The organism is Streptomyces sp. NPDC005784 (genome assembly GCF_042871525.1).
In the GTDB taxonomy this organism is placed as follows: Bacteria; Actinomycetota; Actinomycetes; order Streptomycetales; family Streptomycetaceae; genus Streptomyces.
On sequence record NZ_JBIAIQ010000001.1, the window covers coordinates 56,863 to 285,149 of the forward strand.

Consider the following 228,287-nt stretch of genomic DNA (forward strand, 5'->3'; position numbering starts at 1 on the left):
GGCAACAGGGCGACCCCGCAGTGCCGTTCGGGGTGCTCCGAGACGAAGTCGGCGAGCCAGCGGTTGTGGGCCCGGGCACCCGCCATGCCGAGTTCCGGGTCCTGATCGCCGGAGAGGCCGAGGCCCACGCCGAACGGCGCGGCGGTCCGGCTGTCCACGGCGTCCGCGTCGGGGAAGACGACCTCGGCCGCCACCCCGTCGCCGTCCAGCTCCTTGAGGCGCTGCGCGGTGTCCCAACCGCCCCGCAGGCCCTCCTCGTTGTCGTGGAACCACTTGTCGGCGAACGCCTCGTTGCGGATGCCGAGGCGGGTCATCTCCTCGCGGCGCCGGCCCTGGCCCGCGAGGAACTCGTCGAAGTCCCGGTGGAAACGGGAGTCCAGATAGGGCCGGTACTCCTCGGTGGGGAGTCCGGCGTGGCAGTCGGAGGAGATGATCAGATACGGGTCCTGTTCGGTCACCGCGCCCCCTCAGTCGAGGATGAAACTTTCCAGGTACGACGGATCGGCCCGGTCGAGCATCGACTGCGACCGCGCCCGGATCTGCCGGTCGCTGTGCTCGCTCTCGGGCAGCAGCCAGAAACGGTCCTCGCGGATCCCCTCGGCGACCAGGTCGGCGACCTGTTCGACGGGGGTGAACCGCACGTCGTGGCCCGCCTCCTTCATCGCGGCCTCCCACTGCCCGAGGCTGCGGTACGGGGTCCTGCGGGGCCGCTCCTTCGCGTACCGCGCGGGCCGGTTGCGGTGCGACTCCCACAGGCCCGTGCGGAGCATGTGGGGTCCGGGGAACAGCACGGAGGCGCCCACGCGCGCGTGCTCCGCCTTCAGGTGCGCGTACAGCGACTCGGTCATCGTCACCACGGCCGCCTTGGTGACGGCGTACACGGAGGCGGTGGGCAGCGGGGCGATCCCGCCGTCGCCGGACGAGGTGTTGACGACGTGCCCCGGTTCGCCCCCGGCGATCATCCGGGGAACGAACGCCTGGATGCCGTGGAAGACGCCCCACACGTTGACGGCGAAGGCCCACTTCCAGTCGTTCGGGTCGTGCTCCCACATCCGGCCCTCGGCGCCGGAGCCGACCCCGGCGTTGTTGCACAGCACGTGCACCGCGCCGTACGTGCCGTACACGTCCTCGGCGAGCGCGAGGACCTCGGAGCGCTCCCCGACGTCCACCACGCGCGCCTGGACGTCGGCGCCGTCCTCGCGCAGTTCCCCGGCGGCCTTCTCCAGGGCGCCCTCCTCGACGTCGGCGAGGACCACCTTCAGCCCGTCCGCCGCGAACCGCCGTGCCATCGCGAGCCCGATGCCGCTCGCCGCGCCGGTGACGACGGCGACCTGCCCCGCGCGCAGTTCCATCAGGCGCTCCCTTCGGGCGGCCCGTCGAGAATCTGCTGCGGATCGTCGTAGCGCTGGTGGATGTACGGCAACAGGGCCCGGCCGCTGACGCGTTCGGCGACCCTGCCCTTCTGGTCGGTGGTCTTCTCACCGAGGGTGATCTCCACCAGCCTGCGTACGGGCAGATCGGCGACCGGGTCGTACATCGACTCGCGCAGGACGACGTCCCCGGTGACGCGCTCCAGCTTGCGGACCTTCTCGTTGCGCACGCAGTGCACGAGGACCGGGTCGGCGTCGAAGCCCGAACCGTCCACCGCGGGAAGGAACTTGAAGTAGAAGTCGGTCTTCTGCGCGGGTTCGGGCAGCGGCAGGGCCCCGCTCACCGCGCCGCGCACCTCGACGAAGGCGATGCCGTGCCGGGCGAGCACGGCGCGCACGACGAGCCCGTCGCGCTCGACCGTCACCTCGCCGAGCTTCTTGGGCTCCCCGAAGACCTCGCGGCCGCCGATCAGGGCCCGCTCGTGGGTCATCGGCATGACGAGCGGATACCAGCCCTCGACGTCCTCGTGCGCCGCGGCGACGGCGAACGAGCCGGCGCCCAGCGGATATCCGGGCAGATCGACCTTGCTGATGTTCACCCGCACCAGAGGCCGTGCGGTGGGCTTCAGCGGGGGCGGCAGGACCGCCGCGACCGCGTCGGGGTCGCTCTCCCAGACGGCCACCACACCGGTGGACCAGATGTCGGGGAGTCTGGAGCTCGCGGCGCGCGAGGCGGCGATCTCCGCCTCGGTCCGTGCGCCGTACCTCACTCGTGCCATGTCCGTACCGCCCTTCGTAGGCGCTACCTGCTGGGGCGCGCAGCACGCTTGCACCGCGCGGGCGAAAGGTCCATAGCCATGCGCCGGCCGGACACCCGGGTCCGGCACCGGAGCGGACGGACCGGCTTCCCGAACCCCAGAAATATTCGGTGGCCCCGCGGGCCGGCCTCTCCCTAGACTCGGCGATCGCGGGGGCGGCTCCGCAAGCGTGCTTCCTTCTCTCTCCTTCTATGACACCCGTAGCGCGCTCACTCTCCGCCCCCGCCTCACACATTTCCGGATCCCGGGGGATTTCCGCTTGTCCGTACTGTCGTCCGTGCTGCTCCGCCGCCTGCGAACCGTCTACGTCGACCAGGCCGGGCCACGGCCGGGAGACCCGGCGACGACCGAGGGCCTCGTCGCTCTTGAAGCCGAGCTGCTGGACCGGGGATTCGCCCCGTCGGCACCACTGCGCGCCGCGCTCGCCTGGCTCGGACCCGCGGGGCTCGGGGACGCCGGCAGCACCCTGATCCGACAGATCGACGTGGAACTGGGCGCCGACCGCACCCATATGCCGCTGTTCCGCAGCTTCCCGGCCTCGGTGCCCGACGACACCCTCCAGCTCTACGTCGACCGGGTCTTCACGCTGCTGTTGCAGTGGCCCGCCCAGCCGTGCGTGCTGTGCGGCACGGTCGGCAGCGTTCATCCCGTCTCGCCGTGCGCCCATCTGGTGTGCCGCGCCTGCTGGGACGGCGCCGACTACGCCGGCTGCCCCCTGTGCCACCGCCGGATCGACCGAGCCGACCCGTTCCTGAAGCCCGCCGCGCCACGGCTTCGGCGCGAACTCCCCGTCGGACCGCTGAAGTTGCTGGCCCTCGGGACCGATCAGCGGGCGGACTCCGTGAGGGCGCTGCTTCAGCTGCTGGCCCGGCGGACGCCGCTGCCGCCGCAGGACCGGGACGATGTGAAGCTGCTGCTGGCGCACGCGCCCACCGCCCTGGAATGGCTGCCCGCGGACATCCCCGTCCGCGACACGAAGGCCCTGGTGCTCGGGAATCTCCTGCTGGACCGGCGCACGCGCGCGGCCGTGCGCCCGCTGCTCGCCGCGCACCTCACCACGGCGACCGACGTACTGCGGCTGCTGCAGGTCTGGTCGGGCGGCGAGGCCGATCTCGTCGAACTGCGCCGCTTCCGCTCGCTGCCCCGCCCGCTGCGCCGCCAACTCCTCGCCGTACTCGACGGGTTCGATGCGTCGTCGCTGGTCGAGGACGTGCTGCGGCATCCGGTCGGGTGGAAGCGCGCCGCCGAGATCCTGCACCCGTACGAGCGGCACGACCGGCATCCGAAGGCCGCCCTCGCCTTCGCCGTGCTGCGCGCCACCGACACCTCCGCCTCACCGCTCGGCGCGGCCCTGCTGCGCACCGCGGCCGCGCACCCGGAGGCGGTACGGATCGACGGCGCGCGCATCAAGCCCGACTCCTGGGGCGCGCACACCGAACAGGCCCTGCGCGACAAGGACTTGCCCCGCGCGCTCGGCCTGCTCGCCCGGCGGCCGGGCGAACTGCTGCGCAGGCTCGACCACTTGCTGCGCCTGCACGACCTGGAGGAGTTGCCGGACGGGTTCGCCGACACCATGCGGCGGGTCCTGCCCAAGGCCGGTCCCGGTCCGCTGCTCGCCGCGCTCGGACGGCTACGCGTCCGCCATCTCCCCGGCGAGCGGCGGGTGTTCTTCCCGCGCGGCCAGGTCACCCACTCCTTCACGCTCGACGACACCCGGGCCCCGCTGGCCGAGGCGGTCACCGACGGCGTCTGCGCGCTTCTGGAGGCCGAGGCCGTACGCCGGCTGGCGTCCGCCCCGCGCTTCGACCTCGCCGTCCTCGACACGGGCCTCGCGGGCCTGGCCGTCCCCTCCGCCGAGCGCGCGTCCGCGAAGGCGCTGGTCTCGGTGCCGCGCGGCAGCAGCCAGCCGCTCCCCGAGGGGGAGGTCCTGCGCCTCTTCCTGCACTGGACGCAGCCCGCGAAGATCCGCGTCGACCTCGACCTGTCGGTCGCGCTGTACGACGAGGACTGGACGTTCGTGGGCGTGTGCGACTACACGAACCTGGTCCATGGGGAGCGGGCCGCCGTCCACTCCGGGGACCTGACCTCGGCCCCGGCGCCCGACGGCGCCACCGAGTACGTGGACCTGGACCTCACGGCACTCGCCGACGGCCCGGTGCGCTTCGCCGTGCCCATCGTCTTCAGCTTCAACAACATCGCCTTCGAACATCTCCTCGACGCCTTCGCCGGCTTCATGGCACTGCCCTCGAAGGACGGACGGGACGCCTCGTACGACCCCCGCACGGTGCGTCAGCGCTACGACCTGGAGGGCGATTCACGCATCCACGTCCCCCTGCTGGTCGACCTGGAGCGCCGCACGTTCCTGTGGACCGACCTGCATCTGCCGTCGTCCGACGGCTTCCACAGCGTGTACCGGCACAGCGCCGACCTCGGCCGCGTCGGCAAGGACCTGTTCCAGTACTTCACCACCGGCCGGACGACCCTGTGGGACCTGGCGGTGTGGCACGCGGCGGCCCGTACGGACGAGGTCGCGGTGGTCCGGCGGGCGCCTTCGGGTGACGAGCTGTGGCACTACACGCGCGCGGAGGGCGAGACGGACCTGGCCTTCGCCGCCCGCGTACGCGCTCTGGAGCCTCCGGAGCGTCGGCGCCCGGCCGAGGACCCGGAGGGGCTCGCCGCCGAGGCGGCCGCGAAGAGGCACGTCCTGCTCGCCCTGGTGCACGGTGGCGTCGCCCCGCAGGGCGCGAGCGGATCCGTGTACCGGCTGCTGCCCGGCCCCGTCGACGGCTGCGGTCTGGCCGCCCTGACGGCGGGGGACCTGGTGGCGGCGCTTGGCTGAGCGCGTCAACGCCGGGCCCGCCGGACCCGGTTGCGGGACTCGCGCGCTGGTGGCCCGGTGACGGGCCTTCAAGGGTGCCGGATCCGGGAAGGCGGGGGCCGGACTGTCAGTCACGGCCCGTATCCTCATTGACCATGCTCGAAGACCTCACGACCGCAGCGTCCCCAGCCTCCTGGCCGGCCGCGTATCCGCAGGGATACGCGGTCGTTGACGTGGAGACCACAGGACTGGCCCGCGACGACCGGATAATCTCCGCCGCCGTCTACCGGCTGGACGCGCGCGGCGAGGTCGAGGACCACTGGTACACGATGGTCAATCCGGAGCGGGACCCGGGCCCGGTGTGGATCCACGGCCTGACCAGCGACATGCTCGAAGGGGCACCGCTCTTCCAGGACGTCGCCGAGGAGTTCGCCGCCCGGCTCGACGGCCGGGTACTGGTCGCGCACAACGCGGTCTTCGACTGGTCGATGATCGCGCGGGAGTACGCGCGCGCTGAGCGCGAGGCGCCAGTGCGCCAGCGCCTGTGCACCATCGCGCTCTCCAAGGAGCTGGGCCTGCCGCTGCCCAACCACAAGCTGGAGTCGCTGGCCGCGCACTTCGGTGTCGTACAGCAGCGGGCGCACCACGCGCTGGACGACGCGCGCGTGCTGGCCGAGGCGTTCCGGCCGAGCCTGCGGGCCGCCGCGCGCGACGGGGTGCGCCTGCCGCTCCTGGAGTGCCTGCCGCTCAAGGAGTGGTCGGACAGCCCCGCGGCACCGCGCATCGGACGGCAGTCCGGGGGCTACGAGTCCGGCGGTTACCCGTCCGGGAGTTGGCGTCCCTCCCGTAAGCGTCCCGCATGCCCCCATCCCAACCCAGGACGGTACGAGTCGGACAAATCACTCAAGCAGGGCATGCGGGTCGCGTTCTCCGGGGACACGTCCGTCGATCGCGAACTGCTGGAGGACCGGGCCGTCGAGGCCGGTCTGCACGTCGCGACGAGTCTGTCCCGGCTCACCAGCCTGCTGGTGACGAACGACCCGGACTCCAACACGTCGAAAGTGGTCAAGGCCAAGCAGTTCGGGACACCGGTGATCGACGAGGCGGCGTTCGGACAACTGCTGCGCGACGTCGAACCCGCGTCGGAAGGGTGACGGACGTACGGGTGATTGACGGGCGACTCGCCCGGCGCCCGCTCGCCCGCACCGCCCCGGCACCCCACCCTGTGGCGCATGGCGAGATGCGAAGTATGCGGCAATGACTACGGAATGACCTTCGAGGTGCACGCGCAGGGCGCGGTGCACGTCTTCGACTGCTTCTCCTGCGCGATCCACCGGATGGCCCCGATCTGCGAGCACTGTCGCGTCCAGGTCATCGGCCAGGGTGTCGAGGTCGAGGGCCACTGGTACTGCGGCGCGCACTGCGCCCGCGCGGAGGGGAATGCGGGGATCGTCGACAAGGTGTGAGTCCCGGCCCCGGACAGGGCATCGCACGGCCCTCGGCGGGACCCTCCCGCCGAGGGCCGAATCATGCCGAGTACCGTCATTGGGGTGTACCGCTTCCTGTTGTCCCGGCAGTGGGTGATCCTCACCCTCGTGGCCCTCGCGCTCATCCCGACGATGATCAAGCTGGGCTTCTGGCAGCTCCACCGGCATGAGCACAAGGTCGCCCTGAACACGGTGATCTCCGACTCGCTCGCCACGAAGCCGGTGCCCGCGGAGTCGGTCACCGCGCCGGGACAGCGGATCCGGAACGACGACCTGTTCCGCCGGGTGACCGCGAGGGGGCACTTCGACACCGCGCACGAAGAGGTCGTCCGCCGCCGCACCAACGCCGACGGCGAGGTCGGCTACCACGTCCTGACCCCGTTCGTCCTGACCGACGGCCGCGTCCTCGTGGTCAACCGGGGCTGGGTCCCGGCGGACGGCGCGCAGACCGCCTTCCCGAAGATCCCGGCCCCCGCCCGGGGCGAGATCACCGTCACCGGCCGGCTGATGGCCGACCAGACGACCGCCGACAGCGGCATCAAGAACGTCCGGGGCCTGCCCGCCCGTCAGGTCATGCTGATCAGCAGCGGGCAGGAGGCACGGCGGCTCGGCGAGCAGGTCCTCGGCGGCTACATCGAGCAGACCGCGCCGGAGCCCAGGAGCGACTCCCCCGAGCTGATCCCGGACCCCGAGCACAGCGACATCGGCCCGCACATGGCGTACGCGATCCAGTGGTGGCTCTTCTCCGCGGGCGTCCCCGTCGGGTTTGTGATCCTGGTCCGCCGCGAGCGCCGCGACCGGGCGGAGGCCGCCGCCGCGCAGACCGCGCCGGAAGCGGAACCGGCGACCGTGTAGCGCCGGGGCGCGGACTCCGCGCAGCCGTCCTGGAGGCGCCCTGAAGCGCCCTGAAGCGCCCACGCCACTCTGGCGGCCCGATTGACGTCCGCCCCGGTCGGGAACCCGTCCAGCGTGGACCGACGCATCGAGGACTACGCGCTCATCGGGGACGAACAGACCGCCGCTCTGGTGGGCCGCGACGGTTCCGTCGACTGGCTGTGTCTGCCCCGCTTCGACTCGGCGGCCTGTTTCGCGGCCCTGCTGGGCGACGAGGACAACGGTCACTGGCGGATCGCGCCCGAGGGCGCAGACGCGTGCACCCGGCGCGCGTACCGCCCCGACACGCTGGTGCTCGACACCGAGTGGGACACCGCCGAGGGCTCGGTCCGGGTGACCGACCTGATGCCGCAGCGCGAGCACGCCCCCGATGTCGTACGCATCATCGAAGGTCTCAGCGGCCGGGTCAGGATGCGCGGTCTGCTCCAGTTGCGCTTCGACTACGGCTCCGTCGTGCCGTGGATGCGCCGCGCGGACGGCCACCGGGTGGCGGTCGCGGGGCCCGACTCGGTGTGGCTGCGCAGCGAACCGCCCGTGCACACCTGGGGCAAGGAGTTCCGCACGCACTCCGAGTTCACCGTGGCGGCGGGCGAGAAGGTCGCCTTCGTCCTGACCTGGCACCCCTCGCACCGGCCCCGGCCGCCGCTGTGCGACCCCTTCGAGGCGCTGGAGACCAGCGTCCAGGACTGGCGGGCGTGGGCGGCGCGCTGCCGTTACGACGGGCCGCACCGGGATGCCGTCGTGCGCTCCCTGATCACGCTCAAGGCCCTCACCTACGCCCCGACCGGCGGCATCGTGGCCGCCCCCACCACCTCGCTGCCCGAGGAACTCGGCGGCGTCCGCAACTGGGACTACCGCTACTGCTGGCTGCGCGACTCCACGCTCACCCTCGGCGCCCTCCTGGCGGCCGGCTACCACGAGGAGGCCGAGGCGTGGCGCGACTGGCTGCTCCGCGCGGTCGCGGGCGACCCGGCGGACCTGCAGATCATGTACGGCCTCTCGGGAGAGCGCAGACTGCCGGAGTACGAGATTCCGTGGCTGTCCGGCTTCGTCGGCTCCGCGCCCGTCCGGGTCGGCAACAGCGCCGTGGAGCAGTTGCAGCTCGACGTGTACGGCGAGGTCATCGACTCGCTGTCGCTCGCCCGGCGTTCGGGCCTGCCGTCGAGACCCCACATGTGGCGGGTGCAGTGCGCCATGATGGAGTTCCTGCGGGTCGCCTGGCGGCAGCCGGACGAGGGGATCTGGGAGGTGCGCGGCCCACGCCGGCACTTCGTGTACTCGAAGGTGATGGCCTGGGTGGCCGCCGACCGCGCGGTGCGCACCCTGGAGGACGACCCGACGCTCGACGGCGATCTGGAGGGCTGGCGGGCGATGCGCGACGACGTGCACCGGGAGGTGTGCGAGCGCGGCTTCGACACCGAGCGGAACACCTTCACGCAGTCCTACGGTTCGCCCGAACTGGACGCCTCCCTGCTGCTCATCCCGCGGGTAGGTTTCCTGCCCCCCGACGATCCGCGGGTGGTCGGCACGATCGACGCGGTCCGCGCGGAACTCGCCCCCGACGGCTTCCTGGTGCGCCGCTACAGCGCCGCGACGACCGGCGTCGACGGGCTCCCGGGGGGCGAGGGCACCTTCATCGTCTGCTCGTTCTGGCTCGCGGACGCGCTGCATCTGACGGGCCGTACGCGTGAGGCGCGCGAGCTGTTCGAGCGGCTGGCCGGCCTCACCAACGACGTGGGACTGCTGTCCGAGGAGTACGACCCCGTCGCGGGCCGCCAGCTCGGAAACTTCCCCCAGGCCTTCAGCCACATCGGTCTGGTGGTGTCCGCCCTCAGCCTGTTCGGCGTCGAGAAGGCGGGGGAAGCGGAAGAGGTCACACCACCGGGATAGGGGAGGATGGGGTCATGGATCTTGGACTGAAGGATCGTGTGTACGTCGTCACGGGAGCCACCCGGGGCCTGGGCAACGCCGCCGCGCGTGAACTCGTCGCCGACGGCGCGAAGGTGGTCGTCACCGGACGCGACGCGAAGAGCGCGGCCGACGCCGCCTCCGCGCTCGGCGCGAACGCGGTCGGGGTCGCGGCCGACAACGGCGCCGCCGAGACCCCGGCCCGGCTGATCGCGGCCGCCCGTGACCACTTCGGCGGCTTCGACGGCATCCTGATCAGCGTCGGCGGACCGCCGCCCGGGTTCGCCGCGGACAACACCGACGAGCAGTGGATGGTGGCATTCGAGTCGGTGTTCCTCGGCGCGGTACGGCTGGCCCGCGCGGCCGCCGCGGAGCTCGGCGAGGGTGGTGTCGTCGGCTTCGTGCTCTCCGGCTCGGTGTACGAACCGATCCCGGGGCTGACCATCTCCAACGGTCTGCGTCCTGGCCTCGCGGGCTTCGCCAAGTCCCTCGCGGACGAACTGGGCCCGCGCGGCATCCGGGTCGTCGGACTGCTGCCGTCCCGCATCGACACGGACCGCGTCCGCGAACTGGACGGGCTGTCCGCCGACCCCGAGGCCACCCGCGCGGCCAACGAGTCCCGCATCCCGCTGCGCCGCTACGGCACCCCGGAGGAGTTCGGCCGCGCGACCGCGTTCCTGCTCTCGCCCGCGGCGTCGTACCTCACGGGCATCATGGTGCCGGTGGACGGCGGGATGCGAAGCGGATTCTAGACCCGGCAGCCGGGCCCGCCCATGGAAGGAGGTGAGCCCACCCGGGCCACCGCGGAGACGGGCGGACCCGCCCGCCTCAAAGCCGGTGCGCTCAGCAGGGCGTCCGCCCGGAAGGGGGCCGGCCCGCCAGAGCCGTCCCGCAAGCGGGGTGCCGCTCAAGTCACGCACTCCGCACGGCGCTTGACCCCGCAGGGCCGCACCGTCGCGGGGAGCGCGGCGAGACCGCTGCGGCGCATGAACCCGGCAGAACGGTCCCTCCCAGATGCGGGAGGCCCAGCCGAGCCCCCCGCGAAGGCGCCGCACCCCTCAAGTCACGCACTCCGCACGGTACTTGACCCCGCAGGGCCGCACCGTCGCGAGGAGCGCGGCGAGACCGCTGGGGCGAGAGAGCCCGGCAGGGCGTCCTCCCGGAAACGGGCGGGCCCGGCGGCAAGTCCTCCCGGAGGCGGGCGGCTCGGCGGCGCGTCCTCCCGGAAGCCGGTGGCGTCGGCAGGGGCGTCCTTCCGAAAGCAGGCACCGCTCAAGTCACGCGCTCAGCACGGTGCTTGACTCCGCGTAGACGGACCTCCGCGGGGAGCGCGGCCAAGCCGGCCGAGTCACGGGCGTGCGCGAGTGCCTCCACGGTCAGCAGGTGCAGCGCGTGCCCGGGGTCCACATGCGGTTCCAGCAGGAGCCGCACGCGCGCCTCGGGCAGACTGCGCCGGCCGGTCAGATGGACGTGCGCCTGGTCGACGCCGCCCAGCCGGGCCGATTCGGCGGCCAGCACGCCCTCCAGGGCCCGGCCGCGCAGCAGCGCGCCCGCGCCGTCGCCGGTGTCGACGAGCACGTCGGCAAGACGTCGGCGCCGCACGACGGCGACCAGCCACCACATGGCGAGCAGCAGGAGCACCGCGAGCGCGGCGATGACGGCGGGCCACCACCAGCCCTGGTCCCGCCACTTGGTCCGATCTGCGGTACTGAGCAGCACGTCGTGCCGCCCCTCGTAGATCCACCACGAGGGCGGCCGCACGCCGAGTCCGACGGCGAGCACGGAGCCGCCGAGGACGAGCAGCACGAGCCCGATGAAGCCGATCAGTACGCGGTTGACGATCCGGAGCACGGACCTCACCCCTTCCGTCCGGGGCGCGCGACATGCACCGACAGGGCCGGCGAGCGGGCCAGTCCCAGCCCCTTGATGCCGTCGGCGAGTGTGGTGTCGAGGTCGGCGCGCACGTCGTCGAGTTCCCGGAAGTGCGACACCGCGCGGACGTCGACCTTCCGGCGCTTCACGCGCACGCGGACCGACTGCACACCGGCGACCTCCATGGCCCGGTCGCGGAGCGCCATCGCGGCGGCACCCCGGTGCAGTCCGGCCCGGACATCGGCATGGGTGCGCCGCATCGGCAGCACGTCCCGCAGTCCGGGCGTGGCCGCGAGGACGATCAACCAGAGTCCCACCGCGGCGGCGATTCCGGCGCCGACGAGGACCGCGGTGTCGTCGAGCGGCCGTTCGGCGAGCTGGTGGGCCACCCACGTGCGCCAGCGCAGGGCGGACCGCCCCGCGCGCACGGCCACGACGTCGTACAGGAAGGCGCCCGCGGCGACGAGGAGCAGGAACGCGAGGATGCCGGCCGGGATACGGCGCACGGACCAGAACCGGCCCTGACGGCCGTCCTCGTCGTCGACGGTGTTCAGCGGTTCGTAGGCGGCCGCGGAGGCGGACTGCCCGAGCGCGCCCGCGTCCTCCCCCTTCTCCAGTACGGGCATCTTCCGGGTGTTCTCGGAGCCCTGGGGCTCGCTCATTGCGTCCTCCCCTGTGCCGTGCCCGGCCCGTGCGCCAGGTGCAGCCGCTCCACCTGGACAGCCACCTCCGGCACTTCCATTCCCGCCAACGCCCTTACCCGCTCGGTGACATGACGACGCACCTCGCCGCACTGGGCACCGATGTCGGAGGGGTAGCCGAGTTCGAGACTGACCCGGACCCGGGCACTGTGCGTCGGTGTGCCGTCCGCTCCGCCGCCGGTCGACTGCCGCCGCACGACGACCGTCGCGTGCGGGGGCACGGCGTCGGCCGGCAGCGGGGGCAGCGCCTCGCGCGCCGCCTGCGACGCGATCTTCGCGACGACCCGGTCGGCGATCCGGGTGGCGCCCCGCTCGCGGGCCGCGACGGTCGCGAGGCCCGGCCGTGTCTCACCGAGCCGGTCGACATGACCTGGCACGCGTCACCGCCGCCGGTCGTCACGGGCGCGGAAGAAGTCGCCGATGTCCAGGTCCCCCTCCAGGAGCCGTCCGACGACGAACCCGACGGCCCCCAGGGCGGCCACCAGGAGGAAGGCGCCGAAACCGCCGAAGTACCCGGCGAAGGCCAGCGCCATTCCGGCGATCATGCCGATCACGGCCAAGCTCATGATGCGCTCCTCAGCAGTCGGTGGCCGCGTGATCACTCGTGGTGCGGTGGCCGGAGTGTCCGGGGCGTTCCGGTGGCCCGAGGGTCACTGGAGCCGCGTCTCCGGCTCCTCGTCTTCTTCCTCGGGAAGCTTCACATCACTCACCGCGATGTTGACTTCCACCACTTCGAGGCCTGTCATGCGCTCGACCGCCGCGACGACGTTCTCGCGTACGTCACGGGCCACGTCGGCGATCGACACGCCGTAGTCGACGACGATCTCCAGGTCCAGCGCCGTCTGCAGCTCGCCGACCTCGGCCTTCACACCCCGTGACACGGACTTGGAACCGCCCGGCACCCGGTCGCGCACCGCTCCGAAGGTCCTGCTCAGCCCGCTGCCCATCGTGTGGACACCGACTACGTCACGGGCGGCGAGCCCGGCGATCTTCTCCACGACTCCGTCGGCGATCGTGGTCCGTCCCCGCGTGGCGGGATCTCCACCGCCGCGCCTGGTGGGCTTACGGGTCTGCTGGCTCTCCTTCTCGATGTCGGGGCTGTCCGTCCGGTTCCGCTCGGTCATGTCGGTCATTGCCGTACGTCCCTTTCGGTCGTCCTCCTCTGCTCACAGTAGGTCGGGTCGCGCGGTCGCGCGTCGTGGATGGGGCACGCTGGAGCAATGACGGCGGACTGGTGGACGCAAGTGGTACGGCATCAGCTCGGGCTGGGCAGGCTCCTGCCGCTGGGCCTTCCGCGCGACGGCGCGTGGATCACGGAGGAGGCGGCCGAGTCGGTGCTGCGGCGTGCGGCGGCCGGTGTGGACGGTGTGCGGCTCGGCGCGCTCCGGATCGCGCTCGCCGATCCTGACCGGACCGGCACGCCCGCGGTGCCGCCCCCACCCAGTGCGCTGCCGCCCGGCCCGCTGCGCGTCACCGCGGAGTTCCTGGCCTCGGCGGATCCGACGGTCCCCGGCGTCGAGCCCCTCCCGGCCACCGCGGCCCGGCTGCGCCTGACCCTGGCCACCGCGGCGACACAGCGGCTCGGCCTCGACGTCAGCGGGGTGGACCTGCGGGTGACGGACCTGCTGGAGGAGGACGAGGCGTTCACGGCTCTCCCGGCGGACGAGCAACGGGAGGCACCCGCGGCCGTACCGGCCGACGCCGCACGGAACACCCGGACCGCCCACGCGGCCGACGGCGTACCGGACACCCCGGCCACCGTGCCGACCACCGAGGCAGGGGTGACACAGCCCGCCGACCCGGCCGACGACGCACGGGAGAGTTCCGTCGTCGTACCGGCCGATGACGTGCGCAGGGCGCCCGTACCGAAGGACCCCGAGCAGGCGCGGATCGCGGCGGCCGCCCTGGCCGTCCCGGGCGTGACCCGTCTGACGGGCGCGCTGGGCCCACCGGTCCACGTGGAGACCGCGCCCGCCACGGAACCGGCCCTGCCGCGCCGGCACATCCGCGTCGAACTCGCGGTCTCCCCGGAAGAGCGGGCGGTGGACGTGGCACGGGCGGTCAGGGCGGCGATCACGGAGGCCGCACGGGACACCCCGTCCGTGGCGGTACTGGTGACCGCCGTGAGCCAGGACGCCCGTCCTTAGGGAACCAGGACGTCCGTCCTCAGGGAGTCAGGACGCCTGCCCGTCCTCGGAGGGTGTCGCGCCCAGGACGGGCTCCGTCCTCGGGGGGTGTCCCGCCATGGGGCTTCAGGGGGGCTAGTCCCCCACGCCCGCGAGGTCGCGGAGCCGGCGCGCCTGGGAGGCTCGCTCGGCGGTGCGCTGCTCCTCGTACGACCGCTCCTGTGCTCCGCGCAGCAGGGCCTTCGTCTCGATCACGGCGTCCCGCGGCGCGGCCAGCAGTGCCGCGGTCAGGTCGCGGACCGCTGCGTCGAGCTGCTCGCCGGGCACGGCGAGGTTGGCGAGCCCGGTGCGCTCGGCCTCCTCGGCCAGGACGAAGCGGCCCGTGGCGCAGATCTCGAGCGCGCGGGCGTATCCCACGAGGCTGACCAGCGGGTGCGTCCCCGTGAGGTCGGGCACCAGACCGAGGCTGGTCTCGCGCATGGCGAACTGCACGTCGTCGGCGACGACGCGCAGGTCACAGGCGAGCGCGAGCTGGAACCCCGCACCGATGGCATGCCCCTGTACGGCGGCGATGGAGACGATGTCGCTGCGCCGCCACCAGGTGAACGCCTCCTGGTACTCGGCGATGGTCGCGTCGAGCTCGGCGTCGGAGCCGCGCGCGAGGTCGATGAACGACGGTTCCCCGTCGAAGCCCTCGGGCGTGAACGCCTGCCGGTCGAGCCCCGCGGAGAAGGACTGGCCCTCGGCGCGCAGGACGACCACCCGGACGGAGCCTGGCAATGACCGCCCGGCCTGCGTCAAGGCCCGCCAGAGAGCAGGACTCTGGGCATTGCGCTTGGCCGGATTGGTCAGCGTCACCGTGGCGATCGCGCCGTCGACGGTGAGCCGTACGCCGTCCTTGTCGAGTACCGGGTCGAGATCCTTGTCGAGCGAAGCCATGGGGTGCCTCCGATGGGTGCGGTCGGATCAGACGCGCACCCCGCGAAGACACGAGGAACGCACCTAAGTGACTGCACAGTAACCACCCGGTCGGTCACCCGACCGACCGGGTGGTCACCACCGAAGCCGATGGGGACGCCCGGCCTCAGGCCGAGGCGGCCTTCTTGCCCCGCGTCGCTCCGCCACGCCCTCGGAGCGTGACACCCGACTCGCTGAGCATCCGGTGCACAAAGCCATACGAACGGCCGGTCTCTTCGGCCAGCGCTCGGATGCTCGCACCGGAGTCGTACTTCTTCTTCAGGTCTGCCGCGAGCTTGTCGCGCGCGGCGCCGGTAACCCGGCTGCCCTTCTTCAGAGTCTCGGCCACCCGGTCCTCCTCATGGGAAGTGCGCTCTGGACTCTCATGATCACCCCTTCCGGGCGTCATGGCCACCCATTCGGCAAGGTCCGTAAGACAAGGTTTTGACGACAGGAGTCCGTCCCCACGAGTGGAATCTGTGGTTCCGGCCGGTGCCGTCCGTACAGCCGAACGGGTTCTTCTGTGAAGTGCCTGGTCAGCGACGCAGAACGGCCGAGTCCTCGGTAACAAAGGACTCGGCCGTGAAATCGATGTACGACACACCTCGGTACGAGGAGATCTCACACAGATGATGGATCACGGATCGGCCGAATGATCCATACGCAGTGGATCAGTCATTCGATCACGTGGCGCGGACCCCCTCCCGGAGGCCGCGCACGGGCTCAGGCGAGGGCCACCAGGTCGGCGTAGTCGGCGCCCCACAGGTCCTCGACGCCGTCCGGCAGGAGGATGATCCGCTCCGGCTGGAGCGCCTGGACGGCGCCCTCGTCGTGAGTGACGAGGACGACGGCGCCCTTGTAGGTGCGCAGCGCGCCGAGGATCTCCTCGCGGCTGGCCGGGTCGAGGTTGTTCGTCGGCTCGTCGAGCAGCAGCACGTTCGCGGACGAGACCACGAGGGTTGCGAGCGCGAGCCGGGTCTTCTCGCCGCCGGAGAGCACGCCGGCCGGCTTGTCGACGTCGTCGCCGGAGAACAGGAACGAGCCGAGCGTCTTGCGGACCTCGACCAGGTCCAGGTCGGGCGCGGCGGAGCGCATGTTCTCCAGGACCGTGCGCTCGGGGTCGAGGGTCTCGTGCTCCTGCGCGTAGTAGCCGAGCTTGAGGCCGTGGCCCTCGATGACCTCTCCGGTGTCGGGCTTCTCGGCTCCTCCGAGCAGACGCAGGAGGGTCGTCTTGCCGGCGCCGTTCAGGCCGAGGATGACGACGCGGGAGCCCTTGTCGATGGCCAGGTCGACGTCGGTGAAGATCTCCAGGGAGCCGTACGACTTCGACAGGCCCTCCGCCATGAGCGGGGTCCTGCCGCAGGGCGAGGGCTCGGGGAAGCGCAGCTTGGCGACCTTGTCGGAGACACGGACGGCGTCCAGGCCGGCGAGCAGCCGGTCGGCGCGCTTGGCCATGTTCTGGGCGGCGACCGTCTTGGTGGCCTTGGCGCGCATCTTGTCGGCCTGCGCGTTCAGTGCCGCGGCCTTCTTCTCGGCGTTCTGGCGCTCGCGCTTGCGGCGCTTCTCGTCGGCCTCGCGCTGCTGCTGGTAGAGCTTCCAGCCCATGTTGTAGACGTCGATCTGGGCGCGGTTGGCGTCCAGGTAGAACACCTTGTTGACGACCGTCTCGACGAGGTCGACGTCGTGGGAGATCACGATGAAGCCGCCGCGGTAGCTCTTCAGGTAGTCGCGCAGCCAGACGATCGAGTCGGCGTCGAGGTGGTTCGTCGGCTCGTCGAGCAGCAGGGTGTCGGCGTCCGAGAAGAGGATGCGGGCCAGCTCGATACGGCGGCGCTGACCGCCGGAGAGCGTGTGCAGGGGCTGGCCGAGCACCCGGTCGGGCAGGTTGAGCGCGGCGGCGATGGTGGCGGCCTCTGCCTCGGCGGAGTACCCGCCCTTGGTGAGGAACTCGGTCTCCTGGCGCTCGTACTGCCGCATGGCCTTCTCGCGGGTGGCGCCCGCGCCGTTGGCGATGCGCTGTTCGTTCTCGCGCATCTTGCGGATCAGGACGTCCAGGCCGCGGGCCGACAGGACGCGGTCGCGGGCGAGGACGTCGAGGTCGCCGGTGCGGGGGTCCTGCGGCAGGTAGCCGACCTCGCCGGAGCGGGCGACGGTGCCCGCGGCGGGCTGGCCTTCGCCCGCGAGGACCTTGGTGAGGGTCGTCTTGCCCGCGCCGTTGCGGCCGACCAGGCCGATGCGGTCGCCCTTCGTGATGCGGAAGGTGGCGGACTCGATAAGGATGCGGGCGCCGGCGCGCAGCTCGATACCGGAGGCGGAAATCACGGACAGACTCCAGGGCAGGGTTGTTGGCGGGGTGGACGGCTGAGGACGTTCCCGCCGTCTAATGCGCGAGGAGAATGGCCATGGGCCAAGTCTAACGGGGCGGTGCAAGCGCTTTTCCGGTGTGCGGGCGTCGCGCACTGTGACACTCGGCCCGCCGCACGGCGTCGGCCGGGTGTCTGTCCGGGGCCTGTCGGCGTCTGCTCGACGCCTGGGGGCGCGGCGCGGGGTGATCCGGTCGTGGTCGTCCACGGCGACGATCTCGCCGGTCCCGCTGTGACGATTCTCGCGGTCCGGCCGGCGGAGGCGGCGCTGGGCCGCGCGATCGCCCGGGACACGGCGGCCCGGTCCGGGCGTCGCCCGTTCGGACCTCGGGCCGGAGCCAGGGGCCCGGGGGCGTACGAGGATGGCGCCACGGAGCGACGTACGGCAGGAAGTGGTGTGCCCATGCAGTTCGACGACGACGCCGATCTGGACACCTCCGAGGTGCAGGATGTGCGCGGCAGTCGAATCCCGGGCGGCAGGGCGACCGTCGGCGGCGGCCTCGCCGGCCTGACCGCCCTGGTCGTCGGACTGCTCTTCGGGGTGGGTCCCGACCGGCTCGGGCTCTCCTCGGGCGGCGAACAGCCCGGGTCGACCGCCGCCTCCCTCGCGCAGGTGCAGCGGACCTGCCGGACGGGGCGGGACGCGAACGCCCAGGAGGACTGCCGGACCGTGGCGGTGGTCAACAGCGTCCAGGCCTACTGGACCCGGGAGTTCGCGCGCAGGGGCGGCACCTACACCCGCGCCCCGACGGTGTTCTTCGGCGGCCGGGTCGACACCGCGTGCGGCACCGCGTCGTCGTCCGTCGGACCCTTCTACTGTCCCGGCGACCGCAGGGTCTATCTGGACCTCCGCTTCTTCGGCGATCTTCGTACGACGTTCGGCGCCGGCGGCGGACCGTTCGCGCAGGCGTACGTGGTGGCGCACGAGTACGGGCATCACGTGCAGTACCTGATGGGCACGCTCGCCCGGTCGCAGGACGGCGTGACCGGCGCGAACAGCAACTCGGCGAAGGTGGAGCTCCAGGCCGACTGCTACGCGGGGGTGTGGGCGCGGCACGCGACCACCACGCCCTCCTCGTCGACGGGCAAGCCGTTGCTGACCTCGCTGACGGACGCCGACATCCGCGACGGCCTGGACGCGGCGGCGGCCGTCGGCGACGACCGGATCCAGTCGAGGTACCAGGGCCGGGTGACCCCGGAGACCTGGACGCACGGTTCTGCCCGTCAGCGGCAGCAGTGGTTCTACCAGGGCTTCACCAGCGGCGACATGGCGCAGTGCAACACGTTCCGGTGAGCGGGAGCCGGCCCGGATTCCGGGCCGGACGCCGGGCCGGGGGTGCCGCGGTGGCGGCCCGGTCCCGCGGCGGTGGCCGGATTCCGGGCCGCGGGGCGTTGTCAGTGGCCGGTGCCAGACTGGGCAGCGGATCGGAATCCGGCAGTGTGTGACGAGACGGAGTGATTCGGTATGGCTGGTATGAACGGCGGGCGCCCCAGCATCTACCCCTCGATGCTGTACACCGACGCGAAGGCGGCGATCAGGCAGCTCACGGAGGCCTTCGGCTTCACCGAGCTGTCCGTCTACGAGGGTGAGGACGGCTCGGTGATGCACGCCGAACTGGTGCAGGGCAACGGCGCGGTGATGCTCGGTTCCAAGGGCCGCGGCGGCCGCTTCGACGAGGCGATGAAGAGCGCGGGCCCGTGCGGGGTGTACATCGTCGTGGACGACGTCGACGCACACCACCAGCGCGCCGTGGACCACGGCGCGGAGATCCTGATGGCCCCGACCGACCAGGACTACGGCTCGCGGGACTACATGGCCCGCGACATCGAGGGCAACATCTGGAGCTTCGGCACCTACGCCCCGGAGATAGGCGCGTAGAGCCCGGCAGGGCGGCGGCCCGCGCCTGCTCCCGGCCGGCTCCCGTCAGCTCCCCCCGGTGTGCACCTGGAAGGCGGCCCGGCGTACGGCCTTGGCGAGGGCCGGGTCCGGGTGGGCGGCGGCGAGCGCGACCAGCACCTGCACCGTGCGCGGGTGCCCGACCGCGCGCACCTCGTCGAGCAGCGTGGGCACGGTGGGCTGCACCGCGGACTCCAGATGACGGACGAGGAGCGGTGCCTCGCCGTGGTCGGCGACGGCGGCCGCCGTGTCGACCCACAGCCAGGTGGACTCGGCGCGGGTGAGGACCTCGTGGGCGTCCTCGGGGTCGTAGCCGTCGTGCTCGGCGAGCCACAGCAGGGCGTAGGGGCGCAGCGGGGTCTCTTCGACGACGGCGCGCACATCGGGCTCGGCGGGGGCGCCGACCACGCGGAGCGCCTCGAACGCGAGGCCGCGGGTGAGGGCGTCCTCGCCGCGGGCGGCGTCGATGAGTTCGGTGACGGCGCCGCCGACCGGGCGGGCGGCGAGCCAGGCGCGGTACTCGGCGCGGGCCGCGTTGGGGCGGAGCTGGGCGCAGCCGCGGAGCATGTCCTCGGCGGGCTGCTCGATGTTCCCGGCGGGGCTCTGCGCGGCGACGCAGATCTGCTCCAGCTTGACCCAGACCGCCCAGCTGCCGAGCGGGGTGAGGGTGGCCTGGCCTTCGCCGCAGGTCAGCGCGCCGACGGAGGCGAGGGCGTGCAGGGCCCACTCGAGGAGGGGGGCGAGGGGGGCGTCCGGGACCTCGGCGGGCTCCGGGACGGGCACCGGCTCGGGTCCGTACGGGATTTCGCAGCGCTCGGTGCGCAGTTCCGTGACGCGCTGCCCGAGGAGGTCGAGGAGCTGGTCCACGGGGACGGGCCCGGCGGAGAGCTGAAGGAAGGAGAGCACCTGGGGCATCGCGGAGACGACCTCGGCCACGGCCGCGGGCTCGCGGGCCATGGGCTCGGGGTACGCGAGGGACCAGGCGTCGAAGAGGGCGACCCAGCCGCGCAGGACCGCGCTGTCGTCGCGGCTCCAGGCGCGCAGCCGCCATCCCGGGCGGGCGGTGTCGCCGTGCACCTCGATGAGGCCGGCCAGGCGGGCGGTGTCCCAGTCGGCGCGGACCTGAACCGGGGTCAGTCCGAGATCCGCTGCGGCCCGTTCGGCTGTGGCGTCGGAGAGGGCGCCCTTGCCGCCGGGGTTCGCGCCGTCGCGCCCCGGGCGCAGGGCGGCGTCGGCCCAGCGCGCGACGCGCGCCGCGTCGGACAGGCCGGTGCGCGCCATGCGGGCGAGCTCCGCGGGCGGCGGTGTGCCTTCCGGCGGTCGCGGTGCGGGGCGGCGCGTGCGGCGCTGGGTCACCGCTCGGGGAGCGGCCGCGAGGGACCGCGGGCTGACGAGTCGGAGCCTGGAGTCGCGCGGGTTACGGGACGTCACGGGTGCAGTCTTGCGGTTGACGGTCCGAAAACCCAAACGGAATGCCGTCGCAGGCCATGGGGGCGGTGGGAGCGGGCCCTTCCCGGGGTGCCCGACACGCGGGAAAGAGAGCCGTGCGGAGTTGTTCGGGACCGAACCGGAAGGACGCCTTCGCGTCGCCCGGGGACGCGTCGGGCCGCCTCGCACGGAGCCTCCGCACAGCCGTCGGGCTCGCCCACGACGGGGGCGCGCGTCGGCTTCGCTCCGGGCGCGCACAGGGGTCTTCACTCCGGGGGCGCGTGCCGGTTTCGCTCCCGGGGCGTGCGCGGGCTTCGCTCCGGGCGTGCGCGACGGCTGGCTGCAGGCGGGCGCCGCGGAGGGCGCCAGGGAGGGGCGCCGTTGCGGCGGGGGCGTGCCGACCCGCCGCAACGAATGCCGTGGCCGTCTCGGCGCCGTGTGGGTGCCGCTCTCGGCGCCGTGCGCGTGCCGCTCTCGGCGCCGTGCGGGTGCCGTCTCTGCCGCATGCCGTGGCCGTCTCGGCGCCGTGCCGTGGCCGTCTCTGCCGCATGCCGTGGCGCGGATCGGGGGCGGCTCGGATCGGGGGCGGATTACATCAGGGGGGTGAGGAAGCGGCGCAGGGCTTCTTCATAGCTCGCCGGGTCGGCGTTCCACATGGCGCCGTGCGGGGCGTTCGGGACGGTGTGCAGGGTGACCAGGTCGGGGCGGCTCGCGGCGAGGCGGCGGGAGGGCCCCCAGGGCGCGATGGTGTCGTCCGGGCCGTGCACCAGCAGGGTCGGCACCTTGAGCTGGCCGGGATGCGCGGCGTGCGCGATGCGGTCTCCGCGTACGCCGGTGCGGCCCTGGGCGGCACGCACGGCGAGCGGCAGCAGGAAGCTCGGGGTGTGGCGGGCGCCGGCCAGGGCACGCAGCGTGGTCTCCCAGTCGAGGACCGGCGAGTCCAGGACGAGCCCCGAGATCCGCTCGCGCAGCGCGGAGTGGGCGGCGGCGCGCAGCGCCATGGTGGCGCCGGTGGACCAGCCGTACAGGACGACCCGCTCGGCGCCGTACCGCACGGCGTACCGGATCGCCGCGTCGAGGTCGCGCCACTCGGTCTCACCGAGGTGGTTCAGGCCGTCCGGGGGGCGGGGTGCCCCGAGGTCGCCCCGGTAGGCGAGGTCGAGCACGGGGAAGTGCCGGCCGTTCAGGAACTCCATCACGTTCATGGGGTGTTCCCGGGTGGCGCCCAGGCCGTGCACGGTGATGACCCAGGTGTCGCGGACGGCGGGCACGAACCAGGCGGGCAGGGCGCCGAGTTCGCCCGGCACGTCGACGTCGGCGTGATCGAGTCCGAGGGCGGACCCGGGGTCACCGACGTACAGGTTCGGGGTGAGCCACACCTTGTCGCCGGGTTCCAGGGAGCCGTGCGTGACGCGTTCCAGTCGGCGTACGACGGTGTCGGCGGTGTGGGGTACGGAGTTCTGCAGGGGGCCGACGACCGCGTGGGAGCCGTCGCCCGCGAGGCCGTAGGTTCCCGGGCGACGGGAGGCGAGGGCCCGGGTGAGGGTGATTCCGCCCGCCGTCGTGGCGTGCACGGTGAGCCGGGGCTCGGTGGGCAGGGGCTTGCCTGGCCTGGTCTTCAGCGCGGCGTCGCTGGCGAACCGGCCTGCCGCCACGGAGGCCGCGCCCGCGACTATGGCTACGGTGACGGCCGCTGCCGTGGCTCTTAGGGTGCGCACTCGACCAGTTTCCCGGGGGACTCCGCCATCGGCCAGCGGGAGGGTCTCCAAGAGTGACGGCCGACGCTCGCCGAACCCCGCCCACGGGGCCGATCCGGCGACCGGGGCACGGGCGGCCGGGGCACGAAGGGCAGCGGGCGGCGGGCGGGCCGTCCGCCTTGCCTCTTGCGCCTTTACCTCTCCCGCCTCTGCCTCTACCGCTTTGCGGCCTTACCGCTTCTGGCCGTACCCCCGCAGCCGCTCCCCCGCTTCGTCGAGCTGGTCCCGTGAGAGCAGGGCGGGCGCGAGGCCCGGGACCGAGGAGGACAGGAGCCAGACGCGGCACATCCATTCCAGCTGGGCCGTGCGGTCGTACGCCTGGTCCAGCGATGCTCCGTAGGCCATGGTGCCGTGGTTCTGGAGGAGGCAGGCCGCGCGGTCGGCCAGGGCCCGGAGCATGTTCTCGGCCAACTCCGGCGTGCCGTACGTCGCATAGGGAGCGACGCGGACCGGGCCGCCGAGGTCTGCGGCCATGTAGTGGATCAGCGGGAGCTCGGGGACGAGGACCGAGACGGCCGTCGCGTGCGCGGCATGGGTGTGGACGACGGCCCGCGCCTCGGTCACGCGGTACACCGCGAGGTGCATCGGCAGTTCGCTGGTCGGCCGCAGCGAACCGATCACCTGCCGACCGTCGAGGCCGACGCCGACGATGTCGTCGTGCGTCAGCCGGTCGTAGGGCACGCCCGTGGGCGTGACCAGGACGGTGTCGCCGACGCGGACGGAGACGTTGCCCGACGTACCGACGACCAGCCCGTCGGTGACCGTCCGGCGGGCCGTCGCGACGAGTTCGTCCCAGGCCTGTCGAAGGGCGTCCCGCGCGTCCCGCGCGGCCGACTCGTCCCGCTCGTCGCGCTCGTCCGCCATCCGTGGATCCTCCCGCCCGTCCCGTGAGTCCCGGTGCCGCTCCGTCATGACGCGATCCTGCCAGGCGCGGCGGCCGACGCATCCCGGGCGGGCGCAGCTTAGAGCGGAAGCCGAGCCTCCGTAAGGGCGCGTATGGGCATATATCGCCCCCACCGACGAATGGCCGGGGGCCGACGGGCGGCGCCGGATCTTCCCGTAGCCTCTGGGGGATTTGTCGCACACGTCGCCATTTCCGGGGGGAAATGTGGCCCGTGATCACCAACCGTTCCGTCGTCGTGCCCGCGTCGCCGCGACCGCCCTCGCGGCGACGCTCACCTTGGGGGGCACCACCCTGACCGCGCTCCCGGCCGAGGCCGCGGGCAACACCATGGGGCACGACGTCTCCTCTCACCAGAAGAACGTGGACTGGCGGAGCGCGAAGGCGAAGGGCGCGCGGTTCGTCTATGTGAAGGCGACCGAGTCCACCACCTACCGCAACCCCTACTTCGCCCGGCAGTACGACGGCGCGCGCGACGCCGGCATCCTTCGCGGCGCCTACCACTTCGCAGTGCCCGACAAGTCCTCCGGCGCCGCGCAGGCCGCGTACTTCGTACACAACGGCGGGGCCTGGCACGCGGACGGCTGGACGCTGCCGCCCGCGCTGGACATCGAGTACAACCCGTACGGCAAGCGCAAGTGCTACGGCCTGAGCAGGGTCGGAATGGTGAACTGGATCAAGGCCTTCAGTGACGAGATCCGCCGGGAGACCGGGCGTCGGCCTGTGATCTACACCACAACGCACTGGTGGAACACCTGCACCGGCTCCAGCCGGACATTTGCCGCGGATCACACGCTGTGGCTGGCCCGCTACGGCTCGTCGGACACCGGAGCACTGCCCGCCGGGTGGTCCGCGTGGACCTTCTGGCAGTACGACAACAGCGGCAGCCTGCCGGGTGACCAGAATCTCTTCAACGGATCCGCCACTCGACTCAAGCGGCTCGCCCTGGGGTAGCCACCCAATCGGAGCCCGATATTCCGCATCCGTTCGAACTCAGGCGATCACCTCTCGACACAAGCGGAGGAGTGATTCGCCATTTGAGACACCATGACGTCCGCCCCAGTTCATCTTCCGTTCATCCAGGTTGCCTACGGTCCACCTGCCACTGACGTCCAACAGAAGCCTGGGTAAATGGAACACATCACGCTCCTCCTCGGAATCGTGATCGTCACCGCTCTCGTGTTCGATTTCACGAACGGTTTCCACGACACCGCCAACGCGATGGCCACCACCATCTCGACCGGCGCTCTCAAGCCCAAGGTCGCGGTGGCCATGTCCGCCGCCCTCAACCTTGTCGGCGCCTTCCTCTCGGTGGAGGTCGCCAACACGATCTCCAAGGGCCTCGTCGATGAATCCGGCATCAAGCCAGAGGTGATCTTCGCCGCGCTCGTCGGCGCGATCCTCTGGAACCTGGTGACGTGGCTCGTCGGACTTCCGTCCAGCTCCTCGCACGCCCTCATGGGCGGCCTGGTCGGCGCGACCATCGCCTCCGCCGGTACCGGCGCGGTGCACGGGGACGTCCTGGTCGGCAAGGTGCTTCTGCCCGCCGTCGCTGCCCCGATCGTCGCCGGCCTGGCCGCGATGTTCGCGACGCGACTGTCGTACAAGCTCAGTGGTGACGCCGACACCAAGGCCACCAAGAAGGGGTACCGCGCCGGCCAGATAGCCTCCGCGGGCCTGGTCTCGCTTGCCCACGGCACCAACGACGCGCAGAAGACGATGGGCATCATCACCCTGGCCCTGGTCGCCGGTGGCGCCGTCGCTCCCGACTCCGACCCGCCGGTCTGGGTCATCCTCTCCGCCGGTCTCGCCATCGCGCTGGGCACCTACCTGGGCGGCTGGCGCATCATCCGCACGATGGGCAAGGGCCTGACCGACCTCCAGCCGCAGCAGGGCTTCGCCGCCCAGACCAGCGCGGCCACGGTCATCCTGGCCTCCTCGCACATCGGCTTCTCGCTCTCCACCACGCACTCGGTCTCCGGCTCCGTGATGGGCGCGGGCCTCGGCCGCAAGGGCGGTGTGGTCCGCTGGTCCACCGCCAAGCGGATGGTCGTCGCCTGGGTCCTCACGCTGCCCGCCGCCGCCCTGGTCGGCGCGCTCGCCGAGTGGGTGACCGGTTTCGGTGTCTGGGGCACCGCCCTCGTCGCCGTCTTCCTGGTCGGATCCAGCTTCGCGATCTGGCGCCGCTCGCGCCGCGAGGTCATCGACCACACCAACGTGAACGGCTCCGAGGAGCCCGCCGGTGTGGTGACCACGGCCATCGCCGCCGTCACCCCGCCCCCGGCCGGCACCGTGACCGAGAACCTCACGGCCACCATCCCGGCTCCCGCCGAGCCCACGGCGAACCCGTCGGCGCCGTCCCCCGTGGCCTGAGAACCGAAGGAAGAAACAGCATGAACATCGACTGGTCAGCCCTCGGTTCCGTCTTCGGGGTCAGCCTCGGAGTGACCGTGGCCCTCGTCGCCCTCTTCACCCTCGGTGTCGCCGGCCTCTCCAAGAAGGAGTCGGCCCAGGGCGGTTCCGCGGTCGCGGCGGCCACCGGCGCCTACGTCTGCTTCGCGGCCTGCGCCGCGGCGGTGGCGTACGGCATCTCCCTGATCATCACCAAGTAACCCGGCACAAGCGGCCCGGAACAGGGTTGCGCCGAGCAGTACCGCGCGTGGGGTGCGGGACGGATCACCGTCCCGCACCCCACGCGTATGTGGGCCTGCGCACACTGTCCCTCCGCAGGTCAACAGCCAGTTGACGGCCGTTCTCACCCCGTGGTGGACTGCCGGAGCCAAGTACGGCGGCATGAGAGGAAGCCGGTGCGAATCCGGCGCGGTCCCGCCACTGTCATCGGGGAAGAAACTCCCCGGGAGCCAGGAACTCTCACCGCCGGTCTCGTCGAACCAGGGCGTGGACACCCTGAGTGAGGACATATCGCCATGCGCGGCTGCCCGTTTCCCGTTCCGCTGAGTACGAGGGTTCCACTCCACCCCATCGCGGGCTGACCCCGTGCGTGCCGATCGCGTCTTCGCGTACGGCGCCGCCGCCGGCCTCCTCGGCGACCTGCTGCTCGGCGATCCCCGCCGGGGGCATCCGGTCGCCGCGTTCGGGCGGGCCGCCGCGGCCGTGGAGCGGACACTGTGGCGTGACCACCGCGGGTGGGGCGCGCTGCACACGGCTGTCTGCGTGGGCGGTGCCACCGGACTCGCCGCGCTCACGAGCCGTTCCGTACGCACCTCCCGTACCGCTTCCGTCGCGCTGACCGCCGCCGCCACCTGGGCCGTCGTCGGAGGCACCTCCCTCGGCCGTGAGGCGCGGGCGATCGCCGGCGCGCTCGCGGCCGGTGACATCGACACGGCCCGGGAGCGGCTGCCGCATCTGTGCGGCCGCGATCCGCAGGCGCTCGACGCCGACGGGATCGCCCGGGCTGTCGTCGAGTCCGTCGCCGAGAACACCTCCGACGCCGTCGTGGGCGCTCTGGTCTGGGGCGCCGTCGCCGGGGTGCCCGGACTCGTCGCCTTCCGCGCCGTGAACACGCTCGACGCCATGGTCGGGCACAAGTCCCCCCGGTACCGGCGCTACGGCTGGGCCTCCGCCCGGCTCGACGACGTCGCCGGCTGGCCGGGCGCCCGGCTGACCGCCGTCCTCGCGGCCGCGGCCGGGCCCGACCCGCGGGGCGCCGTGCGGGCCTGGCGCGCGGACGCCCGCAACCATCCGAGCCCCAACGCCGGGCCCGTGGAGGCCTCGTTCGCGGGCGCGCTCGGCGTACGGCTCGGCGGCACCCTGTCGTACGGGGGACGCATCGAGCACCGGCCCGTGCTCAATGACGCGGGGCGCGCCGTCCACACCCACGACATCGAGCGGGCCGTACGGCTCTCCCGGCGCGTCGGCTGGCTCGCGCTCGGCGTGAGCGCCGCCGGACGGGTTCTGCTCACGGTTCCGCTCAACAGGAAGGGGCGCACCGCATGAGCGGCGGGCTGCTGATCGCCGGGACCACCTCCGACGCGGGCAAGAGCGTCGTGACCGCCGGGATCTGCCGGTGGCTGGTGCGCCAGGGCGTCAAGGTCGCGCCCTTCAAGGCGCAGAACATGTCCCTCAACTCGTTCGTGACGCGCGAGGGCGCCGAGATCGGGCGGGCACAGGCCATGCAGGCGCAGGCCGCCCGGGTGGAGCCGACCGCGCTGATGAATCCCGTGCTGCTCAAGCCGGGCAGCGACCGCACCAGTCAGGTCGTCCTGATGGGCAGGCCGGTGGGCGAGATGAGCGCGCGCGGGTTCTTCGGGACCTCCGGGCCCTCGGCGGAGCCGCTGTCGGGTGCCGGGTCCCCCGGTGAAAGGCTGCGCGGAGGGCGTCAGGAAGCACTCCTCGGGACCGTCCTCGACTGTCTGGCCCAGTTGCGGGGCACGTATGACGCGGTGATCTGTGAGGGAGCCGGCAGTCCGGCCGAGATCAATCTGCGGCGCACCGACATCGTGAACATGGGGGTGGCGCGGAACGCGGGACTTCCCGTGCTCGTCGTCGGTGACATCGACCGGGGCGGTGTGTTCGCCTCGTTCTTCGGGACGGTCGCACTGCTGTCCGCCGAGGACCAGGCGCTCGTCGCCGGGTTCCTCGTCAACAAGTTCCGCGGAGACGTCAGCCTGCTGGAGCCCGGCCTCGACATGCTGCACGGCCTCACCGGGCGGCGCACCTACGGCGTCCTGCCCTTCCAGCACGGTCTGGGCATCGACGAGGAGGACGGACTGCGGGTCTCGCTGCGCGGGGCCGTCCGCGAGTCGGCCGTCTCCTCCCCCGTCGGCGAGGACATATTGCGGGTCGCCGTGTGCGCGATCCCGCTGATGTCCAACTTCACCGACGTGGACGCGCTGGCCGCCGAACCGGGCGTCGTCGTGCGGTTCGTGGACCGGGCCGAGGAACTGGCCGACGCGGATCTCGTCATCGTGCCCGGAACCCGGGGCACGGTGAAGGCACTGGCATGGCTGCGTGAGCGCGGCCTCGCGGACGCGATCGCGCGCCGGGCCGCCGAGGGCCGTCCCGTGCTCGGCATCTGCGGCGGCTACCAGATCCTCGGACAGCACATCGAGGACGAGGTCGAGTCGCGCGCCGGTCAGGTCGAAGGGCTCGGACTCCTGCCCGTACGTGTGCGGTTCGCGCGCGAGAAGACGCTGACGCGGCCGGTCGGCAAGGCCCTCGGCGAGCGGGTCGAGGGGTACGAGATCCACCACGGTGTCGCCGACGTGAGCGGCGGCGACGCGTTCATGCGCGATGACGACGGAAACAGCCTGGACGGGTGCCGGGTCGGCTCCGTCTGGGGCACGCACTGGCACGGATCACTTGAGTCGGACGGATTCCGGCGGGCCTTTCTGCGCGAGGTGGCCGCCGCCGCGGGCCGCCGCTTCGTACCGGCGGGCGACACGTCGTTCGCGGCGCTGCGCGAGGAGCAGCTGGACCGGCTCGGCGACCTGATCGAGGAACACGCGGACACGGACGCGCTGTGGCGGCTCATCGAGTCCGGCGCGCCGCAAGGACTGCCCTTCATTCCACCGGGAGCACCCGAATGAGCACAGTGTTGTTGTTGTCGACCGCCGACACGGATCTGCTGGCCGCCCGCGCCGGCGGAACCGCCTACCGGATCGGCAATCCGACCCGGGTGGACGTCGCGGGCGAACTCCCCGCGCTCGTCGAGGGCGCGGACGTGGCCGTCGTACGGCTGCTGGGTGGCAAGCGGGCCTGGGAGGACGGGCTGGCCTTTCTGAAGGCGTCCGGTATCCCGACCGTGCTGCTCGGCGGCGAGTCCGTCCCGGACGCCGAGCTGATGGCCGAGTCGTCGGTGCCCGCGGGGGTGGTGGCGGAGGCGCTGCGCTATCTCGTCGAGGGCGGCCCGGCCAACCTGGCCGAGCTGGCCCGGTTCCTCTCGGACACCGTGCTGCTGACGGGTGAGGGCTTCGAGGAGCCGCACAAGAGCGCGGAGTTCGGCGTCCACGGCGAGCGCGCCTTCGTCGAGGGCCGGCCGACCGTCGGTGTGCTGTTCTACCGGGCCCACGAACTGTCCGGGAACACCGCGTTCGTGGACACGCTGTGCGACGCGATCGAGGCGCGCGGCGCCAACGCCCTTGCCGTGTACTGCGGTTCGCTGCGCGGTGCCGACCCGGGCCTGTACGAGATCCTGGGCCGGGCCGACACGCTCGTCGCCACCGTCCTCGCGGCGGGCGGTACCCACGCCTCGGAGGCGTCCGCGGGCGGCGACGAGGAGGCCTGGGACATCGGGGCCCTCGCCGACCTCGACATCCCGGTGCTGCAGGGGCTCTGCCTGACCTCGTCGAAGAGTGCCTGGGAGGCGTCGGACGCGGCCTTGTCCCCCATGGACGCGGCGATGCAGGTCGCGATCCCGGAGTTCGACGGCCGGATCGTCACCGTGCCGTTCTCCTTCAAGGAACAGGGTCCGGACGACGTCCCGGTGTACGTCGCCGACCCCGAGCGGGCCGCGCGGGTCGCCGGAATCGCCCTGCGGCACGCCCTGTTGAAGCACAAGCCGAACGCGGAGAAAAAGCTCGGGATCGTCTTCACCGCCTACCCGACCAAGCACTCGCGGGTCGGCAACGCGGTCGGCCTCGACACGCCCGCCTCCGCCGTACGGGTCCTCGACGCGCTCCGGGACGCGGGCTACGCCCTCACCGAATACCCCGACAACGGCGACGAGTTGATCCACCGGCTCATCGCGGCCGGCGGTCACGACGTCGAGTGGCTGACGGAGGAGCAGCTCGCCGCCGCTCCGGCGCGCGTGCCGCTCGCCGACTACCGGGCCTGGTTCGAGACGCTCGACCCCAAGCTGCTCGAGGGCATGCTGGAGGCCTGGGGCGAGCCGCCGGGCTCGCTCTACGTCGACGGCGACGACATCGTGCTGGCCTGCCTGCAGTTCGGGAACGTCGTGGTGATGATCCAGCCGCCGCGCGGCTTCGGCGAGAACCCGATCGCCATCTACCACGACCCGGACATGCCGCCGTCGCACCACTACATGGCGGCCTACCGCTGGCTGGAGAACAGCTTCGGCGCCGACGCCGTCGTGCACATGGGCAAGCACGGCACGATGGAGTGGCTGCCGGGCAAGGGACTCGGGCTCAGCGGCGGCTGCGCGCCCGACGCCGTCCTCGGCGAACTCCCCCTGGTCTACCCGTTCATCGTCAACGACCCCGGTGAGGGCACGCAGGCCAAGCGGCGCGGGCACGCCACCGTCGTCGACCACCTCGTACCGCCGATGGCGCGCGCGGACACCTACGGGGACCTCGCGAAGCTGGAGCAGCTCCTCGACGAGTACGCGCTCGTCTCCGACCTGGACCCGACGAAGGCCCCGGCGGTCCGCGCGCAGATCTGGACGCTGGTCAAGGCGGCCGAGCTCCACCACGACCTGCACGTCGACGAGCAGCCGGACGACGGCGACTTCGACTCCTTCGTCATGCACATCGACGGCTATCTGTGCGAGATCAAGGACGTGCAGATCCGCGACGGACTGCACATCCTGGGCGGCGGTCCGGAGGCCGAGCCGCGGGTGAACCTCGTGCTCGCCGTGCTGCGCGCCTCGCAGGTGTGGGGCGGCACGGCGAACGCGCTGCCCGGCCTGCGCGCCGCTCTCGCCGAGCACTTCGGCCTGGTGGAGAAGGAGTTGCTCGCCGAGCCGGGCGCTCCGGTGAAGGCGCCCGTCGAGCTGACGGACCTGGTCGAGGGCCCGGCCCGTTCGGCCGCCGACGCGATCGACCTGCTGGAGCAGTTGTGCCGCCGGGCGGCGCTGGGCCTGGAGGAGCGCGGCTGGGACCCGGCCGCCGTCCCGGCGCTCGTGCGCGAGGTACTCGGCGTCGAACTCCCCGACGCCGTCGCGGTGCTGGGGTTCGCCTGCCGTGAGGTCGTGCCGCGGCTCGCCCGGACGACGGACGAGATCGGGCACATCCTCAAGGCGCTGAACGGCGGTTACGTGCCGGCCGGTCCGTCGGGTTCACCGACGCGCGGGCTCGTCAACGTCCTGCCGACCGGCCGCAACTTCTACTCGGTCGACCCCAAGGCCATTCCTTCCAGGCTCAGTTGGGAGGTCGGCCAGTCCCTCGCGGACTCCCTCGTCCAGCGGTATCTGCAGGACACGGGCGCCTACCCGACGTCCGTCGGACTGACCGTCTGGGGCACGTCCGCGATGCGCACCCAGGGCGACGACATCGCGGAGATCCTCGCGCTGCTCGGCTGCCGCCCGGTGTGGGACGACGCGTCGCGGCGCGTGACCGGCTTCGAGGTCGTCCCGCTCGCCGAGCTCGGCCGCCCGCGCATCGACGTCACGGTCCGTATCTCGGGCTTCTTCCGGGACGCGTTCCCGCACGTCGTGGGTCTGCTCGACGACGCGGTGCGCGCGGTCGCGGAGCTGGCCGAGCCCGCCGACCGGAACTACGTGCGCAAGCACGCCGACGAGGACACGGCCGAGCACGGCGACCGGCGGCGCGCGACCGCCCGTATCTTCGGCTCCAAGCCGGGCGCGTACGGTGCCGGTCTGCTGCCGCTGATCGACGCCCGCAACTGGCGCTCGGACGCCGACCTCGCCGAGGTGTACGCGGTGTGGGGCGGCTACGCCTACGGACGCGGGCTCGACGGGCGCGCTGCGCGCGGGGACATGGAGACCGCGTTCAAGCGCATCGCGGTCGCGGCGAAGAACGTCGACACCCGCGAGCACGACCTCGTCGACGCCGACGACTACTTCCAGTATCACGGCGGCATGGTCGCCATGGTGCGGCATCTGACGGGGGCCAGCCCCGAGGCGTACGTGGGCGACTCCGCCGTACCGGACCAGGTGAAGACGCGCACGCTGGGCGAGGAGACGCACCGCGTGTTCCGCGCCCGGGTGGTCAACCCGCGCTGGATGGCCGCGATGCGCCGCCACGGCTACAAGGGCGCCTTCGAGATGGCGGCGACCGTCGACTACCTCTTCGGCTACGACGCCACGGCCGGGGTCGTGGACGACTGGATGTACGAGAAGTTGGCGTCCGAGTACGTGTTCTCGCCGGAGAACCAGGAGTTCATGCGCAAGTCCAACCCCTGGGCGCTGCGGGGCATCACCGAGCGGCTCCTCGAAGCCGCCGACCGCGGGCTGTGGGCTGAACCCGACGCGGAGACGCTGGAGCGGCTCCGCGCCACCTATCTGGAGCTCGAAGGCGACTTGGAGGGCGACGACCAGTGAGTACCCCGTTCCCGTTCACGGCGGTGGTCGGCCAGGACGACCTGAGGCTCGCGCTGTTGCTGAACGCCGTCAGTCCGGCGGTCGGCGGAGTCCTCGTGCGCGGCGAGAAGGGCACCGCCAAGAGCACCGCGGTGCGTGCCCTTTCGGCGCTGCTGCCGGAGGTCGCCGTCGTTCCCGGGTGCCGATTCTCGTGCGACCCGGCCGCCGCCGACCCCGCGTGCCCGGACGGGCCGCACGAGGCGGCGACCGGCACGCAACGCCCCGCCCGTATGGTCGAGTTGCCCGTCGGGGCGTCCGAGGACCGGCTGGTGGGCGCGCTCGACATCGAGCGGGCGCTCGCGGAGGGCGTGAAGGCGTTCGAGCCGGGTCTGCTGGCCGACGCCCACCGCGGGATCCTCTACGTCGACGAAGTGAACCTGCTGCACGACCACTTGGTCGACCTGCTGCTGGACGCCGCCGCGATGGGCGCCTCGTACGTCGAGCGCGAGGGTGTCTCCGTACGGCATGCGGCGCGGTTCCTGCTCGTCGGGACGATGAACCCCGAAGAGGGTGAGCTGCGGCCGCAGTTGCTCGACCGGTTCGGGCTGACCGTCGAGGTAGCGGCCTCGCGGGAGCCAGACCAGCGCGTCGAGGTCGTGCGGCGCAGGCTCGCCCACGACGACGATCCGGCCGGCTTCGCGGCGCGCTGGGCCGACGAGGAGGCCGCCGTGCGGGCCCGGATCGTGGCGGCCCGCGCGCTGCTGCCCTCCGTGCGGCTCGCTGACGGGCCGCTGCGGCAGATCGCCGCGACCTGCGCGGCCTTCGAGGTGGACGGTATGCGCGCCGACATCGTGATGGCGCGGACCGCGACCGCGCTCGCCGCGTGGGCGGGACGCACCGAGGTCCTCGCCGAGGACGTACGGCAGGCGGCGCTGCTCGCGCTGCCGCACCGGCGGCGGCGCAACCCGTTCGACGCGCCCGGGATCGACGAGGACAAGCTCGACGAGACGCTGGAGGAGTTCGGGGGCTCGGACGGTGGTTCGGAGGACGACGAACCGGACCCGGACCCGGATCCGAACGGGCCGGGAGGCGGCGGGCAGCCGCCGCAGGACGGGCCGGACGACGGCTCCCCTGCCGGTGACGTGCCCGCGCAGGGCGAGCCGTCGGAGAACGGGCAGGCGCCGGCCGGACAGGGCGGTGAGCAGTCGCCCGTACGGGCCGCCGAGCCCTTTCGGACGAAGGTGCTGAGCGTGCCCGGACTGGGCGAGGGCGCGGCCGGGCGGCGTTCGCGCGCGCGGACCGAGCACGGCCGCACGACCGGGTCGCGGCGGCCGAACGGGACGCTCACCAAGCTGCACCTGGCGGCGACCGTGCAGGCCGCCGCCCCGCATCAGCTGGCGCGCGGACGGTCGGGCCGGGGTCTCGTCGTACGGCGGGACGATCTGCGGCAGGCGACGCGCGAGGGCCGGGAGGGCAACCTCGTGCTCTTCGTCGTGGACGCCTCCGGGTCGATGGCGGCGCGGCAGCGGATGGGCGCCGTCAAGGGCGCCGTGCTGTCGCTGCTGCTCGACGCGTACCAGCGGCGGGACAAGGTGGGTCTGGTGACCTTCCGTGGCAAGGAGGCGCAGGTCGCACTGCCGCCGACCTCGTCCGTGGACGCGGCGGCGGCCCGGCTGGAGTCGCTGCCGACCGGCGGGCGGACGCCGCTCGCGGCCGGGCTGCTGCGGGCCCACGAGGTGCTGCGGGTGGAGCGGCTGCGGGACGCCGCCCGGCGGCCGCTGGTCGTCGTCGTGACCGACGGGCGGGCCACGGGCGGGGCCGAGCCGGTCGCGACGGCAGGACGCGCCGCGCGGCTGTTCGCGGCGGACGGGGTCGCCTCGGTGGTCGTCGACTGCGAGACGGGCCCGGTAAGGCTCGGGCTCGCGGGCCGGCTCGCGGGAGAGCTGGGCGGCACACCGGTGACGCTGGACGAGCTGCGGGCCGATTCGATCGCCGGGCTCGTCCGGGACGTGCAGGGGACTTCCAGGAGGGCCGCGTAGTGCCACAAGGACAGCCGAGTGTCGTACCGGACGACGGTTTGACGACTCGTCAGCGTCGTAATCGGCCGCTGGTCGTCGTGCACACGGGGATCGGCAAGGGCAAGTCCACCGCCGCTTTCGGGCTCGCGCTGCGCGCCTGGAACCAGGGGTGGCCCATCGGGGTGTTCCAGTTCGTCAAGTCGGCGAAGTGGAAGGTCGGCGAGGAGAACGCGCTGCGCGTTCTCGGCGCCTCCGGCGAGGGCGGGTCCGTCGACTGGCACAAGATGGGCGAGGGTTGGTCCTGGGTCCAGCGCGACGCGCAGATGGACAACGAGGAGAAGGCCCGCGAGGGCTGGGAGCAGGTCAAGCGGGACCTCGCCGCCGAGACGTACAAGCTGTATGTGCTCGACGAGTTCGCGTATCCGATGCACTGGGGATGGATCGACACCGACGAGGTCGTGGCGGTGCTGCGGGACCGTCCGGGCACCCAGCACGTCGTGATCACCGGGCGGAACGCCCCTGAGAAGCTGGTCGACCTCGCCGATCTCGTGACCGACATGTCCAAGGTCAAGCATCCGATGGACGCCGGCCAGAAGGGGCAGAGGGGCATCGAGTGGTGACGTCCTCCGTTCCCCGGCTGGTCATCGCCGCGCCCACCTCGGGCAGCGGCAAGACCACCGTCGCCACGGGGCTGATGGCGGCCTTCGCCTCGCGGGGGCTCGCCGTGTCCCCGCACAAGGTGGGGCCCGACTACATCGACCCCGGGTATCACGCGCTCGCCACCGGGCGCGTGGGCCGGAATCTCGACGCGTACCTGTGCGGCGCCGAGTTGATCGGGCCGTTGTTCGCGCACGGGGCGCGCGGATGCGATCTCGCGGTCGTCGAGGGCGTGATGGGGCTGTACGACGGGGCCGCGGGCGAGGGGGAGCTCGCGTCCACGGCGCAGGTGGCGAAGCTGCTGCGGGCGCCGGTGGTGCTGGTCGTCGACGCGTCCTCGCAGTCGCGGTCCGTGGCCGCGCTGGTGCACGGGTTCGCCTCCTGGGACCCCGAGGTGCGGGTCGCGGGAGTGATCCTCAACAAGGTGGGGTCCGAGCGCCACGAGGCCATGCTCCGAGAGGCGCTGGACGCGTCCGGGGTACCGGTGCTGGGCGTGCTGCGGCGGGCGCCGCAGGTCGATACGCCGTCGCGCCATCTGGGGCTGGTACCGGTCGCCGAGCGGCATTCCGAAGCGGTCGAGGCGGTCGCCGCGATGGCCGCGCAGGTGCGCGCCGGGTGCGATCTGGACGCGTTGTTCGCGCTGGCGCGTGGTGCGGGAGCGGTGCCGGCTGCGGCGTGGGACGCGGCCGAGGCGGTGCGTCCCACGGGCGGAACCGACGCGGCTCCCTCCTCGGTCGCGGCCGGGGCGTCTCCTGCCTCTCCCGTGCAGCCCCTCTCCCCCTCCGCCGCGGCGGCCTCCCCGGGGCCCGGCCCGGCCCGTCATCGAGGGCATGACGGGCCGGCGGACCGAACTCCGGCCGGGGTGAAGCGAGTTGCCGTGGCGGGCGGGCCGGCCTTCACCTTCTCCTACGCCGAGCACGCCGAACTGCTCACCGCCGCCGGAGCGGAGGTCGTCACCTTCGATCCGCTCCGGGACGAGCAACTGCCCGAAGGGACCGGCGGGTTGGTCATCGGCGGCGGGTTCCCCGAGGTGTACGCGCCCGAGCTGTCCGCCAACGAGCCGCTGCGCAAGGCGGTCGCCGAGCTGGCGTTCGGCGGGGCGCCGGTCGCGGCCGAGTGTGCCGGACTGCTGTATCTGGCGCGGGAGCTCGACGGGCGGCCCATGTGCGGGGTGATCGACGCCGTGGCCCGGATGGACGAGCGGCTCACCCTCGGCTACCGGGACGCGGTGGCCGTCAGCGACAGCGTGCTGGCCGCGGCCGGTACCCGGATGCGCGGGCACGAGTTCCACCGGACCGTCGTGGAGCCCGGCGCCGGAGCGGCCCCCGCCTGGGGGGTGCGCGCCCCCGAGCGGCGCGTCGAAGGTTTCGTGCAACACGGTGTGCACGCGAGTTATCTGCACACGCACTGGGCGTCCGAGCCCGGTGTGGCCCGTCGGTTCGTCGAGAGGTGCCTGACGTCATGAGCAGCAAGCTGATCGGAGTCGGGGTCGGCCCCGGCGACCCGGAGCTGGTGACCGTCAAGGGCGTCAACGCCCTGCGCGCCGCGGAGGTCGTCGTCGTCCCCGTGATGGCCGCGCCGGACGGGAAGGACGGCGGCGAGCGGGGACGGGCCGAGGCGACCGTCCTGCACTACGTGCCCGAGGAGAAAGTCGTCCGGGTCGTGTTCGCGCTCAACGAGCGGAGCGACCGGGAGCGGCGCGAGGCCGCGTGGGATGCCGCCGGCGCGCGGGTCGCGGGCCTTCTCGGCCGGCACAGCACGGTCGCCTTCGCCACCATCGGCGATCCCAACGTGTACTCGACGTTCACGTATCTCGCCCACACCATCGCGGAGCTGGTTCCCGGCACCGTCGTGGAGACCGTGCCCGGGATCACCGCCATGCAGGACCTCGCCGCGCGGTCGGGGGCCGTTCTCACCGAGGGGACCGAGCCGCTCACGCTCGTCCCCGTGACCGCCGGGGCCGCCGTGCTCAAGGACGCGCTGAACGGGCCCGGCACGGTGGTCGCGTACAAGTTCGGGCGGCAGGCCCGGGAAGTCGCCGAGGCGCTGCGGGACAGCGGGCGCATCGACGACGCCGTGTGGGGGTCCGCGCTCGGCCTCGACGACGAGTCGATCCGGCCGGCGGGCGAGCTCGACGGCGAGCCGCTCCCCTACCTCTCGACGCTCATCGCGCCCGCGCGCCGCGACGGGAAACGCGGCGGAAAGCTGTGACCCCCACCCACCCGGCGGATGCGCCCCGCGCGACGGACCGCCCGGATTCAGCGCGCGTGGCACGCACGGCGGCCGGTACGGGCTCAGCCCGCCCGGCACGCCAGGCATGCCCGGCGCCCGAGGCGGGCCGCTCGGGCTCAACCCGCCTGGCGGCCATGGCAGGCCGCTCGGAGTCAGCCCGCCCGGCGCCCGCGACCGGCCGTCCGGGCTCAGGACGCGATGCCCACCACCAGCCAGATGAAGGCCACGCCCGCGACCGTGCACAGCAAGGTCGAGCGGGCGGGGTGCTCGTGGTGTGCCTCCGGGAGGATCTCGGCGGCGGCGAGGTAGAGGAGTACGCCGCCGAAGAGGCCGAGGTAGCCGCCGAGCAGCCGTTCGGGGATGGTGAAGAAGAGGGTGGAGGCGGCGCCGATCATGGGGGCCGCCGCGTCGGCGTACAGCATGAGCAGGGCCTTGCGGCGGGCGTTCCCGTACAGGCTCGTGATCGTGTACGTGTTGAAGCCGTCCGCGAAGTCGTGGGCGATCACCGCGAGGGACACCGCGAGCCCCATGCCGCCACCGACCTGGAAGGCGGCGCCGATCGCGACGCCGTCCATCGCGCTGTGGCCGACCATGGCGGCGGCCGCCGTGAGGCCCACCTCGGGCGCGCGTCCGTCGTGCTCGTCGCCACCGTGCGCGGCCTGGCGGTGGGCGAGCAGGCGTTCGACCAGATGGGCCAGCAGAAAGCCGGCCACGAAGAGGAGCAGCGCGGCCGGTACGCCGAACACCTCGGTGCCCGCCGCGGCCAGCGCCTCCGGCAGCAGGTCGAGGCCGACCACGCCGAGCATCAGGCCACCGGCCAGGCCGAGGACCAGATGGCGGCGGTCGGTCACGCGCTGCGCCGTCCAGCCGCCGGCCAGCGTCATCAGGAACGCGCCGAGCGCGACGAGGACCGCCATAGGCCCTTGCTATCCGATCAACCCCCGTTCGCGCACCTCCGGCGACGGCCCCGCACGCACTGAAGCCTTCGCAACACCCCTGATTTTTCGTAGGAGAGGACCGATTCCCATGGCCGATGCCCCCACCGGCAAAGTGACCTTCGTCGGTGCCGGCCCCGGCGCCGCCGACCTGCTGACGTTCCGCGCCGCGCGCGCCATCGCCGACGCCGACGTCGTGATCTGGGCGGCGAGCCTGGTGCAGGCCGAGGTCCTCGACCACGCACGCGAGGGCGCGGAGATCCTCGACTCCGCGACGATGTCACTTGAGGACGTCGTCGCCGTGTACGAGCGGGCCCGCGCGCAGGGTCTGCGGGTGGCGCGGATCCACTCCGGCGACCCGGCCCTGTGGGGCGGTACGCAGGAGCAGGTCGACCGGTGCGCCGAGCTCGGCATCGAGACGGAGATCGTGCCGGGTGTCTCGTCGTTCTCCGCGGTGGCCGCGATCGCGCAGCGCGAGCTGACGATCCCCGAGGTCGCGCAGTCGGTGATCCTCACCCGGCTCGGCGGCGGCAAGACGCCGATGCCTCCCGGGGAGGAGGTACGGGAGTTCGCGAAGCACGGCACGACGATGGCGCTGTTCCTGTCGGCGGCCCGCAGCGGCCAGCTGGTGCGGGAGCTGCTGGAGGGCGGCTACCCGACGACCACGCCGGTCGTGGTCGCCTACCAGGCGACCTGGCCGGAGGAGTTGATCGTGAAGTGCACGATCGGCACGCTGGAGGAGACCGTCAAGGAGCACAAGCTCTGGAAGCACACCCTGTTCCTGGTCGGTCCGGCGCTCGACGCGAGCGGCACGCGCTCGCACCTCTATCACCCCGGTCACTTCCACGGCTTCCGCAAGGCCGACCCCGAGGCGCGCGCCGAGCTGCGTGCCGCGCGCCGGGGCAGTGCGCAGGGCCCCGCGTCGTGAACGTGGACGTCGTCGGTGCGGAGGGGGAGTCGATCCGCGCGGAGGGAGGGTCCGCCTTCCCGGCGGACCGCTCCGTGGTGATCAGTGTCGTCGGTACGGGCACGGGGGCACCGCTGTCCCCGGAGGCGGGGGGTGTGCTCGCCGGGGCCGGGCTGGTCGTGGGTGCCCGGAGGCATCTGACGGCGGCCCGGCTGCCGGAGCGGGCGGAGCAGGTGGTGCTCGGGCCGCTGGCACCGGCGCTGGACCGCATCGAGCGGTACGCGGACGACGGGGCGCCCGGGGGCCCGGTGGTGGTGCTCGCGTCGGGCGACCCCGGGTTCTTCGGGATCGTGCGGGCGCTGGCCGAGCGGTTCGGGGCCGAGCGGCTGGACGTCCGCCCCGGTGTCTCGTCCGTGTCGACCGCGTTCGCCCGGCTCGGACTGCCCTGGGACGACGCGGTGGTGGTCAGCGCGCACGGGCGTGATCTTCGTACGGCCGTCCAGATCTGCCGGTCGCAGCCCAAGGTGGCCGTGCTGACCGGTCCCGGGTCCGGGCCCGCCGAGCTGGGCGCCGCCCTCGCTCACCCCGGCGCGGAGCGCGTCCTGGTCGTGGCGAGCGCCCTCGGTGACCCGGAGCGCGAGCGCGTCGAGCGGGTCACGCCCGCCGAGGCCGCCGCCCGTGACTGGGGCACGGCGGTCAGCGTCGTACTGTGCCTGGACGAGTCGCGGACCCTGGCTCCCGTGCGGACCGTCGCCGGGCCGGTTGCCGGGCCCGACCGATGGGCCCTGGACGAGGGCGAGTTCGCCCACCGCGACTCGATGATCAGCAAGTTCGAGGTGCGGGCGCTGGCGCTGGCCCGGATCGGGCCGCGGCTGGGCGAGCTGGTCTGGGACGTCGGCGCGGGCTCCGGTTCCGTCGCCGTCGAGTGCGCGCGGTTCGGCGCCGCGGTGACCGCCGTCGAGAAGACCCGGGACGGCTGCGACCGCATCCGTGCCAACGCCGCCGCGCACGGCGTGGACGTGCGGGTGGTGCACGGGGCCGCGCCCACGGTGCTGTCCGGCCTGGACGATCCGGACGCGGTGTTCATCGGTGGCGGCGGACGTGAACTGCCCGCCATCGTCACGGAATGCGCGCGCCGGGCCCGGCGGGCCGTCGTGATCGCGATGGCCTCGCTCGACCGGGTGCCGACCACCCGGGACGCGCTCACCGCCGCCGGATTCACCTGCGACGGCGTCCTGTTGCAGTCCTCGCGGCTCGCCCCGCTGCCGGGCGACGTCTCCCGGCTCGCGGCGACCAATCCCGTCTTTGTGCTGTGGGGCGTCCGGCCTCCGGCCCGTACCGAAGGAGTCCCCCAGTGATCGGCCTGATTTCCGCCACGGCGGCGGGCGCGGCGGCCCGTGACCGGCTCGCCGCGGCATGGTCCACGCGTACCCGGGTGTACGACGGGCCCGTGGCGGACGCCGTGCGGCGGGCCTTCGCGGAGTGCGACCAGATGGTGTGCTTCCTCGCCACGGGCGCGGTCGTACGGCTCGTCGCGCCGCTGCTCGTCGCCAAGGGGTCGGACCCCGGAGTGGTCTGCGTCGACGAGGCGGGACGGTTCGCCGTGTCGCTGGTCGGCGGTCACGCGGGCGGGGCGAACGAACTCGCCCGCGAGGTAGGTGAGTTGCTCGGTGCCGAGCCGGTGGTGACGACGGCGACCGACGCGGTGGGGGTGCCCGGTCTCGACACCCTGGGTTTCCCGGCGGAAGGGGATGTCGCCGGGGTCTCGCGGGCCATGCTGGACGGCGAACCGGTGCTGCTGGACACGGAGTTGAGCTGGCCGCTGCCCGCGCTGCCGCCGAACGTGGGGAGCCGGGCAGCGCAGGGGGCCGCCGTCGTTCGCGTCTCCGACCGCGACCGGGAACCCGCCGCGCGCGAGGTCGTCCTGCGGCCGCCGTCCCTCGTGGTCGGTGTCGGCGCCTCCCGGGGCGCGCCCGTGGACGAAGTCCTCGGCCTCGTCGGGGACGCCCTGCGGGAAGCCGGTCTTTCCGTCAGGTCGGTGGCCGAACTCGCCACCGTGGACGCCAAGTCCGAGGAGCCCGGCATCCTCGGGGCCGCCGCGCGGCTCGGGGTCCCGGTCGTCACGTACAGCGCCGGGGAGCTGGCGGCGGTGGCGGTCCCGAACCCCTCCGACGCGCCGCTCGCCGCCGTCGGAACGCCCTCCGTGGCGGAGGCCGCCGCGCTGGTGGGCGGGGGTGAACTCCTCGTCCCCAAGCGGAAGTCGGTACGCGCGGACGGGCAGCCCGCGATGGCGACCTGCGCGATCGTGCGCCGGCCGGCCCGCGGACGGCTCGCGGTCGTGGGCCTCGGCCCCGGAGCCCGCGATCTGCTGACCCCGCGCGCGACGGCGGAGCTGCGGCGGGCCGCGGTGCTCGTCGGGCTCGACCAGTACGTCGACCAGATCCGCGACCTGCTGCGGCCCGGCACGCTGATCCTGGAGTCGGGGCTCGGTGCCGAGGAGGAGCGGGCGCGCACGGCGGTCGCCGAAGCGCGCCGCGGGCAGGCCGTCGCGCTGATCGGCAGCGGCGACGCGGGCGTGTACGCGATGGCGTCGCCCGCGCTGGCCGAGGCGTCCGACGACATCGACGTCGTCGGGGTGCCGGGGGTGACGGCGGCCCTCGCGGCCGCGGCGATCCTGGGCGCGCCGCTCGGCCACGACCATGTGTCGATCAGCCTGTCCGACCTGCACACGCCGTGGGAGGTCATCGAGCGCCGGGTGCGCGCGGCGGCCGAGGCCGACATCGTCGTGACCTTCTACAACCCGCGCAGCCGGGGCCGCGACTGGCAGCTTCCCAAGGCGCTCGCGATCCTCGCGGAGCACCGGGAGCCGACGACGCCGGTGGGTGTGGTGCGCAACGCCTCCCGCCCGGACGAGTCGAGCCGGGTCACGACGCTGGGGTCCCTGGATCCGGCGATCGTCGACATGATGACGGTGGTGACCGTGGGCAACACGGCGACCCGTGAGATCGCCGGGCGCATGGTGACACCGCGCGGCTACCGCTGGCAGGAGGAACCCAATTGAACCCTCCTCCTCGCGAACGAGGAGGATTCCTGGCTCACGCTGCTCGGTCGCTCGGCGAACAATCGAGTCTTCCGCGATCAACACCAGCCGGGTTGGAACCAGCCCGGTTTCCCCAAGGATTGGAGGTTGCTGTGCTGGCTTGGTTCTCGCTCAGCACGCGACGACGCTACCACCGGGAGGCCCGGTGAACCGCGTGATTCACCCGATCGAGCAGGAGTCCTTCCGGCGGCTGCGGGCCCGCCTGGACACCTCGCACTTTCCGCCGCTGACGCGCGCGGTGGTGGAGCGGGTGATCCACTCCGCCGCCGACCTGGAGTACGCGGACGACCTCGTCACCGACGAGGACGTCCTGCTGCGGGCGCACGCGGCCCTGCACGCCGGGGCGCCCGTCGTGGTGGACGTCGAGATGGTGGCCGCGGGCATCACGCGCCGCGCCACCGTCTGCCGTCTCAAGGACGCCGAGGCGGGCCCCGGCCTGACGCGTTCGGCGCACGCGGTCCGGCTCGCCTACGAGCAGGTCGGGCCCGGCGCGCTGTGGGTGATCGGCTGCGCGCCCACCGCGCTGGAGGAGTTGCTGCGGCTGGACGCCGGTCCGGCGCTCGTGATCGGTCTGCCCGTCGGGTTCGTCGGCGCGGCCGAGTCCAAGGCAGCGCTCCGCGAGAGCGGGCTGCCCGCTGTCAGCAACGTGTCCGAGAAGGGCGGTTCGGCGGTCGCGGCCGCCGCGCTCAACGCCCTGCTGTACCACCCTGTTCCGCAGGCCGACCAGGCCGCAAAGACCGTGCGGGCCGACCAGGCCGCAAAAACCGCCCGGGCCGACCGGGCCTCGACGACCGCTGAGGCCACCTCGGCCGCCAAGGAGACATCGTGACCACCCCGCCCCCCGCGCTGCTCATCGCCGGACACGGCACCCGGGACGAGGCCGGAGCCGAGGCCTTCCGTTCCTTCGTACGGGAGTTGGGGCGCCGCCATCCCGAACTGCCCGTCGCCGGGGGGTTCATCGAGCTGTCGCCGCCACCGCTGGGCGACGCCGTGAGCGAACTCGTCGAGCAGGGGGTACGGCGTTTCGCCGCCGTACCGCTGATGCTGGTGTCCGCCGGGCACGCCAAGGGCGACATCCCGGCGGCGCTGAGCCGCGAGAAGGAGCGGCACCCCGGGATCTCCTACACGTACGGGCGTCCGCTGGGCCCGCATCCGTCGCTACTCGCCGTGCTGGAGCGACGCCTCGACGACGCCCTGGGCGGCGGCGCCCGGACCCCCGAGGAGCGGGCCGAGGTGACGGTGCTGCTCGTGGGTCGCGGGTCCACCGACCCGGACGCCAACGCCGAGGTGCACAAGGCCGCGCGGTTGCTGTGGGAGGGCCGGGGGTACGCGGGCGTCGAGACGGCGTTCGTGTCCCTGGCGGCGCCGGACGTGCCGTCCGGTCTCGACCGCTGTGTGAAGCTGGGCGCGCGCCGGATCGTGGTCCTGCCCTACTTCCTGTTCACCGGTATCCTCCCGGACCGGGTGCGGCGGCAGACCGAGGACTGGGCGTCCGCGCACCCGCAGGTCGAGGTGGGCTCCGCCGAGGTCATCGGTCCCGAGCCCGAGCTGCTCGACCTGGTCATGGAGCGCTACCGGGAGGCGGTGAAGGGCGACCTGCGGATGAACTGCGACTCCTGCGTCTACCGGATCGCGCTGCCCGGCTTCGAGGACAAGGTGGGGCTCCCCCAGCAGCCGCACTTCCACCCGGACGACGACGGCCACCACGACGGCCAGGGTCACCAGGACGGACACGGTCACCACCATCACGGGGGGCACACGCATACCCATGCGCACTGAAGAGGCCGCCGAGGGCGGGCACGATCTGCGGCACCACGGGGACGCCGAGGTGCGCGACGACGGTTCCAATCTCACCGATCTCGCCGTGAACGTCCGCGCCGACACCCCGCCCGCGTGGCTGCTCGACCGGATCGCCGCGTCGCTGCCGGGGCTCGCGGTCTACCCGGACGGGCGGGCCGCGCGGGCCGCGGTGGCGGCGCGGCACGGGCTGCCGGTGGAGCGGGTGCTGCTCACGGCGGGCGCGGCCGAGGCCTTCGTGCTGCTCGCGCGCGCTCTGGAGGTACGTCGGCCGGTCGTCGTGCATCCGCAGTTCACGGAGCCGGAGGCCGCGCTGCGCGATGCCGGCCACCCGGTGGGCCGCGTCCTGCTGCGCGAGGAGGACGGATTCCGGCTCGACGCGGCCGCCGTCCCCGAGGACGCCGACCTCGTCGTGATCGGCAATCCGACGAATCCGACGTCGGTCCTGCATCCGGCGGAGGCCATTGCCGAACTGGCCCGCCCCGGGCGGGTGCTGGTGGTCGACGAGGCGTTCATGGACGCGGTGCCGGGTGAGCGCGAGGCGCTGGCCGGGCGGACGGACGTGCCCGGACTCGTCGTGCTGCGCAGTCTCACGAAGACGTGGGGTCTTGCGGGGCTGCGGATCGGCTATGTGCTCGCCGATCCCGGGACGATCGCCCGACTGGAGCGCGCCCAGCCGCTCTGGCCGGTCTCCACGCCCGCGCTCGCGGCGGCCGAGGTCTGCATGTCCTCGCAGGCGCTCGCGGAGGCGGCGCACGCGGCGCGGCGGATCGCCACGGACCGGGCCCATCTGGTGGCGGGACTGCGGGAGTTCGGCTGCTCCGACGGGCTGCACGTGGTGGAGCCGGCGGAGGGCCCCTTCGTCCTGGTCCGGCTGCCGCGGGCCGCCGGGGTGCGCCGGGTTCTTCGCGATCTCGGGTTCGCGGTGCGGCGCGGGGACACGTTTCCCGGGCTCGGGGACGAGTGGCTGCGGGTCGCGGTGCGGAACCGGGCGACGGTCAACCGGTTCCTGCAGGCGCTGGACCGGGCGATGACCGTGAGCGGAAGCGGAGGCGGGGCACCGGTTGTTCCGCCCCGGCAGCCCCCGCCGTCCCCCTGGTGACCTGGCGGCCCCGGGTGGCTCCGCCGTCCTGTGGCCCCGGGGAGCCCCCGCTGTCTCTGCAGCCCTGGCGGCCGGCGCCCGGCCCGTGTCCGGAGCCATCGCCCGACACGGAGATCTGGAGCCGCCGCCCCGGACCTCCGTGTCGGCCTCAACGGCCCTGAACGGCTGGTCCTCGGACGCCGGACGGGCTGAGACTGTTCAGCCCGTCCGGCGTCCGAGGAGCGGGGTCCGGGCGGAGCACCCTGCTGCGGAGCAAGGGGCGGCGGGAACCCGGCGGGCCGTCAGCCTCGGCGGCGCCGGGAGAGGACGACCGCTCCACCGCCCGCGGCGAGCAGCGCCACCGCGCCACCGGCCAGATACGGCGTCATTGAACTGGCCCCGGTCTCGGCGAGCCCTTCCTCCACGGGAGCGCCCTGCGGTGTCACCTCGGCCACCGGGTCGGAGGCCTCGGAGGGGCCTGCGGGTGCGGCCTCCTGTGCGACGGGCGCCGCCGGTGACTCGCAGGTGGCCTTCGCCAGCGTCAGGGTGCCTTCCACCTCGGCCACGTTCAGCTTCAACGGGTTGATGGACACCTTGAGTTCGAGTGCGGACGCGGCGGCCGTCCGGGACGTGGTCTCGGTCTTTGAGAGGTCGAGCCGCACCTCGCCGACCCCGGGGACCTTCACATGCGTCGGGCCGCCCGTCGTCAGCGTGACCTTCTTGCCGAGGACGGTGACGGATCCCAGCAGGTTGGCGGTGGCGACGGGCTTCTTCCCGGCCTCGCAGGTCGCCTTCGAGGTCACGTCCTGGACCTCGATGAGCGACAGCAGCGGCAGCCCGGGGACATGGACGGCGGCGTGCGCGAGGCGGGTGGAGCCCTCGGCCTTCCCGGCGGAGACGGTGGCCTCGGCGGTGGCGACCTCCGCGCGCAGCACACTGAACGGTCGTCCGTGGTCGACTCCGTCCAACCGGGCGGTGAGCGCGGTCTTCTCGGCACTCTGCGGTGCCCGCACCTCGTTCAGGGAGACCGCGAGCGGGACGTCCACGGTCTTGTTGAGGAGGGACACGTCGAGTCCGGTGCGGAGCACGACGGCGCTCGCGCGACCGTGGTCATTGGTCGCGTGGGCGGAGCCCGCTTCGGCCAGCGCGGTGGGACCCGCGGCAAGGACGGTGGCGGCCGCGGTGACGGCGAACCGGCGTGCGGGCATGCGGTGGTTGATGCTGTTCAAGGGTGGGACCCCCATAGGAGAAAGCCTGGGACCCCGAAAGAATTACGCACTGAGAGTGAACAGTCAGCCACCTGAAGTGAGTTCACTCCATCGTGGGTTTTTCGCGCACACCTTCGAATCTCGAGGTACGGCTGTTCTCCACCGTCACTCGATCAACACCCCTGGACGAACGCGCTGGTTGACGCGCCGGTTGATGACGGATTGAGGCGCCGGAGCGCGACCAGAGGTGCGTAACGAGCACGCCACCCCGATCGTCACGCTCCGTCAACCAAGCACATGTCAGCAACGTGGCCGGTATCAGCCGTACCAGCCGTATCCACCGCGCGAGCCGGGTGGGACGGGTCAGCCGACGATCCGCCCATGGAGGACCACCCGTCGCGGAGCCGCCAGGACCCGTACGTCCGCGCGCGGGTCCCCCTCGTAGACCACGAGGTCCGCGGGTGCTCCCTCGTCGAGACCGGGCCGCCCGAGCCAGCTCCGGGCGCCCCAGGCGGTGGCGGAGAGCGCCTCGACGGGCGGGATGCCCGCGGTGACGAGCTCGGCGACCTCGGCCGCGACCAGGCCGTGCGCGAGGGAGCCGCCCGCGTCGGTGCCGACGTAGACCGGGATGCCGGCGTCGTACGCGGCGCGCACGGTGTCGTAGCGGCGCTCGTGCAGACGTCGCATGTGGGCGGACCACTGGGGGAACTTGGCCTCGCCGCCGGCCGCGAGGTGCGGGAAGGTCGCGATGTTCACGAGGGTCGGGACGATGGCGACACCCCGCTCGGCGAAGAGCGGGACGGTGTCCTCGGTGAGGCCGGTGGCGTGCTCGATGCAGTCGATGCCCGCCTCGACCAGGTCGCGGAGCGAGTCCTCGGCGAAGCAGTGCGCGGTGACCCGGGCGCCGAGCCGGTGCGCCTCGGCGATCGCCGCCTCGACGGCCTCGCGCGGCCAGCAGGCGCTCAGATCGCCGGTGCCGCGGTCGAGCCAGTCCCCGACGAGCTTGACCCAGCCGTCGCCGCGCCGGGCCTCCTGGGCGACGTACGCGACCAGGTCCTCGGGCTCGATCTCGTGGGCGTAGTTGCGGATGTAACGGCGGGTGCGGGCGATGTGCCGGCCCGCGCGGACGATCTTCGGGAGGTCGTCGCGGTCGTCGATCCAGCGGGTGTCGGAGGGCGAGCCGGCGTCCCGGATCAGGAGGGTGCCGGCGTCGCGGTCGGTCAGCGCCTGCTTCTCGGAGACGTCCGCCGGGACCGGGCCGTGGGCGTCGAGCCCGACATGACAGTGCGCGTCGACGAGGCCGGGCAGTGCCCAGCCCTCGACGGTGCGCAGGTCACGGGCGCCGCCGGGGCGCTCGTAGGAGATCCGGCCGCCGACGACCCACAGCTCGTCGCGGACGTCGTCGGGTCCGACCAGGACCCGCCCCTTCACGTGCAGTACCGGGTGATCGCTCATGAATGCACCTTATTAAGACGGCACCCCGTCCTCGCCCACCCGGTCCCACTCCTCCCGCGCCCGCCCGGTCCTACTCCTACTCCTCGTCCGGCCGGTCGGGTGTCCTGTCCTCGACGTCCGCCCTCGCCGGGTCGAGCAGTCGGGAGAGGAAGTGCCGTGTCCGCTCGTGGGCCGGGTTGCCGATGACCTGCGCCGGGACGCCTTCCTCGACGATCACGCCGCCGTCCATGAAGACGACCCGGTCGGCGACCTCGCGCGCGAAGGACATCTCGTGGGTGACGACCATCATCGTCATGCCCTCGTCGGCGAGCATGCGCATGACCGCGAGCACGTCGCCGACGAGTTCGGGGTCGAGCGCCGACGTCGGCTCGTCGAAGAGCATCACGTCGGGTCCCATCGCGAGCGCGCGGGCGATCGCGACGCGCTGTTGCTGGCCGCCGGAGAGCGAGGCCGGATAGGCGTCGGCCTTCTCCGCGAGGCCCACCCGGGTGAGGTTCTCGGCGGCGATCCGGGCCGCCTCCGTCTTGTCCCGGCCGAGCACCCGACGCTGCGGCAGCGTGAGGTTGCCGGTCACCGACAGATGGGGGAAGAGGTTGAACTGCTGGAAGACCATGCCGATACGGCGGCGTACGGCGTCGATGTCGACATCGGGGTGCGTGACCTCCGTACCGCCGACGAACACCTGGCCCTTGCTGGGCTCCTCCAGGAGGTTCACGCAGCGCAGCAGGGTCGACTTGCCGGAGCCGGACGGGCCGATGACACACACGACCTCGCCCTGCCCGACCTCCAGGTCGATGCCGCGCAGCACCTCGTTGTCGCCGAAGGACTTGTGGAGGTCCTTCACCTGGATCTCGGGGGTGGTCACTTGGTGGCCTCCTTCCTCTTGGCTTCGAGACGTCGCGCGAGGAAGCCGAGCGGGATCGTGACCAGCAGGTAGCACAGACCCGCGACCAGGATCGGCGTGGAGTTGGCGGTCGTGCTGGCCAGGTCGCGGCCGTACTTGGACAGTTCGCGCTCCTCCAGGGTGACGCCGAGGAAGAGCACCAGCGAGGAGTCCTTGAAGAGGGTCACGAGTTCGTTGGTGAGCGGCGGAATGATGATCCGGAACGCCTGCGGGACGATGATCGAGACCATGGCCCGCGCCTGCGAGAAGCCCAGCGAACGGGCCGCCTCCATCTGCCCCTTGGGCACGGCCTGGATGCCCGCGCGGAAGGTCTCGGCCATGTACGCGGCCCCCACCAGACCGAGCGCGATGGCGACCTTGCCGTACGTTCCGCCCGGGATCTCCGTGCCCGGGAACGCGAGCGGTACCGCGACGCCCACGAAGATGAAGATCACCAAGGCGGGCAGACCGCGGAAGACTTCGATGTAGATTCCGGCCGCCCAGCGGTAGGGGCCCACCGACGACAGGCGCATCAGGGCGATGACGATGCCCAGCACGAGTCCGACGACGAAACCGAACGTCGTGTAGAGGACGGTGTTCTTCAACGCCAGCGTGATGACTTCCGGGAACATCTGCTTGACCAGGTCCCACTGGAAGAACTGGTTCTTCAGACGGCCCCAGTCCGCCGTGACCGCGAAGGCGATCACGACGGCGACGAAGACGACGTACTGCGCGCCGCGCGAGAGCGAGCGCTTCTGGCGCCGGCTCAGGCCGGACCTGCGGGGCTGGAGGGGTGTGTCGGCACCACTCATGAGGCGGACGGCGAGGCGGAGGCCGCGGCCGCGTCGTACGGGCCGATCCACTGCTCGTAGAGCTTCTTGTACGTGCCGTCGGCCTTCGCGTCCTTGATGGCCTTGTTGATGGCCGCTACGAGCTTGGTGTTGCCCTTCTTCACCGTGAAGCCGTACTGCTCACCGGTGTTGAGGTTGTCGGCCACCTTGAAGGCGTCGGCGTTGGCCTTGTCCTTCAGCCAGCCCTGGATGACCGGGTAGTCGATGATGACAGCCTGCACCTGACCGCTGCGCAGCCCGCTGAGGACCGCGTCGGAGGACTCGAAGGAGACCGGGTCGAAGCCCTGCTTCTTGGCGTAGTCCTCGCCCGTGGTCTGCGCCTGGGCGCCGAGCTTCTTGCCCTTCGCCTTGACGTCGGCGAGGGAGGTGATGCCGCTGTCCTTGGCGACCAGGACACCTTGGGTGGCGTCGAAGTACGGGTCGGAGAAGTCGACGTTCTTCTTGCGCTCCGGGGTGATCGTCATACCGGCCGCCGCGAGGTCGCACTGCTCGGAGTTGAGGAACGCGCCCGTCTTGAAGTTCTCGAAGGGCGTGTCGACGATGGCCTGCTTCACGCCCAGGTCCTTGGCGACCAGGTCGATGAGCGAGACGTCGAAGCCCTGCACCTTTCCGTCGATCTCCGACTGGAAGGGCGGGTACGGCAGGTGGGTGCACGTCGTGAGCTGACCGCTCTTGACCAGCGGGACCCCGCCCGCGGTGGTGGTCTTGCCGCCCCCGCTGTCCGAGGAGCAGCCGGCCACGAGCAGCAGCCCTGCCGTGGCGGTGGTGGCGGCCAGAAAGCGGGGCCGGCGTCCGAGGACCGAGTACACGGAGACCTCCAGTGGGGAGAACAGAGGGTTCTGATTATAAGGAAAGGTTTGAGTTGCTCAAATCAATCCGATGGCTGCTGGGCCGTCTGGCCTCAGAATTCGCCGGTCCGGGTACGCCGGGGGCCGCCGGTTACGCTCTGATCGTCGACCCCACCGTGAGCGAAGAGAGCACCACCGTGACCCACCCCTTCCTTGACCTGGCGCCGCTGAGCGCCGCCCGCTTCGCGTCGATCGAGGACCGTGTCGCCCGGCTGCTCTCCACCGAGCAGGACGTCGTGATCATGCAGGGCGAGGCACTGCTGCCCCTGGAAGGGGCCATCCGCGGCACGGCCGGTCCCGGCACCACCGCCCTGAACGTCATCACCGGCCCCTACGGCCAGACCTTCGGGAACTGGCTGCGGGACTGCGGGGCGACCGTGATCGATCTGGCGGTGCCGTTCCACACCGCGGTCACCGCCGAGCAGGTCCGTGAGGCCTTCGCCGAGCACCCGTCGATCGACTTCGTGTCGCTCGTGCACGCCGAGGCCGCCACCGGGAACACCAACCCCGTGGCGGAGATCGGCGAGGTCGTACGCGAGAGGGGCGCGCTCTTCTACCTGGACGCCGTCGCGTCGATCGGCGCCGAGCCGGTGCTGCCGGACGCCTGGGGCGTCGACCTGTGCGTGATCGGGGCGCAGAAGGCGATGGGCGGTCCCGCCGGGGTGTCGGCGGTGTCGGTGAGCGAACGGGCGTGGGCGCGGATGGCCGCGAACCCCGACGCGCCGCGCCGTTCCTACCTCTCCCTGCTGGACTGGAAGGAGCGATGGGTCGACGCAGGCCGCACCACGCTGCTGCACGCGCCGGCACAGCTGGAGATGCTGGCACTGGAGGCGTGTGTCGAGCGGATCGAGGGCGAGGGTCTCGAGGCGGTGATGGCCCGTCACGCCTCGGCCGCCGCGGCCACCCGGGCGGGAGCCGTGGCCCTCGGCGGGGGCCTCGCGCCGTATGTGGACGCAGCCTCCGACGCGGCGCCCGTCGCCACCACGCTGCGGGTGCCGGAGGACGCGGACGCGTCCGCCGTGGTCGCCAAGGCGCTGACCGCGGATCCCTCGCTGCCGCTCGCCGCGGGGGGCGGTGCTCTCGCGCAGTCGATGATCCGCGTGAACCACTACGGCCCCGACGCCACCCGGGGTGTCGTCCACTCCGCCCTCGCGGGCCTGGGCGCGGCGCTGGCCGAGTCCGGCTTCCCGGTGGACCTCGAAGGGGCGCGCCGGGCCGTGGCACTGGCCTGGGGCTGACCCCGAGGCGGCCGGCGGGGGCGTCCGCGCCTCCGCCGAGACGCGGAACCGCGGCCTGCCGGAACGCGGAACCCGGCCTATCAGGGCGCGGAAACCCGCCTCGGCGGGTGCGCCCCGAGACGTCGGGTCCCGGAATCCTGACGCGCAAATGCTACGGGAATTGGACTCCCCTTCATGCACTTATCCCGTCCTTAATTCTCGGCGAATTATTCGGCGCAGCTTCCCGGATTCTCCTGCCCGCTTCCCGTGCACCTAAACGCAAAGATTTCGCGAACGCCGGCGAAGCGATTCGGGCAGGTCACCTGCACATTTCACCACCGTGACGCACTCCACAACGCGCCCGCTTTCTGCGGTATTTCCCGGGCGAACCCACACATAGAGTCGCATGCAATGCCGACCTTCACGGGCGCGTGATAACACACGAGTGCGCCATACGTAACCCTGTCCGACGATGCAATTTGAACTTTCCGTCGGTAAATTCAATCCGCATGACCGCCGCCCACACAGACCTGTCAGCGGAATTCCTGGAAATGCCGGAGGGCCTTCGGATCGACCGTCCGGAGGTGGCCGACGGGGCCGCCCTCTGGCGTATCGCCAAGGACTCCCGAACCCTCGACCTGAACTCGTCGTACAGCTATCTGCTGTGGTGCCGTGACTTCGCCGGCACCTCGGCCGTGGCCCGTGACGCCGAGGGGCGGCCCGTCGGTTTCGTCACCGCGTACGTGCGTCCCGAGCGGCCCCGCACCCTCCTCGTGTGGCAGGTGGCCGTCGACGCGGCGCACCGGGGCCGCGGACTGGCCGCGCGACTCCTCGACGGGCTGACCTCGCGGGTGGCGGCCGAGCGCGGGCTGTCCGTCGTCGAGACGACCGTCACGCCGGGCAACACCGCCTCCGAGCGCCTGTTCACGTCGTACGCACGGCGTCATGGCGCGGCCGTCGAGCGCGAGGTGCTGTTCGAGACGGGCCAGTTCCCCGACGGACCGCACGACCCCGAAGTGCTGTACCGCATCGGCCCGTTCTCCCTCTGACCTTCGTCCTCGACCTTCGTCCTCGACCTTCGTCCTCCCGCACGATTCCCTCCCCCCATGTTCTTCCTCCCCTCGCTTTCTTCCTCCCCCCACGCACAGAGGAGCGATTCGCCGTGACCATCACCCAGCCCGACCTGAGCGTCTTCGAGACCCTGGAGTCGGAGGTGCGCAGCTACTGCCGCAACTGGCCCACCGTCTTCGACCGGGCCCGGGGCAGCCGGATGTACGACGAGGACGGCCACGAGTACCTCGACTTCTTCGCCGGTGCCGGGTCCCTGAACTACGGACACAACAACCCCGTGCTCAAACGGGCCCTGATCGACTACCTGGAACGCGACGGCGTCACCCACGGACTCGACATGTCGACGACCGCCAAGCGCGGCTTCCTGGAGGCTTTCCAGAACCTGGTGCTGCGGCCGCGCGATCTGCCGTACAAGGTGATGTTCCCCGGGCCGACCGGCACCAACGCCGTCGAGTCCGCGCTGAAGCTCGCGCGGAAGGTGAAGGGGCGCGAGTCGATCGTGTCGTTCACCAACGCCTTCCACGGGATGTCGCTCGGCTCGCTCGCCGTGACCGGCAACGCCTTCAAGCGGGCCGGCGCCGGTGTCCCGCTGGTGCACGGCACCCCGATGCCGTTCGACAACTACTTCGACGGCCAGGTCCCGGACTTCCTGTGGTTCGAACGGCTCCTGGAGGACCAGGGCTCGGGGCTCAACCAGCCCGCCGCGGTGATCGTCGAGACCGTGCAGGGCGAGGGCGGCATCAACGTCGCGCGGCCCGAGTGGCTGCGCGCCCTCGCCGACCTGTGCCGACGCCGCGACATGCTGCTGATCGTCGACGACATCCAGATGGGCTGCGGGCGGACCGGCGCGTTCTTCTCCTTCGAGGAGGCGGGCGTCGTGCCCGACATCGTGACCGTCTCCAAGTCCATCAGCGGGTACGGGCTGCCGATGTCGCTCTGCCTGTTCAAGCCGGAACTCGACATCTGGGAGCCGGGCGAGCACAACGGCACCTTCCGCGGCAACAACCCGGCGTTCGTCACGGCCGCCGCCGCCCTGGAGACCTACTGGGCCGACGGCTCCGCCATGGAGAAGCAGACCCGCGCCCGCGGCGAGCAGATCGAACAGGCGCTGATCTCCATAACCGAGGAGAACCTCGCCGACATCAAGGAGTACCGGGGCCGCGGGCTCGTCTGGGGCATCGAGTTCAAGGACAAGGCCCGCGCCGGACGCGTCGCCCATCGCGCCTTCGAACTCGGGCTGCTCATCGAGACGTCCGGCCCCGAGAGCGAGGTCGTGAAACTGCTGCCCGCGCTCACCATCACCCCCGACGAGCTCGACGAGGGCCTGCGCACCCTCGCCCGCGCCGTCGGCGAGACCGCCTGACCGGCCGCCCGAGAGACCCGGGCAGCGCGAGACACACGAGAAGCACGAGAGAGAGGCATCGCACCACCGTGATAGTCCGTTCGATCAAGGATGTCGAAGGCACCGACCGGCATGTGAAGGCGGCCACCGGCACCTGGGAGAGCAAGCGCATCGTCCTCGCCAAGGAGAAGGCCGGCTTCTCGCTGCACGAGACGATCCTGTACGCGGGTACGGAGACACGGATGTGGTACGCGAACCACATCGAGGCCGTCCTCTGTGTGGAGGGCGAAGCCCAACTCACCAACGAGGAGACCGGCGAGAAGCACGAGATCGAGCCCGGGACGATGTATCTGCTGGACGGCCACGAGCGCCACACCCTGCGTCCCAGGACCGACTTCCGATGCGTCTGCGTCTTCAACCCGCCCGTCACCGGACGGGAGGACCACGACGAGAACGGCGTCTACCATTCCTAGAGACTGAGCGGGAGTGAGTCCTGTTGCCAGAACCTACGCTCAGTCGAACGCCCCAGATGGTGTTGGACGTTCTGGTCTCCCGCGTTCGCTCCGCGTCCGGGCGGCACGGATCGTGTCCGTGGTCCGGGAATGCGGGGGCGGGGTCCCTCACGCCCCGGGGTACCCGGCCGGGCCTGGACGGTCCGATGCCCCGCACGATCACTCCGGTCGTGCGGGGGCGGTGCCGTCCGACGCCTGACCGGATGCCCCAGGGCGCGCCTTCCGATAGCCACGGCTGCCGCGTCGTGGCGGGAGATTCTGCGGTTGTTGCTGGTGAGGGGTTTCTGCCAGTGCTGGGCACCCCACCTGCTGGTGTAGGCGGGGTCGACCGCCACCACCGGGATACCGAGTTCGGCGGCCATCGATACCAGGCGGGCGCGCAGCCGGGCCACGGGCATCCCGGAGATCAGCTGGCGGAAGCGTTTGTGGCGGCCGTGTTTCTCGCGGCTCGTCTCGGCGGTGAAGTCGAGGTCCTCGACCGCAATGGCGAGATGGTGGCGTCCGGCCCAGTGCAGCAGACGGGTGAGGGCGTGGCGTACCTGTGCGTCGCGGTGCTGTGTGGTGCCGGTGAGGGTGTAGTCGAAGCGGCGCGGGGCGCCGACCGGATTGCCGTGCACATCCAGCCGCCAGGCCGCCAGGTGATCGGTGTTGGTGTCGACACCGATCAGACCACCGCCCCGTACGCCGCTCAGGGGCACGCTCTGGACAGGTGGGATGGTCCAAGAGGCAGTCAAATACCAGCGGTTGCGGCCGGTGTCCTCGTGGATGCGGTAGGCCACCGCCCGGTTCGTCTCGACGCGGTCACGCCACGTCTCGCCCCGGTGTGCGAAAGACACCCGCGCGGCGAGGAGGTAGCGGCCGTGCGGAGCGTTGGCGAGGTGGGCGAGCGGGGCCGGGAGTTTGATGCTGACCTGACCGTCGGGGCTGACCCGGATGGTCTCGTTGCCGTACCGCTTCCCGGACTCGCCGTCCGCCTGCAGGAACCGGCGTGCCGCCTTCCACCGCGCACGCCATTGCGGCTCGGTGAGCTGCGCCTGTTCCAGGTGGTGGCGGGTGTTGAGCAGCTGTTTCCCGCCCCGCACCACCCGCACCCGCCCGGCCGCCCAGTCGGCCTTGGCGGCAGCCAGCCGATCCTCCAACACCCCCATCCGACGCGCCTTGGCATGCCACTCCCGCCGGCTCCGATATCCACCCGGAGCCCGCTTCGAACCCTTCTCGCCGAGGGTCAGGGACAGCCGGTGCCGGATCGTGCTCACCCCGGCTTCCAACTGCCGGATGTGCGCGGCCAGACCGCGCCGGGCCAGCGCCCACAGGTCATGAGTGGCCTTCGTCAACGACCCCGCCCAACGGGAAGAGGACTCCGCGGTCAGGACGCGTTTACGCCGCGCCCATCGCTCGCTGTCGTGGTCTGCTCCGGCCGCGCACCGCGCCTGCAGGTCCTGGGAAGCCAGCGAACCCAGATGGTCGCCGACCATGCGCAGCACCTTCTCGTCCCCGGCGGCCAGTCCCTTGAGCCGGTCACGGACCGCGACACCCGACGGGCCGGGCACCACGAACGACGCCCCAACCTTCCGCAACCCGCTCACCCCCGCCCAGCCCGAAGATCCCGTCACCCCACCCAACGACCACAGGCCCCAACGGTTACGCATTCGAGGCAAGAACTCCCGTTCCCACCGGAGCGGACTCCGCGCGATCCACCGTCGAGACGCTCACCCATGTGCGCCAGAACACACACAAACGCAGTCAACGAGCAACGGCTCCCAACCCCCTGCTCACCGAACCCGAAGAGGTGTGACACACCGATGACCACGCTCACCGATCTGTACCCCAGCCGAGGCGCCACCGAAGCGGCGCTGCCCCGCCGGGACCCGGTCGTCTGGGGCCCGCCGGGCGAACCCGGCCCGGTCACCCTGCCCGAACTCCAGGCGTACGAGCGCGACGGATTCCTCCCTGTCGAGGAACTGATCACCGAGGACGAGGTCGCCGTCTACCGGCAGGAGCTGGAGCGGCTCGTCACCGATCCGGCGATCCGCGCCGACGAGCGCTCGATCGTCGAGCCGAGGACGCGGGAGATCCGGTCCGTCTTCGAGGTGCACCGGATCAGCGAGATCTTCGCCCGTCTCGTGCGCGACGAGCGCGTCGTCGGCCGGGCCCGGCAGATCCTCGGCTCGGACGTGTACGTCCACCAGTCGCGGATCAACGTCAAGCCCGGATTCGGGGCCGGTGGCTTCTACTGGCACTCGGACTTCGAGACCTGGCACGCCGAGGACGGTCTGCCGAACATGCGGACCGTGTCCGTCTCGATCGCGCTGACCGAGAACTACGACACCAACGGCGGCCTGATGATCATGCCTGGGTCGCACCGGACGTTCCTCGGGTGTGCGGGGGCCACACCGAAGGACAACTACAAGCAGTCGCTCCAGATGCAGGACGCGGGAACACCCTCCGACGAGGCACTCACCCGCCTCGCGAGCCTGCACGGCATCAAGCTGTTCACGGGCCGGGCCGGTTCGGCGACCTGGTTCGACTGCAACTGCATGCACGGTTCGGGGGACAACATCACCCCGTTCCCGCGCAGCAACGTCTTCATCGTGTTCAACAGTGTGGAGAACGCGGCGGTGGAACCGTTCGCGGCCCCCGTGCGCAGGCCGGAGTTCATCGGGGCGCGGGACTTCACACCGGTGCGGTGACCTCCTCCCCGGGGTGACCACGGGGGCGAGGTGCCTACAGCCACGCCAGTGACGCGGCCCGTTCCAGTACGGCGCCGATCGCGGCGGCGTCCCCCGTCGCGCCCCGGGGCACCTCGCCGGGTTCGTACCGGCCGCCGACCAGCAGGCAGAAGTCGACCGGTTCCAGGACGAGTTCGGCCCGGACGGGCTCGTCCTCGGAACCGAGCACCCACTGCGCGTCGGGTCCCCCGCCGGCCACCGCGAACAGCACCGGGGGCGCTGCGGGACCGAGGGCCGTTCCGAGGACGCGCACCGCGAGCCGGACGAGCTGCCACAGATGGGGGTCGGGCGGCGGGGGCACGGCCGTCCCCAGGGCCCGTCCGATGTCGTCGGTGTGGATCCATGTCTCGAAGGCCCGCACGACGAAGTGGTCCGCGACGGGCAGCCGGGCGTCCATCAACGTGATGGCGTGCGCGGCCCGTTCGGGGTCCGTCGCCTCCGGTGCGGCCAGCAGCGCGCCGGCCTGGGCACTCCATGCGGCGACGGTCTCCTCGGGCGGGCGCCGGTGCTCGTACGCGATCACCTCGGCGGTCCGGGCGGCCCAGGCGTCGCGCCACGGCCTCTCCTCGGCTCCGGCCGGCTCCGGCAGCCGCGCCGCGAGACCGAGGCTCCGCGCCAACGGCTCGTCCGCCGCGATCAGATGGGCGACGGTGGCGTGCACGTCCCAGTCGTGCACGACCGGCGTGCCCCAGGGTCCCAGGCCCTCCACCTCCCGCAGCAGCGACCCGAGTCCGGCGACCGCGGCGGCGTAGGGGGCGGCGTGCCGGGCCACTCGGGGAGCGGCCGGGCGGGCGCGAAGGGCGAGGGCGAGGACGCCGTCGGCGGTGCCGTCCACCGGGACCGGGCGCCGCGGGCCGTCCAGCAGCCGTACCGTCTCGCGCAGCCGTTCCGCCTCCGCGGCGCAGGACTCGCACTCGGCCAGATGGAGCGGGACCGTCTTCTCGTCGGCGGGGGTCAGGGCGCCGACGGCCCAGGCCGCCAGCAGGTCCCGCATCCGTTCGTGGTGCGTGCTCATCGTGCGCCGCCCTTCCGGGTCGGATCCGGTACGGCGACCGGGCCTCGCCCCGCTGCGTCCAGCCTACGCACACGGGTCCCGGCCGGCAGCACCCGCGCCGCCATCACGCGCCCCGCTCCCACGCCGGATCGGGTGGGTCGGCGAGGGACTCGGCGAGTCTGCGCAGGGCGGCGCGCAGCCGGGTCTTCGCGGTGCCCTCCGGGATGCCCAGTTCGACGGCGGCCTGCCGGTAGGTGCGGCCCGCGAAGTAGGCGAGGTGGACCACCTCGCGCTGGGGCTGCGGGAGTTCGGCGAGCGCCGTGTGCAGCAGCAGTGAGCGCTCGCGGTCGACGACCGTCTCGTCGGGCCCCGGCGCGGCGTCCGGGACGGCCTGCAGCGCGGCGTCGTCGGCGTGGGCGTCCTTGCGGTGCCGGGCCTCACCGCGCACCCAGTCCACCGCCCGCCGGTGCGCGAGCATGGACAGCCAGGTGCGCAGCGTGCCCCGGCGGGCGTCGAAGGCGTACGGCCTGCTCCACAGCTGCGCGAAGACCTCCTGCGCGACGTCCTCGGCGGCCACCGGGCTGCGGGTGACCCGTACGGCGACCCGCCGGACCAGTCCGCCGTACGCGGCGTACACCTCGCCAAGCGCGGACTCGTCGCCGTACACCAGTCGTCGGTGCAACTCGGCGTCACTGAGCGTCGGTTCCACCCGCACCACCACCTCGTGGCGCCCTTCCTAGCGCTCCGCCGCGGCCGGCGCCAGAGGGCCGGACCGGCGCGGCGGAAGCTCAGCCCGGCAGCACGTCGAGCAGTTGGTCGACGTCGTCGGGGGTGTTGTACAGATGGAAGGCCGCCCTCAGATTGCCCGAGCGGTCGGCGACTTGGACCCCCGCACGACTCAACTCGCCCTGAAGGCTGCCGAGTCCGGGCACGGAGACGATCGCGGAGCCGGGGGCGGGGACCGGTTCGTGGCCCCGTTCCCGCAGGCCGGCGCGGAAGCGGTCGGCGAGCGCGAGGTCATGGGCGTGCACCCGCTCCACACCCAGTGTCTCGATGAGTTCCAGCGAGTGCCGGGCTCCGGCGTACGCGAAGAGGCTCGGGCTCTCGTCGAACCGCCGTGCGGAGTGGGCGAGTTCCTCGACCGGGCCGTAGCAGCTGTCCCAGGGGAGCTCGCCCGCGACCCAGCCGGCGAAGACCGGGTTGAGTCCGCCGAGGTCCTCCGGGACGACCAGGAAAGCCACACCGCGCGGGCAGACGAGCCACTTGAAGGCGACGGAGGAGACGTAGTCGTAGGCGTCCGCGCGCAGCGGCAACCAGCCGGCGGCCTGGGACGCGTCGATGTACGTACGGACGCCGTGCTCCCGAGCGGCCTCCCGGATCGCCTCCAGCGCGGCGGTCCGGCCGTCCGCGGACTGTACGGCGCTCACCGCGACGAGCGCGGTGCCGGAGTGCACGGATTCGGCGATCCGCTCCAGCGGTACAGCGCGGACCTTGAGGTCGCCGCGGACATGGAAGGGGGTCACCACGGAGCTGAAGTCCCCCTCGGCGGTGAGGACTTCGGCGCCCGGCGGCAGCGAGGCCGCGATCAGTCCGCTGTACACGGCGACCGAGGCCCCGGCCGCCACCCGGCGCTCGGGAACCCCGACGAGACGGGCGTACGACGAGCGGGCCGCCTCGACGTCCGCGTACATGTCGGTGGGCTCCCCCGCGGCCACGGACTCCACGGCGACCCGCATCGCGGTCACGGTGCGGGCCGGCAGCAGGCCGCCGGTCGCCGTGTTCAGATAGGTGTTCTTCGGGGCGAACTCGGCACGGATGAGAGTCTCGAAGGTCTCCATGGAACCACTTTGGGCCCGGAAGATGCCCAAGTCCATTGCGGATTTTTAAGCGGTTTCCCCAAGGAACGCTTATGAATGGGCCCCGACCTGCGTCTTTTCGGCGCCGGGGCCCCGGCCCGCGCTTCTCAGTGCTGGGGAACGGCGCAGCCGTCCGGACCGCAGGCCTCCGCGTCGGTGCCTTCGTCCTGGATCAGCGTGAGCTGCGGACGCTCGCCCCAGGCCTGGGCCAGGGCCTGGGCGAAGACCTCGGCGGGCTGTGCGCCGGAGACGCCGTAAGTGCGGTCGAGGACGAAGAAGGGGACGCCGTTCGCGCCCAGCTCGGCGGCCTCGCGCTCGTCGGCGCGGACGTCGTCGGCGTAGGCGGTCGGGTCGGTGAGCACCTCGCGGGCGTCGTCGGCGTCGAGCCCGGCGGCGACGGCCAGTTCAACGAGCCGCTCGTCGTCGCCGAAGACGGTCCGCTCCTCGGCGAAGTTGGCCTTGTAGAACAGACCCATCAGCTCGTCCTGCCGGCCCCGCGCCTTGGCGAGGTGGAGCAGGCGGTGCATGTCGAAGGTGTTGCCGTGGTCGCGGTCCCGGGTGCGGTACGCGAGGCCCTCGGCGGCGGCCTGCGTGCCGAGGTTCTCCTCGCCCGCCCGCGCCTGCGCCTCGCTCATGCCGTACTTCTTGGTGAGCATCGTGAGCACCGGCTGGATGTCGCCCTTGGCGCGGCCCGGGTCGAGCTCGAAGGAGCGGTGCACGACCTCGACCTGGTCCCGGTGCGGGAACGCGTCCAGCGCCTTCTCGAAACGGGCTTTTCCGACATAGCACCACGGGCAGGCGATGTCGCTCCAGATCTCGACGCGCATTCTTCGGCTCTCTTCAGGTCGTACGGATACGGGACACCCTCCAGGGGCGTGGTTGTGTGTGAACGTTCAAACGGCTCGGGTCATTCCCCGGCCGCGTCCGCCCACCCGGCCGCTCCCCCGGTCCCGTGCGCGCGCCCACCCACGGTGTACCGCAGATACAGGTGGTGGTCATCCTCCTCGGGCGGGTTCTCCGGGTCGGGGACCCAGCCCAGGCGGGCGTAGAAGGCCTGCGCGCGCAGATTGTCGGTGTGCACGTCGAGTGTCGCCGTGCGTTTCCCGTCCGCCTGCCACTCCTCCACGCAGGCCGCGTGCAGGGCCCTGCCGATGCCGGCGCGCCAGCGGTCGGGGTCGACGTGGAACTGGAAGAGTTTGACCGTGTCCGCGGGCGCGCCCTCGTCCGTACGGAAGGACGCGATGCCGATGATCCGGCCCTGTGCGACGGCGCACAGCACATGTGCGTCGGGGCGGGCGATGGAGCCGCGCCAGGCCTCGGCCCAGTCGATGTCGCCCTGCGGGACGCCGTCCGGGTAGTACGTCGAACGGGCCCGGAAGTGCAGATCGGCGATGGTCCCGGCTTCGACGGGCAGGGCGGTGCGGATCACCAGCGCGCCGGTCGCACGTTCACTGATCATGCAACGGAGGACGTCACGGCTCCGGTCACGGTTCCGTGTCGGCTGAACTGGGTCCGGTACGCGCTCGGGGTGAGACCGGTCCGGCGTACCACGTGGGCTCTCAGCGAGTCGGCCGTGCCCAGTCCGCAGGCCGCGGCCACCTGATCCATCGGCAGGGTCGTGGTCTCCAGGAGTTCCTTCGCGCGTTCGACACGCTGGTGCAGCAGCCACTGAAGGGGGCTGACCCCGCTCTCGGCGTGGAACCGGCGGGTGAGGGTGCGCACGCTGACGCCCGCGTGCCGGGCCAGCTCGGTGAGCGTGAGCGGCTTGTCGAGGTTGCGCATGGCCCAGCCGCGGGTGTCGGCACAGGCGTTGCCGCGCTCGGGGGGCAGCGGGGTCTGGGTGAACTGGGTCTGGCCGCCGGGCCGTACGGGGGCGACCAGGGCGAGGCGTGCGACCTCGTTGGCGACGGCGGCGCCGTAGTCGGTGCGGATGATGTGCAGACACAGGTCGATGCCGGCTGCGTAGCCGGACGACGTGAGGAACGGCCCGTCCTGCACGTACAGCACGTCTCCGCGCAGCTCGACCTGGGGGTAGCGCCGACGCATCACCTCGGCGTGGGCCCAGTACGTGGTGGCCCTGCGGCCCTGGAGCAGGCCCGCCTCGGCGAGCTGGAAGGCTCCGGTGCAGATGGACGCGATGCGCTTGCCCGCGGCGGCCGCCTCGCGGAGGGCCGCCACGATCCGCGGGTCCGGCTCGAACGGCGCCCCGGTGCCCGCGACGACCACCGTGTCCGCCTCCCGCACGGCCTCCAGACCGTGCGGGACGTGCAGGTCGAGTCCGCCGGTCGTGGGCACGGGTCCCGGCTCGGCCGTGCAGACGACCACCTCGTACCCCGGCCGGCCGTCCACCACGACCTTGTCGAACAGCATCTCCGGCATCGCGAGGTTGAACAGCGCGACGGGGGAAGGGGCGATGACGGTGACGCGGTGCGGGGCGAGCCGCTCGGGCATGGCCAGAACCTCCGGAAGCGTGGCATTCGGGCCACTACTGTACGGCGCCGCGGGTCCGCAGCATGGGGACATGCCAACGAACCAGATGTCCAGGGCCCATGAACCCGTCCTCAGTCAGGTGGAGTTGGGGTCTGAGTCGGGGTCAGGGAAGCCGTCCTCCGCACTCACCCTCACCGCCTCGCTGCTCGGCTTCGCGCTGACCTGTCTCGACGCGTCCGTGGTGAACGTGGCCCTGCCCACGATCGGCTCCTCCTTCGGCACCGGGATGTCCGGCCTCCAGTGGGTCGTGGACGCCTACACCCTGGCCTTCGCCGCGCTGATGCTGTCCACCGGCGCCTTCTCGGACCGGGCCGGGGCGAGCCGGGCGTACGCGCTGGGCACCGCGGTGTTCGCTCTCGCCTCGGCGGCCTGCGGACTGGCCCCGAACCTGCCGGCCCTCGTCGGTGCCCGGGTGGTGCAGGGTGTGGCGGCGGCCGTCGTGCTCCCGGCCTCGCTGGCGCTGGTGCGGCAGGCGTACGCGGAACCGGCGCGGCGGGCACGCGCGGTGGCCGCCTGGGCGGCGGGCGGTTCGCTGGCGGTGGCGCTCGGGCCGGTGGCCGGCGGCGCGCTGATCGCGGCCTGGAACTGGCGGGGCATCTTCTTCGTCAATCTGCCGGTGGGCGCGGTGATCCTGGTGCTGCTCCTCCGGGCCCCGCGCTCGCGGCCCCGCCCGGCTCCGCTGGACCTGCCCGGCCAGCTGGCGGCGGTGGTGGCCCTCACGGCGCTGACCTTCGCGGTGATCGAGGGCGGGACGGCGGGCCTGGCCGCGCTGCTGACGGCCGTGGTCGCGGGCGCCGCGTTCCTGCGGATCGAGGCGCGCCAGGCGCACCCCGTGGTGCCGCTCGGCCTGTTCCGCGACCGGACCGTGGCCACGACGGTCGCCGTGGGCTCGGCGGTCAGCGTGGCCTTCTACAGCATGGTGTTCGTCTTCTCGCTCTTCTTCCAGCAGGTCCAGCATCACTCCGCGCTGTACGCCGGGCTGCTGTTCCTGCCGATGACGAGCCTGATCGCGGTGACGAACGTGGTGGCCGGCAAGCTCACCGGGCGCTACGGGCCGCGGCTGCCGATGCTGGTGGGGCAGCCGGTGGCCGCCGCCGGGCTGCTCGCCCTCCTCTGCGTCGACGCCCGCACGCCCCCGGGGCTGGTGGCGCTTCTGCTGGTCCCGCTGGCGCTGGGGTGCGCCCTGACGGTGCCGCCGCTCACCGCCGCGATGATGGACGCCGTGCCCGCCGAGCGGGCGGGGCTGGCGGCCGGTGTGCTCAACGCGGCCCGGCAGGTGTCCGGAGGACTGGGCATCGCGGTGTTCGGGGCGCTGGTCGCGAGCGGTTTCGAGGCCGGCATGCGGCTGAGCCTGGCCGTCGGCGCGGCCCTGCTCACCGTGACGTTCGCCCTCAGCTTCCGTCTCTCAGGTCGCTCGGCCAGTCAGGCCTGAACTCGATGCCGTCGTACGTCACCACACAGCCCTCCCCCATCGGCGACTGGGTCATGAAGCCCACCAGCGCCGCCCCGGTCTCCTTCTCGCCGGCCAGGGTGAAGAGGCGGACGAAGGTCCAGCGCTCGCCGTCGCGGGAGGCGTGGAAGGCGAAGGCGCGATCCGTGCGGCTCACCCGCAGCCAGACGGAACTGCCTTCCACGGTGAAGGAGTTGGCATCGTCGGAGTGTCCCCGGGTGACCACCGTGCAGACGGTGGGCACGTCCGGGGAGTACTCCAGACACAGCTTCGCCCAGGCCCGCTCCCCGACGTGGACGTAGAGCACGCCCGCGTCGAAGGCCGCCCCGAAGCCGACCGTCACGCGGGCGATCAGCTGGAAGTCGCCCTCCGGCGAGCCGAGCAGTCGCGGCGCGTCCGAAGCCGGGTCGAGTCCTTCACCGGTGGGCGGCACGAAGCGGTCCTGCCGGGGCCCGGCCCAGCCGGTGAGCACGCCGTCCTCGTACGACCAGTGCCCGCCGGGGCCGTAGGTGCGGAGGGAGAAGGGGAGTTCGGGGAGTGTGACGTCCATGGTCCGAGTCTCTCAGGTTCCCGGCGGCGTCCTTCGGGAACGCGGGGTGCCGCGTGATCAGCCACGCGGCACCCTCACGGCACCCACGGCCCGCGAAGGACCGGCAGGAACCGACACAGACAGTGATGGTCGGAAATGGCCCGGAAGGACCGACAGGCACCGGGGAGGGCCGGAAAGGGGCCGGGAAGGACCGGCCCCTTCTACGGAATCAGCGCTCCAGCCGCCCGTCGTACCGGCGGGGCAGTCCCAGCGGGTTGTCGTCGCGCAGCTCGGGCGGCAGCAGCGCCTCGGGCACGCCCTGATAGGCCACCGGCCGCATCCAGCGCTCGATGGCGCTGCCGCCGACCGACGTGGACGTCGAGGTCGTCGCGGGGTACGGCCCTCCGTGGTGCTGGGCCGGAGCGACGGCGACCCCTGTCGGCCAGCCGTTCACCAGCACGCGGCCCGCGAGGGAGGTGAGTTCGGCGAGGATCTCCGCGCCGCGCCCCTCGCCCGCTGCCTCCTCCGCGGAGAGCTGCACCGTGGCCGTGAGGTTGCCCGGCAGCCGGGAGAGCACCGCGCCGGCCTCGGACTCGTCCTCGTAGCGCGCCACGACCGTGAGCGGTCCGAAGCACTCCTCCAGGAGCAGATCGTGCTCGCCCTCGGCCGTGAGCCTGCTCGCGGGCACGGTCAGGAAGCCGGGGCTCACCGTGTGCTCGCCGCCCGCGCCCGGCGTCACCGGGGCCTGGACGTCCGGAAGTCCGGCGCGCTCGGCGACCCCGGCGATGAAGTTGTCGCGCATGCGGTGGTCGAGCAGGACCCCGGAAGCGGTGTCGCTCACCGCGTCCGTCAGGGACTTCAGGAGACGGTCGCCCGCCGCGCCGGCCGGGGCGAGCACCAGGCCCGGCTTCACGCAGAACTGGCCGACGCCCAGGGTCATCGAGCCGGCGAGTCCGGCGCCGATCTCCTCGGCGCGCTCGGTGGCCGCGGCCTCGGTGACGACGACGGGGTTGAGGGAGCCCAGCTCACCGTGGAACGGGATCGGCACCGGACGCGACGAGGCCGCGTCGAACAGCGCGCGCCCGCCGCGGATCGAGCCGGTGAACCCGGCCGCCGCGATCAGCGGGTGCCGGACCAGCTCGACGCCGGCCTCGAAGCCGTGGACGAGACCGATGACACCCTCGGGGACGGCGTGCCGGGCGGCGGCGCGGCGCAGGACGGCCGCGACCAGCTCGGAGAGGGCCGGGTGGTCGGGGTGGGCCTTGACGACGACCGGGCAGCCCGCGGCCAGCGCGCTCGCGGTGTCGCCACCGGCGACCGAGAAGGCAAAGGGGAAGTTCGAGGCCGAGTAGACGGCGACGACGCCCAGCGGCACCTTGTAGCGGCGCAGGTCCGGGATCGGCGGGGTCGCCGTGCCGTCGGGGTGGTTGATGACGACGTCGAGGAAGGCGCCCTCGTCGACGATTCCGGCAAAAGCGCGCAACTGGTAGCAGGTGCGGGCGAGTTCGCCGGTGAGCCGGACCGGGCCGAGCGCGGTCTCCGCGTCGGCGGCCTCGACGAGCTGGTCCTTGGCGCCTTCGAGCAGGTCGGCGGCGGTGCGCAGGAACGCGGCGCGTACGGTGCGGTCGACGAGAGCGGGACGGGCGGCGTTCGCGGCGCGGACGGTCTCGTCCACCTCCTGGGCCGTGGCCTCGACCGCGACCTGCTCCCGCTGCTTCCCGGTACGGGGGTCGACACTCCAGACTGGTGCTGCTGCCACCGCGGGTCCCTTCAGATGTAATGCCACAGTTCTTGTGTCGCTCACCAGGGGTGTTCGATATGCTGAACGCTGTCTCTGATGGTGAACTCCTGTTGGAGACTATTTCCCGTCCAACGAAGGGGTCAAGGGCGATGTCGGCAGGCGAGACAGGCGGCGGGGCGCAGGTCAAGTCCGCGGTGCGGACCGTGGAATTGCTGGAGTACTTCGCCGGCAAGCCCGGAATGCACTCCCTGGCCGCGGTCCAGGAGGCCGTCGGTTATCCCAAGTCCAGCCTGTACATGCTGCTTCGCACGCTCGTGGAGCTCGGCTGGGTCGAGACGGACGCGACGGGCACGCGGTACGGCATCGGGGTACGCGCCCTGCTGGTCGGCACCTCGTACATCGACGGTGACGAAGTCGTCGCCGCGGCCCGTCCCACGCTCGACCGCCTCTCCGACGACACCACCGAGACGATCCACCTCGCGCGCCTGGACGGCACGAACGTCGTCTATCTGGCCACCCGGCAGTCGCAGCACTATCTGCGCCCCTTCACCCGGGTCGGCCGCCGGCTCCCCGCCCACTCCACCTCGCTCGGCAAGGCGCTGCTGGCCACGCACACCGACGAGCAGGTCCGCAAGATGCTGCCGGAGACGCTCCCCGCGCTGACCGAGCACACGATCACCGACCGGGAGAAGCTCATCGAGGAGCTGCGCCAGGTGCGGGAGCAGGGCTTCGCGGTGGACCGCGAGGAGAACACGCTGGGACTGCGCTGCTTCGGCGTGGCGATCCCGTACCGCACGCCCTCCCGGGACGCGATCAGCTGCTCGGTGCCGGTGGCCCGGCTCACCCCCGCGCATGAGCAGATGGTCAAGGACGCCCTGTTCGACGCCCGCGACCGCCTCACGCTGGCCACCCGCAGGCTCTGACGGGCGTCTGGCCGGCCCGGTGGCTCCATGAGGGATTCATGAGAAAACCGGGCGGATGGGAACGATTCACTCCCGATCGCTCGTCCTTCTGTGCGGGATGAACAAGACGATCAGGCGTGCCGCCGTCTTCACTCTGCTGCTCGTGCTCTCTCTGCTGGTCAGGGCGACGTGGGTGCAGTTCTACGACGGCAGGGCACTAGCGGACGACAAGAACAACCGACGGAACATGATCTCGCTGTACGCGAATCCGCTCGGGAACATCATCGTGGCCGGTGACGCGATCACCGGCTCCGCGCAGACGACAGGGGGCGACCTCAAGTACAAGCGGACGTTCAAGGACGGCAGCCTGTACGCGGCGGTCACCGGCTACAGCTCGCAGGTGTACGGGGCGACCCAGCTGGAGGGCATCTACCGGAAGCTGCTGGACGGCACGGACCTCCAGCTGAAGAACCCGCTGGACTCCCTGGCCAACAAGCGCGCCGACCCCGGTGATGTGATCACGACGATCGACCCGGCCGTGCAGAAGGCCGCGTACGCGGCGCTCGGGGGCAACAAGGGCGCGGCCGTCGCGATCGACCCGAGGACCGGCAAGATCCTCGCGGTCGTCTCGACACCGTCGTACGACCCGACGTCGATCAGCGCGGGCAACAACAGCGTCTGGAAGAAGCTGACCAGGGACGCCGACAAGCCGCTGGTCAACCGCGCGCTGCGGCAGCCGCTGCCGCCGGGCTCGACGTTCAAGCTGGTCGTGGCCGCGGCCGCGCTGGAGGACGGGCTCTACGCGGACGTGGACGCGAAGACGGACAGCCCGAACCCGTACAAGCTGCCGAACACGACGAGGGTCCTGAAGAACGAGAGCGCGTCCGCGCCGTGCGAGAACGCCTCGATCCGGGTCGCGCTCCAGTACTCCTGCAACAACGTCTTCGGGAAGATGGCCGTCGACCTGGGCCAGGACAAGGTCAGGGCGATGGCGGAGAAGTTCGGCTTCAACGACACGAAGCAGGACGTACCGGTGCGGGCGTACACCAGCGTGTATCCCTCGGGCATGGACAAGTCGTCCACGGCGCTGACCGGCATCGGGCAGTTCGATGTCACCGCGACCCCGCTCCAGATGGCCATGGTGTCCGCCGCTATTGCCAACGACGGCAAGCTGGTCTCGCCGCACATGGTGTCGCAGACCAGTGACTCCAACGGCGATGTGCTGAGGAACTACGACGACAGCACCGCGACCAAGGAGATCGTCAGCTCGGACACGGCCCGGCAGCTCCAGTCCGCGATGCAGACGGTCGTCGAGGACGGCACGGGCACGAACGCCCTCATCCCCGGCGCGACCGTGGGCGGCAAGACCGGCACGGCCCAGCACGGCGAGAAGAACAGCAAGACGCCGTACGCCTGGTTCACGTCGTACGCGAAGTCCGACTCCACCGGCAAGGAGGTCGCTGTCGCGGTGATGGTCGAGCAGTCGGACGCGGCGCGCTCGGAGGTCAGCGGCAACGGACTGGCGGCACCGGTCGCCAAGGCGATGATGCGGGCGGCACTGAAGAACTGAGGTACGCCGGGCTCGTACGGGAGCCGGACTCGTACCGGGGAGGCGGCCCCGCACCTGATGGGGTGCGGGGCCGCCTCGCGTACGGGCTCCTTCGCGACGGGCCGGTCACTTCGCGCACGGACTCCTTCGCGACGGGTCCGTCACTTCGCGCACGGACTCCTTCGCGACGGGTCCGTTGCTTCACGTGGCGGCTCCTTGGCGACGGGCTGTCGGCCGGCCATGGTCACCCGCGGACGGCCGGTGTCCCGCGAAGGACCGTTACTGCACGCCGAGCAACTGCTCCACCGGGTCGATCGCGAAGTACACCAGGAACAGTGCCGAGGCCGCCCACAGCAGCCAGTTGACCTCCTTGGCCTTCCCCAGCACCGTCTTGATGACGACGTAGGCCAGGAATCCGGCGCCGATGCCATCGGTGATGGAGTACGTGAACGGCATGGCGACGATGGTCAGGAACGCCGGGATCGCGATCTCGTACTTGTCCCAGTCGATGTGCTTGACGTGGGTCATCATCAGGAACCCCACCGCGATCAGCGCGGGCGCCGCGGCCTGGAGCGGGACGATGGTCAGCAGCGGGGTGAGGAAGAGCGCGAGGCCGAAGAGGCCGCCGGTGATCAGATTGGCGAAGCCGGTACGGGCGCCCTCGCCGACGCCGGCCGCGGACTCGATGTAGGCGGTGTTGGAGGAGGCGGAGCCCAGACCGCCCGCGACTGCGGCGGCACCGTCGATGAACAGGACCCGGCCGATGCCCGGGACCTGTCCCTGCTCGTCGAGCAGCCCGGCCTCGGCGCTGATCCCGACGATGGTGCCCATGGCGTCGAAGAAGTCCGACAGGACCAGGGTGAAGATCAGCAGGACCGCGGTGAGCACACCGGCCTCGGCGAAGCCGCCGAACAGGCTGAAGTGACCCACGAGTCCGAAGTCCGGGCTGGCGACGATCTTGTCCGGGACCTTCGGGGTGGTCAGACCCCAGCTCTTGATGTCGGCGACGGCGTTGATGACGATCGCCACGACCGTCATCGTCACGATGCTGATGAGGATCGCGCCCCTCACCTTGCGGGCGAGCAGCGCGATGGTCAGCAGGACGCCGAGACAGAAGACGAGGACGGGCCAGCCGGTGAGCCGGCCCACGGCACCGAGCTGCACGGGGACGGTGGTGTGCGCGACGTCCGGGATACGACTGACGAACCCGGCGTCCACGAAGCCGATGAAGGCGATGAACAGGCCGATGCCGACGCCGATGGCCTGCTTGAGCTGCTGCGGGATCGCGTTCATGATCGCCTGCCGGAGGCCGGTGAGCACCAGGACGCAGATCAGGACGCCTTCGAGGACGACCAGGCCCATCGCGTCGGGCCAGCTCATCAGCGGCGCCAGCTGGAAGGCGACGACGGCGTTGAGGCCGAGGCCCGCGGCGATGGCGAGCGGGAGGTTGCCGCCGACACCCATGATCACGGTCATCACACACGCCACCAGCGCGGTCGCGGTGACCAGTTGGCCGGTGTCGAGCGTGTGACCGAACTTGTCCTTGGCGCTGCCGAGGATGATGGGGTTCAGGACGAGGATGTACGCCATGGTGAAGAACGTGGCGAAACCGCCGCGTATCTCCCGGCCCATGGTGGAACCTCTGGCGGATATCTTGAAGAACCCGTCGACCCCACCTGCCGCCGGTGTTGCGGCACTTGGCCGGTTGTCGACCTTTTGAGCTTCGGACATGGCGATTCTCCTCGTTGCCTGCGCGCGCGGTGTGCGGATGCTGGCTGGATTGTTCCCCCGATCAACTGCTTTCAGGTTTTCTCCGTGTTACGGAAATCGAGTTCGGTCCGCCACACGCCGTTCGAAGGCCCGTACGACCGGCTGGTACGCTCACGCGTCCCGCCCCATCAGAACTCCCTTCCCCCACAGGCGAATCACAGGGGTGAACCGCAGAGGCCGTATACGTCGCACCCGCACCGGTGCCACAGCCGTAGCGAGGAGAGGTACCCCGTGGGCACTGTCGTCGACGACGCCGCCTCCGTGGAGTTCCACGCCTTCTTCGAGCGGCACTACGCCGAACTGGCCCGCCTGGCCAACCTGTTGACGGGCGAGCCGGACGCCGCCGACGATCTGGCCGCCGACGCGCTGCTCGCGCTGTGGCACCGCTGGGACCGGGTGCGGGCGGCGGACCATCCGGTGGCGTACGCGCGCGGTGTGGTCGCCAATCTCGCCCGCACCCGGATCCGCGCCGCGGTGCGCGAGCGCCGGCGGATCACGCTCTTCTGGTCGCAGCGCGAGGACAGGACCGAGAACCCCGACGTACCGGGCACGGTCGATGTCCAGGAGGCGCTGCGCCGACTGCCGTTCCGCAAGCGGGCCTGTGTCGTGCTGCGGCACGCCTTCGATCTGTCGGAGAAGGACACCGCGCTCGCCCTCGGGATCTCCGTGGGTACCTTGAAACCTCCCCTTCCCTGACGGGTGGGGATTTCTGGCTCAGGCCGCCTCCTGGAGCAGTGCTCCAGGAGGTCTTACGCCCTCGACGCCAGCCGGGTCGAGACCAGCCCGGATGAGCATCACGCGGGCGGAGTTCTTGTCCCTGGGGGACACGGCTTTGCACGCGGTGCAGGTGTAGGTGCGTTCCGACAGCGGCAGTGCGTGCTTGGTTCTCGCTCCGCACTGTGCGCAGTCCATGGTGGTATGCGCGGGGTGCACGAGCCGGACGTCCCGCCCGTGCTTGCGGCCCATTTCGATCAGGGCCTTCTTGGTGGCGCCGATGGCGGCGTCTGCGGCCTTGCGGGCCATGGTCGACTTGGCGAGGAACTTCGGCCGGAAGTCCTCCACCGCGATGGCGTCGTGATCGCGCACGACCTTCTTGGCCCACTTACGGCCGACGTCCTGCCGCTGCCGCGCAATCTTCCGGTAGGTCTTCGCGCGCAGCCTCACCGCGTCGCGGTAGCCCCTCGACGCCGCCTGCCCCTTCTCGGGTCTGCGGCGAGCCGCCATCCGGTCATACCGGGCCAGCTTCGCCTTGGCTTTCCTGCCGTGTTCGGGGTGGGGGAGGTCGTGGGCGTCCGAGGTGGTGGTGGCGGTCTCCCTCACACCCCAGTCGATCCCGATCACGCGGCCGGCGGCGGGCAGCGGGCGCGCTTCGGCGGGGACGACGAACGAGGCGTACCAGTGGCCGAGGCTGTCGCGGTACACGCGCACGCTGGACGGCTCGGCGGGCAGGTCCCGCGACCACACCACGGTCAGGGTGGTCCCGCCCGCGAGGTGCAGGCGCCCACCTTTGAGCCGGAAGCCACGCCGGGTGTAGTTCAGGGTCGGATCGCACCCGTGCTTCTTCTTGTGTCCGGGCATCCTTGCCCGCTGCCTGACAGGCAGCCGGTCCCTGATGTCCTTGAGCGCCTTGGCGCGGGACTTGCCGAAGTCCCGGACGAGTTGCTGCTGCGGAACCGATGAGCCCGCGGCCAGCCACGGCGTCATGGCACGGGCCGCGGTCAGCATCCTGTCCAGCACGGCGGGGCCGCACTTCTCCCCCTCGCGGTGGGCCTTCCTGGAACGCGCAACGCACTCGTTCCAGATCCACCGGCACCGGTCCCACTCCGTCAGCAGCGCTGTACGGGCCGTCGACGACACACGAAGCCGGTACGTATACCGGGCATGCCCACCCTCACCGACCTCCTTCACCTCCGGCACTCGCCCCCTCCCTCGCATCCCGGCTCCCGCTCACCCGGCTTCCACCATGAGACCGTAAGTGCGACACACGCACACCCGTACCCTCGTCAGGGCACAGCCACCACAACCAGCGAATGCTGGTACGCATGTTCGCCTTTTCCGCTCACGGTCGGACCTGCGGGCGCTCCAGGCTGCCGCCGCATCCCGGGGGCACCGCGGACGGCCCATTGCGGTCGGACGGCTCGGTCGACCCGCACAGCAACGACTTCTGGGCGCAGAGCAATGCCACCCTGAAGACGACCGAGCAACTCACCGCTCTCTCAGTCGAGTTAAAAATCAGACAGACTGGCGGGGTGAGCGACGCGGGCGCCTGGTGTTCGCTGCCCCAGAGCGGCTTCACGACGACGGTCGCCGAGCGGGACGGTTTCTCGTCTACACCTGGACGCTCAAGCCGGGTCGCACGGTCTGGCCGGGCGAGTGGGTCTTCGTGGGCCAGTACGACCATGATCGCGGCGGCCGGGACGCGAAGGACAACGGCTACACGGTGACGGCGACCGCGAAGGGCGGCGAACGGGCCACCGCGGCCGCGGACTTCGCGGCCCGGAACACCGCGGACGGCGACGACTCGTGGCGGACGTCCGCCACGACGGCGACACCAAGAAGAAGATCAAGACATGCGTCCGCTTCCAGGGCAACAACACGGGCAAGGAGCCGAAGGAACTCGGCACCGGCCCGGACGGAACATCGTGCAGGTTCACGGCGTCGGACGTCACGTACGACTGAGTCCGAAGATTCGTTCGCCCTTCGGAAACAACCCCGCCTTCGTTTTTGACGTCATCGACTGTGTGGACCTGTCGGCCTGAGCCCCCCTCGGCCGGCAGATGAACGCCCCCGCCGGTGACGACCGGCGGGGGCGTTCGCCCGTGGGGGCGTGTATCAGCTCACGAAGTACGTGGGGTTCGGGAGCTTGTAGGTCTTGTCGGCGTAGCCGCCGTCGAGGTCCGAGTACTGGTCGCCGAAGTTGGCGACGATGTCGTACCCGAGGGACTCGATGTGCTGACGGGTGCCGGACTTGTACTGCACGGTCGTGCAGTTCCAGGCGGCGGCGGTGGCGCAACCGCTCAGGTAGGCGGGCGGGTTGGCCGCGTCCTTGAGGAACATGTGCGCGGCGTCGAGGTTGACGTCGACACCGATCTTCTTCAGGTTCTCGACGGCGGAGACGCGCTGCGACTCCTTCAGGCCCGAGTTGTAGAACACCTCGACGCCCTTGGACGCGGCGTACTCGACGAGTTCGGGGCTGCCGAAGACGGCCGGGCGGTCCGCCTGGGCGACGTACGCCGCCCAGGAGGCCGAGTTGTAGGTGTAGTTGGTCTTCTTCTCGTAGTCGAGGGAGAGCAGCAGCGTGTCGTCGATGTCGAAGACGACCGCGGCCTTCTCGTGCCGGTGGTGGGCCTTTCGGGCCGCCTGGTCGATGTGCCGCTCCGCGGCGGCGTCGAGGCGCGCCAGGTCCTTGGCGTACGGGCTGTCGGGGGACGCCTGGTAGACCCCGTTGCTGTCGGCCGTGGTGCCGTAGTAGGTGTCGATGTCCTTCACGAGGACCCCGATGTTGTAGGGCTCGTGCGTCGAGTTCGCCGTCGACTGACCGGCGGTGGCGACGCCGGTGCCGTACAGGGCGGCACCGGCGACGACACAGGTGGCGGCGACGGCCGCGATGCGCAATGGCTTATGCATGACAGGTTTCTACGCGCGTCACCTCCCTGGACGCGAGACCTGTTGCCTGATCGATACATACTTTTCAGGCGACTTGGGCCTCGCGCCCTGTTCGGGAGGCGTCAGTTCATGGTGGCGCCGATGGTGCTGCTGCCCGTCGTGAGGAAGGTGGTCGCGGGCAGCGTGCCACTGGACGAGCGGGCGTTGTACGTGGTGCTCGCGTCCGTGGAGACGAACGACGGGGTGGAGATGCCGGAGTCCCAGTTGTTGCCGGCCGACGTCACCGAGGAGCCCTTGGACACCGCCGCGGTGCCGTTGCTCACGGCGAGGTTCTTGCCGAGCTTGGCGGCGCTGGTGGCGAAGTAGTAGCCGTACTTGCCGTTGGCGTAGGCGGTGGTGCGGTTGATGACGATGGCGCCGGTGTTGGAGTTCTCGGTGAAGCCGCTGCCCGCGTCGTCCCAGGCGGCGGAGTTGTTGACGACGTGTGCGACGACCTCGCCGTCGCCGCCCAGCTTGTATCCGTTGCCGTCGCCCGCGAAGGCCGAGTCGCTCCAGCGGTTCTTGCCGTTGCCGAAGGACCAGGAGTGTTCGACGGTGACGGGCGAGGAGAACGACCAGAAGTCGATGCCGTCGTCGGAGTTGTTGTACAGGCGGGCCCCGGTGATCAGGTTGCCGGTGCCCGAGCCGAACTTCACGGCGACGCCGTCCGCGTTCTCGCCGTGGTTGGCGGCGTCGTAGTTGCCGTACGAGTCGATGTTCTTCACCGTGTTGTTGACGGTGCCGTCGCCGGTCAGCGTGAAGCCGGAGTCGCCGCCGTTGACGGTCTTGATGTTGTTCCAGACGGTGCCGGTGCAGGACTGGCAGACGACCGCGCTGTCCGGGGAGTTCTGGAAGGTCAGGTTGGAGACGTTCCAGTAGTCGGCGGTGAGTTTGAAGATCCAGGAGCCCGACGGGAGCGAGGAGCCGTCGATCTTCACGGTCTCCGAGCCGTACGCCGTGAGCGTGACCGGCGAGGAGGACGTGCCGTTGGTCGTGGACTGGAGGGTGGCCGTCGGGTAGTAGGTGCCGCCGCGCACCTGGATGACGGTTCCTGCGGTGGCGCCGGAGATCGCGCTGGTCAGTTCGGCGGTGGTGTCGACGACGACGGTGGCGGCCTGCGCCTGCGTGGGGAGGACGGCGAGGCCTGCGCCGAGCGCCAGGGTGGCGCCTAAGGCGAGAGCGGTACGACGAGACATGGAGTGCGGTCCTTTCGTCGTGCTGTCGGATGGAACGGGGGAATCACGGGCGCCAGCCGCCGAGATACGCGGCACGGGTGTGCTGCTCGGCCTCCGTGTCCGTGAGCTGGGGACGGTTCTCCGGGACGGTGATCACCGCGCCGGGTCCGGTGTTGCGGTACTCGCGAAAGCGCATGGACTGCCACGGATAGGCCGCGCGCATGTCGGTGTAGGGCGCCACCGCGTCGATGCCGGGCCCGAGTTCGCATCCGCGGACCACGAGCGAGGGCCACGCGGTGGTCTCGTACGACGGGACCCAGGGCCGGGCGATCTTGTACGCCGCGTCCTCGGCGCCGGAGGTGACACGGCCGCCGACGGCCAGGAAGCCGCGGGGGTTCGCACGGGCCGTGGACGGCGCGAAGACCATGCCCTCGGGCTTGAAGGCGACATCCCGGTCGAGGGTGTGGAAGTGGCAGCGTTCGAAGACGGCGGTGGCCCGGCCGAAGACGAAGTCGACGTCACCCTCGATGTAGCAGTCGCGGTAGCAGTGACGGTCGAAGGCGGCCAGGTCGGTCGTGTCCGCGAACAGCGTGTCCTGGTGCGCGAGCAGCCGGACCCGCGCGAAGTACGAGCGGTCGCCGGTGACGTAGGCCGCGACCGCCTGCGTGCCGGTGGTCTCCGGGTGGTCGGCCCGCAGCCAGTCGTTGGCGATCGTGAGCCCGCGCACGGTCAGCCCGGGGGCCGCCGAGGTGAACGTGGCGGAGCCCGCGGTCCCGTAGGTGCCGGAGCCGTCCGGCTTCGGCGTGCCGTTCGCCCGGTCGAAGACGATGACCGCGTCACGCGGGTCGCGGGTGGCACCGCGCAGCGTCAACTCCAGCTTGTCGGCGGGGATGTCGACCACTTCGCGGTACGTCCCCGGGTGGACGACGATCGTCCGCCCGGGGCCGTCCACCGCGTCCACGGCGGCCTGGACCGAGTCGCCGGGACGCACGTGCAGGACACAGCGCCCGTGGGCGGCGGCCGGGGTGGCGCCGAGGGCCACGACTCCCCCGGCCGCACCGGCGAGGAGGGTGCGCCTGCGCATCTCAGCACCCCTTCCCGGGCGTCCAGTCGCCGAGGTACGCCTCGCGGGTCGCCGAACGGGCCGCCTCGTCCGTGAGCTGAGGCCGGTTCTCCGGGACGGTGATCGCCGCGCCGGGTCCGGTGTTGCGGTACTCGGCGAAGCGCTGGCTCTGCCACGGATAGGCGGCGGACATGTTCGTATAGGGCGCGACCGCGTCGATGCCGGCGTCCAGGCGGGTGTCGCGGACGGTCAGCATCGGACGGGCGGTGAGGTCGGAGCCGGGCACCCAGGGGCGGGCCAGCTTGTAGTACGCGTCCGGTGCCGCGCTGCTGATCCGGCCGCGGGTGACCAGGTACCCGCGCGGGTCGGCGACGGCCGTGGACGGCGCGAACACGAAGCCGTACGGGGCGGCGGCCAGGTCCGTGCGGTCCAGGGTGCGGAAGTGGCAGTACTCGAAGACCGCCGTCGCCCGTCCGAAGACGAAGTCCACGTCGCCCTCGACATAGCAGTCCCGGTAGTACTGCCGGGCGAAGGTGCCCAGGGCGAACGAGTCGGCGTACAGCGTGTCCTGGTGGCCGAGGAAGCGGCACCGGTGGAACGCCGAGCGGTCGCCCTGCGCCTTGATCGCCACGGCCTGGGTGCCGGTGATCCCGGGGTGGTCGGCGCGCAGCCAGTCGTTGGCGAACGTGATCGAGCGGGCCGTGAAACCGTCGGTGCGCACGGTGGTCGTGGCCGATCCGGTGGTGCCGTAGGTGCCCGAACCGTCGGGCTTGGGCGTGCCGTTGGCGTTGTCGTACACGACGACGACATCGCGCGGGTCGCCGGAGGCGCCGATCCAGGTCATCTCGGACCCCGCGGCGCCGGGCAGGCCGGTCGCCGGGTCGACCGCTCCGACCGAGACCGTCTCGCGGTACACGCCGGGCGCGATGACCAGGGTGTATCCGGCCCCGGTCGCGGCGGTCACGGCGGCCTGCACGGTCGTGTGGTCGCCGAGGCCGCCGGGGTGGACGTACAGCGTCTTCGCGTCGAGCCGCGCGGACGGCGAACCGTGGCGCCCGAAGGGCGGGCGTCCGGTGGCGCGGGCGGGGGCCGCGAGCACGGGAGCCAGTGCGGCTCCGGTGCCCGCGGCGACGAACGCCCTTCTGCTGACGGGGTGTCCGGTCATGGTCAGCAGATCTTTCCGGCGCCCGCGCGGTGGTCGACGATGCCGGGAACGGCCCTCGGCGGGTCGACCTTCGTCCGCAGGGCCGGTGTCCAGCCGGCCCCGGACTGGAGCGTCTCGGCCGGGATCTCCGCGTTGTGCACGGCGATCAGATCGGTCGGTACGCCGTTGACGTAGTTGTCGGCGGCGGTCAGCGGCGCCTCCTTCCACTTCTTGAGGACGTTCGCGGCGCTGACGGAGTCGGGCAGCGTGAACGCGTTGTGTTCGGCGACGAGTTGGGACTCCATGCCGATGCCGTAGCTGTAGCCGTACGAGGAGTCGGCCACGAAGTGGTTGTTGTAGGAGTCCACTTGTCCGAAGCGGACGCGCGGGGCGCGCTCGACGAGGCCGGTGAACAGGTTGTGGTGGAGGGTGACCTTCAGATGACCGCGGTCCACGGCGGCTGTCGACGCGCTGTCGCTGTTGCCGATCAGGATGGTCTTGTCGTGGTCGGCGAAGACGTTCCAGGACGCGGTCACGTAGTCGGCGCCCTTGACGATGTCCAGTTCGCCGTCGTGCTGTTCGTAGATCCGGCCGTAGTACGTCGGCAGCGAGCTGTCCGGGTGGGCGCCGTCGGTGAACGTGTCGTGGTCGAGCCAGACATGCGTGGCCCCGTAGATCACCGCGCTGTCGTACTCGGAGTTCCAGTTGCCGGTGTCGCCGTCGGTGGGGTCCCACTGCGGGAAGCAGTCGAGGGGGCTCTCGAAGGAGAGGTTGCGGACGATGACGTTGTCGACGGCTTTGATCTGGAGGCTCGCGCCCTTGAAACCCGCGTTCCGGCCGATGCCGACGATGGTGGTGTTGGCGGGGACGTACGCCTTGATGGCCGCGTCCTGATTGGCGGCGGAGGCGGCGCGCAGATCCTCCTGCTCGCCGCTGACCACCTGGTCGTAGCCCCACACGGCGGGGTCGTAGTCGGCGAGGTACCGGGCGAAGTCGTAGCCGGGCGCCGCGAAGGAGTCGCAGCCCTCGGCGTTGGCGTCGATCGTGCCCCTGACCTTGATGATCTTGGGCGCGGTGCCGCCCGCGGCGAGCGCGGCCTTGAACTCCGCCCAGGTCGTGACCGTGCTGACCTGTGCTGCCGCGGCGGTCGAGCCGCCGGTGGTGCCGGTCCCGGCGGACGCCCAGCCGTCGCCTGCGGCGAGCGTCTGCCGGCCGAGCTCGCGGGGCCGGGCCTCGGCGGTGGTGCCGGTGACGGCGAGCACGAGGGCGGTGCAGCCGATCAGCACGGCGGCTCTCCGTGCGGTGATCGCGGCCCATTCTGTGACATGCCCATGCCAGTTCTGTGTGTTCACGGTGCGGCTCTCACTTTCTTCGACTCAAGGACTCGGGGACTCGGGGGTTCAGGACTCGGGGGTTCAGGGCTCAGAGGTTCAGAGCTCAGAAGTTCGAGGGCTCGGAGGTTCGAGGACTCGGAGGTTCGAGGACTCAGGGGCTGGCGGTCGGCCAGGTGATCCAGGACTCGGGTATCTGCGCGTCGAGGCGGCGTACGTCCCGGGGCGTGAGGACCCGGCGGTGCAGCAGTCCGGCCGCGACGAGACGGGCCACGGCGATGGCACCGGGCGGGTTGAAGTGCGTGTTGTCCTGTTCGGTCGCGGTCCAGTTGAAGTACTTCTTCGTCTCCTCGACGCCGAGCCGCTGCCACAGGGCGATCGACAGAGCCTGGATGTCGAGGAGCGCCACGTGCTCGTCCGCGGCGAGTGCACGCATCGACGCCGGGTAGTCGCCGTGCGTCGGCACGGCGTTGCCGTCCGCGTCGAACTTCCTGCGCTCCACCGGGGTGGCCAGCACCGGCCGGGCGCCCCGGGCCCGCGCCCCCTCGATGTACTGCCGCAGACAGTCCTGGAACGTGGTCCACGGCTCGGTGTAGCGCGTCGGGTCGGCGGCCTTCTCGTCGTTGTGCCCGAACTGGACGAGCAGGAGGTCGCCCGGCCGGATCACGTCGAGGATCGCGTCGAGGCGCCCCTCGTCGATGAAGCTCTTCGAACTACGGCCGTTCACCGCGTGGTTGGCGACCACGACGTCCTCGTGGAGGAAGAACGGGAGCGCCATGCCCCACCCCGTCTCGGGTGCGGCGTCGGCGTACTTCTGGGCTGCGGTGGAGTCGCCGGCGATGTGCAGAGTGCGCGACCGGCGGTGCGGGGCGGCGGACGCGGGGCCCGCCGCGGCAACGGCGAGCGGTAAGGCGGCCACGGCCGCCGAGGTGACCTGTCTGCGCGTGAGGGACACGGGGGTGTGCCTTTCGACAGAGGTTCGAGAGTGGTTTCGACAGAGGTGCGACAAGGGGTTCGAGAGGGGGTTTCGACAGGGGTGAGCGGCCACGCGCCGTGGCCGGCCACGGCCGGCCACGGTGGGCGCACCGGACTAGTGGTGGGCCTTCCAGTCCGCCTGCGCCTTGTTCAGCTGGTCGGCCAGCGAGTCCAGGAAGTCCTTCGCGCTCATCTTGCCGAGCAGCACCTTCTGGAAGCTCGGCTCGTTGTCGGCCTTGGAGATGGTGTTCCAGTCGGGCAGGTAGTACGGCAGCTGCACGATCTTGGTGCCGGTGCCGTTCAGCGCCTCGGCGGCCAGCTTGGTCGGCTCGGCCTGCTGGATCCACGCGTCCTTGGCGGCGTCGGTGTTCGCCGGCACCTGGCCCGCGGACTCGTTGAACTTGGAGTTCTCCGCCGCCGAGACGGCGAACTCGATGAACTTCCAGGCGGCCGCCTTGTTCTTGCCGGACTTGAACAGGCTGAGTCCGTCGACCGGGTTGGAGATCTGTACGCGCGTGCCGTCGTCCTGGGTGGGGTTCGGGATGCCGCGGAACTTGCCGGCGCCGAGCGCCTTCAGGTGGTCCTGGTAGGAGCCGAGGTTGTGGCTCAGCATGCCGATGGTGCCGCTGTCCCACTGCGCGACCATCTTGGTGAAGTCGTTGTTGACGTCGGCGGACGGGGTGACCTTCTTGTACAGGGCGACGTACTTCTCCAGGGCCGCCACGTTCTTCGGGTCGTTGACGGTGGTCTTGTCGCCGTTCCAGAACGCGGTGATGCCGCTCTGGCCGTACGCCGCGTCCAGCGCCGGGGCGATGGAGCCCTCGCCGCCGCGGATGGTGAAGCCGAACTTGTTCTTGCCCTTGTCGGTGAGCTTCGCGGCGGCGTCGTAGAACTTCGACCAGGAGGTCGGCGCGTCCAGGCCCGCCGCCTTGAACAGGTCGGTGCGGTACCAGAGCGTGCCGTTGTTGGCGGAGGTCGGCACCTGGTACAGCGTGTCGCCGCCGCCCGCGGCCCGGCTGACGGCAAGCAGGTTCTCGCTCAACTTGCCCTGCAGCGAGCTCTTCTCGATCCGGCTGTCCAGTGGCTCCAGCGCGCCCTGGACGGCGACCTCGGCGAGCATCGCGGTGCCCACGCCGCCGACGTCGGGCAGGCCACCGCCCTGGATGGCGGTGTCGTACTTGGACTGGGCACTGGCCGCCGGGATGCCGACGTAGTTGACCTTGATGTCCGGGTACTTCTTCTCGAAGTCGGCGATGATCTGCTTCCAGATGTCGGTGCGGACACCGCCGTTGTTGTCCCAGAAGGTGATCTCGCCCTTGCCGGAGCCCTCGGTGCCCTTGTCCCCCGCGCTGCCGCTGCCGTTGTCACCACAGGCGGTGACGGTCAGCGCGAGCACGGAACCGAGGGCGACGGCCACGGCCGCGCGCTTGGTTCCACGGGCGCCGGTCCTGATCGGACCGGTCCCCAGTGGGCTGATCTTCTGCGGGCTGATCTTCATTGGTCGGCTCTCTTCTTCTTCTGGATCCAACAGGGTCGTGGGGTCGGTGCGGTGTCCTCGGAGGTCTGCACCCGGCTGCTTCCGGAAGGGACGAGCCCTTCCTTCCTCACCCGGTAAGCGCTTGCTACGGAGGTGCGTCATTGCGGCTCCCAACAGGCGGACGAACGGCGGGAAGTGACCCTCAGCGGGTCGCGGTGACACGGAAACGCGTGAACGAGGCGGCGCCGGCGTGTCCCCCGCCGGTCGGCGCGAGGGCGAACAGGCCGAGCAGGGCGCCGACCCAGCGCCATCCGGTGGCGGCGAAGACCTGCCCCGAGGGCTGCCGACCGCCACCGACGTCGTAGGAGAAGCTGCAGCGGGCGCCCGCACCGATCTCGATCCACAGCCGGGCCCGGCCCTCGGGCACGGTCCGTGCGGGAGCGGCGTCGCGCTCGCCCTCGCACGGCCCCGAACGCGCGGTGGGTGCCGCCCCGGCGACCGTCTCGGCGAACCGGTGCACGAGCCGTACCGATCCGTCCGGCTCGCGCCGGAGTCCGATCCAGCCGAACGCGTCCCCGAGCACCACGAGCCCGGCCCGTGCCCCGGGCTCCTCACTGTCGAGGCAGAGGTCGACCTGGACGGTGGCGGCCGCACCCGGCATCCGCTGGGTGAGGACATGGGGCAGTCTGCGCAGGTCGTGCGCGTCCGCCGTACGGACACAGCTCAGCCGCAGTCCGTCGCCGGAGTGCTGGGTGGCCCAGCCGTCCTGGGGGTTGGCGGTCCACTGCCACTGGCGCCCGAAGCGGCCGCCGGGGAAGTCGTCGTCGGTGGCGGGCGCGGACGGTGGCTGGGGCGGAAGGTCCGGCTTGCGGTGTACGGCGACGGGGGCGCCCCGGTCTCCGAGCACCGGCCAGCCTCCCCCACTCTCGGCTTCACCCCCACTCTCGGCTTCGCTCGAGCGGGGGGACCCCCATGAGCGGGAGGTACCCCCATCGCCCCAGCGCATCGGCTGGAGGTGGACCACCCGCCCGTAGGGCCCGCGCTGCTGGAAGTGCGCGAACCAGTCCTCGCCCGCCGCCGTGCGCACCCAGCCGCCCTGGTGCGGGCCGTTGACCCGGGTGTTCCCCTGTTCCAGGACCACCCGCTCCTCGTAGGGCCCGAAGAAGCCGCGTGAACGGAAGGCGCCCTGCCAGCCGGTCTCGACTCCCCCGGCGGGCGCGAAGATCCAGAACCAGCCGTCGTGCCGGTAGGCCTTGGGACCTTCGAGGGTGAACCAGCCGGGAATCAGGTCGGCGTCGACGATCACCTTTCCCTCGTCGAGCAGCCCGGTGCCGTCGGGGCGCATCCGGTGTCCGGTGAGCCGGTTCTTCACTCCCGAACGGGACTTGGCCCAGGCGTGCACGAGATACGCCTCGCCGGTCTCCTCGTCCCACAGCGGGCAGGGGTCGATGAGGCCTCTGCCCTCCTTCACCAGTTGCGGCCGGGTCCAAGGGCCCCTGATCTGAGGGGCGTTGACCTGGAAGATGCCGTGGTCGGGGTCGCCCCAGAAGATCCAGAAACGGTCGTCGTGGTGGCGCAGCGAGGGCGCCCACACACCGCCGTCGGGCCGGGGGGTCCTGAACTCGCGGGCGGGTTCCAGGCGTTGGAGGGCGTGTCCGACGAGCGTCCAGTTGACCAGGTCCCGGGAGTGCAGCAGGGGCAGACCGGGGGCGCGGCCGAAGCTGGAGGCGGTGAGGTAGAAGTCGTCGCCGACGCACAGCAGATCGGGATCGGACCAGTCGGCGTCGAGGACGGGGTTGCGGTAGGTGCCGTCACCCAGGTCGGCGGAGGGCAGCGCCATCAGGGGCTCACCGCCTTGCGGACCAGCGCCGCGGCCTCGCTCCGGTCGAGGGTGCCGTCGGCGACGACGGTGACGACCCGGCGTACGAGCGTGCCGCCCGCCTCGACGGTGAGCCGCTTCTCGTGGGCGAGGGAGGAACCGACGCCGGGGTACTCGGCGGTGCGGACGAACCACGGGTCGCGACGCGTCTCCCCCGTCGCCCCGGCGAAGACGAGCGTCCAGTCAGCGCCCGCGAGGGCGAGCCAGTCGGCGGGGCGGGCGTGGACCGCCTCCTCGCCCTCGGCGTCGGCGGTGAACACGCGCGGGGCGTCCGGTTCCTTGCGGGCCCGCCAGAAGAAGCCGCCGTACGCCGCACCCGGCCGTCCGTTGGTGGCCGGGCTGCCGAGGGAGAGCCCGCGCGCGGTGACATTGGTGAGCGAGAAGGTGAAGTCCAGCGCCCAGACGGAGTCGGTGAGTCCGACGGCCGCGACCGTACGGCGTTCGCGCAGCAGCTCGGCGCCCGCGGCCATCCAGCGCAGCTCCTCCACGAAGCCGTCCGGGTCGCGCAGCTGGAAGCCGGTGTGCCGCTGGGCGCCGTGGTTGTCGAGCTCGGTCGGTCCCTGGTCGCGGACGTAGGTGCGGCCGCCCCAGAAGTTGTGCCCCTCGACGTCGGGTACGGCTACACCGACGCCGAGGTGGTGTGCGTGGTCGGCCGGGCTGAGCTCGGTGACGGCCGTGCCGGCCAGGGTGGTGACGGGGTGCAGATACGGGCGCGGGGAGAGCCGGGCCGGCAGTGCGGGCCGGGTGACGTAGCGGCCGACGGGGCGGCCGCCGATCCGCAGGACCAGCGAGTCGTTGTTCATCGGGTGCTCACCTCGTTCGAGAGCGCCCAGGAGGCGCCCAGCTCGGAGTAGAGGGCGAGGGTGTCGGCGGCCGCCGCGACGAATCCGTCGACGCCGGGCACCACGCGGCGGTTCTCGCCTGGGAGCCGTTCCCAGGCGTGCGGGGGCAGCGCGATCGGGTCGGGTGCCTGGCGGATCGCTTCTACGACCTTCATGAAGGCACCCGTCGACTCGGGCGCGACCAGCAGCTCGGCGCCGCCCGTCAGATGCTCGACGAGGTTCTCCAGCAGGTCCGTGCGGCCGTACTCGATCTCCTCGGGGCCGTGCCCGGACCGCTGCACGAGGACGCGGTCCTGCTTGTACCAGAAGGTGATCCGGCCGCCGGTGCCGTGCACCAGGACATACGGTTCGCCGGGGCGTTCGGCGCAGAGCGTCGCGGCGACCGTGATCCGGCTCCCGGTGGTCGTGACCCGCACGCACGAGGTGTCGTCGGACTCGATGTCGTTGGCGCGCAGCAGCTCGGTCCGGATGTCGGTGACGTCCTCGGCGCGGGTCGAACCGTCCAGCGCGAGGGCCGTGGCGACGACGTGGGCCAGCGGGTTCGTCAGGACACCGTCGACCACGTCCACGCCGTCGAGCCGACGCTTTCCCGCCCAGGGCGCGCGCCGGTAGTACGCCTCGTCGCGCGCCCACGCCCCTGCTCCGCCGATGCCGGTCACCCGGCCGAGCCCGCCCTCGGTGATCAGCCTCCTGATGGCGGGTACGGCGTGCGAGCCGAGCGACTGGAAGCCGATCTGGCAGACCACTTGGGCCGCCGCGACTCCGTCGGCCATCCGCCGGAACTCGGCGTAGGAGGGCGCGGGCGGCTTCTCCAGGAGCAGGTGGACGCCCTTGCGCGCGGCGGTCAGCGCGAGGTCGGTGTGGGTGGGGATGGGGGTGCAGATCACCGCGACGGCGGCGCCGGTCGAGTCGAGGAGGGCCCCGAAGTCCGCTGACTGCTCGACATGCTGCCCGGCCAGCTCGTCCTCGGTGAGCGGGGTCAGCTCGCAGACCCCGACGAGGCGCACCAGGCCCTTGTCCTGGAGACGGCGGATATTGTCCAGGTGCCAGCGGCCGTGGCCGCGGGCGCCCGCGAGGACGACGGGCAGCGGGAGTCCGAGCACAGTCGTGTCGGCCGGGGCGCCCGCGGGCGCGGTCCGCGGGCCGTCTCCGCTCAGGTCACGGAGGCCGTCTCCGTGCGGGGGACGGATCTGCTGCCGCGAGGGGGTCGTCATCCCTTCACCGCCCCGGCGCTGAATCCGGTGATCAGCCATTTCTGGATGAAGGCGAAGACGACGACCACGGGGACGGCGGCGATGATGCCGCCCGCGGCGAGCGCGCCCAGGTCGACGCTGTCGGAGCTCATCAGGGTGTTGAGGCCGACCGGGATGGTCTGCTTGCTCTGGTCGCTGAGGAACATCAGGGCGAACAGGAAGTGGTTCCAGGCGTGCACGAAGGCGAAGGAGCCGACAGCGATCAGCCCGGGCCGCAGCAGCGGAAGGACGACGATCCGGAAGGCGTCGAAGCGGTTGCAGCCGTCCACCCAGGCTGCCTCTTCGAGGGAGTACGGCACGTTCCTGATGAATCCGCTGATCAGGATCATCGACAGCGGGAGCTGGAAGACTGTCTCGGCGATGATGACGCTGGCCAGCGAGTTGATCATCCGGAGTTCGGCGAAGATCTGGAAGAGCGGGACCAGGAGCAGCGCGCCCGGCACGAACTGCGAGCAGAGCAGCGCGAGCATGAAACCGCGCTTGATCCTGAAGTCGAAGCGGGCGAGCGCGTAGCCGCCGGCGAGCGCGACGAGGGTGGTCATCACCAGGGTGGCGACGGCGATGAGGACGCTGTTCTGGAAGTAGGTCCCGAAGCTGCGCTCGGTCCACACCTTGTGGAAGTGCTCGAAGGTCATGGGCCAGGGCACGAGCGAGGTCGACCCGGCCGGGCGCAGCGCGAAGAGCAGGATCCAGTAGAAGGGGATCAGGGTGAAGAGCAGGTAGATGCCGAGGGGGAGGTAGATGTGCCATCGCGGGACCTCGTCCCAGGCGCGGTGCTTCTTCCGTTCGCGCGAGCGAGGTGCCTCGAGGGGCGGGGCGGGTGCGGCCGGGGCGATCGTCCCGGCGTCCTTGGTGATCACTTGTCCCCGCCTCCGAACTTGCTCAGCCGCAGATAGACGATCGAGCAGAACAGCAGAATCACGAACGCGACCGTGGTGAGGGCCGACGCGTAGCCGAAGTTGTGGGCGTCGACACTGGTGTTGGCGATGTAGAGCGGGAGGGTCGTCGTCTCGCCCGCGGGTCCGCCGCCGGTCAGGGTGTAGAGCAGGTCGACGTTGTTGAACTCCCACACCGCGCGCAGCAGCGTGGAGAGGATGATCGCGTCCTTGAGGTGCGGCAGTGTGATGTGCAGGAACTGCCGGACGCGGCTTGCTCCGTCGACCTCGGCGGCCTCGTACAGGTCCTTGGAGACGGACTGGAGGTCGGCGAGGATCAGGATCGCGAAGAAGGGGACCCCGCGCCACAGGTCGGCGACCACGGCAGCCGAGAAGACGGTGGAGGTGTCCGACAGCCAGCTCGTCCCGTACGAGCCGATGCCGGCGTCGGCGAGGTAACGGGTGATGCCCGTCTGGGAGTTGTAGAGCAGCACCCAGATGGCCGAGGTCAGCACCCCGGAGACGGCCCACGGCGAGAAGACCAGTGCGCGCCCGAACGCCCGCCCGGCGAAGGTCTGGTTGGCGATCAGCGCGAGTGCCAGGCCGAACAGGAGCTGGAGGCCCACCTCGACGACGACCCACTTCGCGCTGAAGGTCAACGTGTCCCAGAACTGGGGGTCCTGGGTGAAAGCGTGCGTGAAGTTGCCGAAGCCCGCGTAGCCGTTGCGCCACGGTTTGGTTGGGTTGTAGTTCTGCAGGCTGTAGTAGAAGACGCTGATGACGGGGTAGGCGATGAAGCCCAGCATCAGCAGCGCCGCGGGGGCGATCAGCAGATACGGAAGCCTGCGCGGGGTCGCGGAAGCACGGCGCCGCCGGGGTGGCGCGGGCGGTTTCGCCACGGCTGCGGCTTGGGCCATGACTGTTCTCCGTTCGCAGTGGGGCAAGTACAGCGGGTGCAGGAAGCGCTTGCTACGACCACATGGGTCGAGCACTTCCATGTGCGGGTGCGGGGGGTCTCAGCCCGCGTACGGGTCCGGCACCTGGCCCGGCCGGGCCAGGAACGCGAAGTCGCAGCCGGTGTCGGCCTGGGTGATCTGCTCGTTGTAGAGCGCGCCGTAGCCGCGCTCGTACCGGACGGGCGGCGGAGTCCACTCGGCCCGCCTGCGCTCCAGCTCAGCTTCGTCCACGTTGAGTTGGAGTGACCGTGCCTCGACGTCGAGGGCGATCGGGTCCCCGTCGCGCACGAGGGCGAGCGGGCCGCCGACGTACGACTCGGGCGCCACGTGCAGCACGCACGCGCCGTAACTCGTGCCGCTCATCCGGGCGTCGGAGATCCGCACCATGTCCCGGACGCCCTGCTTCAGCAGGTGGTCGGGGATGGGCAGCATCCCGTACTCCGGCATTCCCGGGCCGCCCTTGGGACCGGAGCCCCGCAGCACGAGGACGCTGTCCGCGGTGATGCCCAGCGAGGGGTCGTTGATGGTCCGCTGCATCGTGCGGTAGTCGTCGAAGACGACCGCGGGACCGGTGTGCTTGAGCAGGTGCGGCTCGGCGGCGATGTGCTTGATGACGGCGCCGTCGGGGCAGAGGTTGCCGCGCAGGACGGCCACTCCGCCCTCGGCCGCGACCGGGTTCTCCCGGGTGCGGATGACGTCGTCGTTGTGCACCCGGGCGCCCGCCAGTTGCTCGCGCAGGCTGTCGTGGGAGACCGTGGGCCGGTCCAGGTGGAGCAGATCGGTGATCCGCGACAGGAACCCTGGCAGTCCGCCGGCGAAGTGGAAGTCCTCCATGAGGTACGTCCGTCCACCGGGCCGGACGTTGGCGAGGACCGGCACGGTCCGGGCGATCCGGTCGAAGTCGTCCAGCGTGAGGGTGACTCCGGCCCGTCCGGCCATGGCGATCAGATGGATCACGGCGTTCGTCGAGCCGCCGAGGCCGAGCACCGTCGTCACCGCGTCCGTGAAGGCCTCCGCGGTGAGGATGTCGGACAACGTCCGGTCCCTGTGGACGAGTTCGACGATCCTGAGCCCCGCCGCGGCGGCCATCCGGTCGTGTCCGGAGTCGACGGCGGGGATGCTCGACGCACCGGGCACGGTGACCCCGAGGGCCTCGGCGGCGGCCGTCAGCGTGGACGCCGTACCCATCGTCATGCAGTGCCCCGGCGACCGGGCGAGCCCGCTCTCCAGCTCGGTCATCTCGCAGTCCCCGATGAGACCGGCGCGCTTGTCGTCCCAGTACTTCCACATGTCGGTGCCGGAGCCGAGGACCTCGTTGCGCCAGTGGCCCGGGAGCATCGGCCCGGCGGGCACGAAAACGGTCGGCAGATCGACCGAGGCGGCCCCCATGAGCAGCGCGGGCGTGGTCTTGTCGCAGCCGCCCATCAGTACGGCCCCGTCCACCGGATACGACCGCAGCAGTTCCTCGGTCTCCATCGCGAGCAGGTTGCGGTAGAGCATCGGGGTCGGCTTCTGGAAGGTCTCGCTCAGCGTGGACACCGGGAATTCGAGCGGGAATCCGCCGGCCTGCCACACGCCCCGCTTCACGGCCTGCGCGCGGTCGCGCAGGTGCACATGGCACGGGTTGATGTCGGACCAGGTGTTGAGGATCGCGATGACCGGCTTGCCCAGGTGCTCCTCGGGGAGGTAGCCGAGTTGCCGGGTCCTGGCCCGGTGGCTGAACGACCGGAGCCCGGGGGTGCCGTACCACTGATGGCTCCTGAGGTCCTCGGGCCGTTTCACAGGGACCATCCGGCGGCTATGGCGGCGACCTCGGAACGCTCGCTCGCGGGCAGCGGCTTGCTCGGCGGGCGGACGTCACGGCGGCACAGGCCGAGCGAGGACAGGGCTTCCTTGACCACGGTGACGTTGTTCGCGGAGGCGTCGGCGGCGCGCAGTTCCTCGAAGCGACGGATCTGCTCCCAGACCTTCATCGCGGCCGGGTAGTCGCCGGCCCGAAGCGCTTCGATCATGTTCAGCGAGACGGCCGGGGCGACGTTCACCAGGCCCGAGGTGAAGCCGGTGGCGCCGGCCGAGAAGTACGAGGGGGCGTACGGCTCGGCGAGTCCGGCCACCCACACGAACCGTTCGAGCCCGGCGTCCCGCGCGAAGGACGCGAAGCGCGCCGCGTCGGGAACGGCGTACTTCACACCGATGACGTTCGGACAGGCGTCCGCGAGTTCCGCGAGCCGGGCACCCGCGAGCGCCGGATTGCGGATGTACGGCACGACGCCCAGCTCCGGCACGGAATCGGCGATGGCCCGGTGGTAGTCGACCCAGCCGCCCTCCGAGACATAGGGGTGCACGGGCTGATGGACCATCACCATCGGTGCGCCGAGGGCACGGGCGTGCCGCGCGGAGGCGACGGCGGTCGGCACGTCGTGCCCGACGCCGACGAGGACGACCGCGCGGTCACCGGCCTCCTCGATGGTCAACTCGGTGATGAGCCCGCGCTCTTCGGGGGTGAGGGCGTAGAACTCTCCGGTGTTGCCGTTGGGGGTGAGGGTGCGGACGCCGCCGTCGATCAGCCGGCGCAGCAGGGCCCGGTGGGTGTCCCGGTCGATCGTGCCGTCCTCGGCGAACGGGGTCACCGGGATCGCCACGACCTCGGCGAGGGCCGCCCGCTGGGTCTCGAACGTCGCTGTCATTCCTGTCCGTCCTCTTCCTGGCCCTGGGGGAAGGCCCGTTGCACGAACGACGCGATGTGCGCGTGCAGCGCTCCGGCCGCGGCGTCGGCGTCACCGTCGAGGGCGAGCCGCAGGATCTCCCGGTGCTCGTTCGCCTCCCGCTCCCAGGAGGGATCGGACGCCCAGGCGACCGCCGAGACGAGGGCGGCCTGGTCGCGCACCTCGTCGAGCATCCGGCCGAGCAGCGGATTGCCGCAGGGCACGTACAGGGCGCGGTGGAACTCCCGGTTGGCCAGCGACCGTTCGGCAGTGTCGGCGGCGTCGTCGGCACGGGTGAGCGCGTCACGGGCGGCGTCGAGGGAGGCTCCGCGCCGCACCACCCGACGCAGCGCCTCGGGTTCGAGGAGCAGCCGTACGTCGTACACCTCGCGCGCCATGTCCGCGTCCACCATGCGTACCGTGACGCCCTTGTACTGGTTCATCACGACGAGCCCGGTGCCGGCCAGGGTCTTGAGCGCCTCGCGCACAGGGGTCTTGGACACCCCGAACTGTGCGGCGAGGTCGGTCTCGACCAAAGCCTGTCCCGGGGTCAACTGCCCGGTGAGGATGCGGTGTTTGATCCCCTCCAGCACGAACTGCGTGCGGGACGGGATCGGGGTGGGCACAGAGGTCATGCGCGCCTCTCTGGTCTCACGGCTCGGATCACGGGAGTCGGGCATCCTCGCGGACGTCGATCCCGGATCTCGCATATCGCGTCTCATATATGACGTACGAAGTACGACGCGTTGAAGGTAGGAGCGTGGCCGTGTTTCGTCAACGCTTCCGGCAAAGGAATTTGATGTGACGCGCGGGGCGCGAGGCATCGGAGGGCCCGGGTACCACCCTTGAGGGTGAGACGCATCAAGTGTTTGCTTTCGCGATGCCTGGCGAGGCCTGCCCGGCAAGGGGAGAGGCGGGCGCCGACGTCGGGTTGGCGAGGGGCGGGCAGGGCGAAACAAGGGCGGGCGGCCCCGGATTACGCACTCGGGCTGCCCGCGTACTCGGCGGCCAGTGCGTACGCGGCGGCCGCGGGTACTCGGCGGGCAGCCCGTGAAACCTCGGTGTCCGGGTCGCCCGCGCGCCGTCGGATCCGCGTGCTTCCGTGATTCAGCGAAGGCGGATCACGGCCCTACGCTTCCCGCTCCCCCGCTACGGCTTCCAGCCGGGGTCGCGGCCGCTGAGGCCGATCACGCGGTCGAGGAGCGGCCCGTCGTCGGGTACCGGGACGGCGGGGCCGAAGATGCCCCCGCCCCGGGTCGGGTCCTCGGCCACGGCGCCGAGGAACCCGTACGACGCCTGCAGAGCGGCGGCATCGGGCGTGTACTCCTGGCCGGTGGCCCGCGCGAGGTCCCAGCCGTGCACCACCAGTTCGTCGGCGGCCACGGCCGCCGCGACCGCACCCGGCAGGTCGACTCCGCCGGCACGGGTCATGCCGCTCCAGGCGGCCGGGTCCCGCCAGGCGTCGGCGAGTTCGTCGAGCGCCTTCGGCAGGGTCTCGCGCCAGCCGGGTCCGATGTCGGGCACGGCGACGGTCGGGCTGGTGTCGGTGGAGGAGCCCAGGTCCTTGCGCCCGGCGTCGCGGAAGGCGACGGCCAGTCCCGTCAAATGCCCGAGCATGTTGTGCACCGCGTACTTCGGACAGGGAGTCGCCCCGTCGAGCTGTGCGTCCGTGACACCCTCCGCGAGGCGCGCCACGATCAGGGCCTGCGGCCCGAGGTCGAAGGTCTGGCCGGTCATCCGATTCTCCTCAGAACTCGTGTCCACTTCGGGGGGAGACCTGTGCGGGCGGGCCCTTGGGGCAGGCCCGACGGGACAGGCCCGTGGGGGCACAGGCCTGTCGGGACAGGCCCGTGGGGGACAGGCCCGTGGGGACAGGCCCCCATGGAGGCTGACCCAAGGCAGGCCAGCCCGTGAGCACAGACCCGTGGGGCAGGCCCCCACGGAGGCGGACCCATGGAGGCACGCCAGCCCGTGAGGACAGACCCATGAGGGCAGGCCCCCACGGAGGCGGACCCATGGAGGCACGCCCGTGGGGCAGGCCCATGGGATAGACCGCGTCCGCACACGAAACTCATCGGTTCCCCGACCCGGGGCTCCCGCACCAGGACAGCCGGACGGCTGACCCGGGGCTCCCGCACCAGGACAGCCGGACGGCCCCACCACCGGGCGGCCCGCTCCTCCGTATGCAGCAGCGGCGCAGGCGAGTCGATCGCCCGGGGCCGAAGCTGGGCGTGCCCCGGCCCCGCCCGACTCGGGAGAACCCATGTCATTGCCCCGCCGCCCCCGCCTGCGTCCGTCCCTCGGCACCCTGCTCGTCGCCGCCTGTCTGACCGGCGTCGTGTCCGCACCGGCCGACGCCGGCTCCGGCTCCGGCTCCCGCTCCGGCTCCGCGGACCGCGACCGCGCGCTGCGGAAGCAGCTCGAAGGGCTGGTGAACAGCCCCGGCGGCCCGCCCGGAGTCATCGCCGTCCTGCGCCGCGAGGGCGAGTCCCGCATCGTGCGCGCCGGAGTCGCCGACATCGACAGCGGCCGCCCGATCGAAGCCGACGACCACACGCGGATCGCCAGTACGGCGAAGGCGTTCAGCGGTGCCGTGGCACTGGGCCTGGTGGACCGGGGCGTGCTCTCCCTCGACGACACCATCGGCCGCCGGCTGCCGTCCCTGCCGCATAAGTGGCACGCCGTGACGCTGCGCCAGCTGCTGAACCACACCAGCGGGCTGCCCGACTACACCCAGGACCCCGAGTTCCTCCAGATCGTCACCGCCGATCCGCGCCACCACTTCGACTCGCGCCGGCTGCTCGACTACGTGGCCGACGAACCGCTGCAGTTCCGGCCCGGATCGCAGTACAAGTACTCGAACTCGGACAACATCGCGGTCGCGTTGATGGCCGAGGCGGCGACCGGCGAGCGCTACGAGCAACTGCTGCGCGGGCTCGTGTACCGGCCGCTCGGCCTGCGCGACACGAGCCTCCCGCAGGGCTACGAGATGCCCGAGCCGTACATGCACGGCTACGACGTCCAGCCGCCGAACCCGCCGGAGGACATCAGCGAGGTGCTCAGCGCGTCGGGCGTGTGGGCGTCGGGCGGGATCATCTCGACCCCGGCGGACCTGACCCGCTTCATCCGCGGCTACGCGGGCGGGGCCCTGATCTCCAAAGCCACCCTGCGCGAGCAGCGCCGCTGGATCGACGGAGCCTCGGAGCCGGCGGGACCCGGCGAGAACAAGGCGGGAGAGGCGATCTTCCGCTACTCCACCCGCTGCGGAGTGGTCCTCGGCCACACCGGCAACTTCCCCGGCTACACACAGCTGATCGCCGCCACACCCGACGGCCGACGGTCCCTGACCTTCTCGCTCACGACCCAGGTGAACCAGGCGACCAAGCCGGAGCTGCTGAAGGAGCTGCGCGAGGTCGAGGAGAACTTCGTCTGCGCGCTGCTGAAGGACTGAGGGACCCCGGGGCGCGGCAGCGCCCCTGTCCGTGCGGCGAGCGGCTGAGCCGTCGTCCGGCGGCGGCTCCCGGCAGCGCCCGCGTCTAAGGCGGTTGCCCGATCCCCTCGGGGCCGCCTTAGAACCACGATCACCTGCCATGACATGGACAGTGGCGAGGGTTCTGGGCGATCGCGACGCCGGGCTGTATCTGACCGGCTTGGTCGTCTCCGGTTTCGGGACGTCGGCGATCTGGCTGGCGTCGGGCATCTGGGTCAAGGATCTGACGGGCTCGAACGGTCTGGCGGCGCTGTGCGTCTTCGCCCTCTGGGCTCCCACCCTGATCGGCCCCGCCCTCGGAACCCTCGCCGACCGGATCCGGCGCAGGCCCCTGCTCATCGGTACGAATCTGCTCCTGGCCGCGCTGCTGCCCGTCCTGTTCGCCGTGGACGAACGGGACCGCCTGTGGATCCTGTTCGCGGTGCTCCTGGTCTACGGCACAGTGGGCGTCGTCCAGGACGCCGCCGAGTCGGCTCTGCTGGCCACCGCGATCGACAAGGACCTCCTCGGTGACCTCAACGGTCTGCGCATGACGGCCAACGAGGGCATGAAGCTGCTGGCACCGCTCGCCGGAGCGGGCCTCTACGCGGCGTACGGCGGCCCGCGGGTCGCGCTCCTGGACGCGGTGACGTTCGTACTGGCGGCGGCGGTGTTCGCGCTGCTGCGCGTCCGCGAGACCCCGCCTGTGCGAAAGCCCACAGAGAGCCTGCGCTCCCGCACCGCGGAGGGTGTCCGCCATCTCCGGCGCCATCCCGGGCTCCGGCCGCTGGTCCTCGCCGGCGGTACGACCATGCTCTTCGGGGGGATCAACGGCGCGACGGTCTACGCCGTGGCCGAGGGGCTGGGCCGGTCCCCCACGTACGTCGGCGTCCTGTACGTCGCCCAGGGCGCCGGGTCGGTCGGCGTCGGGCTGGTGTCCGGGACGCTGCTGCGGCGGCTGGGCGAACGGCGTTTCGCCGCCAGCGGCATCGCGCTGGCCGCCGTCGCGGTCGCCCTCCGGGCGGTTCCCCTCGATCCGGTGGCCCTGGTCACCAGCGCGGCCGTGGGGGCCGGGCTGCCCTGCGTGCTCATCGCCACGTACACCGCGGTCCAGCGCGAGACCCCGGCCGACCTGCTGGGCCGCGCCTCCGCCACCGTGAACACGCTGCTCTACGCCCCGAACGCCGTCGGGCTGGCCCTCGGGGCGGGGCTCGTCGAACTGGTCGACTACCAGGTCCTGTTGCCCGCGCTGGGCCTGATCCGGCTGGTGACCCTGAGCCCGCTGTTCCGGAGCGCCCCCGCGCCGGTGCGGGAGTGAGGGCACACCGGTTCTCGCCCCCCTCCGCCCCTGCCCGTCCCGTACCCGGGGCTCCGCCGCGGACCCCGCTCCTCAAACGCCGGAGGGGCTGGACCTTTCGCGTCCCTGGACTGGGCTTTCACGTCGGCGGGACTGGTCCTTTTCACATCGGCGGGACTGGGCATTCAAGTCGCGGGGCTGGACTACAGCCCCGCCAACACCCCCCGTACGGTCTCCAGATCGGCGTCCGAGGCCAACCCCGCGTGATATAGGCGGAGTTCCGTCGCGCCCAGCTCGGCCGCGCGCGCCGCGTCCGCCGCCAGGGTGTCCGGCCGGCCGCCCATCCCCGACACCACCGTGAAGTTGGCGGCCAGGACCCGCCCCCTCGCGCCCGCCCGCATCGCCTCCGCGAACGGCGTCAGCAGGTCCGCGCCTCCGGTGCACGGCACGACCGCGCCGTCCGCGACGGACAGGATGTGCCGGGGGTCGACCCCGGCGTTGGCACCGCAGTGGAAGGACACGGGGTCGGCGTGCAGCAGTACCCGGAACCCGGCCGGCGCGGCGGAGCGGACGGCCGAGACCGTCTCCTCCTGGAGCGAGCGGGCCACCCCGTCGCGCCATCGGCGGGTGGCCGCCGCGGTCTCCGCCCCGAGCAGCTTCTCCACTCCGGGCCAGCCCCCGTCGGACGGTGCCCCCCGCCACACCGGCTCCAGCGCATCGCGCACGAAGGACGCCAACTCCTCGGCGTCGAGGCCCTGTCCGTCGTATCCGTCCGCGCACGCGGCGCAGAAGCACAGCGACATCAGGTACTGCCCGGCGTCCCCGAGCGCCACCCCGCCGATCTTGTCGTGGGCGTGCAGATGGGCGAGCCCGTACCAGCCGAGCGACTCCAGTTCGGTACCGGCCGCGCCGGGCCGGACCGCGGCCTCCACCGCGAGGTCGGCCAGGTAGGCGCGGGTGCCGGGCTGGGCGACGCAGGGTGCCCAGGGGTACCGGTCCCCGTAGGCGTTGACGACGGAGGTCGTCGGATGTTCCTCCCCCATACGGGAGTTGTGCGCGAGCACGACCCAGGTGTGGACGTCGAGCCCGGCCCCGGCGAGCGCGGCGGCGGCCTCGCCGTACGCGTCACCGGGCGCCCAGTCGCCGGCCGGGTACGGGCGAAGGGCGCGTCCCCGCCACCGTGCCTCGTCCACCGGATGGAGCACGGCGGCGTGCGAGGCCGTGACGATCCGGTGGCGGGGGTGGCGGGGCGTCGACGCGCGCGTGGAGTGGTAGGCGGACGCGAGCGTCACCTGGTGGACGCCGAGACCGGCGGTCCTGGCGGCGGCCTCCGGGTCCCCGTTGACGTCCCAGGGGTACAGGAACGCGGACGTTCTCACATGTCCTCCTCAAGGAGCACGTACCCGCGGTCGATCAGCTGCGCCAGCTGCTTGACATGGTCCTCGGCCGGCTCGTTCAGCGGGGGCCGCACCTCGCCGACGTCCAGTCCGCGCAGCCGTACGCCCGCCTTGACGAGGGCGACCGCGTAACCGCGTCCCTGCGCGCGCAGGTCGACGAAGGGCCGGTAGAAGCCGTCCAGCAGCCGGTTCACCGTCGTGTCGTCCCCGGTGTTCAGGGCCCGGTGGAAGGCCAGCGCGATCTCGGGGGCGAAGCAGAAGACCGCCGAGGAGTAGAGCGTGATCCCCAGCCCCCGGTAGGCGAGTCCGGTCAGTTCGGCCGTCGGCAGGCCGTTGAAGTAGAGGAAGTCGCCGGGTGCCTCGCTCCGGACGGCGCTGACGATCCGCTGCATCAGGTCCAGGTCGCCGAGCCCGTCCTTGAACCCGATGATCCCCTCGGTGCGGGCGAGTTCGATCACGCTCCGGGGGGTGAAGACGGCGTTGTCGCGCTGATAGACGACGACGTCCAGGGAGGTGGCGGCGGCGATCTCCCGGTAGTGCCGCAGCAGCCCCTCCTGCCCGGCCGTCACGAGATACGGCGGCATGGCGAGCAGGCCGTCGGCCCCGGCGGCCTCCGCGAGGCGTGCGTAGCGCACGGCGAGGGCGGTCCCGTATCCGGCGCCCGCGACCACCGGCACGCGTCCCGCGGTCGCCTCCACGGCCGCCCGTACGCACGCCTCGAACTCCTCGGGCACGAGCGCGTGGAACTCGCCGGTTCCGCAGCACGCGAAGACCGCCGCGGCTCCGGCCTCGACGCCGCGCCGCACATGCTCCCGGTAGACGTCGAGATCCACGGAGCCATCGGGTCCGTACGCGGTGACAGGGAAGAACAACGGCCCGCTGGGGATGCTCAGCCGAGCGGCAAGAGGGGCTGACGTCACGGACTCTCCCTTAAAAGGTGCCCACCGAGTGCACGTTTCTGATCCATGTCCATATCTCTGAACGCACCCACGCTAAGCCGCCACCTTGGGGCCGGTCAAGCACACAAACCCGCAACACGAAGGCGGATTTCCCCCCTCCGCGCCACACTTGACGCAGCACGTCAGCGCTCCTTAGCGTGTCCACGGATGTGAATGTCATACACGAATACGGCCGCCCGGCAGCGCCCCAGCCGACTGTCCGGCGGAGCCTCCGCCCTGACACGCCGGCCCGCACCGAGGAGACCCCCGCATGCCCGCTCCCCGCACCGTTCTGCTCACCGGCGCCGCCGGCGGACTCGGCACCCTGCTGCGCGGGCTGCTGCCGGAGTACGGCTACGAGCTGCGCCTGCTCGACGTGCTCCCGGTCGAGGGCGAGCCGGACGCGATCACCGCGGACCTCGCCGACCGGGCGGCGCTGCGCGAGGCCGTACGGGGCGTCGACGCGATCATCCACCTCGCGGGCATCTCCCTGGAATCCTCCTTCGACAAGATCCTCAAGGCGAACATCGAGGGGACGTACAACCTGTACGAGGCGGCCCGCGAGGAAGGCGTACGCCGTGTCGTCTTCGCCTCCTCCAACCACGCGGTGGGCTTCACCCCGCGCCCGCAGGGCGACGACCCCCTGATCCCGATCGACACCCCGCGCCGACCGGACACCTTCTACGGCCTCTCCAAGTCGTTCGGCGAGGACCTGGCGCAGCTCTACTGGGACAGGCACGGCCTGGAGACCGTCTCGGTGCGCATCGGGTCCTGCTTCGCCGAGCCCACCAGCGTGCGCATGCTCTCGGTGTGGATGAGCCCCGAGGACGGCGCCCGCCTCTTCCACGCGGCCCTGGGCGCGAAGGACGTGGGGCACATGGTCGTCTACGGCTCGTCCGCCAACACCCGCCTGTGGTGGGACCTTTCGACCGCGCGGGCCCTCGGCTACGAACCGCGCGACGACTCCGAGCCGTACGCCGAGAAGCTCATCGCCGAGCAGGGCGACCTCGACCCCGGAAACCCGGACCACGCCCACCTGGGCGGCCACTTCACGACGCACCCGCCGATCTGGCCGTACTGACGCGACGACGGACGGGACAGCGGGCGGCAGAACGGCAGGACTGCAGAACGACAGGACAGCGGGACGGCGGGACGGCGGGACGGCGGGACGGCGGGACGGCGGGACGGCGGGCGGGCACCGAACGGGCCCGCCCGCTCCCGTGTTCGGGCACGGCCCCTGCCCGATCCCACCTCCTCGCCCGCTCCGTCCCAGGTCCGCCACGGGCGGCCACGGCACCGAACGGGCACGGCCGGGCAGCATCGGGCCCGCAACAGGCCTGGTCAGTGGCCGACACCCGCTGTAGAACTTCCCTCAAGGGCTCCACCGGGCCCGAACGGGCAGTGCGCGACGGGGCGCGAGGGAGCGGGTGACGGCCATGACGGCGATGACGGCGGAAGAACGGCAGCGCGAGATCGTCCGGACCGCGCGCCGCACGGGCTCGGTCGACGTCACCGAACTCGCCGGCGAACTGGGCGTCGCCAAGGAGACCGTACGGCGCGATCTGCGCACCCTGGAGGACCACGGCCTGGTGCGCCGCACCCACGGCGGCGCCTACCCCGTGGAGAGCGCCGGCTTCGAGACGACGCTCGCCTTCCGCACCACGAGCCATGTGCCCGAGAAGCGCCGGATCGCCGCCGCCGCGGCCGAGTTGCTCGGGGACGCCGAGACCGTCTTCGTCGACGAGGGGTTCACCCCGCAGCTCATCGCCGAAGCGCTGCCCAGGGACCGGCCGTTGACCGTGGTCACCGCTTCCCTCGCCACGGCCGGGGCGCTCGCCGGGGCCGACAACACAAGCGTCCTGCTGCTCGGCGGCCGGGTCCGCCCCGGGACGCTCGCGACCGTCGACCACTGGACGACGAAGATGCTCGCCGGCTTCGTCATCGACCTGGCCTTCATCGGCGCCAACGGCATCTCCCGCGAGCACGGCCTCACCACACCCGACCCGGCGGTCAGCGAGGTCAAGGCACAGGCGATCAGGGCCTCCCGGCGTACGGTCTTCGCCGGCGTGCACACCAAGTTCGGCGCCGTCAGCTTCTGCCGGTTCGCCGGCATCGGCGCCCTGGAGGCGATCGTCACGAGCACGCTGCTCCCGGCGTCCGAGGCGCACCGCTACTCGCTGCAGGGCCCGCAGGTCATCCGCGTCTGACAACCCCGCCCGACAACCCTGACAACCCGACCCGCCACCTCCCCACTCCACCGGCCGCGACAGCCCAACTCACCCACCCCGGGGCGCCTTTACGCCTCGCTCCACCCCTTATCTCCCCATTCCTCCAGGAGTGATCCATGCGAACCCCGAGCCGACGGAGGCCCCGCGCACTGCTCGCCGCGGCCGCCGCAGGGACGCTGCTCTCCCCGCTCCTCTCCGGCTGCTGGACCGGAGCGGGCGGGTCGGGCTCCGGCGGGAACTCCATCAACGTCCTGATGGTCAACAACCCGCAGATGGTCGAGCTGCAGAAGCTCACCAAGGCCCACTTCACCCAAGAGACCGGCATCAAGGTGAACTTCACCGTCCTGCCGGAGAACGACGTCCGCGACAAGATCAGCCAGGACTTCGCCAACCAGGCGGGCCAGTACGACGTCGCCACGCTGTCCAACTACGAGATACCGATCTACGCCCGCAACGGCTGGCTGCACGAGATGGACTCCTACGTCCGCCGCGACAGCGCGTACGACGAGCAGGACATCCTGAAGCCCATGCGGCAGTCGCTGACCGCCGCCGACGGAAAGCTCTACGGACAGCCGTTCTACGGCGAGTCGTCCTTCCTGATGTACCGCAAGGACGTGTTCGCCGCGAAGGGCCTGACGATGCCCGCGCATCCCACCTGGGAACAGGTGGGCAGGCTGGCCGCCGCGGCCGACGGCGCCGAGCCGGGCATGAAGGGCATCTGCCTGCGCGGCCTGCCCGGCTGGGGCGAACTCATGGCTCCGCTCACCACCGTGGTGAACACCTTCGGCGGCACCTGGTTCGACAAGGACTGGAAGGCGCACCTGAACTCCCCCGAGTTCAAGAAGGCCACCAATTTCTACGTGGACCTCGTACGCGAGCACGGCGAGTCCGGCGCGGCCCAGTCCGGCTTCGCCGAATGCCTCAACAACATGACCCAGGGCAAGACGGCCATGTGGTACGACGCCACCTCCGCCGCCGGCCTGCTGGAGGCCAAGGACTCCCCGGTCAGGGGCAAGCTCGGCTACGTCCCGGCGCCGGTCGAGAAGACCGAGTCCTCCGGCTGGCTCTACACCTGGGCCTGGGGCCTCCAGAAGGCCTCGCACAACTCGGACAAGGCCTGGAAGTTCATCTCCTGGGCCTCCAGCAAGCAGTACGAGCGACTGGTCGGGAACACCGCCGGCTGGTCCGACGTGCCGGCGGGCAAACGCGCCTCGACGTACACGAACGCCGCCTACCGCAAGGAGGCCGCGGCCTTCCAGGACATGACCCGCGAGGCCATCGAGGGCGCCCGGCCGCGAGACCCCGGCGTCCAGCCCCGCCCCGCGCCCGGCATCCAGTTCGTCGGCATCCCCGAGTTCACCGACCTCGGCACCAAGGTCTCGCAGGAGATCAGCGCGGCCATCGCCGGACGCCAGTCCGTCGACTCGGCGCTGAACAAGTCCCAGAAACTCGCCGAGAAGATCTCCAAGGAGTACGAGGGACGATGACCGCCACGACAACGGCCCGCGTGGCCGCTCCTCCCGTACGCACCCTTCGGCAGCCGTCCGCCCGGCTGCGCGCCTGGGCCACCCGGGGCCCGCTGCTCCCGGCCCTGATCTTCATGATCGCGGTGACCCAACTGCCCTTCGTGGCCACGCTGGTGATCTCGTTCTTCGACTGGAACGCCCTCTACCCGAAGGCCCGCCGCTTCACCGGCCTCGGCAACTACTCGGACGTCCTGACCGACGCCGATCTGCGCCACTCCGTCTGGACGACGATCCTGCTGACCGTCACCGTCGTCCTCGTCAGCCTGGTCCTCGGCCTGGTCCTGGCCCTGCTCCTGGACCGGAAGTTCAGAGGGCGCGGCATCGTCCGCACGCTGCTCATCGCACCGTTCCTGGTGGTCCCGGTCGCCGCGGCCCTCCTCTGGAAGCATGTGCTCTACAACCCTGAATACGGCCTGCTCAATGGGTTGTTGCACTATGTGGGCGGCCCCCAGCCCGACTGGATCTCCAACACGCCGCTGCTCGCGGTCGAGGCCTCCCTGGTCTGGCAGTGGACGCCGTTCATGATGCTGATCCTGCTCGCCGGGCTGCAGAGCCGCGACCACCAGCAGATCGAGGCGGCGCGGGTGGACGGCGCGAACGACTGGCAGGTCTTCCGCCACCTCACCCTCCCCCACCTGCGCCGCTACCTCGAACTGGGCGCCCTGCTGGGCTCGATCTACATCGTCCAGAACTTCGACGCGGTCTTCACCCTCACCTCCGGGGGCCTCGGCACCGCGAACCTGCCCTACACCGTCTACCAGAGCTTCTACCAGGCCCACGAGAACGGCCTCGCCTCCGCCGCGGGCGTCCTGGTGGTCATCGGCTCGATCGTCATCGCGACCTTCGCGCTGCGCGTGGTGTCGTCCCTGTTCCGCGAGGAGGGGTCCCGCTGATGAGCGCCACCGCGACACACGTCCGCCCCCGCCGCACCAGGGGAACCGGCCTGGGCCTGGCGGCCTGGGTGCTCGGCATCGTGTTCTTCCTGCCCATCGCCTGGATGGCCCTGACGTCCTTCCACTCCGAGCCGGACGCGGCGAAGAACCCGCCGTCCTTCGGCGCGGCCCTGACCCTCGACGGCTACCGGGAGTTCTTCGGCACGGGCGGCGGCGCGAGCCCCTGGCCCGCGCTCATCAACTCCACCGTGGCGTCGGTCGTGTCCACCCTGTGCGTCCTGCTCCTGGCCCTCCCGGCGGCGTACGCACTCTCCGTCCGCCCGGTGAGGAAGTGGACGGACGTCCTGTTCTTCTTCCTGTCGACCAAGATGCTGCCGGTGGTGGCCGGCCTCCTGCCGATCTACCTCTTCGCCAAGAACACCGGCATGCTCGACAACATCTGGCTGCTGGTCATCCTCTACACCTCCATGAACCTGCCGATCGCGGTGTGGATGATGCAGTCGTTCCTCGCCGAGGTCCCCGTCGCGGTGATCGAAGCCGCACAGATCGACGGCGCCCGGCTGCCCACCGTCCTCACCCGGGTGGTAGCTCCCATCGCGCTGCCGGGCATCGCCGCCACCGCCCTGATCTGCTTCATCTTCAGCTGGAACGAGCTGCTCTTCGCCCGGGTGCTCACGGGCGTGGTCGCCGAGACCGCCCCCGTCTTCCTGACCGGATTCATCACCAGCCAGGGCCTGTTCCTGGCGAAGGTGTGCGCCGCGTCGCTCGTCGTCTCCCTGCCGGTGCTCGCCGCGGGGTTCGCCGCCCAGGACAAACTGGTCCAGGGCCTGTCGTTGGGAGCCGTGAAATGAAGGCCGCAGTCATCGAGTCCGTGGGCCGAGCCGTCGTGGCCGAGGTCCCGGACCCGACGCCGGGCCCCCGTGAGGTCGTGGTCGAGGTCGCCGCCTGCGGCCTGTGCGGCACCGATCTGCACATCCTCCAGGGTGAGTTCGCGCCCAAGCTGCCGATCGTGCCGGGCCACGAGTTCGCCGGCGAGGTGGTCGGCGTGGGCACCCGGGTCACGGAGCTCGCGGTCGGCGACCGGGTGGCCGTCGACCCGTCCCTGTACTGCTACGAGTGCCGCTACTGCCGTACGGGCCACAACAACCTCTGCGAGAGATGGGCCGCGATCGGCGTGACCACCGCGGGCGGCGCCGCCCAGTACGCGACCGCACCCGTCGCCAACTGTGTGAAGCTCCCCGAGCACGTCAGCACCCAGGACGCCGCCCTGGTCGAGCCGCTGTCCTGCGCCGTCCGCGGCTACGACGTCCTGCGGTCCCGGCTCGGCGCCCACGTCCTGGTCTACGGCTCCGGCACGATGGGCCTGATGATGCTGGAGCTCGCCAAGCGCACCGGCGCGGCGAGCGTGGACGTCGTCGACGTGAACCCCGAGCGGCTGGCCACCGCGCGGCTGCTCGGCGTCTCCGGTGCGGCGGCGAACCCCGATGAACTGGACCGCCCCCGGGGCTGGGACGTGGTCGTCGACGCGACGGGCAACGCGGCGGCGATCCAGGACGGCCTGGACCGGGTGGCGAAGGCCGGCACCTTCCTCCAGTTCGGCGTGGCCGACTACGCGACCCGCGTCACCATCGACCCGTACCGCGTCTACAACCAGGAGATCACCATCACCGGCTCGATGGCCGTCCTCCACAGCTTCGAACGCGCCGCGGAACTCTTCGCCGCCGGCGTCCTCGACCCGTCGGTCTTCATCAGCGACCGCCTCCCCCTGACGAGCTACCCCGAGGCACTGGAGCAGTTCGCGGCAGGCGTGGGACGCAAGATCGTCGTCGTGCCGAAGTAGTGCCACCGGAAGCAGCGCCCCCAGGAGACCGCGGGGACGAAGCCCTCGGACGGTGTCTTCGTGAACCGAGGCACGACAGCCGAGGCCGGGTGCCCGGGTCGACGGCCGACCCGGGCACCCGGCTCACGCCGCTATTCCATGAACTGGAACCTCCATGCCTGGCGTGCGTCGTTGACGTCGAGTGGCCGCAGGGCCAGGCGGGGCGGGAAGATCCTCAGCAGGCTGAGGTCCAGAGCCAGCTCCTGGCCGTCTACGGGGCCTCCAGGGACGACGACGTGGAAGGTGTGCGGCTGCGCGCTCTGGTAGAGCGCCCATTCGCACGGTTCGGGGAACCCGCCGATCGGCTTGTTGATCTCCGGGTCGGCGTCGAAGGACAGATACGTCTGGCTCCCGAGATTGCGCATCGTGCAGTTGCCGTTGTCGAGGTTCTCCAGCTGCCACTCCTGCTCGCCGGGGTTGCCGGTGGGCGGCAGCAGCACAACGGGTGTCTTGGGCTCCGACGACCCTCCCAACATCGTGAGCAGTTGCTCGCCAGCACGGGTGATCGCAAAGATTCCGTTCGGTACGGGGGTCAAGGCCGACTCCACTTCTGACGTGCGGCGCCCTGACGGGACACCGCTGATCGTTTGGGCCGAGGCATCCCTTCCCCGTCGGCCTGCGACCAAGATCGACAAAGTCCTGCGTCACTCCTCAGGGGGACAGTCGATTCATCCCGATGTTCGATCGATCCATCGAAAGGGTCATGCGGGACCACGCGAGCGTCTCGGTGACCGTCTCCGGTGACCGGCGGCTCCGCCCGTGCCTCCAAGGACTTCCTTCACGCGCTCGGCAGGGACGAAGCCGAGCGGTGACGGGCGAAGGAGGATATGGCACCGCAACTCACCCTTGGGTAAGGGAACGGTAAAGCGCCTCCGCTCGTTACCCCAGGCATGACAGCTATGACCCCTGGCTCGAACATCCCTCTCCCCGTCTCGCGCGTGACGGTGGACGTCACCGCCCCGGTGCGGCTCGACGTGTCGAGCCTGCTGCTCACCGCCGACGGCAAGGTCCGCTCCGACGCCGACTTCATCTTCTACAACCAGCCCACCGGCCCCGGCGTGACCTACCGCTCGGGCGGCGGCACGGCGCCCGACGCGATCACGGTCGACACGGCCGCGGTCCCCCCGGGCATCGAGAAGATCGTCGTCACGGCGAGTCCCGACGCGGCGGGCCAGTCGTTCCAGGGCATCGAACCCACCGCGACGATCCGCAACGCGGACGACAACACGGTCCTGGCCACCTTCACCCCGCCCCAACTGGGCACGGAGACGGCCCTGGTGATCGTCGAGGTCTACCTCCGCAACGGCGCCTGGAAGGCCCGCGCGGTCGGCCAGGGCTACGCGAACGGACTGGCGGGCATCGCCACCGACTTCGGCGTGAGCGTCGAGGAACCCGCCCCGGCCGCCCGGCCCGCCCCCGTGGCACAGCCGCCGCAACCCCCGGTGGCACCCCCGGCCCCGGCCATGGACCCCCGCTTCACCGCCCCGCCGGCCCCGGCCGCTCCTGCGGCTCCCCCCGCGGCCCCGGCCCCCACAGGCAAGATCAACCTCGACAAGGGCCGGGTCAGCCTCCAGAAGAACCAGACGGTCTCCCTGGTCAAGGGCGGCAGCCCGTTCCTCTCCAAGGTCCAGATGGGCCTCGGCTGGGAGCCCGCGTTCCGCGGCAAGGACATCGACCTGGACGCCTCGGTCATCGCGTACGGCCCGCAGCGCAACCACATCGACAGCTGCTACTTCGGCAAGCTCTCCATCGTGAACGGCGCGATCAAGCACGCCGGCGACAACCTCACGGGTGAGGGCGGCGGAGACGACGAGGTGATCACCGTCGACCTCGGCCGGCTCCCCCCGGAGGTCACCGGCCTCGTCTTCACGGTCAACTCCTTCTCCGGCCAGAAGTTCACCGAGGTGGCCAAGGCCTACTGCCGCCTCCTGGACGCCGCCACCGGTGAGGAACTCGTCCGCTTCGACCTCACCAACGCCGAGGCCCAGACGGGCGTCATGATGGCCAAACTGATCAAGCAGTTCTCCGGCGAATGGGAAATGACGGCGATGGGCGACTTCGTCAAGTCCCGCACGGTCCGCGGAATGGTGAAACCGGCGGCCCAGTCCCTCTGAGCCGGGCCCCCACCCCGGCCGGTCGTCGCCGACCCCGGGGTGGGCCTCACCCCCTCACACCGTCCCTTCGCCCCCGCCGCCCATGCCCGTCCCGCCCCTGGCGGCTCCGCTCCAGACCCCGCTCCTCAAACACCGGAGGGGCTGAATCTCACGCCCTGGCTGGGGCGAGCCCCTCTGCTGCCGGCGGTCGGCCCCGACCCAGGATCCCGACCCACACACCCGGCACGCGGAACCCGCCAGACGCCCGGAGGACTACGCCCGCAACCGTTCTTAGGGACTGAGCGGGAGTGAGTCCTGTTGCCGGAACCCGTGCTCGGCCGAACGCCCCGGACGGTGTTGGGCTCCCCCACTGCCTTAAGGGCGTGGGAGGTACCCCCAGGTTGCCCGCGTTCGCTCCGCGTCCGGGCGGCACGGATCGTGTCCGTGGTCCGGGAATACGGGGGCGGGGTCCCTCACGCCCCGGAGTGGCCGGGCCGGCCTGGACGGTCCGATGCCCGTACCCATCACGCTGGTGGGTACGGGGCGGTACCGTCCGACGCCGGACCGGATGCCCCAGGGCGCGCCTTCCGATGGCCACGGCGGCAGCGTCGTGGCGGGTGGTCTTCCTGGTGGTGCTGGTGAGGGGTTTCTGCCAGTGCTGGGCGCCCCACTTCGAGGTGTAGGCGGGGTCGACGGCGACCAGCGGGATGCCGAGCTCGGCGGCCATGGACAACAGGCGGGCGCGCAGCCGGGCCACGGGCATCCCGGAGATCAGCTGGCGGAACTTCTTACGTCGGCCGTGTTTCTCCCGGCTGGTCTCGGCGGTGAAGTCGAGGTCCTCGACCGCGATCGCCAGGTGATGGCGCCTGGCCCAGTGCAGCAGGCGGGTCAGCGCGTGGCGTACCTGGGCGTCGCGGTGGTCGGCGGTACCGGACAGGGTGTAGTCGAAGCGGCGCGGGGCACCGACCGGATTGCCGTGCACGTCCAACCGCCAGGCCGCCAGGTGATCGGCGTTCGTGTCGACGCCGATCAGGCCGTCGGCCCGGACGGCGGCCAGGGGCACCGTCTGGGCGGGTGGGAGGGTCCAGGAGGCGGTCAAATACCAGCGGGTCCGGCCGGTGTCCTCGTGGATGCGGTAGGCCACCGCACGGTTCGCCCCGACCCGATCGCGCCAGGTCTCGCCCCGGTGCGCGAACCACACCCGCGCGGTGAGGACGTAACGGCCGTGCGGGGCGTTGGCCAGGTGGGCGAGCGGGGCCGGAAGCCGAATGCTCACCTCACCGTCGGGGCTGACGCGGATCGTCTCGTTGCCGTACCGCTTGCCCGACTCGCCGTCTGCCTGCAGAAACCGGCGCGACGCCTCCCACCGTACCCGCCACTCCGGTTCGGTGAGTCGGGCCTGTTCCAGGTGGTGGCGGGTGTTCAGCAGCCGTTTCCCGCCCCGCACCACCCGCACCCGACCGGCCGCCCAGTCCGCCCTGGCCACAGCCAGCCGGTCCTCCAGCACCCGCAGCCGACGAGCCTTGGCATGCCACTCCCGCCGACTGCGATAACCACCCGGAGCGCGCTTCGAACCCCTCTCCCCGAGCGGGAGCGACAGCCGGTGCCGGATCATACGGACACCGGCTTCGAGCTGCCGGATGTGCGCGGCCTGGCCGCGCCGGGCCAGCGCCCACAGGTCATGCGTGGCCTTCGTCAGCGACCCTGCCCACCGCGACGACGACCTGACGGTCAGCTCGCGCTTGCGCGACGCCCACGCCTCGTTGTCGTGCTCCAGACCGGCCGCACACCGCAACTTGAGGTCCCGGGACGCCAGCGAACCCAGATGGTCACCGACCAGCCGCAGCACCCTCTCGTCCTGGGCGGTCAGGCCTCTGAGCCGGTCCCGGACCGCCACCCCCGACGGGCCGGGCACCACGAACGACGCCCCCACCGACCGTAGATCACCCACGCCGTCACCCCCAGCCCCATCCGCCCCGAACAGCCCGTCACCCCACCCAACGACCACCACCCGCACAGGTCACCCCTTCGAGACAAGAACTCCCGTTCCCGCCCGCACACCGCATGGACGGAGGTCGTCGACACTCACCCACTCGCGCCCGAACACCCTCACACGCAGTCAAAAGGCAGCGGTTGCCAACCCCTCCGTCAACAACGACAGATACCGACGGATGTACGCCCCGTCCCCGTTGGCGAGTTCCGACGCGCTGGCCACCCCGTGCGCCAGCCGCAGCACCTCGATCGGCTCCACGTCGGCCCGCAGGGTCCCCTCCCGCTGAGCCGCCTCGACCAGTCGCGTCGCCGCCGCCTTCACCGAGGCCCCACACCGCGCCAGCACGTCGGAGCTCCCGTCCGCGACAGCCGACCCGAGCAGCGCCTTCAGCCCGCGGACCTGGATCATCCCCTCGCTGAGTTCGTTCAGCCATTCCACGAGGGCCTCGCCCGGCGGCAGCTCCGCCGCGATCTCGTCCGCGCGCACGGCGATCGCCTCGATGGTGTCCACGTAGACGGCCTCCAGCAACGCCTGCCGCGTAGGAAAGTGCCGGTACAGCGTCCCGGATCCCACGCCGGCCCGCTTGGCGATGTCGTCCAGGGACGCGCCTTCCCCGTGTTCGGCGAACGCGACCGCCGCCTCCTCGAGGAGCCGCTCATAGTTCCGCCGCGCATCCGCCCGCATCGGCTTGACCTGGGCCATTCAGATACTCCTTGCGAACCGGGGACCCTCTCCGTATCTTGGCGAGAGTCAAACGGAGACAGTCCCCGCTTATCTCGGCGGGCAGTCCGCACTGCCCACCCGCACGGTACCGGGGACGTCAGACCAGGAGAACTGCATGTCCACCCCGTCCGCACCGTCCACGGGCAACCCCACCCCCGACACACCGTCAGCCGGCTTACCCCCGCAGCCGCTTCACCCCGCCGGGGCGACCACCGCCCTCCTCGTCATCGTGACCTCCTATCTGATGGTCGGAGTCGACTCCACCGTCGTCAACGTCGCCCTGCCCGACGTCCAGCGGGACCTCGACTTCACCCCCACCGGACTGTCCTGGGTCCTCAACACGTACACGCTCGCGTTCGGCGGCCTGCTCCTCCTGGGTGGCCGGATCGGCGACATCGCGGGCCGCCGCCGCACCCTCACCGCAGGCGCCCTCCTCTTCGCCGCCGCCTCCCTGCTCGGCGGCCTCGCCACCGAAAGCTCCTGGCTGCTCGCGGCCCGCGCGCTCCAGGGCGTGGGCGCCGCGCTCATCGCCCCCAGCACCCTCGCCCTCATCACCACGAACTTCCCCGAGGGCCCGCGCCGCCACCACGCCCTCGGCATCTACTCCTCGATGGCCGGCATCGGCGCGTCGGTCGGCCTGGTCCTCGGCGGCATGCTCACCTCGTGGGCGTCCTGGCGCTGGTCCCTGCTGATCAACGTGCCGATCGGCATCGGGGTCGCCGCCGCCCTCCCGCGCTTCGTCACCGAGACCCCGCGCCACGCGGGCCGGTTCGACGCGGCAGGGGCGCTTTCCGGCACGGCGGGCATGACCTCGCTGGTCTACGCGTTCATCCGGGTCTCGGAGGAGGGCTGGAGCGACACCCGGGCGATGCTGGGCTTCAGCACAGCGGCGGCCCTGCTCGTCGGCTTCGCCCTGGTGGAGGCGCGCGCGGAGCAGCCGATCATGCCACTGCGCCTCTTCGCGAGCCGCAACCGCGCGGGCGCCTACGCCGGTGTCCTGCTGCTGCCCGCGGGCATGTTCGGCGCGTTCTACTTCCTCACTCTGATCAGTCAACAGGCCCTGGGCTACAGCCCGTTGCGTGCCGGTTTCGCCTTCCTGCCGATGACCCTGATGATGTTCACGACCGTGCGCTTCGTGCCGCGACTGCTCCAGCGCTTCGGCGCCAAGCCGGTCCTGCTCACCGGTATGGCGCTGATCGCCGTCTCGGCCGGCCGGCTGTGGCTGCTGGAGCCCGGCGACGGCTATCTGTCCGGCCTGCTCGGCCCGCTGCTGGTGATGGGGCTTGGCGTCGGCCTGAGCTTCATGCCGCTGAACGCCACCATTCTCGCGGGCATCGGGCCGAGCGAGGCTGGCGCCGCCTCCGGGCTTCTCCAGACCCTCCAGTGGCTGGGCGGCACCCTCGGACTCTCGGTCCTGGTGACGGTCTTCGGCACGGCGACCCGGCACGCCCACGGCTCACCGTCGGAGATCCTCACGGAGGGCTCGGCCCGCGCGTTCGGCGTCGGCTCCCTGATCGCCCTGACCGCCCTGCTGCTGACGGCGTTCGTGATCACGGGCACCGAACGCGAACGCGGCGCCTAAGGCCTGTCGTTCTTGTCGGACCCGGCACGCACAAAGGGCGCGGCCCGCACCGAAGTACGGGCCGCGCCCCTCGCTCAGGCCCAGGGGACCTCGCCGTCAGCCCTCAGGCCCACGGCCAGTCCGCGTCGCGCGCCGACTCCAGAAACGGCACCATCCGGAAAGCCGCGTCCGAGAGCCCGCCGAAGGTGTGCCTGTTCCCCTTTCCGGACGGGCCGTGGCCCGCGCGGTAGCCGGCGAGGTTCCACGTGTAGACCGGTACCTGCGCCGGGACCTGCTCGGTCGGGTCGCCGTAGTGGCTGTACGTGGCCTGCTCGTCGGTGACGATGAGGACCCGGTCGTGCTTCTTGTAGTGCTCGCGGACCGCCTCGCTCGTGTTGGTCCCGCCGAGGTCGCCGAACCGCCCGATGACCTTGAGCACCGACTCCCCCGCGCTGAACTCCACCCGCTTGCTGGTGGTGCCGAACTCGACGAGATCCGCGTCCGCCGCCCGCAGCGCGAGCGCCGTGCCGAAGATCGCCGCCGCGTCGGCCCGGTTGAGCTCGGAGCGCTCCGACAGCCGCGAGTAGAACATCGAGCCCGAGCGGTCCACGAGCACCAGGGTCCGGCCCGGCAGCGCGGGCACGTTGGCCAGCGAGTGACCGAGCGCCTGCTCCAGCGGGTACGACCAGCGCAGCGACGGCGCGTGCTGGTAGGCCGCGAGGTAGCGGAACGGGAACTGCCGCGAACGCGCGACCTCCGCGGGGTCGCTGATCTTCGCGGCGACCCGCGCCGCCACTTCGTCGCTGACGCCCGCCTCGTCGAAGTTGCGCAGGTTGCGGACGAGCGCCATCGCACCCATGGACGGAATGACGGCCTCCCAGGCCGCCTTGTCCATCGGTCCCTGCAGCCAGCCGGCCAGCGCCTCCCAGGTCATGCCGGCGTCCGCCAGACGCTGAGCGCCCTGCGCGCCGGTGACGACCCTGCGCCGCTTGGCGGGCCGCAGCGCCATCAGGTCGCGGTGGGCGACGAGCATGGGCAGCGACTTGGGGACGACGGCCGTGTCCGGGTTGTGGCGCCGGTCCAGCGCGTACTGGAACAGGTCGCCCTGCCACGGCTTGGCGGGGTCCGGCGCCGCGTGCACGAGGTTGAGGATGTCGCCGAAGCGGTATCCCTTGGACGCGGTGTCGTACTTCAGCAGCGACCTGCCGCTGTAGAGACGTCGTACGGCGTCGGCGATGCCGCGCTTGACGGGCTTGGGTACGTTGCGGCCGTACTGGGAGGTCCAGTAGGCGAGCAGCTCGCCCGGCTCGTCCGGACGGCGCAGCACGGAGGCGATGACCTGCCGGTTGGCGGGGCCGTCGGTGGCACCCGCGTCGAGGCGTGCCTTCACGTACTCGGCGGCGCCCACGAGCGAGGCGGTGCGCAGGTTGCCCTCGCCGCGCAGCCAGCCGAGCAGTGCGGCGGTCCAGGACGGGTCGGCGACGGCGAGCTCGCGCACCAGCGCGGCGAACCGGTCGTCGCGGTCCGCGCCGGTCTCGTAGAAGGTCTGCTGCGAGACGAAGTTGGCGATCGACAGGAGGAAGAGCTCGGCGCGCGCGTCGCGCTCCTGGCCCCGGCCGCCCTGGTGTGTCCGCAGCACACGGCCGGTGGACGTCACGCGCGAAGTGGGCTGCGCCTTGGCCGCCTTGGTGTTGAATCGTGCCATGGTGAATTCCCCCGAATTCGTTCTACGACGGTGAAATCGTGTTTCGGAGGGAGGCACAGCAAATGGAGGGTGCCCGAGATCAGGAGTCGGCGACGGAACTTGTTCAGACGCTCTGCCAACTGAGCTACACCGACCCGAAGTCGATGACGGGACTTGAACCCGCGACCTTCCGATCCCAATGAAGTAACCGTTGCCTGCGCACCGGGCACCCACCATGAGCTGCCCCTCCCGAGATCAAGTAGGCGGCGGCGCGGATTCTTTGAAAGAGAAGTAGCCGCAGCCCGCGCACCGGGAGGTGCATGAAGTTGTGGTGTCCAGAGTTCAGGTTCGGCGGAACCGACGTAGGTGCTCTAACCCCTGAGCTACACCGGCGCGTTGTACCGGTGACGGGACTCGAACCCGCGGCCGCCCCATTATCAGTGGAAGTAGGTCCTGCCTTCGCACCTGGACACATGCATCACTTTAGGAGGGCGGCCGCGCGTCGGGCGAGCGAATTAATTCCGGTGGAACCGGCGGGAGTTCAGCCGCGCTTCTGGCGCTTCCAGGGGCCGGTGATGGCGAGCATGATGCCCGGTTCCTGGATGTTGGCGAAGAGGGTCCGGCCGTCGGGCGAGAAGGTGACGCCGGTGAACTCGCTGTACTCCGGTGCCTCGGCGGTGCCGTTGTTGAGCTCGTTGCGGGCGATCGGGTACGTGCGTCCGCTCTCGGTGGCGCCGAAGAGGTGCTGGATTCCCTCGCCGTCCTCGGCGATGACGAGGCCGCCGTACGGGGAGACGGTGATGTTGTCGGGGCCGTCGAAGGCGCCGTCGACGGAAGGATTCGGGTTCACGCCGATGAGGACCTTCAGCGTCAGGGTGCGGCGCTTGGGGTCGTAGAACCAGACCGCTCCGTCGTGCGCCTGGCCGGGGCTCTCGGTGCGGGCGTAGGAGGAGACGATGTAGATGCCGCCGTCGCCCCACCACATGCCTTCGAGCTTGCGGGCGCGGGTGACCTGGCCGTCGGTGAACTGCTTGCGGACGGAGACGCTCTTGGCGTCACGGTCCTGGACGTCGACCCAGTCCACGCCGTACACCGTGCCGGTCTTGGTGGCGCGGGAAAGGTCGTCGACGAACTTGCCGCCGGAGTCGAAGCACTTGAAGGCCTGGAGCGCTCCCGCGTCGTCGGCGAGGGTGGCGAGCTGTCCGTGGCCGTGCTCGAAGCCCTGCGGAGGCGTCCAGCGGTACAGCAGGCCGTTGGGGCCCGAGGCGTCCTCGGTGAGGTAGAGCCGACCGCGCTTGGGGTCGACGACGACGGCCTCGTGGGCGTAACGGCCCAGCGCCTTGATGGGCTTGGGGTTCTTGTTGCGGCGGCGGTCCTGGGGGTCGACCTCGAAGACGTAGCCGTGGTCCTTGGTCATGCCGTTCTGGCCGGCCTTGTCCTCGGTCTCCTCGCAGGTGAGCCAGGTTCCCCAAGGGGTGTTGCCGCCGGCGCAGTTGGTGGAGGTGCCCGCGATGCCGACCCACTCGGCGACCTTGTCGTGACGCACCTCGACGACCGTGCAGCCGCCGGACGCGGCCGGGTCGTAGACCAGGCCCTCGGTGAGCGGCACGGGATGCGTCCAGCCGGAGCGGGGGCCCTTGAGTTCGTGGTTGTTGACAAGGAGGGTGGCGCCGCGCGGGCCGTCGAAGGTGGAGGTGCCGTCGTGGTTGGACGGCGTGAACTCACCCGAGTCCAGCTTGGTACGGCCGCTGTAGGTGATGACCCGGTAGGAGAACCCGGCGGGCAGCGAGAGGAGGCCCTTCGGGTCGGTGACGAGCGGACCGTAGCCGACGCCACCGTGCCGGGCCTCCGCCGAGTCCTCGCCCGCGCCGTCGGTCTCGGTCTCCGTGGCGGCGAGCGCGTTGGGGGCGGTGGCGAGGGCGCCTACGCTGCCGACCAGGACGACGCCTGCACCGGTGATCGCGGACTGCCTGGCGAAGTCCCTGCGAGTGAGCGACATGTGATGTCTCCTGTGACGGTGGACTCGGACTGTCGTGTGGGACGGTGGCGACCTCGGCTTGCGGCCACACCGTCCCGCCCCCGCTTGAACGCGAGTTGAACGCGCGCCGACTTCAGAGGTCCCGCTTCCGTGAATCCACCCGACCGGCGCAGGGGAAGCCGCGGCTCCGCGGAACAGCCCGCCCGGCACTCGCCGCCCGAGTCACCTCACGAACGCAAGGGAACACCGCCCCGCGGACGGTCCGCCCCGCGCCCCGCGCCACCTCACCGGCGCAGGGGAACACCACTCCGCAAACCGGCCCGCCCGCGCCCGAGCCACCTCACCGGTGCCCGCTCACCCGCCCTGCTGCGACCGCGCCTTGAACGCCGCCTTGCGGGCTTCCTTGGCGACCTTCTTGTCGGGGTGCAGACGGCCCATGGCCTCCAGGACGTCCGGGGCGGCGGGGTGCTCGACCCGCCAGGCAGTGTCGAAGAAGCCGCTGTGCTGCTGGGCCAGACCCTCGACCAGGGACTGGAGTTCGTCGGAGTTCCCTTCGGCGGCGAGCTGTGCCGCCACCGTGTCGATGGTGAGCCAGAAGACCATCGCCTCGGACGGCGGGGGCACGTCGGGCGCGCCGCGCTCGGAGAGCCAGACCCGGGCGAGACCGCCCAGCTCGGCGTCGTCGAGCACCTCGCACAGCGCGGGCTCGGCCTCCATGCCGACCAGCGCGAGAGCCTGCTGGCAGTGCAGGCGGCGCAGCGGGGCGCCCGTGTCGGCGCCGCGCGCCGCGGAGAGCAACTCCTGTGCGGCGGACAGCGGTTCACGCCGGGCGAGCCACTGCTCGATCTCGGCCTGCGCGGCCGTCGGGGGGAATCCGGCCGTGCCGTCCAGCAGCGTGTCCGCGCCCTTGTCCGTCAGCTCGCCCACCGCGGGGGCGGAGAAGCCCGCCTCGATCAGCCGGGCGCGCAGTCCGTACAGACCGAGCGGTGTCAGGCGCACCACGCCGTACCGGGTCACGTCCAGGTCCTCGGCGGCGGGCGGCTCCTCGGCGGCGTCCGCCATCAGGGTCTCGTCGACGGGCTGGAAGTCGACGAGACCGATGGGCTGCAACAGCCGGAACTGGTCGTCGAGCCGCATCATGGCGTTCGAGACCTGTTCCAGGACGTCGTTGGTGGGCTCGCCCATGTCGTCGGGCAGGATCATCGAGGCGGCGAGCGCGGGCAGCGGCACCGGCACCTCGCCGAGCGCGTCCTCGCCGACGGTCAGCAGATACAGGTTGCCGAGCACCCCGTCGAGGAACTCGGACTCCGCCTCCGGGTCCCAGTCGAGGGAGGAGAGGTCGATCTCGCCTTCCTCGTCCATGGCGTCGACGAGATCGCCGAGGTCGGGCACGCTCGCGTCGGCCAGCACGGTGTCGAGCGCGCCGAGCCAGATACCGAGGACGTCCTGCGGGCCACCGGAGGTGAGCAGGGCGAGGTCCTCGCCCGCGGTGACGGTGCCCTCCTCGTCGTCCACGATCTCGACGAGCCCGGTGTCGACGGCGACCCGCCAGGCCTCACTGGCCAGGGCGGCCGCCTCCTCGCCGGGCAGGCCGAGGACGCCAGCCGCCTCGGGAAGTTGTTCCTCGACGAGTTCGCCCCCCGCGCCGACCCGGGTGCCGGGGCCCGCCCAGCGGGCCAGCCGCGCGGCGCGGGAGAGCAGCGGCGCGGCGAGCGCGTCCCGCGCCAACTGCGCCTCGGAGTGCAGCCGCACGGGCGGCATGGAAGAGCTGTCTGACATCGGCTGAGTTCTCCTCCGAACAACACGACGAGCAGGGCTAGCGGTTCACGCGGGGCGTTGGCCCGGAGTCGCGCCGGACGGTGGCGGGCACCGTCCGCTGCGGCGGGCACCGGACCCGCCGGGCGCCGTTGGACTCGGGAATCCGAAGGCGGCCCGGGAAATCCGTGCCAACTGCTCAGCCTAGACGGATTTCCACCCATGCCGCCCGGTTCATGTCTCCGACAGGTCTCGTACACCGCCGAAACCTTGACAACTCCCCTCGCTACACACGAGATTGACGCGCGTAGAAGTTCAACGGCCTGTGGTCCACGCTCTTCTACGCGCGTCACTGGCCCGCACGCAGGTCGCGCTCCCCCCACCAGTCCACCCTCGTCCCGGCGCTCATGAACGTCCCCGGAGGGATTCCCTTGCCGAGCAAGAGAACCGCGCGCATCGGCGCGCTGACCGTCGCCGCGGTCTGTTCCACCGTCTCCGCCGTGGTGCTCACCACACCGGCCCAGGCGGACACCGTCCACATCCATGACATCCAGGGCACCACCCGGACCTCACCCCTCGCGGGCACGAAGGTCACGGACGTGGCCGGCATCGTCACCGGCCTGCGGACCTATGGTTCGTCCAAGGGCTTCTGGTTCCAGGACCCCACCCCGGATGCCGACCCCGCCACCAGTGAGGGCGTCTTCGTCTTCACCAGCTCCGCCCCCAAGGTCACCGTCGGCGACTCGGTCACGGTGACGGGCACGGTCTCGGAGTACGTCCCGGGCGGCGTCTCCACCGGCAACCAGTCGGTGACGGAGATCGGCAAGCCGACGGTCACGGTCGTCGCCGGCGGCAACGCCGTCCCGGCCGCTACGGTCGTCGACGCGAAGTCCGTGCCGGACGTCTACGCCCCCGCGGGCGACACCGCCGCGAGCGGTTCGGTCAACGCGCTCACCCTGGAGCCGACGCGGTACGCCCTGGACTACTACGAGTCCCTCGAGGGCATGAACGTCCAGGTCGCCGACACCCGCGTGGTCACCGCCACCGACCCGTACACCGAGCTGTGGGTCACGGTGAAGCCGCACGAGCACGCCAACCGCCGCGGCGGCACGATATACGGCTCGTACACCTCGCAGAACACGGGACGGATACAGATCCAGTCCCTCGGCGCGACCGCCGACTTCCCGACCGCGAACGTCGGCGACAAGCTCACCGGCACCACCGCGGGTCCGCTCGACTACAACCAGTTCGGCGGCTACACACTCGTCGCCAACCAGCTGGGCACCCTGAAGAAGGGCGGCCTGGAGCGCGAGACGACGCGGAAGCAGTCGCGCGGCGAGCTGGCGGTGGCGACGTACAACGTCGAGAACCTGGACCCGGGCGACGCCACGTTCGACGCCCACGCGTCCGCGATCGTGAACAACCTCCAGTCGCCCGACATCGTGTCCCTGGAGGAGATCCAGGACAACAACGGCGCGAAGGACGACGGCACGGTCGCCGCCGACCAGACGGTGAACAAGCTGATCGACGCGATCGTGGCGGCGGGCGGCCCGAAGTACGACTGGCGCTCCATCGACCCGGTCAACGACCAGGACGGCGGCGAGCCCGGCGGCAACATCCGTCAGGTCTTCCTCTTCAACCCCGAGCGGGTCTCCTTCACCGACCGCGCGGGCGGCGACTCGACGACCGCCGTCGGCGTCACGAAGGTGCACGGCAAGGCGCAGCTCACCGCGTCCCCCGGCCGCGTCGACCCGGCCAACACGGCCTGGAACAGCAGCCGTAAGCCACTCGCGGGCGAGTTCGTCTTCCGCGGCCACACGGTCTTCGTGATCGCCAACCACCTCAACTCCAAGGGCGGCGACCAGGGGCTGACCGCGCAGTACCAGCCGCCGACGCGCAGCTCGGAGGTCCAGCGGCACAACCAGGCGACCGCGGTGAACGGCTTCGTCAACGAGATCCTGAAGACGCAGAAGAACGCCGACGTCATCGCGCTCGGCGACATCAACGACTTCGAGTTCTCCGACACCGCCAAGATCCTTGAGGGCGACGGCGAGCTCTGGTCGGCGATCAAGTCGCTGCCGAAGAGCGAGCGTTACACGTACGACTACCAGGGCAACGAGCAGGTTCTGGACCAGATCCTGGTCAGCCCGTCGATTCGCAGGGGCTGCGACTTCGACTACGACAGCGTGCACATCAACTCGGAGTTCTCCGACCAGATCAGCGACCACGACCCGCAGGTGCTGCGGTTCCGTCCGTAGTCGCCCAGGTACGCGAGAGCCCGGCCCCTTCGTCCGGGGGGCCGGGCTCTTCGCCTGCGCGGGCCTCCCACCGGGCCGGGCTCTCTCCGCTCGCGGGGACCCGTGGCACCGGGCTCGTGGCCCTGCGCGCGGGTCAGCCGGTGAAGACCCCGTCGAGCCAGCCCTTCCAGGCGGTCTCATTGACCTTGGCGTCGGCGTCGGGCGCGAAGTCGTGGACGCTCATGCCGACCGGCGCGCCCCAGCGGCCGCGCCCGAAGAAGCGGATGAGCGCGTTGTCGGTGCGCAGCCCGAGGAAGTACGGGTTGCGGTAGTCGACCACGGCGTCGAAGGCCTCGCCGCCGGGCCCCTCGGCCCGGACCCGCGCACCCTCCGCGGTGTCGTCCGCGAGGCCGAGCGCCCGCCCGACGGCGGCGAAGGCGTCGGCGGCCGCGGACTCGCCGGGTCCCTGGAACGTCGCGAAGGCGACCGGGCGACCCCCGAAGTGGGTCATGTACTCACGCAGGGTGTGCAGATAGAAGTCGGTGTGCTTGTCGGCGCCGTCGTACTGGTTGTCCCAGTCGTCGGTGAAGATGCCGCTGTGCACGTACCGCACCCAGGAGCGCCGGCCGTCGTCGCGGGCCTCGATGGTGTGGTCGATCTGGTTGAGGCTCTGCGTCGGCATCCCGGTGTCCTCGCTGCGCACGGTCAGCCGGTGCGGCGGGTTCCAGGCGGTGATGGTGCTGCCGAAGGGGCCGGCCCCGCCCTCGCGGGGCTCGTACTCCATGGGCCACAGCCAGCCGCCGCTGCCGCTGGTGATCGCGTCCCACACCTGCCCGGGCGGCACGTCGACCTCGTACTCGCGGGCGATCTCGAATTCCTTGGACATGATGACGACTCCTGAATGATCAGTGGGCGGCTTCGCGGCCCGCGGGGGGTTCTACGGCTTGGGGTCCGACTGTGGTTTCGGGTCCGGCAGTGGTTTCGGGTCCGGATACGGTCTCGGGTCCCGTTGTGGTTTCGGGCCCCGTTGTGGTCTCGGACCCCGTTGTGGTCTCCGGTCCTGCCACGGCTTCGGATCCGGCCATGGCTTCTGTTTCTGCCACGGCCTCGGATCCGGGCGCGGCCTCGACGTCCGCCACGGCTTCGGATCCGGATACGGTCTCGGGTTTGACCGTGGGGTGGACGGCGACGACGATCCGGTGCGGGCGCCCGTCCTCAGCGTCGACGTCGTGGTACTTGCGGACGAGCGCGCTGACCCCGGCCGTCAGCTCCTCGATGAACGCGGCCCGGTCGGCGGCCGACGCGAAGGTCACCTCGCCGTCGAGCGCGTACGTCGCCAGTCGCTTACGGGCCTTCGTGGCGCCGGTGACGAGCGAGCCGACGTCCCGGACGAGCCGGGCACCGAGCGCGAGCAGCCAGCGGGCGGACAGCTGGTCCCGGAAGCGGTCCGGATCGGGCTGTACGGCGGCCAGCGCGAGCGGCGAGATGACGTACGACGCCGCGGTCGCGCGCATCAGCCGCTCGGTGACATTGCCCTTGCGGCGCTCGCCCGCCAGCTCGACCAGGCCGTGCCGCTCCAACGTCTTGAGGTGGTAGTTCACCTTCTGCCGGGGCAGGCCGACCTTGCCGGCCAGCATGGCGGCCGACGCGGGTCCCGCGGCCAGCTCGGCCAGCAACCGGGCCCTTATGGGGTCCAGCGACACGGCGGCGGCCTCGGCGTCCTCGATCACGGTCACGTCCAACATGACTCCACCGTCCCACCGAAAACTTTTTTTGTCCAGACGGTTCAAATCGTCGGCGAGTCGTACTTTCTTGGGGGCCGGTCTTCCGGGGAGCCGGTCTTCCGGGAAGGCCCGTGTCCCGGGAAGGCCGGTGTTCCGTGCGACCGGGATGCACCGGCGGGCTTCAGCGGCGTGATTCGGGCAACACGGCGGTCATGGACGAGAAACGACCGGAATCGAAGCAGCGAGCTCTTCCGGACACGGACGCGGACACGGACGCCGGTCCGGATGCGGGCACCGTCACCGGACCCGAGACGGGCGCGGGCACGGCGACGGCGGGGCCCGCCGAGAAGGACGGCCCCGTCAGACTGCCCGTGCGAGCGCGGGCGGCCGTCGTGTGGCGCACGGCGAAGGAGTTCCGGGACGACGAACTCGCCGACCGCGCGGCCGCGTTGACCTACTACGGCGTAATGTCGTTGTTCCCCGCGCTGCTGGTGGCGGTGTCCCTGCTGGGCGTCATGGGGCGGCGGGTCACGGACAAACTCCTCGACAACGTAGGGGACTTGGCGCCGGGCCCGGCACGCGAGATCCTGCGTGACGCGGTGACGCAACTGGGCGACAGCGGCGGTACGGGCGGGGTGCTGGCGATCGTCGGACTGCTCGCGGCGCTGTGGTCCGCGTCCGGATACGTCGGCGCGTTCATCCGCGCGTCCAACGCGGTGTACGACCTGCCGGAGGGCCGTCCGGCCTGGAAGGTCACACCGCTGAGGCTGGCGCTCACCGTCATGCTGATGCTGCTTCTCACCGGGAGCGCGATCATCGTGGTGTTCACCGGGCCGCTGGCCGAACGAGCGGGCACCGCGATCGGGCTCGGCGACGCGGCGATCACTGCGTGGTCGATCGCCAAGTGGCCCGTCCTGCTGGTGCTCGTCGAGCTGATGATCGCGCTGCTGTACTGGGCCGCTCCCAACGTCTCCGGCCGCGGCTTCCGTTGGTTCAGTCCGGGCAGCGTCGTCGCCACCCTGATCTGGCTGACCGCGTCCGCGGGATTCGCCGTCTACGCCGCCGGCTACGGCTCGTACAACAAGACCTACGGCACGCTCGCGGGCGCCATCATCTTCCTCGTGTGGCTCTGGCTCACCAACCTGGCCATCCTCCTGGGCCTGGAGTTCGACGCGGAGCTCGCCCGCCAGCGCGCCATCGCCCACGGCCGGCTCCCGACCGAGGAGCCCTACGTCGAACCGCGCGACACCCGCAAGTGGCCGCCGCGACTGCGGGCGATGCGCGCGGCCCGGGAGAAGGTGGAGACGGGAATTGCACCGACGCGCAGGGGAGCCGAGCGAGACAGCGCCGAGCGTGTGTGACGCCAGGACTGCGGCGTCAGGGACGTGGATTCAGGCCTGCGGTGCCAGGACCACGACATCAGAACTGCGGTGCCAGGACTGCGGCGCCGTAACTGCGGTGCCAGGGCTGGGCATCAAAGCGAGGAGGGCTGCACACGATGCGGCGGCGAACCGGTGTCCGGTTCGCCGCCGCATCGCTCCCCTCCGGCTCCTCCGACGGGCCTCAACGGCGCCCTCGGTGACCGCTGTACCGCCTTGGGAGCGGGCTCGCGGCGAGGACTCCGCCTTCGCTCGCTCGCCGGGGGCCCGGGTACCCGGACCGGCCCGCACTATCCCTGCGATCCCGGGTCGTGCAGCCGGGCCAACTGGCCCTGGAACCAGTCGAGTCGGGCTTGGAGCAGCGCCGCCTCCGCGACCAGCTCGGACACCCCGAGACCGGCAGCGGCCACCATGGGACCGCCGGTGGCCCGGACCCGCAGGCCCTCCCCGGCCAGCCGCGCGAAGGAGGCGAGCGAGAGCGACGTACGACCGCGTACGCATCCCGCGCAGGCGGCCGTCAGGGCGCGCCAGCCCGGACGCCCCCAGCCGGCGTCGGCCAGCGCCGCGGCCACGGCGCCGCAGCCGCAGGGACCGACGGTGGCGCAGCGCACCCGCTGACGGGCGTAACGGAAACCCCGCTCGAAGCGGATGTAGGCGCCGAGGACGGAGACTTCGAGGAGAACGGCCGCCCGGTGTTCGGCGGTGCACAGCATCGCCTCGGCGACGGCGGACTCGTGCACGCAATGGAAACCGCAGTCACAGCGGCGGTGCGGCGCACGGTGCCGCCACCCGTAGACACAGCGCGCCTCGTCCAGCACTCCGTACGGCAGCGCGCCGCCCAGCGATACGCCGGTGAACCCGGCCCTGGTGCCGTCCTGGGACAGCACCGGGTGGGCGATCTTGTATCCGGTCGGCGGCTCCGTCGGGCGTTCCTCGGGGAGCCGCAGCCTCATCGTCCGGCCGGAACCTCTTCGGGCGCGGACGCCTCCGACTCCTCGATGATCTCGGGGAGTTCGAACGCGTCCTCGAGTGCGTGGGCCTGTTCCTCCGCGACTCCGGTGGCGAGTGCCTTGCCGAGCTTCATGACGCCTCCCATGACCTGCGGTCGGTGGACTTCCGGTCCATGGTGACCCATGAAGGGCGGAAAGGTACACAGGGCCCTCGGGCCGAGGGCCCGGCAGCACATCTCAGCAGTGCTTATCGATATGCCGTAGAAGATTTAAGTGGAGCTGTACGGTCATCGCGCCGAGACTGCTCGTATGACGAACTCCGACCGGTCTCCGGCACCTTTCGGCCGGGCGCTCTGCGCGATGATCACACCGTTCACCGAGGCGGGCGCGCTCGACCTCGACGGCGCCCGGTGCCTCGCCGACCGCCTGGTGCGCGAGGGCTGCGACGGCCTGGTGCTGAACGGCACCACGGGCGAATCGCCGACCACCTCGGACGCGGAGAAGTCCGCGCTGGTCCGCGCGGTCCGCGAGGCGGTCGGCGACCGGGCCCACCTGGTCACGGGCGTCGGCTCGTCCGACACCCGGCACACGGTCGATCTCGCTCTGGCGGCCGGGGAGGCGGGCGCGGACGGCGTACTCGTCGTCACCCCGTACTACTCGAGGCCGCCGCAGGACGCGCTGGAGGCACACTTCACCGAGGTCGCGGACGCGTCCGAACTGCCGCTCATGCTCTACGACATCCCCGGCCGCACCGGCACCCGCATCGAACCCGACACGATGATCCGGCTCGCCGCGCACCCCGGGATCGTGGCCGTGAAGGACTGCGCGTACGACCTGCTCGGCACACAAAGGGTGCTGGCCCGAACGGAGTTGGCGTACTACGCGGGCTGCGACGAGCAGGTGCTCGCCCTGTACGCGGTGGGCGGCGCCGGGTACGTCAGCACGGTGGCGAACGTCGCGCCGGGTCTGATGCGGGCCGTGCTCGACGCGTTCGACGGCGGCGACACGGCGGGGGCGGCCCGGCTGATGCGGCGGGCCGTGCCGCTGATCGAGGCGACGACGGGGGCGGGACTGCCCGGCACGGTCACCGCGAAGGCGCTGCTGGCCTCGCTCGGGCTGCCGGCGGGCCCGGTCCGGGCACCGCTGCGGCCCGCCGGCCGGGAGACGGCCGACGGGCTGCGGGCGGTGCTCGCCGAGGTCACCGACGAGTTCGCTGCGGTCTAACGAGCAGCGGACGAGCGAGGCTCAGCGCTCGGCGAAGACGGGCTCCCAGCGCCCCACCGAGCCGTCGGTGCCCCGGAGATAGCCGCTGAGCGGCACCTCCTTGTCGCTGCCGATGGTGACCAGCACCAGCCGATTGTGGAACTCGTTCTTGTCACCCTCGGCGATGTCCCAGGCGATCAGGGATTTGTCGTCGGCCCAGGCGAGCAGCATCTGGCCGTGGACCTCGGCCAGGTGCTTGCCGGTACGCGGGTCGAGGATCCACGAGGAGGTGTGCCACTTCTCGCCCGCGAACTCCCCGGCGAGCCGGGTGCCGTCGGGCGACAGGCCGGCCGTGACGGTGCGGTACCGCTCCTCGTCGGGCACGCTCACCTCTCGGCCGGACGCGTCGTAGAAGCGAACGGTGGGCGCGCCCGACTGCCTGCCCGTGACCGTCCTCCCGTCGCGGCAGAACTCGAAGTCCTGGCGAAGGTTGATCTCGTTGCCCTGGTCGTCCCGTTGCACCCCCACCGCGGCCCAGGAGCCCTTCTCCGACGCCACGTCGAAGACGTAGAAGCCGGTGCGGGAGGACATCACCGGCACAGGGATGCCCTCGTCGCCCGTTCTGGTCATGATGTCGGGATTCTCGTCGTACGTCGTCGCGACGAGTTTCGTGCCGTTGCGCGAGAACTGCAGCCCGCCCACCGGGTGGTCTACCGGGATCCACTGCTCGACCTTGCCGCTCGCGAGGTCGAGCAGTCCGATCCGGCGCACAGGCAGGTGCTGCTCCAAGACAGCGGCGGTCCGCAGGCCGGGGGCCACCGCGACCCACGACCACCGGGTGTCCTTCTTGTAGTGGCCGGACTTCGGGTCGAGCAGCCAGTAGGTGCGCACCCTGAGGCCCTTGTGGGCGGTCCGCCAGTCGGTCTTCTGGGTGTAGTACGCGGCCATCGCCATACGCCCGGCCGCGACCAGCGAGCGCCCCGGCGACTGCGCCGGGTGCGCGGCCGTCGGGGCCTTCGGCGCCTTCGGCTTGGGGTCCACCCTTCCCAGGGGCCGTACGTCGTGTCCACCGGACTCCAGCCGCGGCACCCCGACCGCTGCGGCGACCGCCACGGCGACGGCGACCGCGACGGACGCGATGCGCCGGGTCCGACGGCGCCTGCGCACGGTCAGGACCCGGTCGGCGAGGCCGGGGCCGGGTGGCGGCTGTTCGGCGGCCTGCTCGCGCAGCGCCTCGCTCACCAGTTCCTCGATGTTCACGGCCGTACCTCCACGGGCGAGTAGTCACGGGACGACGACCGTTCACCGGCGGGGGCGATCGCGGCGAGTTCGGGCGCGAGGGCGCGCAGCCGGGCCAGGGAGCGGTGGGCGGTGGACCGCACGGTGCCCACGGAGCAGCCCAGCAGCCGGGCCACGTCGGCCTCCGGCAGGTCCTCGAAGTAGCGCAGCACCAGAACGGTGCGCTGGCGTGCGGTGAGCCGGGACAGTGCCTCGCGCATCACCAGGCGCAGCTCGGTGGCGGCCGCCGTGTCGGTGCCCGGTGGGCCGGTCTCGGGCGGATGAGCGACGCTGACCTCGCGTCGCCGCCACTTCAGCCGCCAGCGGCTGACCTGCTGACGGTAGAGCACCTGCCGTACGTACGCCTCGGGTTCGTCGATCTTGTGCCATCGTCCGGCGGCCTTGGCCAGGGCACCCTGCAACAGGTCCTCCCCCGCGTGCCGGTCGCCGCCGCTGAGCAGCACGGCGGTCCTCAGCAGGGCGGCGGACCTGCCGGCCACGAACTGTCCGAAGCTTTCGAGCCCTTCGGCATCCATCGTCACCTTCTCTTTTTCGACGGGCCTCGTGTCCCGCCCCTGTACCTGCTGTGACGCGTGTGACCGCCCGGCGCTATGCCTGCACCGCAGAAAAAACATCGCGGTTCTCGCGGAGGCCCCTGCCGTACGGTGATCAGGTGCGCAACGCGAACCGGGCAAGGCCGGCGGACTCCTCCTTGCCGCTGCTGTTCCTCGACGTCGACGGCCCGCTCAATCCGTACGCCGCCCAGAAGGAGCGTCGGCCCGAGGGGTACACGACGATCCGGGTGGCCCTGCAGCCCGGCCGGCCCCTGCGCGTGTGGCTCCACCCCGACCACGGCCGGGCCCTCCTCGCCCTCGGCTACGACCTGTGCTGGGCCACCACGTGGATGGACGCCGCGAACCGCTGGATCGCCCCCGTGATCGGCTTGCCCGAACTCCCCTACGTCGACTTCACCGGCGCCCTGTTCGCCGAGCGCCCCGACGGCGTCCACTGGAAGACGGAGCGCATCGTGGCCCACGCCGAGGGCCGCCCCTTCGCCTGGGTGGACGACGAACAGAGCCCGGCCGACGCCGCGTTCGTCGCCGCGCGCCATCCCGCACCCGCACTCCTTCGGCACGTCAGCCCCCGACTCGGCCTGCGCGACGCCGACTTCGAGGCCCTGACGGAATTCGCCACGAGCCTCGGCACATAGGAGTGCCGTCCCACGACAGCGGGAGGGGACGAACCTCGGCAGGGCCGCCGATGATCAGCACTGGCTTAACTGCCCACCAGCCATCCTCGCTCTCAGTTCCCTTGGTCCTCGACCATGCCAATTTCGAAGGGGAACGACTCCAGGAAGTCGCGCCGCACAGGGTCTTGCTCCGCTTCGGCCTCAACGGCAGGCAGCAGCCAGGACCTCAGAGCCCTACTGCTCGTCAGCCGTCCGGAGCAAGACCACGCGCCTCTTTGGCACATTCCAGGCCAAGCCTGAGCCTGCTCAGTCCGTGGCTTCGCCCTGCTGCCAGTCACGAGGCCAGTTCCCGGACGGAAGCGGGGGCCCAGCGATTCCCAGTTCGCGCCGGGCAGAGGCGTAGAACGCATCGCGCTTCTGGCTCACCCGCCGCGAATCGCGGGTCCAGCCTTCCTCGTCATGTCTCTGCTCTCGCACATGTAGCTGCAGTGTCCAAACTGCCTCGTGCCATGACCGCGCAGCTCTGACAGTTTCGGCGTCACCAACGAGCAGCACGGACTCCCACAGGTGTGGCTCGACGCGCCTCCGCCTCGGCGAGAAGCGGCAGTCCTGCGGCAAGCTCCAGTGGATCAACAACGTGCGCGTACCCCAGCGCCGCGCCGATGCGCTGGATGATCCATATCTGCTCCTTAAGCGCATTGCCGTATCGCGCGTACACCTCGAACTTCTTCTCATGCCAACGCTCTGTCTGCGTTCGGCGCCACCGGGTCCGCTCGGTCAGTGTGGTGGAGGCGTACGAGCCAGCGGCACCAACAGCGACCGCCAGTAGTGTGGCCAGCTGATCCAGGAACATCCCAACCTCCGTGCGCTTAAAGGCTGCTCCACCAGATCTTCCCGGTCCAGATGCGGGCGCACAGCTGTACCGAGGCAAGCTGCCTTTGGCCCGTGAACGGTAGAAGCAGTTGGGTCGGCGCAGCAGCCTCGTGGGTTGTTTGGTGGGCCCTGATGACTGTGGCGTTCCGTCTCATCAGCGTGATCATCAGTGACTCCAAGAGCTGGCCGACGTGCGCCGGGATGGCGGCCGCTGCCATTGCCACCGGGGAGCTTTCGGAGCGCTGGCATCAGCACCGCCGAAACAGGAAATCGCGGGTGGTCAGCGACACCGAGTCCGAGGCGGACCGCACTATGACCGCGTCAGATTGAGCGGGGAACTGCGGGGAATCACGGCGAAAGCAGCCGCGCGTGACGGGTCTGCTCTCCGGCTGTTCGCGCAGGTCAACGCACGAGCAGCCCACAAATGCCCACAGCTTCCCAAGCTGTGAGTCCGACCACGCGTACGACCGCCGAACGTGGTGCGAGCACGTCTGACGGGTATGCCGCACACACCTCATAGGACCCCAGCAGACCCCAGGACAGACCCCGGGTTAGGCTCGCGGCCCTTGGCAGAGATCTTCCATCTACCTTGGGGGTTCGTGGGTATGTCCGTTCTTGTCTCCGTACCGCGCAGAGTGACGAGCATGGCGTTCGTGGCCGTACTGCTCGCGGGGGGATCGGTTGCCTGCGGAGGGGTCGCCAAGAGCGGTTCCGCGGTCGCAGCACCACCCAAGGTGACTCCCGCGGCGGCTGTGGCGAACGCGGGGAAAAACGCCGAAGACATCACGTCGCTCCGCTATCGGATCAGCGGGACCGTACCGGGGAAAGGCCGTCTGGAGGCCGAGGCCTCCATGAACACGCAACCGCCGGCCATGAGTATGAAGATGACCGCTGCGGCCGTCCGGGGCGGGAACGCCCCATTGGAGATCCGGTTCGTCGACAAGGTGATGTACGTCGGCGGGAGTGCGATACGTCCCGAGAAGCTGAACGGCAAGAGCTGGCTCAGCGCTGCGCCGGCCGTGTGGGGACGCGGCGGAGTGGACAACCAGTCCTACGGCGTACTGCCCAGTCAGCTGCAGGTGAGCCCAACCGCGCAGTCCACGCTTCTGACCGGGTCCAAGGACCTGCGGCTGATCGGGACCGAGACAGTCGACGGCGCAAAGACCACGCACTACAAAGGGACGGTTAACAGAAAGGGCTTGACCGGAGGGCGCCTCGATCAGTTCATACAACTGGAAGTCTCCGACCCGCTCACCATGGACATATGGATAGACGGCGACCACCGCACCAAACAGTTCCGTATGCGGGCCGAGCACAATGACGACCTGGTCGGCACCGGAGACGGGCCGCTCGACCTGACCATCAGCTTCCTCGACATCAATCAGCCCGTGACCATCGAAGCGCCTCCGACCAAGGACACCACCCCACTCGCGCCCACCGACGCACAGGAAGGCTGAGCGGCGCCTGGGTCGAGGAAAGCCCCCCTGAGACGCTGGCCCGTCTCAGCTTCCGTCTCATTCAGCCCCGTTCACGACCGTTCAGGCGAGACCCACAACCCTCCCGGCGTAGACAAACCGATCGGCCATGAACCCAGGTGAACGCTCCCGCACCCAACCCGCAGCCCCACCAACACAGTTGGAAAGCGTGCACCCAGAAGAGCGCTCCGACGTACTGACCCGCGTGCGCCTGCATCGCCTGACCCCGCTGACTGCGCGCCCTGCTCTGTGTTGGCTACGTGCCACGCGCTGGACGCCCGTACACGAAGCGATCCAACGGGAGGGGGACACACCGTGGGTGAGTGGAAGCAGGGAAAGTGCGGTTGGCCGACGGCGGCCGGAGGTCGCTGTCAGAACAAGACGTTGAAGGGCACCGCACGTTGCTACCTCCATCAGGGTGACTGGACGAAGCGTGGTCAGGCCGAGTTGAAGAAGCGCGCGAGCAGGCGTCGCAAGAAGTGATCCGCGCGGTCCGGGGCCTCTCGGGCGGCTGTTTGGAGGGGGGTGGTGTCGAAGCTTCACGAGCTCCCGTCGTGCCGACTTGGCACTCAAGCACATGGAGTCGCAGACACAGTCGCTCCGCCAAGACATGAAAGTTGAGCGAGATGCAGGCGACAGGCCCCGTTCCGGCACGCTGCACCGCGCTGCGATCGAACACAGATGGCGGATGTCAGCCAACGCACGAGCGCCCTCCCGGGCCGTCCTGGGGCCGCGGAAGGGCGCTCGACGATGACCAGCGTCGACAACTGCCGACAGATCAGCAGCGGTTCAGAGCGATGATCGAGCAGGGCGGCCGCAACTCGCGGCCGCCGATGATCAGTTGTGGCTGTGCAGAACCTCGTTCAGGCCGCCCCACACCGCGTTGTTCGGGCGGGCCTCGACGGTTCCGGTGACCGAGTTGCGGCGGAAGAGGATGTTCGAAGCCCCGGACAGCTCGCGGGCCTTGACGATGTCGCCGTCGGGCATCGTCACGCGCGTGCCGGCGGTGACGTACAGCCCTGCCTCGACCACGCACTCGTCGCCGAGGGCGATGCCGACGCCGGCCTCCGCGCCGACGAGGCAGCGCTCGCCGATGGTGATGCGGACGTTGCCGCCACCCGAGAGGGTGCCCATGGTGGACGCGCCGCCGCCGATGTCCGAACCGTTGCCGACGACGACACCGGCGGAGATGCGGCCCTCGACCATGGAGGTGCCGAGCGTGCCCGCGTTGAAGTTCACGAAGCCCTCGTGCATGACGGTCGTGCCCTCGGCGAGGTGCGCGCCGAGGCGGACCCGGTCGGCGTCGGCGATGCGGACGCCCTTGGGCGCGACATAGTCCGTCATGCGCGGGAACTTGTCGATGGAGGTCACCTGGAGGTGCAGGCCGGCGGCGCGCGCGTTCAGCCGGACCTTCTCGATGTCGTCGACGGCGACCGGGCCGAGCGAGGTCCAGGCGACGTTGGTGAGCAGGCCGAACACGCCGTCCAGGTTCTGGCCGTGCGGCTTGACCAGGCGGTGCGAGAGGAGGTGCAGGCGCAGGTACGCGTCGTGCGCGTCGAGCGGCTTGTCGTCCAGCGACGCGATGACCGTACGGACCGCGACCACCTCGACGCCCCGGCGGGCGTCCGGGCCGATGGCCTGCGCGGCTCCCTCGCCGAGCAGTTCGACGGCCCGCTCGGCGGACAGCCGCTCGGTGCCGGCCGGGCCGGGCTCGGCGGACAGTTCGGGCGCGGGGAACCAGGTGTCGAGAACGGTGCCGTCGGAGGTAAGGGTGGCGAGCCCGGCGGCGACGGCGCCGGTGGTACGAGAAGCAGTCGTGTCGGTCATGGGTGAAACCTAACTTGGCGGGGGCCGCCCGAGCGAACCGGTGCGCGGGGCGTCTCGGCCACCGGGCACCGATCACCGCCCCGGACCGACTCCGGTCACCGTCCCGGCCGACCGGGTGACCGCCCCGGGCCTTCTCCGGTCACCGCCCCAGGCCATACCCGGCCACCATCCCCAGCCTCTCCGGACACCGCCCAGAACCAACTCCGGACACCATCCCCAGGCTCTCCAGACACCGCCCAGAACCAACTCCGGACACCATCCCCGGCCTCTCCGGACACCACCCAGAACTAACTCCAGTCGCCATCCCCAGGCTCTCCAGACACCGCCCAGAACCAACTCCGGTCACCGTCCCAGCCGAATCCGGTCACCGCCCCGGACCGACCCCGCTCACCCTCCGGACCGACCGGGTGACCGCCCCGGGTCTTCTCCGGTCACCGCACCGGACCATCTCCGGCCGCCCCGCCGCGCGGGAGGACCCTCGCCAATACCTCGCGCGCGTACCCCTCGTCGTACGACGTCCCCGTCAGCAGCACCTGGAGACAGATCCCGTCCAGCAGGGCGACCAGCGCCCGCGCGGTGACCGGATCCGTGCGGCGGGCCAGCGGTTCGACGAGGCTGTCGATCCACTCGGCGGCGACCGGGCGCAGGGCGGGCCTGCGGAGGGCGGCCAGATAGAGCTCGTACTCCAGCTCCACGCCCGTGCGGTCGCCTGCCAGCCATTCGCCGATCAGGCCGGCGAGTTCGGCGGCCAGGTCGGCACGGGTGTCCTCCAGGGTGCCGCGCGCGGCGAGCACCTTGGCGAAGCCCTCGTTCGCCTGGCGCAGGGCGGCGACCATGAGCTCGTCGAGGGTCTTGAAGTGGTACGTCGTGGAGCCGAGCGGCACATCGGCCTCGGCGGCGACGGAGCGATGACTGAGCCCGGCGATGCCCTTGGCGCCGACGACACGGATCGCCGCGTCGATGATCCGCTGCCGCCGCTCGGGGTCGTACCGGCGCGCCATCACGGGCCGCCGTCCGCCGCGCCGGGCGCGGCCATCAGTGCGCCCCGCCCAGGTTCAGCAGCACGACCCCACCGATGATCAGCGCGATCCCGGCGGCCTTCGCGGCCGTGAGTCCCTCGCCGAGGAACAGCATGCCTATCGCAGCGATGGCGGCGGTGCCGACGCCGGCCCAGATCGCGTAGGCCGTACCGACCGAGACGGTCTTCAGGGTCTGCGCGAGCAGCGCGAAGGCGACGACGTATCCGAGGACAGTCAGCAGGGACGGCCACAGCCTGCTGAAGCCCTCCGTGTACTTCATCGCGGTGGTCGCGCCGACCTCCGCCGCGATGGCTCCGGCGAGCAGTACGTATCCCATGCGTACGACTGTACACATGGAGGGCATGGGATACGTACAGGTGTACATAATGGCGTTCATGCCGCTGGTGACGAACCTGCCGCACATCGACCAGCGCATCCGCAGGGAAGGCCTGGCGGACGTGCTGATACGCGCGGCCGCCGTTCCGGGGACGCCCGGTGGGCCGGAGGAGCCCGGCACTCCGGGGACGCCGGGCTCAGTCCACCAGCGACTTCTTCGGCCGCAGCACGCAGAACTCGTTGCCCTCCGGATCGGCGAGGACGACCCAGCTGACGTCCGCGCCCTGTCCCACGTCGGCCCGGCGCGCCCCGAGGGCGAGGATCCGCTCGACCTCGGCGGCCTGGTCGTCCGGCGTGAGATCGATGTGCAGCCGGTTCTTGACGGTCTTGCGCTCGGCGACCGGCACGAAGCAGAGTCCGGGCAGCGCGTGCACGTCGGAGCCGATGACGATCTCGTCCTCGGCCTCGAACAGCACACGCCAGTCGAGGACTTGACACCAGAAGCGGGCCAGCACGGGCAGGTCGTGGGCGTCGATGACGAGGTGGTAGAAGGAGACAGCCATGAACGGCAGTCTCCCCCGGCGCGAGGAGGTCCGCCACCGCCGCCGGGCACACCTCCCGGCGAGCCCTCCCCTGGAAGGCGCTTCACCCAAGCACTCCCGGACGGCTCCGGAACCGCTCCCCCCGGACAGCTCCCCGGCCGCCACGAACCGCCACGAAAGGAATGGGCCGAGCGCGCCCGCACCGAGGATGCCGTACGAACCCCGGACACCGAGTCCGGCACCCCGCACCGCCCCCGCCCCTCACCGTCGCCACCACCCCGCACCCGACACCGCCCAACTCCCGCAGCTCTGTCGGTGATTGCCCGGAAAACGCTGCAGGCAATTCCCCGTATCGCTGCGGGAAACGACTGCTCAGAAGTCACCTGTTCCACTACTGTTTCACCAGCCGCACACCGGGTCTCCATGACCGCCCGCTCCGTGTGCCGCACCCTCCATCCCTCGCTTCGCCCTTTCGCGCGCTCGCCCTCCCCTGCTTAGGAACGCGTATGCCAGAAGTGACGCCCGGATCCGGGCCCGACGGTCCCGACGGGCCCGCCCCCTCCAGGGAGATCGTTCCCTGGCGCCCCACCCCGCACGGCGCGCCCTACCCGGTGTCGACCGACCTCGTTCCCGTGCACCCGGCGCCCTGGGAGGCGGTCGGGGCGAATGACGAGGGCAGGCTGCCCGGAACGCGGCGGCTCTGGCTGGCCGGCGGGCTCGCGGTGGCCGCGAGCATCGCCGTCGTGGCCGTGATCTCCGTACAGGCGAACCGTTCTGACGATCCATCACAGAACGGTGCGGCCAACAGGACCACGGCCGACACGGCGAACCCCTTCCTCCTCGGCGCCCCCGTCGCACCCGCCGGAGCGACCACGGCCCCGGCGGGCAAGAACGCACTGGCCTCGCCCGGGACTTCACGCTCGGCCTCACCTGACTCCGCCTCACCTGATTCCGCCTCGCGGAGTACCGCGTCGCCCGGACCGTCGGACGGGGGTTCCGGCAGCGGGACCGTCCCCGGAACGTCGAAGCCTGCCGCCTCCGGCACCGCTTCCTCGCCCAGGCCGGCCTCTTCGTGGAAGTCGGTCCAGGCGGTCAACTACCCCGACCGCTTCTGGCATCTGAGTGACGGACAGGTCCGGCTCGACCCGGTGAGTTCGGGCAGCTCGGCGGCGACCCGGCGGGCCGCCAGCTTCAAGGTGGTCCCCGGACTGGCGAAGTCCTCCTGCTACTCCTTCGTCACCGCCGACGGCTCCTACCTGCGCCACCGCGACTTCCTGCTGCGCGCCGACCGCGACGACGGCTCCGCCCTCTTCCGGAAGGACGCCACCTTCTGCCCCCGCGCGTCCTCCTACTCCGGCGCGGTCATGCTGGAGGCCGTCAACTACCCGGGCCGCTTCCTGCGCCACCGCAACTTCCAGCTGCGCCTGGGGCGGTCCGAGCGTGGCAGGCTCTACCGGGCGGACTCGGCGTTCCGCCTGGTGCGAGGCTGGGCCTGAGACCCGGGCGTCCCCCGAAAAACGCGATGGGGCGGCACCCGAAGGTGCCGCCCCATGCGAGGTGCTGAAGTCCCGAAGACTCAGACGTTGAAGCCGAGCGCCCGAAGCTGCTCGCGGCCGTCGTCCGTGATCTTGTCCGGGCCCCACGGCGGCATCCAGACCCAGTTGATGCGCAGCTCGTTGACGAGGCCGTCCGTGGCGGACTTGGCCTGGTCCTCGATGACATCGGTGAGCGGACAGGCCGCGGACGTCAGGGTCATGTCGATCGTCGCGATGTTCGCGTCGTCGATGTGAATGCCGTAGATGAGGCCGAGGTTGACGACGTCGATACCCAACTCGGGGTCGACGACGTCGTAGAGCGCCTCGCGGACCTCTTCCTCCGAGGCCGGCTTCGTCGTCAGGGTGTCGCCCGACGCCACAGCGGTCTCGGCCGATGCCACGACGGACTCCTCCGACGCCGACATCACAGCGGTCTCGTCCGATGTCACAGTGTTCTCGCTCATGCCGTCTTCCTCTCGGCGCTCTCGCCCAGAGCCTGGGCCGTCGCGTCCTTCCACGCCATCCAGCTGAGGAGGGCGCACTTGACCCGGGCCGGGTACTTGGAGACACCGGCGAACGCGACCGCGTCCTCCAGTACCTCCTCCATCGCGTCGTCGGGCTCGATCCGGCCCTTGGACTGCATCAGTTCCAGGAAGGTCTCCTGGATCTTCTGCGCGTCGGACACGTCCTTGCCGACCAGCAAGTCGTTCAGTACGGAGGCGGAGGCCTGGCTGATCGAGCAGCCCTGGCCCTCGTACGAGATGTCCTCGATCCGCTCGCCGTCGTACTTCACGCGCAGGGTGATCTCGTCACCGCACGTGGGATTGACGTGGTGCACCTCGGCGTCGCCGTCCCGGAGACCGCGCCCGTGCGGGTGCTTGTAGTGGTCCAGGATGACTTCCTGGTACATCGAATCCAGCTTCACGTTCCCAGCCAGCCCCTCAGCCGAAGAAGTTCCGTACATGCTCCAGGCCGTCGATCAGAGCGTCGATCTCGGACGGCGTGGAGTACAGATAGAACGACGCCCGCGTGGTCGCAGGAATTCCGTACCGCAGGCAGACCGGACGGGCGCAGTGGTGACCGACCCGGACCGCGATGCCCTGCTCGTCGAGAACCTGGCCCACGTCGTGCGGGTGGATGTCGCCCAGCGTGAACGAGATCGCGGCGCCGCGGTCCTCGGCCGTGGTGGGGCCGATGATCCGGAGGTCGGGGACCTCCGCGAGCCGCTTCACCGCGTACTCGGTGAGCGCGTGCTCGTGGGCGAGGATCTTGTCCATGCCGATCGCCGAGAGATAGTCGATGGCCGCTCCCAGACCGACCGCCTGCGCGATCGGCGGGGTGCCCGCCTCGAACTTGTGCGGCGCGGGCGCGTACGTCGACGAGTGCATCGACACGGTCTCGATCATCTCGCCGCCGCCGAGGAACGGCGGAAGGTCCTCCAGGAGTTCCTGGCGGCCCCAGAGGATGCCGATGCCGGTCGGGCCGCACATCTTGTGACCGGTGAAGGCCACGAAGTCGGCCTGGAGGGCCTGGACGTCGAGCGGCATGTGCGGCGCGGCCTGCGACGCGTCGATCAGGACCAGGGCGCCGACCTCCTGGGCGCGGCGCACTATCGCCTCGACCGGGTTCACGGTGCCAAGGATGTTCGACACCAGCACGAAGGAGACGATCTTCGTCTTCTCCGTGATGATCTCGTCGATGTTCGACAGGTCGAGACGGCCGTCGTCGGTGAGGCCGAACCACTTCAGCTTCGCGCCGGTGCGCTGCGAAAGCAGCTGCCACGGAACGATGTTGGAGTGGTGCTCCATCTCCGTGATGACGATCTCGGTCTCGTGGTCGACGCGGTAGGGCTCGTCGGCCCAGCCCAGCATGTTGGCCACGAGGTTGAGCGACTCGGAGGCGTTCTTGGTGAAGATCACCTCGTCGCGGCTCGGCGCGTTGATGAACTCGGCGACCTTGTCGCGCGCGCCCTCGTACAGCGCCGTGGCCTCCTCGGCGAGCACATGCACACCGCGGTGGACGTTGGCGTTGTAGCGCTCGTAGTACTCGTTCAGGGCGTCCAGGACCTGGCGCGGCTTCTGCGAAGTCGCCGCGTTGTCCAGGTACACCAGCTTCTTACCGTCGTGGACCTGGCGGTCCAGGATGGGGAAGTCCTTGCGGATCGCCTCGGTGTCGAGGAGGCCCGGCAGCTGTGTCACGCGGATACGCCACCCTTCACGTCGAGTGCGTACGACTCGTAGCCCTCGTTCTCCAGCTTGTCGGCGAGCTCGGCGCCGCCGGACTCGACGATGCGGCCGCCGGAGAAGACGTGCACGAAGTCGGGCTTGATGTAGCGCAGGATGCGCGTGTAGTGGGTGATGAGCAGGGTGCCCACCTCACCGGTCTCGCGGACGCGGTTGACACCCTCGGAGACGATGCGCAGGGCGTCGACGTCCAGGCCGGAGTCGGTCTCGTCGAGGATCGCGATCTTCGGCTTGAGCAGCTCCAGCTGAAGGATCTCGTGGCGCTTCTTCTCACCGCCGGAGAAGCCCTCGTTGACGTTGCGCTCGGCGAAGGCCGGGTCCATGGAGAGGCGCTCCATGGTCTCCTTGACCTCCTTCACCCACGTACGCAGCTTGGGGGCCTCGCCGCGGACGGCGGTGGCGGAGGTGCGCAGGAAGTTGGAGACCGAGACGCCGGGGATCTCCACCGGGTACTGCATCGCCAGGAACAGGCCCGCGCGGGCGCGCTCGTCGACGGACATCTTCAGGACGTTCTCGCCGTCGAGGGTGACGGTGCCGCTGGTGATCGTGTACTTCGGGTGGCCCGCGAGCGAGTAGGCGAGGGTCGACTTGCCCGAGCCGTTGGGGCCCATGATGGCGTGCGTCTCGCCCTGCTTCACGGTCAGGTCGACGCCCTTGAGGATCTCCTTCGTGGCGTTGTCGGCCTCGACGGTGACGTGCAGGTCGTGGATTTCAAGCGTTGCCATGGGTTCCTCAGGACTCCTGGTTGAGGGAGACGAGCACGTCGTCCCCTTCGATCTGTACGGGGTAAACGGGGACGGGGCGCGTCGCGGGAAGGCCGGACGGCTTGCCGGTGCGGAGGTCGAACGAGGAGCCGTGCAGCCAGCATTCGATCTGACAGTCCTCCACCTCGCCCTCGGAGAGCGAGACGTTCGCGTGCGAGCAGATGTCGTTGATCGCGAACACCTCCCCCTCGGTCTTCACGACCGAGACCGGCGTGCCGTCGAGTTCCACCCGCTTCGGGGTGTTCTCCTCCAGCTCGCTCAGCCCACAGACGCGCACGAAGGTGCCGGGCATCAGAGCGACGCCTCCAGCTCCTCGTCGATCTTCACGAGAAGGCGCTCTTCGATGTCGTCGACACCGATCTGCTGCACCAGCTCGGCGAAGAAGCCGCGGACCACCAGACGGCGGGCCTCACCGGCCGGGATGCCGCGGGCCATCAGGTAGAAGAGCTGCTCGTCGTCGAAACGGCCGGTCGCGGAGGCGTGGCCGGCGCCGACGATCTCCCCGGTCTCGATCTCCAGGTTCGGCACGGAGTCGACGCGGGCACCGTCGGTCAGAACCAGGTTGCGGTTCATCTCGTAGGTGTCCGTGCCCTCGGCCTTGGCCTCGATGAGGACGTCGCCGATCCAGACCGCGTGCGCGCCCTCGCCCTGGAGCGCGCCCTTGTAGGCGACGTTGGACTTGCAGTGCGGGGTGTTGTGGTCGACCAGGAGGCGGTGCTCCTGGTGCTGGCCGGCGTCCGTGAAGTACAGGCCGAAGAGCTCGGCCTCGCCGCCGGTGCCCGCGTAGGCGATACGCGGGTGGAGGCGTACGAGGTCGCCGCCGAAGGTGACCACGAACGACTTGAAGGTGGCGTCGCGGCCGATCAGCGCGTTGTGCTGGCCGACGTGGACCGCCTTGTCGTCCCAGTCCTGGACGGAGACGACGGTCAGCTTGGCGCCGTCGCCCAGGATGTAGTCGACGTTGGCGGCGAGCACCGCGTCACCGGTGTGGTCGATGACGACGACGGCCTCGGCGAAGGCTCCCAGTTCGATGACCTGGTGGCCGTAGGCGACCCCGCCCTCGCCGTGCACGGCGATCCGGATGGGCTCGGTGAGCACCGTCTCCTTGGGGACGGTGACGACACCGGCCTTCTCGAAGGCCGAGTACGCCTGGGCGGCGACCCGGTCCACCGGGATGCCGGCCTTTCCGATCCGCGCGTCGTCACGGGCGACCGTCTCGACGGTGACGCCCTCGGGGGCCGTCACGTCGATCCGTACGCCTTCGCCGGTCGCGACGGCGGTGCCGTCGTGCAGCCCGCGCAGGCGCTCCAGCGGGGTGAACCGCCATTCCTCCTCGCGGCCGTGGGGGACCGGGAAGTCCGCCACGTCGAAGGAGGGGGGCGCGCTCATGCGCGTGGCGACGGTCGACTCGGCGGCCACCGCGATCTGGCCCGCGGTGGTCGAGCCCACAGGGATATTCTGAGCCTCAGCCATGGCTGTGGGTCTGCTCGCTTTCTTACGTGAGTGGCTTGATGGATACGGCGGCGGCGCTCAGCCGACCGCGCCTTCCATCTGGAGCTCGATCAGCCGGTTGAGCTCGAGGGCGTACTCCATGGGCAGTTCCTTGGCGATCGGCTCGACGAAGCCGCGCACGATCATCGCCATCGCCTCGAACTCCGTCAGACCGCGGCTCATCAGGTAGAAGAGCTGGTCGTCGGAGACCTTGGAGACGGTCGCCTCGTGGCCCATGGACACGTCGTCCTCGCGGACGTCCACGTACGGGTACGTGTCCGAGCGGGAGATGGTGTCGACGAGCAGCGCGTCGCACAGGACGTTCGACTTGGAGCCGTGGGCGCCCTCGCCGATCTCGACGAGACCGCGGTAGGACGTACGGCCGCCACCGCGCGCCACGGACTTCGACACGATGTTCGAGGAGGTGTTCGGCGCCATGTGGACCATCTTGGAGCCGGCGTCCTGGTGCTGCCCCTCGCCCGCGAAGGCGATGGACAGGGTCTCGCCCTTGGCGTGCTCGCCCATCAGGTAGACGGCCGGGTACTTCATCGTGACCTTGGAGCCGATGTTGCCGTCGATCCACTCCATGGTCGCGCCCTCGTACGCCACGGCGCGCTTGGTGACCAGGTTGTAGACGTTGTTCGACCAGTTCTGGATGGTCGTGTAGCGGCAGCGGCCGCCCTTCTTCACGATGATCTCGACCACCGCGGAGTGCAGGGAGTCCGAGGAGTAGATCGGCGCCGTACAACCCTCGACGTAGTGCACGTAGGCACCCTCGTCGACGATGATCAGGGTCCGCTCGAACTGGCCCATGTTCTCCGTGTTGATACGGAAGTAGGCCTGGAGCGGAATCTCGACGTGCACACCCTTCGGCACGTAGATGAACGAGCCGCCGGACCACACCGCGGAGTTCAGCGACGCGAACTTGTTGTCGCCCACCGGGATGACGGTGCCGAAGTACTCCTTGAAGAGCTCAGGGTGCTCCTTGAGCGCCGTGTCGGTGTCCATGAAGATGACACCCTGCGCCTCGAGCTCTTCGTTGATCTGGTGGTAGACGACCTCGGACTCGTACTGGGCCGCGACACCGGCGACGAGGCGCTGCTTCTCCGCCTCGGGGATGCCGAGCTTGTCGTACGTGTTCTTGATGTCCTCGGGCAGGTCCTCCCAGGACTCCGCCTGCTTCTCCGTGGAGCGCACGAAGTACTTGATGTTGTCGAAGTCGATGCCCGACAGGTCGGAACCCCAGTTGGGCATGGGCTTCTTCTCGAAGAGGCGCAGCCCCTTGAGACGGAGCTTGGTCATCCACTCCGGCTCGCTCTTCTTCCCGGAGATGTCGCGGACGACGTCCTCGTTGATGCCGCGCTTGGCAGAGGCGCCGGCCGTGTCGGAGTCGGCCCAGCCGTATTCGTACTTGCCCAGGCCTTCGAGTTCGGGGTGGGCAGTCTCCGTGGGGAGCGTCATGCGGGGTTCCTCCCGGCCGTGCTTGCAGATGCGTTATGAGTGGTTTGCGAAATCTTGGGGATGAACGTCGTGCACACCCCGTCGCCGTGGGCGATGGTGGCCAGCCGCTGAACATGCGTGCCGAGCAGCTGGGAGAAGAACTCCGTCTCCGCCTCGCACAGCTGCGGGAACCGCTCGGCGACATGCGCGACCGGGCAGTGGTGCTGGCAGAGCTGCTCGCCGACCGGTGCGCTGCGCGCCGTGGCAGCGTACCCGTCGGCACTCAGAGCCTTGGCCAGCGCTTCCGTGCGCTCCTCGGGGGTCGCGGCCTCTATGGCCTCGCGATACGCCCCGGCCTGCGCGGCGATCCGGGCGCGGGCGAAGGAGAGGATCGCCTCGTCCCCGCCCTCGCGCTCGGCGATCCAGCGCAGGGCGTCCTCGGCGAGCTTGTCGTAGGACTGGTCGAAGGCGTCCCGGCCGCAGTCGGTCAGGGCGAACACCTTGGCGGGACGTCCGCGCGTACGCGCTCCGTAGACCCGCTGCTCACGTGCTTCCACGATGTCGTCGGCGACCAGCGCGTCGAGATGGCGGCGTACGGCGGCGTGGGTCAGACCCAGTCGGCCCGCCAGGTCGGCGACGGTCGACGGGCCGTGGTCCAGGACGGACCGCACGACCCGGTTGCGCGTCGAGCGCTCACCGGTCGCGAGTTCCTCCTGCGGGGCCCCCGCGGGGGTCTCCCGAGCCTCGCCAACGTTTTTCACAACACCATTGTTGCGTAATTCCTCAGGGCCTGACAAGCCGCCCCCCTCGGGGCGGGCGGTGCGCTGCATCACTTAGGTATGCCTAACGTGACCTGGGCAAACGATCTTTGATCGATCAATTCGCTGGCGCAGGGACCGTCTCTCGGGGAGACTGCCGGACCATGCCGACACCCCCTCCGACCGGCCCACTCGTCACCCGGGACACCCTCGCCGGGGACCTGCGCACCCTGGGCGTACGACCGGGAGAAACGCTTCTTGTGCACTCCTCGCTGAGTGCCCTCGGGTGGGTCAACGGCGGCCCCGTGACCGTCGTAAAAGGACTGCTCGACGCCCTCGGTCCGGACGGCACCCTGGTGGTCCCGACGCAGTCCGGCGACCTCTCCGACCCGGCGCTGTGGGGCCGTCCGCCGGTTCCCGAGGAGTGGTGGCCGACCATTCGGGCGACCATGCCCGCCTACGACCCCCGTATTACGCCCTCCCGCGGGGTCGGCGTGATACCCGAGACCGTCCGCAACTGGCCCGGCGCCCTGCGCAGCGCGCACCCGGAGACCTCGTTCGCGGCGCTGGGCCCGGGCGCAGCGGCGGTCGTCGACGGGCACGCGCCCGACTGCCGGCTCGGTGAGCGAAGCCCGCTGGCCCGCCTGGAGGCCCGCGGTGCCCGCGTCCTGCTGCTCGGCGCGGGCTACGACACCTGCACCAGCTTCCACCTGGCCGAATACCGCATCCCCTCGCCCGTCGTGGAAGTCGGACGGCCGTCCCCGACGGGCTGGGAGAAGGTGCGGGAGGTGTCGATCACCTCCGAACTGTTCGAGGAGCTGGGCTCCGACTTCGAACGGGATCGTCCCGTCGTACGGGGCACCGTCGGCGCGGCCGGGGCGCGGCTCTTCCCGGTGGCCGACGCCGTGGCGTACGCGGAGCGGTGGCTGCCGCTGCACCGGCCACGGGACCTGTAGGTGGATGCGGCCCCCGGCGGTTCCGGACCGCGCGGACGTCCCTAGACTTGCGCCTCATGCGAAGCGAGCCCGTGGTCCAGGTCCAGGCCCTGGTGAAGCGGTACGGCACGAAGACCGCGGTGGACGGCCTCGACCTGGTGGCCACGGCGGGCATCACCGCCGTCCTCGGACCCAACGGCGCGGGCAAGACGACCACGGTCGAGACCTGCGAGGGATACCGGAAGCCGGACTCCGGCACCGTGCGCGTGCTGGGCCTCGACCCGGCGCGACAGTCCGGGGAGCTGCACTCCCGTATCGGCGTGATGCTCCAGTCCGGCGGCGTCTACTCGGGCGCCCGCGCGGACGAGATGCTCCGGCATGTCGCGAAACTGCACGCCCACCCCCTGGACGTCGACACGCTCATCGAGCGGCTCGGCCTGGAGGGCTGCGGCCGGACGACGTACCGGCGGCTGTCGGGCGGCCAGCAGCAGCGCCTCGCGCTCGCCATGGCGGTCGTAGGCCGCCCCGAGCTGGTCTTCCTCGACGAGCCGACAGCCGGGCTCGACCCGCAGGCCCGCCGCGCCACCTGGGAACTGGTCCGCGACCTGCGGTCCGACGGTGTCTCCGTGATCCTCACCACGCACTACATGGACGAGGCCGAACAGCTCGCCGACGACGTCGCGATCATCGACGCGGGCCGGGTCGTCGCCCAGGGCTCCCCCGAGGAGCTGTGCCGCGGCGGCGCCGAGAACACCCTGCGCTTCACCGGCCGCCCCGGGCTCGACGTGGGCTCACTGCTGAAGGCCCTCCCCGCGGACTCCACGGCGGCCGAGCTGACACCGGGCGCCTACCGGGTCGGCGGCAAGGTCGACCCGCAGCTGCTGGCGACCGTGACGTCCTGGTGCGCCCAGCACGGCGTGATGCCGGAGAAGATCTCGGTCGAACGCCACACCCTGGAAGACGTTTTTCTTGAGCTGACCGGCAAGGAGCTGCGCTCATGAACCAAGCACGACCGGAGCCCGGCCGGGGGTCCGGGGGTTGCCCCCCGGGCAAACACAGCCTGGAGCTGACCGGCAAGGAGCTGCGCTCATGAACCAAGCACGACCGGAGCCCGGCCGGGGGTCCGGGGGTCGTCCCCCGGGCAAACACAGCCTGGAGCTGACCGGCAAGGAGCTGCGCTCATGAGCCAGGCACAGCTTGGAACCGACCGGCAAGGAGCTGCGTTCGTGACCACCGCCGGTACGTACACCCCGAGGCCGGGCGCCGCCCCGCTGCCGCGCATGATCGGCGCACAGGCCGCGCTGGAGACGCGGATGCTGCTCCGCAACGGCGAGCAGCTCCTCCTGACCGTCGTGATCCCGACGCTGCTGCTCGTCCTGTTCAGCTCGGTCGACATCATCGACACCGGTGCGGGCAAGGCGGTCGACTTCCTGGCGCCGGGCATCCTGGCACTCGCCGTGATGTCGACGGCGTTCACCGGCCAGGCCATCGCCACGGGCTTCGAGCGCCGGTACGGCGTCCTGAAGCGACTGGCCGCCTCGCCGCTCCCCCGCTGGGGCCTGATGACGGCCAAGACGGCATCGGTCCTGGTCACGGAGATCCTTCAGGTGATCCTGCTCACCGTGATCGCCTTCGCGCTGGGCTGGTCGCCGCACGGCAACCCGCTCGCCGTCCTGCTCCTGCTGATCCTCGGCACGGCTGCCTTCTCCGGGCTCGGCCTGCTCATGGCGGGCACGCTCAAGGCCGAGGCGACACTGGCCGCCGCCAACCTCGTCTTCCTGCTGTTCCTGGTCGGCGGCGGGGTGATCGTGCCGATGGACAAGTTCCCCGCCGGCGCCCAGGACGCGCTCGGTCTGCTGCCCATCTCGGCGCTCTCCGACGGACTGCGGGACGTGCTCCAGCACGGTGCCGGGATGCCCTGGGCCGACCTGGGGATCCTGGCCGTCTGGGCGGTCGTGGGACTCGGCGCGGCCGGCCGGTTCTTCCGCTGGGAATGACCGGGAGCACCCGTTCCGGGGCGACCCTCGTGAAAGCGTGCACAAGCGGCCCCCTACGATGGTGCGCGTGCCGAACCTGACCCGAGCCGACGCCCTCAGCGCGGTGCGCAACCCGCTCGCCTTCATCGCCGAACGCTGGACCCCGACCTCCCGGACGGTGCAGCGCGCGGCCCTCGCCGCGCTCGTCATGGCGGTCGTCATCGTGGTCACCGGCGGTGCCGTGCGGCTCACCGGCTCCGGTCTCGGCTGCCCGACCTGGCCCAAGTGCACCGACGACTCGCTCACGGCGACCAGCGCGATGGGCCTGCACGGCGCCATCGAGTTCGGCAACCGCATGCTGACGTACGTGCTGTGCGCCGCCGTCGGATGGGCGATCATCGCCGCCCGCTCGCAGAAGCCGTGGCGGCGGAGCCTCACCCGGCTCGGCTGGGCCCAGTTCTGGATCGTCATGAGCAACGCGATCCTCGGTGGCATCGTCGTCCTGGTCGGCCTCAACCCCTACACGGTCGCCGCCCACTTCCTGCTCTCCACGGCGCTCATCACCGTCGCCGCGTTCATGTGGCAACGCACCCGTGAGGGCGACGCGGCGGCGCGTCCGCTCGTCGGCAAGTCGGTCCAGCAGCTCGTGTGGTTCCTGGTCGTCGCCGCCGTCCTGCTGATCGCGGCCGGCACGGTCGTCACCGGTGCCGGCCCGCACGCGGGTGACTCCAGCAAGGTCGACCGCATCCCCGTCAGCTGGGAGAACGTCGCCAAGCTGCACGCCGTGCTGGCCTGGATCGTCGTCACGCTGACCTTCGCCCTGTGGTTCGTCCTGAAGGCGGTCGACGCTCCCCAGGGTCCCCTGCGGCGCACCCGCGACCTGTTCCTGATCCTCCTGTCCCAGGGCGTCATCGGCTACGTCCAGTACTTCACCAACCTGCCCGAGGCCCTGGTCGCCCTGCACATGCTCGGCTCCTGCCTGGTGTGGATCGGGGTGCTGCGCGTCCTGCTGGCCCTGCGCGAACGCCCGGAGATCGTGGCGGACCTGCCGGGTCCCGCGACCCAATCGGCGCTCACGCGCGCGTAAGCCCTCCGTCGGCGCGTACCTCCGGACCCCGGCACCTTCACGCGCGCGTGGACCCCTCGTACGCGGTCACCAGGCCGTCGATCGCGGGGCCGAGGAAGTCTCTCGTCAGCCCGGCACGGCGCCGCGCCCACTCGCGGGTGGGCGGCGCGGCCGCCCCGTAACGCCGGACCCTGGTGTCCTCGACGACCTCCACCGGAGCCCCGAGCCCGGGGAGCAGGCCGAGAGCCTCCCCCTTGGAGATCAGCCGCCCGTCCCGCAGTGTCACCGTCGCCCGCGCGAAGGTCACCGTGCCCAGGTCGACCCATACGTCCCGGGTCCACAGCCTGGCCTTGTCCACCGCGGGGCGCCAGAACTCCTTCTGGTCCCGGACGACGAAGGCGCGCAGCTCCCCTTCCGGGACGGGTGGCAGCAGGTCCGCCGGGCGTAAGCCGTGCAGGACGCGTCCGAAGGTGTGCAGCTCACGGCGGGTCACCGGGGTGACCGGCCGTCGCAGCGGACCGTTGTGGGCCCAGGTGAGGTACGACCGCTCGGCGCCGGCCGCCGTCCCGGGCGTGAGGTAGCTGCAATGCAGCTTCGCGGCCAGCGGCTCCTCGGCACGCAGCCGCCGGTGCAGCCGGATCAGCTCGCGTACGGTGCCGAGCCGGACGGGGTCCTCCAGCACCGCGATCAGGTCGAGGTCGCTGCGCCCCTCCTGGTAGTCGCCGCCGGCCAGCGACCCGTGCGCCCACACGGCGACCGGGTCGAGGGCGCGCAGATCGGCGAGGAAACGGTCGAGCAGCCGGGCGGTGGCTTCGTCGGTCATCAGGACAGTCTGGAGCCGCCCGGCACTCCGGTGAAGGCACGTGACCGTATCCGGCGACCGCACCCGCCGGGCTCACTCCACCGCGTACACCCGCCGGGCGTTCCCCGCCGCGATCAGGGCCGCCACCCGCTGGGCGTCGGCGAGCGACCAGGCCCCTTCGGTGACCCAGCTGCCGAGCACCCGTGCGAGTGCCTCGCGGAAGAGGCGTGCTCCGATCACATGGAGTTCGGGCAGGCCCTGTGCTCCGCTGGAGAAGAGGAGTTTGCCGAAGGGGGCGAGTTCCAGGATCTCGGCGAGGACGGCCGCCGCCCGTGCGCCGGTGCGGACGAGGGCCGCGCCCAGGTCGGCGTACACATGCGGGAAGACCCCGGCGAGGTGGGCCGCGTGCCGGTGGTACGGGTAGCCGTGCAGCAGGACCAGGTCGGTGCCGAGGCCGGCCGTGGCGCGGGCGAAGTCGGTGAGCAGGACGGGGCCGGTGCGGTCGATGCGCTGTCCGGGCTCACCGAGTCCGGCGTGCAGTTGCAGGGGCAGACCCGACGCGACCGCGATCCACAGCAGATGGCGGAGCAGGACGGGGTCGGTGAGCGTGCCGCCCACCGTGCGGCCCGCGAGCCAGCGGCCCGCCGCGCCCCGTACCTCCCCGGGTCCCGGTGGTTCGGGCGCCAGTGCCAGGTCGTGCCGCACGCCCGCGACCGAGGTGAAGGCCACGGCGTTCGCGGCGGCTCCGTGGATGGACTCGGCGAGATTGGCGAGAAAGGACTCGACGGTTCCCGAGGTGTCGGCGACCTGTTCGGCGAGCAGTTCCAGACGGACGATCTCGTGCGCCCTGGCGGCTCCCGTGGAGGCCATCTCGCCCGGCCCGGTCAGGTCGCCGGGCAGCCCGGTGTCGACGAGATACGTGGTGATGCCGCTGCCGCGCAGCAGTCTGCGGCCCGATTCCAGTACGCCGAGTTCGCGGCGCCGGGCCAGATAGTGGGCGGGCGTGCAGTGCGGTTCGAGCCCGAGCAGGGGTGGACACCAGCGTCGCAGGGCGAACCCGGTCTGGGTGTCGAAGAACGTGGTGCCCGCGGCCGGTGGCCCCTCGGTCCTGGCGAGGTGGGCCTCGAACGTGCCGAGGCCCAGCTCCGTCCGCAGTACGCCGTGGCAGTACTGGTCCACCAGGGACGGCGTTTCGATCATCCGGACTCCCCGCGAATGGACCGTTGCTTCTCAGGTCCTAACGGCTGAGCCGGGTGTCAGGTGTTGGTCGCACACACCCCGTGCGAACCGCCGACGATTGTCGGCCGTCCGTGCGAGGAGTGACCCCGTCAGTCGTTGGCGCGGCCGCCGAGCTGGATGCCGGCCATGCGCTTCCACTCGTACGGTCCGGTCTTCACCTTGGCCGCGAACTCTCCGTCGAATGCCTCGTGGACGGTGATCCCGGCCTTCTTCACAGCGTCCTCGGCGATCTCGTAGCTCGTCGCCACGAGGTCGCCCCAGCCGCCGTCCTCGCCGACGAGCACGATGCGGGCGCCGCGCTGTCCGATGTACGCGACCTGTGCCTCAGCCCCGCCGTGCGCCTTGGAGAAGGCCGTGATCCGCTGTGCGAGCTTGGCGGCGGCACGCTCGGCCTTGGGGTCCTGGACGGTGCTGGGGGTCTCGTCGATCTGCTGGGTGTCTGCCATGGCCAGGATGCTACCGACGGGTAGATCGAACGGCGACGGGAGGGGTGCGTGGCCTTGACCACGCACCCGGGGTTTTTCGGCTCCGAAGCCCACGGTTTCGCTCCGGCAGACGGCAGGGAGCAGGGAGCAGGGAGCAGGCTGTCTAGCGGAGGAAGGGGTCCACCGCGACGGCCACGAAGAGGATCGACACGTAGGTGATCGACCAGTGGAACAGCCGCATCTCCTTGAGCTTGCCGCCGGTCACCTCGGCCTTGGCCCGGTTCTGCAGGCCGTGTGCCTCCCACAGCCAGAACCCGCCCGCGCCGAGCGCGACGACGGTGTAGAACCAGCCCGTGTACCCGAGCGGGGTGAGCAGCAGCGAGACCGCGACCATCACCCAGCTGTAGATGACGATCTGGCGGGCGACCACCTTGTTGCTCGCGACGACGGGCAGCATCGGCACGCCCACGCGCGCGTAGTCGTCCCGCACCTTCATGGACAGCGGCCAGTAGTGCGGAGGCGTCCAGAAGAACATGACGAGGAAGAGGATGACCGGCGCCCACGACATGGAGTTCGTGACGGACGACCAGCCGATGAGCACGGGCAGGCAGCCGGCGATGCCGCCCCACACGATGTTCTGCGAGGTACGGCGTTTGAGGATCATCGTGTAGACGACGACGTAGAAGAGGAGCGCTCCGAGCGACAGCCAGGCGGACAGCCAGTTGACGGCCAGACCGAACAGCAGGGTCGAAACGACGGCCAGGGCGATACCGAACGCGAGGCACTCGCGGGGGCTGACCATGCCGGTGACGAGCGGACGCTGCGAGGTGCGCTCCATGAGCGCGTCGATGTCGCGGTCGATGTACATGTTCAGCGCGTTGGCGCCGCCCGCGGACAGGAACCCGCCGAGGCAGGTGAGGAGCACCAGCTTCAGGTCGGGCACGCCCTGCTGGGCCAGGAACATCACCGGGACGGTGGTGATCAGCAGCAGTTCGATGATCCGCGGCTTGGTCAGCGCCACGAACGCCTTGAGACGGGCCCCGAACGGCCGCTGGCCCCGGCTGCTGCTCGTCCCGAGAACACCCTCCCCCAGAGCCTCAAGGGCCTGGGAGGTACCCCCAGGACGGGATTCGACGGCCGTCACGCACACCCCTGACAGAGACATCCCAGCAAGCCTCGGGAGTGAATTCCCCGTAAAGACTCACGCGTACCACGCCACTGTAGACGTTGCCCAGACCCCGGCATTCGCGGGGGTGGGCTCGTGTTGAGCAGCGCCGCTGGAAGAGCCGATCGACACTCGATTGAGCACTCGGACGAGCGGCACCGTATTCACGTGTCGAACACGGAACATCCCAGTCGGGAGGCGGATCCCGATGAGTCCCGGCAGTCTGGAATGACTCGAAAAAACGCACGTACTCACGGGGGTAGGCTCGACAACGGCCGGGGCGCCCAGTGCACCGGCATATCGACATGTGTGACATGTGGAGAGGAGCCCTGACCCAGGGTGAGCACCAAGCCGACCACCACAGACCTCGAGTGGACCGAGCTGGACCAGCGGGCCGTCGACACCGCCCGCGTCCTGGCCGCCGATGCCGTACAGAAGGTCGGCAACGGCCATCCCGGTACGGCCATGAGCCTGGCGCCCGCCGCCTACACCCTCTTCCAGAAGGTGATGCGGCACGACCCGGCGGACACCGACTGGGTTGGACGTGACCGCTTCGTGCTGTCCGCCGGCCATTCTTCCCTGACCCTCTACACCCAGCTCTACCTGGCCGGGTTCGGCCTGGAGCTGGAGGACCTCGAGTCCTTCCGGACCTGGGGCAGCAGGACCCCCGGGCACCCCGAGTACGGGCACACGCCGGGCGTGGAGACCACGACCGGTCCGCTCGGCCAGGGTGTCGCCAACGCGGTGGGCATGGCGATGGCCGCCCGCTACGAGCGCGGTCTGTTCGACCCGGACGCGCCGCAGGGCGAGTCCCCGTTCGACCACTTCATCTACGCGATCGCCGGTGACGGCTGTCTCCAGGAGGGCATCTCCGCGGAGGCCTCCTCCATGGCAGGGCACCAGCAGCTCGGCAACCTCGTCCTGCTGTGGGACGACAACCACATCTCGATCGAGGGCGACACCGAGACCGCGGTCTCCGAGGACACGGTCAAGCGCTACGAGGCGTACGGCTGGCACGTGCAGCGCGTCGCCCCGAAGCCGGACGGCGATCTCGACCCGCACGCCATCTACAACGCCATCGAGGCCGCGAAGAAGGTGACGGACAAGCCGTCGTTCATCGCGATGCGCTCGATCATCGCCTGGCCCGCCCCGAACGCGCAGAACACCGAGGCCGCGCACGGCTCGGCGCTCGGCGACGACGAGGTCGCGGCCACCAAGCGCGTCCTCGGCTTCGACCCGGAGAAGTCCTTCGACGTCGCCGCCGAGGTGCTGGCCCACACCCGCCAGGCCCTGGACCGGGGTGCTCAGGCCAAGGCCGAGTGGGAGAAGGGCTACGCCGCCTGGCGGACCGCCAACCCGGAGCGCGCCGCGGAGTACGACCGCATCGCCGCGACCGAGCTGCCGGCCGGCTGGGAGGAGAAGCTCCCGGTCTTCGAGGCGGGCACGGGTGTCGCCACGCGTGCCGCGTCCGGCAAGGTGCTGCAGGCCCTCGGCGCGGTCATCCCCGAGCTGTGGGGCGGCTCCGCCGACCTGGCCGGCTCGAACAACACCACGATCGACAAGAACAGCTCGTTCCTCCCGGCGGACAACCCGCTGCCGGAGGCCCACCCGTACGGCCGCACGATCCACTTCGGCATCCGCGAGCACTCGATGGCCGCGGAGATGAACGGCATCGCGCTGCACGGCAACACACGCATCTACGGCGGCACCTTCCTGGTGTTCTCCGACTACATGCGCAACTCGGTCCGCCTGTCGGCCCTGATGCACCTGCCGGTGACGTACGTCTGGACGCACGACTCGATCGGACTCGGCGAGGACGGCCCGACGCACCAGCCGGTCGAGCACCTCGCCGCGCTGCGCGCCATCCCCGGCCTCAACGTCGTCCGTCCCGCGGACGCCAACGAGACGGCGATCGCCTGGCGCGAGATCCTCAAGCGCTACACCAAGGTGTACGGCAAGGGCGCCCCGCACGGTCTCGCGCTGACCCGCCAGGGCGTGCCGACGTACGAGGCCGACGAGAACGCCGCCAAGGGTGGCTACGTGCTGTTCGAGGCCGAGGGCGGCGCGCCCGAGGTCATCCTGATCGGCACCGGCTCCGAGGTGCACGTGGCCGTCGAGGCGCGCGAGCAGCTCCAGGCCGCGGGCATCCCCACGCGGGTCGTGTCCATGCCGTGCGTGGAGTGGTTCGACGAGCAGGACCAGGGGTACCGGGACAGCGTCCTGCCGCCTTCGGTGAAGGCCCGTGTCTCGGTCGAGGCCGGAATCGGTCTCACCTGGCACCGATTCGTCGGGGACGCCGGACGCATTGTTTCGCTGGAGCACTTCGGTGCTTCGGCCGACGGCAAGGTGCTCTTCCGCGAATTCGGTTTCACTGCCGAGAACGTCGCCGAAGTCGCCCGGGAATCGATCGCCGCAGCCCAGCGCTGACGCCGACAAACGACACGTAGGAGATGCAATTTCCATGACAGACGCACTCAAGCGCCTCTCCGAGGAAGGCGTCGCGATCTGGCTGGACGACCTTTCGCGCAAGCGGATCACGTCCGGCAACCTTGCCGAACTGATCGACCAGCAGCACGTCGTGGGCGTCACCACCAATCCGTCGATCTTCCAGAAGGCGATCAGCAGCGGAGACGGTTACGAGCAGCAGGTTTCCGAACTCGCCGCCCGCAAGGTCACCGTCGAGGAAGCCATCCGCATGATCACCACGGCGGACGTCCGCGACGCCGCCGACATCCTGCGCCCCGTCTTCGACGCGACCGGCGGCCAGGACGGCCGGGTCTCGATCGAGGTCGACCCGCGTCTGGCGCACAACACCCCCGCGACCATCGCCGAGGCCAAGCAGCTGGCCTGGCTGGTGGACCGCCCGAACACCCTCATCAAGATCCCGGCCACCAAGGCGGGTCTGCCGGCGATCACCGAGGTCATCGGCCTCGGTATCAGCGTCAACGTCACGCTGATCTTCTCGCTGGAGCGCTACCGCGAGGTCATGGAAGCCTTCGTCGCCGGCCTGGAGAAGGCCAAGGAGCGCGGCCTGGACCTCTCGAAGATCCACTCCGTGGCGTCCTTCTTCGTGTCCCGCGTGGACACCGAGATCGACAAGCGGCTCGACGCCCTGGGCACCCCCGAGGCCAAGGCCGCCCGCGGCAAGGCGGGCGTCGCCAACGCCCGGCTCGCGTACGAGGCGTACGAGGCGGTCTTCTCCACCGACCGCTGGGCCGTCCTCGACCGGGCGCAGGCCAACAAGCAGCGTCCGCTGTGGGCCTCGACCGGCGTCAAGGACCCGGCGTACAAGGACACCCTGTACGTCGACGAGCTGGTCGCGCCGAACACCGTGAACACCATGCCGGAGGCCACTTTGGAGGCCACCGAGGACCACGGTCAGATCACCGGCAACACCATCGCCGGTACGTACGAGCAGTCCCGCGCCGAACTCGACGCCGTCGAGAAGCTCGGGATCGCGTACGACGACGTGGTCCAGCTCCTTGAGGACGAGGGCGTCGAGAAGTTCGAGTCCGCCTGGAACGACCTGCTCAAGTCGACCGAGGCGGAGCTCCAGCGCCTCGCCCCTTCGGAGGGCTGAAATCTTGTCGAGCAGCAACCCGCTGCGTGACCCCGCAGACCGACGGCTCCCGCGTATCGCGGGGCCGTCGGGCCTGGTCATCTTCGGCGTCACGGGCGATTTGTCACGTAAAAAGCTGATGCCTGCGGTGTACGACCTCGCCAATCGGGGACTGCTGCCGCCGGGCTTCTCCCTCGTCGGGTTCGCCCGTCGCGAGTGGGCCCACGAAGACTTCGCCCAGGAGGTCCACGACGCGGTCAAGGAGCACGCCCGCACGCCCTTCCGCGAGGAGGTCTGGCAGCAGCTCGTCCAGGGCATGCGTTTCGTCCAGGGCACCTTCGACGACGACGACTCCTTCGAGCGGCTGCGCTCCACCATCGACGAGCTGGACAAGGCGCAGGGCACGGGCGGCAACTTCGCCTTCTACCTGTCCGTGCCGCCGTCCGCGTTCCCGGTGGTCATCAAGCAGCTGAAGAAGCACCGGCTGGCTGACCAGTCGAACGGCTCCTGGCGGCGCGCGGTCATCGAGAAGCCCTTCGGTCACGACCTCAAGTCGGCCGAGGAGCTCAACTCGATCGTGCACGAGGTCTTCGCCCCGGACCAGGTCTTCCGCATCGACCACTACCTGGGCAAGGAGACGGTCCAGAACATTCTGGCGCTGCGCTTCGCCAACACGATGTTCGAGCCGATCTGGAACCGGTCCTTCGTCGACCACGTGCAGATCACCATGGCCGAGGACATCGGCATCGGCGGCCGGGCCGGTTACTACGACGGCATCGGCGCCGCCCGTGACGTCATCCAGAACCACCTGCTCCAGCTGATGGCGCTGACCGCCATGGAGGAACCCTCCTCCTTCGACGCGGACGCGCTCGCCGCGGAGAAGACCAAGGTGCTCGGCGCGACGCGACTGCCCAAGGACCTGGGCAAGAGCACGGTCCGCGGCCAGTACGCGACAGGGTGGCAGGGCGGCGAGAAGGTCGTCGGCTACCTCCAGGAAGACGGCATCGACCCCAAGTCGAAGACCGACACGTTCGCCGCGATCAAGGTGGAGGTGGACAACCGCCGCTGGGCGGGAGTCCCGTTCTACCTGCGCACCGGCAAGCGTCTGGGCCGCCGGGTCACCGAGATCGCGGTCGTCTTCCAGCGCGCCCCGCACTCCCCCTTCGACCACACGGCGACGGAGGAGCTGGGCCAGAACGCGATCGTCTTCCGCGTCCAGCCCGACGAGGGCGTCACGGTCCGCTTCGGCTCCAAGGTGCCCGGCACCTCCATGGAGATCCGGGACGTCTCGATGGACTTCGCGTACGGCGAGTCCTTCACGGAGTCGAGCCCGGAGGCGTACGAGCGTCTGATCCTCGACGTGCTGCTCGGTGACTCGAACCTCTTCCCGCGCACCGAGGAGGTCGAGCTGTCCTGGAAGATCCTCGACCCGATCGAGCAGTACTGGGACAAGCACGGCAAGCCCGCGCAGTACCCCTCGGGCACCTGGGGTCCCGTCGAGGCGGACGAAATGCTCGAGCGAGACGGACGGAGCTGGCGTCGCCCATGAAGACCGATCTCACGGACACCACGGCCAGCAAGGTCAACAAGGCGCTCGTACAGGGCCGCCGCGCCATCGGCACCCCCGCCGTCGGCATGGTGCTCACCCTCGTCATCGTCACCGACGAGGAGAACGCCTACGACGCCCTGAAGGCCGCCAACGAGGCCTCGCGCGAGCACCCCTCGCGCACCCTCGTGGTCATCAAGCGCGTCTCCCGCTCGCCCCGCGACCGCACGAAGTCGCGTCTCGACGCCGAGGTGCGGCTCGGGGCGGAGGCGGGCACCGGCGAGACGGTGGTGCTGCGCCTGTACGGCGAGGTGATCAACCACGCCCAGTCGGTGGTCCTGCCGCTGCTGCTGCCGGACGCGCCCGTCGTCGTCTGGTGGCCGGTGAACGCGCCGCTCGACCCGGCGAAGGACCCGCTCGGCTCGCTCGCCCAGCGCCGGGTGACCGACACCTACGCCGCCGAGGCCCCGGTACGGGAACTCAACGCCCGCGCCGAGGCCTACACCCCGGGCGACACGGATCTGTCGTGGACCCGCATCACGCCCTGGCGTTCGATGCTGGCCGCGGCCCTGGACCAGGTCACCTGTGACGTGGACGCGGTCGAGGTGGAGGGCGAGGAGTTCAACCCGAGCTGCGAGCTGCTCGCGATGTGGCTCGCGGACCGGCTGGAGGTCCCCGTCAAGCGGTCGCTGTCCTCGGGCCCCGGCCTCACCGCGGTGCGGCTGGAGACGAGCTGCGGCCCGATCGTCCTGGACCGCGCCGACGGCACGCTCGCCACGCTGTCCATCCAGGGGCAGCCCGACCGTGCGGTGGCGCTCAAGCGGCGCGACACGGCCGAGCTGATGGCGGAGGAGCTGCGCCGCCTCGACCCGGACGACACCTACGCCTCGGCGCTGCGCTACGGGGTGAGCCGGCTGAACACGGCGGCGGACATCGCCGAGGCCGGGTCCTCGGGCGGTACCGCGACCGCCACGAAGACGGCCCCGGCCGCCAAGGACTCCCCCGCGGCGGTGGCCGAGAAGGCGCTCGCCAAGAAGGCCGCGGCGGACAGGGCGGCCGCCGAGTGAACACTCCGCAGCTCGTCGTCCACCGCGACAAGGAACTGATGGCCCAGGCCGCGGCGGCGCGGCTGATCACGAAGATCGTGGACGCGCAGGCCTCGCGCGGCTACGCCTCGATCGTGCTCACCGGCGGGCGCAACGGCAACGGGCTCCTCGCGGCGCTCGCGTCCGCGCCCGCCCGGGACGCCGTCGACTGGGCGCGCATCGACCTGTGGTGGGGCGACGAGCGGTACCTCCCCGAGGGCGACCCCGACCGCAATGACACGCAGGCCCGCGCGGCCCTGCTCGACGCGGTGCCGCTGGACCCGGCTCGGGTGCACCCGATGCCCGCGTCCGACGGTCCGCACGGCGCCGACGTGGAGGCGGCGGCGGAGGCGTACGCGGCGGAGCTCGCGAAGGCCGCCGGGCCGGAGAACCACGGCTCGGTCCCGGCGTTCGACGTGCTGATGCTGGGCGTCGGCCCGGACACCCACGTGGCCTCGCTCTTCCCGGAGCTGCCCGCGGTGCGGGAGACGGAGCGGACGGTGGTCGGCGTGCACGGAGCGCCCAAGCCGCCGCCGACCCGGATCTCGCTGACCCTGCCCGCGATCCGCTCCGCCCGCGAGGTGTGGCTGCTCGCGGCCGGCGAGGACAAGGCGGAGGCCGCCGCCATCGCCCTGTCCGGCGCGGGGGAGATCCAGGCTCCGGCGGCGGGCGCGTACGGTCGCTCCCGCACCCTGTGGCTCCTGGACGCGGCGGCGGCATCCCAGCTGCCGCGGTCGCTCTATCCACCGGCTTCCGCCTGAGCCGGGGCGGCAGGGTCACTACGACCCTGCCGCCCCGGCCCACCGGGTCCGCCCATGCCCACCCGGTCCACCCCGGCCCACCCGGTCCGCCCCGGCCCACCGGGTCCGCCCTTGTCCACCGGGTCCGCCCCGGTCCACCGGTCCGGCCCATGCCCACCGGGTCCGCCCCGGTCCGTCGTCGGCCCGCCCCGGTCCGTCGCCGGTGGCTTCGCTCCCGCCCCTTTGGGCCATGCCCCTCGCCTCCGTCCCGGCCCGGGCCTTGCCCTGATCCCGGCCCCGCACTGAGGGCCGGCCCCGTCAGCGGGCCGAGCTGATGCGGTCCCGTCCGCCCTCCAGCCGGCCCTGCCGGTGCAGTTCCGCGATGTCGGCCGCCAGGCAGTCGCGGATGTCCCTGCCCGTGCGGCGCCAGCCGAAGAACTCGCACGCCTGCTTGATCAGCTCGTCCTCGGACATTCCAGGGCACTCGGCGGCCAGCTCGCACAGCGCGACGTGCCGCTCGGCGGGGGCGATGTGCACGACCTTCCGGGCCGTGTCGCCGTCCTCGGGACGCCGAGCCCTGACCACGACGTGCCCCTCCGTGTCGAAGAACGCTCCGTCCATCGAGACGAGACCCGAGCGGACCAGGGTGTGCGCCACCTCCCGGACGTTGTCCCGGATACGGCTGCCCGCCCGGGCGACGCCCCAGGCCTCGCGGGCCCGCTGCACCAACAGGTCCTCGTGGATGGGCCCCTCGACCTCGATGACCTGCGCCAGCAGCTTGCGCAGCGCGGGCCGCGCCTCCGGTGTGTGCAGTTCGTGGCGGGGCCGCACCACGACCGCTTCGGTCCGGTACGGGGTGCTCCACTCCCGTTCCGCGCCACTGTCGACCGGCACACGCTCGTACTCCGGCTCCGCCGGCTGGGGCGTCCGCGGGAGGGGCGGCGCGGCCGACCGCACTCCGGTGCCTTCCGCGGAGACCGGCGCCGCCTTCGGTTCGGTCCGTTCCCCGGAAGACGCGCCTTCCCCGGCCGGTGTCCGTTCGCTGGAGGGTGACGGTCGCGCGGCCGACACCGTGACCGACGCGATGAGCGGCCCCTGGGCGATCGCCTGCTCGACCGCCTCCCGCAACCGCAGCTCCGCGGCGGCGCGACCGCGGTACCAGTCGGTGCCCCAGATGCGGTGGAGACGCCAGCCGAGCCCGTTCAGGACCTGCTCACGCAGCCGGTCCCGGTCCCGGGCCGCCTTCGAGGAGTGGTACATGGCACCGTCGCACTCGATACCGAGCGCGTAGGCGCCGGGCAGTTGCGGATGGCGCACGCCGAGGTCGATGCGGTAGCCGGCGACGCCGACCTGCGGCTGGACCCGGTAGCCCCAGTCCCGCAGAACCGCGAGGACGGACTCCTCGAACGGGCTGTCCGGCTCGGCGTCCGTCTGGACGACGTCGCGGGCGAGGACGGACGGCCCGTTCTCGGCGTATTCGAGATAGCGCTTCAGGTACTGCACGCTCTCGTTGGGGCTGTCGGCCAGGCTCGTACCCCGGAAGGACGAGACGACTTCCATGCGGTAGCGGGCGCGGGTCACCGCCACATTGAGGCGGCGCCAGCCACCGCCCTTGTTGATGGGGCCGAAGTTCAGCCCCAGCTTGCCGTGTTCATCGGGGCCGTAACCCACGGACATGATCATCACATCGCGCTCGTCGCCCTGGACGGATTCCAGGTTCTTGACGAAGAAGCCGTCGAGACGGTCCTCGGTGAAGCAGTGGTCGAGGTCGGGGCGCGCGAGCCGCGCCTGCTGCACGGCCTGGTCGATCGCCGACGCCTGCGCCTGGGAGAGCGCGACGACGCCGAGGGTTCTGCCGGGCCGGGTGTCGAAGTGGTGGAGGACGCGCCGGGCGACGAAGTCCGCTTCCAGGCGGTTGTCACGCCGCCCTCCCCTGTCGTACACACCGTCGGCCTTGAGGAAGGCGACACCGACGTCGTTGCCCTCGTCCAGCGCTCCGGGGAAGGTCACCATCGCGTTGCCGTAGAACTCGCGGTTGCTGAAGGTGATCAGGTTCTCGTGACGGCTGCGGTAGTGCCAGGACAGCGGCAGTTCACGCATGGCGCCGGCCTTGCAGGCATGCAGCAGGGATTCGAAGGAGTCCGGTACGTCCTGCGCGTACTCGTCGGAGTCGTCGTCGACGGAGGAGTCGAAGAACGAGGTCGGCGGCAGCTGCTTGTCGTCACCGGCCACGACGAGGGTGTGTCCCCGGTAGACGCAGTTGACCGCGTCGCTGGGCCGGACCTGGGAAGCCTCGTCGAAGACCACCACGTCGAAGTGGAAGTCCGGCGGCAGGAACTGACTTACCGTCAGCGGGCTCATCATGAAGCACGGCTTGACCGACTGAACGACGTCGCGGGTCCTGCCGAGCAGTTCCCGTACCGGCATGTGGCGGGTCTTCTTCTCCGCCTCCCGGACGATGACGGCGCCCGCTCCCCCGGCGAACCTGCGTGGGCGACGCTTGTTGCAGGCCTCGATGACGGCGCCGCCGGCGGCGGCGATCAGCCGTCGGTCGGCCTCCTGGAAGTCGGTCACCCGCGCGTCGAGGTCGTCGGAGCGGGAACTGCGCAGGCGCTTGTCCGTGGCGAGGATGCCGTCGGCCCAGGCACGCAGCAGCGCCTGCTCGACGACATCGGCCAGCCGGCCCGGTTCGACACCCCGCTCGGCCGCGCTCACCACGAGGTCGTCCGCACTGTGCCGGGCGAGCACGGCGAGGCCGTCGACGTAGGCGTGCCACACCTGTGGGCCCTGCTCGTCGCCGCGGAGGACCGCGATCACCTGGTGGGCCTGGTCGAAGAGGCCCAGCAGTCCGGGCGAGAGCTGGGTGCGGCGGGCGGTGTCGAACAGATCGAGCAGGGCGTTGACGGACCGGGTCCAGCGGTCGGCCCGAGCGCCGACCGTCGCACACCAGGCGCCGAGCGAGTGCCGGACGTTCTCGGCGAGCAGCTCCGGGAGCCGGTCCGCGTCGGCGTCGCAGGCGAGCCGTTCGGCGAGCAGGTCGCGGCGGTCGGCGTCCTGGCTCAACGCCTCGATACGGTCGGCCGTGGACAGCGCCAGGTCGAGATCCGCCAGGGCCTCCCGGCTGCGCGGGACATACCGGCCGAGGAGGGCGGTGTGACGGTCGGTCAGGCGGGCCAGAGCGGCGGCCGCGTCGCGCCACGCGAGCGCCTGCTCCAGCCGGCCCGGCAGCGACTTGCCCCAGAGACCGCTGCGCGTGAGCGCGGTCACGGCTTCCCGGTCGGCCTTGTACTGGGCCGAGAAGCGTCCCATCAGACCGCGGTGCCGACCGGCGAACCGGTCTACCAGGTCCGGCAGTTCGGCGCACGCGAGCACCTGCTCGCCGAAGACGTCCGAGGCCGTGCCGCGGGCCGCTGCCTCGGCGTCCAGGGCGTGGCGCAGCTCCCCCGCCGCCGCGTGTGCCTGCCGCAGGACCTCGGCGTCGAACCATCCACGCGGCGGCCGGTGGGCAGCGCCCGTCAGATCGGCCAACTCGCACAGGGCGAACGCCGTTTCGGCACGGTCCGCCTTCGGCAGGCCGAACAGGTCGGCGAGCTGGGCCACTTGCGCCGACACATCGTCGGGGAGGCCTCCGTCCACCGGTGCCGCCCCCTCCGGGGAGGTCTCCGGGTCCGGGAGACCCTCCCGCAAGGAGCGCACCGCCTGCCGGACTTCGCGCACCGACCGGGGTTCGTCCTGCGTCGCCGCGAAGGGGCGGCGGCCGGTCGCCGTCACCAGGGCGTCCAGGGCGTCCGCGGCCTCGGAGACCACCTGATGCGCGGAGGCGCCGGTCAGTCCGCGCCAGGGGAAGGACTCCCCTTCGGCGGCCGGGCGCCAGGCGCGGCCGATCGTGCGGGAGGCGGTGGCGAGTTCCTGCAGGGCACCGGCGGTCAGACCGCGGACGACCTTGGCGTTCGCCGTGGCCAGCGGCAGCTTCGGAGTGCCGGACTGCTCCAGCAGGACCAGGCGCCCGAGCACGTCGTGCAGGCTGCGCCCCAGGGGTTCACGGGTCTCGTTCATGGCGGCGGCGTACGCGGACAGCTCCTCGCACAGCTTGCGGGCCCGCTCCAGTTCGTGCTCGGCGGCGCCGGTGACACGGACCTCGGTGGTCAGCACCCGGGCGAGTTCGGTGGCCACCGCCTTCTTGCTCGTGTCACCGCTGTGCAGCGCCATCACGAAGTCGCCGAGGCCCACACCGCGCAGCCGGTTCCGTACGACGTCGAGCGCCGCGGCCTTCTCACTGACGAACAGCACACTGCGCCCGGCGTGCATGAGCGCGGCGATCATGTTGGTGATGGTCTGGCTCTTGCCGGTGCCGGGCGGGCCGCTCATCACGAACGACCGCTGGTCGAGGGCGGCGGCGATGCACTGCCGCTGCGAGGCGTCGGCGTCGAGGACCAGGGGGGTCCGCTCGGGCAGCTGGACATCGTCGATGCGGTCCAGGTCCGCCGGTTCGAACGCGATCAGGTCGTCGGGCAGGCCGGCGTCGGGGCCGAGGGCGACGGCCCGGACCAGCGGATGGGCGAGGACCTGCTCCTCGTTCTGCTGGAGGTCCTGGTACATGGCCTCCCGGTGCGAGGCGAACAGCCCGAGCACCACCCGCTCGTCCACCGACCAGCCCTTCAGGCCGGCCGCGACCGACCGGGCGGCGGAGATCACGGCGCGCAGATCCGTGACATCCGTGGCGGTGACCGGACTCCAGTCCACCCCGAGCCGCTCCAGTTTCACGGCGAGCGCCGGATTGTGTATGCGGTCCTGGTCGTCGGCCAGATGGAGGCGACAACGCCGGTTGCTGTCCCTGCGCAGTTCGACCGGGACGAGGAGCAGCGGGGCGGCGCTGCTCTCATGGGCGTCGGTCTCACGCCAGTCGAGCATGCCGACGCCGAGCCACAGCACCCACAGACCGTAGTCGTTGTACATCTGGCCGGACTTCTGCCGTAGTTGGTACAGCGAGCTGTCCAGCGAGGCCTGGGTGGCCTTCTGCGTGACCAGCCCGGTCCGGGCGCCCCGGCCGGCGGCTCCGGTTCCTTCGTCGGCCGTCCCCTCCTCGGCCGCCCCTTCGGCGTCCGCCGTCTCGACGACGGAGGCGAACTCCCAGCCTTTGGCGAGATCGGAGAGGAGACCGCCGGCGGAGGGCGTGGTGATCTCCAGGGTCGCCGTTCTGGTGTGCCGGAAGTTCAGGAGCCGGTTGCGCCCGCCCATGTCCAGCAGGGAGTTGCGCCAGCCGTCGAGAACGGCCTTCAGCCGGTCGAGACCGGGATCGCTGACAGAAGCGGACACGGTCCGGGACTGATCGGGCATACGGTGAATACCTCCTGAGCATCATGCACAGGGGTAGCCACCGCTACAGGCCCCCCTGGAGGTATCTCCCTATCAGCTCGCCTGTTCCGGCACACCGAAGATCGTCGACACGGTATGCGCTTGTTGTGAAGAAATCGAACATCTGATGTGAGGGTGTACGTGATTGCGCTCGGTTCACTTGACAGAACCCGCCATCACCCCCTGGACGAAGTGCCGCTGGAAGGCGAAGAAGACCGCCACCGGGACCACCAGGGACAGGAACGCCCCCGGGGCCAGCACGTCGATGTTGCTTCCGAACTGCCGGATCTGTGACTGGAGTTCGACCGTGAGCGGCTGTGCGGAGCTGTCGGCGAAGAGCAGGGCGACCAGCATGTCGTTCCAGACCCAGAGGAACTGGAAGATGGCGAGGCTGGCGATGGCCGGCCGTCCCACCGGGAGAACCAGCCGGGTGAAGATGCGCCACTCGCTCCCTCCGTCCATGCGCGCGGCCTCCAGCATCTCCTTCGGCATCTCCGCGAAGTAGTTGCGCAGCAGGAAGATCGCGAACGGCAGGCCGTACGAGACGTGGAACAGGACGACGCCGGGGATCGTGCCGAACAGCCCCAGCTGCCCGAAGAGTTTGGCCACCGGCAGCAGGCCGATCTGCACCGGCACCACCAACAGCGCGACCACCAGCAGGAAGACGGCGTCGCGCCCCGGGAAGTCCAGCCAGGCGAAGGCGTATCCGGCGAGCGCGGCGATGACGACGACGAGGACGGTCGCCGGAACGGAGATCAGGACGGTGTTCCAGAACGCCTGTGTCATCCCCGCGTTGCCCAGCAGGGCGGAGTAGTTGTCGAAGGACAGCTGCCCGGGGCTCTTCAGCGCGGTCCACCAGCCGCCCTGCGCGGTGTCCTTGGCCGACCGCAGCGAGGACAGGAAGAGACCCGCGAGCGGGGTGAGCCACACCAGGCCCACGACGACGAGAAACGCCTGCACCAGGCTGCTGCCGAGTCCTCGCCTGAGCGCGTTCATCGTTGACTCCCTCGGAAACGGCGGACGTTGAAGACCATGGCGGGGATCACCAGGAGCAGGAGCAGGACACCGAGCGCGCTGCCGAGGCCCTGGTTGTTGCCGCCGCCGAAGGACACCAGCCACATCTGGGTGGCGAGTACGGTGGCGTCCTCCTGCACCGGGCCCGGCGCGATGATGTAGACGAGGTCGAAGACCTTCATCACGTTGATGACGAGGGTCACGAAGACGACGGTCAACACCGGGGCGAGCAGCGGGACCGTGATCCGGCGGAAGATCTGCCACTCGTTCGCCCCGTCCATCCGTGCCGCCTCCAGCGCGTCACGCGGCAGCGCGGCCAGCCCCGCACCGATGAGCACCATGGCGAATCCGGTCCAGATCCACAGGTAGGCGCCGATGACGGCCGGCGTGACGAGCGCGGGTCCCAGCCAGGACACGCCCTCGTACGGCGGGGCGAAGTTCGACGCGGGCAGCCGCACGGTGTACGGGCCCGGGCCGAGGTCCTTGAAGCGGAAGGAGCCGTCGGCCGCGGTGGTGGTGCTCGCGACCGCGTGACCGTCCCGTACCGCCTCGACCGTCATCTCGGGGAGTCCGCTCTCCTTCGGGTCGGCCTTGCCCTGTACCCCTCCCCCGCCACGGGTGAAGTCCAGGTAGACGGCACCGCGCAGCTCGCCGGACGCTGCCGGGCGCCGGGCGGCGGCGTACGCGGGCCGCGCGCCCTGCGGCAGGTCCTCGGGGAGTACGCCGACCAGTCCGAGGGCGACGGTGTGGCCCGGCGACGTGGGAGCGGTCGTGCCGTACGAGCCGTCGGCTCCCTTGGTGAGGCCCTGGCCGTCGCGGGCGCGGGCGGTCGGGTACGTCGAGGTTCCCGTGAAGGCGTCGTGCACGGAGACCGCGGCGGCGTTCAGCACGCCCTTGTCGGGGTCCTCGTCGTAGGCGAGCCGGAAGATGATGCCCGCGGCGAGGAAGGAGACCGCCATCGGCATGAAGAGCAGCAGCTTGAACGCCGTCGCCCAGCGCACCTTCTCGACGAGGACGGCGAGGACGAGGCCGAGGCCCGTGAGCAGGGTCGGTGCGACGACCACCCAGATCGCCGTGTTGCGGACGGCCTTGATCGTGGCGGGGTCGCGGAACATCTCGGTGTAGTTGTCAGCGCCCACGAACCGTGTGCCGGAGGCGTCGAAGAAGCTGCGGCCCACGGAGAACAGCACGGGGTAGACGACGAGCGCGCCGAGCAGGAGCAGGGCGGGCAGGACGAAGACGAGCGCGACGACCCGGCCGCGGCGCCGGGCCCGCCGTCTGCGGTCGGCCGGGGCGACCGGCGGCGGGCTCGCCTCTTTCAGGAGCGTGGCGGTCATGCGCGATCAGCCCTTGTACGCCTTGGCCGCCGCGCTCTCCAGCTCGGCCGCGGTCCCCTTCGGGTCGGACGGGTCACGCAGGAAGTCCTGAAGGATCTTCCACTCACCGGCGCCCTTGGTGCCGCCGAACGCGGCCGGGGCCTGGTCGGACATGTCGAAGCGGACGGAATTCCCGGCCGCGACAAGGGACTTGGCGGTCTCACGGGTGACGTCGTCACCGTACGAGGAGAGGTCGAGCTTCTTGTTCGGGGACAGGAAGCCGCCCGCCTTGGCCCAGACCGCGGACGCCTCGGGGGTCGTCAGGTACTCCAGGAAGCGCATGGCGGCCTTCTGGTTCTTGCCGTCCTTGAGGACGACCGCCGCGTCGCCGCCGCTGACCACGGGGGCCTTGCCGCCGCCGACCGCCGGGAAGGGGAAGAAGTTCGCGTCCTCGCCGATCTTCCGGCCGAACTGGTCCTTGGCGACCCCGGCGACGAAGTCGCCCTCGTAGACCATGCCGGCCTGGGGCTTGGGCCCGAAGACCTTCTCGACGGAGCCCGGGAAGTCGGTGTTCAGGGCCCCCTTCTGGCCCCCGGCGATCAGCTGCTTGTCCTTGAAGAGCTTGCCGAGGGTGGTGAGGGCCTCGACCACGGTCGGGTCGGTCCACTTGATCCTGTGGGTGGCCAGGGCGTCGTACTTCTCGGGCCCGGCCTGGGAGAGGTAGATGTTCTCGAACCAGTCGGTGAGCGTCCAGCCGTCCTGTCCGGCGACGGAGAAGGCGGCGAGACCCGAGTCGGCGACCGTGCGCCCGGCCTTCAGCATCGCGTCGTAGGTCGTCGGCGGCTCGACGCCCGCCTGGTCGAGGGCCTCGGGGCTGTACCAGACGGTGGACTTGTGCGCGGCCTTGAAGTAGAGGCCGTACAGCGTGCCGTCGACGCTGCCGTAGTTCCTCCACACGCTCGCGTAGTTGGCGTCGACCGCCGCTCCGGCGGTCTTGGACAGCGGTTCGAGCCAGCCCTGCTTCGCGAACTGCTGGAGTACGCCGACCTGCGGGACCATCACCACGTCGGGGGCCTTGCCGCCCTCGATCTTGCTGCCGATGACGGTGGAGACGTTGTCGCCGGTGGAGACGAACTGCGTCTTGGCGCCGGTCTTCCCGGTGAAGGCGTCCAGCACCTTCTGGAAGTTCTTCTGCTCGCTGCCGGACCAGACACCGGCCACGGTGATCGTCTGGCCGTCGAGCGACTTGTCGCCGCCGCCCGCGGAGACGGGGCCGCCTCCGCAGGCGGTCGCGCCGAGCGCCAGGGCGAGGGCGGTGCAGCTCGCGAGCAGGGGCGTACGTCGTCGCATCATCGTTGATGTCCCTTCGGGGAAATGGGAGTTGACGGATCGTCAAGGAGTGGTGAGCTGGGCGTGAGGCTCGGGGGAAAGGTCGTGGACTCGAACTCGGTCGGAGGGCTCAGGGGTTGGTTGAGTCGCTGATCCACCAGGCGGCCGTCGAGCCGGGCAGGACGCCGGGCGCGCAGGGGCCGCTGGAGAGCAGCGGGGTTCCGGAGACCGGCGCGGGCGTGGGTGCCGAGCCGAAGTTGACGGCGCACACCAGGCCGTCGCCCCGGACGAAGCCGAGGACGCCGGGCTGGGTGTCCAGCCAGCGCAGCTCGCCCTCCCCCAACTGGGGCAGCCCGGAGCGCAGTTGGAGTCCGTCGCGGTACAGGTGCCAGAAGGAGCGGGTGTCGGCGAGGGCGCGGTCGGTCGCGTACTCGGCGAAGTAGGCGGGCTGCGGCAGCCACGGCTTGGCGCTCTCCGCACCCGAGGTGAAGCCGAACGGCGACGCGTGCCCCGACCACGGCAGCGGCACCCGGCAGCCGTCGCGGATGCGTGCGCGGCTTCCGGTGCGGCGGTATATCGGATCGGTGAGCACGTCGTCGGGAAGGTCGACGACCTCGGGCAGGCCGAGCTCCTCGCCCTGGTAGATGTACGCGGCTCCGGGCAGCGCCAGCATCAGCAGCGCGGCGGCACGGGCGCGGGCGGCACCCAGACCGCTGCCCTCGGTGCCCAGTTCGCCGTAGCGGGTGACCGTGCGGACCTGGTCGTGGTTGTTGAGCACCCAGGTGACCGTCGAGCCGGTGCCGGCGATGTCCTGCATGGCCTCGGAGATGACCTTGCGGAAGGCGTCGGCGCTCCAGGGCGCGCTCAGCAGGTCGAAGAAGAAGGCCTGGTGCAGTTCGTCGTGGCGTACGTAGCGGGCGTGTTCGCGGGCGGTCGGCACGGAGACCTCGCCGACGAGCAGCCGTTCCCGGCCGTCCTCGGCGGTGTACTCCTCGCACACCGACCGCCAGTGGCGCCAGACCTCGTGCACCTCCGGCTGGTTCCAGGCGAGCGGGTTGACCGAGTCGCGGGTGCGGGCGTCGGCCTCGGGGTCGGGCGAGTCCGGCAGGCCGGGGTGTTTGTAGAGCCCGGCGGCCACGTCGATGCGGAAGCCGTCGACGCCCCGGTCGAGCCAGAAGCGCAGTACGTGGTCGAAGTGGCTGCCGACCTCGGGGGTGCGCCAGTTCAGGTCGGGCTGCTCCGGCGTGAACATGTGCAGGTACCACTGTCCGGGGGTGCCGTCCCGCTCGGTGACCCTGCTCCAGGCGGGGCCGCCGAACATGGCGTGCCAGTTGTTGGGCGGTTCGGCGCCGTCCGGTCCCCGGCCGTCGGCGAAGTGGAAACGGGCGCGGGCGGTGCTGCCGGGCGCCGAGTCCAACGCCTCACGGAACCACGGGTGCTCGCTGGAGCAGTGGTTGGGGACGATGTCCAGGAGCACTCGGACGCCGAGGCGCCGGGCGTCCGTCATCAGCAGGTCGAACTCGGCGAGGTCGCCGAAGAGCGGGTCCACATCGCAGTGGTCGGCGACGTCGTAGCCGTGGTCGTGCTGCGGCGAGGGGTAGAAGGGGCTCAGCCAGATGCCGTCGACCCCGAGCTTCTTGAGATACGGCAGTCCGGCCCGGACGCCGGCGAGATCACCGATGCCGTCCCCGGTGCTGTCCAGAAAGCTCCGGACGTACACCTGGTAGATCACTGCGTCGCGCCACCAGCGGTGCGTGTTGAGCGTCACCCGTTGACCTGTCTGTGCGTTCCTTCGGTTATACATACATGTTAGGTAGGCATGTCGAGGAGATGTCAACGAGTAGACAGGAGGTAGCGGGAAACTGGTCCTTTAAATGCGCATTTTTTGGGCCACTCCGTCCGAGATTAGACGGCGGTGTTACCTAACATGTAACTAGGAAGGGTCGCTGGATGCGACGAAGAAGGGGCTCAGCCCCGGCGCGAGATGTCGGCCAGTTCGCGCGCCAGCCGGCGCACGGCGGCCTCGGGCGTCTGATGCCCGGTCATCGCATCGTGCACCACGGCCTGCACGACGAGGCTCACCTGGTCGTAGCGGGGGCTCTTGGGGCGCGGCGCCGCGGCGAGCACACCGGCGCGCAGCGTCGGCAGATACGGGAACTCCCGGACCAGTTCCGGATCCTGGTAGAGGTCGGCCCGTACGGGCGGCAGCGCGCCCTTGGTCAGGACCTGGCGCTGCACCCGTTCACTCGTGAGATACGCGATCAGGCGGGCGGCGGAATCGGGGTGCCTGGCCTGCGCGTTGACCGCGAGGTTGGAGCCGCCGAGCACACTCGTCCCCGGCCCGTCGGGGCCGGGGAGCGGAACCGCGCCGATCTTCCCCGCGACGGCCGATCCCGGGGCGGAGGCGCTGACATAGGCGTAGGGCCAGTTGCGCAGGAAGAGAAGACGGCCGTCCTGGAAGGCCTGTTTGGACTCCTGCTCCTTGTACGTCAGCGCCTCTTTCGGTATCCAGCCGTCGCGGACGCCGTCGGCGAGGAAGCCGATGCCCTCACGGGCCGCCGCGGAGTCCACCGTGACGCGCTCGCCCTCGTCACCGAGGATCGTGCCGCCCGCCGAATAGACCGCCTCGGCGGCGTTCACAGTGAGGCCCTCGTAGGGCAGGAACTGGCCCGCGTAGCCGTCGAGTCCGTACTTCGGCGCGATGGTCCTCGCCTGTTTCTCCAGCTCGGCCCAGGTGCGTGGCGGCGCGACACCCTCCTTGGCCAGGATGTCCTTGCGGTAGAGGAGCAGTCCGGCGTTCGTGACGTACGGGACGGCGTACAGCTTCCCGTCGTACCTCGCCGTGTCGACCACCGGCGGCAGGAAGCCGTCGAGCGGGAAGCGGTCGCGGGGCAGCGGGGAGATCCAGCCCGCCGCGGCGAACTCCGAGGTCCACGCGACATCGATGTTGAGGACGTCGAAGCGCCTCCGGTCACCGCCGCGCAGGTCGGTGGTCATCTGCGCGTGGGTCTCGTCCGCGGAGTCCGGGAGTTCGACGAGGGTGACCTTCTCGCCGGGGTGCGCGCGGTTCCAGCCGTCGAGCAGCGGCCCGAGATAATTGGTGAGGTCACCGGCGGTGGCCAGAGTCAGCGGACCGCGTCCGCCCCCGCGCGCCCCGTCGGCGGGCGGGCCCGAGGCGACGTAACCGGACAGGACGACCGCGACGACCAGGAGGCCCCTACCGGCGGCGCGTATCCACCGCATAGGTTCCTCCCTGTACACCGGCACCGGGCACCTTCGCCCGGAGTCAGAGGCCATGTATACCTGTTAGGTATGGGCGATACTAGGGCCTGCGGCACATTGGCCTCCGGTTCATGGGTGTTCGGCACATGGGCCCGCAACACATGACGAGCATGCCGTGAGCGGCCGGGACGCCCCGACGGCGAACCGAGAAAAAGAGAGAGAAGAGGGGGAGGAGAGCACGAGTGCGGCTGCCCCTCCTGGCCCTGCTGGCGCGCGGCCCGGGCCATGGCTACGAGCTCAAGCAGGGCCTTGAGCAACTGCTGGGCTCCGCGTACCCTCAGCCGAACGTCGGCCAGATCTATGTGACGCTCGGCCGCCTCGAGAAGTCGGGACTGATCGAGGGCGAGGAAGTCGAGCAGTCGAGCCGGCCCAACAAGAAGATCTACCACCTCACCGACGCCGGGCGTGAGGCGCTGCGCGCCTGGTACGAGGAGACGGCGGACGAACCGCGGGTACGGGACGAGTTCTTCATGAAGCTCGCGCTCGCGCCGCAGACCGGTCTCGCCGACCAGATCACCCTGATCAACAAGCAGCGGCGCCGGTATCTGAACACCATGCGCGAACTGTCGAAGCTCGCCACGACCGAGAACCGGGACAACCGCATCTCCCAGCTGCTCATCGAGGGCGCCATGCTGCATCTGCAGGCCGACCTCGACTGGCTGGAACGCTGCCAGGAGGAGTTGGAGGAGCAGGAATGAGCCGCACCCCTCCCGCGCCGCGCGCCGAGAACCCGTCGGCGCAGCCCGAGAGCCCTGCGCCGCGTGCCGGGGAGACCGCTGTGCTGCGCGCGGAGAGCCTGGTCAAGACCCACTACGGCGAAGGGGCTCCCGTACATGCCGTGCGCGGCGTCGACCTCTCCGTACGGCGCGGCGAGTTCGTGGCCGTCACGGGCCCTTCCGGCGCGGGGAAGTCGACCCTGCTGCATCTGCTCGGCGGGCTCCAGAGGCCGGATTCCGGCAGCATCTGGCTGGACGGCGTCTGCACGGACGGATACGGCGAGGCCCGCTGGGCGACCGAGCGCCGGCGCCGCATCGGCATCGTGTTCCAGTTCTTCAACCTGGTGTCGAATCTGTCGGTAGCCGACAACGTCGAGCTGCCCGCCCTGCTCGCCGGGGTCTCCCCCAAGCAGGCGCGCGCCGAGCGCGAGCAGCTGCTCGCCGAGCTGGGACTTCAGGGCAAGGAGCGCAGCATGCCGGGCGAGCTGTCCGGCGGTGAGCAGCAGCGCGTCGCGCTGGCCAGGGCGCTGGTCAACCATCCGCCCCTGCTGCTCGCCGACGAGCCCGCGGGCAGCCTGGACAGCAAGGGCACCCGGGAGGTGACCCGGCTGTTGTCCCGTTTCCATCAGCGCGGCCAGACGATCGTGCTGGTCACCCACGACGCGCGGCTCGCGAGCGCCGCGGACCGGGTGATCAGCTTCTTCGACGGCCGTATCGCCGACGACGCGGAACTCGACGGCGCGCCGTCGCGGGGCCTGGGGATATCCGGCGTGCTGGAACTGAAGGACTGAGCGGCATGCGCAACCTCTTGTTCGCCTCCCTCGCACCGGCGCCCCAGCTTGCCCGCGCCACCACCCTGACACCCCCGGCCCCCGTCGCCTCCCCCGCGCCCTCGACCTCCGTGCGCCTTGTCATTTCCCTCGCGCCCCGGGCCTCCGTCGCCCCCTTCGCCCCCTTCGCCCGCGAACCGAGAGGCTGAGCGGGAATGCGTGCCACGTTGCGCTGGGCGCACGCCGATCTGCGCACCCACCGGGGTGAGGCGCTGTTCATCGTGCTCGCCACCGCCGGGATCGTCGCCTCGTTGCTGCTGGCCACCGCGCTCTTCGGCTACGCCACCAACCCGTGGCAGCGGGTGTTCACCCAGTCGCACGGCGCGCACGTGTGGATCCACACGGGACCGTCCTCGGACGCGCGCAGAGTCGCCGAGGTGGACGGAGTGGACTCCGTCGCGGGGCCCTACCCCACCGCCTCGACCGCCGTCGAGTCACGGGGAACCCGCGCCGTGGTCGAACTGCGCGGCGCCACCGAGCAGCCCGCCACGGGGCGCCCGCTGCTAGCCTCCGGACGCTGGCTCGACCCCACCGAGGCGGACGGCGTGGTGCTGGAGAGCAGCCTCGCCCGGGCGCTGTGGGCCGAACCGGGCGACACCCTCACTGTTCCCGGCACCGCCCGGAAGCTGACCGTGCTGGGCGTGGCCGACAGCGCCGAGCCCCGGTACAGCCCGGGCGAGCGGCCGGGCCTGGTGTGGGCCCTCCCGTCGGCGGTGCGGGGCACCGCCGGGCGCGCCGGACAGGTGATCGGGCTGCGGCTGACCGATCCCGGCGACACCGACTACGCGGTCCAGCGGGCCGTCACCCTCCTCGGCGCCGGCGCGGTCACCGAGGTCTCCCCCTGGCAGCAGGCGCGTGCCGAGGCGCAGGGCGACAACCGTCTGCTCGGGCAGGTTCTCGGCCTGTTCGGCCTGGGCGCGCTCGTCGCCGCCGGGCTCGCCGTGCACGGTGCGATCGGCACCCGTATCCGTGGCCATCTGCGGGACATCTCGGTGCTGAAGGCGATCGGCTTCACGCCGGGCCAGGTGGTACGGATCTTCCTGTTGCAGCACGTGGCGTTCGCGCTGCTGGGCGCCGTGCTCGCGGGTGCGCTCACGCAGGCGCTGGGCAGCCGGGTCCCGGGGCGTCTGGGGGACGCGGTCGGTGTGTGGCAGGGACTGCCGGGACACACCGCGGCGCTCTTCTCGGTGCCCGCGGCCGCGGTGCTGTTCATCGCCGCGACGACCGTGCTCGCCGCGTGGCGGGCCGGACGGGTGTCACCCGTGCCGGGGCTGCGCGCCGCGGCACCGCTCGGTGGCGGGCTGCCGCGTCTGGCACGCGAGGCGCTGGGGCTGCGGCTGCCGCCCGCGTTGGTCCTGGGCTGGCACAAGGCGTTCACCCGTCGGCCGCGCTCGCTGGCCACGGTCGCCCGCCTCGCGCTGCCTCTGCTGCTGATCGTGGTGGCCATGAGCGCCTGGACGACCATCGACCGCTTCCACAGCAGGCCCGAGCAGCTCGGTCTCGCGGCCGCACTCACCGTCCGGCCGGACGGGAGTCTGAGCGATTCCGGCGTACGGGCCCTGCTCGGCCGGAACCCGCAGGTCACCGGGGTCCACCCGGGCATCCAGGTGCCCGCCCTGGTCCCCGGCCAGACCGGCACGATCGCGCTGCGCGGGCTCGGCACACGCCAGGACCCCTACCCTTTCTCGCTGGCCGAGGGCCGCCCCGCGCGCGGCCCCGACGAGGCGGTGGCCGGTCAAGGTCTGCTCGACCTGCTGGACGTGCGGGTCGGCGACTGGGTGCGCATGACCGTGGGCGCTCAGCCGCAGATCCTGCACATCGTGGGGCGGAGCATCGAACCGGAGAACGGCGGCCGGGTCATCTCCACCTCGCTCGACACCCTCCGTGAGAACGACCCGGGACTCCGGCCGACCCTCTATCAGCTCCAGCTGCGCCCCGGCGCGGACCCGTACCGGGTGGCCACCGAGCTGGCCACGGCAGCGCACGGACGCTTCGACGTGCACGCCGTGACCAACCCGGCCGACGGGCTCTCGCCGCTGCGCGGAGTCGTCGTGGGACTGATCGCCGTACTGGCCCTGATCGGGCTCATCGAGCTGCTCACCGCGATCGGCGGCACGGTCCGCGAGGGCGAGCGGGATCTGCTGGCGCTGAAGGCGATCGGACTGACGCCGCGGCAGATCACCGCGATCACCGTGACGGCCACGGGGTGCACGGCTTTCGCGGCGGTCCTCGTCGGTACGGCTCTGGGGCTGCCACTCGCGCGCTGGCTGATCGATGCCCAGGGAAGGTCGAGCGGCATCGGCGCGGGCGTCGCGCGGGGACCGTCCGCTCTGCTTCTGCTGCTGTTCGGCGGCGCCGCCGTGCTGGGCGCCGCCGCGCTCGCTGCCCTGCCGGCCACCCGAGCGGCCCGCCGCCGGCTGGCGGACACCCTCAGCGCGGCGGCCTGATCCCGGGTCAGGTCGTCCCGTACGGTCCTTGCCCGTAGAGGTTCTGCCGCGTGCCCGGCCCGGGGCGTGTGCCCCTGGGGCGGCGATGACCCGCACGCGCTTGAGCCGCTCCACCGACGGATCGACCGACTCCGGAATCCATGCCGGGTGGAACACGGCCTTCGCCACCCGTTTGGGCCGCAGAAGGGTCCGGACCGTCAGTCTGTCGCTCGTCCATCTCCCACGCGCACCGGCCAACTTCCGCTCCCCCGAACGATCGCCATCGTGATCGCCGGGGACTGTACGGGAAGCGGGCGGACTCCCGCCGCCCGCTTCCCCGCATTCGGGGACCTAACGGCCGCGCAGCGTCCGGTACTTGGCGACCAGGGCCTTGGTCGACTCGTCCAGTCCCGGCACGTCCGCGCCGTCGGTCAGGGCGGGCTCGACGCGTTTGGCGAGCACCTTGCCGAGTTCGACGCCCCACTGGTCGAAGGAGTCGATGTTCCAGATCGCGCCCTGGACGAACACCTTGTGCTCGTAGAGGGCGATCAACTGGCCGAGGACCGAAGGGGTCAGCTCCCTCGCCAGGATCGTGGTCGTGGGGTGGTTGCCCTCGAACGTCTTGTGCGGCACCAACTCCTCGGGCACCCCCTCGGCACGTACCTCGGCGGGGGTCTTGCCGAAGGCCAGCGCCTGCGTCTGCGCGAAGAAGTTCGCCATCAACAGGTCGTGCTGGGCGACCAGGCCCGGCAGCAGGTCGGCCACGGGCTCGGCGAAGCCGATGAAGTCGGCGGGGATCAGCTTCGTGCCCTGGTGGATCAACTGGTAGTACGCGTGCTGACCGTTGGTGCCGGGCGTGCCCCACACCACCGGGCCGGTCTGCCACTCGACCGGACGGCCGTCGCGGTCCACGGACTTGCCGTTGGACTCCATGTCGAGCTGCTGGAGATAGGCAGTGAACTTGGACAGGTAGTGCGAGTACGGCAGCACGGCGTGCGACTGCGCGTCGTGGAAGTTGCCGTACCAGACACCCAACAGGCCAAGCAGCAGAGGCGCGTTGGACTCCGCGGGAGCGGTGCGGAAGTGCTCGTCGACGAGGTGGAAGCCATTGAGCATCTCGCGGAAGCGGTCCGGGCCGATCGCGATCATCAGCGAGAGGCCGATCGCCGAGTCGTAGGAGTACCGTCCGCCGACCCAGTCCCAGAACTCGAACATGTTGGCCGTGTCGATCCCGAAGTCGGAGACCTTCTCGGCGTTCGTCGACAGCGCCACGAAGTGCCGCGCCACCGCCTCCTGCCCGGCCTTCAGACCGGTCAGCAGCCAGTCGCGCGCCGAGGTGGCGTTCGTGATCGTCTCGATCGTGGTGAACGTCTTGGAGGCGATGACGAACAACGTCTCCGCCGGGTCCAGGTCCCGCACGGCCTCGTGCAGGTCGGCGCCGTCCACGTTCGACACGAAGCGCACGGTCAGCGAGCGGTCGGTGAACGAGCGCAGCACCTCGTACGCCATCGCCGGACCGAGGTCCGAGCCGCCGATACCGATGTTGACGACGTTCTTGATGCGCTTGCCGGTGTGCCCGGTCCACTCGCCCGAGCGGACCCGCTCGGCGAAGCCCGCCATCCTGTCCAGGACCGCGTGCACCGCCGGCACCACGTTCTCCCCGTCGACCTCGACGACCGCGTCCCGCGGCGCCCGCAGCGCGGTGTGCAGCACCGCCCGGTCCTCGGTCACGTTGATCTTCTCGCCCCGGAACATCGCGTCCCGCAGCCCGAAGACGTCGGTCGCCGCGGCCAGCTCGCGCAGCAGTCGCAGCGTCTCGTCCGTGACCAGGTGCTTGGAGTAGTCGACGTGCAGATCGCCGACCTGGAGCGAGTAGCCGGAGCCGCGCGCGGGATCGGCCGCGAACAGGTCGCGCAGATGGGCGTCCGCGAGCTCCTCTCGGTGCTTGGCCAGAGCGGTCCACTCGGGTGTCTGGTTGAGCCGGGTTCGGCTTTCTGCGTTCATCTCGGACTTCCGCCTTCTTTCCTGCCTGTGCTGCTGCGTACCTTGCCCCGCTGCCGGTCCCAACCTAATTGATCAGGGCTGGACACGAGCTGTCGTAGTGCGTCCTCCGGCTCAACAACAGATACGTCCCCCTTGACCGCAGGTGTCAGCGCGATGACGGCGAGAGTGAGGAGTGCGGCGGCGAACGGCGCCGCTCCGTGGGGCCACCCGGCCACCGCGCCCGCGCGGCACGCGCGGCGCGGCAGGGCACCGTGCGGGGCATCCGGGCCCCTGCCCGTGCGGAGTCCCGCGCGGATGCGCCCCACCAGGAATTCCGGGCCGCGCTGCTGCATCGGCGTGACCGGCTCACCCCCCGCATACCGTCCGCCCCGCACGGCGCCGGTCCATGGGGCACGACACAAGAACCCGGCCGCGGTACGAGGGGCCGACCACGGTACGAAGATCCGCCAACGGGACGAGCAGCAGGGCGCGGCCGCAGGACCCGACCGCGGAGCGGGGACCGCCTCAGCGATGCCCGTGTCCGGGCGCGGCAGGAGAAGCAGCGGGCACGGCACAGGCATGTCGGCGGGGTGGGTGAGGCAGCTCCGGGCACGGGCATCCGGGCGCGGCGTACCCGGCGACCGGGCGGTGTCCTGGCCCCGAAGTCGCCGCGAAACGGCTCCGGCCGGACACCTGTGGGTGCCCGGCCGGCTCTCAACTCCTAGATCTCGCCCCGCAGTTTGGCGAGCGCCTCGGCGAGGATCGCCTCGCCGTCCGCGTCGCTGCGCCGCTCCCGCACATACGCGAGGTGCGTCTTGTACGGCTCGGTGCGCGGCGGGTCCGGCGGGTTGTCCCGGTCCTGTCCTGCGGGGAAGCCGCAGCGCGGACAGTCCCAGGTGTCGGGGACCTGCGCGTCGCTGGCGAAGCTGGGCTGTGTCTCGTGCCCATTGGAGCACCAGAAGGAGATGCGCAGCCGCGGCGCGGACTCGCCGCGCTCGGCCTCGCCCATCGGCCCCGCCCCGACCCGGCTTCCTCGGATCGCGTTGCCACTTGCCACGGTCGTAACTCCCTGCGTGATGGTGCCGCGAAGCGAGTCGGCGTGACGCTTCGCTGCGAGCGCCTCAGTCTACGTAAGGCCCAACGCGCGTCCAGTGATTGGAGTTACATCCCACCCCTAGACGCAAGCCCCATGATAGGCGGCGCCTGGAGGCGCGTACCGGACATGGGGCCTTACGTGCGGAATGTGCTTGCGTAATGTGCAGTTGTGCTTCCGTGCCGATGCCGATCGGTGATCAGTTGTTGATCTTCATCAGGACACCGAGCACGACGATGCATGCGAACCAGAGCAGACCGATCATCAGGGTGATGCGGTCGAGGTTGCGCTCGGCGACCGAGGAGCCGCCGACGGACGACTGCATGCCGCCACCGAACATGTCGGACAGGCCGCCGCCCTTTCCCTTGTGCATCAGCACCAGCAGCATCAGCAGCAGGCTGAAGACGATCAGGGCGATCGAGAACCCCAAAACCACGGCTGGACCAACTTCCTCGGAACTGGATGGACGACGGGGGTCCGGTGCAACGGCACCAGACCCCCGCAAGGGTACGACGAATCGCCGCTACCGCATACTTACTGGTCGCGGAACCGGACGATCTTGACGAACTCGTCGGCGTCGAGCGCCGCGCCACCGACCAGAGCGCCGTCGATGTCCGGCTTCGCCATGATCTCGGCGACGTTTCCCGACTTGACCGAGCCGCCGTACTGGATACGGACCTTGTCGGCCAGTTCCTGGGAGTACAGCTCGACGAGCTTGGCGCGGATCGCGGCGCAGACCTCCTGCGCGTCGTCGGCGCCGCAGACCTTGCCGGTGCCGATGGCCCAGACGGGCTCGTACGCGATCACGACGGACTCGGCCTGCTCGGCCGGGAGGTCCTTCAGACCGCCCTCGACCTGCGCGAGCGTGTGCGCGACGTGGTTGCCCGCCTCGCGGACGTCCAGCTCCTCGCCCACGCACAGGATCGGGGTCAGACCGTGCCTGTAGGCGGCCTTGACCTTGGCGTTCACGATGTCGTCGGTCTCGTTGTGGTACTGGCGGCGCTCGGAGTGGCCGACGGCCACGTACGTGCACTTCAGCTTGGCCAGCATCGAGCCCGAGATCTCGCCGGTGTAGGCACCGGAGTCCTGCGCCGAGAGGTCCTGGGCACCGTACTTGATCTTGAGCTTGTCGCCGTCGACCAAGGTCTGCACGGAGCGCAGGTCGGTGAAGGGCGGCAGGACGGCGACCTCGCAGGCCTCGTAGTCCTTGTCGGCCAGGGCGAAGGCGAGTTTCTGGACGTGGGCGATGGCCTCGAGGTGGTTGAGGTTCATCTTCCAGTTGCCCGCCATCAGCGGCGTGCGCGTGCTCATCTAGGTCAGTCCTCCAGTGCGGCGAGGCCGGGGAGCGTCTTGCCCTCGAGGTATTCGAGGGAGGCGCCGCCACCGGTCGAGATGTGGCCGAATGCGTTCTCGTCGAAACCGAGGGTGCGCACCGCGGCGGCGGAGTCTCCGCCGCCGACGACGGTGAAGCCCTTGGACTCGACGAGGGCCTGGGCGACCGCCTTGGTGCCCTCGGCGTAGTCGGGGTGCTCGAAGACGCCCATGGGACCGTTCCAGAACACGGTCTCGGCGTCGGCGAGCTTGGCTGCGTAGAGGGCGCCGGTCTTCGGGCCGATGTCCAGGCCGAGCTGTCCCTCGGGCATCCGGTCGGCGTCGACGGCGGTGTGCTCGGTGGGCGCCTTGGCCTTCAGGTCCGGGAATCCGGGGGAGACCACGACGTCGACCGGGAGCACCAGCTCGACGCCCAGCTTCTCGGCGCGCTCCATGTACTCGGTGACGGCCGGGATCTGGTCCTCCTGCAGGAGGGAGGCGCCGACCTCGTAGCCCTTGGCCTTGAGGAAGGTGAAGGCCATGCCGCCGCCGATCAGGATGCGGTCGGCCTTGCCGAGGAGCTGGTCGATGACGGCGAGCTTGTCGGAGACCTTGGAGCCGCCGAGGGCTACGACGTAGGGCCGCCGGACGTCCTCGGTGAGCTTCTTCAGGACGCCGACCTCGGTGGCGATGAGGTAGCCGGCGTAGTGCGGCAGACGGGCCGGGAGGTCGTACACGGAGGCGTGCTTGCGGTGCACGGCGCCGAAGCCGTCACTCACGTAGACGTCGGCCAGGGCGGCCAGCTGCTCGGCGAACTCGCCGCGCTCGGTGTCGTCCTTGGACGTCTCGCCGGCGTTGAAGCGGAGGTTCTCGATGACCGCGACCTGGCCGGGCTGCAGGCCGTTCACCGCGTCGTGGGCGGCGGGGCCGACCGTGTCCTGCGCGAACGCGACCGGCGCGCCGAGCAGTTCACCGAGTCGCTCGGCGGGCTGGAGCAGCGAGAACGCCGGGTCCGGGGCGCCCTTGGGGCGGCCCAGGTGCGAGGCGACGATGACCTTGGCGCCCGCCTCGGCCAGGGCCTTGACGGTGGGAAGGACGGCGCGGATACGGCCGTCGTCCGTGATGAGGCCATTGGCCAGCGGCACGTTGAGGTCGGCGCGGACGAAGACCCGCTTGCCGGCCACGCCTTCGGCCAGAAGCTCGTCGATCGTCTTCATAAAGGGACTCCTAGGGAAGGCTCTTCAGATCCGAGAGGGCTGATCGATCACTACGTAGCGCAGGGCCCGGACAGCGCGGCGTCGCGCTGCCCGAGCCCTGGCTCACATCGAGGTGCCTGCTCTGGGAGTTAGAGCTGGCCGCCGACGAAGACCGTGAGGTCGACGAGGCGGTTGGAGTAGCCCCACTCGTTGTCGTACCAGCCGAGGATCTTCACCGTGTTGCCCTCCTGGACCATGGTCAGGGAGGAGTCGAAGGTGCAGGAGGCCGGGTCGCCGACGATGTCCGAGGAGACGATCTGGTCCTCGGTGTACGCCAGGTAGCCCTTGAGGTCGCCGTCCTCGGAGGCCTTCTTGAACGCGGCGTTGACCTCGTCCTTGGTGACCTCGCGCTGCAGCGTCACGACCAGGTCGGTGGCCGAACCGGTCGGGACCGGGACGCGCATGGCGATGCCGTCCAGCTTGCCCTTGAGCTGCGGGAGGACCAGGGCGGTCGCCTTGGCGGCACCGGTCGTGGTCGGGATGATGTTCTCGGCGGCGGCGCGGGCGCGGCGCAGGTCCGAGTGCGGGAAGTCCAGGATGCGCTGGTCGTTCGTGTACGCGTGAACCGTCGTCATCAGGCCCTTGACGATGCCGAAGTTCTCGTCGAGAACCTTGGCCATCGGCGCCACACAGTTGGTGGTGCAGGAGGCGTTGGAGATGATGTTGTGGTTCGCCGGGTCGTACTGGTCCTGGTTGACGCCCATCACGATGGTGATGTCCTCGTCCTTGGCCGGAGCCGAGATGAGGACCTTCTTGGCGCCGCCGGCGATGTGCTTCTCGGCGTCGGCCTTCTTCGTGAAGATGCCGGTCGACTCGATGACGATGTCGACACCGAGGTCGCCCCACGGGATGTCGGTGGGGTTGCGCTCGGACAGGACCTTGATCGTGTGCCCGTCGACGGTGATCGTGTCGGCGGTGTGCGACACCTCGGCCTTGAGGCGTCCCAGGATGGTGTCGTACTTGAGCAGGTGGGCGGTGGTCGCGGTGTCACCCAGGTCGTTGACAGCCACGATCTCGATGTCAGCACCCTGCTCCAGCAGCGCGCGGAAGTAGTTACGACCGATGCGGCCAAAGCCGTTGATGCCTACGCGGATCGTCACGAACCGATCTCCTCGTTAGGTACGCCGACTCAGATGTCGGCGAGTTGTATGGGATGTCCCCGACCGAGTCCGACCCTACCTCCCTGGAGCCCCCGGAGTGACATCGAGTAGGGCCATACACGGCAGGGCGATCCGTACCCGCCAGTAGGGGTACGGATCACCCGCGCTGTTCATGCGATTGTCACGCACAGTCAGCTGTTCAGTGCCGAGAGCGCCTTTCCGATCAGGGCCGCGCGGTCCGCCGCCGTACCGACGTGTTCCAGGCCGAAGCCCAGCAGCACGGAGTTGTCCGTGGTGACCGCTCCATATGTCTTGAAGAGTTCTCCGGTGCGCGCCCAGTCCCGCAGGACGGCCGGGCTGCCCGCGGGCGGGCCGGCGACGCTCCAGGGACCGAGGGAGGACTCGAAGCCCTCCGTCTCGGTGGCGGTGCCGCCGACCACGAGGGAGGCGTTGTCGACGAGGAGGCCGTGGCCGCCCGAGCTCGGGTCGGTGATGTAACTGAAGGAGACCTCGATCGACTTGCCGGCGTACGCGCTCAGGTCGAAGGCGACCTGCTGCCAGCCGCTGGAGGCGCCGGTGAAGCTGTTCCACGCACCGCTGGTGCCCGTGGCGGTGCAGCCGGCCGCGCTCACGGTCAGGTAGTGCTTGATCCAGGGGTGTTCCCGGGCGAGGAAGCCGGCCTCGCACTCGGTCGGGACCGTGGCCGAGGTGGCACCGCCCGCCTCGGGAAGCGTGGTCCAGTCGTCGGCCCCGGTCGTGTGGACCTCGACGATCGCGTGGTCGTAGCCGGGCTCGGTGTCCCAGAGCAGCTGGGAACGGAGCGTCGGCTTGTCGGAGGCAGCGACCCCGGTGAGGTCGATGGTGCGGGTGAGGCGCTTGTAGGCGTCGTCGGTGTGGACCGCGGCGGCCATGTACGAGCCCGCGTACGGCCCGTACGGGTTGACGGTTCCGCTGAACTGACCCGCTCCCGCACCGGAGGCGAACTGCGGGTACTGCGCGGCGGCGAGCGAGTCCGAGGTGACGCCGTAGGTGCCCGCCGCGTTCAGCGGGTTGCCGGGCGCGTCGCCGAGCGCTCCTGTGACGCCGCCGAGCTTCCCCGAGCCGGTGAAGCCGCTCGCGCCGGGAGTGGACGTACGGGAGTAGGCGCCCAGGTAGTACTGGCTGAAGTCGTTCGAGAGGGTGCCGCCGCCGAGGTCGACGCTGCCGCCGGCCAGCTCGCCCGCCTCGACCAGCTTGCCGCCCTCGTTGAGGAAGGCCCGCAGCTGGAGCTGGGTGGCGTTGCCGGGCCGCAGTGCGCCGGTGTAGTGGACGACGGTCCCGAAGTGGCCGAGGACGCCGAGCGCGTCCGGCGCGCCCTGGGTGGCGACGTCCCAGACGAGGGCCTTCCTGCCGTTGGCCTTCAGCGCGTCGACGTAGGTCTGCGCCTGTGTGGCGGTCGCGCCCTCCTCGGCCACCACGAGCACGTCGGCCCGCGGCCGCTGGGCCACGGTGTACGTGAAGTGCGTGCTGGAGGTGGGCTTTCCGCTCCTGGTCTCGCCCGTGAACCAGACCTCGACCATGTCGCCCGGGTCGCCGTCCTTGACCTTGGCGCGGTACTCGTCGAAGTAGAGGTTGTCCGTGCCGCCGTAGGTGTCGCCGCCCTGCCAGGGCCTGAGCGCCATGTCGAGCGTACGGCCGCCGTTGACGCGGTACTTGAGCTCCTTGTCGCGTACCGACTTGCGGACGACGACAGACACTTCCTGGTCGGCGCCCCGGGAGTACGACGTGGAGAAGGCGGCGGGGGTGAAGTCGGGCGCGTCGAGGCCGACCGAGGAGGAAGGCCGGTCGGGGTGGGCCGCGGTCTCGGCGACGGAGAGCGCGAACGGGACGTTCTTCTCGAACTCCTGCTCGATCAGCTTCTCGTCGTCCGGGAAGGTGAAGACGGAGGCGCAGTCCGCCGCGTTCCAGGCGTCGTTCGGGTCGAGGTCGGACGCCGTCTCGCAGGTCGACATCTCGGGGGTGAACATCGCCATGCCGTTGACGTTGCCCGCGTGGCCGTCCGCCTCGCCGTTGGTGGTGTACAGCTCCGAGGAGACCTGCGGGTGGTAGCCCGGGACCGCGGAGTTCTCGGGGGTTCCGGCGAGCGCCTTGTAGAGCACGTCGTCAGGAGTGGGCGTCGCCACCTGCCAGCCCACTCCGTAGAGGAGCAGTTCGGCGGCGGAGTGGTAGTTGATGCCGTACGTGAAGCCGATCCGCTTCTCGAAGGCGTCCAGCGCCCTGGTCTCGGGCTCGGAACTCGGGCTCGCGCCGCGGTAGGTCTCACTGGTGGGGTTGGGGGACGAACCCTCGTCGTCGTAGCCCCACTTGTAGGCGAAGTTGCGGTTGAGGTCGACGCCGTCTCCGGTGGAGATGACGCCGTCGCCGTTCACGTCCCGCAGGTTCTTGCGCCACTGGCGGGCGTCGGCGTCCTTGAACGTGTAGTCGTAGCCGTCGGGGTTGGCCGACAGGACGAACCACAGCTCGGTGGAGTCGACGATCTTCTTGATGCGTTTGTTCGTGGCGTAGTTGTCCAGGTAGTAGTGCATCAGCCGCCGCGTCATCTCGGGCGTGATCCACTCGCGCGCGTGCTGGTTGGACATGTACAGCACCGACGGCTTGGCGCCGTCCCTGGTCGTCTTCGCGCCCTTGGTCAGTTTGAGCGCGAGGATGTCCTGGCCGTTCAGGGTCTTGCCGATGGAGACGACCTTGGTCAGGCCGGGGTTGGCCTGACCCGTCCTGATGATCTCCTCCTGGAGGTTGCCCTTCCCGCTGTACGGGCGGAACACTCCCTGGGCGGCGCCCTCGACCCGGTTCTCGGCCTTGGCGGAGAGCGTGTGCTCGGCGAGATCGACGCCCTGCTTCTCCAGCTTCCTGGCCTGCTGGTCGGTGACGTAGACCTCGACCGTGCTCCTGCCGTTCTTCCAGGTCGTGTCGCCGAGCTCGTGACCGTCCTGGCCGGCCGCGAGCAGCAGGGGTACCTGCTCCTTCGTGACCTCGGCGCGGAACACCTTCACGGCGTTCGCGTCGGGCTTGGGTGAACTTCCGTTCTGCGCCTGGGCGATCGGCGCCACGGCCGCACCGCCCAGCAGGAGCGCGCCGGTAGCGAGGATCGCGCTCGCTCTTCGTCTCATGAGCCCCCCTTGCACTGGTCCGCCACAGCAGCGAACAGATGCCAGGCTCATGACACTTCAAGGTCAAGTCAAGGGCGCCTCGCGGGCGGACGACCACCGGCGCCGACCTCCCAAGCGGGCGTCGGCACCGGCATATTGAGCTTCTGTCAGATAATCCCGTACGTTTTTCACATCGCCCCGCGGGTCCGGTTCAGCCCGCGAGGTTGTCCGCCATCTCCTCGGACAGACTCGACTCCGTCCCGGGGATCCCGAGGTCCTGCGCCCGCTTGTCCGCCATGGCCAGCAGCCTGCGGATACGGCCGGCGACGGCGTCCTTGGTCAGCGGCGGGTCGGCGAGGGCGCCCAGCTCCTCCAGGGAGGCCTGCTTGTGCTCCATCCGCAGCCGTCCCGCGGCGGCCAGATGCTCCGGCACCTCGTCCGCGAGGATCTCCAGGGCGCGCTGGACGCGGGCCCCGGCGGCGACGGCGGCGCGCGCCGAGCGGCGCAGATTGGCGTCGTCGAAGTTGGCGAGCCGGTTCGCCGTGGCCCGGACCTCGCGGCGCATCCGCCGCTCCTCCCAGGCCAGCACCGACTCGTGCGCGCCGAGACGGGTCAGCAGCGCGCCGATCGCGTCGCCGTCGCGAACGACCACGCGGTCCACCCCCCGCACCTCGCGGGCCTTCGCCGCGATCGACAGCCGGCGGGCGGCGCCGACCAGCGCGAGCGCGGCCTCCGGCCCCGGGCAGGTCACCTCGAGGGACGAGGAGCGACCGGGCTCGGTGAGCGAGCCGTGGGCCAGGAAGGCCCCGCGCCAGGCCGCCTCGGCGTCGCAGGTGGCCCCCGAGACCACCTGCGGCGGCAGCCCTCGGATCGGGCGGCCCCGCCCGTCCACGAGCCCGGTCTGGCGCGCCAGCTGGTCACCGCCCGCGACGACGCGCACCACGTAGCGCGAGCCGCGGCGCAGCCCGCCGGGCGCCATCACGATCAGTTCGGAACTGTGGCCGAAGATCTCCAGAATGTCCCGCTTCAGGCGGCGCGCCGCCATGGCGGTGTCCAGCTCCGCCTCGATCACGATCCGGCCGCTCACCAGGTGAAGGCCGCCGGCGAACCGCAGAATGGCGGATACCTCCGCCTTTCTGCAGCAGGTCCGGGTGACGGGGAGCCGGGAAATCTCATCCTTCACCGCTGCCGTCATCGCCATGGGCCGATCCTTCCATGCATCCGAAAAATACGGTCGTACGCGGCGGCCAACAGCTCCGGGTCGTGCCGCGGAGATCCGTCGGTCCGGGCCACCGGCGCCAGCTCGACCGCGGCACCGAACCGCTGGGCGGCGTCGGCGAGAGAGTCGCGGTCGGGCACGGCGGCCTCGTCGGCCAGCACCACGTCCAGGGCGAGTTTAGGGGCGTGTCGTCCCAAAACCTCCAAATGACGCTGCGGGGAGAAGCCTTCGGTTTCTCCGGGCTGCGGGGCGAGGTTCAGGGAGAGTACCCGGCGCGCCCTCGTCTGGATGAGGGCGTCCAGAAGTTCGGGCACCAGAAGATGCGGGATCACCGACGAGAACCAGGAGCCGGGGCCGAGAACCACCCAGTCCGCGTCGAGGACCGCGGCCACGGCCTCGGGCACGGCAGGCGGATCGTGCGGTACGACGTGCACGGACTGGACCTCGCCGGGCGTGAGCGCCACATTCGCCTGGCCCCGGACCGTCCCGACCTCGTCGGGCCGGTCGGGGTCGTGCCCCTTGACCAGGGCCTGGAGCTCCAGGGGCACGGCGGACATGGGCAGCACCCGGCCGTGCGCGCCCAGCAGCTTGCCGACGAGGTCGAGAGCCTGGACATGGTCGCCGAGCTGCTCCCACAGGGCGACGATCAGCAGATTGCCGACAGCGTGTTCGTGCAGGTCCCCCTTGGACTGGAAGCGGTGCTGGATGACGCGGGCCCAGGTCTGGCCCCAGGCGTCGTCGCCGCACAGCGCTGCCAGCGCCTTGCGCAGGTCACCGGGTGGGAGGACGCCCAGCTCGTCGCGCAGGCGGCCGCTGGAGCCGCCGTCGTCGGCCACGGTGACGACGGCGGTGAGGTCGCCGGTGATCCGGCGCAGCGCGGCAAGCGAGGCGGACAGCCCCCGGCCGCCGCCGAGGGCGACGACCTTGGGCTGGGCACCGCGGCGGCGCGGCTTGGCGCCGCGCGCCACGACCGGCCGGCCGGCGCGGTCCCCGGGGATCTCCCGGCGCAGCCGGCTCAGCCGCAGGGCAGTACGTCCGGTCACTCGCGCCCCATGTCCCGGTGCACGAGCACGGTCTCCACGCCCTGGGAGGCGAGGCGGGCGGCGAGCTTCTCCGCGGTCGCCACCGAGCGGTGCTTGCCGCCGGTGCAGCCGACCGCGATGGTCACATAGCGCTTGCCCTCACGCCGGTATCCGGCGGCGATGAGCTGGAGCAGCTCGGCGTAGCGGTCGAGGAACTCCTTGGCGCCGGGCTGGTTGAAGACGTACGCCGAGACCTCTTCGTTCAGGCCGGTGAACGGGCGCAGCTCGGGGACCCAGTGCGGGTTCGGCAGGAAGCGCATGTCCACGACCAGGTCGGCGTCGACCGGCAGGCCGTACTTGAAGCCGAAGGACATGACGGTGGCCCGCAGCTCGGGCTCCTCGTCGCCCGCGAACTGGGCGTCCATCTTGGCGCGCAGCTCGTGCACGTTCAGGCTGGAGGTGTCGATGACCAGGTCGGCGTCGCCGCGCAGCTCGCGCAGCAGCTCGCGCTCGGCGTCGATCCCGTCCACGATGCGGCCGTCGCCCTGGAGGGGGTGCGGCCGGCGCACGGACTCGAAGCGGCGCACCAGGGCCTCGTCGGAGGACTCCAGGAAGACGATCCGCCGGGTGACGTTCTTGGACTCCAGGTCGGCGAGGGATTCGCGGAGGTTGTCGAAGAACCGCCGGCCGCGTACGTCGACGACGACCGCGATCCGTGCCACATTGCCCTGGGAGCGGGCGCCGAGTTCCACCATGGTGGGGATCAGGGCGGGCGGCAGGTTGTCGACGACGAACCAGCCGAGGTCCTCCAGACACTTGGCGGCCGTGGACCGGCCCGCTCCGGACATCCCGGAGATGATCACCAGCTCGGGAATGACGGCGTCCGGAACTCCCGTTCCGGCCGTCTCGCTGCCCGTACCCACCTGTTCCCCGTCTTCCCGTGGTGCTTCCTGCTCCGCGTGATCTTCGCTTGTTTCCGTGTGTTCTTCCTGGCCCTGCGCCGGGCGTTCCTCTTCACGCGCGTCGTTCTCGGTCATGTCTCCTGCCCCCGTCGCTCGTCCGAGGCGCCCGCGGTCACGGGCTCCTCCGCGGGGCCCGCCGTCGTTTCGGGCGCCGCGTCTTCGTCGTCTTCCATGATCTCTCCAGTCGCCGTGTTCACGGCGGGTGCGGCCGGAGCCGCCTCGGCGAGGGCCACGGCGATGGTCTCCGCCGTCTTCCGTCCTATGCCGGGAACCTCGCAGATCTGGTCGATCGTCGCGGACCGGAGCTTCTTCACGGAACCGAAGTGTTTGATCAGTGCCTGCTTGCGCGACTCGCCCAGGCCCGGCACGTCGTCCAGGGGGCCCGCTCTGAAGCGCTTGGCCCGCTTGACGCGCTGGTAGGTGATCGCGAAGCGGTGGGCCTCGTCCCGGACCCGCTGGAGCAGATACAGCCCCTCGCTGGTGCGCGGCAGGACCACCGGGTCGTCCTCGTCCGGCAGCCACACCTCCTCCAGGCGCTTCGCGAGTCCGCATACGGCGATGTCGTCGATGCCGAGCTCGTCGAGGGCCCGCTGCGCGGCGGCGACCTGCGGCCGGCCACCGTCGACGACGACGAGCTGCGGCGGGTAGGCGAAGCGCTTGGGCCGGCCGTCGTCATCGGAGAAGGCGCTCACGGAGAGGGGGGTCCCGGAGACGGCGGTCCCGGAGACGGAGGTCCCGGAAGCGGAGGTCCCGGAGACGGAGGTCCCGGAAGCGGAGGTCCCGGAGACGGAGGTCTCAGATAGCGGGGTCCCGGAGGGGGCGGTCTCGGAAGCGACGGTCCCGGAGACGGAGGTCTCGGAGAGCGGAGTCCCGGAAGCGACGGGCTCCGCTATCGCGGTCCCGGAGCCGAGGGTCCCGTCGGCGAGGGGCTCCGAAGCCCCTGAAGCGGCGTCCTCGCCGTCCGTCCACTCCCCCGTCTTCTCCTTCTCGACGAGGTAGCGCTTGAAGCGGCGGGTGATCACCTCGTGCATGGAGCGGACGTCGTCCTGGCCGGCGAAGCCCCTGATCTGGAAGCGCCGGTACTCGCCCTTGCGCTGGAGCCCGTCCTCGAAGACGACCATCGAGGCCACCACGTCGTCGCCCTGGAGGTGCGAGATGTCGTAGCACTCGATCCTCAGCGGCGCGCTGTCCAGGTCGAGCGCCTCGGCGATCTCCTCCAGGGCCCGCGAGCGCGTGGTCAGGTCGGAGGCGCGCCTGGTCTTGTGCAGGCCGAGCGCCTGGAGCGCGTTGCGCTGCACGGTCTCCATGAGCGCCTTCTTGTCGCCGCGCTGCGGGATGCGGAGCGACACGTTCGAGCCGCGGCGCGCGGTCAGCCACTCCTGAACGGGCTCCACCGGCTCGGGCAGCGCCGGGACCAGCACCTCCTTGGGGACGGAGTCGCCCGTCTCCTCCCCGTAGAGCTGCTGGAGCGCGTGCTCGACGAGGTCACCCGTAGTGACCGCCTCCACCTTGTCCGTGACCCAGCCCCGCTGGCCGCGCACGCGTCCGCCGCGCACATGGAAGATCTGCACCGCGGCTTCCAGCTCGTCCTCGGCGACGGCCATGAGGTCGGCGTCGGTCGCGTCGGCGAGGACGACCGCGCTCTTCTCCATGGCCTTCTTCAGGGCCTCGATGTCGTCGCGCAGCCGGGCCGCGCGCTCGTACTCCATCTCCTCGGCCGCGTCCATCATCTGCTGTTCCTGGCGGCGGATGTACGTCCCCGTACGACCCGCCATGAAGTCGCAGAACTCCTCGGCCAGGTCGCGGTGCTCCTCGGGCGAGACCCGGCCGACGCAGGGCGCGGAGCACTTGCCGATGTAGCCGAGGAGGCAGGGCCTGCCGGTGCGGGAGGCGTTCTTGAAGACGCCGGCGGAGCAGGTGCGGACAGGGAAGACGCGCAGCAGCAGGTCGACGGTGTCGCGGATGGCCCACGCGTGCCCGTAGGGACCGAAGTAGCGAACGCCCTTCTTCTTGTGGCCGCGCATCACCTGCACGCGCGGGAACTCCTCGTTCATCGTCACGGCGAGGTAGGGGTAGCTCTTGTCGTCGCGGTACTTGACGTTGAACCGGGGGTCGTACTCCTTGATCCAGGAGTACTCCAGCTGAAGGGCCTCGACCTCTGTGGACACGACCGTCCACTCCACCGACGCGGCCGTGGTGACCATGGTGCGCGTGCGCGGGTGGAGATTCGCCAGGTCCTGGAAGTAGCTCGCCAGGCGCTGGCGCAGGCTCTTCGCCTTTCCGACGTAGATCACCCGGCGGTGCTCGTCGCGGAATTTGTACACCCCGGGGGAGTCCGGGATCTGTCCCGGCTTGGGGCGGTAGCTGGAGGGGTCGGCCATGTCACACACCCTACTGGCGTGGGCCGACAGCGCGGTCGGCTACCGGCCTGCCTGTGGACGGAACACAGGGACCGTGCGGGTGTGACTCCGGGAACGTGGGCTCGCCGGTAGCGGCCGCGATCGTCACGGTCACACGACGGTGATCGTCACGGCCCGCCGGGAGGCGGACTCCGCCCGGAACCCTCCGGCCGGGCTTCTCGAAGGTCCCCTCGCGGTGTCAGCCGCGGCGTCGGCGCAGGGCCCGCGAGACGCTCAGGACGAGCGCGACGAGGGCGCCCACCCCGGCCGTCGCCGACGCCACCACGACGAAGGGGTCGGTCGGGTCGTCACCACCGGTACGGACACCGCCGCGGCCGGGTCCTCTGTCCCCGGCAGGGCCTCGGTCGTCCCCGTGCTCTCCGCGCTCCACCCGCGTTACGCCGAGTCCGGCCACACGGGGTGCGTCGTGTCCGGCCGCCGCGCCGAACCGCGTCGCCGCGGAGCCCGGAAGCCTGCCCGCGTGCACGGACGTGCCGGAGTGGCCGGCCGCGCGCCCGACGGCCGCGGTCGCCGGGGCGGCGCCCAGGGCGGCCAGAACCGCGGCGAGAGCGACGAGTCGTCGTCTGTGGCGCATCGTGTTTGCTCCCGAGTGGGGGTCGAGGAGGGAAGGGGCGCGTCCGGGGGGCTGCGGTGAGCCATGTTGAGCATCAGGTGTTGTCGGGACTTGGTCAACACGCTTCAATGCGGGGGAACTCGGGGCGTGAACGGCGAAACCCGCCTGTGAACAGCCCCCGCGCGCCCATTGGGCGGCGCCGACGAACCGCTCGAACGGCCTGACCAGCCGGAGTGAACATCCACAGAAAGGCCCCTGCATGCGGCACGGCACACAGCACGCGTACGTCGCCACGGCGGAACTGGAAACGGCCCTGCGGGGCGGCCCCTTCCATGTCGCACTGCGCGCCGCGATCACCGCACGCGGGCTGCCGCTGCAACGCGTCCAGCACCATCTGTCGCGGTACGGCGTCAAGGTCGGGGTGACGAGCCTGAGTTACTGGCAGCAGGGGGCCCGGCGTCCCCAGCGCCCCGAGTCGCTGCGGGCCGTCCGCGCCCTGGAGGAGATACTCCAGCTGCCCGACGAGTCCCTGATCAGGCTGTTGGCCGAGGCCGAGGAGCGCTCGGATCCGGAGCGCCCCACGGGGCGTTCGTACCGCTCGCTGGTGGAGGCCTCCGGTGTCCTGGAACGGCTGCTGGCCGAACTGGAGTCCCCGCTCGACGGCGGTCTGCACACTATCGGCCATCACGAACGGGTCCGCATAGGCTCCCATCGCGAACTACTGGGTCGCGAATCGCACCACATAGTGCGCGCCCATAAGGACGGCGTGGACCGCTATGTGGCCATCCACCACGGCGACCCCGGATGCGCACCGGAACGGACGGCGGTCCGGGCTCTGGAGAACTGCCGTACGGGCCGGGTGCGCTGGCACCGCGACACCGGCGTGCTCGTCGCCGAACTGCTCTTCGACACCCGGCTGCGGGCAGGCGATACGTTCCTCTTCCGCTATGCCTTCGAGGACGGCACCGCCGGGGCGTCGAGCGAGTACGTCCGCGGGTTCGGCTTCGCGGGCGGGCAGTACGCGCTCCAGGTGCATTTCACCGAGAACGCGCTGCCCGTGCGCTGCCACCGGTTCACCCAGCACTCGGCGGCCGCGCCGCGCAGCGGCCGCCAGGAACTGACGCTGAGCGGCCACCACCGCTCGGTGCACCTGGTCGAGCCACGCGTGCGGTCGGGGATCGTGGGCATCGGATGGGACTGGGAGTGACCGCCTCCCCGGGTGCGGTCCCCGGGCCGGGCCGGCCCGCACCCGGGCTCACCCGCCCGGACCGCACTTGAGTTCAGGCACCAGGACCGCACCTGAGCTCACGCGCCCGACCGCACCCGAGCTCAGGCACCCGGCCCGGCGACGATCTTCCCGCTCTTCTCCTCGACGGACAGCTCGTGGAGCGGCACGGTGGCCGGTGCCCGCAGGACCTTGCCGTTCGTGGCGTCGAACTCGCTTCCGTGGCACGGGCACACGAGCGTCGTACTCTCCAGCTTGTTGATGGCGCACCCGGCATGGGTGCAGATCGAGCTGAACGCCTTGAGGGAACCGTTCTCGGCGCGCCTGACCACGACATTCTGGTCCTGGTACAGCTGCGCACCGCCCTTGGCGACCTCGCTCTGCGCACCCAGGACGACGGGAGCGGTCGGTGTCGCGGGGGTTCCGCCACCACTGCCGCCGGAACACGCGGCGAGGCCGAGCCCGGCGACCGGGGTGAGCGCCGCTCCCCGCAGGACGGTACGACGGCTCGCGGACGGACGGCCGGACATGGCATCTCCACTGGTCGAGGGTGCTTGCGGACACTCCGCCGGAGCGCGACAGGGCCGAACACGGCACGGGGTGTCGCGCACCGACGATACCGGTACAGATCGTGCCGCTCGGTGGGGGGGTGGGCAGGCGCTCTTGCGGACGTAAACGCTTACGCAAACGTCTGCGTAAGCGTTTACGTCCGCCGTCGGCTGGGATAGGTTCGCCCTCGAACGACCAGGTTGCGTTCGCGGGCCGCCGCCCAGGTTCTGTTCGCGGGCCGCCGCCCAGGTTCTGTTCACGGGCGAGCGACCAGGTTCTGCTCGCGGGCGAGCACCCGAGCTCCGAGGGGAGGGAGCGCCATGACGACGATGGTCGATGTGGCCCGGCGGGCGGGCGTGTCCATCGCGACGGTCTCGCACGTCCTCAACGACACCCGTCCGGTCCTGCCCGGGACCCGCCAGGCCGTTCTCGACGCGATCGACGAGCTGGGCTATACACCCAACACCCTCGCCCGTTCGCTCGTCACCTCACGTACGCGGTCCATCGGGCTCGCGGTGTCGGCGATCAGCAACCCGTACTTCACGGAGATCCTCCAGGGTGTCGAGGCCGGAGCCCTGGAACACGGCTACGGCCTGCTGATCGCCGATCCGCACGACGACCCCGAGCACGAGCGCAAAGTCGTCCAACTGCTGCACGAACGACGCGTGGACGGAATGATCATCGCTCCGTCGGCGGCCCCGGACGCGCTCCTGAGCTACCTCGGGCAGCACGACGTACCCACCGTCTTCCTGGACCGGCTCGTGGACCCTCCCGGCGGGAGCGGTCTCCGCCACGACCAGGTCTGTGCCGAGAACACCGGACCCATGGCGAGCCTGGTCGCGCACCTCGCCGAGCGAGGACACCGGCGTATCGGACTGGTAGCGGGGCTGCCCGGACTCAGCACCACGGCCGAGCGGATCACCGGCTACCGGCACGGCCTCGCGCAGGCCGGACTCCCCTACGACGAACGGCTCGTGGCACACGGCGACTCCCGGGCGGAGACGGCCGAGGAGGCCACCCACCGGCTGTTGTCCCTCGGGGCGCCGCCCGGCGCGCTCGTCACCGCCAACAACGCCATGACCATCGGCGTGTTGCGGGCGCTGCGTGACCGGGGGCTGTCCGTGCCCGACGACCTGGCGCTGTGCTGCTTCGACGACTTCTCCTGGGCGGATCTGTTCGCGCCCCGGCTCACCGTGATCGCCCAGCCCAGCAAGGAGATCGGCGCCACGGCCGTCCGACTGCTCCTGGAACGGCTGGCGTCGCCCCACTTGGAGAGCCGGACCGTTCGGCTTCCCTCCGCCTTCGTCCATCGCACCTCGTGCGGCTGTTCCGAGAACGCCGGACACCCCGAAAGCCCCGAGATACCGAGGAAAGGACCCGAGTCGTGATCGTCGTCGCCGGTGAGGCCCTGATCGATCTGGTGCCGCAGGGCGCGGGCGCCCTGGCGGGCCTGCTGCCTCGTCTCGGCGGCGGCCCCTACAACACGGCGGTGGCGCTCGGCCGCCTCGGCTCCCCCACCGCCTTCTGCTCCCGCGTCTCACGCGACGCGTTCGGCGAGGCCCTCCTGGCCGGGCTGGGCGCCGCGGGCGTCGACGTCTCGTCCGTGCAGCGCGGCGGCGAACCGACGACCCTGGCCGTCGCCACGATCGGCGCGGACGGCTCGGCCGCGTACTCCTTCTACGTCGAGGGCACGGCGGACCGCCTCTTCGCCGCCCCGGACCGACTCCCCGACGTCGTGCGGGCGGTGTCCTTCGGCACCTGTTCACTCGTTCTGGAACCGGGCGCGAGCGCGTACGAGGAGCTGATGCGGGCGGCCGCCGCGCAGGGCGTCTTCACGGCCCTCGACCCGAACATCCGCGCCGGTCTGATCCCCCACCCGGACGCCTACCGGGCCCGGTTCAAGAGCTGGCTGCCGTCGGTCTCCCTGCTCAAGCTGTCCGAGGAGGACGCCCGGTGGCTCGGCGGTACCCCGCGCGAGTGGCTGGCCGCCGGACCCTCTGCCGTGGTGATCACCCAGGGCGGCGACGGTCTCACCGCGTTCACCCGGGACGGCTCGGTCCATTCCGTGCCCGGCGAACCGGTCGACGTCGTGGACACCATCGGCGCCGGCGACACCGTGAACGCGGCCCTGCTGCACGGCCTGGCTGCCCGGAACGCCCTGTGCCCGGCCGCACTTGCGGAACTGGGCCCTCAGGGCTGGACCGAACTCCTGGGCTTCGCGGCCCGCGCGGCCGCCATCACCTGCTCCCGCGCCGGAGCCGAACCGCCGTACGCTCGCGAACTCGGCGACCTGTAGGAACGCCCGCCCGCCACTCCACGGTGCCTCGAACCGTGATGGCGGGAGCCCGACTTCACAACGGACGGCGCCCCGGGGGGAGTTCCCACGGGGCGCCGTGCGGTGGCGGGTTGCAGAACCGACGCTTCGGTCCGGTCGGATCAGGCCTTGCGGGCCCGCGTGGTCTTCTTCGCGGGGGTCACCTTCTTGGCCACCGACTTCGTGGCGGTCTTCTTCGCCGCGGCCGCCTTCTTGGTGGCCGTGTTGTTGACGGTCTTCGTGGCCGTCTTCTTCGCCGCCGTCCCGGCCGCGACCGTCTTCTTGGCGGCCGTCCTGCGCGGGGCCTTCACGGGAACGGCGTCGCTGATCCGGTCGGCGCCGAGGATCTCGCGCAAGAACTTGCCGGTGTGGCTGGCCGGAACGCCGGCGACCTCCTCGGGCGTGCCCTCGGCGATCACGAGACCGCCGCCGTTGCCACCCTCGGGGCCCATGTCGATGACCCAGTCCGCGGTCTTGACGACATCGAGGTTGTGCTCGATGACGATGACCGTGTTGCCCTTGTCGACCAGACCGGACAGCACCGTGATGAGCTTGCTGATGTCCTCGAAGTGCAGACCGGTGGTCGGCTCGTCGAGCACGTACACGGTGCGGCCGGTGGAGCGCTTCTGAAGCTCGCTGGCGAGCTTGACGCGCTGTGCCTCACCGCCGGACAGCGTCGGCGCGGACTGGCCGAGCCGGACGTAGCCGAGGCCGACGTCGTTGAGCGTCCGCAGGTGACGGGCGATCGCCGGCACCGCCTCGAAGAAGCCGAGCGCCTCTTCGATCGGCATGTCCAGGACCTCGGAGATGGACTTGCCCTTGTAGTGGACCTCCAGGGTCTCCCGGTTGTAGCGCGCCCCGTGGCAGACCTCGCAGGGGACGTACACGTCCGGCAGGAAGTTCATCTCGATCTTGATGGTGCCGTCGCCGGAGCAGTTCTCGCAGCGGCCGCCCTTGACGTTGAAGGAGAAGCGGCCGGGCAGATAACCCCGCACCTTCGCCTCGGTGGTCTCGGCGAACAGCCTGCGGACGTGGTCGAAGACTCCGGTGTACGTCGCCGGGTTGGAGCGGGGCGTACGGCCGATGGGCGACTGGTCGACGTGCACGACCTTGTCGACGAGGTCGTCGCCCTCCACGCGCGTGTGCCGCCCCGGTACGTTCCTCGCGCCGTTCAGTTCACGGGCCAGGTGCGTGTACAGGATGTCGTTGACCAGCGTCGACTTACCGGAACCCGATACGCCGGTGACGGCCGTGAGGACGCCCAGCGGGAAGGACACGTCGATGTCCTGGAGGTTGTTCTCGCGGGCGCCGTGCACCGTGAGCCTGCGGCCCGGGTCGGCGGGGCGGCGGATGTCCGGGGTCGGGATCTGCCTCTTGCGCGACAGGTACTGGCCGGTGATCGACTCGGGGTTGGCGAGGAGTTCCTTCAAGGGTCCGCTGTGCACGACCTTGCCGCCGTGCTCGCCCGCGCCGGGGCCGATGTCGACGACCCAGTCGGCGACCTTGATGGTGTCCTCGTCGTGCTCGACGACGATGAGCGTGTTGCCCATGTCGCGGAGGCGGACGAGGGTCTCGATCAGCCGGTGGTTGTCCCGCTGGTGCAGGCCGATGGAGGGCTCGTCGAGGACGTACAGAACGCCGACGAGTCCGGAGCCGATCTGGGTGGCCAGGCGGATGCGCTGGGCCTCACCGCCGGAGAGGGTGCCGGCCGCGCGATTCAGCGACAGGTAGTCGAGGCCGACGTCGACCAGGAAGCGCAGCCGTTCGTTGACCTCCTTCAGGACGCGCTCGGCGATCTTCTTGTCGCGCGCGTTGAGCTTCAGCTGCCCCAGGAAGTCCGCGCAGTCGCTGATGGACATGGCGGCGACCTCGGCGATCGACTTCTCCATGACCGTGACCGCAAGGACGAGCGGCTTGAGGCGCGTGCCCTGACAGGTGGGGCAGGGCACCTCCCGCATGTAGCCCTCGAAGCGCTCACGGCTCGCGTCGCTCTCGGACTCGCTGTGCCGCCGCTTGACGAACGGGACGGCCCCTTCGAAGGGCGTGGTGTACACGCGCTCGCGTCCGTACCGGTTGCGGTAGCGGACCTCGATCTGTGTCTTGTGGCCGTAGAGCAGGGCCTTCTTGGCGCGCTGCGGCAGCCCGGCGAAGGGGATGTCGGTCCGGAAGCCCAGCGCGTCCGCGAGGGCACCGATCAGCCGGCCGAAGTAGTCCTTGGTGTGGCCATGCGACCAGGCGTGGATGGCGCCCTCGTCGAGCGACTTGTCCTCGTCCGGGACGATCAGCTCGGGGTCGACCTCCATGCGCGTACCGATACCCGTGCACTCGGGGCAGGCGCCGAACGGCGAGTTGAAGGAGAAGGAGCGGGGCTCCAGCTCTTCGAAGGACAGGTCGTCGTACGGGCAGTACAGGTGCTCCGAGTACATGCGCTCGCGCTCGGGGTCGTCCTCGGGGAGGTCGACGAAGTCGAGCACGACCATGCCGCCGGAGAGGCCGAGGGCGGTCTCCACGGAGTCGGTGAGACGTCGCTTGGCGGAGTCCTTCACCGTCAGGCGGTCGATGACCACCTCGATGGTGTGCTTCTCCTGCTTCTTCAGTGTCGGCGGCTCGGTGAGCTGGATCGTCTCGCCGTCGACCCGGGCACGGCTGTACCCCTTGGTCTGGAGATCGGCGAACAGGTCGACGAACTCTCCCTTGCGCTCGCGCACCAGCGGCGACAGGACCTGGAAGCGGCTCCCCTCCGGGAGCTCCAGAACCTTGTCGACGATGGCCTGCGGCGACTGGCGGGAGATGGGACGGCGGCACTCGGGACAGTGCGGCTTGCCGATGCGCGCGAAGAGCAGCCGGAGGTAGTCGTAGACCTCCGTGATGGTGCCGACCGTCGAGCGCGGGTTGCGCGAGGTCGACTTCTGGTCGATGGAGACGGCCGGGGAGAGACCTTCGATGAAGTCCACATCCGGCTTGTCCATCTGGCCGAGGAACTGCCGGGCGTACGAGGACAGGGACTCCACGTAGCGCCGCTGGCCCTCGGCGAAGATCGTGTCGAAGGCGAGGGAGGACTTGCCCGACCCCGACAAGCCCGTGAAGACGATGAGCGAGTCGCGCGGGAGGTCGAGCGAGACATTCTTCAGGTTGTGCTCGCGCGCTCCACGGACGATGAGACGGTCGGCCACGCCGGTCCGCACCTTTCTTGAGAGAAGTGACAGGGGCCGCAGGCCCCCGTCTTCTCAGACTAGGGGGAGCCACTGACAGCGCCGGTTGCTTTCCCTGGTTCACAACAATCCCGGGCCATCCAGCATGCCCGACGCCACGACCGAGCGTATAGCACGCGTATTCGATTTGCGGGGGCGGTCGATCGCCTTCACCCGAACGTGTGGCGGAGCTAGGGTCGACCTCATGATGGATCATGTGCGCGACCTGGCGTCTGTACGTGACGCGACGGAGCGAGTGCTCACCGCAGCCGCCAAACTGGACAACGCCGCCGTGGCCGAACCGTCACGGCTTCCCGGCTGGAGCCGTGGGCATGTGCTGGCCCACCTGGCCCGCAACGCGGACGCTCTGGTGAACGTTCTGGAGGGGCGCCCGATGTACGCCTCCGCGGACACCCGGGACGCCGACATCGAGCGGGACGCCCCGCGCCCCCTGGACGCGCAGCTTGCGGACCTGCGCGAGAGCGCGGCCCGCTTCGCGGAGACGGGAGCCGCCCCCGCGGACTGGTCCCGCACGGTGGAGCTGCGCAACGGGGTCACGGACTCCGCGGCCCGGGTGCCGTTCCGTCGGTGGGTCGAGGTCGACCTGCACCATGTGGATCTGGGAATCGGATACGAGCTCGAGGATCTGCCGGAGGAGTTCGTGACCCGGGAGATCGACTTCCTCGCGGAGCGGTTCGGCGGCCACAAGGACGTGCCCTCCACGGGGCTGGACGCCGGCGACGGCCGGGCGTGGACCACGGGCGGGGGCGCCGAGGGCGGACCGATCGTGGTCCAGGGCCCGGCGGCCGATCTGCTCGGCTGGCTCTGCGGCCGCCGCGACGGCACCGGCCTGACGGTTCACGGCGGCCCGCTTCCCGCCCTCCCTCCGCTATAGGCTGCCGTCATGACGTACAGCGGAGCGGTGACGGTCGGCGGCCCTGCCGACGTGCACGAGCTGCAGAACCTGATGATCTCCAAGGTCGCGGTCGGCCCGATGGACAACAACGCGTATCTGCTGCGCTGCCGGGCAACCGACGAGCAGCTCCTGATCGACGCGGCGAACGACGCCTCGACGCTGCTCACCCTGATCGGTGACGACGGCATCGCGTCGGTCGTCACCACGCATCAGCACGGCGACCACTGGCAGGCGCTCGCCGAGGTCGTCGCCGCCACGGGCGCGCGCACCTACGCGGGCCGGGACGACGCCGACGGCATCCCGGTGCCGACCGACGTCGCCCTCCAGGACGGCGACACGGTCAAGGTGGGGAACGTGGAGCTCACCGCGCGCCACCTGGTCGGGCACACACCGGGCTCGATCGCGCTCGTCTACGACGACCCGCACGGTCACCCTCACGTGTTCACGGGCGACTGCCTCTTCCCCGGCGGGGTGGGCAACACGCGCAAGGACCCGGAGGCCTTCGCCAGCCTCATCCACGACGTCGAGACGAGGATCTTCGACGTTCTGCCGGACGAGACGTGGGTGTACCCCGGCCACGGCAACGACACGACGCTGGGCGCCGAGCGCCCGCACCTGCCGGAGTGGCACGCGCGAGGGTGGTGAGCGCGAGCGCCGGGCAGCACGTGGGGCACGATGCCTCGCGTGCGCGCCCGGCGCGCGACAAGAACTCGCGCCCGGCGTGAACCAACTGCACACGCCGGGGGTACGCGCGCTCCCCCCGATCGGGTACTGGTGCGGTGCAGTTCCGCAGTTCCGGCGGAACCTCTTCCGCTGCCCACGGCCGGTGAATCCGATCGCGCGTGGACCCCTCGCGTCCAGGGTGTTCACAGGACTGCAACACGCGTTCCCACCATGCGGACAATTGTTGCCGTGACCTGGACAAACAGCAGGCTTCGCTGTCACTCTCCCGCCATGCATCTCGCCCAACACGCCCTGCGCCGCGCCGCGTCCGCCAGCACTGTCGCCCTGCTCGCCCTCGCCGTGGGCTGTGCCCCGCAGCCGGAGGAGAAGGCGTCCGGCAAGGCGTCCGGGAGCACCGCCGCGACCTGCGCCAAGGGCTCGTTGAGCACGCAGACCTCGGGCAAGCTCACCATCGCGACCGACGAGCCCGCGTACGAGCCGTGGTTCAAGGACGACAAGCCCGCCAACGGCAAGGGCTTCGAGTCGGCGGTGGCGTACGCCGTGGCACAGCAGCTCGGCTACACCAAGGGTGAAGTCGTCTGGCAGAGCGTGCCCTTCAACAAGGCCTTCGCGCCCGGTGCGAAGTCCTTCGACTTCGACATCAACCAGGTGTCGATCAGTGCCGAGCGCAAGAAGGCCGTGGACTTCTCGTCCGGCTACTACGACGTGCGCCAGGCCGTCATCGCGCTGAAGGGCTCCAAAGCCGCGAAGGCGACGAGCCTCGCGGACCTCAAGGGCCTGAAGCTGGGCGCCCAGGTCGGCACGACCAGCCTGAACTACATCGACGACGTGGTGAAGCCGGCCCGGCAGCCGGCCGCGTACGCGAAGAACGACCAGGCCAAGTCGGCGCTGAAGAACGGCCAGGTGGACGCCATCGTCACCGATCTGCCGACCGCCTTCTACATCACGGCCGCCGAGGTGACCGACGCGAGGATCGTCGGACAGTTCGAGAACCAGGGTGGTACGCCCGAGCAGTTCGGGCTCGTCCTCGACAAGGGCAGCGCGCTGACCTCCTGCGTGACGAAGGCCGTGGACGCCCTGCGCGCGGACGGCACACTCGCGAGGATCGAGAAGCAGTGGCTGTCCGAGGCCGTCGACGCCCCGGTACTCAAGTGACGGAGATGAAGGAGGAGTCGGGAGACGACACCGCCGAGGGCGACATGCCCGACGGGGGCGAGGTGTACGTCCCCTCGCCGCGGAGGATCGAGCGCGAGCGCCATCGGCGCGCCCGCACCCGCCGTTCGGCGGCCGTCGCCGCGCTCTCCACACTCGTCACGGCCGTGGTGCTGTACCTAGTCGTCGTCGACGCGCCGGGCTGGCCGCGCACGAAGGAGACGTTCTTCGACGCGTCCTTCGCGCGTGAGGCCTTCCCGAAGGTCCTCGAAGGCCTCTGGCTGAACCTCCGGTTGTTCGCCGTGTGCGGTGTCGTGGTGCTGGTGCTCGGCACGCTGATAGCCGTGGCGCGCACCCTGCGGGGCCCGATGTACTGGCCGGTGCGCGCCCTTGCCACGGCGTACACGGACTTCTTCCGCGGTCTGCCGCTGATCATCTGTCTGTCGATCGTCGTGTTCGGCGTCCCGGCGCTCCAGTTGCAGGGCGTCACCAACGACCCCGTCCTGCTCGGCGGCACGGGCCTGGTGCTGACCTACTCGGCGTACGTCGCCGAAGTCGTCCGCGCCGGCATCGAATCCGTCCATCCCTCACAACGGGCCGCGGCACGTTCGCTGGGCCTCACCACACGACAGACCCTGCGCCATGTGGTACTGCCGCAAGCCGTACGCCGTCAGGTGCCGCCGCTCCTCAACGACATGGTGTCCCTGCAGAAGGACACCAGCCTCGTCTCCATCGGCGGCGCGGTGGAGGCGATGCGCTCCGCGGACATCATCGTGGGCCGCAGCCTCAACTACACGGCGTACATCGTCGCGGCGCTGCTCTTCGTGGCCCTGACCATCCCCATGACGCGCTTCACCGACTGGGTCACCGCCCGTATGGACCGGCGCCGCAGCCAGGGAGGCACCGTATGAGCAAGGCCCCAGTCCCCGGCGGTCCGATGTTGCGGATGGAGTCCGTCCGCAAGACCTTCGGCGACTCGGTCGTGCTGCAGGACGTCGATCTGGAGGTCGCCCCGCACACGGTGACCACGCTGATCGGCGCTTCCGGGTCCGGCAAGTCCACGCTGCTGCGCTGCGCCAACCTCCTGGAGGAGATCGACGACGGCGCGATATGGCTGGACGGCGAGGAGATCACCGACCCGCGGGCCGATCACGACGCGGTGCGCCGCCGGATCGGCGTCGTCTTCCAGGCGTACAACCTCTTTCCGCACATGACCGTCCTGGAGAACATCACCCTCGCCCCACGGCGGGTGCACGGCGTGAGCCGCGCGGAGGCCGAGGAACACGCACGTGAGCTGCTCGAACGGCTCGGGCTCGGTGCCAAGGCGGACGAGTATCCGGACCGGTTGAGCGGTGGCCAGCAGCAACGGGCCGCGATCGTCAGGGCCTTGGCCGTGCGCCCCAAGCTGCTCCTCCTGGACGAGATCACCGCCGCGCTGGACCCCGAACTCGTGGGCGAGGTCCTCAACGTCGTCCGTGATGTGAAGGGGGACGGCATGACCATGGTCCTGGCCACGCACGAGATGGGCTTCGCCCGCGAGGTCGCGGACCAGGTCTGCTTCCTGGACGGCGGTGTGATCCTTGAGCGCGGCACGGCCGAGCAGGTCTTCGGTGACCCGCAGCAGGAGCGCACGCGACGCTTCCTCAAGCGGATCGTGGAGGCCGGACGCCTCTGACCTCGGGCGTCCGCGACCTCAGGCGTCCGCGACCTCGGGCGGACGCCGCCCCGCGGCGGTCAGGCGTCCGCGCGCCCCGTTCCCGCGAGCGCCGCCACCCGCTCCACCGCGAACGCGTACCCCTGAACGCCACAGCCCGCGATGACCCCGTCGGCACGCAGCGAGACATACGAGTGGTGCCGGAACTCCTCGCGCCGGTGGATGTTGGAGATGTGGACCTCCACCACCGGCAGTCCGTCACAGGTGTTGAGCGCATCCAGGATGGCGACGGAAGTGTGCGAGTAGGCGGCCGGATTGATCACGATCCCGGCATGGTTCAGGCGGGCCTCTTGGATCCAGTCCACCAGCTCGCCCTCGTGGTTGGACTGCCGGAAGTCCACCGTGCCACCGTGCGCGGCCGCCGCCTTGGCGCACAGCGCCTCGACGTCCGCGAGCGTGTCGGAGCCGTAGATCTCCGGCTGCCGCTGCCCGAGGAGGTTCAGATTGGGCCCGTTGAGAATCATGATCGGGGCGTTGGCGAGGGTGCGGGGCACGTTTCCTCCGGTCCTTCAGGTCTGCCGGCCCGTCAAGGACCGCTGCTCGGACCCGGTTTATCACGATGCACCGGAAGGGTGACGGCTCGTACCCTCTCGCCATGACGACGCCCGCGTACCCTCCCAAGCCCGTACCCGGCGACCGGATCGCCGTGATCTCGCCGTCCAGCGGGCTGCCCGGCCGCTTCCCGCTCCCGTACGAACTGGGCCTGGAGCGGCTGCGCAAGGAGTTCGGCCTGGAACCGGTCGAGTACCCGACGACCCGGAAGATGGGTTCCACTCCGCGGGAAAGGGCCGCCGACATCCACGCGGCGTTCGCCGATCCGACGGTCAAGGCGGTCATCGCGTCCATCGGGGGCGACGACCAGATCACCGTGCTGCCGCTGCTGGACCGCGAGTTGATCCGGGCGAACCCGAAGCCGTTCTTCGGGTACAGCGACAACACGAACCTGCTCGTCCACCTTTGGAACGCCGGAATCGTCGGCTATCACGGCGCGACAGTGATGTGTGAGCTGGGCCGACCGGGCACCATGGACCCCCTGACCGCGGAGTCGCTGCGGGCCGCCCTGTTCACGTCCGGGCCCTACGAGCTGCGTCCCGCCGACCGGTTCCGCGATGTCGACATGCCCTGGGACGCGCCGGAGAGTTTCGCGGCCGAGCCGCGGACCGAGCCGGGCACCGGCTGGACCTGGCTCCGCCCGGACCGGGTGGTCGAGGGCCGCTCCTGGGGCGGCAACATCGAGATCCTGTCGTGGTTGCTGATGACCGACCGCGAGATCGCCCGCGATCCTTCCGTGTACGACGGTCATGTGCTGTTCCTGGAGACCTCCGAGGAGATGCCCGGGGCCGACGACGTCTTCCGGATCCTGCGCAGCATGGGCGAGCGCGGCCTGCTGGGACGCTTTCCGGCACTCCTCATGGGCCGCCCGAAGGCCTGGTCGTTCGAGCGGCCCCTCGATCCGGAGGCCAGGGCCCGTTACGCACACAACCAGCGTGAAGCAGTCCTCCGGGCAGTCGACATATATGCCCCGGACATGATGGTCGTCCTCGATGTGGACTTCGGTCACACCGATCCGCAGATCGTCATCCCCTATGGAGGGACTGTCCGCGTCGACGGCCCGGCCCGGCGCATCACCGTCACCTACTGACGCACTCCGCACTCCCGCGCGCCCCCGTAACTGCCGGTCACTGTGGGTAGTTGATCCGGCATGCACGACGTACGCACCGTAAGGGCACCCTCCATGCTGCGGCTCGCGGCCGCCTCGCTCGCCGGGACAGCCATCGAGTTCTACGACTTCTTCGTCTACGGGACCGCGGCCGCGCTCGTTCTCGGACCGCTGTTCTTCCCGACGTTCTCGCCGCTGGCGGGGACACTGGCGGCCTTCGGGACGTTCGGCGTCGGTTTCCTCGCTCGTCCGCTGGGCTCGGTGCTGTTCGGGCACATCGGGGACCGGCGCGGGCGGCGGCCGGTTCTGCTGGCCTCACTGCTGCTGACCGGCGCGGCGACCGTCGCCGTCGGCTGTGTTCCGACGTACGACCGCATCGGTGCCGCCGCTCCCGTGCTTCTTCTGGTGCTGCGTTTCCTGCAGGGCCTCGGACTCGGCGGCGAGTGGGGCGGTGCCGTGCTGCTGACGGTCGAGCACGCGCCCGCCGAACGGCGCGGGCTGTGGTCGAGCTTCCCCCAGATCGGTCCGTCCCTCGGGTTCGTGCTGGCCAACGGCGTGATGCTGGCGCTCTCGGCGACGCTGTCCGACGCGCAGTTCGCGCAGTGGGGGTGGCGGGTGCCGTTCTGGGCGGCGGGGCTGCTCGCGGCGGCGGGGCTGTGGCTGCGCGGTTCGCTCGAGGAGAGCCCGCGGTTCCTGGAGATGGGGGACCACGCGCGCGTGCCGCTCGCCGAGGTGGTGCGCGACCACTGGCGGCTCGTGCTGCTGACAGCCGGCGGACTCGCCGTCGGATACGCCGTGTTCTACGCGGTGACGACCTGGGCGCTCGCCTACGGCGTCGAACGGCTCGGCGTCTCCCGTACCGTCATGCTGACCTGCATCATGGCCGCCGTGGTGGTGCAGGGAGCCCTGACACCCCTGGTGGCCCTGCTGGGAGATCGTTTCGGGCGCCGGCCCCTGTGCATGGCGGGCTGCGCGGGCGCCGCGCTGTGGATGTTCCCGATGATCGGGCTGCTGTCGACCGGCGAACCCCTGCTGATGTTCCTCGGCTTCCTGGTGGCGCTCATCGCGTTCGTCACCATGTTCGCGGTGATCGCCGCGTATCTGCCGGAGTTGTACGAGCCGCGGGTGCGCTGCACGGGCGCGGCGGTCGGATACAACCTGGGCGGGGTTCTCGGGGGCGCGCTCACCCCGGTCGTGGCGACGGCGGTGGCGAGCGGGGAGCGCGTGCCGTGGGGCGTGGCCGCCTATCTGACGGGGATCGCGCTGCTGAGCCTCGGGTGCTTCGCACTGCTGCCGGAGACCCGGCCGGTGCCCCGGCTGACGGTCGTACCCGTCGTCGCCGAGTGACTGTTTGGTCAGGGATTGACGGCCAGTTCCAGGTAGGCGGCGAACACGACCAGATGGACGCCTCCCTGGAGCGGGGTGGCCCGCCCTGGAACGACCGTCAGGGAACTCACGACCACGGTCAGCGCGAGCAGAACCATCTCGGTGGCGCCCAGGCCGAGAACGAGCGGTCCGGAGAGCCAGAGTGACGCCAAGGCGACGGCGGGGATGGTCAGTCCGATGCTGGCCATCGCGGAGCCGAGGGCGAGGTTGAGGCTGGTCTGCACCCGGTCCCGGCGGGCGGACCGCAGGGCCGCGATGGTCTCGGGGAGCAGCACGAGCAGTGCGATGATCACACCGACCACGGAATGCGGCATACCGGCCGCCTCGACCCCGGACTCGATGGTGGGCGACACGCCCTTGGCGAGGCCGACCACGCCGACCAGGGCCAGGCCGAGAAGTCCCAGGCTGATTCCGGCCTCACGGGCGGACGGAGCGTCGGCGTGGTCGTCCACGTCGATGACCTGGCCCTCTCGGGTGATCGGCAGGAAGTAGTCGCGGTGCCGCACGGTCTGGGTCGTCACGAACAGGGCGTACAGGACCAGGGAGGCGACCGCGGCGAAGGTGAGTTGCGCGGTGGAGAACTCCGAGCCCGGCTTGCTGGTGGTGAAGGTCGGGAAGACGAGGCTGAGTGTGGCCAGCGTGGCGACGGTCGCCAGGGCGGCTCCGGTGCCTTCCGCGTTGAAGACGGCCAGCCCGTGGCGCAGTGACGCGACGAGCAGACACAGGCCGACGATCCCGTTGCAGGTGATCATCACAGCCGCGAACACCGTGTCGCGGGCCAGTGTCGAGCTCTTGCCACCGCCGTCCGCCATCAGGGTGACGATGAGGGCGACTTCGATGATCGTGACCGCGACGGCGAGGACGAGGGACCCGAAGGGTTCACCCACCCGGTGGGCGACCACTTCGGCGTGGTGGACCGCGGCGAGCACGGATCCCGCGAGGACCAGCGTCACCAGTGCGACAAAGGCGGCAGACAGGTCGCGCCCCCAGGTGAACGCGAGCAGCACCACCGCGATCGCGGGCACCACGGCGGTCCACCGCGTCGCGAGTGACCTGAGCCGAACGATCATGCCGCGATCGTCGCAGTCGGAGGAGTGCCCCGCACTCCGGCGGCACGGGGCATGATCCGGGACCGCGGCGGACGAACCGGTCCCCGGGAGTGGACCGCTGCTTCAGCTACTTCAGCTCGGTCATCTCCTCTACGTCGCAGTCCGTGAAGGACGGCGGCCTGGTGCACAGCGCGGCCATTTGCTCCGCCATCTTGCTCGTCTCCGGGTCGTTGCTGTTGCGCATGGCGTCCTCGTAGGACTCGAACTCGATCAGTGCGAGGTAGCGGTTGGGCGTGTTGCGGTCCTTCAGCACGAGACGGTGGGTGGGGCCACCCTCGCGGCCGGTATTACGCTGCTCCGCCTGCTGGACGAGCTGGCGTAGCTCGTCCATCCGCTCGGATTCGATGTCGACGATCTGCACGAACTTCATGGATTCCTCCACCGGGCCTGGGCGCTCCCGGACGGGAGACGCTCGGAATCCAAGCAAGCACCGGGAGCGGTGGTCGGCAATTCGCCCCGCACCGCTCCCGGGGTGGTTGTTGCTACGTTCGACGTGGTCAGACGTCGATGCTTTCCTTCGGAGCGCTCTCGGTCCGCTCGCGCGCCGCCTGCCTCCTGGTGGCGGTCAGGCTGGTGATCGTGGTGACCACGAGGACCGCGCAGATCACGCCGAGCGAGACCGGGATGGATATCTCGGGAACATGGACGCCGGACTCGTGCAGGGCGTGCAGGACGAGCTTGATGCCGATGAAGCCGAGGATGACCGAGAGACCGTAGCTGAGGTGGACCAGCTTCTTGAGCAGGCCGCCGATGAGGAAGTACAACTGCCGCAGGCCCATCAGCGCGAACGCGTTGGCCGTGAAGACGATGTACGGGTCCTGGGTCAGGCCGAAGATCGCAGGGATCGAGTCGAGCGCGAAGAGCACGTCGGTGGTGCCGATCGCCAGCATCACGACCAGCATCGGCGTCATGACGCGCTTGCCGTTCCGCCGGATCCACAGCTTGGTGCCGTGGTAGCGGTCGGCCACGCCGAACCGCTGCTCGGCGGCCTTGAGCAGCCTGTTCTCCTCGAACTCCTCGTCATCCCCGTCGGCACGGGCCTCCTGGATCAGCTTCCAGGCGGTGTAGATGAGGAACGCGCCGAAGATGTAGAAGACCCACGCGAAGTTCGCGATGATCGCGGCGCCGGCGGCGATGAATATCCCGCGCAGGACCAGGGCTATCAGGACGCCCACGAGAAGCACGCGCTGCTGGTACTTCGAGGGCACCGCGAACTTCGCCATGATCAGGACGAAGACGAAGAGGTTGTCGACGCTCAGCGACTTCTCGGTGATGAAGCCGGCGAAGAACTCTCCGGCCGGCTCTCCGCCGGCGAACAGGAGCAGTCCGAGTCCGAACAGCCCGGCGAGGGCGATCCAGACGACGGTCCAGATTCCGGCTTCCTTGATCGATACGTCGTGCGGCTTGCGGCCGATGAAGAAGTCGACCGCGATCAGTGCGGCCAGCCCCACGATGGTCAGGACCCACAGGGTCAGGGAAACATTCACTGCGCCTCCGGCAGTACGTAACGGCAGATTTCAGCGTCGTTCGCCACCGGAGGTCTCTTCCACCCGAGGCCACCGGGGCGCTGGGTGCGCCCGGGAGCCTGCGGGCCGACGTCCCGGGATCCGACTGGATCCGTATTGACGGGTGCGTCGCAGCAGGTAGGGAGTACTCCCCTCCGTATGGAAAAAGAGTACCGAATCACCAAGGAAAGGTAAAGGGATTAGTAAAAGAAAGGCCAAGTTGCCTGGTCAGGGTACTTTACGGATGCTTGGCAAAGCAGCTTGACCTCTGAGGTCCGAGGGTCCGGAGGAGCCGGGTCAGCGGTTCCATGACCGGCGGGCCGCCGCCACCCGTGCGAGAACCTGCTGGAGCACCTGGCTGTTCGCGGGAACGAGCGAGGGCTCATACGTCCACGCATGTCCGACCCATGGGTCGGCGAGATGGTCGTCGGGAACCGGCGTGATCCGCAGCAGCGACCGCCAGAGGGGGTCGAGCAGCGGCCCGTACGCGGCCGCGTCCTCGCGGTCGGCCACCATCATCAGATGGACGCCGACGGCCGGCCCCTCGTCCGCCAGGTAGCGGAGCTGGGTCACGGCTCGATCGTCGAAGCCGTGCGGGAAGTCGTTGACGATCAGCAGCTGCTCGGCGGTGTCGAGACCCGGCGGCAGCGAGTCGGCCGCTCCCCCGCGCAACGCCATCTGAACCAGGTCGACGCGCTGGGTGAGACGGGCCAGTACGTCCGCCACGCCCGCGGCACCCGCGGCCGGAGGGCTGCCGAGCACCCCGGACTGCGCCAGGGGTGCCAGGGACGAGGCTCCGGCGCCGGCCGGGTCGATGACGTGCACGGTGAACTCGCCCGCGGGATAGACGGCGAGCAGCCGGGCGGCATGCGCCACGGCGGTGTCCATGGCGAAGCGACGCACCTGGTCGGAGTCGGCGAGCGTGCCCTCCAGGGAGGCGCGGCCGCTGTCGATCCACAGCCCGCGCTCCAGCGGCAGGCGCACCAGCATCGGGATGCTCAGGTTCTCGCTCTCGGGCAGACGGAGGTCGCCGAGCCGCAGTGCCATGGGGATTTCCAAGGGGGCGTGGTAGCCGTGCCAGACCGGGTTGTCCCAGCGTGCGTAGGCCATCGGCAGGGCGGGCTCCACGACCTCGGCCTCGGCTGTGAGCTGGGCGAGGTCCCGGTCGAGAACGGCTCGGGCCTGGTCGACCAGGTGCGCGTGTTTGGCGTGGGCGGCTTCGCGCGCGGCGTCGCCCTGCCCGCCGATCCGGCTGCGCGGGTCGGACAGGACGTGGTCGAGCTCCTTCTCCATGCGGGAGTCGGCGAAGTCGACGGCGCTGCGGTACGCGGCGACGGTCCGGGCCAGGTCCTCGAACATCCCCCACACCTGGTTGTACAGGCGCTCCTCCATGGACCAGCCGGTCGCGTCTCCCGCGACGGGCTGGGCGGGCTGTCCGGGCTGGGCCGGCGGAGCGGTCGGCGGGGGCGGCGGCGGAGCGGCGGTCTGCCGGCCGGGGTGGCTGTAGTTGATCGGGCCACCGCCATTGGGCGACGGCGGCTGGGCGACCGAGGAGGGGTCGGGTTGCGCAGAACCCCCCGTACGGCCGGTCTGCGGAGCCGTGGCTCCCTGCGGACCGGGCGTGTCGTACGGGGACTGCTGCGGCGTCACGGTCCCCGGGGTGCCCTGCGGTCCAGGTCCGGCGTACGGCTGGTCCGGTCCTGGCGCCGAGGCGGCCGCCTGTCGTGACCGGTCCGCGTCCTGGGTGCGCGGCGGGGGCGCCGCCACCGACCGGGCGAGGCCCTGGGCCACCGCTTCGTTGATGCTGCCCGCGAGCTGCCGTGCCTCGGGGAGTCCCTGGTCGGTGAGGAGTTCGGCGAGGCCGCCCGCGTACCCCTGGCCGACCGCGCGCACCTTCCAGGCGCCCTGCCTGCGGTAGAGCTCCAGGGCAACGACGGCGGACTCGGCGTCCAGGCCGGTGAGGGTGTAGCTGACGACCTCGGAACCGTCGAGGCCGGTGACCGCGACGAAGGGGGCGGCTACGGCGCCGAACCGGACCGGGCCGCCGACCCCGGTGGGCAGCGCGAGGAGCACGCTGACCCGGTGCACGGTCGGCGGCAGGGCGTCAAGGTCGAAGGCCAGGCGATGATCGGCCGCCGCCTGCTTGGAGACCTCGAGCCCAGGAAGCGTGGGCGCGCCCGGGTGGGCCACCCACTCGACGCCCCGGACCCTGCCCTGCTCGTCGCTGAGCGTAGCCCCTGCCACGATCGGCTTCCCGGCCGAGACACGGACCTCGAGACGGACCTGGGAGAGCGGGTGGTTCTGCCCCCTGACCAGCTCGGCCGTCATCGTCTTGTCCCCCTACGTCGCTGCGTGCGTGTGCGCCGGCCGCCTACAGGTGCGGCAGGATCGCGGGCATCAGGTCCTGGAACGTGCGGCCGTTGGCCGGCGTACCGAGGGCCGTCATCTGCCAGCCGGTTCCGGAGCGGTGCACCTTCGCCATGATCTGGGCCGTGTACTGGCCGCCGCCGGCCAGCGTGTAGCGGGCGAGTTCCTGGCCGTTGGTCTCGTCGACGAGACGGCAGAACGCGTTCTGCACTTCCTGGAAGGTCTGGCCCGTGAAGGAGTTCACGGTGAAGACGATCTGGTCGATGTGGACCGGGATGCGCTGCAGGTCGACGAGGATGGCCTCGTCGTCGCCGCCCTGGCCCACGCCGCCGACCAGGTTGTCACCGGTGTGCCGCACCGAGCCGTCGTCGCTGACGAGGTGACGGAAGAACACCACGTCGACGGGCTGCTTGTCCGCGAACAGCACGGCGGACGCGTCGAGGTCGATCTCCCGGGTGCGCGAGCCGAACAGGCCGCGCCGGGGGGCCGCCTGCCAGCCGAGTCCCATCCGGACCGCGGTCAGCGTGCCCCCGTCGTTCTTCTGCAGACTGATGGCCTGACCCTTGGTCATGTTGACCGTCACGCGCTGTTCCCCTCTCGAACTGTCCCCTGTTGCCGCGGAGTCCGCGGATGAGCAGAACCCTACGCAGCGGCACTGACAGCGCCGAACCCTGGGGGCGACTTTGTGTCGGTCTTGCAACACACCGCGCATCGGTCGAGGTCCGGTGCCACCGGCGTGACCGTCAGGCGATTCCCGCCTCCTTCATCTGCCGCAGCTCCTTCTTCATCTCGGACACCTCGTCGCGCAGCCGGGCCGCGATCTCGAACTGGAGGTCGGCCGCCGCGGCGCGCATCCGTTCCGTCATCTCCTCGATCTGCTGGGCGAGTTCGGCCGCGGGGCGGTCGGTCGGCACGGTCTCCTTGCCCTTGGCGGACTTGGCGGCCCGGGTCGCCTTGCCGCCCAGCGCGGGGACGGGTGCCTTGGCGCCCTTGCCGTCCTTCGTCTTGCGGTAGCCGGAGCCGAGCAGCTGCTCGGTGTCGACGTCCTCGCGGGCGATCTGCGCCACGATGTCGTTGATCTTCTTGCGGAGGGGCTGCGGGTCGATGCCCCTCTCCTTGTTGTAGGCGATCTGCTTCTCCCGGCGGCGGTTGGTCTCCTCGATGGCCTTCTCCATCGCCGGGGTGATCTTGTCGGCGTACATGTGGACCTGGCCGGAGACATTGCGCGCCGCGCGGCCGATGGTCTGGATCAGGGAGGTTCCCGAGCGCAGGAAGCCCTCCTTGTCGGCGTCGAGGATCGCCACCAGGGAGACCTCGGGAAGGTCGAGGCCTTCGCGCAGCAGGTTGATGCCGACCAGGACGTCGAACTCGCCGGCGCGCAGTTCGCGCAGCAGCTCGACGCGGCGCAGGGTGTCGACGTCACTGTGCAGGTAGCGGACCTGGATGCCCAGTTCGAGGAAGTAGTCGGTGAGGTCCTCGGCCATCTTCTTGGTGAGCGTGGTGACCAGGACGCGCTCGTCCTTCTCGGTGCGCTGCCGGATCTCGTGCACCAGGTCGTCGATCTGACCCTCGGTGGACTTGACGACGACCTGGGGGTCGATGAGGCCGGTGGGGCGGATGATCTGCTCGACAAAGCCGTCCGAGCGGGAGAGCTCGTACTTCCCCGGGGTCGCCGAGAGATAGACGGTCTGGCCGATGCGCTTCTGGAACTCCTCCCACTTCAGGGGGCGGTTGTCCAGTGCGGAGGGGAGCCGGAAGCCGTGGTCGACGAGCGTGCGCTTGCGGGAGGCGTCACCCTCGTACATCGCGCCGATCTGCGGAACCGTGACGTGCGACTCGTCGATGACGAGCAGGAAGTCGTCCGGGAAGTAGTCGATCAGTGTGTTCGGCGGGGAACCGGGTTCACGGCCGTCGAAGTGCATCGAGTAGTTCTCGACACCGGAGCAGGAGCCGATCTGGCGGAGCATCTCGAGGTCGTACGTCGTCCGCATGCGCAGTCGCTGGGCCTCCAGGAGCTTGCTCTGCTTCTCCAGCTCGGCGAGGCGCTCCCCCAGCTCCTTCTCGATGTCGTTGACCGCGCGCTCCATGCGTTCGGGACCCGCCACGTAGTGGGACGCCGGGAAGACGTAGATCTGGTTGTCGTCGCTGATGACCTCACCGGTGAGCGGGTGCAGCGTGGACAGCGCCTCGATCTCGTCGCCGAACATCTCGATGCGGACGGCGAGCTCCTCGTAGACCGGGAAGATCTCGATGGTGTCGCCGCGGACCCGGAAGGTGCCCCGCGCGAAGGCCACGTCGTTGCGCGTGTACTGGATGTCGACGAAGCGGCGCAGCAGGTCGTCGCGGTCGATCTCGTCGCCGACCTTGAGAGCGACCATCCGGTCCACGTACTCCTGCGGAGTACCGAGGCCGTAGATGCAGGAGACCGAGGCGACCACGACGACGTCGCGGCGGGTCAGCAGCGAGTTGGTCGCGGAGTGGCGCAGGCGCTCCACCTCCTCGTTGATCGAGGAGTCCTTCTCGATGTAGGTGTCCGACTGCGGGACGTAGGCCTCGGGCTGGTAGTAGTCGTAGTACGAGACGAAGTATTCGACCGCGTTGTTCGGCAGCAGCTCGCGGAACTCATTGGCCAACTGGGCGGCCAGCGTCTTGTTCGGTGCCATGACGAGCGTGGGGCGCTGGAGCTTCTCGATCATCCACGCGGTGGTGGCGGACTTGCCTGTGCCGGTCGCGCCCAGCAGGACGACATCCTTCTCACCTGCGCGGATGCGCTTCTCCAGATCGGCGATGGCCGTGGGCTGGTCACCGCCGGGCTGGAAGGAGCTGACGACCTCGAAGGGCGCCACCGAACGTTCGATCTTGGATACGGGCCGCATGGAATCCACCGTACGACCCCGCACTGACAACCGGGCCCGATCACCTGCTCTGCGGGGTGCGGGAGCGGCGGTACGCACTCTCCCGCGCGGGACGGACGGCCGGACGACGACCGGCGTGCACGGCGACGGGATGGGCCGGGATGCCCGGCCGCCTGATCTCCACCGGGCGCCGGGCCGGCCGGCCCAGGACCATCTGCGGATCGAACATCACGACGACGCCCGCCAGACACAGGAAGGCGAGGGGGCCGATCATCATGGGCGCGAGCAGCGCGGCCGCCGAGTCCCCGGCCGGGGTGCCGCCGGTCGAGCCGTGCAGATGGACACTGAGCGCGGCCATGCCCGCGTAGTGCATACCGCTGACGGCCAGCCCCATGACGAGGCTCGCACCCACGCTCCAGAGGAATCCACGCACCTGTCCCGCGGCCCAGAGAGCGGCGGTGGCGGCCACGACGGCTATGACGACCGAGGCGGAGACCGTGAGGGTGTTGTACTCGAGTTTCCCGTTGAGCCGCATCCCGGCCATGCCCAGGTAGTGCATCGAGGCGATGCCCAGGCCGGTGACGGTCCCTCCGGTGAAGAGCGCCGTTCCGGTGGCCCCCTGGTAGCCGACGATGAAGATCCCGGCGCCGACCATCAGGACGGCGACGCCCAGACTCGCGAACGTCGTCGGCTTGTCGTAGTGGACGGGGGTCTCCTCGACCGTGAATCCCATCATCGCGATGAAGTGCATCGTCCATATGCCGGACGCGATCGCGACCGAGCCGAGCGCGAGCCAGCCTGCGCGCCAGGAACCGGCGACGAGCAGGGATCTGGTGGTGCAGCGAAGCCCCAGCGCTCCGCCCAGGCAGGCCATGAAATAGGCCACCAGCGGTGTGACGAGTCCGTAAGTGAAGCCGTCGACCGTGCCTTGCATACGCGGCTGCCTTTCCCGCCCTGTTACTCCTGGAACTGTCCGAAATACCCCCGCCCTCCGGACCGCCGGAGCGGACCGGGTTGAGGCGAGAGTATGACCCCCACCGGAATGGTCGAACGATAATCCGGCAAAGAATCACGACCTCTCCTCACTTGTGCGGCGCCAGTGAGCGGACTTGGACAACTCCATTCAATCCGCGGCCATCTCGCTTCACCCCTCCGTCGACTCTCTGCTGTCAATCTTGTGCTGTCCGTGATCGTCCGACGCGAGGAGAACGCATGCACGCGCGCGTTGCCGCCGCCACGACCGCCGCGCTTCTTGGGGGAGCCGTTTTGATACTGCCGAGCCCGCACGCCAAGGCCGGCGGCCGGATCGGGGCACCGCTGGTCGTCGCCCACCGCGGTGCCTCGGCCTATGCGCCCGAGAACACCCTGGCCGCCATCGACCGCGCGGCCGAGCTGGGGTTCGACTGGGTCGAGAACGACGTCCAGCGCACCAGAGACGGTCAGCTGGTCGTCCTCCACGACGCCTCACTGGCACGCACGACCGACGTCGAGGACGTCTATCCCGGCCGAAGCCCCTGGAAGGTCAAGGATTTCACCGCGGCCGAGATCGCCCGGCTGGATGCCGGGAGCTGGTTCGACCCCCGGTTCGCGGGCGCGAAGGTTCCGACGCTGCGGAAGTACATGGAACGCGTCGAGCGCAACCACCAGAAGCTCGTCCTGGAGATCAAGAACCCTGAGCTCTATCCGGGCATCGAGCGACAGACGCTCAACCTCCTGAGCAACGAGGGCTGGCTCGACCCGGTGCACCTCAGGGACCGGCTGATCGTCCAGAGCTTCAGCGCGGGCAGTGTCCGGACGGTGCACCAACTGCGGCCCGGCATCACGACGGCCTTCCTGGGGACGCCTCCGGTCACGCGGCTGCCCCGGTACGCGGAGTTCGCCGACCAGATCAACTCGGATCACCGGTCGCTGTCGTCCGACTACGTCTCCGCGGTCCACGCACTGCACGGTCCGCACGGCCCGATGAAGGTCTTCGCCTGGACCGTGGACGACGCGGCCACCGCGCGGCGACTGGCGGGCTTCGGCACGGACGGCGTCATCACGAACGTGCCCGACGCGATCCGCGAGGCTCTGCACTAGCAGGCCGTCGCCCGGGGCGCGGACGGGTGCCGGTGTGCGCGCCCCGGGCGTTGTCAGTGGCGGGCCGTACGGTGGATCGCATGAACAGCCACGCGCGGTACGAGCAGCAGGTCGTGTGGTCCGTCGTCGGCACGGACATCGGTCCGCTGCTCCTCGCGGCGACGCCCCACGGCCTGGTCAATGTCGTCTTTCACGCGTCGGACGCGGTACGCGACAAGGCGCTCGACCGGCTCGCGTCCCGTCTGGGCGGCGAGCCCGTCGAGGCGCCCGAGTCCCCTCTGCTGGCCGAGGCGATACGCCAGGTCGAGGCCTACTTCGCGGGAGAGCGGCACGAATTCGATCTACCGCTCGACTGGTCGCTGATCTCGGGGTTCAACCGCCAGGTGCTGCGTGAGTTGAACTCGGGCGTTCCGTTCGGTTCCGTCGTGGCCTACGGCGATCTGGCCGGGCGGGTCGGCGAGCCCAGGGCGGCGCAGGCCGTGGGGGTGGCCATGGGCTCGAATCCGCTGCCGGTCGTGGTGCCCTGCCACCGGGTGGTCGAGAGCGACGGCGGGATCGGCGGTTTCGGGGGCGGTCTGGAGACCAAGCGAAAGCTGCTGGCGCTCGAAGGAGTCCTCCCGGAGCCGCTGTTCTGAGGTCACGGCGGGGGCCGAGGGCGCAACGCGCATCGCGGCTTCCCGGTTGCGGCATCGCGCGGGAGAACGGCCGAGCAGGAGGGCAACCGCGCGGGCGAGCGACCGCTTGCTGATCGTCGACTGCGGAGTGCTCTCCGGGCGAAAAGACGGCCGCGCGGGAGGGCGGCCCGCGCGAGGACTCTCCGATGAGATGAACGCTCACGGCACACCCCTCCGGTCTCCGGGTGCCTTCGAGCGGAGGGCGGGCAGGTGTGCCGTGCGTGCGGTGGAGCGTCAGCTCCCGAGGTCCTCAGAGACTGATGTGGTACGCCTTGCGCAGCGTCTCGTGGACGGTCCACGTCGTACGGTCGCCCTCGCGCAGGAACGCCGCGTCGCCGGGGCCCACTTCGATGACGTCGCCGCCTTCCACCTCGATGGTGGCGCGGCCACTGACGACGACGAAGAGCTCGTTCGCCTCGGTGTCGGTCACCACGCCGGGCGTGATCTGCCAGATGCCGCGCAGCTGCTTGCCGTCGGCGGACTCCCACAGCACCTTGCCCGTCACGGCGGGGTCGCCGGAGACGATCTGGGCCGGGTCCAGCGGCTCGGGTTCGAGTTCGGCGTCGGGAATGTGCACGGCGAAGGACGGTGTGGCCTGGGAGTTCATGGTCATGAGCGGACACCCTAAGGGCTTGCCGGCCCGACGGGGCGACGAGGGTCTCCCCGTCGGGCCCGGTGCCGCACGGCACTTCGAGAAAGTCCTGACGCGGAGGGTGGCCGTACCGCGCGGCCGTACCGTACGTCCTCGACCCCCATGGGGCACTGACCGGCGTACGGCCTGTCCGACCCGCCCTGTCGAAGGGGTGCTCCCGCGCGCGTGGAGCACCCCTTCTCCTTTCGCAGGACGAGATCCCGCCCCGTTCAAGGGGCTACTCGTAGTGCCGGGCCTCGAAGACGTTCCCGTCCGGGTCACGGAAGTAGAAGCTGCGCCTGGCCGTTCCGCGGGCTCCGAAGGAGTCGTACGAGAAGTCCGACAGCGGGACCGACCGTTCCTCCAGGCGCGCCCGCAGCGCGTCGAACGCCTCTCTGGGGAGGGCCACGCACACGTGGTTGACCGGGTGGCCGGCACTGTCTGCGGCCCCGGGAACCACGTTCATGCCCGGCGCCAGAGTGAGGGGAGCGAGGTCGAGGACGGTCTCCTCGTTGAGACGTACGGAGGGGAACGAGACCGTTCCAGCGGCGAATTCGGTGACTCTCAGGGGCTCCAGGCCGACCGCCTTCTCGTAGAAGTCGGCCGCGGCGACCGGATCGCGTACCCAGAGGACGACATGGTCGAGACGTGGCGAGTTGTCCGTCATGCCCCCAGGCTGGTGTCGTACGCCGCTGGTCGCAAGGGTTTGGCCGGGCGCGCCGCTCGCCAGAGATCCAGGGACGGGGAACGTCGACCGACGACAGGAGGCAGGCGCGTGATCGTGGTGTCCGAAGAGGTGCGGGAGGCGCTCGACGCGCGCCGGCCGGTGGTGGCCCTGGAGTCGACGATCATCGCCCACGGGTTGCCCCGCCCGCGCAATCTGCAGGTCGCGCTCGAACTGGAGGAGGTCGTCCGGGAGGAGGGCGCCGTACCCGCGACGATCGCCGTGCTCGACGGCCGGCCTCACGTCGGTCTGGACAAGGATCAGCTGGAGCGGGTCGCGAACGAGGACGGCATCCGCAAGCTGGGCCACCGTGACCTGCCGCTCGCGGTGGCCGCGGGAGCGAGCGGGGCGACGACCGTGTCGGCGACGGCCCTGCTGGCGGCCCGCGCGGGGGTACGGGTGTTCGCGACGGGAGGGCTCGGCGGTGTGCACCGCGAGTGGACGGTGACCCAGGACGAGTCCGCCGATCTGGGCCTGTTGGCGCGTACCCGGATCACGGTGGTGTGCGCGGGCGTCAAGTCGATCCTGGACGTGCCTGCGACGCTGCAGCGTCTGGAGACACTGGGCGTGGCGGTGGCCGGGTACGGCACGGACCGGTTCCCCGGCTTCTATCTGTCCGACTCGGGACACCCCGTGGACTGGACCCTGGAGTCCCCCGAGCAGGTGGCGGAAGTGATGCGCGCTCAGGACGCCCTGCACGCCCCCGACTCGTCGCTCATCGTCGCGAACCCCGTCCCCGAGGAGGAGCAGCTCGATCCCACGCTCCACGCGCGCGTGCTGGCCGAAGCGCTGCGCGCGTGCGAGGAGGAGGGTGTGACCGGACAGGCGGTGACACCGTTCCTGCTCGGCTATCTGGTCCGGCACACGGACGGCGCCTCACTCGGCGCCAATCTGGCGGCCGTACGCGGCAACGTACGCCTCGCGGGGCGAATCGCGGCGGCCTGGGCGGGGGCGTGAGCGACGCGGACCGGGGCAGCCTGGGCGGCAGCGCCGAAACGGCTGACGGAGGCGACCCGGCGGAGGGCGCTCTGCTCGTCGTCGGGGACGTGGTCACGGATGTCGTCGCCCGGCATCGCGGACCGCTGGCGGCCGGTACCGACACGGTCGCCGCCATCCGGACCGTACCGGGCGGCGCGGGTGCCAACGTCGCGTGCTGGGCCGTGCACGACGGCTGCGCCGACGTGCGGCTCCTCGGCCGGGTGGGCGGCGACTCCGCGGCGTGGCACGAACGCGAACTCGCGGCGAGCGGCGTACGGCCCCTCCTGGTGACCGATCCGGAGACGCCGACCGGGACGGTGATCTGCCTGGTGGACACCGGCGCGTCGGCGGAACGGACGTTCCTCACGGACAGCGGGGCGTCACTGCGGCTCGCACCGGGCGACTGGTCGCCCGCGCTGCTCGACGGGGTCGCGCGGCTGCATCTGTCGGGCTACCTGTTCTTCTCCGAGCCGAGCAGGGCGCTGGTCTCGGTGGTACTGGAGTCGACACGCGCGCGTGGTGTGCCCGTGAGCGTCGACCCGGCGTCGGCGGGGTTCCTGACCGAGCTGGGTGTGGACCGCTTCCTCGACCTCTGCTCGGGCGTGGACGTCCTGCTGCCCAGCCGTGACGAGGCGTGTCTGCTGACCGGACTGCCCGATCCGGCCGACGCGGCGGCCAAGCTGAGCCGCCATTTCCCCTTGGTCGTCGCCAAGCTGGGGAGTGACGGGGCCCTGGTCGCCCGTTCCGGATCCGTCCGGGCCCATGTCCCGGCGCTGCCCGCGACACCGCGTGACACGACGGGCGCCGGTGACGCGTTCACCGGCGCGTTCCTCGCCGCACTGCTCGCCGGCGCCGGGTCCGAGGAGGCGGCGACGGCGGGGTGCGCGGCGGGGGCGAAGGCCGTGGAACGGGTCGGCGGAAGACCGCCCACGGAAAGTCGACGGCGACGCGAAGGAGAGACGCGGGTCCACTGAACGTCTCGACCCTATGGGGACGTACGCGTGGCACCCGATTCCCGGCTTCCCAGCCTCGCTCAGTTCTTGCGCCCCCAGGCCGAGATCATCGGCGCCGTCGCCAGGTCCATGGACCCCGCGGCGACGTTCGCCAGGTGCCGGTCGATCTCCTCCTGGGTGGCCAGGCCCGCGGTGACGAGCTGGTCGCGAATCTGACGGACCGTCGCGGATTCCAGGGTGTCGCAGGCGGGTGAGGCGACGGGGAAGTACGCGTCGGCCTCCACACCCCGCAGTCCCGCGTCCCGGAGCAGTCGCGGGAGCTTGCGGCCGTAGGCGAGGTCGGCGCCGCGATCGGCGAGCAGGTTGCGAAAGCCCTGGCGCAGCCGGTTCGCCAGCTGCTGCTCGGGGCCGTACTCGTCGGGGCAGAGCAGCGGCTGCAGGGCGGGGTCGGCGTCCTCGACAAGGAGCCGGCCGCCGGGCCGCAAGGCCTTGATCATCGACCGCAACGCCCTGTCCCGGTCCGGCACATGGACCAGTACGAGCCGGGCGTGCACGAGGTCGAAGCCCTCCCCCGGCGGTTCCTCGGCACCCACGTCGTGGACGCGGACCTCGACCGGCGAGCGGGCTACGGAGGCCGCCCATGAGGTGTCGATGTCGGTCGCGACGACCTTCCCCGTCGGACCCACCTTCTTGGCGAGCCAGGACACGACGGACGTGCCGCCCGCGCCGACCTCCCAGCAGCGCCAGCCGGACCCGACGCCGAAGCGTTCCATGTGACGGAACGTCGTGGGATCGAAGAGTGTGGCGAGGGCGTCGAAACGCTGCCCCGCCTCGGTCTGCTGGTTGTCGAGGAGATACCCGTCGGCTCGCGTCATGGGGAGATCATCCCAGTTGACCCGCTTGTCGGGAATCGTTGACGCTCCCGTAGTCGGCACCCGCGTCGCCTGAGAGTTTCACCCGGTGGCGCCAGACGCCGCCGGGCGGATGCCGCGTGACGCCAAGCCGTCCGAGCATTCCGCAGCACGGAACGGAATGTTCCGTTCCCACAGCCTTTTCCGGTGTCCGACCAGGCCTGGCAGACTGGCGTGCCAGGCGCAAAGTGCGGCCCGAGGAGATCCACGCGAGGAGATCCAGATGTCCATGGCAGGGAATTTGCGGAGGGTGACGGCTCTCGGTGCGGTCGACGGCCTCCGCAGAGTGGCACGGCTGACACGGCGGCGGCGCCGTGTCGACCTGAGTCACCCCGCCCGGTCGCCGTTGGGCTCCGCGGTGGTGAACTGTGTCGCGTACCAGGACGGCGCCCGGATCCCCGAGGGCCGCGATCTGGTCGACACCGTGCAGCGGATCCGCAAGCGCGACGAGGGATTCGTCTGGCTCGGACTGCACGAACCGACCGACCTGGAGTTCGCGGGCATCGCCGAGCTCTTCGACCTGCATCCGCTGGCCGTCGAGGACTCGGTGGAGGCACATCAGCGTCCGAAGGTGGAGCGGTACGGCGACACCCTCTTCGCGGTGTTCAAAACGGTCTGTTACGTGGAGCACACGGAGTTGACCGCGACCAGTGAAGTGGTGAACACCGGCGAGATCATGGTGTTCGTCGGACCGGACTTCGTCATCACCGTGCGGCACGGACGGCACGGATCCCTGGGCCCGCTGCGCGAGGAGCTGGAGTCCGATACGCACCAGCTGTCCAAGGGGCCGGCCGCGGTCCTGCACGCGATCGCGGACCATGTGGTCGACGACTATATGAGCGTCACCGACTCGGTCCAGGCGGACATCGACCAGGTCGAGGCCGATGTGTTCGCCGAGAACGGCGCACGCACGGACGCGGGACGCATCTACCAGCTCAAGCGCGAACTCCTCGAACTGAAGCGGGCCGTGGTCCCGCTCGCCCGGCCCGTCCAGGAGCTGGCGACCCGGCCGACCCGCGTGATCGACCCGGAGATACAGGCGTACTTCCGGGACGTCTCCGACCATCTGCTGCGGGCCACCGAGCAGATAGCCGCCTTCGACGAACTCCTCAACTCGATCCTGCAGGCTCATCTCGCGCAGGTGACGGTGGCGCAGAACGAGGACATGCGGAAGATCACGGCATGGGCGGCGGTCATCGCCGTCCCGACCATGGTCTGCGGCGTGTACGGCATGAACTTCGACAACATGCCCGAACTGCACTGGAGGTTCGGCTACCCCATCGTCATCGGCGCCATATCCATCGGCTGTCTCGTCCTCTACCGAGGGTTCAGACGCAACGGCTGGCTCTGACACGCCTCCCGCCCGGCGCGGCCGGCCGGACGAGAGCGCGCCGCGCATCGGGAACGAGAGCGCGCCGCGTATCCGGCATGGACCGGCGTCGGGTCGGGTCGCTTCGGGACCGGTCGCTTCGGGACACTTTCCGGTCGGGTCGGATCGGGGAGGTCGGCAAGGCCGGGAGATCTACCGGGTCAGCGCGCCGCGCTGCTCCCGCCCCGGGCGTAGACGCTCTCGACCCAGGCGGCGAGCTGTTCGTCGCTGACGTGCTGGGCGAGGTCGGCCTCGCTGATCATGCCGACCAGTCTCTTGTCCTCGATCACCGGAAGCCGGCGGATCTGGTGCCCCTTCATCTCCTGGAGCACTTCGCCGACATCGGCGCCGGCGTCGATCCAACGCGGTGTGCCTTGGGCCATCTCGCCCGCGGTGACCTGTGCCGGGTCGTGGCCCATGGCCACACAGCCGACGACGATGTCGCGGTCCGTGAGGATGCCGCAGAGGCGTTCGTTCTGGTCGCTGATGGGCAGGGCGCCCACGTTGAGCTCGCGCATCAGCTGGGCGGCGCGGTCCAGGGTCTCGTGGGCGGGGATCCACTGGGCACCACGGTGCATGATGTCTCCGGCGGTGGTCATGTAGTACCTCCCGGTGCCGGACGGCCGGCGCGGCGTGGAACACACCGCTAGTCCCGGCGCCCTTCATTCTCGCCGTGCCCCAGGGGCTGCGCACCTGGAGGTACCTGTATCCGGCGGCCGGCGGCTGGCGGCCGCCGGACCGAGTCGAGGGCCGTCGGACCGGCGGAAGGCCCGAAATGGACGGGGCGAAGGCCGAGGGGGACGGGCGAAGGCCGAAGAGACGGGGCGAAGGCCGAGGGAGCGGGGACGGCCGTCATGGTCGGCCGTTCCACACCAGTCGGCGGTTCCACACCGGTCGACCGTTCCACGCCGGTCAGCCGTTCCCGCCTGTCAGCCGTTCCACGCCGGGTGGCGGGGGTCGTCGGCTCGCACCAGGACGTCGGCCGTGGTGGCCGGGCCCACCTCGCTCTCGTAGCGGGCGAACGCGGGCAGGGTCCAGTGCTCCTCCTCGGGGGTACGGCGGCGGAGGGCCCCCGGGGAGAGGAGTACGTGGACGCTGAGGTCGAACGGGAACCAGTGGCGCAGAAGGAGGGGGCCATGGATCAACAGGATTCCGCCGGGCGGGAGTTGGACGTAGGGGCTGCGGGTGGCCCGGTCGGTGGCGGGGTCCCAGAGGTCGGGCAGGACCTTGCCGTCGCCGCCGGGTTCGAGGGGACCGAAGACCTCGCGCCAGAGCGCGCCCGTGTCGAACCAGCCGTCGTAGTAGGCCTCGACGTCCTGGTGACCGTATTCGAGCCGGAGCGAGGCGGGGCGCAGGAAGCCCTCCGCCCCGACGACCAGCGAGGAACGGCCGCGTATGCGCAGCGCCTCGAAGACACGGTGCGCGAGTTCGCCGGGGCGGGCGGCCGGGGCTCCGTCGAAGGCGATGCGCGGCCAGGGGCTGCCGTCCTCCGGTTTCAGGTCGAGCAGACGGTCGGCGAGGAGGTCGCCGAGCCGTTCCCAGGTGATCGCTTCGAGTCGCACGGGGCCATGATGCCGCGAGCGCGATGGGACCCGGTCGGCGCGGTGGGCCGCGAGCGGGCACGGGAGGCATGTGGGCCGGGGCGCGGGCCGTGCGGGACATCGCCCGACGACGTAGATGTAGCGCCGGTCCGGGGAAGGAACCGCGTATGGCACCGATCGCTGATCCCCCGTACCGGAACGGACTTCTCGTCGTCCAGCCGCTCAAGAAGAGGCGCTGTGTCGAGTGCCGGAGCGGGCCGCTGGCGCTGCTGGTGCTGGAGGAGGGAGCGCCCCGGTGTCTGGACTGTGCGGATCTCGGACATCTGGTGTTCCTGGCGCGCGGTGACACCGCGCTGACGCGCAGATCGCGGGAGGGCAGCGCATTGTCGGCCGTGGTGGTGCGGTTCAACCGGCGGCGGGGCCGGTACGAGCGGCAGGGCGTCATGGTCGAGGAGACGGCGCTCGCCCTGGCCGAGGAGCGGTGTCTGGCGGACGCCGAGGCACGGCGGCGGCGCCGGGCCCGGGACGCCCGCCGCCGGGAGGCGGAGGATGTCCGCTTCACGGACGCGTTCGCGCGGGAGATACGCCGACTGTTTCCGCACTGTCCGGCCGACCGGGCGCGAGCGATCGCCGCACACGCCTCCGTGCGCGGCAGCGGGCGGGTCGGGCGGAGCTCGGCGGGCCGCGCGCTGTCCGAGGCGGCCGTGACCGCCGCGGTCCGCGCGTCCGTTCGGCACACGGAGACCCCGTACGACCACCTGCTGATGAGCGGCGTTTCGCGGTACGAGGCGCGCCGTAGGATCGCGGCCACGGTGGACACAAGGCTCTGGGAATGGCGTGACGACATGACCGCGCGAGCGTGATGGAGTGCTCGCGCAGGTTTGGGTGGACGCCTCTGCGGGCGTGATGGAGCGCTCGCGCGGTGTGAGTGGGCGCCTCTGCGGGCGTGAGCGGACGCTCGGCGGGCGTGAAGGAGCGCTCGCGCGGTGTGAGTGGGCGCCTCTGCGGGCGTGAGTGGGCCCTCACGCAAGGTCCGCGTCGCCCCGCCCATGGCCACTGTCGTCGTAGCGGATTTCACTTGTGGTGACGGTCGGCGCTGTGCAGGATCTTGGGTGCGGCCGGTTCGAAGCGGGAGTGGACATGATCGATGGACCGTATTTCGTGCTGACGCTGCTGGGGGTGCTCGGCTGCGGGCTGGTGGCAGGGGTGTTCTGCGGGTTCTCGACGTTCGTGATGAGGGCGCTCGCCCAGCTGCCGCCGGCGCAGGGAATCGCGGCGATGAACGCGATCAACGTCGCCGCGGTCCGCCCCCCGTTCATGCTGGTGTTCGCCGGGTCGGCGGTGCTGTGCTCGGTGCTCGCGGTGGTGACCTTCGTGCTGCTGCCGGACAGGGGCACGGTGGAGTTGCTGCTCGGCAGCGCGCTGTATCTGTTCGGGGCGTTCGGGGTGACGATCGCGGCGAACGTCCCGCGCAATGACGCGCTGCTGAAGCTGGCCCCCGGAACACCGGAGGCCACCGTCTACTGGCCCACGTATGTGCGCGAGTGGACGATGTGGAACCACGTCCGCACCGCCGCCTCGGCCGCCGCGGCGGTGTCGTACGCGCTCGCCCTCACCTGAGCCGTCCGCTCCTCCCCACAACTGTGTGCGTCCGCTCCTCCCCCGGCCGCCTGCGCGTCCGCCCTCGTCGAGCCCTGGTCCGAGCCCTCGGCCCGCTGTCGTCCGGGGCGGCGGCGTATGCCCGGGCGACGTATCGTGGCGGGAAAGGAGTGCCGCCCGGATTCCGTGGCCGATGACGGCCTACGGCCGTGCGGTCGCGCACCGGTACGCGTACATGAGGGAGACGGCCATGGCCGATCCCAAGGGTTTCATGACCACACCGCGCCAGGAGTATCCGCGCCGGCCCATCCAGGAGCGGGTGCGGGACTGGAACGAGGTGTACGTTCCCGGAGCCCTGCTGCCGATCATCGAGAAACAGGCCGACCGGTGCATGGACTGCGGCATCCCCTTCTGTCATGAAGCGTGCCCACTGGGCAATCTGATCCCCGAGTGGAACGACCTCGTCTCGCGCGACGACTGGCGGGCGGCGAGCGACCGGCTGCATGCCACGAACAACTTCCCCGAGTTCACCGGGCGGTTGTGTCCCGCGCCGTGCGAGGCCGGCTGTGTGCTGGCGATCAACCAGCCCGCGGTCACCATAAAGAACGTCGAGGTCGCCATCGCCGACCGTGCCTGGGAGGACGGGTTCACACCGCCGCGTCCGCCGGACCGGCTCTCGGGGCGGACGGTCGCGATCGTCGGATCGGGGCCCACCGGGCTCGCCGCGGCACAGCAGTTGACGCGGGCCGGGCACACGGTGGCCGTGTACGAACGGGCCGACCGGATCGGCGGCCTGCTGCGGTACGGAATCCCCGCGTTCAAGATGGAGAAGCGGCACCTGAACCGGCGGCTGGCCCAAATGCGCGCCGAGGGAACCAAGTTCCGCACGTCGACGACGATCGGCACGGACATCGGGGCGACCGAGCTCAAGGCACGCTACGACGCCGTGATTCTCGCGCTCGGGGCCACGGCCTGGCGCGAACTGGACGTGCCCGGACGGCAGTTGTCCGGCATCCATCAGGCGATGGAGTATCTTCCGCTGGCCGACCGGGTGTGCGAGGGGGATCTGGAGGTCTCTCCGTTGTCCGCGGCGGGCAGACATGTGGTGATCGTCGGCGGCGGTGACACCGGAGCAGACTGCCTCGGGACGGCCGTGCGCGAGGGCGCCGCGTCCGTGACCCAGCTCGACATCTATCCGCAGCCGGAGGCCGAGCGCGACGAGGATGCCGAGCCGTGGCCGACGTATCCGAAGATCTACCGGCTCTCCGCCGCGCACGAGGAGGCCGGCACGCTGGGCACGGCACCCGCCGCGGACGCGGACGCGCGGCTCTTCGCCGCGTCCACGCTCCAGTTCGAAGGGGACGCGAACGGGCGGGTGCGCTCGCTGCGTCTCGTCGAGGTCGACGAGCGGCGCCGCCCGATCCCCGGTTCCGGGCGGACCCTGCCCGCCGATCTCGTGCTGCTCGCCCTCGGCTTCTTGGGCCCGGACCGGCACGACGGCCTGATCGACCAGCTGGGACTGGCACTTGAGCCGCGCGGCACGATCGTGCGCGACGCCGGCTTCGGCACGAACGTTCACGGGGTGTACGCCGCCGGGGACGCGGCACGCGGCGCGTCGCTCGTCGTGTGGGCGATCGCCGAGGGCCGGGCGGTCGCCGCGGCCGTGGACAGGGCGCTGATCGGCGCGGGCCGCCCGCCCCTGCCGGCTCCGATCGGACCGTACGACCGCCCGATGACGGCGTAGCGTCGCCACACCGCGCCCCGAAAGCCCGCACCTTGCACCCCGCAGCGCGAGTCCCGGTGTCCGGGAAAACACCGCGGCGGGGTGCGCAACTCCCGTGAAAACCCTACGGTTTGCGTCCCACCGCCCCATAGCCGGGGATGACCCCGTCGTCCTGTCCCGGCACCGGTTCGCCCAGTTCCGGGTGCCACTCGTGGACCACCGCGACGCCCGGCTCGACCAGGTCGAGGCCGTCGAAGAAGCGGCTGAACTCCTCGCGGGAGCGCAGTGCCAGGGTGACGCCCGCCGCCTTGAGCTTCGCGATCGCCGCCGCCGACTCCTCGGGAGTGAAGTCGGCGGTGGCGTGGGTGATCATCAGGTAGCTGCCGGAGGGCAGTTCGCACAGCAGGCGGTCGACCAGGGCGTGCGCGCCGTCCGCGTCGGAGACGAAGTGGAGCAGCGCCACGAGGGAGAGCGCCACGGGCCGGCCGAAGTCCAGGACCTTCCTTGCCCCGTCGAGAATGGCGTCCGGGTCCCGCACATCGGCCTGCAGATACTCGGTCATGCCCGCGTCCGAGCTGCGCAGCAGGGCTGCCGCGTGGGCCAGCACGATCGGGTCGTTGTCGCAGTACACGACCCGGGCGTCGGGTGCGACGGCCTGGGCGATCTGGTGAAGGTTCGGCTCGGTCGGGATGCCGGTGCCGATGTCGAGGAACTGCCGCACACCGTTCTGGGCCAGCCAGCGTGTGGCACGGTGCATGAAGGCGCGGTTGACCCGGGCCATCACCGGCACCCTCGGATCGAGGGTGAGCATCTGACGGCCCATTTCCTCGTCGACGGGGTAGTTGTCCTTGCCGCCGAGATACCAGTCGTACATCCGGGCGGGATGCGGCTTGCTCGTGTCGATTCCGATGGGGGGCTGCCCGGTCATGACGGTCTCCGTAAGTCCGCGCCGTGGTAAGTGATCAACTCAGAACCAAATTCAGGAAAGTCGGGAAAAGAGAAAGCAAGTCGTTCAGGAAAGAAGGAAGTCCGCCTCTCCCGCTTTCGCACCCTGGATGAACGCGGTCATCTCGCCGGGCGTGTAGATGAGGGCGGGACCGTCCGGGTCCGCCGACTGACGTACGGCGATACGGCCGTCGGCGAGTTTCATCGCCTCCAGGCAGTTGCCGCCGTTTCCGCCGCTCCACGGCTTGTGCCAGCCCTCGCTGCCCAGTTCACGGGCAGGCATTCCGTTGTAGATGCGCACGTTGCCTATTCGCGGGTTGAGGCGTTCCGGCGTGATGCGTTCCATTCACAGCTCCTTGCGGAGATCCCGGAGGATCTCCTTCGTGCGATGTGCCGTGGCGGCTTGAGCCGCCATGCGGTCCATGACCTCCAGGTGGGTCGCCACCTCGGAACGCGCGTCCAGGTAGACGGCGCCGGTCAGGTACTCGCTGTAGACCATGTCCGGGAGTTCCGGCATGGCAAATCGGAACAGCACGAAGGGCCCGTACGTGCCGGGGTGCGGACCCGAGGAGAACGGGATCACCTGCAACGTCACATGGGGCAGCTTCGTGGCCTGAAGCAACTTGTCGATCTGAGCGCGCATCACCTCGGGCCCGCCGATGGTGCGGCGCAGCACCGTCTCGTCCATCACGGCCCATATCCGGGGTGCGTCCTGACGCGTGAGCAGATCCTGGCGTTGCATGCGCAGCGCCACATGGCGCTCGATGTCCTCGGGCCTGGTCTGCCCGATGGCCCCCGCCTTCAGGACACCGCGGGCGTAGTCCTCTGTCTGCAACAGGCCGGGAACGAAGTGCGGTTCGTAGGAGCGCAGGAGGGCGGCGGCGCCTTCCAGGCTGACGTGCATGGAGAACCAGTCGGGCAGGATGTCGTGGAACCGCTGCCACCAGCCGGGCTTGTTCGCGTCCTCGGCCAGTTGGACGAATGCCTCGGCCTCCTCGTCGCTGACGCCGTACGACTTCAGCAGGAGCTGGAGGTACGGGATCTTGAGGGAGACCTCGGCCATCTCCATGCGGCGGACCGTCGCGGGGGCGACGCGCAGGATCCGCGCGGCCTCCTCACGCTTGAGACCCGCGCGTTCCCGCAGGTCCAGCAGTCGCCGGCCGAGGACGACCTGGCCGACCGTCGGCGCGGACCGCGGTTCGCTCACGTCCCACCTCCACTGAGTCCGGACAGCCCGGCCGGCGCCGTCCGGGTTCTTCCTCGTCTTCCTCGACGATCCCAACTGGCGCCGCTCGGCTTGCTGTTGCCAGCAGTGTGCCACGCGCCCGTACGGCGTCACACGGCACTCTGCATTTTTCAGAGTGAGTCTTGCCAAGTGTTCGCGGCGGGGCGATAGTGGCAAGCGTGATTCCGTCCGCGCCGTTAGGAACAGACGCCGCCGAAGACCGGTTCGGTCTCCGTGCCGCCATGGGGCAGCACCCCGGCGCGGCCGCAGAGCGCCGGTTCCGCTTCGAGCTGGCCGCACACCCGGGCTCCGTGGCTCAGGCGCGACGCCTGACCCGGTCCCGCCTGTCCGGCTGGGCGGTGTGCGAGGACACCTGCGACACGGCGGCCCTCGTGGTCTCGGAGCTGGTCACCAACGCGATCGTGCATGCCGCCGGGCAACGCGTCGTCTGCGAACTGCACGACGCCGACGACCTGGTGCGCATAGCGGTGTGCGACGAGGGGTGCGCTCCGGGTGAGCCGCACCCCTCCCCGCAACGGCCCGACGAGGAGCACGGGAGGGGATTGCTTCTCGTCGCGGCAGTGTCCAGGGCCTGGGGGGCCCAGGACACCGGGCCCGGTCTGCTGGTGTGGGCGGAGATCGCGCGCGCGGCAGGCCGGGCCGAAGACACCGCAGACACCACCCGGCCGAACCCGGGTGACCCGGACGACCGGCATGACCTGGACGACCTGGACCGGCTCGACGCCGAGTTCGAGGCCGAGTCGGACCCGGGGCCGACTGCTCGGCCCCGTGAAGCCCGGTCCGACCAGGGCCCGCCCGCCGCGGACACCGGCCCGCGGGCGGACCTGGGCTGGAGCGCGAAGAAGCCCCCGAACGACGGTCGGGGCACGGGGGCGGAGGGATCCTGGGGGGCGGGAACCGTGGGGAACCCTCAATCTCCCTCCGCCCCGAGCGGGAGTCAGGATCGGGATCTGCATCGGAATCTGCATGGGGATCGAGATCTGCATCTTGATCTCCATCGGGATCTGCATCGGGAACGGAATCGGGATCGGGAGAGCCTGTGAGCCGTACGTCGGCGGCGGGGCCTGCGGCGCGGGTCCTGAGCCTGGACACGCTCGTCCGCATGAAGCGCGGACGGCGGCAGCCCGGGCCGCCGAGGCGTCTCCCCGTCCCCGAAGGCATGAAGGTGCCGCTGGGCTGCGACGCGGTGTCGGTGCCCGCCCACTTCGGACCTCTGCTGCTGTCGAGGCTGCCTCGCGTGGGCTGCGTCTACGCGGACCCGGCGCAGTGGTGGTGGATCGTCCCCAGCGACTCCGACGTCGCGCTGGAATGGCCGGCACCCGCCCACTACGTCACGGGTGCGGTCGTGCCGGACTCACCTCGGATTCCCGGGCTCATCCACAAACCGGATAGTACGCTTCCGTATACCCCGCCGATACCTCTGTATCTCGCCCTGTGCCGGGTCACCGGGACAACACCCGCCTGGTCGCGCCCGATCAGCGCGTAAGCGCGGCCGCGGCCCGGGGGCTCACCGGGATCGCCTGACGCTCTCACGGTCACGTCCGAAGTAAGCCGGTCGCCGGTCGCCGGTCGCCGGTCGCCGGTCGCCGGTCGCCGGTCGCCGGTCGCCGGTCGCCGGTCGCCGCCAAACGCCGTCGGCCCGGCCCCGACACGCTGGCACATTCCCTGAGTTGACTCTCTGGGAGATGGCAAGGGCTGCTGGTCCCGCACGGCCCTCACTCGATGCCGTCTGCACCGCCCACGACGACGAGGAACGCGTCGGAGGCGAGATCCATGACGACCTCCGCGGCCTGGCCCTCCTGGCGGCGCGCCTGTGCGAACTCCTCCGCGGGCCACGACCCGCGTGGTCCGCCGGCGGGAAAGCGCTCCAGCACCATTCGCCCGTTCACCCTTTACCTCCATGTCGCGCTGCTCTCCAGAGTTAAACGCCTGCCATGGGGTGAACGGCTCTGGAAGTGACGGTACTGAGACGAAGTCGACACCAGGTAACCAGGCCCGCTTCGCGACGGGTGCCGCGAGTCCCCGGCGCTCGTCCTCGGCGCTCGTCAGACCTGGTCCCGATCCCGCCGGACCTGGTCCCGATCCCTCTGGACCTCGTCCCGACCCTTCTGGACCTTGTCCCGAATCGCGTCAGTCCTCGTACTCCTCGCGTCAGAACTCGTACTCGTCGTGGTATCGAACGCGCTCGCTGCCCGCGGGTGCCCCCAGTGCGGACGCGCGGCCCTTGGGCTCCTCCCACTCCTCCTGCCGGCCCAGCGCGGTGAGATCCAGGAGAGAGGTCGTGGAGCCGAGACCGTCAAGACCGCGTTCGTATGTGGAGTACGTATGGAAGACGCGTTCGCGGTCACGCAGGAAGCAGCTCATCCCGGGCCGCTCGTAGGGCTCGTGTCCACCGAACGACACCTGGAAGTCGTAGTTGAAGTCACTGTCGTACGACGAGTACCAGGGCACCGTCCAGCCCATCCGGGCCTTGAACGGCAGGATCTTCGTGTACGGCGCCCGGGACACCGCGGCGAACTCGGTTCCGCGGGCGCGCACATGGGCGAGGTGCCCGATCTGGTCGAGGAACGCCGAGCAGCTGCGGCAGCCCGCGTCCCACTCGGGAGCGAACATGAAGTGGTAGACGACGAGTTGGTCCCGTCCCCGGAAGAGGTCGGGCAACGTCGCCTTCCCGTCGCCGCTCTTGAAGACGTACTCCTTGTCGATCTCGACCATCGGCAGTCCGCGCCGCTCCGCGTTGAGAGCGTCACGCGCGCGGGTGGCGGCCTTCTCCTTGACCAGCAGTTCCTCGCGCGCGGCCTGCCACTCCTCACGCGAGACGATCTGTGGAAGCGTCATCTGCTCCTCCTGCGAACGGTGCCTACTCTGTGGTGGACGCCCAGGAGAAGCGGAACTCATCGGAATGGCCCCAAGATTTTTCGGGGCCGGTGGCATCGGACGCGCGCGGGGCGAGCCCCGCAGGCGTCGCGCGCCCCCATGGACCGTACGGGTACGGCCCGCGAGCCGCCCATCAGCCGCCCGCGAGCCTCACACTCCGAAGGCCGTACGGACACGATCCCCCTGAGCGTCACACAGCGAGGGGACGCGTGGGCGCCGCCCGGAGTCCCGCCCGCTCGCGTCGCTCGGCCAGTTCGCCGAGCAGTTCGTTGATCCGGTCGGTGTGCCGGGATGTGAGCCGGCCGGTGTCGTCGAGCTGCACGGCACACGCCGTGGTCGTGTCGACGAGCCGTGCCAGGGTGGCCGCGACCTCGTCCGTGCCCTCGGAGTGCCGCGCCAGGGCGGGGAGTTCGGCGGCGGCGAGGTCGATCGCGGCGCTGGCCTCGGCGAGCGCGCGGTAGGCCTCCCGGCGCAGGACCCAACGGCCCGTACGGTCGCGGGCCGTGCCGTCGCTCAGCACGTGGGCGAGATAGACGTCCGCCGCCTCGGTGGCCCGGGTGAGCCTCGCCCGCACGGTCCCGCCGCGCTGTCCGAGCGTCGGCAGATGCCCGACCAGCAGGACGATCGCGCAGGCCAGCAGCGTCTCCACGATCCGGTTCCAGGATGCCTGCGGCTCGCCTCCGACCATCACGAGGGCGAGGACGAGGACGGTGACGACGGCGGTCTGCGCGGCGAAGTGCCGGGTGGCGACGGGGATGAGGGCGCCGCTGACCGCGACCAGGGCGACGAATCCGTCCGGCCGCGGCAGCAGGAGGGCGAGCCCCGCGAACGCGACCGCTCCGAGGACGGTTCCCGCCGCCCGGCAGAGCACACGGGATGCGAGCGGTCCGAGATCGGGCTTGACGAGGAAGACGGCGGTCGCCGGGAGCCAGTACCAGTGCGGGTGGTTGCCGTACCAGCG

At 70.8% G+C, this 228,287-nt stretch carries 198 protein-coding genes, 5 pseudogenes and 1 riboswitch (2 of these 204 only partly in view); of the genes and pseudogenes, 86 read left to right on the top strand and 117 right to left on the bottom strand.

Annotation, left to right across the window (positions count from 1 at the left end; all coding sequences use genetic code 11):
- The 3 genes in view from ACFYR3_RS00255 to ACFYR3_RS00265 are tightly spaced (at most 9 nt apart) and all read right to left on the bottom strand, a layout consistent with a single transcriptional unit that may run on beyond the window.
- On the bottom strand, positions 1-458 hold the beginning of the coding sequence (locus ACFYR3_RS00255) for an amidohydrolase family protein (protein WP_389280795.1). The gene continues 826 nt to the left of window position 1, outside the view; only the first 458 of its 1,284 coding nucleotides appear in the window; the start codon lies at positions 456-458; its stop codon lies beyond the left edge, outside the window.
- 9 nt (positions 459-467) lie between these two features.
- Positions 468-1,352: an SDR family NAD(P)-dependent oxidoreductase gene (locus tag ACFYR3_RS00260; RefSeq protein ID WP_389280797.1), complete on the bottom strand. Its 885-nt coding sequence runs from the start codon at positions 1,350-1,352 to the stop codon at positions 468-470.
- Positions 1,352-2,149 carry an acetoacetate decarboxylase family protein gene (locus tag ACFYR3_RS00265; protein WP_355843771.1) on the bottom strand — a complete coding sequence of 266 codons (798 nt, stop codon included), beginning with the start codon at positions 2,147-2,149 and terminating at the stop codon, positions 1,352-1,354. The genes ACFYR3_RS00260 and ACFYR3_RS00265 overlap by 1 nt, the downstream gene beginning before the upstream one ends.
- A gap of 298 nt (positions 2,150-2,447) precedes the next feature.
- On the opposite strand from ACFYR3_RS00265, the gene ACFYR3_RS00270 reads away from it, so the two are divergent.
- The 6 genes from ACFYR3_RS00270 to ACFYR3_RS00295 all read left to right on the top strand — a co-directional run bounded on the left by ACFYR3_RS00270 (position 2,448) and on the right by ACFYR3_RS00295 (position 10,047).
- Positions 2,448-5,027: an MXAN_6230/SCO0854 family RING domain-containing protein gene (locus ACFYR3_RS00270; protein ID WP_389280799.1), complete on the top strand. Its 2,580-nt coding sequence runs from the start codon at positions 2,448-2,450 to the stop codon at positions 5,025-5,027.
- A gap of 134 nt (positions 5,028-5,161) precedes the next feature.
- On the top strand, positions 5,162-6,160 hold the full coding sequence (locus tag ACFYR3_RS00275) for a DEDDh family exonuclease (RefSeq protein WP_355843765.1): 999 nt from the start codon (positions 5,162-5,164) through the stop codon (positions 6,158-6,160).
- Positions 6,161-6,238: 78 nt separating this feature from the next.
- Entirely contained in the window at positions 6,239-6,472 is a 234-nt protein-coding gene (locus ACFYR3_RS00280; protein WP_351128002.1) for a hypothetical protein, read from the top strand.
- 84 nt (positions 6,473-6,556) lie between these two features.
- Positions 6,557-7,348: an SURF1 family protein gene (locus ACFYR3_RS00285; protein ID WP_389281208.1), complete on the top strand. Its 792-nt coding sequence runs from the start codon at positions 6,557-6,559 to the stop codon at positions 7,346-7,348.
- A 114-nt stretch (positions 7,349-7,462) separates the two neighbouring features.
- Positions 7,463-9,277, top strand: coding sequence for a glycoside hydrolase family 15 protein (locus ACFYR3_RS00290; RefSeq protein WP_355843759.1), 1,815 nt, complete (start codon positions 7,463-7,465; stop codon positions 9,275-9,277).
- Between the two features lie 14 nt (positions 9,278-9,291).
- Positions 9,292-10,047: an SDR family oxidoreductase gene (locus tag ACFYR3_RS00295; RefSeq protein WP_355843756.1), complete on the top strand. Its 756-nt coding sequence runs from the start codon at positions 9,292-9,294 to the stop codon at positions 10,045-10,047.
- A gap of 520 nt (positions 10,048-10,567) precedes the next feature.
- Here the strand turns inward: ACFYR3_RS00295 and amaP are convergent.
- The 5 genes from amaP to ACFYR3_RS00320 form a co-directional block, all read right to left on the bottom strand.
- Positions 10,568-11,146, bottom strand: coding sequence for an alkaline shock response membrane anchor protein AmaP (gene amaP / locus ACFYR3_RS00300; protein ID WP_355843753.1), 579 nt, complete (start codon positions 11,144-11,146; stop codon positions 10,568-10,570).
- 5 nt (positions 11,147-11,151) lie between these two features.
- Positions 11,152-11,829 (bottom strand): DUF6286 domain-containing protein, encoded by a 678-nt coding sequence (locus tag ACFYR3_RS00305; RefSeq protein WP_355843751.1) that lies wholly within the window; start codon positions 11,827-11,829, stop codon positions 11,152-11,154.
- Positions 11,826-12,245, bottom strand: a complete 420-nt coding sequence (locus tag ACFYR3_RS00310; protein ID WP_389280803.1) for an Asp23/Gls24 family envelope stress response protein — start codon at positions 12,243-12,245, stop codon at positions 11,826-11,828. Before ACFYR3_RS00310 ends, ACFYR3_RS00305 begins: the two co-directional genes overlap by 4 nt.
- Before the next feature lie 3 nt (positions 12,246-12,248).
- Positions 12,249-12,434: a hypothetical protein gene (locus tag ACFYR3_RS00315; protein WP_261703263.1), complete on the bottom strand. Its 186-nt coding sequence runs from the start codon at positions 12,432-12,434 to the stop codon at positions 12,249-12,251.
- A gap of 84 nt (positions 12,435-12,518) precedes the next feature.
- Positions 12,519-13,001, bottom strand: a complete 483-nt coding sequence (locus tag ACFYR3_RS00320; protein ID WP_355843748.1) for an Asp23/Gls24 family envelope stress response protein — start codon at positions 12,999-13,001, stop codon at positions 12,519-12,521.
- Positions 13,002-13,088: 87 nt separating this feature from the next.
- Here ACFYR3_RS00320 and ACFYR3_RS00325 point away from each other — a divergent pair, with 87 nt between their 5' ends.
- The gene (locus ACFYR3_RS00325) at positions 13,089-14,015 is read left to right on the top strand and encodes a nucleopolyhedrovirus P10 family protein (protein ID WP_355843745.1); all 927 of its coding nucleotides are present in this window, start codon (positions 13,089-13,091) and stop codon (positions 14,013-14,015) included.
- 114 nt (positions 14,016-14,129) lie between these two features.
- Here the strand turns inward: ACFYR3_RS00325 and ACFYR3_RS00330 are convergent, their stop codons facing one another.
- The 3 genes from ACFYR3_RS00330 to ACFYR3_RS00340 form a co-directional block, all read right to left on the bottom strand.
- Positions 14,130-14,933 (bottom strand): enoyl-CoA hydratase/isomerase family protein, encoded by an 804-nt coding sequence (locus tag ACFYR3_RS00330; RefSeq protein WP_355843742.1) that lies wholly within the window; start codon positions 14,931-14,933, stop codon positions 14,130-14,132.
- A gap of 145 nt (positions 14,934-15,078) precedes the next feature.
- Positions 15,079-15,300 (bottom strand): helix-turn-helix domain-containing protein, encoded by a 222-nt coding sequence (locus tag ACFYR3_RS00335; protein ID WP_006123601.1) that lies wholly within the window; start codon positions 15,298-15,300, stop codon positions 15,079-15,081.
- 374 nt (positions 15,301-15,674) lie between these two features.
- Entirely contained in the window at positions 15,675-17,273 is a 1,599-nt protein-coding gene (locus ACFYR3_RS00340; RefSeq protein ID WP_355843739.1) for an ABC-F family ATP-binding cassette domain-containing protein, read from the bottom strand.
- A gap of 444 nt (positions 17,274-17,717) precedes the next feature.
- Between ACFYR3_RS00340 and ACFYR3_RS00345 the strand changes: the two genes are divergently transcribed.
- Positions 17,718-18,608, top strand: coding sequence for a neutral zinc metallopeptidase (locus ACFYR3_RS00345; protein ID WP_389280806.1), 891 nt, complete (start codon positions 17,718-17,720; stop codon positions 18,606-18,608).
- 171 nt (positions 18,609-18,779) lie between these two features.
- Positions 18,780-19,193 carry a VOC family protein gene (locus tag ACFYR3_RS00350; RefSeq protein ID WP_355843733.1) on the top strand — a complete coding sequence of 138 codons (414 nt, stop codon included), beginning with the start codon at positions 18,780-18,782 and terminating at the stop codon, positions 19,191-19,193.
- A gap of 45 nt (positions 19,194-19,238) precedes the next feature.
- Here the strand turns inward: ACFYR3_RS00350 and ACFYR3_RS00355 are convergent, their stop codons facing one another.
- The 3 genes from ACFYR3_RS00355 to ACFYR3_RS00365 all read right to left on the bottom strand — a co-directional run bounded on the left by ACFYR3_RS00355 (position 19,239) and on the right by ACFYR3_RS00365 (position 23,308).
- On the bottom strand, positions 19,239-20,642 hold the full coding sequence (locus tag ACFYR3_RS00355) for a hypothetical protein (protein WP_355843730.1): 1,404 nt from the start codon (positions 20,640-20,642) through the stop codon (positions 19,239-19,241).
- Positions 20,643-21,229: 587 nt separating this feature from the next.
- On the bottom strand, positions 21,230-22,357 hold the full coding sequence (locus tag ACFYR3_RS00360) for an alpha/beta fold hydrolase (protein ID WP_355843727.1): 1,128 nt from the start codon (positions 22,355-22,357) through the stop codon (positions 21,230-21,232).
- Positions 22,358-22,567: 210 nt separating this feature from the next.
- The gene (locus tag ACFYR3_RS00365; protein ID WP_389280808.1) at positions 22,568-23,308 is read right to left on the bottom strand and encodes a class II aldolase/adducin family protein; all 741 of its coding nucleotides are present in this window, start codon (positions 23,306-23,308) and stop codon (positions 22,568-22,570) included.
- Positions 23,309-23,504: 196 nt separating this feature from the next.
- Here ACFYR3_RS00365 and ACFYR3_RS00370 point away from each other — a divergent pair, with 196 nt between their 5' ends.
- The 10 genes from ACFYR3_RS00370 to cobI all read left to right on the top strand — a co-directional run bounded on the left by ACFYR3_RS00370 (position 23,505) and on the right by cobI (position 37,361).
- Positions 23,505-24,251, top strand: coding sequence for a lysozyme (locus ACFYR3_RS00370; RefSeq protein WP_389280810.1), 747 nt, complete (start codon positions 23,505-23,507; stop codon positions 24,249-24,251).
- A 177-nt stretch (positions 24,252-24,428) separates the two neighbouring features.
- Positions 24,429-25,670 carry an inorganic phosphate transporter gene (locus ACFYR3_RS00375; protein ID WP_355843718.1) on the top strand — a complete coding sequence of 414 codons (1,242 nt, stop codon included), beginning with the start codon at positions 24,429-24,431 and terminating at the stop codon, positions 25,668-25,670.
- Positions 25,671-25,690: 20 nt separating this feature from the next.
- Positions 25,691-25,909 (top strand): hypothetical protein, encoded by a 219-nt coding sequence (locus ACFYR3_RS00380; protein ID WP_328556277.1) that lies wholly within the window; start codon positions 25,691-25,693, stop codon positions 25,907-25,909.
- A gap of 136 nt (positions 25,910-26,045) precedes the next feature.
- Positions 26,046-26,189: riboswitch (cobalamin riboswitch) on the top strand.
- Between the two features lie 105 nt (positions 26,190-26,294).
- Positions 26,295-27,254 (top strand): cobalamin biosynthesis protein, encoded by a 960-nt coding sequence (locus ACFYR3_RS00385; protein WP_355843715.1) that lies wholly within the window; start codon positions 26,295-26,297, stop codon positions 27,252-27,254.
- Positions 27,251-28,846: a cobyric acid synthase gene (locus ACFYR3_RS00390; RefSeq protein WP_355843712.1), complete on the top strand. Its 1,596-nt coding sequence runs from the start codon at positions 27,251-27,253 to the stop codon at positions 28,844-28,846. The genes ACFYR3_RS00385 and ACFYR3_RS00390 overlap by 4 nt, the downstream gene beginning before the upstream one ends.
- The gene (gene cobN, locus ACFYR3_RS00395; RefSeq protein WP_389280813.1) at positions 28,843-32,496 is read left to right on the top strand and encodes a cobaltochelatase subunit CobN; all 3,654 of its coding nucleotides are present in this window, start codon (positions 28,843-28,845) and stop codon (positions 32,494-32,496) included. Before ACFYR3_RS00390 ends, cobN begins: the two co-directional genes overlap by 4 nt.
- Positions 32,493-34,514, top strand: a complete 2,022-nt coding sequence (locus ACFYR3_RS00400) for a putative cobaltochelatase (RefSeq protein WP_355843706.1) — start codon at positions 32,493-32,495, stop codon at positions 34,512-34,514. Before cobN ends, ACFYR3_RS00400 begins: the two co-directional genes overlap by 4 nt.
- Positions 34,514-35,113 (top strand): cob(I)yrinic acid a,c-diamide adenosyltransferase, encoded by a 600-nt coding sequence (gene cobO, locus ACFYR3_RS00405; protein ID WP_329298934.1) that lies wholly within the window; start codon positions 34,514-34,516, stop codon positions 35,111-35,113. Before ACFYR3_RS00400 ends, cobO begins: the two co-directional genes overlap by 1 nt.
- Positions 35,107-36,615 (top strand): cobyrinate a,c-diamide synthase, encoded by a 1,509-nt coding sequence (locus ACFYR3_RS00410; protein WP_355843703.1) that lies wholly within the window; start codon positions 35,107-35,109, stop codon positions 36,613-36,615. The genes cobO and ACFYR3_RS00410 overlap by 7 nt, the downstream gene beginning before the upstream one ends.
- Positions 36,612-37,361 carry a precorrin-2 C(20)-methyltransferase gene (cobI, locus tag ACFYR3_RS00415; protein ID WP_356782533.1) on the top strand — a complete coding sequence of 250 codons (750 nt, stop codon included), beginning with the start codon at positions 36,612-36,614 and terminating at the stop codon, positions 37,359-37,361. Before ACFYR3_RS00410 ends, cobI begins: the two co-directional genes overlap by 4 nt.
- 209 nt (positions 37,362-37,570) lie before the next feature.
- Here cobI and ACFYR3_RS00420 read toward each other — a convergent pair whose 3' ends face one another.
- Positions 37,571-38,299: a ZIP family metal transporter gene (locus tag ACFYR3_RS00420; RefSeq protein WP_355843698.1), complete on the bottom strand. Its 729-nt coding sequence runs from the start codon at positions 38,297-38,299 to the stop codon at positions 37,571-37,573.
- A gap of 109 nt (positions 38,300-38,408) precedes the next feature.
- Between ACFYR3_RS00420 and cobM the strand changes: the two genes are divergently transcribed.
- The 6 genes from cobM to cobC all read left to right on the top strand — a co-directional run bounded on the left by cobM (position 38,409) and on the right by cobC (position 45,223).
- A complete protein-coding gene (cobM, locus tag ACFYR3_RS00425) occupies positions 38,409-39,245 on the top strand; it encodes a precorrin-4 C(11)-methyltransferase (RefSeq protein ID WP_355843696.1) in 837 nt (278 codons plus the stop codon).
- Between the two features lie 77 nt (positions 39,246-39,322).
- Complete coding sequence (gene cbiE / locus ACFYR3_RS00430; protein ID WP_355843933.1) at positions 39,323-40,582, top strand: precorrin-6y C5,15-methyltransferase (decarboxylating) subunit CbiE; 1,260 nt, start codon at positions 39,323-39,325, stop codon at positions 40,580-40,582.
- Positions 40,579-42,285 (top strand): precorrin-3B C(17)-methyltransferase, encoded by a 1,707-nt coding sequence (cobJ, locus tag ACFYR3_RS00435; RefSeq protein ID WP_355843693.1) that lies wholly within the window; start codon positions 40,579-40,581, stop codon positions 42,283-42,285. Before cbiE ends, cobJ begins: the two co-directional genes overlap by 4 nt.
- 184 nt (positions 42,286-42,469) lie before the next feature.
- The gene (locus ACFYR3_RS00440) at positions 42,470-43,153 is read left to right on the top strand and encodes a precorrin-8X methylmutase (protein WP_355843690.1); all 684 of its coding nucleotides are present in this window, start codon (positions 42,470-42,472) and stop codon (positions 43,151-43,153) included.
- Positions 43,150-44,103: a sirohydrochlorin chelatase gene (locus ACFYR3_RS00445; RefSeq protein WP_355843687.1), complete on the top strand. Its 954-nt coding sequence runs from the start codon at positions 43,150-43,152 to the stop codon at positions 44,101-44,103. The genes ACFYR3_RS00440 and ACFYR3_RS00445 overlap by 4 nt, the downstream gene beginning before the upstream one ends.
- The gene (gene cobC, locus ACFYR3_RS00450; protein WP_355843684.1) at positions 44,093-45,223 is read left to right on the top strand and encodes an Rv2231c family pyridoxal phosphate-dependent protein CobC; all 1,131 of its coding nucleotides are present in this window, start codon (positions 44,093-44,095) and stop codon (positions 45,221-45,223) included. Before ACFYR3_RS00445 ends, cobC begins: the two co-directional genes overlap by 11 nt.
- 281 nt (positions 45,224-45,504) lie before the next feature.
- On the opposite strand, the gene ACFYR3_RS00455 is transcribed toward cobC, so the two are convergent.
- From ACFYR3_RS00455 to ACFYR3_RS00475, 5 genes are all read right to left on the bottom strand, one after another.
- Positions 45,505-46,431, bottom strand: coding sequence for an SCO1860 family LAETG-anchored protein (locus ACFYR3_RS00455; RefSeq protein ID WP_355843682.1), 927 nt, complete (start codon positions 46,429-46,431; stop codon positions 45,505-45,507).
- Positions 46,432-46,773: 342 nt separating this feature from the next.
- Positions 46,774-47,865: an amidohydrolase family protein gene (locus ACFYR3_RS00460; protein WP_355843679.1), complete on the bottom strand. Its 1,092-nt coding sequence runs from the start codon at positions 47,863-47,865 to the stop codon at positions 46,774-46,776.
- A gap of 76 nt (positions 47,866-47,941) precedes the next feature.
- The gene (locus ACFYR3_RS00465) at positions 47,942-48,730 is read right to left on the bottom strand and encodes an amino acid ABC transporter ATP-binding protein (protein ID WP_389280818.1); all 789 of its coding nucleotides are present in this window, start codon (positions 48,728-48,730) and stop codon (positions 47,942-47,944) included.
- Positions 48,727-49,560 carry an amino acid ABC transporter permease gene (locus ACFYR3_RS00470; RefSeq protein WP_355843674.1) on the bottom strand — a complete coding sequence of 278 codons (834 nt, stop codon included), beginning with the start codon at positions 49,558-49,560 and terminating at the stop codon, positions 48,727-48,729. Before ACFYR3_RS00470 ends, ACFYR3_RS00465 begins: the two co-directional genes overlap by 4 nt.
- Entirely contained in the window at positions 49,557-50,408 is an 852-nt protein-coding gene (locus ACFYR3_RS00475; RefSeq protein ID WP_389280820.1) for a transporter substrate-binding domain-containing protein, read from the bottom strand. Before ACFYR3_RS00475 ends, ACFYR3_RS00470 begins: the two co-directional genes overlap by 4 nt.
- A gap of 176 nt (positions 50,409-50,584) precedes the next feature.
- On the opposite strand from ACFYR3_RS00475, the gene ACFYR3_RS00480 reads away from it, so the two are divergent.
- The 4 genes from ACFYR3_RS00480 to ACFYR3_RS00495 all read left to right on the top strand — a co-directional run bounded on the left by ACFYR3_RS00480 (position 50,585) and on the right by ACFYR3_RS00495 (position 54,550).
- Entirely contained in the window at positions 50,585-51,685 is a 1,101-nt protein-coding gene (locus ACFYR3_RS00480; protein ID WP_389281210.1) for a pyridoxal-phosphate-dependent aminotransferase family protein, read from the top strand.
- A gap of 488 nt (positions 51,686-52,173) precedes the next feature.
- Positions 52,174-52,713 carry a diaminobutyrate acetyltransferase gene (ectA, locus tag ACFYR3_RS00485; protein ID WP_355843668.1) on the top strand — a complete coding sequence of 180 codons (540 nt, stop codon included), beginning with the start codon at positions 52,174-52,176 and terminating at the stop codon, positions 52,711-52,713.
- Between the two features lie 113 nt (positions 52,714-52,826).
- Positions 52,827-54,098, top strand: a complete 1,272-nt coding sequence (ectB, locus tag ACFYR3_RS00490; protein WP_355843665.1) for a diaminobutyrate--2-oxoglutarate transaminase — start codon at positions 52,827-52,829, stop codon at positions 54,096-54,098.
- A 68-nt stretch (positions 54,099-54,166) separates the two neighbouring features.
- Positions 54,167-54,550, top strand: a complete 384-nt coding sequence (locus tag ACFYR3_RS00495) for an ectoine synthase (RefSeq protein ID WP_355843662.1) — start codon at positions 54,167-54,169, stop codon at positions 54,548-54,550.
- On the opposite strand, the gene ACFYR3_RS00500 is transcribed toward ACFYR3_RS00495, so the two are convergent.
- Positions 54,547-56,175, bottom strand: coding sequence for an IS200/IS605 family accessory protein TnpB-related protein (locus ACFYR3_RS00500; protein WP_389281212.1), 1,629 nt, complete (start codon positions 56,173-56,175; stop codon positions 54,547-54,549). The two genes, ACFYR3_RS00495 and ACFYR3_RS00500, sit on opposite strands and share 4 nt — an antisense overlap.
- Positions 56,176-56,391: 216 nt before the next feature.
- Here ACFYR3_RS00500 and thpD point away from each other — a divergent pair, with 216 nt between their 5' ends.
- The gene (thpD, locus tag ACFYR3_RS00505; protein ID WP_389280823.1) at positions 56,392-57,279 is read left to right on the top strand and encodes an ectoine hydroxylase; all 888 of its coding nucleotides are present in this window, start codon (positions 56,392-56,394) and stop codon (positions 57,277-57,279) included.
- A gap of 34 nt (positions 57,280-57,313) precedes the next feature.
- On the opposite strand, the gene ACFYR3_RS00510 is transcribed toward thpD, so the two are convergent.
- From ACFYR3_RS00510 to ACFYR3_RS00535, 6 genes are all read right to left on the bottom strand, one after another.
- Positions 57,314-58,333 carry a maleylpyruvate isomerase family mycothiol-dependent enzyme gene (locus ACFYR3_RS00510; RefSeq protein WP_389280825.1) on the bottom strand — a complete coding sequence of 340 codons (1,020 nt, stop codon included), beginning with the start codon at positions 58,331-58,333 and terminating at the stop codon, positions 57,314-57,316.
- Between the two features lie 103 nt (positions 58,334-58,436).
- Complete coding sequence (locus ACFYR3_RS00515; protein ID WP_355843654.1) at positions 58,437-59,033, bottom strand: sigma-70 family RNA polymerase sigma factor; 597 nt, start codon at positions 59,031-59,033, stop codon at positions 58,437-58,439.
- Between the two features lie 67 nt (positions 59,034-59,100).
- Positions 59,101-60,150 (bottom strand): aminotransferase class V-fold PLP-dependent enzyme, encoded by a 1,050-nt coding sequence (locus ACFYR3_RS00520; RefSeq protein ID WP_389280828.1) that lies wholly within the window; start codon positions 60,148-60,150, stop codon positions 59,101-59,103.
- 125 nt (positions 60,151-60,275) lie between these two features.
- On the bottom strand, positions 60,276-60,995 hold the full coding sequence (locus tag ACFYR3_RS00525; protein WP_355843648.1) for a DsbA family oxidoreductase: 720 nt from the start codon (positions 60,993-60,995) through the stop codon (positions 60,276-60,278).
- Positions 60,996-61,075: 80 nt separating this feature from the next.
- Positions 61,076-61,627, bottom strand: coding sequence for a GNAT family N-acetyltransferase (locus tag ACFYR3_RS00530; RefSeq protein ID WP_389280830.1), 552 nt, complete (start codon positions 61,625-61,627; stop codon positions 61,076-61,078).
- Positions 61,624-62,619 (bottom strand): helix-turn-helix domain-containing protein, encoded by a 996-nt coding sequence (locus ACFYR3_RS00535; protein WP_355843642.1) that lies wholly within the window; start codon positions 62,617-62,619, stop codon positions 61,624-61,626. Before ACFYR3_RS00535 ends, ACFYR3_RS00530 begins: the two co-directional genes overlap by 4 nt.
- A gap of 70 nt (positions 62,620-62,689) precedes the next feature.
- Here ACFYR3_RS00535 and ACFYR3_RS00540 point away from each other — a divergent pair, with 70 nt between their 5' ends.
- Positions 62,690-64,090: an MFS transporter gene (locus ACFYR3_RS00540; RefSeq protein ID WP_356782548.1), complete on the top strand. Its 1,401-nt coding sequence runs from the start codon at positions 62,690-62,692 to the stop codon at positions 64,088-64,090.
- Here the strand turns inward: ACFYR3_RS00540 and ACFYR3_RS00545 are convergent.
- Together ACFYR3_RS00545 and ACFYR3_RS00550 are read right to left on the bottom strand one after the other, a co-directional pair.
- Complete coding sequence (locus tag ACFYR3_RS00545) at positions 64,050-64,658, bottom strand: DUF1349 domain-containing protein (protein WP_355843636.1); 609 nt, start codon at positions 64,656-64,658, stop codon at positions 64,050-64,052. The two genes, ACFYR3_RS00540 and ACFYR3_RS00545, sit on opposite strands and share 41 nt — an antisense overlap.
- 208 nt (positions 64,659-64,866) lie before the next feature.
- Positions 64,867-66,396 (bottom strand): aldehyde dehydrogenase (NADP(+)), encoded by a 1,530-nt coding sequence (locus tag ACFYR3_RS00550; protein ID WP_355843633.1) that lies wholly within the window; start codon positions 66,394-66,396, stop codon positions 64,867-64,869.
- Positions 66,397-66,527: 131 nt separating this feature from the next.
- On the opposite strand from ACFYR3_RS00550, the gene ACFYR3_RS00555 reads away from it, so the two are divergent.
- Both ACFYR3_RS00555 and ACFYR3_RS00560 read left to right on the top strand, forming a co-directional pair.
- Complete coding sequence (locus ACFYR3_RS00555) at positions 66,528-67,301, top strand: IclR family transcriptional regulator (RefSeq protein ID WP_355843630.1); 774 nt, start codon at positions 66,528-66,530, stop codon at positions 67,299-67,301.
- Positions 67,302-67,398: 97 nt separating this feature from the next.
- Complete coding sequence (locus ACFYR3_RS00560; protein ID WP_389280833.1) at positions 67,399-68,850, top strand: peptidoglycan D,D-transpeptidase FtsI family protein; 1,452 nt, start codon at positions 67,399-67,401, stop codon at positions 68,848-68,850.
- 258 nt (positions 68,851-69,108) lie between these two features.
- Here the strand turns inward: ACFYR3_RS00560 and ACFYR3_RS00565 are convergent, their stop codons facing one another.
- Positions 69,109-70,560 carry an NCS2 family permease gene (locus tag ACFYR3_RS00565; RefSeq protein ID WP_355843624.1) on the bottom strand — a complete coding sequence of 484 codons (1,452 nt, stop codon included), beginning with the start codon at positions 70,558-70,560 and terminating at the stop codon, positions 69,109-69,111.
- Positions 70,561-70,830: 270 nt separating this feature from the next.
- Here ACFYR3_RS00565 and ACFYR3_RS00570 point away from each other — a divergent pair.
- Positions 70,831-71,280: pseudogene (locus tag ACFYR3_RS00570) on the top strand (SigE family RNA polymerase sigma factor); the annotation flags it as partial.
- 33 nt (positions 71,281-71,313) lie between these two features.
- Here the strand turns inward: ACFYR3_RS00570 and ACFYR3_RS00575 are convergent.
- Positions 71,314-72,534 (bottom strand): RNA-guided endonuclease InsQ/TnpB family protein, encoded by a 1,221-nt coding sequence (locus tag ACFYR3_RS00575; RefSeq protein ID WP_389280835.1) that lies wholly within the window; start codon positions 72,532-72,534, stop codon positions 71,314-71,316.
- A 170-nt stretch (positions 72,535-72,704) separates the two neighbouring features.
- On the opposite strand from ACFYR3_RS00575, the pseudogene ACFYR3_RS00580 reads away from it, so the two are divergent.
- Positions 72,705-73,090: pseudogene (locus tag ACFYR3_RS00580) on the top strand (hypothetical protein); the annotation flags it as partial.
- A gap of 44 nt (positions 73,091-73,134) precedes the next feature.
- Positions 73,135-73,278: pseudogene (locus ACFYR3_RS00585) on the top strand (pectate lyase); the annotation flags it as partial.
- Between the two features lie 153 nt (positions 73,279-73,431).
- Here ACFYR3_RS00585 and ACFYR3_RS00590 read toward each other — a convergent pair.
- The 16 genes from ACFYR3_RS00590 to ACFYR3_RS00665 form a co-directional block, all read right to left on the bottom strand.
- Positions 73,432-74,226, bottom strand: a complete 795-nt coding sequence (locus ACFYR3_RS00590) for an HAD family acid phosphatase (RefSeq protein WP_355843619.1) — start codon at positions 74,224-74,226, stop codon at positions 73,432-73,434.
- Positions 74,227-74,327: 101 nt separating this feature from the next.
- Complete coding sequence (locus ACFYR3_RS00595) at positions 74,328-75,440, bottom strand: chondroitinase-B domain-containing protein (RefSeq protein WP_356782549.1); 1,113 nt, start codon at positions 75,438-75,440, stop codon at positions 74,328-74,330.
- Positions 75,441-75,483: 43 nt separating this feature from the next.
- Complete coding sequence (locus ACFYR3_RS00600) at positions 75,484-76,503, bottom strand: pectinesterase family protein (protein WP_389280838.1); 1,020 nt, start codon at positions 76,501-76,503, stop codon at positions 75,484-75,486.
- A 1-nt stretch (position 76,504) separates the two neighbouring features.
- Positions 76,505-77,647, bottom strand: coding sequence for a pectinesterase family protein (locus ACFYR3_RS00605; RefSeq protein WP_355843610.1), 1,143 nt, complete (start codon positions 77,645-77,647; stop codon positions 76,505-76,507).
- 2 nt (positions 77,648-77,649) lie between these two features.
- Complete coding sequence (locus ACFYR3_RS00610) at positions 77,650-78,978, bottom strand: polysaccharide lyase family 1 protein (protein WP_389280840.1); 1,329 nt, start codon at positions 78,976-78,978, stop codon at positions 77,650-77,652.
- A gap of 133 nt (positions 78,979-79,111) precedes the next feature.
- Entirely contained in the window at positions 79,112-79,912 is an 801-nt protein-coding gene (locus ACFYR3_RS00615; protein WP_355843607.1) for a rhamnogalacturonan acetylesterase, read from the bottom strand.
- Positions 79,913-80,047: 135 nt separating this feature from the next.
- Entirely contained in the window at positions 80,048-81,430 is a 1,383-nt protein-coding gene (locus ACFYR3_RS00620) for an ABC transporter substrate-binding protein (RefSeq protein WP_389280842.1), read from the bottom strand.
- Between the two features lie 181 nt (positions 81,431-81,611).
- Positions 81,612-83,249, bottom strand: a complete 1,638-nt coding sequence (locus ACFYR3_RS00625) for a family 43 glycosylhydrolase (RefSeq protein ID WP_355843604.1) — start codon at positions 83,247-83,249, stop codon at positions 81,612-81,614.
- Positions 83,249-84,091: a PmoA family protein gene (locus ACFYR3_RS00630; RefSeq protein WP_355843601.1), complete on the bottom strand. Its 843-nt coding sequence runs from the start codon at positions 84,089-84,091 to the stop codon at positions 83,249-83,251. The genes ACFYR3_RS00625 and ACFYR3_RS00630 overlap by 1 nt, the downstream gene beginning before the upstream one ends.
- Positions 84,088-85,344 (bottom strand): Gfo/Idh/MocA family oxidoreductase, encoded by a 1,257-nt coding sequence (locus ACFYR3_RS00635; protein WP_355843598.1) that lies wholly within the window; start codon positions 85,342-85,344, stop codon positions 84,088-84,090. The genes ACFYR3_RS00630 and ACFYR3_RS00635 overlap by 4 nt, the downstream gene beginning before the upstream one ends.
- Positions 85,341-86,243 (bottom strand): carbohydrate ABC transporter permease, encoded by a 903-nt coding sequence (locus ACFYR3_RS00640; RefSeq protein WP_355843595.1) that lies wholly within the window; start codon positions 86,241-86,243, stop codon positions 85,341-85,343. Before ACFYR3_RS00640 ends, ACFYR3_RS00635 begins: the two co-directional genes overlap by 4 nt.
- Positions 86,240-87,175: a carbohydrate ABC transporter permease gene (locus ACFYR3_RS00645; RefSeq protein WP_389280846.1), complete on the bottom strand. Its 936-nt coding sequence runs from the start codon at positions 87,173-87,175 to the stop codon at positions 86,240-86,242. Before ACFYR3_RS00645 ends, ACFYR3_RS00640 begins: the two co-directional genes overlap by 4 nt.
- A gap of 99 nt (positions 87,176-87,274) precedes the next feature.
- On the bottom strand, positions 87,275-89,005 hold the full coding sequence (araD, locus tag ACFYR3_RS00650; protein WP_355843589.1) for an L-arabinonate dehydratase: 1,731 nt from the start codon (positions 89,003-89,005) through the stop codon (positions 87,275-87,277).
- Positions 88,993-89,901 (bottom strand): dihydrodipicolinate synthase family protein, encoded by a 909-nt coding sequence (locus ACFYR3_RS00655; protein WP_355843586.1) that lies wholly within the window; start codon positions 89,899-89,901, stop codon positions 88,993-88,995. The genes araD and ACFYR3_RS00655 overlap by 13 nt, the downstream gene beginning before the upstream one ends.
- Positions 89,898-90,554: a GntR family transcriptional regulator gene (locus ACFYR3_RS00660; protein WP_355843583.1), complete on the bottom strand. Its 657-nt coding sequence runs from the start codon at positions 90,552-90,554 to the stop codon at positions 89,898-89,900. Before ACFYR3_RS00660 ends, ACFYR3_RS00655 begins: the two co-directional genes overlap by 4 nt.
- Before the next feature lie 514 nt (positions 90,555-91,068).
- Positions 91,069-91,656, bottom strand: coding sequence for a TIGR03086 family metal-binding protein (locus ACFYR3_RS00665; RefSeq protein WP_355843580.1), 588 nt, complete (start codon positions 91,654-91,656; stop codon positions 91,069-91,071).
- A 526-nt stretch (positions 91,657-92,182) separates the two neighbouring features.
- Between ACFYR3_RS00665 and ACFYR3_RS00670 the strand changes: the two genes are divergently transcribed.
- Together ACFYR3_RS00670 and ACFYR3_RS00675 are read left to right on the top strand one after the other, a co-directional pair.
- Positions 92,183-93,370: a serine hydrolase domain-containing protein gene (locus tag ACFYR3_RS00670; protein WP_389280849.1), complete on the top strand. Its 1,188-nt coding sequence runs from the start codon at positions 92,183-92,185 to the stop codon at positions 93,368-93,370.
- A gap of 139 nt (positions 93,371-93,509) precedes the next feature.
- Positions 93,510-94,706, top strand: a complete 1,197-nt coding sequence (locus ACFYR3_RS00675; RefSeq protein ID WP_389280851.1) for an MFS transporter — start codon at positions 93,510-93,512, stop codon at positions 94,704-94,706.
- 182 nt (positions 94,707-94,888) lie between these two features.
- On the opposite strand, the gene ACFYR3_RS00680 is transcribed toward ACFYR3_RS00675, so the two are convergent.
- On the bottom strand, positions 94,889-96,064 hold the full coding sequence (locus ACFYR3_RS00680) for a hypothetical protein (protein ID WP_389280853.1): 1,176 nt from the start codon (positions 96,062-96,064) through the stop codon (positions 94,889-94,891).
- Positions 96,061-97,002 carry a 5-dehydro-4-deoxyglucarate dehydratase gene (locus tag ACFYR3_RS00685; RefSeq protein ID WP_389280855.1) on the bottom strand — a complete coding sequence of 314 codons (942 nt, stop codon included), beginning with the start codon at positions 97,000-97,002 and terminating at the stop codon, positions 96,061-96,063. Before ACFYR3_RS00685 ends, ACFYR3_RS00680 begins: the two co-directional genes overlap by 4 nt.
- Positions 97,003-97,291: 289 nt before the next feature.
- On the opposite strand from ACFYR3_RS00685, the gene ACFYR3_RS00690 reads away from it, so the two are divergent.
- The 6 genes from ACFYR3_RS00690 (at position 97,292) to ACFYR3_RS00715 (ending at position 103,507) form a co-directional block, all read left to right on the top strand.
- A complete protein-coding gene (locus ACFYR3_RS00690; protein ID WP_389280857.1) occupies positions 97,292-98,101 on the top strand; it encodes an NAD-dependent epimerase/dehydratase family protein in 810 nt (269 codons plus the stop codon).
- 355 nt (positions 98,102-98,456) lie between these two features.
- Positions 98,457-99,227 carry a DeoR/GlpR family DNA-binding transcription regulator gene (locus ACFYR3_RS00695; RefSeq protein ID WP_355843563.1) on the top strand — a complete coding sequence of 257 codons (771 nt, stop codon included), beginning with the start codon at positions 98,457-98,459 and terminating at the stop codon, positions 99,225-99,227.
- 137 nt (positions 99,228-99,364) lie between these two features.
- Positions 99,365-100,735 (top strand): ABC transporter substrate-binding protein, encoded by a 1,371-nt coding sequence (locus tag ACFYR3_RS00700; protein ID WP_389280859.1) that lies wholly within the window; start codon positions 99,365-99,367, stop codon positions 100,733-100,735.
- Entirely contained in the window at positions 100,732-101,667 is a 936-nt protein-coding gene (locus tag ACFYR3_RS00705) for a carbohydrate ABC transporter permease (RefSeq protein WP_389280861.1), read from the top strand. Before ACFYR3_RS00700 ends, ACFYR3_RS00705 begins: the two co-directional genes overlap by 4 nt.
- On the top strand, positions 101,667-102,518 hold the full coding sequence (locus ACFYR3_RS00710) for a carbohydrate ABC transporter permease (RefSeq protein WP_355843554.1): 852 nt from the start codon (positions 101,667-101,669) through the stop codon (positions 102,516-102,518). Before ACFYR3_RS00705 ends, ACFYR3_RS00710 begins: the two co-directional genes overlap by 1 nt.
- On the top strand, positions 102,515-103,507 hold the full coding sequence (locus ACFYR3_RS00715; protein ID WP_355843551.1) for a zinc-dependent alcohol dehydrogenase family protein: 993 nt from the start codon (positions 102,515-102,517) through the stop codon (positions 103,505-103,507). Before ACFYR3_RS00710 ends, ACFYR3_RS00715 begins: the two co-directional genes overlap by 4 nt.
- 131 nt (positions 103,508-103,638) lie before the next feature.
- Here the strand turns inward: ACFYR3_RS00715 and ACFYR3_RS00720 are convergent, their stop codons facing one another.
- Entirely contained in the window at positions 103,639-104,082 is a 444-nt protein-coding gene (locus ACFYR3_RS00720) for a hypothetical protein (RefSeq protein ID WP_389280864.1), read from the bottom strand.
- Positions 104,083-104,445: 363 nt separating this feature from the next.
- On the opposite strand from ACFYR3_RS00720, the gene ACFYR3_RS00725 reads away from it, so the two are divergent.
- Positions 104,446-105,660: a TerD family protein gene (locus ACFYR3_RS00725; protein WP_355843918.1), complete on the top strand. Its 1,215-nt coding sequence runs from the start codon at positions 104,446-104,448 to the stop codon at positions 105,658-105,660.
- 270 nt (positions 105,661-105,930) lie between these two features.
- On the opposite strand, the pseudogene ACFYR3_RS00730 reads toward ACFYR3_RS00725, so the two are convergent.
- Together ACFYR3_RS00730 and ACFYR3_RS00735 are read right to left on the bottom strand one after the other, a co-directional pair.
- Positions 105,931-107,590: pseudogene (locus ACFYR3_RS00730) on the bottom strand (IS200/IS605 family accessory protein TnpB-related protein).
- 168 nt (positions 107,591-107,758) lie between these two features.
- The gene (locus ACFYR3_RS00735; protein WP_356781987.1) at positions 107,759-108,334 is read right to left on the bottom strand and encodes a helix-turn-helix domain-containing protein; all 576 of its coding nucleotides are present in this window, start codon (positions 108,332-108,334) and stop codon (positions 107,759-107,761) included.
- 136 nt (positions 108,335-108,470) lie between these two features.
- Between ACFYR3_RS00735 and ACFYR3_RS00740 the strand changes: the two genes are divergently transcribed.
- Positions 108,471-109,937: an MFS transporter gene (locus ACFYR3_RS00740; RefSeq protein ID WP_389280866.1), complete on the top strand. Its 1,467-nt coding sequence runs from the start codon at positions 108,471-108,473 to the stop codon at positions 109,935-109,937.
- Between the two features lie 103 nt (positions 109,938-110,040).
- On the opposite strand, the gene ACFYR3_RS00745 is transcribed toward ACFYR3_RS00740, so the two are convergent.
- The 3 genes from ACFYR3_RS00745 to ACFYR3_RS00755 all read right to left on the bottom strand — a co-directional run bounded on the left by ACFYR3_RS00745 (position 110,041) and on the right by ACFYR3_RS00755 (position 115,357).
- Positions 110,041-111,621, bottom strand: a complete 1,581-nt coding sequence (locus tag ACFYR3_RS00745; RefSeq protein WP_389280868.1) for a TROVE domain-containing protein — start codon at positions 111,619-111,621, stop codon at positions 110,041-110,043.
- A gap of 520 nt (positions 111,622-112,141) precedes the next feature.
- The gene (locus ACFYR3_RS00750; RefSeq protein ID WP_356781984.1) at positions 112,142-113,599 is read right to left on the bottom strand and encodes an alkaline phosphatase PhoX; all 1,458 of its coding nucleotides are present in this window, start codon (positions 113,597-113,599) and stop codon (positions 112,142-112,144) included.
- A 333-nt stretch (positions 113,600-113,932) separates the two neighbouring features.
- Positions 113,933-115,357: a hypothetical protein gene (locus ACFYR3_RS00755; protein ID WP_355843536.1), complete on the bottom strand. Its 1,425-nt coding sequence runs from the start codon at positions 115,355-115,357 to the stop codon at positions 113,933-113,935.
- Positions 115,358-115,764: 407 nt separating this feature from the next.
- Between ACFYR3_RS00755 and ACFYR3_RS00760 the strand changes: the two genes are divergently transcribed.
- Entirely contained in the window at positions 115,765-117,591 is a 1,827-nt protein-coding gene (locus tag ACFYR3_RS00760) for an endonuclease/exonuclease/phosphatase family protein (protein ID WP_389280871.1), read from the top strand.
- Positions 117,592-117,724: 133 nt separating this feature from the next.
- On the opposite strand, the gene ACFYR3_RS00765 is transcribed toward ACFYR3_RS00760, so the two are convergent.
- Both ACFYR3_RS00765 and ACFYR3_RS00770 read right to left on the bottom strand, forming a co-directional pair.
- A complete protein-coding gene (locus tag ACFYR3_RS00765) occupies positions 117,725-118,456 on the bottom strand; it encodes an SRPBCC domain-containing protein (RefSeq protein WP_355843530.1) in 732 nt (243 codons plus the stop codon).
- A gap of 280 nt (positions 118,457-118,736) precedes the next feature.
- Positions 118,737-119,315 (bottom strand): annotated as a pseudogene (locus ACFYR3_RS00770) (ArsR/SmtB family transcription factor); the annotation flags it as partial.
- Between the two features lie 191 nt (positions 119,316-119,506).
- Between ACFYR3_RS00770 and ACFYR3_RS00775 the strand changes: the two are divergent.
- The gene (locus ACFYR3_RS00775) at positions 119,507-120,655 is read left to right on the top strand and encodes a YihY/virulence factor BrkB family protein (RefSeq protein ID WP_389280873.1); all 1,149 of its coding nucleotides are present in this window, start codon (positions 119,507-119,509) and stop codon (positions 120,653-120,655) included.
- A 308-nt stretch (positions 120,656-120,963) separates the two neighbouring features.
- On the opposite strand, the gene ACFYR3_RS00780 is transcribed toward ACFYR3_RS00775, so the two are convergent.
- Positions 120,964-121,626 carry a hypothetical protein gene (locus ACFYR3_RS00780; protein WP_355843521.1) on the bottom strand — a complete coding sequence of 221 codons (663 nt, stop codon included), beginning with the start codon at positions 121,624-121,626 and terminating at the stop codon, positions 120,964-120,966.
- Entirely contained in the window at positions 121,623-121,757 is a 135-nt protein-coding gene (locus tag ACFYR3_RS00785; protein WP_389280875.1) for a hypothetical protein, read from the bottom strand. The genes ACFYR3_RS00780 and ACFYR3_RS00785 overlap by 4 nt, the downstream gene beginning before the upstream one ends.
- Positions 121,758-121,932: 175 nt before the next feature.
- Between ACFYR3_RS00785 and dapA the strand changes: the two genes are divergently transcribed.
- A complete protein-coding gene (gene dapA / locus ACFYR3_RS00790) occupies positions 121,933-122,847 on the top strand; it encodes a 4-hydroxy-tetrahydrodipicolinate synthase (protein WP_355843515.1) in 915 nt (304 codons plus the stop codon).
- A 21-nt stretch (positions 122,848-122,868) separates the two neighbouring features.
- On the opposite strand, the gene ACFYR3_RS00795 is transcribed toward dapA, so the two are convergent.
- Both ACFYR3_RS00795 and ACFYR3_RS00800 read right to left on the bottom strand, forming a co-directional pair.
- Positions 122,869-124,086 carry a WD40 repeat domain-containing protein gene (locus ACFYR3_RS00795; RefSeq protein ID WP_389280878.1) on the bottom strand — a complete coding sequence of 406 codons (1,218 nt, stop codon included), beginning with the start codon at positions 124,084-124,086 and terminating at the stop codon, positions 122,869-122,871.
- Entirely contained in the window at positions 124,083-124,640 is a 558-nt protein-coding gene (locus tag ACFYR3_RS00800; protein WP_389280881.1) for a SigE family RNA polymerase sigma factor, read from the bottom strand. The genes ACFYR3_RS00795 and ACFYR3_RS00800 overlap by 4 nt, the downstream gene beginning before the upstream one ends.
- Positions 124,641-124,777: 137 nt before the next feature.
- Here ACFYR3_RS00800 and ACFYR3_RS00805 point away from each other — a divergent pair, with 137 nt between their 5' ends.
- Complete coding sequence (locus ACFYR3_RS00805; protein ID WP_355843506.1) at positions 124,778-125,314, top strand: HAD domain-containing protein; 537 nt, start codon at positions 124,778-124,780, stop codon at positions 125,312-125,314.
- Positions 125,315-125,831: 517 nt separating this feature from the next.
- On the opposite strand, the gene ACFYR3_RS00810 is transcribed toward ACFYR3_RS00805, so the two are convergent.
- Positions 125,832-126,146 carry a hypothetical protein gene (locus ACFYR3_RS00810; RefSeq protein WP_389280883.1) on the bottom strand — a complete coding sequence of 105 codons (315 nt, stop codon included), beginning with the start codon at positions 126,144-126,146 and terminating at the stop codon, positions 125,832-125,834.
- A gap of 152 nt (positions 126,147-126,298) precedes the next feature.
- Here ACFYR3_RS00810 and ACFYR3_RS00815 point away from each other — a divergent pair, with 152 nt between their 5' ends.
- Both ACFYR3_RS00815 and ACFYR3_RS00820 read left to right on the top strand, forming a co-directional pair.
- Positions 126,299-126,496, top strand: a complete 198-nt coding sequence (locus ACFYR3_RS00815; protein ID WP_355843500.1) for a hypothetical protein — start codon at positions 126,299-126,301, stop codon at positions 126,494-126,496.
- A gap of 314 nt (positions 126,497-126,810) precedes the next feature.
- Positions 126,811-127,623 (top strand): LppX_LprAFG lipoprotein, encoded by an 813-nt coding sequence (locus tag ACFYR3_RS00820; RefSeq protein WP_355843497.1) that lies wholly within the window; start codon positions 126,811-126,813, stop codon positions 127,621-127,623.
- Positions 127,624-128,478: 855 nt separating this feature from the next.
- Here the strand turns inward: ACFYR3_RS00820 and dapD are convergent.
- The 4 genes from dapD to ACFYR3_RS00840 form a co-directional block, all read right to left on the bottom strand.
- Entirely contained in the window at positions 128,479-129,468 is a 990-nt protein-coding gene (dapD, locus tag ACFYR3_RS00825; protein WP_355856213.1) for a 2,3,4,5-tetrahydropyridine-2,6-dicarboxylate N-succinyltransferase, read from the bottom strand.
- Between the two features lie 431 nt (positions 129,469-129,899).
- On the bottom strand, positions 129,900-130,469 hold the full coding sequence (locus ACFYR3_RS00830) for a TetR family transcriptional regulator (RefSeq protein WP_355856216.1): 570 nt from the start codon (positions 130,467-130,469) through the stop codon (positions 129,900-129,902).
- Between the two features lie 34 nt (positions 130,470-130,503).
- Complete coding sequence (locus ACFYR3_RS00835) at positions 130,504-130,824, bottom strand: multidrug efflux SMR transporter (protein WP_266757393.1); 321 nt, start codon at positions 130,822-130,824, stop codon at positions 130,504-130,506.
- Positions 130,825-131,020: 196 nt separating this feature from the next.
- On the bottom strand, positions 131,021-131,386 hold the full coding sequence (locus ACFYR3_RS00840) for a VOC family protein (RefSeq protein WP_355856220.1): 366 nt from the start codon (positions 131,384-131,386) through the stop codon (positions 131,021-131,023).
- A 485-nt stretch (positions 131,387-131,871) separates the two neighbouring features.
- Between ACFYR3_RS00840 and ACFYR3_RS00845 the strand changes: the two genes are divergently transcribed.
- Complete coding sequence (locus ACFYR3_RS00845; protein WP_355856223.1) at positions 131,872-132,861, top strand: AbfB domain-containing protein; 990 nt, start codon at positions 131,872-131,874, stop codon at positions 132,859-132,861.
- Between the two features lie 80 nt (positions 132,862-132,941).
- On the opposite strand, the gene ACFYR3_RS00850 is transcribed toward ACFYR3_RS00845, so the two are convergent.
- Genes ACFYR3_RS00850 through ACFYR3_RS00885 form a run of 8 tightly spaced genes read right to left on the bottom strand, consistent with a single transcriptional unit; the run spans position 132,942 to position 139,599 of the window.
- Positions 132,942-133,325, bottom strand: a complete 384-nt coding sequence (locus tag ACFYR3_RS00850) for a metal-sulfur cluster assembly factor (RefSeq protein ID WP_389281214.1) — start codon at positions 133,323-133,325, stop codon at positions 132,942-132,944.
- Positions 133,326-133,360: 35 nt separating this feature from the next.
- The gene (gene sufU / locus ACFYR3_RS00855) at positions 133,361-133,825 is read right to left on the bottom strand and encodes a Fe-S cluster assembly sulfur transfer protein SufU (RefSeq protein WP_151470345.1); all 465 of its coding nucleotides are present in this window, start codon (positions 133,823-133,825) and stop codon (positions 133,361-133,363) included.
- A 16-nt stretch (positions 133,826-133,841) separates the two neighbouring features.
- Positions 133,842-135,098, bottom strand: a complete 1,257-nt coding sequence (locus ACFYR3_RS00860; protein WP_355856226.1) for a cysteine desulfurase — start codon at positions 135,096-135,098, stop codon at positions 133,842-133,844.
- A complete protein-coding gene (gene sufC, locus ACFYR3_RS00865; protein ID WP_389280888.1) occupies positions 135,095-135,868 on the bottom strand; it encodes a Fe-S cluster assembly ATPase SufC in 774 nt (257 codons plus the stop codon). Before sufC ends, ACFYR3_RS00860 begins: the two co-directional genes overlap by 4 nt.
- A 7-nt stretch (positions 135,869-135,875) precedes the next feature.
- Positions 135,876-136,199 (bottom strand): bifunctional 3-phenylpropionate/cinnamic acid dioxygenase ferredoxin subunit, encoded by a 324-nt coding sequence (locus ACFYR3_RS00870; RefSeq protein ID WP_355856232.1) that lies wholly within the window; start codon positions 136,197-136,199, stop codon positions 135,876-135,878.
- Positions 136,199-137,380 (bottom strand): Fe-S cluster assembly protein SufD, encoded by a 1,182-nt coding sequence (sufD, locus tag ACFYR3_RS00875; RefSeq protein WP_355856235.1) that lies wholly within the window; start codon positions 137,378-137,380, stop codon positions 136,199-136,201. Before sufD ends, ACFYR3_RS00870 begins: the two co-directional genes overlap by 1 nt.
- Before the next feature lie 57 nt (positions 137,381-137,437).
- The gene (gene sufB, locus ACFYR3_RS00880) at positions 137,438-138,859 is read right to left on the bottom strand and encodes a Fe-S cluster assembly protein SufB (RefSeq protein ID WP_355856238.1); all 1,422 of its coding nucleotides are present in this window, start codon (positions 138,857-138,859) and stop codon (positions 137,438-137,440) included.
- Positions 138,856-139,599, bottom strand: coding sequence for a metalloregulator ArsR/SmtB family transcription factor (locus ACFYR3_RS00885; RefSeq protein WP_356781970.1), 744 nt, complete (start codon positions 139,597-139,599; stop codon positions 138,856-138,858). Before ACFYR3_RS00885 ends, sufB begins: the two co-directional genes overlap by 4 nt.
- Before the next feature lie 161 nt (positions 139,600-139,760).
- Between ACFYR3_RS00885 and ACFYR3_RS00890 the strand changes: the two genes are divergently transcribed.
- The 4 genes from ACFYR3_RS00890 to ACFYR3_RS00905 all read left to right on the top strand — a co-directional run bounded on the left by ACFYR3_RS00890 (position 139,761) and on the right by ACFYR3_RS00905 (position 143,594).
- Positions 139,761-140,552 (top strand): AAC(3) family N-acetyltransferase, encoded by a 792-nt coding sequence (locus ACFYR3_RS00890; RefSeq protein WP_355856244.1) that lies wholly within the window; start codon positions 139,761-139,763, stop codon positions 140,550-140,552.
- 56 nt (positions 140,553-140,608) lie between these two features.
- Positions 140,609-141,532 (top strand): ABC transporter ATP-binding protein, encoded by a 924-nt coding sequence (locus ACFYR3_RS00895; protein ID WP_355856247.1) that lies wholly within the window; start codon positions 140,609-140,611, stop codon positions 141,530-141,532.
- 180 nt (positions 141,533-141,712) lie between these two features.
- Positions 141,713-142,528: an ABC transporter permease gene (locus tag ACFYR3_RS00900; RefSeq protein ID WP_389280891.1), complete on the top strand. Its 816-nt coding sequence runs from the start codon at positions 141,713-141,715 to the stop codon at positions 142,526-142,528.
- Positions 142,529-142,586: 58 nt separating this feature from the next.
- A complete protein-coding gene (locus tag ACFYR3_RS00905; RefSeq protein ID WP_356781967.1) occupies positions 142,587-143,594 on the top strand; it encodes a COX15/CtaA family protein in 1,008 nt (335 codons plus the stop codon).
- Between the two features lie 37 nt (positions 143,595-143,631).
- Here ACFYR3_RS00905 and ACFYR3_RS00910 read toward each other — a convergent pair whose 3' ends face one another.
- The 4 genes from ACFYR3_RS00910 to ACFYR3_RS00925 all read right to left on the bottom strand — a co-directional run bounded on the left by ACFYR3_RS00910 (position 143,632) and on the right by ACFYR3_RS00925 (position 147,189).
- Complete coding sequence (locus tag ACFYR3_RS00910) at positions 143,632-144,396, bottom strand: nucleotidyltransferase domain-containing protein (protein WP_355856253.1); 765 nt, start codon at positions 144,394-144,396, stop codon at positions 143,632-143,634.
- A 72-nt stretch (positions 144,397-144,468) separates the two neighbouring features.
- Entirely contained in the window at positions 144,469-145,575 is a 1,107-nt protein-coding gene (locus tag ACFYR3_RS00915) for an amidohydrolase family protein (protein ID WP_389280894.1), read from the bottom strand.
- 128 nt (positions 145,576-145,703) lie between these two features.
- The gene (locus ACFYR3_RS00920; RefSeq protein ID WP_356781964.1) at positions 145,704-146,060 is read right to left on the bottom strand and encodes a hypothetical protein; all 357 of its coding nucleotides are present in this window, start codon (positions 146,058-146,060) and stop codon (positions 145,704-145,706) included.
- Between the two features lie 142 nt (positions 146,061-146,202).
- Entirely contained in the window at positions 146,203-147,189 is a 987-nt protein-coding gene (locus ACFYR3_RS00925; RefSeq protein WP_389281216.1) for a heme o synthase, read from the bottom strand.
- A 354-nt stretch (positions 147,190-147,543) separates the two neighbouring features.
- Between ACFYR3_RS00925 and tkt the strand changes: the two genes are divergently transcribed.
- Genes tkt through pgl form a run of 5 tightly spaced genes read left to right on the top strand, consistent with a single transcriptional unit; the run spans position 147,544 to position 154,155 of the window.
- Positions 147,544-149,631, top strand: coding sequence for a transketolase (gene tkt / locus ACFYR3_RS00930; RefSeq protein WP_389280897.1), 2,088 nt, complete (start codon positions 147,544-147,546; stop codon positions 149,629-149,631).
- 34 nt (positions 149,632-149,665) lie between these two features.
- Positions 149,666-150,784 (top strand): transaldolase, encoded by a 1,119-nt coding sequence (gene tal, locus ACFYR3_RS00935; RefSeq protein ID WP_355856268.1) that lies wholly within the window; start codon positions 149,666-149,668, stop codon positions 150,782-150,784.
- A gap of 1 nt (position 150,785) precedes the next feature.
- Positions 150,786-152,312: a glucose-6-phosphate dehydrogenase gene (zwf, locus tag ACFYR3_RS00940; RefSeq protein WP_355856313.1), complete on the top strand. Its 1,527-nt coding sequence runs from the start codon at positions 150,786-150,788 to the stop codon at positions 152,310-152,312.
- Positions 152,309-153,376 (top strand): glucose-6-phosphate dehydrogenase assembly protein OpcA, encoded by a 1,068-nt coding sequence (gene opcA, locus ACFYR3_RS00945; protein ID WP_355856271.1) that lies wholly within the window; start codon positions 152,309-152,311, stop codon positions 153,374-153,376. Before zwf ends, opcA begins: the two co-directional genes overlap by 4 nt.
- Entirely contained in the window at positions 153,373-154,155 is a 783-nt protein-coding gene (gene pgl, locus ACFYR3_RS00950) for a 6-phosphogluconolactonase (RefSeq protein ID WP_355856274.1), read from the top strand. Before opcA ends, pgl begins: the two co-directional genes overlap by 4 nt.
- 297 nt (positions 154,156-154,452) lie before the next feature.
- Here pgl and ACFYR3_RS00955 read toward each other — a convergent pair whose 3' ends face one another.
- The 6 genes from ACFYR3_RS00955 to ACFYR3_RS00980 all read right to left on the bottom strand — a co-directional run bounded on the left by ACFYR3_RS00955 (position 154,453) and on the right by ACFYR3_RS00980 (position 166,391).
- Complete coding sequence (locus ACFYR3_RS00955) at positions 154,453-159,471, bottom strand: DUF3320 domain-containing protein (RefSeq protein WP_389280900.1); 5,019 nt, start codon at positions 159,469-159,471, stop codon at positions 154,453-154,455.
- 174 nt (positions 159,472-159,645) lie between these two features.
- The gene (locus ACFYR3_RS00960) at positions 159,646-160,485 is read right to left on the bottom strand and encodes a carbohydrate ABC transporter permease (RefSeq protein ID WP_261703375.1); all 840 of its coding nucleotides are present in this window, start codon (positions 160,483-160,485) and stop codon (positions 159,646-159,648) included.
- Positions 160,482-161,840 carry an ABC transporter permease subunit gene (locus ACFYR3_RS00965; RefSeq protein ID WP_355856284.1) on the bottom strand — a complete coding sequence of 453 codons (1,359 nt, stop codon included), beginning with the start codon at positions 161,838-161,840 and terminating at the stop codon, positions 160,482-160,484. The genes ACFYR3_RS00960 and ACFYR3_RS00965 overlap by 4 nt, the downstream gene beginning before the upstream one ends.
- A gap of 6 nt (positions 161,841-161,846) precedes the next feature.
- Entirely contained in the window at positions 161,847-163,172 is a 1,326-nt protein-coding gene (locus ACFYR3_RS00970; RefSeq protein WP_355856287.1) for an ABC transporter substrate-binding protein, read from the bottom strand.
- A gap of 106 nt (positions 163,173-163,278) precedes the next feature.
- Complete coding sequence (locus ACFYR3_RS00975) at positions 163,279-164,952, bottom strand: alpha-amylase family glycosyl hydrolase (RefSeq protein WP_355856290.1); 1,674 nt, start codon at positions 164,950-164,952, stop codon at positions 163,279-163,281.
- Positions 164,953-165,116: 164 nt separating this feature from the next.
- A complete protein-coding gene (locus tag ACFYR3_RS00980; protein WP_355856293.1) occupies positions 165,117-166,391 on the bottom strand; it encodes an ABC transporter substrate-binding protein in 1,275 nt (424 codons plus the stop codon).
- Between the two features lie 221 nt (positions 166,392-166,612).
- On the opposite strand from ACFYR3_RS00980, the gene ACFYR3_RS00985 reads away from it, so the two are divergent.
- From ACFYR3_RS00985 to ACFYR3_RS01000, 4 genes are read left to right on the top strand one after another with little or no spacing between them, the layout of a single operon-like run.
- Positions 166,613-167,128: a PadR family transcriptional regulator gene (locus ACFYR3_RS00985; RefSeq protein ID WP_355856296.1), complete on the top strand. Its 516-nt coding sequence runs from the start codon at positions 166,613-166,615 to the stop codon at positions 167,126-167,128.
- Positions 167,125-167,937: an ABC transporter ATP-binding protein gene (locus tag ACFYR3_RS00990; RefSeq protein WP_355856299.1), complete on the top strand. Its 813-nt coding sequence runs from the start codon at positions 167,125-167,127 to the stop codon at positions 167,935-167,937. Before ACFYR3_RS00985 ends, ACFYR3_RS00990 begins: the two co-directional genes overlap by 4 nt.
- Before the next feature lie 5 nt (positions 167,938-167,942).
- Positions 167,943-168,125, top strand: coding sequence for a hypothetical protein (locus ACFYR3_RS00995; RefSeq protein WP_389280904.1), 183 nt, complete (start codon positions 167,943-167,945; stop codon positions 168,123-168,125).
- Between the two features lie 6 nt (positions 168,126-168,131).
- Positions 168,132-170,423, top strand: coding sequence for an ABC transporter permease (locus ACFYR3_RS01000; protein WP_389280906.1), 2,292 nt, complete (start codon positions 168,132-168,134; stop codon positions 170,421-170,423).
- A 330-nt stretch (positions 170,424-170,753) separates the two neighbouring features.
- On the opposite strand, the gene pgi is transcribed toward ACFYR3_RS01000, so the two are convergent.
- The 12 genes from pgi to ACFYR3_RS01060 all read right to left on the bottom strand — a co-directional run bounded on the left by pgi (position 170,754) and on the right by ACFYR3_RS01060 (position 186,470).
- The gene (pgi, locus tag ACFYR3_RS01005; RefSeq protein WP_389280908.1) at positions 170,754-172,406 is read right to left on the bottom strand and encodes a glucose-6-phosphate isomerase; all 1,653 of its coding nucleotides are present in this window, start codon (positions 172,404-172,406) and stop codon (positions 170,754-170,756) included.
- Positions 172,407-173,106: 700 nt separating this feature from the next.
- Positions 173,107-173,442, bottom strand: a complete 336-nt coding sequence (locus tag ACFYR3_RS01010) for an RNA polymerase-binding protein RbpA (RefSeq protein WP_003957010.1) — start codon at positions 173,440-173,442, stop codon at positions 173,107-173,109.
- 235 nt (positions 173,443-173,677) lie between these two features.
- A complete protein-coding gene (secG, locus tag ACFYR3_RS01015; RefSeq protein ID WP_261703385.1) occupies positions 173,678-173,914 on the bottom strand; it encodes a preprotein translocase subunit SecG in 237 nt (78 codons plus the stop codon).
- A 98-nt stretch (positions 173,915-174,012) separates the two neighbouring features.
- On the bottom strand, positions 174,013-174,789 hold the full coding sequence (tpiA, locus tag ACFYR3_RS01020; protein ID WP_355855489.1) for a triose-phosphate isomerase: 777 nt from the start codon (positions 174,787-174,789) through the stop codon (positions 174,013-174,015).
- Positions 174,790-174,794: 5 nt separating this feature from the next.
- A complete protein-coding gene (locus tag ACFYR3_RS01025; protein ID WP_355855486.1) occupies positions 174,795-176,006 on the bottom strand; it encodes a phosphoglycerate kinase in 1,212 nt (403 codons plus the stop codon).
- Between the two features lie 128 nt (positions 176,007-176,134).
- The gene (gene gap, locus ACFYR3_RS01030) at positions 176,135-177,145 is read right to left on the bottom strand and encodes a type I glyceraldehyde-3-phosphate dehydrogenase (protein ID WP_355855483.1); all 1,011 of its coding nucleotides are present in this window, start codon (positions 177,143-177,145) and stop codon (positions 176,135-176,137) included.
- A 191-nt stretch (positions 177,146-177,336) separates the two neighbouring features.
- Positions 177,337-180,294 (bottom strand): M14 family zinc carboxypeptidase, encoded by a 2,958-nt coding sequence (locus ACFYR3_RS01035; RefSeq protein ID WP_389280911.1) that lies wholly within the window; start codon positions 180,292-180,294, stop codon positions 177,337-177,339.
- Between the two features lie 190 nt (positions 180,295-180,484).
- Positions 180,485-181,474: a DNA-binding protein WhiA gene (gene whiA / locus ACFYR3_RS01040; RefSeq protein ID WP_037624822.1), complete on the bottom strand. Its 990-nt coding sequence runs from the start codon at positions 181,472-181,474 to the stop codon at positions 180,485-180,487.
- On the bottom strand, positions 181,465-182,535 hold the full coding sequence (gene yvcK / locus ACFYR3_RS01045) for a uridine diphosphate-N-acetylglucosamine-binding protein YvcK (RefSeq protein ID WP_355855476.1): 1,071 nt from the start codon (positions 182,533-182,535) through the stop codon (positions 181,465-181,467). Before yvcK ends, whiA begins: the two co-directional genes overlap by 10 nt.
- Positions 182,532-183,551 carry an RNase adapter RapZ gene (rapZ, locus tag ACFYR3_RS01050; protein ID WP_355855473.1) on the bottom strand — a complete coding sequence of 340 codons (1,020 nt, stop codon included), beginning with the start codon at positions 183,549-183,551 and terminating at the stop codon, positions 182,532-182,534. Before rapZ ends, yvcK begins: the two co-directional genes overlap by 4 nt.
- Positions 183,548-185,857 carry an excinuclease ABC subunit UvrC gene (gene uvrC, locus ACFYR3_RS01055; RefSeq protein ID WP_389280914.1) on the bottom strand — a complete coding sequence of 770 codons (2,310 nt, stop codon included), beginning with the start codon at positions 185,855-185,857 and terminating at the stop codon, positions 183,548-183,550. Before uvrC ends, rapZ begins: the two co-directional genes overlap by 4 nt.
- Positions 185,858-186,074: 217 nt before the next feature.
- A complete protein-coding gene (locus ACFYR3_RS01060; RefSeq protein WP_355855471.1) occupies positions 186,075-186,470 on the bottom strand; it encodes a hypothetical protein in 396 nt (131 codons plus the stop codon).
- Between the two features lie 238 nt (positions 186,471-186,708).
- Between ACFYR3_RS01060 and ACFYR3_RS01065 the strand changes: the two genes are divergently transcribed.
- Positions 186,709-187,656, top strand: a complete 948-nt coding sequence (locus tag ACFYR3_RS01065) for a hypothetical protein (RefSeq protein WP_356781951.1) — start codon at positions 186,709-186,711, stop codon at positions 187,654-187,656.
- A gap of 122 nt (positions 187,657-187,778) precedes the next feature.
- Here ACFYR3_RS01065 and ACFYR3_RS01070 read toward each other — a convergent pair whose 3' ends face one another.
- Positions 187,779-188,204 (bottom strand): Rieske (2Fe-2S) protein, encoded by a 426-nt coding sequence (locus tag ACFYR3_RS01070; RefSeq protein ID WP_389280916.1) that lies wholly within the window; start codon positions 188,202-188,204, stop codon positions 187,779-187,781.
- 339 nt (positions 188,205-188,543) lie between these two features.
- On the opposite strand from ACFYR3_RS01070, the gene ACFYR3_RS01075 reads away from it, so the two are divergent.
- Together ACFYR3_RS01075 and ACFYR3_RS01080 are read left to right on the top strand one after the other, a co-directional pair.
- A complete protein-coding gene (locus ACFYR3_RS01075; RefSeq protein ID WP_389280918.1) occupies positions 188,544-189,611 on the top strand; it encodes a LacI family DNA-binding transcriptional regulator in 1,068 nt (355 codons plus the stop codon).
- Entirely contained in the window at positions 189,608-190,519 is a 912-nt protein-coding gene (locus ACFYR3_RS01080) for a carbohydrate kinase (RefSeq protein WP_355855459.1), read from the top strand. The genes ACFYR3_RS01075 and ACFYR3_RS01080 overlap by 4 nt, the downstream gene beginning before the upstream one ends.
- A 140-nt stretch (positions 190,520-190,659) precedes the next feature.
- On the opposite strand, the gene uvrA is transcribed toward ACFYR3_RS01080, so the two are convergent.
- On the bottom strand, positions 190,660-193,710 hold the full coding sequence (gene uvrA / locus ACFYR3_RS01085) for an excinuclease ABC subunit UvrA (protein WP_389280921.1): 3,051 nt from the start codon (positions 193,708-193,710) through the stop codon (positions 190,660-190,662).
- Between the two features lie 223 nt (positions 193,711-193,933).
- Between uvrA and ACFYR3_RS01090 the strand changes: the two genes are divergently transcribed.
- From ACFYR3_RS01090 to ACFYR3_RS01110, 5 genes are all read left to right on the top strand, one after another.
- The gene (locus ACFYR3_RS01090) at positions 193,934-194,623 is read left to right on the top strand and encodes a maleylpyruvate isomerase family mycothiol-dependent enzyme (RefSeq protein WP_355855453.1); all 690 of its coding nucleotides are present in this window, start codon (positions 193,934-193,936) and stop codon (positions 194,621-194,623) included.
- A gap of 9 nt (positions 194,624-194,632) precedes the next feature.
- The gene (locus tag ACFYR3_RS01095; RefSeq protein WP_355855450.1) at positions 194,633-195,289 is read left to right on the top strand and encodes an MBL fold metallo-hydrolase; all 657 of its coding nucleotides are present in this window, start codon (positions 194,633-194,635) and stop codon (positions 195,287-195,289) included.
- A gap of 309 nt (positions 195,290-195,598) precedes the next feature.
- The gene (locus ACFYR3_RS01100) at positions 195,599-196,483 is read left to right on the top strand and encodes an ABC transporter substrate-binding protein (RefSeq protein WP_355855447.1); all 885 of its coding nucleotides are present in this window, start codon (positions 195,599-195,601) and stop codon (positions 196,481-196,483) included.
- Positions 196,480-197,391: an amino acid ABC transporter permease gene (locus ACFYR3_RS01105; protein WP_355855444.1), complete on the top strand. Its 912-nt coding sequence runs from the start codon at positions 196,480-196,482 to the stop codon at positions 197,389-197,391. The genes ACFYR3_RS01100 and ACFYR3_RS01105 overlap by 4 nt, the downstream gene beginning before the upstream one ends.
- Positions 197,388-198,155 (top strand): amino acid ABC transporter ATP-binding protein, encoded by a 768-nt coding sequence (locus ACFYR3_RS01110; protein WP_389280924.1) that lies wholly within the window; start codon positions 197,388-197,390, stop codon positions 198,153-198,155. Before ACFYR3_RS01105 ends, ACFYR3_RS01110 begins: the two co-directional genes overlap by 4 nt.
- A gap of 59 nt (positions 198,156-198,214) precedes the next feature.
- Here ACFYR3_RS01110 and aroQ read toward each other — a convergent pair whose 3' ends face one another.
- Complete coding sequence (aroQ, locus tag ACFYR3_RS01115) at positions 198,215-198,688, bottom strand: type II 3-dehydroquinate dehydratase (protein ID WP_355855438.1); 474 nt, start codon at positions 198,686-198,688, stop codon at positions 198,215-198,217.
- A gap of 101 nt (positions 198,689-198,789) precedes the next feature.
- On the opposite strand from aroQ, the gene ACFYR3_RS01120 reads away from it, so the two are divergent.
- Positions 198,790-199,836 carry a S66 peptidase family protein gene (locus ACFYR3_RS01120; RefSeq protein WP_355855435.1) on the top strand — a complete coding sequence of 349 codons (1,047 nt, stop codon included), beginning with the start codon at positions 198,790-198,792 and terminating at the stop codon, positions 199,834-199,836.
- 60 nt (positions 199,837-199,896) lie between these two features.
- A complete protein-coding gene (locus tag ACFYR3_RS01125) occupies positions 199,897-201,201 on the top strand; it encodes an MFS transporter (RefSeq protein ID WP_355855432.1) in 1,305 nt (434 codons plus the stop codon).
- A gap of 8 nt (positions 201,202-201,209) precedes the next feature.
- On the opposite strand, the gene ACFYR3_RS01130 is transcribed toward ACFYR3_RS01125, so the two are convergent.
- The 7 genes from ACFYR3_RS01130 to ACFYR3_RS01160 form a co-directional block, all read right to left on the bottom strand.
- Positions 201,210-202,310, bottom strand: a complete 1,101-nt coding sequence (locus ACFYR3_RS01130) for an ionic transporter y4hA (RefSeq protein WP_355855429.1) — start codon at positions 202,308-202,310, stop codon at positions 201,210-201,212.
- 106 nt (positions 202,311-202,416) lie between these two features.
- Positions 202,417-202,719 carry a hypothetical protein gene (locus tag ACFYR3_RS01135; RefSeq protein ID WP_355855426.1) on the bottom strand — a complete coding sequence of 101 codons (303 nt, stop codon included), beginning with the start codon at positions 202,717-202,719 and terminating at the stop codon, positions 202,417-202,419.
- 127 nt (positions 202,720-202,846) lie between these two features.
- Positions 202,847-203,836 (bottom strand): TerC family protein, encoded by a 990-nt coding sequence (locus ACFYR3_RS01140; protein ID WP_355855423.1) that lies wholly within the window; start codon positions 203,834-203,836, stop codon positions 202,847-202,849.
- 315 nt (positions 203,837-204,151) lie between these two features.
- Positions 204,152-206,182: a TerD family protein gene (locus tag ACFYR3_RS01145; RefSeq protein ID WP_355855420.1), complete on the bottom strand. Its 2,031-nt coding sequence runs from the start codon at positions 206,180-206,182 to the stop codon at positions 204,152-204,154.
- A gap of 43 nt (positions 206,183-206,225) precedes the next feature.
- Complete coding sequence (locus ACFYR3_RS01150) at positions 206,226-206,804, bottom strand: TerD family protein (RefSeq protein ID WP_261703411.1); 579 nt, start codon at positions 206,802-206,804, stop codon at positions 206,226-206,228.
- A gap of 160 nt (positions 206,805-206,964) precedes the next feature.
- Positions 206,965-209,097: an excinuclease ABC subunit UvrB gene (gene uvrB, locus ACFYR3_RS01155; protein WP_355855417.1), complete on the bottom strand. Its 2,133-nt coding sequence runs from the start codon at positions 209,095-209,097 to the stop codon at positions 206,965-206,967.
- 40 nt (positions 209,098-209,137) lie between these two features.
- A complete protein-coding gene (locus ACFYR3_RS01160) occupies positions 209,138-210,010 on the bottom strand; it encodes an MHYT domain-containing protein (protein WP_355855414.1) in 873 nt (290 codons plus the stop codon).
- Positions 210,011-210,288: 278 nt separating this feature from the next.
- Between ACFYR3_RS01160 and ACFYR3_RS01165 the strand changes: the two genes are divergently transcribed.
- Positions 210,289-211,155: a glycerophosphodiester phosphodiesterase family protein gene (locus ACFYR3_RS01165; protein WP_355855411.1), complete on the top strand. Its 867-nt coding sequence runs from the start codon at positions 210,289-210,291 to the stop codon at positions 211,153-211,155.
- An 80-nt stretch (positions 211,156-211,235) separates the two neighbouring features.
- Entirely contained in the window at positions 211,236-211,790 is a 555-nt protein-coding gene (locus tag ACFYR3_RS01170) for a methylated-DNA--[protein]-cysteine S-methyltransferase (RefSeq protein ID WP_355855408.1), read from the top strand.
- Between the two features lie 289 nt (positions 211,791-212,079).
- On the opposite strand, the gene ACFYR3_RS01175 is transcribed toward ACFYR3_RS01170, so the two are convergent.
- Entirely contained in the window at positions 212,080-212,442 is a 363-nt protein-coding gene (locus ACFYR3_RS01175; protein WP_266757515.1) for a cupin domain-containing protein, read from the bottom strand.
- 256 nt (positions 212,443-212,698) lie between these two features.
- Complete coding sequence (locus ACFYR3_RS01180) at positions 212,699-213,127, bottom strand: VOC family protein (protein ID WP_355855405.1); 429 nt, start codon at positions 213,125-213,127, stop codon at positions 212,699-212,701.
- A 108-nt stretch (positions 213,128-213,235) separates the two neighbouring features.
- On the opposite strand from ACFYR3_RS01180, the gene ACFYR3_RS01185 reads away from it, so the two are divergent.
- Both ACFYR3_RS01185 and ACFYR3_RS01190 read left to right on the top strand, forming a co-directional pair.
- Entirely contained in the window at positions 213,236-214,141 is a 906-nt protein-coding gene (locus ACFYR3_RS01185; RefSeq protein WP_355855403.1) for a pseudouridine-5'-phosphate glycosidase, read from the top strand.
- Positions 214,142-214,161: 20 nt separating this feature from the next.
- Positions 214,162-215,136 (top strand): PfkB family carbohydrate kinase, encoded by a 975-nt coding sequence (locus tag ACFYR3_RS01190; protein ID WP_355855495.1) that lies wholly within the window; start codon positions 214,162-214,164, stop codon positions 215,134-215,136.
- A gap of 59 nt (positions 215,137-215,195) precedes the next feature.
- Here the strand turns inward: ACFYR3_RS01190 and ACFYR3_RS01195 are convergent, their stop codons facing one another.
- Positions 215,196-215,990 carry a methyltransferase gene (locus tag ACFYR3_RS01195; protein ID WP_355855400.1) on the bottom strand — a complete coding sequence of 265 codons (795 nt, stop codon included), beginning with the start codon at positions 215,988-215,990 and terminating at the stop codon, positions 215,196-215,198.
- A gap of 259 nt (positions 215,991-216,249) precedes the next feature.
- Between ACFYR3_RS01195 and ACFYR3_RS01200 the strand changes: the two genes are divergently transcribed.
- The gene (locus ACFYR3_RS01200) at positions 216,250-217,377 is read left to right on the top strand and encodes a magnesium and cobalt transport protein CorA (protein WP_355855397.1); all 1,128 of its coding nucleotides are present in this window, start codon (positions 216,250-216,252) and stop codon (positions 217,375-217,377) included.
- Between the two features lie 179 nt (positions 217,378-217,556).
- On the opposite strand, the gene ACFYR3_RS01205 is transcribed toward ACFYR3_RS01200, so the two are convergent.
- Both ACFYR3_RS01205 and ACFYR3_RS01210 read right to left on the bottom strand, forming a co-directional pair.
- Positions 217,557-217,994 (bottom strand): CBS domain-containing protein, encoded by a 438-nt coding sequence (locus tag ACFYR3_RS01205; protein WP_355855394.1) that lies wholly within the window; start codon positions 217,992-217,994, stop codon positions 217,557-217,559.
- A 330-nt stretch (positions 217,995-218,324) separates the two neighbouring features.
- Complete coding sequence (locus ACFYR3_RS01210) at positions 218,325-218,957, bottom strand: uridine kinase (protein ID WP_389280931.1); 633 nt, start codon at positions 218,955-218,957, stop codon at positions 218,325-218,327.
- A gap of 146 nt (positions 218,958-219,103) precedes the next feature.
- Here ACFYR3_RS01210 and ACFYR3_RS01215 point away from each other — a divergent pair, with 146 nt between their 5' ends.
- From ACFYR3_RS01215 to ACFYR3_RS01225, 3 genes are all read left to right on the top strand, one after another.
- On the top strand, positions 219,104-219,799 hold the full coding sequence (locus ACFYR3_RS01215; protein ID WP_355855389.1) for a DUF2293 domain-containing protein: 696 nt from the start codon (positions 219,104-219,106) through the stop codon (positions 219,797-219,799).
- A gap of 277 nt (positions 219,800-220,076) precedes the next feature.
- Entirely contained in the window at positions 220,077-220,556 is a 480-nt protein-coding gene (locus ACFYR3_RS01220) for an anthrone oxygenase family protein (RefSeq protein WP_356781920.1), read from the top strand.
- Positions 220,557-220,785: 229 nt separating this feature from the next.
- The gene (locus ACFYR3_RS01225; RefSeq protein ID WP_355855384.1) at positions 220,786-222,279 is read left to right on the top strand and encodes a glutamate synthase subunit beta; all 1,494 of its coding nucleotides are present in this window, start codon (positions 220,786-220,788) and stop codon (positions 222,277-222,279) included.
- Positions 222,280-222,382: 103 nt separating this feature from the next.
- Here ACFYR3_RS01225 and ACFYR3_RS01230 read toward each other — a convergent pair whose 3' ends face one another.
- The 3 genes from ACFYR3_RS01230 to ACFYR3_RS01240 all read right to left on the bottom strand — a co-directional run bounded on the left by ACFYR3_RS01230 (position 222,383) and on the right by ACFYR3_RS01240 (position 224,410).
- The gene (locus tag ACFYR3_RS01230) at positions 222,383-223,186 is read right to left on the bottom strand and encodes an SAM-dependent methyltransferase (protein WP_355855381.1); all 804 of its coding nucleotides are present in this window, start codon (positions 223,184-223,186) and stop codon (positions 222,383-222,385) included.
- Positions 223,187-223,270: 84 nt separating this feature from the next.
- Complete coding sequence (locus ACFYR3_RS01235; protein ID WP_355855378.1) at positions 223,271-223,549, bottom strand: DUF397 domain-containing protein; 279 nt, start codon at positions 223,547-223,549, stop codon at positions 223,271-223,273.
- Complete coding sequence (locus ACFYR3_RS01240) at positions 223,550-224,410, bottom strand: helix-turn-helix transcriptional regulator (protein ID WP_355855375.1); 861 nt, start codon at positions 224,408-224,410, stop codon at positions 223,550-223,552.
- A gap of 260 nt (positions 224,411-224,670) precedes the next feature.
- Here ACFYR3_RS01240 and ACFYR3_RS01245 point away from each other — a divergent pair, with 260 nt between their 5' ends.
- Entirely contained in the window at positions 224,671-225,492 is an 822-nt protein-coding gene (locus ACFYR3_RS01245; protein WP_389280934.1) for an ATP-binding protein, read from the top strand.
- 59 nt (positions 225,493-225,551) lie between these two features.
- Positions 225,552-225,935, top strand: a complete 384-nt coding sequence (locus ACFYR3_RS01250; RefSeq protein ID WP_356781991.1) for a hypothetical protein — start codon at positions 225,552-225,554, stop codon at positions 225,933-225,935.
- Between the two features lie 229 nt (positions 225,936-226,164).
- On the opposite strand, the gene ACFYR3_RS01255 is transcribed toward ACFYR3_RS01250, so the two are convergent.
- The 3 genes from ACFYR3_RS01255 to ACFYR3_RS01265 form a co-directional block, all read right to left on the bottom strand.
- Positions 226,165-226,338 (bottom strand): hypothetical protein, encoded by a 174-nt coding sequence (locus ACFYR3_RS01255; protein ID WP_355855499.1) that lies wholly within the window; start codon positions 226,336-226,338, stop codon positions 226,165-226,167.
- A gap of 262 nt (positions 226,339-226,600) precedes the next feature.
- Complete coding sequence (locus ACFYR3_RS01260; RefSeq protein WP_356781913.1) at positions 226,601-227,287, bottom strand: DUF899 domain-containing protein; 687 nt, start codon at positions 227,285-227,287, stop codon at positions 226,601-226,603.
- Positions 227,288-227,516: 229 nt separating this feature from the next.
- Positions 227,517-228,287: the final stretch of an FUSC family protein gene (locus ACFYR3_RS01265; protein ID WP_389280937.1), read on the bottom strand. It continues 1,131 nt past the right edge of the window; only the last 771 of its 1,902 coding nucleotides appear in the window; its start codon lies off the right edge, out of view; it ends in the stop codon at positions 227,517-227,519.

Excerpts from the sequence above, each read along its gene's own strand:
- ACFYR3_RS00260 (WP_389280797.1), bottom strand. The coding sequence starts at position 1,352 with ATGGAACTGCGCGCGGGGCAGGTCGCCGTCGTCACCGGCGCGGCGAGC.
- ACFYR3_RS00265 (WP_355843771.1), bottom strand. The coding sequence starts at position 2,149 with ATGGCACGAGTGAGGTACGGCGCACGGACCGAGGCGGAGATCGCCGCC.
- ACFYR3_RS00275 (WP_355843765.1), top strand. The coding sequence starts at position 5,162 with ATGCTCGAAGACCTCACGACCGCAGCGTCCCCAGCCTCCTGGCCGGCC.
- ACFYR3_RS00280 (WP_351128002.1), top strand. The coding sequence starts at position 6,239 with ATGGCGAGATGCGAAGTATGCGGCAATGACTACGGAATGACCTTCGAG.
- ACFYR3_RS00295 (WP_355843756.1), top strand. The coding sequence starts at position 9,292 with ATGGATCTTGGACTGAAGGATCGTGTGTACGTCGTCACGGGAGCCACC.
- ACFYR3_RS00305 (WP_355843751.1), bottom strand. The coding sequence starts at position 11,829 with ATGAGCGAGCCCCAGGGCTCCGAGAACACCCGGAAGATGCCCGTACTG.
- ACFYR3_RS00315 (WP_261703263.1), bottom strand. The coding sequence starts at position 12,434 with ATGAGCTTGGCCGTGATCGGCATGATCGCCGGAATGGCGCTGGCCTTC.
- ACFYR3_RS00320 (WP_355843748.1), bottom strand. The coding sequence starts at position 13,001 with ATGACCGACATGACCGAGCGGAACCGGACGGACAGCCCCGACATCGAG.
- ACFYR3_RS00325 (WP_355843745.1), top strand. The coding sequence starts at position 13,089 with ATGACGGCGGACTGGTGGACGCAAGTGGTACGGCATCAGCTCGGGCTG.
- ACFYR3_RS00330 (WP_355843742.1), bottom strand. The coding sequence starts at position 14,933 with ATGGCTTCGCTCGACAAGGATCTCGACCCGGTACTCGACAAGGACGGC.
- ACFYR3_RS00345 (WP_389280806.1), top strand. The coding sequence starts at position 17,718 with ATGCAGTTCGACGACGACGCCGATCTGGACACCTCCGAGGTGCAGGAT.
- ACFYR3_RS00350 (WP_355843733.1), top strand. The coding sequence starts at position 18,780 with ATGGCTGGTATGAACGGCGGGCGCCCCAGCATCTACCCCTCGATGCTG.
- ACFYR3_RS00365 (WP_389280808.1), bottom strand. The coding sequence starts at position 23,308 with ATGACGGAGCGGCACCGGGACTCACGGGACGGGCGGGAGGATCCACGG.
- ACFYR3_RS00375 (WP_355843718.1), top strand. The coding sequence starts at position 24,429 with ATGGAACACATCACGCTCCTCCTCGGAATCGTGATCGTCACCGCTCTC.
- ACFYR3_RS00380 (WP_328556277.1), top strand. The coding sequence starts at position 25,691 with ATGAACATCGACTGGTCAGCCCTCGGTTCCGTCTTCGGGGTCAGCCTC.
- ACFYR3_RS00390 (WP_355843712.1), top strand. The coding sequence starts at position 27,251 with ATGAGCGGCGGGCTGCTGATCGCCGGGACCACCTCCGACGCGGGCAAG.
- cobN (WP_389280813.1), top strand. The coding sequence starts at position 28,843 with ATGAGCACAGTGTTGTTGTTGTCGACCGCCGACACGGATCTGCTGGCC.
- cobI (WP_356782533.1), top strand. The coding sequence starts at position 36,612 with ATGAGCAGCAAGCTGATCGGAGTCGGGGTCGGCCCCGGCGACCCGGAG.
- ACFYR3_RS00420 (WP_355843698.1), bottom strand. The coding sequence starts at position 38,299 with ATGGCGGTCCTCGTCGCGCTCGGCGCGTTCCTGATGACGCTGGCCGGC.
- cobM (WP_355843696.1), top strand. The coding sequence starts at position 38,409 with ATGGCCGATGCCCCCACCGGCAAAGTGACCTTCGTCGGTGCCGGCCCC.
- cobC (WP_355843684.1), top strand. The coding sequence starts at position 44,093 with ATGCGCACTGAAGAGGCCGCCGAGGGCGGGCACGATCTGCGGCACCAC.
- ACFYR3_RS00460 (WP_355843679.1), bottom strand. The coding sequence starts at position 47,865 with ATGAGCGATCACCCGGTACTGCACGTGAAGGGGCGGGTCCTGGTCGGA.
- ACFYR3_RS00470 (WP_355843674.1), bottom strand. The coding sequence starts at position 49,560 with ATGAGTGGTGCCGACACACCCCTCCAGCCCCGCAGGTCCGGCCTGAGC.
- ectA (WP_355843668.1), top strand. The coding sequence starts at position 52,174 with ATGACCGCCGCCCACACAGACCTGTCAGCGGAATTCCTGGAAATGCCG.
- thpD (WP_389280823.1), top strand. The coding sequence starts at position 56,392 with ATGACCACGCTCACCGATCTGTACCCCAGCCGAGGCGCCACCGAAGCG.
- ACFYR3_RS00510 (WP_389280825.1), bottom strand. The coding sequence starts at position 58,333 with ATGAGCACGCACCACGAACGGATGCGGGACCTGCTGGCGGCCTGGGCC.
- ACFYR3_RS00520 (WP_389280828.1), bottom strand. The coding sequence starts at position 60,150 with ATGGAGACCTTCGAGACTCTCATCCGTGCCGAGTTCGCCCCGAAGAAC.
- ACFYR3_RS00525 (WP_355843648.1), bottom strand. The coding sequence starts at position 60,995 with ATGCGCGTCGAGATCTGGAGCGACATCGCCTGCCCGTGGTGCTATGTC.
- ACFYR3_RS00530 (WP_389280830.1), bottom strand. The coding sequence starts at position 61,627 with ATGATCAGTGAACGTGCGACCGGCGCGCTGGTGATCCGCACCGCCCTG.
- ACFYR3_RS00535 (WP_355843642.1), bottom strand. The coding sequence starts at position 62,619 with ATGCCCGAGCGGCTCGCCCCGCACCGCGTCACCGTCATCGCCCCTTCC.
- ACFYR3_RS00540 (WP_356782548.1), top strand. The coding sequence starts at position 62,690 with ATGCCAACGAACCAGATGTCCAGGGCCCATGAACCCGTCCTCAGTCAG.
- ACFYR3_RS00545 (WP_355843636.1), bottom strand. The coding sequence starts at position 64,658 with ATGGACGTCACACTCCCCGAACTCCCCTTCTCCCTCCGCACCTACGGC.
- ACFYR3_RS00555 (WP_355843630.1), top strand. The coding sequence starts at position 66,528 with ATGTCGGCAGGCGAGACAGGCGGCGGGGCGCAGGTCAAGTCCGCGGTG.
- ACFYR3_RS00560 (WP_389280833.1), top strand. The coding sequence starts at position 67,399 with ATGAACAAGACGATCAGGCGTGCCGCCGTCTTCACTCTGCTGCTCGTG.
- ACFYR3_RS00565 (WP_355843624.1), bottom strand. The coding sequence starts at position 70,560 with ATGTCCGAAGCTCAAAAGGTCGACAACCGGCCAAGTGCCGCAACACCG.
- ACFYR3_RS00575 (WP_389280835.1), bottom strand. The coding sequence starts at position 72,534 with ATGCGAGGGAGGGGGCGAGTGCCGGAGGTGAAGGAGGTCGGTGAGGGT.
- ACFYR3_RS00590 (WP_355843619.1), bottom strand. The coding sequence starts at position 74,226 with ATGCATAAGCCATTGCGCATCGCGGCCGTCGCCGCCACCTGTGTCGTC.
- ACFYR3_RS00595 (WP_356782549.1), bottom strand. The coding sequence starts at position 75,440 with ATGTCTCGTCGTACCGCTCTCGCCTTAGGCGCCACCCTGGCGCTCGGC.
- ACFYR3_RS00600 (WP_389280838.1), bottom strand. The coding sequence starts at position 76,503 with ATGCGCAGGCGCACCCTCCTCGCCGGTGCGGCCGGGGGAGTCGTGGCC.
- ACFYR3_RS00605 (WP_355843610.1), bottom strand. The coding sequence starts at position 77,647 with ATGACCGGACACCCCGTCAGCAGAAGGGCGTTCGTCGCCGCGGGCACC.
- ACFYR3_RS00620 (WP_389280842.1), bottom strand. The coding sequence starts at position 81,430 with ATGAAGATCAGCCCGCAGAAGATCAGCCCACTGGGGACCGGTCCGATC.
- ACFYR3_RS00625 (WP_355843604.1), bottom strand. The coding sequence starts at position 83,249 with ATGGCGCTGCCCTCCGCCGACCTGGGTGACGGCACCTACCGCAACCCC.
- ACFYR3_RS00630 (WP_355843601.1), bottom strand. The coding sequence starts at position 84,091 with ATGAACAACGACTCGCTGGTCCTGCGGATCGGCGGCCGCCCCGTCGGC.
- ACFYR3_RS00635 (WP_355843598.1), bottom strand. The coding sequence starts at position 85,344 with ATGACGACCCCCTCGCGGCAGCAGATCCGTCCCCCGCACGGAGACGGC.
- ACFYR3_RS00645 (WP_389280846.1), bottom strand. The coding sequence starts at position 87,175 with ATGGCCCAAGCCGCAGCCGTGGCGAAACCGCCCGCGCCACCCCGGCGG.
- araD (WP_355843589.1), bottom strand. The coding sequence starts at position 89,005 with ATGGTCCCTGTGAAACGGCCCGAGGACCTCAGGAGCCATCAGTGGTAC.
- ACFYR3_RS00655 (WP_355843586.1), bottom strand. The coding sequence starts at position 89,901 with ATGACAGCGACGTTCGAGACCCAGCGGGCGGCCCTCGCCGAGGTCGTG.
- ACFYR3_RS00660 (WP_355843583.1), bottom strand. The coding sequence starts at position 90,554 with ATGACCTCTGTGCCCACCCCGATCCCGTCCCGCACGCAGTTCGTGCTG.
- ACFYR3_RS00665 (WP_355843580.1), bottom strand. The coding sequence starts at position 91,656 with ATGACCGGCCAGACCTTCGACCTCGGGCCGCAGGCCCTGATCGTGGCG.
- ACFYR3_RS00670 (WP_389280849.1), top strand. The coding sequence starts at position 92,183 with ATGTCATTGCCCCGCCGCCCCCGCCTGCGTCCGTCCCTCGGCACCCTG.
- ACFYR3_RS00675 (WP_389280851.1), top strand. The coding sequence starts at position 93,510 with ATGACATGGACAGTGGCGAGGGTTCTGGGCGATCGCGACGCCGGGCTG.
- ACFYR3_RS00690 (WP_389280857.1), top strand. The coding sequence starts at position 97,292 with ATGCCCGCTCCCCGCACCGTTCTGCTCACCGGCGCCGCCGGCGGACTC.
- ACFYR3_RS00695 (WP_355843563.1), top strand. The coding sequence starts at position 98,457 with ATGACGGCGATGACGGCGGAAGAACGGCAGCGCGAGATCGTCCGGACC.
- ACFYR3_RS00700 (WP_389280859.1), top strand. The coding sequence starts at position 99,365 with ATGCGAACCCCGAGCCGACGGAGGCCCCGCGCACTGCTCGCCGCGGCC.
- ACFYR3_RS00705 (WP_389280861.1), top strand. The coding sequence starts at position 100,732 with ATGACCGCCACGACAACGGCCCGCGTGGCCGCTCCTCCCGTACGCACC.
- ACFYR3_RS00710 (WP_355843554.1), top strand. The coding sequence starts at position 101,667 with ATGAGCGCCACCGCGACACACGTCCGCCCCCGCCGCACCAGGGGAACC.
- ACFYR3_RS00715 (WP_355843551.1), top strand. The coding sequence starts at position 102,515 with ATGAAGGCCGCAGTCATCGAGTCCGTGGGCCGAGCCGTCGTGGCCGAG.
- ACFYR3_RS00725 (WP_355843918.1), top strand. The coding sequence starts at position 104,446 with ATGACCCCTGGCTCGAACATCCCTCTCCCCGTCTCGCGCGTGACGGTG.
- ACFYR3_RS00735 (WP_356781987.1), bottom strand. The coding sequence starts at position 108,334 with ATGGCCCAGGTCAAGCCGATGCGGGCGGATGCGCGGCGGAACTATGAG.
- ACFYR3_RS00740 (WP_389280866.1), top strand. The coding sequence starts at position 108,471 with ATGTCCACCCCGTCCGCACCGTCCACGGGCAACCCCACCCCCGACACA.
- ACFYR3_RS00745 (WP_389280868.1), bottom strand. The coding sequence starts at position 111,621 with ATGGCACGATTCAACACCAAGGCGGCCAAGGCGCAGCCCACTTCGCGC.
- ACFYR3_RS00750 (WP_356781984.1), bottom strand. The coding sequence starts at position 113,599 with ATGTCGCTCACTCGCAGGGACTTCGCCAGGCAGTCCGCGATCACCGGT.
- ACFYR3_RS00755 (WP_355843536.1), bottom strand. The coding sequence starts at position 115,357 with ATGTCAGACAGCTCTTCCATGCCGCCCGTGCGGCTGCACTCCGAGGCG.
- ACFYR3_RS00765 (WP_355843530.1), bottom strand. The coding sequence starts at position 118,456 with ATGTCCAAGGAATTCGAGATCGCCCGCGAGTACGAGGTCGACGTGCCG.
- ACFYR3_RS00775 (WP_389280873.1), top strand. The coding sequence starts at position 119,507 with ATGGACGAGAAACGACCGGAATCGAAGCAGCGAGCTCTTCCGGACACG.
- ACFYR3_RS00780 (WP_355843521.1), bottom strand. The coding sequence starts at position 121,626 with ATGAGGCTGCGGCTCCCCGAGGAACGCCCGACGGAGCCGCCGACCGGA.
- ACFYR3_RS00785 (WP_389280875.1), bottom strand. The coding sequence starts at position 121,757 with ATGAAGCTCGGCAAGGCACTCGCCACCGGAGTCGCGGAGGAACAGGCC.
- dapA (WP_355843515.1), top strand. The coding sequence starts at position 121,933 with ATGACGAACTCCGACCGGTCTCCGGCACCTTTCGGCCGGGCGCTCTGC.
- ACFYR3_RS00800 (WP_389280881.1), bottom strand. The coding sequence starts at position 124,640 with ATGGATGCCGAAGGGCTCGAAAGCTTCGGACAGTTCGTGGCCGGCAGG.
- ACFYR3_RS00810 (WP_389280883.1), bottom strand. The coding sequence starts at position 126,146 with ATGTTCCTGGATCAGCTGGCCACACTACTGGCGGTCGCTGTTGGTGCC.
- ACFYR3_RS00815 (WP_355843500.1), top strand. The coding sequence starts at position 126,299 with ATGACTGTGGCGTTCCGTCTCATCAGCGTGATCATCAGTGACTCCAAG.
- ACFYR3_RS00820 (WP_355843497.1), top strand. The coding sequence starts at position 126,811 with ATGGCGTTCGTGGCCGTACTGCTCGCGGGGGGATCGGTTGCCTGCGGA.
- dapD (WP_355856213.1), bottom strand. The coding sequence starts at position 129,468 with ATGACCGACACGACTGCTTCTCGTACCACCGGCGCCGTCGCCGCCGGG.
- ACFYR3_RS00830 (WP_355856216.1), bottom strand. The coding sequence starts at position 130,469 with ATGGCGCGCCGGTACGACCCCGAGCGGCGGCAGCGGATCATCGACGCG.
- ACFYR3_RS00835 (WP_266757393.1), bottom strand. The coding sequence starts at position 130,824 with ATGGGATACGTACTGCTCGCCGGAGCCATCGCGGCGGAGGTCGGCGCG.
- ACFYR3_RS00840 (WP_355856220.1), bottom strand. The coding sequence starts at position 131,386 with ATGGCTGTCTCCTTCTACCACCTCGTCATCGACGCCCACGACCTGCCC.
- ACFYR3_RS00845 (WP_355856223.1), top strand. The coding sequence starts at position 131,872 with ATGCCAGAAGTGACGCCCGGATCCGGGCCCGACGGTCCCGACGGGCCC.
- ACFYR3_RS00850 (WP_389281214.1), bottom strand. The coding sequence starts at position 133,325 with ATGTCGGCGTCGGAGGAGTCCGTCGTGGCATCGGCCGAGACCGCTGTG.
- sufC (WP_389280888.1), bottom strand. The coding sequence starts at position 135,868 with ATGGCAACGCTTGAAATCCACGACCTGCACGTCACCGTCGAGGCCGAC.
- ACFYR3_RS00870 (WP_355856232.1), bottom strand. The coding sequence starts at position 136,199 with ATGCCCGGCACCTTCGTGCGCGTCTGTGGGCTGAGCGAGCTGGAGGAG.
- sufD (WP_355856235.1), bottom strand. The coding sequence starts at position 137,380 with ATGGCTGAGGCTCAGAATATCCCTGTGGGCTCGACCACCGCGGGCCAG.
- sufB (WP_355856238.1), bottom strand. The coding sequence starts at position 138,859 with ATGACGCTCCCCACGGAGACTGCCCACCCCGAACTCGAAGGCCTGGGC.
- ACFYR3_RS00890 (WP_355856244.1), top strand. The coding sequence starts at position 139,761 with ATGCCGACACCCCCTCCGACCGGCCCACTCGTCACCCGGGACACCCTC.
- ACFYR3_RS00895 (WP_355856247.1), top strand. The coding sequence starts at position 140,609 with ATGCGAAGCGAGCCCGTGGTCCAGGTCCAGGCCCTGGTGAAGCGGTAC.
- ACFYR3_RS00900 (WP_389280891.1), top strand. The coding sequence starts at position 141,713 with ATGAGCCAGGCACAGCTTGGAACCGACCGGCAAGGAGCTGCGTTCGTG.
- ACFYR3_RS00905 (WP_356781967.1), top strand. The coding sequence starts at position 142,587 with ATGGTGCGCGTGCCGAACCTGACCCGAGCCGACGCCCTCAGCGCGGTG.
- ACFYR3_RS00910 (WP_355856253.1), bottom strand. The coding sequence starts at position 144,396 with ATGACCGACGAAGCCACCGCCCGGCTGCTCGACCGTTTCCTCGCCGAT.
- ACFYR3_RS00915 (WP_389280894.1), bottom strand. The coding sequence starts at position 145,575 with ATGATCGAAACGCCGTCCCTGGTGGACCAGTACTGCCACGGCGTACTG.
- ACFYR3_RS00920 (WP_356781964.1), bottom strand. The coding sequence starts at position 146,060 with ATGGCAGACACCCAGCAGATCGACGAGACCCCCAGCACCGTCCAGGAC.
- tal (WP_355856268.1), top strand. The coding sequence starts at position 149,666 with ATGACAGACGCACTCAAGCGCCTCTCCGAGGAAGGCGTCGCGATCTGG.
- opcA (WP_355856271.1), top strand. The coding sequence starts at position 152,309 with ATGAAGACCGATCTCACGGACACCACGGCCAGCAAGGTCAACAAGGCG.
- ACFYR3_RS00955 (WP_389280900.1), bottom strand. The coding sequence starts at position 159,471 with ATGCCCGATCAGTCCCGGACCGTGTCCGCTTCTGTCAGCGATCCCGGT.
- ACFYR3_RS00960 (WP_261703375.1), bottom strand. The coding sequence starts at position 160,485 with ATGAACGCGCTCAGGCGAGGACTCGGCAGCAGCCTGGTGCAGGCGTTT.
- ACFYR3_RS00965 (WP_355856284.1), bottom strand. The coding sequence starts at position 161,840 with ATGACCGCCACGCTCCTGAAAGAGGCGAGCCCGCCGCCGGTCGCCCCG.
- ACFYR3_RS00970 (WP_355856287.1), bottom strand. The coding sequence starts at position 163,172 with ATGATGCGACGACGTACGCCCCTGCTCGCGAGCTGCACCGCCCTCGCC.
- ACFYR3_RS00975 (WP_355856290.1), bottom strand. The coding sequence starts at position 164,952 with ATGTATAACCGAAGGAACGCACAGACAGGTCAACGGGTGACGCTCAAC.
- ACFYR3_RS00980 (WP_355856293.1), bottom strand. The coding sequence starts at position 166,391 with ATGCGGTGGATACGCGCCGCCGGTAGGGGCCTCCTGGTCGTCGCGGTC.
- ACFYR3_RS00990 (WP_355856299.1), top strand. The coding sequence starts at position 167,125 with ATGAGCCGCACCCCTCCCGCGCCGCGCGCCGAGAACCCGTCGGCGCAG.
- ACFYR3_RS00995 (WP_389280904.1), top strand. The coding sequence starts at position 167,943 with ATGCGCAACCTCTTGTTCGCCTCCCTCGCACCGGCGCCCCAGCTTGCC.
- ACFYR3_RS01000 (WP_389280906.1), top strand. The coding sequence starts at position 168,132 with ATGCGTGCCACGTTGCGCTGGGCGCACGCCGATCTGCGCACCCACCGG.
- pgi (WP_389280908.1), bottom strand. The coding sequence starts at position 172,406 with ATGAACGCAGAAAGCCGAACCCGGCTCAACCAGACACCCGAGTGGACC.
- tpiA (WP_355855489.1), bottom strand. The coding sequence starts at position 174,789 with ATGAGCACGCGCACGCCGCTGATGGCGGGCAACTGGAAGATGAACCTC.
- ACFYR3_RS01025 (WP_355855486.1), bottom strand. The coding sequence starts at position 176,006 with ATGAAGACGATCGACGAGCTTCTGGCCGAAGGCGTGGCCGGCAAGCGG.
- ACFYR3_RS01035 (WP_389280911.1), bottom strand. The coding sequence starts at position 180,294 with ATGAGACGAAGAGCGAGCGCGATCCTCGCTACCGGCGCGCTCCTGCTG.
- whiA (WP_037624822.1), bottom strand. The coding sequence starts at position 181,474 with ATGGCGATGACGGCAGCGGTGAAGGATGAGATTTCCCGGCTCCCCGTC.
- rapZ (WP_355855473.1), bottom strand. The coding sequence starts at position 183,551 with ATGACCGAGAACGACGCGCGTGAAGAGGAACGCCCGGCGCAGGGCCAG.
- uvrC (WP_389280914.1), bottom strand. The coding sequence starts at position 185,857 with ATGGCCGACCCCTCCAGCTACCGCCCCAAGCCGGGACAGATCCCGGAC.
- ACFYR3_RS01060 (WP_355855471.1), bottom strand. The coding sequence starts at position 186,470 with ATGCGCCACAGACGACGACTCGTCGCTCTCGCCGCGGTTCTGGCCGCC.
- ACFYR3_RS01065 (WP_356781951.1), top strand. The coding sequence starts at position 186,709 with ATGCGGCACGGCACACAGCACGCGTACGTCGCCACGGCGGAACTGGAA.
- ACFYR3_RS01070 (WP_389280916.1), bottom strand. The coding sequence starts at position 188,204 with ATGTCCGGCCGTCCGTCCGCGAGCCGTCGTACCGTCCTGCGGGGAGCG.
- ACFYR3_RS01075 (WP_389280918.1), top strand. The coding sequence starts at position 188,544 with ATGACGACGATGGTCGATGTGGCCCGGCGGGCGGGCGTGTCCATCGCG.
- ACFYR3_RS01090 (WP_355855453.1), top strand. The coding sequence starts at position 193,934 with ATGATGGATCATGTGCGCGACCTGGCGTCTGTACGTGACGCGACGGAG.
- ACFYR3_RS01095 (WP_355855450.1), top strand. The coding sequence starts at position 194,633 with ATGACGTACAGCGGAGCGGTGACGGTCGGCGGCCCTGCCGACGTGCAC.
- ACFYR3_RS01100 (WP_355855447.1), top strand. The coding sequence starts at position 195,599 with ATGCATCTCGCCCAACACGCCCTGCGCCGCGCCGCGTCCGCCAGCACT.
- ACFYR3_RS01110 (WP_389280924.1), top strand. The coding sequence starts at position 197,388 with ATGAGCAAGGCCCCAGTCCCCGGCGGTCCGATGTTGCGGATGGAGTCC.
- ACFYR3_RS01120 (WP_355855435.1), top strand. The coding sequence starts at position 198,790 with ATGACGACGCCCGCGTACCCTCCCAAGCCCGTACCCGGCGACCGGATC.
- ACFYR3_RS01125 (WP_355855432.1), top strand. The coding sequence starts at position 199,897 with ATGCACGACGTACGCACCGTAAGGGCACCCTCCATGCTGCGGCTCGCG.
- ACFYR3_RS01130 (WP_355855429.1), bottom strand. The coding sequence starts at position 202,310 with ATGATCGTTCGGCTCAGGTCACTCGCGACGCGGTGGACCGCCGTGGTG.
- ACFYR3_RS01135 (WP_355855426.1), bottom strand. The coding sequence starts at position 202,719 with ATGAAGTTCGTGCAGATCGTCGACATCGAATCCGAGCGGATGGACGAG.
- ACFYR3_RS01145 (WP_355855420.1), bottom strand. The coding sequence starts at position 206,182 with ATGACGGCCGAGCTGGTCAGGGGGCAGAACCACCCGCTCTCCCAGGTC.
- uvrB (WP_355855417.1), bottom strand. The coding sequence starts at position 209,097 with ATGCGGCCCGTATCCAAGATCGAACGTTCGGTGGCGCCCTTCGAGGTC.
- ACFYR3_RS01160 (WP_355855414.1), bottom strand. The coding sequence starts at position 210,010 with ATGCAAGGCACGGTCGACGGCTTCACTTACGGACTCGTCACACCGCTG.
- ACFYR3_RS01165 (WP_355855411.1), top strand. The coding sequence starts at position 210,289 with ATGCACGCGCGCGTTGCCGCCGCCACGACCGCCGCGCTTCTTGGGGGA.
- ACFYR3_RS01170 (WP_355855408.1), top strand. The coding sequence starts at position 211,236 with ATGAACAGCCACGCGCGGTACGAGCAGCAGGTCGTGTGGTCCGTCGTC.
- ACFYR3_RS01175 (WP_266757515.1), bottom strand. The coding sequence starts at position 212,442 with ATGACCATGAACTCCCAGGCCACACCGTCCTTCGCCGTGCACATTCCC.
- ACFYR3_RS01180 (WP_355855405.1), bottom strand. The coding sequence starts at position 213,127 with ATGACGGACAACTCGCCACGTCTCGACCATGTCGTCCTCTGGGTACGC.
- ACFYR3_RS01195 (WP_355855400.1), bottom strand. The coding sequence starts at position 215,990 with ATGACGCGAGCCGACGGGTATCTCCTCGACAACCAGCAGACCGAGGCG.
- ACFYR3_RS01200 (WP_355855397.1), top strand. The coding sequence starts at position 216,250 with ATGTCCATGGCAGGGAATTTGCGGAGGGTGACGGCTCTCGGTGCGGTC.
- ACFYR3_RS01205 (WP_355855394.1), bottom strand. The coding sequence starts at position 217,994 with ATGACCACCGCCGGAGACATCATGCACCGTGGTGCCCAGTGGATCCCC.
- ACFYR3_RS01215 (WP_355855389.1), top strand. The coding sequence starts at position 219,104 with ATGGCACCGATCGCTGATCCCCCGTACCGGAACGGACTTCTCGTCGTC.
- ACFYR3_RS01220 (WP_356781920.1), top strand. The coding sequence starts at position 220,077 with ATGATCGATGGACCGTATTTCGTGCTGACGCTGCTGGGGGTGCTCGGC.
- ACFYR3_RS01225 (WP_355855384.1), top strand. The coding sequence starts at position 220,786 with ATGGCCGATCCCAAGGGTTTCATGACCACACCGCGCCAGGAGTATCCG.
- ACFYR3_RS01230 (WP_355855381.1), bottom strand. The coding sequence starts at position 223,186 with ATGACCGGGCAGCCCCCCATCGGAATCGACACGAGCAAGCCGCATCCC.
- ACFYR3_RS01235 (WP_355855378.1), bottom strand. The coding sequence starts at position 223,549 with ATGGAACGCATCACGCCGGAACGCCTCAACCCGCGAATAGGCAACGTG.
- ACFYR3_RS01245 (WP_389280934.1), top strand. The coding sequence starts at position 224,671 with ATGGGGCAGCACCCCGGCGCGGCCGCAGAGCGCCGGTTCCGCTTCGAG.
- ACFYR3_RS01250 (WP_356781991.1), top strand. The coding sequence starts at position 225,552 with ATGAAGCGCGGACGGCGGCAGCCCGGGCCGCCGAGGCGTCTCCCCGTC.
- ACFYR3_RS01260 (WP_356781913.1), bottom strand. The coding sequence starts at position 227,287 with ATGACGCTTCCACAGATCGTCTCGCGTGAGGAGTGGCAGGCCGCGCGC.